This is a genomic window from Pirellulaceae bacterium (assembly GCA_019636385.1).
Taxonomy (GTDB): Bacteria; Planctomycetota; Planctomycetia; order Pirellulales; family Pirellulaceae; genus Aureliella.
The window spans coordinates 1-230,686 of record JAHBXT010000002.1 but is presented as its reverse complement, the minus strand read 5'-3'; the positions used below and the strand labels follow the sequence as shown (position 1 = coordinate 230,686).

General features: G+C 54.8%; 170 protein-coding genes, 2 tRNA genes and 1 pseudogene. 74 read left to right on the top strand and 99 right to left on the bottom strand.

Features of this window, described 5'->3' with window-relative positions; all coding sequences use genetic code 11:
* The first annotated feature begins 287 nt into the window (after positions 1 to 287).
* The 4 genes from KF752_06685 (at position 288) to KF752_06670 (ending at position 5,306) form a co-directional block, all read left to right on the top strand.
* Entirely contained in the window at positions 288 to 1,439 is a 1,152-nt protein-coding gene (locus KF752_06685) for a 3-oxoacyl-ACP synthase III (protein MBX3421227.1), read from the top strand.
* Between the two features lie 3 nt (positions 1,440 to 1,442).
* Positions 1,443 to 2,504, top strand: coding sequence for a hypothetical protein (locus KF752_06680; protein MBX3421226.1), 1,062 nt, complete (start codon positions 1,443 to 1,445; stop codon positions 2,502 to 2,504).
* Positions 2,505 to 2,860: 356 nt separating this feature from the next.
* Complete coding sequence (locus KF752_06675; GenBank protein MBX3421225.1) at positions 2,861 to 3,736, top strand: prepilin peptidase; 876 nt, start codon at positions 2,861 to 2,863, stop codon at positions 3,734 to 3,736.
* Between the two features lie 220 nt (positions 3,737 to 3,956).
* The gene (locus tag KF752_06670; GenBank protein ID MBX3421224.1) at positions 3,957 to 5,306 is read left to right on the top strand and encodes a PQQ-binding-like beta-propeller repeat protein; all 1,350 of its coding nucleotides are present in this window, start codon (positions 3,957 to 3,959) and stop codon (positions 5,304 to 5,306) included.
* A 6-nt stretch (positions 5,307 to 5,312) separates the two neighbouring features.
* On the opposite strand, the gene hrpB is transcribed toward KF752_06670, so the two are convergent.
* Positions 5,313 to 7,853: an ATP-dependent helicase HrpB gene (hrpB, locus tag KF752_06665; protein ID MBX3421223.1), complete on the bottom strand. Its 2,541-nt coding sequence runs from the start codon at positions 7,851 to 7,853 to the stop codon at positions 5,313 to 5,315.
* A 232-nt stretch (positions 7,854 to 8,085) separates the two neighbouring features.
* On the opposite strand from hrpB, the gene KF752_06660 reads away from it, so the two are divergent.
* Together KF752_06660 and KF752_06655 are read left to right on the top strand one after the other, a co-directional pair.
* Complete coding sequence (locus tag KF752_06660) at positions 8,086 to 9,045, top strand: AAA family ATPase (protein ID MBX3421222.1); 960 nt, start codon at positions 8,086 to 8,088, stop codon at positions 9,043 to 9,045.
* Positions 9,046 to 9,295: 250 nt separating this feature from the next.
* Positions 9,296 to 9,883 carry a methyltransferase domain-containing protein gene (locus tag KF752_06655; protein ID MBX3421221.1) on the top strand — a complete coding sequence of 196 codons (588 nt, stop codon included), beginning with the start codon at positions 9,296 to 9,298 and terminating at the stop codon, positions 9,881 to 9,883.
* Between the two features lie 148 nt (positions 9,884 to 10,031).
* On the opposite strand, the gene KF752_06650 is transcribed toward KF752_06655, so the two are convergent.
* Positions 10,032 to 11,120: a PEP-CTERM sorting domain-containing protein gene (locus KF752_06650; GenBank protein MBX3421220.1), complete on the bottom strand. Its 1,089-nt coding sequence runs from the start codon at positions 11,118 to 11,120 to the stop codon at positions 10,032 to 10,034.
* 222 nt (positions 11,121 to 11,342) lie between these two features.
* Positions 11,343 to 13,718 carry a thioredoxin family protein gene (locus tag KF752_06645; protein ID MBX3421219.1) on the bottom strand — a complete coding sequence of 792 codons (2,376 nt, stop codon included), beginning with the start codon at positions 13,716 to 13,718 and terminating at the stop codon, positions 11,343 to 11,345.
* A gap of 312 nt (positions 13,719 to 14,030) precedes the next feature.
* On the opposite strand from KF752_06645, the gene KF752_06640 reads away from it, so the two are divergent.
* Positions 14,031 to 14,816, top strand: a complete 786-nt coding sequence (locus KF752_06640) for a DUF1080 domain-containing protein (protein ID MBX3421218.1) — start codon at positions 14,031 to 14,033, stop codon at positions 14,814 to 14,816.
* 313 nt (positions 14,817 to 15,129) lie between these two features.
* Here KF752_06640 and KF752_06635 read toward each other — a convergent pair whose 3' ends face one another.
* The 3 genes from KF752_06635 to KF752_06625 all read right to left on the bottom strand — a co-directional run bounded on the left by KF752_06635 (position 15,130) and on the right by KF752_06625 (position 17,355).
* Positions 15,130 to 15,546: a pilus assembly protein gene (locus KF752_06635; GenBank protein ID MBX3421217.1), complete on the bottom strand. Its 417-nt coding sequence runs from the start codon at positions 15,544 to 15,546 to the stop codon at positions 15,130 to 15,132.
* 41 nt (positions 15,547 to 15,587) lie between these two features.
* Complete coding sequence (locus KF752_06630; GenBank protein ID MBX3421216.1) at positions 15,588 to 16,799, bottom strand: VWA domain-containing protein; 1,212 nt, start codon at positions 16,797 to 16,799, stop codon at positions 15,588 to 15,590.
* A gap of 82 nt (positions 16,800 to 16,881) precedes the next feature.
* Complete coding sequence (locus KF752_06625; protein ID MBX3421215.1) at positions 16,882 to 17,355, bottom strand: pilus assembly protein; 474 nt, start codon at positions 17,353 to 17,355, stop codon at positions 16,882 to 16,884.
* 345 nt (positions 17,356 to 17,700) lie between these two features.
* On the opposite strand from KF752_06625, the gene rsmG reads away from it, so the two are divergent.
* The 3 genes from rsmG to cysN all read left to right on the top strand — a co-directional run bounded on the left by rsmG (position 17,701) and on the right by cysN (position 21,340).
* The gene (rsmG, locus tag KF752_06620) at positions 17,701 to 18,354 is read left to right on the top strand and encodes a 16S rRNA (guanine(527)-N(7))-methyltransferase RsmG (protein MBX3421214.1); all 654 of its coding nucleotides are present in this window, start codon (positions 17,701 to 17,703) and stop codon (positions 18,352 to 18,354) included.
* Between the two features lie 42 nt (positions 18,355 to 18,396).
* Complete coding sequence (gene cysD, locus KF752_06615; GenBank protein MBX3421213.1) at positions 18,397 to 19,308, top strand: sulfate adenylyltransferase subunit CysD; 912 nt, start codon at positions 18,397 to 18,399, stop codon at positions 19,306 to 19,308.
* Positions 19,309 to 19,387: 79 nt separating this feature from the next.
* Positions 19,388 to 21,340: a sulfate adenylyltransferase subunit CysN gene (cysN, locus tag KF752_06610; GenBank protein ID MBX3421212.1), complete on the top strand. Its 1,953-nt coding sequence runs from the start codon at positions 19,388 to 19,390 to the stop codon at positions 21,338 to 21,340.
* 130 nt (positions 21,341 to 21,470) lie between these two features.
* Here the strand turns inward: cysN and KF752_06605 are convergent, their stop codons facing one another.
* The 4 genes from KF752_06605 to KF752_06590 all read right to left on the bottom strand — a co-directional run bounded on the left by KF752_06605 (position 21,471) and on the right by KF752_06590 (position 25,576).
* The gene (locus tag KF752_06605) at positions 21,471 to 22,862 is read right to left on the bottom strand and encodes an NAD(P)(+) transhydrogenase (Re/Si-specific) subunit beta (protein MBX3421211.1); all 1,392 of its coding nucleotides are present in this window, start codon (positions 22,860 to 22,862) and stop codon (positions 21,471 to 21,473) included.
* A gap of 60 nt (positions 22,863 to 22,922) precedes the next feature.
* Positions 22,923 to 23,420: an NAD(P) transhydrogenase subunit alpha gene (locus KF752_06600; GenBank protein ID MBX3421210.1), complete on the bottom strand. Its 498-nt coding sequence runs from the start codon at positions 23,418 to 23,420 to the stop codon at positions 22,923 to 22,925.
* Between the two features lie 79 nt (positions 23,421 to 23,499).
* Entirely contained in the window at positions 23,500 to 24,657 is a 1,158-nt protein-coding gene (locus KF752_06595) for a Re/Si-specific NAD(P)(+) transhydrogenase subunit alpha (protein MBX3421209.1), read from the bottom strand.
* Between the two features lie 328 nt (positions 24,658 to 24,985).
* Entirely contained in the window at positions 24,986 to 25,576 is a 591-nt protein-coding gene (locus KF752_06590; protein MBX3421208.1) for a DUF2062 domain-containing protein, read from the bottom strand.
* Positions 25,577 to 26,060: 484 nt separating this feature from the next.
* Here KF752_06590 and KF752_06585 point away from each other — a divergent pair, with 484 nt between their 5' ends.
* A complete protein-coding gene (locus tag KF752_06585; protein MBX3421207.1) occupies positions 26,061 to 27,236 on the top strand; it encodes a DegT/DnrJ/EryC1/StrS family aminotransferase in 1,176 nt (391 codons plus the stop codon).
* Between the two features lie 101 nt (positions 27,237 to 27,337).
* Here the strand turns inward: KF752_06585 and KF752_06580 are convergent, their stop codons facing one another.
* From KF752_06580 to KF752_06570, 3 genes are all read right to left on the bottom strand, one after another.
* A complete protein-coding gene (locus KF752_06580; GenBank protein ID MBX3421206.1) occupies positions 27,338 to 28,012 on the bottom strand; it encodes a methyltransferase domain-containing protein in 675 nt (224 codons plus the stop codon).
* Between the two features lie 195 nt (positions 28,013 to 28,207).
* Positions 28,208 to 28,987 carry a hypothetical protein gene (locus KF752_06575; protein ID MBX3421205.1) on the bottom strand — a complete coding sequence of 260 codons (780 nt, stop codon included), beginning with the start codon at positions 28,985 to 28,987 and terminating at the stop codon, positions 28,208 to 28,210.
* A gap of 87 nt (positions 28,988 to 29,074) precedes the next feature.
* A complete protein-coding gene (locus tag KF752_06570; protein MBX3421204.1) occupies positions 29,075 to 30,580 on the bottom strand; it encodes a peptidylprolyl isomerase in 1,506 nt (501 codons plus the stop codon).
* A 285-nt stretch (positions 30,581 to 30,865) separates the two neighbouring features.
* Here KF752_06570 and KF752_06565 point away from each other — a divergent pair, with 285 nt between their 5' ends.
* Positions 30,866 to 31,810, top strand: a complete 945-nt coding sequence (locus tag KF752_06565) for a TIGR01777 family oxidoreductase (protein ID MBX3421203.1) — start codon at positions 30,866 to 30,868, stop codon at positions 31,808 to 31,810.
* A gap of 30 nt (positions 31,811 to 31,840) precedes the next feature.
* Here KF752_06565 and KF752_06560 read toward each other — a convergent pair whose 3' ends face one another.
* On the bottom strand, positions 31,841 to 32,920 hold the full coding sequence (locus KF752_06560; GenBank protein MBX3421202.1) for a M50 family metallopeptidase: 1,080 nt from the start codon (positions 32,918 to 32,920) through the stop codon (positions 31,841 to 31,843).
* Between the two features lie 397 nt (positions 32,921 to 33,317).
* Here KF752_06560 and lpxB point away from each other — a divergent pair, with 397 nt between their 5' ends.
* Together lpxB and purM are read left to right on the top strand one after the other, a co-directional pair.
* Complete coding sequence (gene lpxB, locus KF752_06555) at positions 33,318 to 34,475, top strand: lipid-A-disaccharide synthase (GenBank protein ID MBX3421201.1); 1,158 nt, start codon at positions 33,318 to 33,320, stop codon at positions 34,473 to 34,475.
* A gap of 261 nt (positions 34,476 to 34,736) precedes the next feature.
* Entirely contained in the window at positions 34,737 to 35,798 is a 1,062-nt protein-coding gene (purM, locus tag KF752_06550; protein ID MBX3421200.1) for a phosphoribosylformylglycinamidine cyclo-ligase, read from the top strand.
* 65 nt (positions 35,799 to 35,863) lie between these two features.
* Here purM and KF752_06545 read toward each other — a convergent pair whose 3' ends face one another.
* Positions 35,864 to 36,913: a Gfo/Idh/MocA family oxidoreductase gene (locus KF752_06545; GenBank protein MBX3421199.1), complete on the bottom strand. Its 1,050-nt coding sequence runs from the start codon at positions 36,911 to 36,913 to the stop codon at positions 35,864 to 35,866.
* A gap of 248 nt (positions 36,914 to 37,161) precedes the next feature.
* Between KF752_06545 and nagB the strand changes: the two genes are divergently transcribed.
* Positions 37,162 to 37,959 (top strand): glucosamine-6-phosphate deaminase, encoded by a 798-nt coding sequence (nagB, locus tag KF752_06540; GenBank protein ID MBX3421198.1) that lies wholly within the window; start codon positions 37,162 to 37,164, stop codon positions 37,957 to 37,959.
* A 92-nt stretch (positions 37,960 to 38,051) separates the two neighbouring features.
* On the top strand, positions 38,052 to 38,810 hold the full coding sequence (locus KF752_06535) for an RraA family protein (GenBank protein MBX3421197.1): 759 nt from the start codon (positions 38,052 to 38,054) through the stop codon (positions 38,808 to 38,810).
* Between the two features lie 123 nt (positions 38,811 to 38,933).
* Here KF752_06535 and KF752_06530 read toward each other — a convergent pair whose 3' ends face one another.
* The 7 genes from KF752_06530 to KF752_06500 all read right to left on the bottom strand — a co-directional run bounded on the left by KF752_06530 (position 38,934) and on the right by KF752_06500 (position 47,316).
* Positions 38,934 to 40,271 (bottom strand): HlyC/CorC family transporter, encoded by a 1,338-nt coding sequence (locus KF752_06530; GenBank protein MBX3421196.1) that lies wholly within the window; start codon positions 40,269 to 40,271, stop codon positions 38,934 to 38,936.
* A 41-nt stretch (positions 40,272 to 40,312) separates the two neighbouring features.
* Positions 40,313 to 40,795 (bottom strand): rRNA maturation RNase YbeY, encoded by a 483-nt coding sequence (gene ybeY / locus KF752_06525; GenBank protein ID MBX3421195.1) that lies wholly within the window; start codon positions 40,793 to 40,795, stop codon positions 40,313 to 40,315.
* 63 nt (positions 40,796 to 40,858) lie between these two features.
* Positions 40,859 to 43,210 carry an HDIG domain-containing protein gene (locus tag KF752_06520; protein MBX3421194.1) on the bottom strand — a complete coding sequence of 784 codons (2,352 nt, stop codon included), beginning with the start codon at positions 43,208 to 43,210 and terminating at the stop codon, positions 40,859 to 40,861.
* A gap of 5 nt (positions 43,211 to 43,215) precedes the next feature.
* Complete coding sequence (locus KF752_06515) at positions 43,216 to 44,226, bottom strand: PhoH family protein (protein ID MBX3421193.1); 1,011 nt, start codon at positions 44,224 to 44,226, stop codon at positions 43,216 to 43,218.
* A 36-nt stretch (positions 44,227 to 44,262) separates the two neighbouring features.
* The gene (locus tag KF752_06510; GenBank protein MBX3421192.1) at positions 44,263 to 45,186 is read right to left on the bottom strand and encodes a phosphatidate cytidylyltransferase; all 924 of its coding nucleotides are present in this window, start codon (positions 45,184 to 45,186) and stop codon (positions 44,263 to 44,265) included.
* Entirely contained in the window at positions 45,187 to 45,873 is a 687-nt protein-coding gene (uppS, locus tag KF752_06505) for a di-trans,poly-cis-decaprenylcistransferase (protein MBX3421191.1), read from the bottom strand.
* 132 nt (positions 45,874 to 46,005) lie between these two features.
* Positions 46,006 to 47,316, bottom strand: coding sequence for an adenylosuccinate synthase (locus KF752_06500; protein MBX3421190.1), 1,311 nt, complete (start codon positions 47,314 to 47,316; stop codon positions 46,006 to 46,008).
* 401 nt (positions 47,317 to 47,717) lie between these two features.
* On the opposite strand from KF752_06500, the gene KF752_06495 reads away from it, so the two are divergent.
* Both KF752_06495 and KF752_06490 read left to right on the top strand, forming a co-directional pair.
* Positions 47,718 to 48,734: a PIN/TRAM domain-containing protein gene (locus tag KF752_06495; GenBank protein ID MBX3421189.1), complete on the top strand. Its 1,017-nt coding sequence runs from the start codon at positions 47,718 to 47,720 to the stop codon at positions 48,732 to 48,734.
* A gap of 80 nt (positions 48,735 to 48,814) precedes the next feature.
* Positions 48,815 to 49,258, top strand: coding sequence for an Rrf2 family transcriptional regulator (locus KF752_06490; GenBank protein ID MBX3421188.1), 444 nt, complete (start codon positions 48,815 to 48,817; stop codon positions 49,256 to 49,258).
* Between the two features lie 77 nt (positions 49,259 to 49,335).
* Here the strand turns inward: KF752_06490 and KF752_06485 are convergent, their stop codons facing one another.
* From KF752_06485 to KF752_06470, 4 genes are read right to left on the bottom strand one after another with little or no spacing between them, the layout of a single operon-like run.
* Positions 49,336 to 50,670 (bottom strand): 3-oxoacyl-ACP reductase, encoded by a 1,335-nt coding sequence (locus KF752_06485; protein ID MBX3421187.1) that lies wholly within the window; start codon positions 50,668 to 50,670, stop codon positions 49,336 to 49,338.
* 3 nt (positions 50,671 to 50,673) lie between these two features.
* Entirely contained in the window at positions 50,674 to 51,519 is an 846-nt protein-coding gene (panC, locus tag KF752_06480; GenBank protein MBX3421186.1) for a pantoate--beta-alanine ligase, read from the bottom strand.
* A 19-nt stretch (positions 51,520 to 51,538) separates the two neighbouring features.
* On the bottom strand, positions 51,539 to 52,432 hold the full coding sequence (folD, locus tag KF752_06475) for a bifunctional methylenetetrahydrofolate dehydrogenase/methenyltetrahydrofolate cyclohydrolase FolD (GenBank protein MBX3421185.1): 894 nt from the start codon (positions 52,430 to 52,432) through the stop codon (positions 51,539 to 51,541).
* Positions 52,433 to 52,468: 36 nt separating this feature from the next.
* The gene (locus KF752_06470; GenBank protein ID MBX3421184.1) at positions 52,469 to 54,280 is read right to left on the bottom strand and encodes a sigma 54-interacting transcriptional regulator; all 1,812 of its coding nucleotides are present in this window, start codon (positions 54,278 to 54,280) and stop codon (positions 52,469 to 52,471) included.
* Positions 54,281 to 54,460: 180 nt separating this feature from the next.
* Here KF752_06470 and KF752_06465 point away from each other — a divergent pair, with 180 nt between their 5' ends.
* Both KF752_06465 and KF752_06460 read left to right on the top strand, forming a co-directional pair.
* Positions 54,461 to 55,051 carry a sigma-70 family RNA polymerase sigma factor gene (locus tag KF752_06465; protein ID MBX3421183.1) on the top strand — a complete coding sequence of 197 codons (591 nt, stop codon included), beginning with the start codon at positions 54,461 to 54,463 and terminating at the stop codon, positions 55,049 to 55,051.
* Positions 55,048 to 56,313: a hypothetical protein gene (locus KF752_06460; protein ID MBX3421182.1), complete on the top strand. Its 1,266-nt coding sequence runs from the start codon at positions 55,048 to 55,050 to the stop codon at positions 56,311 to 56,313. Before KF752_06465 ends, KF752_06460 begins: the two co-directional genes overlap by 4 nt.
* Positions 56,314 to 56,419: 106 nt before the next feature.
* Here the strand turns inward: KF752_06460 and egtD are convergent, their stop codons facing one another.
* The 8 genes from egtD to KF752_06420 all read right to left on the bottom strand — a co-directional run bounded on the left by egtD (position 56,420) and on the right by KF752_06420 (position 66,870).
* Positions 56,420 to 57,379, bottom strand: a complete 960-nt coding sequence (egtD, locus tag KF752_06455; protein MBX3421181.1) for an L-histidine N(alpha)-methyltransferase — start codon at positions 57,377 to 57,379, stop codon at positions 56,420 to 56,422.
* Entirely contained in the window at positions 57,379 to 58,887 is a 1,509-nt protein-coding gene (locus KF752_06450; GenBank protein MBX3421180.1) for an ABC transporter permease subunit, read from the bottom strand. The genes egtD and KF752_06450 overlap by 1 nt, the downstream gene beginning before the upstream one ends.
* The gene (locus tag KF752_06445) at positions 58,884 to 59,669 is read right to left on the bottom strand and encodes an ATP-binding cassette domain-containing protein (GenBank protein ID MBX3421179.1); all 786 of its coding nucleotides are present in this window, start codon (positions 59,667 to 59,669) and stop codon (positions 58,884 to 58,886) included. Before KF752_06445 ends, KF752_06450 begins: the two co-directional genes overlap by 4 nt.
* Complete coding sequence (gene egtB, locus KF752_06440; GenBank protein ID MBX3421178.1) at positions 59,659 to 61,023, bottom strand: ergothioneine biosynthesis protein EgtB; 1,365 nt, start codon at positions 61,021 to 61,023, stop codon at positions 59,659 to 59,661. Before egtB ends, KF752_06445 begins: the two co-directional genes overlap by 11 nt.
* Before the next feature lie 21 nt (positions 61,024 to 61,044).
* Entirely contained in the window at positions 61,045 to 64,158 is a 3,114-nt protein-coding gene (locus KF752_06435) for a hypothetical protein (protein ID MBX3421177.1), read from the bottom strand.
* A gap of 114 nt (positions 64,159 to 64,272) precedes the next feature.
* On the bottom strand, positions 64,273 to 65,703 hold the full coding sequence (locus tag KF752_06430) for a PQQ-binding-like beta-propeller repeat protein (protein MBX3421176.1): 1,431 nt from the start codon (positions 65,701 to 65,703) through the stop codon (positions 64,273 to 64,275).
* 526 nt (positions 65,704 to 66,229) lie between these two features.
* A complete protein-coding gene (locus tag KF752_06425) occupies positions 66,230 to 66,694 on the bottom strand; it encodes a DUF1569 domain-containing protein (GenBank protein MBX3421175.1) in 465 nt (154 codons plus the stop codon).
* A 103-nt stretch (positions 66,695 to 66,797) separates the two neighbouring features.
* A tRNA-Gly gene (locus tag KF752_06420) sits at positions 66,798 to 66,870 on the bottom strand.
* A gap of 631 nt (positions 66,871 to 67,501) precedes the next feature.
* Here KF752_06420 and KF752_06415 point away from each other — a divergent pair.
* Together KF752_06415 and KF752_06410 are read left to right on the top strand one after the other, a co-directional pair.
* Positions 67,502 to 68,977 (top strand): FAD-binding protein, encoded by a 1,476-nt coding sequence (locus tag KF752_06415; GenBank protein MBX3421174.1) that lies wholly within the window; start codon positions 67,502 to 67,504, stop codon positions 68,975 to 68,977.
* Positions 68,978 to 69,105: 128 nt separating this feature from the next.
* Complete coding sequence (locus KF752_06410) at positions 69,106 to 69,804, top strand: AIM24 family protein (GenBank protein ID MBX3421173.1); 699 nt, start codon at positions 69,106 to 69,108, stop codon at positions 69,802 to 69,804.
* A gap of 98 nt (positions 69,805 to 69,902) precedes the next feature.
* On the opposite strand, the gene KF752_06405 is transcribed toward KF752_06410, so the two are convergent.
* The 10 genes from KF752_06405 to KF752_06360 all read right to left on the bottom strand — a co-directional run bounded on the left by KF752_06405 (position 69,903) and on the right by KF752_06360 (position 91,064).
* Entirely contained in the window at positions 69,903 to 71,330 is a 1,428-nt protein-coding gene (locus KF752_06405; protein MBX3421172.1) for a hypothetical protein, read from the bottom strand.
* Positions 71,323 to 73,122: a hypothetical protein gene (locus KF752_06400; protein ID MBX3421171.1), complete on the bottom strand. Its 1,800-nt coding sequence runs from the start codon at positions 73,120 to 73,122 to the stop codon at positions 71,323 to 71,325. The genes KF752_06405 and KF752_06400 overlap by 8 nt, the downstream gene beginning before the upstream one ends.
* A gap of 2,116 nt (positions 73,123 to 75,238) precedes the next feature.
* Positions 75,239 to 77,548: an MMPL family transporter gene (locus tag KF752_06395; protein ID MBX3421170.1), complete on the bottom strand. Its 2,310-nt coding sequence runs from the start codon at positions 77,546 to 77,548 to the stop codon at positions 75,239 to 75,241.
* 345 nt (positions 77,549 to 77,893) lie between these two features.
* Complete coding sequence (locus KF752_06390; GenBank protein MBX3421169.1) at positions 77,894 to 78,778, bottom strand: acyl-CoA thioesterase II; 885 nt, start codon at positions 78,776 to 78,778, stop codon at positions 77,894 to 77,896.
* 17 nt (positions 78,779 to 78,795) lie between these two features.
* Positions 78,796 to 81,306: a penicillin acylase family protein gene (locus tag KF752_06385; protein MBX3421168.1), complete on the bottom strand. Its 2,511-nt coding sequence runs from the start codon at positions 81,304 to 81,306 to the stop codon at positions 78,796 to 78,798.
* A gap of 199 nt (positions 81,307 to 81,505) precedes the next feature.
* Entirely contained in the window at positions 81,506 to 85,339 is a 3,834-nt protein-coding gene (locus KF752_06380; protein ID MBX3421167.1) for a c-type cytochrome, read from the bottom strand.
* Between the two features lie 70 nt (positions 85,340 to 85,409).
* On the bottom strand, positions 85,410 to 86,819 hold the full coding sequence (locus tag KF752_06375; protein MBX3421166.1) for a hypothetical protein: 1,410 nt from the start codon (positions 86,817 to 86,819) through the stop codon (positions 85,410 to 85,412).
* A gap of 9 nt (positions 86,820 to 86,828) precedes the next feature.
* Positions 86,829 to 89,288 carry a hypothetical protein gene (locus KF752_06370; protein MBX3421165.1) on the bottom strand — a complete coding sequence of 820 codons (2,460 nt, stop codon included), beginning with the start codon at positions 89,286 to 89,288 and terminating at the stop codon, positions 86,829 to 86,831.
* 210 nt (positions 89,289 to 89,498) lie between these two features.
* The gene (locus KF752_06365; GenBank protein ID MBX3421164.1) at positions 89,499 to 90,458 is read right to left on the bottom strand and encodes an ABC transporter ATP-binding protein; all 960 of its coding nucleotides are present in this window, start codon (positions 90,456 to 90,458) and stop codon (positions 89,499 to 89,501) included.
* A gap of 165 nt (positions 90,459 to 90,623) precedes the next feature.
* Positions 90,624 to 91,064 (bottom strand): GntR family transcriptional regulator, encoded by a 441-nt coding sequence (locus tag KF752_06360; protein MBX3421163.1) that lies wholly within the window; start codon positions 91,062 to 91,064, stop codon positions 90,624 to 90,626.
* Positions 91,065 to 91,460: 396 nt separating this feature from the next.
* Here KF752_06360 and KF752_06355 point away from each other — a divergent pair, with 396 nt between their 5' ends.
* From KF752_06355 to KF752_06340, 4 genes are all read left to right on the top strand, one after another.
* Positions 91,461 to 92,894, top strand: a complete 1,434-nt coding sequence (locus KF752_06355; GenBank protein MBX3421162.1) for a GMC family oxidoreductase — start codon at positions 91,461 to 91,463, stop codon at positions 92,892 to 92,894.
* On the top strand, positions 92,887 to 93,363 hold the full coding sequence (locus KF752_06350) for a hypothetical protein (GenBank protein ID MBX3421161.1): 477 nt from the start codon (positions 92,887 to 92,889) through the stop codon (positions 93,361 to 93,363). The genes KF752_06355 and KF752_06350 overlap by 8 nt, the downstream gene beginning before the upstream one ends.
* Positions 93,347 to 94,375: a pyridoxal-phosphate dependent enzyme gene (locus tag KF752_06345; protein MBX3421160.1), complete on the top strand. Its 1,029-nt coding sequence runs from the start codon at positions 93,347 to 93,349 to the stop codon at positions 94,373 to 94,375. The genes KF752_06350 and KF752_06345 overlap by 17 nt, the downstream gene beginning before the upstream one ends.
* A 359-nt stretch (positions 94,376 to 94,734) precedes the next feature.
* Positions 94,735 to 95,499 carry a 3-hydroxyacyl-CoA dehydrogenase gene (locus tag KF752_06340; protein ID MBX3421159.1) on the top strand — a complete coding sequence of 255 codons (765 nt, stop codon included), beginning with the start codon at positions 94,735 to 94,737 and terminating at the stop codon, positions 95,497 to 95,499.
* 123 nt (positions 95,500 to 95,622) lie between these two features.
* Here the strand turns inward: KF752_06340 and KF752_06335 are convergent, their stop codons facing one another.
* The 4 genes from KF752_06335 to KF752_06320 form a co-directional block, all read right to left on the bottom strand.
* Positions 95,623 to 96,840, bottom strand: a complete 1,218-nt coding sequence (locus KF752_06335; GenBank protein MBX3421158.1) for a cytochrome P450 — start codon at positions 96,838 to 96,840, stop codon at positions 95,623 to 95,625.
* A 36-nt stretch (positions 96,841 to 96,876) separates the two neighbouring features.
* Entirely contained in the window at positions 96,877 to 98,013 is a 1,137-nt protein-coding gene (locus KF752_06330) for a thiolase family protein (GenBank protein ID MBX3421157.1), read from the bottom strand.
* A complete protein-coding gene (locus KF752_06325) occupies positions 98,006 to 98,311 on the bottom strand; it encodes a hypothetical protein (protein MBX3421156.1) in 306 nt (101 codons plus the stop codon). Before KF752_06325 ends, KF752_06330 begins: the two co-directional genes overlap by 8 nt.
* 290 nt (positions 98,312 to 98,601) lie before the next feature.
* Positions 98,602 to 99,756 carry a thiolase family protein gene (locus KF752_06320; protein ID MBX3421155.1) on the bottom strand — a complete coding sequence of 385 codons (1,155 nt, stop codon included), beginning with the start codon at positions 99,754 to 99,756 and terminating at the stop codon, positions 98,602 to 98,604.
* 290 nt (positions 99,757 to 100,046) lie between these two features.
* Between KF752_06320 and KF752_06315 the strand changes: the two genes are divergently transcribed.
* Positions 100,047 to 102,350: a hypothetical protein gene (locus KF752_06315; GenBank protein MBX3421154.1), complete on the top strand. Its 2,304-nt coding sequence runs from the start codon at positions 100,047 to 100,049 to the stop codon at positions 102,348 to 102,350.
* A gap of 154 nt (positions 102,351 to 102,504) precedes the next feature.
* Complete coding sequence (locus tag KF752_06310; protein MBX3421153.1) at positions 102,505 to 102,978, top strand: peroxiredoxin; 474 nt, start codon at positions 102,505 to 102,507, stop codon at positions 102,976 to 102,978.
* A gap of 8 nt (positions 102,979 to 102,986) precedes the next feature.
* On the opposite strand, the gene KF752_06305 is transcribed toward KF752_06310, so the two are convergent.
* Positions 102,987 to 103,844 (bottom strand): TIGR01457 family HAD-type hydrolase, encoded by an 858-nt coding sequence (locus KF752_06305; protein MBX3421152.1) that lies wholly within the window; start codon positions 103,842 to 103,844, stop codon positions 102,987 to 102,989.
* Between the two features lie 559 nt (positions 103,845 to 104,403).
* Between KF752_06305 and KF752_06300 the strand changes: the two genes are divergently transcribed.
* From KF752_06300 to nhaR, 3 genes are all read left to right on the top strand, one after another.
* Positions 104,404 to 108,519 (top strand): PAS domain S-box protein, encoded by a 4,116-nt coding sequence (locus KF752_06300; protein MBX3421151.1) that lies wholly within the window; start codon positions 104,404 to 104,406, stop codon positions 108,517 to 108,519.
* Between the two features lie 221 nt (positions 108,520 to 108,740).
* On the top strand, positions 108,741 to 109,607 hold the full coding sequence (locus KF752_06295; protein ID MBX3421150.1) for a response regulator: 867 nt from the start codon (positions 108,741 to 108,743) through the stop codon (positions 109,605 to 109,607).
* A gap of 34 nt (positions 109,608 to 109,641) precedes the next feature.
* Positions 109,642 to 110,544 carry a transcriptional activator NhaR gene (gene nhaR, locus KF752_06290; protein MBX3421149.1) on the top strand — a complete coding sequence of 301 codons (903 nt, stop codon included), beginning with the start codon at positions 109,642 to 109,644 and terminating at the stop codon, positions 110,542 to 110,544.
* Between the two features lie 122 nt (positions 110,545 to 110,666).
* Here nhaR and KF752_06285 read toward each other — a convergent pair whose 3' ends face one another.
* Entirely contained in the window at positions 110,667 to 112,484 is a 1,818-nt protein-coding gene (locus KF752_06285) for a S8 family serine peptidase (protein MBX3421148.1), read from the bottom strand.
* 366 nt (positions 112,485 to 112,850) lie between these two features.
* On the opposite strand from KF752_06285, the gene KF752_06280 reads away from it, so the two are divergent.
* Entirely contained in the window at positions 112,851 to 115,283 is a 2,433-nt protein-coding gene (locus KF752_06280) for a beta-propeller fold lactonase family protein (GenBank protein MBX3421147.1), read from the top strand.
* A gap of 113 nt (positions 115,284 to 115,396) precedes the next feature.
* On the opposite strand, the gene KF752_06275 is transcribed toward KF752_06280, so the two are convergent.
* The 4 genes from KF752_06275 to KF752_06260 all read right to left on the bottom strand — a co-directional run bounded on the left by KF752_06275 (position 115,397) and on the right by KF752_06260 (position 121,999).
* Positions 115,397 to 117,499 (bottom strand): enoyl-CoA hydratase/isomerase family protein, encoded by a 2,103-nt coding sequence (locus KF752_06275; protein MBX3421146.1) that lies wholly within the window; start codon positions 117,497 to 117,499, stop codon positions 115,397 to 115,399.
* Positions 117,500 to 117,680: 181 nt separating this feature from the next.
* Complete coding sequence (locus KF752_06270) at positions 117,681 to 119,420, bottom strand: c-type cytochrome (GenBank protein MBX3421145.1); 1,740 nt, start codon at positions 119,418 to 119,420, stop codon at positions 117,681 to 117,683.
* A 12-nt stretch (positions 119,421 to 119,432) separates the two neighbouring features.
* Positions 119,433 to 120,671, bottom strand: coding sequence for a hypothetical protein (locus tag KF752_06265; GenBank protein ID MBX3421144.1), 1,239 nt, complete (start codon positions 120,669 to 120,671; stop codon positions 119,433 to 119,435).
* A 14-nt stretch (positions 120,672 to 120,685) separates the two neighbouring features.
* Positions 120,686 to 121,999, bottom strand: a complete 1,314-nt coding sequence (locus KF752_06260) for a right-handed parallel beta-helix repeat-containing protein (protein ID MBX3421143.1) — start codon at positions 121,997 to 121,999, stop codon at positions 120,686 to 120,688.
* A 493-nt stretch (positions 122,000 to 122,492) separates the two neighbouring features.
* On the opposite strand from KF752_06260, the gene KF752_06255 reads away from it, so the two are divergent.
* The 6 genes from KF752_06255 (at position 122,493) to KF752_06230 (ending at position 128,198) form a co-directional block, all read left to right on the top strand.
* Positions 122,493 to 122,966 carry a sigma-70 family RNA polymerase sigma factor gene (locus KF752_06255; protein ID MBX3421142.1) on the top strand — a complete coding sequence of 158 codons (474 nt, stop codon included), beginning with the start codon at positions 122,493 to 122,495 and terminating at the stop codon, positions 122,964 to 122,966.
* On the top strand, positions 122,951 to 124,282 hold the full coding sequence (locus tag KF752_06250) for a hypothetical protein (protein ID MBX3421141.1): 1,332 nt from the start codon (positions 122,951 to 122,953) through the stop codon (positions 124,280 to 124,282). Before KF752_06255 ends, KF752_06250 begins: the two co-directional genes overlap by 16 nt.
* A gap of 506 nt (positions 124,283 to 124,788) precedes the next feature.
* Positions 124,789 to 125,073, top strand: a complete 285-nt coding sequence (locus tag KF752_06245; GenBank protein MBX3421140.1) for a hypothetical protein — start codon at positions 124,789 to 124,791, stop codon at positions 125,071 to 125,073.
* A 97-nt stretch (positions 125,074 to 125,170) separates the two neighbouring features.
* The gene (locus tag KF752_06240; GenBank protein MBX3421139.1) at positions 125,171 to 126,253 is read left to right on the top strand and encodes a hypothetical protein; all 1,083 of its coding nucleotides are present in this window, start codon (positions 125,171 to 125,173) and stop codon (positions 126,251 to 126,253) included.
* Between the two features lie 184 nt (positions 126,254 to 126,437).
* Positions 126,438 to 127,163, top strand: coding sequence for a hypothetical protein (locus KF752_06235; protein MBX3421138.1), 726 nt, complete (start codon positions 126,438 to 126,440; stop codon positions 127,161 to 127,163).
* Positions 127,164 to 127,280: 117 nt separating this feature from the next.
* Positions 127,281 to 128,198, top strand: a complete 918-nt coding sequence (locus KF752_06230) for a WG repeat-containing protein (GenBank protein MBX3421137.1) — start codon at positions 127,281 to 127,283, stop codon at positions 128,196 to 128,198.
* Positions 128,199 to 128,233: 35 nt separating this feature from the next.
* Here KF752_06230 and KF752_06225 read toward each other — a convergent pair whose 3' ends face one another.
* On the bottom strand, positions 128,234 to 129,364 hold the full coding sequence (locus tag KF752_06225; GenBank protein MBX3421136.1) for an acyltransferase family protein: 1,131 nt from the start codon (positions 129,362 to 129,364) through the stop codon (positions 128,234 to 128,236).
* Positions 129,365 to 129,534: 170 nt separating this feature from the next.
* Here KF752_06225 and KF752_06220 point away from each other — a divergent pair, with 170 nt between their 5' ends.
* From KF752_06220 to KF752_06200, 5 genes are all read left to right on the top strand, one after another.
* A complete protein-coding gene (locus KF752_06220) occupies positions 129,535 to 129,771 on the top strand; it encodes a hypothetical protein (protein MBX3421135.1) in 237 nt (78 codons plus the stop codon).
* A 264-nt stretch (positions 129,772 to 130,035) separates the two neighbouring features.
* Positions 130,036 to 132,510, top strand: a complete 2,475-nt coding sequence (locus tag KF752_06215; GenBank protein ID MBX3421134.1) for a PSD1 domain-containing protein — start codon at positions 130,036 to 130,038, stop codon at positions 132,508 to 132,510.
* Between the two features lie 84 nt (positions 132,511 to 132,594).
* Complete coding sequence (locus tag KF752_06210) at positions 132,595 to 132,825, top strand: DUF433 domain-containing protein (protein MBX3421133.1); 231 nt, start codon at positions 132,595 to 132,597, stop codon at positions 132,823 to 132,825.
* On the top strand, positions 132,825 to 133,148 hold the full coding sequence (locus tag KF752_06205) for a DUF5615 family PIN-like protein (GenBank protein MBX3421132.1): 324 nt from the start codon (positions 132,825 to 132,827) through the stop codon (positions 133,146 to 133,148). Before KF752_06210 ends, KF752_06205 begins: the two co-directional genes overlap by 1 nt.
* A gap of 143 nt (positions 133,149 to 133,291) precedes the next feature.
* Positions 133,292 to 134,770, top strand: a complete 1,479-nt coding sequence (locus KF752_06200) for a DUF1501 domain-containing protein (protein MBX3421131.1) — start codon at positions 133,292 to 133,294, stop codon at positions 134,768 to 134,770.
* Between the two features lie 155 nt (positions 134,771 to 134,925).
* Here KF752_06200 and KF752_06195 read toward each other — a convergent pair whose 3' ends face one another.
* Positions 134,926 to 136,980, bottom strand: a complete 2,055-nt coding sequence (locus KF752_06195; protein MBX3421130.1) for a hypothetical protein — start codon at positions 136,978 to 136,980, stop codon at positions 134,926 to 134,928.
* Positions 136,981 to 137,194: 214 nt separating this feature from the next.
* Between KF752_06195 and KF752_06190 the strand changes: the two genes are divergently transcribed.
* The 3 genes from KF752_06190 (at position 137,195) to KF752_06180 (ending at position 138,878) form a co-directional block, all read left to right on the top strand.
* On the top strand, positions 137,195 to 137,869 hold the full coding sequence (locus tag KF752_06190; protein ID MBX3421129.1) for a carbohydrate-binding family 9-like protein: 675 nt from the start codon (positions 137,195 to 137,197) through the stop codon (positions 137,867 to 137,869).
* A gap of 318 nt (positions 137,870 to 138,187) precedes the next feature.
* Positions 138,188 to 138,640 (top strand): transposase family protein, encoded by a 453-nt coding sequence (locus tag KF752_06185; GenBank protein MBX3421128.1) that lies wholly within the window; start codon positions 138,188 to 138,190, stop codon positions 138,638 to 138,640.
* A 34-nt stretch (positions 138,641 to 138,674) separates the two neighbouring features.
* Positions 138,675 to 138,878 (top strand): hypothetical protein, encoded by a 204-nt coding sequence (locus KF752_06180; protein MBX3421127.1) that lies wholly within the window; start codon positions 138,675 to 138,677, stop codon positions 138,876 to 138,878.
* 303 nt (positions 138,879 to 139,181) lie between these two features.
* Here the strand turns inward: KF752_06180 and KF752_06175 are convergent, their stop codons facing one another.
* Positions 139,182 to 139,916: a hypothetical protein gene (locus tag KF752_06175; GenBank protein MBX3421126.1), complete on the bottom strand. Its 735-nt coding sequence runs from the start codon at positions 139,914 to 139,916 to the stop codon at positions 139,182 to 139,184.
* 293 nt (positions 139,917 to 140,209) lie between these two features.
* On the opposite strand from KF752_06175, the gene KF752_06170 reads away from it, so the two are divergent.
* The 3 genes from KF752_06170 to KF752_06160 all read left to right on the top strand — a co-directional run bounded on the left by KF752_06170 (position 140,210) and on the right by KF752_06160 (position 142,383).
* The gene (locus KF752_06170; protein ID MBX3421125.1) at positions 140,210 to 140,620 is read left to right on the top strand and encodes a hypothetical protein; all 411 of its coding nucleotides are present in this window, start codon (positions 140,210 to 140,212) and stop codon (positions 140,618 to 140,620) included.
* Positions 140,601 to 140,810 carry an integrase core domain-containing protein gene (locus tag KF752_06165; GenBank protein MBX3421124.1) on the top strand — a complete coding sequence of 70 codons (210 nt, stop codon included), beginning with the start codon at positions 140,601 to 140,603 and terminating at the stop codon, positions 140,808 to 140,810. Before KF752_06170 ends, KF752_06165 begins: the two co-directional genes overlap by 20 nt.
* Positions 140,811 to 141,399: 589 nt before the next feature.
* Positions 141,400 to 142,383 (top strand): PEP-CTERM sorting domain-containing protein, encoded by a 984-nt coding sequence (locus tag KF752_06160; protein ID MBX3421123.1) that lies wholly within the window; start codon positions 141,400 to 141,402, stop codon positions 142,381 to 142,383.
* Between the two features lie 524 nt (positions 142,384 to 142,907).
* Here the strand turns inward: KF752_06160 and KF752_06155 are convergent.
* A pseudogene (locus tag KF752_06155) lies at positions 142,908 to 143,983 on the bottom strand (IS3 family transposase).
* A 245-nt stretch (positions 143,984 to 144,228) separates the two neighbouring features.
* On the opposite strand from KF752_06155, the gene KF752_06150 reads away from it, so the two are divergent.
* On the top strand, positions 144,229 to 145,482 hold the full coding sequence (locus KF752_06150; protein ID MBX3421122.1) for a hypothetical protein: 1,254 nt from the start codon (positions 144,229 to 144,231) through the stop codon (positions 145,480 to 145,482).
* Positions 145,483 to 145,562: 80 nt separating this feature from the next.
* On the opposite strand, the gene KF752_06145 is transcribed toward KF752_06150, so the two are convergent.
* The 3 genes from KF752_06145 to pgtP all read right to left on the bottom strand — a co-directional run bounded on the left by KF752_06145 (position 145,563) and on the right by pgtP (position 150,511).
* A complete protein-coding gene (locus KF752_06145; protein ID MBX3421121.1) occupies positions 145,563 to 147,419 on the bottom strand; it encodes a HEAT repeat domain-containing protein in 1,857 nt (618 codons plus the stop codon).
* A 136-nt stretch (positions 147,420 to 147,555) separates the two neighbouring features.
* Entirely contained in the window at positions 147,556 to 148,845 is a 1,290-nt protein-coding gene (locus tag KF752_06140) for a Gfo/Idh/MocA family oxidoreductase (GenBank protein ID MBX3421120.1), read from the bottom strand.
* A 319-nt stretch (positions 148,846 to 149,164) separates the two neighbouring features.
* Positions 149,165 to 150,511 carry a phosphoglycerate transporter protein PgtP gene (pgtP, locus tag KF752_06135; protein MBX3421119.1) on the bottom strand — a complete coding sequence of 449 codons (1,347 nt, stop codon included), beginning with the start codon at positions 150,509 to 150,511 and terminating at the stop codon, positions 149,165 to 149,167.
* Positions 150,512 to 150,657: 146 nt separating this feature from the next.
* Between pgtP and KF752_06130 the strand changes: the two genes are divergently transcribed.
* On the top strand, positions 150,658 to 151,569 hold the full coding sequence (locus KF752_06130) for a prolyl oligopeptidase family serine peptidase (GenBank protein ID MBX3421118.1): 912 nt from the start codon (positions 150,658 to 150,660) through the stop codon (positions 151,567 to 151,569).
* A 6-nt stretch (positions 151,570 to 151,575) separates the two neighbouring features.
* A complete protein-coding gene (locus KF752_06125; GenBank protein MBX3421117.1) occupies positions 151,576 to 152,571 on the top strand; it encodes a hypothetical protein in 996 nt (331 codons plus the stop codon).
* 7 nt (positions 152,572 to 152,578) lie between these two features.
* Here the strand turns inward: KF752_06125 and argF are convergent, their stop codons facing one another.
* The 4 genes from argF to arfB form a co-directional block, all read right to left on the bottom strand.
* Positions 152,579 to 153,538, bottom strand: a complete 960-nt coding sequence (gene argF, locus KF752_06120; protein MBX3421116.1) for an ornithine carbamoyltransferase — start codon at positions 153,536 to 153,538, stop codon at positions 152,579 to 152,581.
* Between the two features lie 58 nt (positions 153,539 to 153,596).
* The gene (locus tag KF752_06115) at positions 153,597 to 154,820 is read right to left on the bottom strand and encodes an aspartate aminotransferase family protein (GenBank protein ID MBX3421115.1); all 1,224 of its coding nucleotides are present in this window, start codon (positions 154,818 to 154,820) and stop codon (positions 153,597 to 153,599) included.
* Positions 154,821 to 155,026: 206 nt separating this feature from the next.
* Positions 155,027 to 155,914, bottom strand: a complete 888-nt coding sequence (gene argB, locus KF752_06110) for an acetylglutamate kinase (protein MBX3421114.1) — start codon at positions 155,912 to 155,914, stop codon at positions 155,027 to 155,029.
* 172 nt (positions 155,915 to 156,086) lie between these two features.
* On the bottom strand, positions 156,087 to 156,503 hold the full coding sequence (gene arfB / locus KF752_06105) for an aminoacyl-tRNA hydrolase (GenBank protein ID MBX3421113.1): 417 nt from the start codon (positions 156,501 to 156,503) through the stop codon (positions 156,087 to 156,089).
* Between the two features lie 559 nt (positions 156,504 to 157,062).
* Here arfB and KF752_06100 point away from each other — a divergent pair.
* The 6 genes from KF752_06100 (at position 157,063) to KF752_06075 (ending at position 162,562) form a co-directional block, all read left to right on the top strand.
* Positions 157,063 to 157,812: a flagellar hook basal-body protein gene (locus KF752_06100; GenBank protein ID MBX3421112.1), complete on the top strand. Its 750-nt coding sequence runs from the start codon at positions 157,063 to 157,065 to the stop codon at positions 157,810 to 157,812.
* A 94-nt stretch (positions 157,813 to 157,906) separates the two neighbouring features.
* Positions 157,907 to 158,710 carry a flagellar basal-body rod protein FlgG gene (gene flgG, locus KF752_06095; GenBank protein ID MBX3421111.1) on the top strand — a complete coding sequence of 268 codons (804 nt, stop codon included), beginning with the start codon at positions 157,907 to 157,909 and terminating at the stop codon, positions 158,708 to 158,710.
* Between the two features lie 134 nt (positions 158,711 to 158,844).
* The gene (gene flgA, locus KF752_06090; GenBank protein MBX3421110.1) at positions 158,845 to 159,924 is read left to right on the top strand and encodes a flagellar basal body P-ring formation protein FlgA; all 1,080 of its coding nucleotides are present in this window, start codon (positions 158,845 to 158,847) and stop codon (positions 159,922 to 159,924) included.
* 73 nt (positions 159,925 to 159,997) lie between these two features.
* Entirely contained in the window at positions 159,998 to 160,897 is a 900-nt protein-coding gene (locus KF752_06085) for a flagellar basal body L-ring protein FlgH (GenBank protein ID MBX3421109.1), read from the top strand.
* A 71-nt stretch (positions 160,898 to 160,968) separates the two neighbouring features.
* Positions 160,969 to 162,054 carry a flagellar basal body P-ring protein FlgI gene (locus tag KF752_06080; protein ID MBX3421108.1) on the top strand — a complete coding sequence of 362 codons (1,086 nt, stop codon included), beginning with the start codon at positions 160,969 to 160,971 and terminating at the stop codon, positions 162,052 to 162,054.
* A gap of 22 nt (positions 162,055 to 162,076) precedes the next feature.
* A complete protein-coding gene (locus tag KF752_06075; protein MBX3421107.1) occupies positions 162,077 to 162,562 on the top strand; it encodes a rod-binding protein in 486 nt (161 codons plus the stop codon).
* A 190-nt stretch (positions 162,563 to 162,752) separates the two neighbouring features.
* Here the strand turns inward: KF752_06075 and KF752_06070 are convergent, their stop codons facing one another.
* The 4 genes from KF752_06070 to KF752_06055 all read right to left on the bottom strand — a co-directional run bounded on the left by KF752_06070 (position 162,753) and on the right by KF752_06055 (position 168,174).
* A complete protein-coding gene (locus tag KF752_06070; protein ID MBX3421106.1) occupies positions 162,753 to 165,788 on the bottom strand; it encodes a M28 family peptidase in 3,036 nt (1,011 codons plus the stop codon).
* Between the two features lie 6 nt (positions 165,789 to 165,794).
* Positions 165,795 to 166,898, bottom strand: coding sequence for an AMP nucleosidase (locus tag KF752_06065; GenBank protein MBX3421105.1), 1,104 nt, complete (start codon positions 166,896 to 166,898; stop codon positions 165,795 to 165,797).
* An 89-nt stretch (positions 166,899 to 166,987) separates the two neighbouring features.
* Positions 166,988 to 167,061, bottom strand: a tRNA-Met gene (locus tag KF752_06060).
* Between the two features lie 174 nt (positions 167,062 to 167,235).
* Positions 167,236 to 168,174 (bottom strand): putative 2-dehydropantoate 2-reductase, encoded by a 939-nt coding sequence (locus KF752_06055; GenBank protein MBX3421104.1) that lies wholly within the window; start codon positions 168,172 to 168,174, stop codon positions 167,236 to 167,238.
* Positions 168,175 to 168,438: 264 nt separating this feature from the next.
* Here KF752_06055 and KF752_06050 point away from each other — a divergent pair, with 264 nt between their 5' ends.
* The 5 genes from KF752_06050 (at position 168,439) to polA (ending at position 176,459) form a co-directional block, all read left to right on the top strand.
* Positions 168,439 to 168,792 (top strand): integration host factor subunit beta, encoded by a 354-nt coding sequence (locus tag KF752_06050; GenBank protein ID MBX3421103.1) that lies wholly within the window; start codon positions 168,439 to 168,441, stop codon positions 168,790 to 168,792.
* 74 nt (positions 168,793 to 168,866) lie between these two features.
* Positions 168,867 to 169,082, top strand: coding sequence for a hypothetical protein (locus tag KF752_06045; GenBank protein MBX3421102.1), 216 nt, complete (start codon positions 168,867 to 168,869; stop codon positions 169,080 to 169,082).
* Positions 169,083 to 169,218: 136 nt separating this feature from the next.
* A complete protein-coding gene (locus tag KF752_06040; GenBank protein ID MBX3421101.1) occupies positions 169,219 to 169,551 on the top strand; it encodes a hypothetical protein in 333 nt (110 codons plus the stop codon).
* Between the two features lie 232 nt (positions 169,552 to 169,783).
* A complete protein-coding gene (locus KF752_06035; GenBank protein MBX3421100.1) occupies positions 169,784 to 173,398 on the top strand; it encodes a c-type cytochrome in 3,615 nt (1,204 codons plus the stop codon).
* A 220-nt stretch (positions 173,399 to 173,618) separates the two neighbouring features.
* Positions 173,619 to 176,459, top strand: coding sequence for a DNA polymerase I (polA, locus tag KF752_06030; GenBank protein MBX3421099.1), 2,841 nt, complete (start codon positions 173,619 to 173,621; stop codon positions 176,457 to 176,459).
* Positions 176,460 to 176,525: 66 nt separating this feature from the next.
* Here the strand turns inward: polA and KF752_06025 are convergent, their stop codons facing one another.
* The 6 genes from KF752_06025 to rlmN all read right to left on the bottom strand — a co-directional run bounded on the left by KF752_06025 (position 176,526) and on the right by rlmN (position 183,056).
* Positions 176,526 to 177,278: a sulfite exporter TauE/SafE family protein gene (locus KF752_06025; protein ID MBX3421098.1), complete on the bottom strand. Its 753-nt coding sequence runs from the start codon at positions 177,276 to 177,278 to the stop codon at positions 176,526 to 176,528.
* Between the two features lie 46 nt (positions 177,279 to 177,324).
* On the bottom strand, positions 177,325 to 178,110 hold the full coding sequence (gene trpC, locus KF752_06020) for an indole-3-glycerol phosphate synthase TrpC (protein MBX3421097.1): 786 nt from the start codon (positions 178,108 to 178,110) through the stop codon (positions 177,325 to 177,327).
* A 44-nt stretch (positions 178,111 to 178,154) separates the two neighbouring features.
* Positions 178,155 to 179,726 (bottom strand): bifunctional phosphoribosylaminoimidazolecarboxamide formyltransferase/IMP cyclohydrolase, encoded by a 1,572-nt coding sequence (gene purH / locus KF752_06015; protein MBX3421096.1) that lies wholly within the window; start codon positions 179,724 to 179,726, stop codon positions 178,155 to 178,157.
* 300 nt (positions 179,727 to 180,026) lie between these two features.
* Positions 180,027 to 180,884, bottom strand: coding sequence for a hypothetical protein (locus KF752_06010; protein MBX3421095.1), 858 nt, complete (start codon positions 180,882 to 180,884; stop codon positions 180,027 to 180,029).
* Positions 180,885 to 180,951: 67 nt separating this feature from the next.
* Entirely contained in the window at positions 180,952 to 181,986 is a 1,035-nt protein-coding gene (gene tsaD, locus KF752_06005) for a tRNA (adenosine(37)-N6)-threonylcarbamoyltransferase complex transferase subunit TsaD (GenBank protein MBX3421094.1), read from the bottom strand.
* Positions 181,983 to 183,056: a 23S rRNA (adenine(2503)-C(2))-methyltransferase RlmN gene (gene rlmN / locus KF752_06000; GenBank protein ID MBX3421093.1), complete on the bottom strand. Its 1,074-nt coding sequence runs from the start codon at positions 183,054 to 183,056 to the stop codon at positions 181,983 to 181,985. Before rlmN ends, tsaD begins: the two co-directional genes overlap by 4 nt.
* A 586-nt stretch (positions 183,057 to 183,642) precedes the next feature.
* Between rlmN and KF752_05995 the strand changes: the two genes are divergently transcribed.
* A complete protein-coding gene (locus KF752_05995; protein MBX3421092.1) occupies positions 183,643 to 184,518 on the top strand; it encodes a DUF1571 domain-containing protein in 876 nt (291 codons plus the stop codon).
* A gap of 107 nt (positions 184,519 to 184,625) precedes the next feature.
* Here KF752_05995 and KF752_05990 read toward each other — a convergent pair whose 3' ends face one another.
* The 4 genes from KF752_05990 to KF752_05975 form a co-directional block, all read right to left on the bottom strand.
* The gene (locus KF752_05990; protein ID MBX3421091.1) at positions 184,626 to 185,882 is read right to left on the bottom strand and encodes a 6-phosphofructokinase; all 1,257 of its coding nucleotides are present in this window, start codon (positions 185,880 to 185,882) and stop codon (positions 184,626 to 184,628) included.
* A 92-nt stretch (positions 185,883 to 185,974) separates the two neighbouring features.
* Positions 185,975 to 186,964: a hypothetical protein gene (locus tag KF752_05985; GenBank protein ID MBX3421090.1), complete on the bottom strand. Its 990-nt coding sequence runs from the start codon at positions 186,962 to 186,964 to the stop codon at positions 185,975 to 185,977.
* Positions 186,961 to 187,521, bottom strand: coding sequence for a dCTP deaminase (locus KF752_05980; protein MBX3421089.1), 561 nt, complete (start codon positions 187,519 to 187,521; stop codon positions 186,961 to 186,963). The genes KF752_05985 and KF752_05980 overlap by 4 nt, the downstream gene beginning before the upstream one ends.
* A gap of 6 nt (positions 187,522 to 187,527) precedes the next feature.
* The gene (locus KF752_05975; protein MBX3421088.1) at positions 187,528 to 187,785 is read right to left on the bottom strand and encodes a DUF4404 family protein; all 258 of its coding nucleotides are present in this window, start codon (positions 187,783 to 187,785) and stop codon (positions 187,528 to 187,530) included.
* A gap of 576 nt (positions 187,786 to 188,361) precedes the next feature.
* On the opposite strand from KF752_05975, the gene KF752_05970 reads away from it, so the two are divergent.
* The 4 genes from KF752_05970 to KF752_05955 all read left to right on the top strand — a co-directional run bounded on the left by KF752_05970 (position 188,362) and on the right by KF752_05955 (position 196,817).
* Positions 188,362 to 189,912 (top strand): BBP7 family outer membrane beta-barrel protein, encoded by a 1,551-nt coding sequence (locus KF752_05970; protein ID MBX3421087.1) that lies wholly within the window; start codon positions 188,362 to 188,364, stop codon positions 189,910 to 189,912.
* 221 nt (positions 189,913 to 190,133) lie between these two features.
* The gene (locus KF752_05965) at positions 190,134 to 194,363 is read left to right on the top strand and encodes a DUF11 domain-containing protein (protein MBX3421086.1); all 4,230 of its coding nucleotides are present in this window, start codon (positions 190,134 to 190,136) and stop codon (positions 194,361 to 194,363) included.
* 21 nt (positions 194,364 to 194,384) lie between these two features.
* Positions 194,385 to 195,284 carry a hypothetical protein gene (locus KF752_05960; protein MBX3421085.1) on the top strand — a complete coding sequence of 300 codons (900 nt, stop codon included), beginning with the start codon at positions 194,385 to 194,387 and terminating at the stop codon, positions 195,282 to 195,284.
* Between the two features lie 291 nt (positions 195,285 to 195,575).
* Positions 195,576 to 196,817 carry a c-type cytochrome gene (locus KF752_05955; GenBank protein ID MBX3421084.1) on the top strand — a complete coding sequence of 414 codons (1,242 nt, stop codon included), beginning with the start codon at positions 195,576 to 195,578 and terminating at the stop codon, positions 196,815 to 196,817.
* Here KF752_05955 and KF752_05950 read toward each other — a convergent pair.
* The 3 genes from KF752_05950 to KF752_05940 all read right to left on the bottom strand — a co-directional run bounded on the left by KF752_05950 (position 196,814) and on the right by KF752_05940 (position 199,263).
* Positions 196,814 to 197,749, bottom strand: a complete 936-nt coding sequence (locus KF752_05950; GenBank protein MBX3421083.1) for a hypothetical protein — start codon at positions 197,747 to 197,749, stop codon at positions 196,814 to 196,816. The two genes, KF752_05955 and KF752_05950, sit on opposite strands and share 4 nt — an antisense overlap.
* Before the next feature lie 88 nt (positions 197,750 to 197,837).
* On the bottom strand, positions 197,838 to 198,716 hold the full coding sequence (locus KF752_05945) for an FAD-binding protein (GenBank protein ID MBX3421082.1): 879 nt from the start codon (positions 198,714 to 198,716) through the stop codon (positions 197,838 to 197,840).
* 148 nt (positions 198,717 to 198,864) lie between these two features.
* Complete coding sequence (locus KF752_05940; protein ID MBX3421081.1) at positions 198,865 to 199,263, bottom strand: thioredoxin family protein; 399 nt, start codon at positions 199,261 to 199,263, stop codon at positions 198,865 to 198,867.
* Between the two features lie 623 nt (positions 199,264 to 199,886).
* On the opposite strand from KF752_05940, the gene KF752_05935 reads away from it, so the two are divergent.
* Positions 199,887 to 200,906, top strand: a complete 1,020-nt coding sequence (locus KF752_05935; protein ID MBX3421080.1) for a Gfo/Idh/MocA family oxidoreductase — start codon at positions 199,887 to 199,889, stop codon at positions 200,904 to 200,906.
* A gap of 13 nt (positions 200,907 to 200,919) precedes the next feature.
* Here the strand turns inward: KF752_05935 and KF752_05930 are convergent, their stop codons facing one another.
* From KF752_05930 to KF752_05920, 3 genes are all read right to left on the bottom strand, one after another.
* Positions 200,920 to 201,480: a beta-hydroxyacyl-ACP dehydratase gene (locus KF752_05930; GenBank protein ID MBX3421079.1), complete on the bottom strand. Its 561-nt coding sequence runs from the start codon at positions 201,478 to 201,480 to the stop codon at positions 200,920 to 200,922.
* Positions 201,481 to 201,521: 41 nt separating this feature from the next.
* Complete coding sequence (locus KF752_05925; GenBank protein ID MBX3421078.1) at positions 201,522 to 201,911, bottom strand: acyl carrier protein; 390 nt, start codon at positions 201,909 to 201,911, stop codon at positions 201,522 to 201,524.
* 137 nt (positions 201,912 to 202,048) lie between these two features.
* Positions 202,049 to 202,669 carry a beta-hydroxyacyl-ACP dehydratase gene (locus tag KF752_05920; GenBank protein MBX3421077.1) on the bottom strand — a complete coding sequence of 207 codons (621 nt, stop codon included), beginning with the start codon at positions 202,667 to 202,669 and terminating at the stop codon, positions 202,049 to 202,051.
* Between the two features lie 311 nt (positions 202,670 to 202,980).
* On the opposite strand from KF752_05920, the gene KF752_05915 reads away from it, so the two are divergent.
* Positions 202,981 to 204,075: a hypothetical protein gene (locus tag KF752_05915; protein MBX3421076.1), complete on the top strand. Its 1,095-nt coding sequence runs from the start codon at positions 202,981 to 202,983 to the stop codon at positions 204,073 to 204,075.
* A 206-nt stretch (positions 204,076 to 204,281) separates the two neighbouring features.
* On the opposite strand, the gene KF752_05910 is transcribed toward KF752_05915, so the two are convergent.
* From KF752_05910 to KF752_05870, 9 genes are all read right to left on the bottom strand, one after another.
* Positions 204,282 to 205,559 (bottom strand): hypothetical protein, encoded by a 1,278-nt coding sequence (locus tag KF752_05910; GenBank protein MBX3421075.1) that lies wholly within the window; start codon positions 205,557 to 205,559, stop codon positions 204,282 to 204,284.
* A 97-nt stretch (positions 205,560 to 205,656) separates the two neighbouring features.
* Positions 205,657 to 206,346: a PEP-CTERM sorting domain-containing protein gene (locus tag KF752_05905; protein ID MBX3421074.1), complete on the bottom strand. Its 690-nt coding sequence runs from the start codon at positions 206,344 to 206,346 to the stop codon at positions 205,657 to 205,659.
* Positions 206,347 to 206,790: 444 nt separating this feature from the next.
* Positions 206,791 to 207,951 carry a PLP-dependent transferase gene (locus KF752_05900; GenBank protein ID MBX3421073.1) on the bottom strand — a complete coding sequence of 387 codons (1,161 nt, stop codon included), beginning with the start codon at positions 207,949 to 207,951 and terminating at the stop codon, positions 206,791 to 206,793.
* Positions 207,948 to 209,231, bottom strand: coding sequence for an aminotransferase class I/II-fold pyridoxal phosphate-dependent enzyme (locus tag KF752_05895; protein MBX3421072.1), 1,284 nt, complete (start codon positions 209,229 to 209,231; stop codon positions 207,948 to 207,950). Before KF752_05895 ends, KF752_05900 begins: the two co-directional genes overlap by 4 nt.
* 405 nt (positions 209,232 to 209,636) lie before the next feature.
* Entirely contained in the window at positions 209,637 to 212,996 is a 3,360-nt protein-coding gene (locus KF752_05890; GenBank protein MBX3421071.1) for a hypothetical protein, read from the bottom strand.
* 42 nt (positions 212,997 to 213,038) lie between these two features.
* Positions 213,039 to 215,234 carry a VWA domain-containing protein gene (locus KF752_05885; GenBank protein ID MBX3421070.1) on the bottom strand — a complete coding sequence of 732 codons (2,196 nt, stop codon included), beginning with the start codon at positions 215,232 to 215,234 and terminating at the stop codon, positions 213,039 to 213,041.
* A 46-nt stretch (positions 215,235 to 215,280) separates the two neighbouring features.
* Complete coding sequence (locus KF752_05880; GenBank protein MBX3421069.1) at positions 215,281 to 217,425, bottom strand: BatA domain-containing protein; 2,145 nt, start codon at positions 217,423 to 217,425, stop codon at positions 215,281 to 215,283.
* Positions 217,422 to 218,333, bottom strand: coding sequence for a DUF58 domain-containing protein (locus tag KF752_05875; protein ID MBX3421068.1), 912 nt, complete (start codon positions 218,331 to 218,333; stop codon positions 217,422 to 217,424). Before KF752_05875 ends, KF752_05880 begins: the two co-directional genes overlap by 4 nt.
* A gap of 37 nt (positions 218,334 to 218,370) precedes the next feature.
* Complete coding sequence (locus KF752_05870; protein MBX3421067.1) at positions 218,371 to 219,390, bottom strand: MoxR family ATPase; 1,020 nt, start codon at positions 219,388 to 219,390, stop codon at positions 218,371 to 218,373.
* 248 nt (positions 219,391 to 219,638) lie between these two features.
* On the opposite strand from KF752_05870, the gene rsmH reads away from it, so the two are divergent.
* Both rsmH and KF752_05860 read left to right on the top strand, forming a co-directional pair.
* Positions 219,639 to 220,553: a 16S rRNA (cytosine(1402)-N(4))-methyltransferase RsmH gene (gene rsmH / locus KF752_05865; GenBank protein ID MBX3421066.1), complete on the top strand. Its 915-nt coding sequence runs from the start codon at positions 219,639 to 219,641 to the stop codon at positions 220,551 to 220,553.
* A gap of 257 nt (positions 220,554 to 220,810) precedes the next feature.
* Positions 220,811 to 221,740: a DUF481 domain-containing protein gene (locus KF752_05860; protein MBX3421065.1), complete on the top strand. Its 930-nt coding sequence runs from the start codon at positions 220,811 to 220,813 to the stop codon at positions 221,738 to 221,740.
* A gap of 96 nt (positions 221,741 to 221,836) precedes the next feature.
* Here KF752_05860 and KF752_05855 read toward each other — a convergent pair whose 3' ends face one another.
* From KF752_05855 to KF752_05845, 3 genes are all read right to left on the bottom strand, one after another.
* On the bottom strand, positions 221,837 to 223,531 hold the full coding sequence (locus tag KF752_05855) for a serine/threonine protein kinase (protein ID MBX3421064.1): 1,695 nt from the start codon (positions 223,529 to 223,531) through the stop codon (positions 221,837 to 221,839).
* Positions 223,528 to 224,379 (bottom strand): ribosomal RNA small subunit methyltransferase A, encoded by an 852-nt coding sequence (gene rsmA / locus KF752_05850; protein MBX3421063.1) that lies wholly within the window; start codon positions 224,377 to 224,379, stop codon positions 223,528 to 223,530. Before rsmA ends, KF752_05855 begins: the two co-directional genes overlap by 4 nt.
* 96 nt (positions 224,380 to 224,475) lie before the next feature.
* Positions 224,476 to 225,102, bottom strand: coding sequence for a riboflavin synthase (locus tag KF752_05845; protein ID MBX3421062.1), 627 nt, complete (start codon positions 225,100 to 225,102; stop codon positions 224,476 to 224,478).
* A 215-nt stretch (positions 225,103 to 225,317) separates the two neighbouring features.
* Here KF752_05845 and eno point away from each other — a divergent pair, with 215 nt between their 5' ends.
* Positions 225,318 to 226,598, top strand: a complete 1,281-nt coding sequence (gene eno, locus KF752_05840) for a phosphopyruvate hydratase (protein ID MBX3421061.1) — start codon at positions 225,318 to 225,320, stop codon at positions 226,596 to 226,598.
* Between the two features lie 80 nt (positions 226,599 to 226,678).
* Here the strand turns inward: eno and KF752_05835 are convergent, their stop codons facing one another.
* On the bottom strand, positions 226,679 to 227,494 hold the full coding sequence (locus tag KF752_05835; protein ID MBX3421060.1) for a M48 family metallopeptidase: 816 nt from the start codon (positions 227,492 to 227,494) through the stop codon (positions 226,679 to 226,681).
* Between the two features lie 226 nt (positions 227,495 to 227,720).
* On the opposite strand from KF752_05835, the gene KF752_05830 reads away from it, so the two are divergent.
* Positions 227,721 to 229,136, top strand: coding sequence for a cysteine desulfurase-like protein (locus tag KF752_05830; protein MBX3421059.1), 1,416 nt, complete (start codon positions 227,721 to 227,723; stop codon positions 229,134 to 229,136).
* Here the strand turns inward: KF752_05830 and KF752_05825 are convergent.
* Complete coding sequence (locus tag KF752_05825) at positions 229,133 to 230,092, bottom strand: uracil-DNA glycosylase (GenBank protein MBX3421058.1); 960 nt, start codon at positions 230,090 to 230,092, stop codon at positions 229,133 to 229,135. The two genes, KF752_05830 and KF752_05825, sit on opposite strands and share 4 nt — an antisense overlap.
* Positions 230,093 to 230,686: the final 594 nt, after the last annotated feature.

Genomic DNA, 230,686 nt, shown 5'->3' with positions numbered 1-230,686 from the left:
GCAGCCCTTGCTGAACTGACTGCAGCCTACCCTGCCTGAAACGTTTTTCCAGTACCACACCACATTTAGTGCATCACACCCAGCGCCACTCAATCAACTGTGCTAGCATTGCAACACTTATCACCGCTCTCGCCAGAGAGTCGTAGCTAAGCTCGCCAGAGCTTGGTCGTGCTGGATATCAGTTTCAATCCACCACCGCCAGAGTGACGGCAACTACAGACCACACAGCGCCGGGCCACGGTAGCTACTTTACGAGAAGTTGAATCAATTCAGGAGATGTCAACAAAGTGAAATTCCAGCGTGTTGCCGTGGAGTCGATTGGCTTTACCTTGCCTTCGGAAATCGTCACGTCAGCGGAGATTGAGCGCAGATTGGCTCCAGCTTATCAGCGTTTGAAGCTGTCTGAGGGTCGCTTGGAATTGATGAGCGGCATTTCCGAGCGTCGCTTCTGGCCGGACGGTACGCCAATCAGCGGGCCGAGCATCAATAGCGCTCGACTGGCGCTTGAAGCCGCCGATGTACTGCCAGAGCAGATTGGCTGTTTGATTCACGCCAGCGTATGTCGCGACTATTTGGAACCCGCTACTGCGTGTCGCGTACACGCTGGGCTAGACCTACCAGCCAATTGCTGGGTCTACGATCTGTCAAACGCGTGCCTGGGTTTGCTGAGTGGTATGGTGCAAGTCGCTACGATGATCGAGCAAGGTATGATTCGCGCCGGGATCGTAGTCGGAACCGAGAGTGGCTCTGGGTTGGTTGAATCCACGATCGCCGCGCTAAATGCAGATCAGTCGCTGACTCGCCAGTCGATCAAACCCTCGTTTGCATCCCTGACGATTGGATCAGGTAGCTGTGCCATGCTGCTGGTTGATCGGGACCTCAGCCAGACAGGCAACTTATTGAGCGACTGCGTGATCCGGGCTGAAACTCAACATCATGGACTGTGCCAGAGCGACACCGATCAGGCTGGCCAGGGCATGCAGCCACTGATGCACACCGACAGTGAACAGTTGCTGCAAGCCGGTATCGACGTCGGTCGTCGTGCCTTTGCCGACTTATGCAGCACTGGTTGGTCACCCGATGGCATCGACTTCAGCGTCTGCCATCAAGTCGGCTCGACACACCGTCGCCTGATGCTTCAGCAGCTAGGTCTGCCCAGCGATCGCGACTACAGCACCTTCCATTGGTTGGGTAATACCGGCTCAGTGGCGTTGCCTACGGCGTTGGCGATGGCATTGCACAGTGGCTTTGTTGACACTGACAGCAACGTGGCATTACTTGGAATTGGATCAGGGATCAATTCACTAATGATGATGACTCATTGGCGACAGCCGATCGTCGCTGGACAATTAGACCAAAACGCATTGCAACACTTGACGAGCGCGACGGGTGCCAATGTAGCGCCTGCCACGCAACTTGAACCCTCATTGAGCGAGTAACTGATGAAAGGCCTGCCGCTGGTATTGCTGTTTACGGCGATGACCTTTGTCGCCTGGGGTGCTTATGGACCGACGCTACATCACGGGTCCGAAGGACTACAACATGACTCGCTTCGTGCCTTCGTGGGTGTAGGCTTGGCATATTTTTTGGTGGCCGTCATCATTCCGCTCGGAATACTCCGAATGGGTGCCGAACCCGGCAGGTGGACCGTGGGCGGCGGACTGTTTTCGCTGGTTGCCGGAGCGGTAGGCGCGCTGGGGGCGCTGGGGATTATTTTGGCGCTGGGCTATGGCGGTGAAACGGTATTTGTGATGCCCGTGGTGTTCGGCTTTGCTCCCGTCGTCAATACGCTGGTTAGCACACTGCTAGGCGGTACCTTCAAACAGATTCGCCCCGTCTTTCTGATGGGTATTCTGGCAGTTGCTTTGGGGGCTGTTGGCGTGCTGACCTTTCGTGCGCCGGCCGCAAGTGCAGCGGCGAAGCAAACCACCACCGATCAAGAGACCCCTGTTCCAGAAACAGCTGACACTCAGTCAGACAGTCCAACGTCTGACGACGGTAGCAACGAGAAGTCCAATCCGCGGGATCTGCCGCGCATTATCATGTCAATCATCATGGCCGCCGTCTGCTGGGGATCATATGGCCCGATGCTGCATCTGGGTCAAGCCAAGATGTCCGGCAGTCGCCTGCGCCCGTTTATCTGCGTGGGCATCGCCTATTTTCTCATCGCCGTCATCGCTCCGATGGTGTTGATCTACGGTCGCGCCGCTGATACCGGTAGTTGGACGATGTTAGGCATGAGCTGGTCGGTCTTGGCGGGAATTGCCGGAGCTGTAGGCGCGCTGGGAGTCATCTTGGCCTTCAATGCCGGCGGCAAGCCGCATTATGTAATGCCACTGGTGTTCGGCTTTGCTCCCGTCGTCAACACCTTTATCTCTTTAAGCGAAAAGGGAACCTGGCATCTGGTTCAGCCGCTGTTCTGGGCGTGCTTAGCGATAGTGATCGCTGGTGCAGTTACCGTACTAATGACGGCTCCCAAACCGCTTCCGAAACCCACTCATTAGCTCTTGAGACGCAGGCTACCGCGACGACCATGAGCGACCTCCCCCCCCCCACGGGTCGGCCAGACATTCCGTTGGCAAGCGTCTCGGCCAACGGTGATTCGCAACTGCTTCCAAGCCAGCCGCATTCTGAGCAATGTTCCGAATCCTCAAATGGTAGTACTGCCGAACAGGGGAACGATGCGGCTACCCAGTCCTCTGCCCCCCAAAGAAAAGTTCTCGTGTGGGCGATGGCCGGCTTACTGTTTGTCATCTGGCTCGTTTCACCGTGGACTGCGCAGTGGCTGAGCCCCACCGCAACAGGGCTCAACATATACACGATCGCCCCCCCCCTAGCAGAAGCTGCTCAACAGCTCGTCATGCAGTGGCTCACAGGTTTGTGGTTTCTAACATTTGGAGCTTCCATCGGGAGCTTCCTAAACGTGGTAGCTTACCGACTGCCGCGTGGCTTATCCTTGGTCTTTCAGCCGTCGCAGTGTCCGTCTTGCAAGTCGCACATTAGAGCCCGCGATAACATTCCGGTGCTTGGCTGGTTGCTACTGGGTGGACGTTGCCGCGACTGTCGGATGGCAATTTCACCGCGTTATCCACTTGTTGAAGGTCTTACGGCGGGCATATTTTTCGTCCTGTTTCTCTTTCAGTTGACCAGCGGAGGAGCGAACATCCCGTTTTACGACGTCCCGTTGCGCACCGGCATCGAATGGATCATCTTCGCACCGCACTGGCAGCTGATTGCGCTGTATGGATTTCACTGTTTGCTGGTGTCGTGCCTGTTGGCTTTGATACTGATGGACGTCGATGGCCAGCGCGCCGGCTGGTTGGCGCTGTGTATCATGGCGCTCTTGTTGATTGTCCCACCAGCGCTTGACCCAAGTCTCACGCCGATTCCAATCAGCTTTCCACTATCGGATAGTTCAGAATCTGGCGGGCAGCCACCGGAATGGCAGGGGGCGCTTGCGGTAAGCCTGATCGGTGGCGGCATTGGAGCTGCAGTGGGAGTGCTGTTAGCTGTTACTGCGGGCCAGACCGGCCAGTTGACCATGGCACTGGTGCTAGTTGGCCTGGGGCTGGGCTGGCAGGCGGTAATTGCAATTACACTGTTAACCTGTGCCATGCGCGCCTTGCTGCTTCCGCTTGGTCGCCAACACTTGCGGCGAATACCGTGGACAGCCTGCCTGATACTGGCGTTCATGATACATCATCTGCTTTGGCGCCGACTGGTTGAGTACTGGTAGCTAAAGTCGCCGGGCGATGGTATCCGTAGCAAGTGTCGCCTGAAGGCGGTAGATTGCGACTAATATCTAGCTCAACGATGCTCTGGCCATCCCAGCCACCTTCGTAGCACAGCTTTCGACCAGCCTAGCCACCACTGTACCTGATTGCTGCCTCGATGCGATGCGTTATGATGGACGGCTTGAGGACGTCGCGAGGACTTGTGCAAAGTTGAGGTGTGATATGCGAGCTGGTCATTGGGCGTTGTGGTGCGGGATGCTGACAACATGGATGGGGACAGCGGCTGTCGGTGCCTCTGAGAACTGGCCCACCTTTCGTGGCCCGGATGGAAATGGTGTCGCGCCTGCGTCGGCAAATCCTCCCCTAAAATTCGGCCCCGAACAAAACCTGCAATGGAAAGTACCTGTTCCGGGACGTGGCCACAGTAGTCCCATCGTGTGGAATGGTCGGATCTATCTGATGACTGCTATTGAAAACCAACCGCAAGATGCGTCGCCATCGGCTAACCAGTCCGATGAACAATCCGCAGGCAGGCGTCGCGGCTTGGCAGGCATGAACAATCCCAAGCCAACCGCAGAGTTTAGTTTCAACGTCTTATGCATGGACTTAAGTGATGGCAAGACGGTGTGGAACCAAACGGTTTGTAGGGCGACGCCACACGAAGGCGGCCATCGTTCCAACACTTATGCGTCGGCATCTGTGGTTACCGACGGTCGTTATCTATGGTGCAATTTTGGCAGCCAAGGTGTGTGGTGCTTAGACTTGGATGGCAATGTTATCTGGAACAAGGACCTGGGACAGATGACGACTCGTAATCAATTCGGCGAAGGCGCATCGGTAGCCGTTCATGGCGACGTGTTGGTGATTCCGTGGGATCAAGAGCAAAATTCGTATATTTTAGCCGTCAATGCGCGAACTGGCGAAGATTTATGGCGACAAGATCGCAATGAACTGACTAGTTGGTCGACACCCAGAATTATCGAGCGATTTGGCCGCGTACAGGTAATAGCCAATGGTACGACCATTCGCTCTTACGATTTGAAGTCGGGCGAACTTCTGTGGCAGTGCGGCGGACAGACCACCAATCCGATTCCAACGCCCCTGATTTGGAAGGACACCACGATCTGCATGACAGGCCACCGCGGATTCTCGATTCAAGCGATAGCGCTGAACGCTGCGGGCGACGTAACCGATTCGGATCGAGTTACCTGGAAGCGATCCGATTCAGCTCCCTATATCGCTAGCCCTACGCTGGTGGACGATACTGTCTACTTGGTTAAAGGCAACTCGGGCATTCTTTCGGCGGTCAATGTTGCCAACGGCGAAACTGTAATTGACCAACAACGTCTGCCTGGTGTTGATCAGATGTACGCTTCGCTGGTAACCGCTGGCGGCCATGTTTATGCAGTTGGTCGTGGCGGGATGATCGTGGTTTTGAAGCATGGCCCGCGGTACGACGAAGTTCATCGGGTTGAACTAGGGGAACCTGTTGATGCTACGCCAGCGATCAGCGGTCAGCGACTTTTGATTCGCAGCCACGAGCACTTGTACTGCTTTGCCGAGGGCAAATAACAACGCTCACCGATCATGCAGCGGGTCTTCTGGCCAGTCATGCTTGGGATAGCGACCGCGCAGCTCCTTGCGCACCACGGGGTAGGTGTTTTTCCAAAAGCTGGCTAAATCATTTGTAATCTGTTGGCAACGACCGTTGGGTGCCAGGAGATGTAGCGTCAGCGGCACGCGACCGCCGGCTAATTTGGGCGTTTCGCTCCATCCAAACAGTTCTTGAATCCGCGCTGCCAGCACCGGCGACTTACCTGGCTCGTATTGCAACATTTGCTCTCGCCCCGCAGGCAGCCGGATCGACGGTGGCGCGTGTTGATCCAGTAGTCGCCGCTGTGACGTGGACAACAAACTGTCGATCAAGCGATTCCAGGGCAATTGTTGGACCTCCGCCAGTGACCGTAGCCCCACACACCAATCTACTAGCATCCCAGCCAATGAAGGGATGTCGAACTGAGGCAGATCGGCATCGGGCATGGCTGCCGACAACCAGCGCAGGCGATCGAGCAGACTGTGCAGTTGCTTGTCTTTGGCTGGAAGCAATCGATCAAACTGTGCGGCAGCCTCGCGCGCAAGCAGCTCAGCGGTCTGACGATCCAGTGGCGTCGCGGCAGGTTGCTCGTCCAGGACTAGGTCGTGCCAGTATCGGCAGCGGCGAGTCACTACGGATCGCGTGGTTGGATTGAAGAACCGCTCATCGCCCTCACGTAGGCCAGGGGCGGTTAACCACAGGCTGTCGATCCCGCTGGCCCAACGCACCTTAGCCTCTGTACCACCACCGTCGGCATCCAGGCACAAAAACAAGTCATCGCGTACGCCAGACGCACTGTCCAACTGGACTCCCTTGCCTCCAACCATTAACCCTTTGTGAGAGCTGGGGCTACGGCGGCGGGCCAAGCGGTCCGGGAATGCTTCTAACAGTGCTCGCTGCAGTTGATCGTCCAGCCGCTCTTCTTCCTGAGGTCCCAGTTCTTGTTCGACGATCTGCAGGTATTGCCGACTGACGCTAGCCAAATTGCGGGCGGCTTGGTGATTGACCGTTCCAAACACAGTTTCGCTTTGATGATCCTGCTGGTAACGCTGCCAAGCCAAAACACGTTGGGTAACATCACAACTCCACTGGCGGGCGGTCGTTGTGGGAGGAGTGCGTCCACCACGTCCCGCGCGGGCGGATGGGTCTTGGGGTTTGAGAAACAAGTCTCGTTCACCCAGCAGGGCTGCCGCCATACAGCCTGATGCCGGTACACCTAGGCGGTGTGATTCGACCAGCAATCTGGCCAGTCGTGGCTGCAATGGGAACTTCAGCAACAGCCGCCCCAATGCTGTAACTTTGTCACCAGCAACTGCGCCAATTTGCTGGAGTACACCGCGCGCCTGCTCTACTGCCGACGGACTGGGGGCCGTTAGCCAGTTGAAATGTTCGGGTGATTCGCCCCAACCGAGCAACTGCAGTACCGGTCCGGTGAGGTCAGTTCGCAGGATTTCAGGTGGCAATTGTACGGACCGACTACGACCTGTGATTTCATCCCACAGTCGAAAGCACACACCGGGTGCGGTACGACCGGCACGACCGGCGCGCTGATCGGCTGATGCCTGTGAAATTGGTTCCAGTTGCAACGCATCCAGCCCCGAGGCGGGATCGAACCGCTTGACGCGCGCCCAGCCGCTATCGACGACCACACGAATGCCGTCGATCGTCAGAGACGTCTCAGCAACATTGGTGGATAGAATAACTCGCCGACGCGAACCCGGTTGCAGAACTTGATCTTGGTACTCGGGGGGTAGATCGCCATACAATGTCAACAAGTCCCAACCGCTGCGCTCGGCCTGAGGCTCCAGGTCTCGCTTGACTTGCATGATTTCGCCAACGCCAGGCAAGAACACCAGCATGTCCCCGTCGGTTGACTGGCTGGCTTGCAGGATCGCCTGGCTGGCCGTCTGAACGATTTTTCGAGTAATACTGGTGCGCGCTGGTGGTTCAAATCGTTGATACCGGATGTGAACTGGATAACATTGCGTCGGAATGTCGGCCTGCGGCGGATGCCCTAAATAATTAGCAATTTCCTGTGCATTCAAAGTGGCCGACATGACTACGATACGCAACTCGGGCCGCAGGTCCACTTGCAGCCGCCGCAGGATGCCCAATAGCAAATCCATTTCGACGGAACGCTCGTGGAATTCGTCCAACACGATCGCCGAGAAACGATCCAGTGTCGGATCAGATTGCAATCTCCGTAGCAAAATGCCCGGTGTCATCGAGATCAACCGAGTGTCTGGCCCGCATTGCGAATCGAAACGCACTTGATAACCAACCATTTTTCCAAGCGAGCCTCCGCGTTCGGCAGCAATGCGTGCGGCAGCGGCACGAGCCGCGATGCGACGCGGCTGGATGAGGGCGATACAACCAGGCGTCGCAGTTAGTTCCAGTAACAGCGGTGCAACGCGCGTTGTCTTGCCTGAGCCCGGAGGTGCCTGGACGATCAGACAATTGTGATCGCTGAGCGTGCGGCCAAGTTCTGGCAAAAATGGATCAATGGGTAAGAACTGAAGTGTCACACTTGGCGACCTATACTGCGAATAATGAAAATGAGTGATCGTTCATGTCAATCTGTTTACATGAATACAACAACGAATTGGCCTAATTCCTGTGGTGCACCTTACCGGCCACCTGCTGGTTGGGCGGGTTGGCGCTTCGGGTTGGTCGGGGTTAGATTGTTCTCTTAGGGGACAAATCGAAAAGCCCCCTGTTTCAATTGCAGCGATCACACAGTGTCAAGAGCGAGGCGGCATGAGCCAACAGATTGTCGAGATTCAGGGAGTTCAGCTACGCTTGGCCGCACCGCTGGAGAATCGTTCCAAATGGATCGGCCAAGGTGAAGTCTTGCAGCAGTTGCTGGCGTGTTGGCTGGTCGTTGATGACCAAGATTTGCCGCTGGCACCGCGATTGGTTGGCGTGCCGGGCATCGGCAAGACGGCCTTAGCGATGGCCGCAGCCGGATTGCGGGGGCAAGAGCTGTACGTTTTCCAGTGCACCGCCGACACTCGACCCGAAGACCTGCTGGTTACACCGGTTTTGGGAGAAAGCGGCAAAATTGCCTATCACGCGTCGCCACTGGTAACCGCCATGCTTCGGGGGGCGGTCTGCATCCTGGATGAAGGCAACCGCATGAATGAGAAATCATGGGCGAGCCTGGCACCGCTGCTAGACCAACGGCGGTACGTCGAGTCTATCGTGGCGGGCATTGTCATTCAGGCTCACCAGGATTTTCGCTGCGCGGTGACCATGAATCAAGACGATTCGACATACGAGATTCCAGATTACATCCTAAGCCGGCTGCAGCCCACGTTGCCGCTGGGCTTTCCCAATCGGCAAGATGAATTGTCAATTCTGCACTACCATTTGCCGTTTGCCGAGCCGGAGATGCTGGCACTGACGGTGGATTTCTTGCAGCAAGCGCATCAATTGAAACTCGATTTTTCGGCGCGCGACGGCCTGAATTTATTGCGGTATGCCATTAAGCGATTGGCCCAACAGGAGGGGCACCCTGTCAACAAAGACGCGGCCTGGCGGGAGGCGCTGTTGTACTGCTTAGGCGATGATGCCCTCGATTTGAACACGTTGGCGGAGCGGAAACGGCGGGATTTGGGAGGTAGCTCGCTGCCACTGGGCCTGGGAGACTTCTTTTTTGATCCCTCCGATCCGTTACATCCCGATTACGAAGACCCCGAAGAAGATTCTGACCAATAGCATCGGCAATAGAACGAATACAAATCATCGGATACAATCAGCTTTATGGCTTGCACTTCCGTGGCTATCGTCGTCAGACGGTGGAAGCTAGCCGGAATCCACGTTGTGGCGGGCGTAGCTACCGTCGCCAGACGGTGTACGATGTACGAATCAATCCCCCGACAAAACACCACCGCCGCTGATCAACTCTCCCCCGATGCCGCATTCCAAATTCAGCGGTCGATTGCGGCCTACCTAATTAGGAGCCATAATGTCCAAACTTCGAGAACAGATCATGTTTCTCAATACCTTCATACGACGTCCCGCGCAGGTTGGCGCGGTGGCCCCCAGTAGCCAGCGACTGTGCAAGATGCTTGTCGATTCGTTTGATTGGAACGAAGTTCAGTACGTCGTAGAATTTGGACCTGGCACAGGTGTGGCGACACAGCTGATAGTCGATCGCCTACGGCCAGACGCAAAGTTCTTTGCGATTGAACGCAGCCCCAAGTTTGTCGCGTTGTCGCAGCGGCGCTGTCCTACCGCCGACATCGTCCACGGATGCGTGACGGACGTCCAGCGGTTGTGCCATGAGCGGGGCATCCCGCATTTAGATGCCGTCGTCAGTGGGCTGCCATGGGCCAGCTTCAGTACATCACTTCAGAACGACATTTTTGAAGCCATGTTTCGCATGCTTAGGCCCGGTGGCCGCTTCGCGACTTTTGCTTACCTACAGGGGCTAGGTTTACCAGCCGGCATTCGCTTCTCGAAACTGCTTAAGAAGAATTTTACAACAGTCACCAAGAGCCGCACTGTATGGCGAAATTTACCACCCGCCCTGGTCTATCGCGGCGTGCGTTAAACTAGGCACCGAGCCGATGAAGCCAGTGCCCAAACAATCGGTCTGAACTAACAGCTCGTCAGCGTCCAACGGTTACTCATCCGATTCCAACCGGTCACACTGCAACAAACAGCTCAGCCGGCATGGTCTGACATTGATGAGACACCCTTTACAATGAGGACCGACGACGTCTGAGACCAGCCAGGGCAATGCCGAAACCGACCAGTGCAAGCGAGGCTGGTTCTGGGATTGCAGACATCGTGAAGTCAGCAGTGGCTTCACTGAAATCCAACCAGATGGGAAACGCTAGCGGATTTTCAGCATCCACGGTGGGGAAAATGTCCGTCACCTTGAAGCTGGCAATGCCTCCTGGGAAATTGTGCAGCGCCCCAGGAGCCAGCCACACATCTATGGGATTTACCCCATCCATGTAGCTCAACAAGTAATTATTGTTACTGTCCCCCAAACCAGTGGGCATTCCTGCCTGGGTAAAGTAGGTACTGGGAGAATCCATGGTAAATTCAAAACCCGAGGTGGCAATCGGATCGAACCAACGCTGGCCAGGTAAACCTTGAAATTGGAAAACCCCCGGAGAAATTACCGTTGGTTGGAAGGCTGTGTTCTGCGTCGTGCCACTCCACTCCTGAACAGTCAAGTCCCACACTGCTTGTCCAGCAGATGCCAGTGTGGTAGGTGAGTTAGGCTCCGAAACCACCAAGGCGTTCACCCCAACGGTATAAGCACCTGGAGTTAAGGTTAGTAAGCCACTTTGAGGTCCGGTCGTGCCTGGTGTAGTTTGGGCAACGTAAAAACTGCCGATTTGAAATTCAGACTTGTATTGGACATAACCGGCAGGGCTGGGGGCAATACCCAGCTCATAGGTGTAGGCAACTTGAGTTATTGAAGTTGGATTGATATCAAAACTGAGATTCGATTGCGCAGCTGCCGGAGCAAATGGGGTAGCTGTTCCGGTAAATGCCCTCGCCGAACCTGCGCCAAAAGCGGTAAAACCGCTTGGCCCTGACAGTAAAATGAACGACGACTGAGTCGCCTGAGCTTGTGAGTTATTCGGACCTCCACCCAAGACTGCGTTTGCCGGGGCTGGAGTCCATTGTCCAACCAGATTTGTGTTATTCGAATTGAGGAGGTTTAGAACTGAGGCCTCAATCGTGCGAGATTGGGCGTGCGCAATTTGTGTTGAAGCGACTGTGATGGCAAAGCCAAACAAAGTGAACCAATAACAGGTGCGAATGCTCATAATCATCGTCCCTCTTAAACTGGATTTCAGCCATCAAAGTTCAAGCCGAGACCACCATCAATTGCTGGCAGTTTCAATCTTGGTAATCATGGCGGTCGTCAGAAGCAAGAGGGCCGGCAAGACATTTCAAACTTTTTGGGCGTTTCTGTTCGAATCCCACGACGCTGTCAAAAACCTGAAAAGGCGTGAATTCAGATCGCCGGCCGATTGAATGCGGCCCAGTTAGTCGAATTGCGATTTGGCCGTTAGATGAGTGGCGGATTGACTGGGACCGGCTTGTTGGAGGGCGTCCAGCAACTGCGACTGAGTTATGACATCTCGCAAAATGATCGGCTCGGCAGCCGGATCAGCGGGGTAGATAGCCAGAAGGGGTATGGAATTACTATCCAATTCGCGGAGCTTGCTTTCGATCGCAGGCGAGGGCGATGACCAATCGGCCAGCAACGTGACGACATTGTTTTGTTTGACCAGTTCCGCCACTGCCGGCCGGTCGATGGCGGCGCGCATGTTGTACTGGCAGGTCAAACACCAGCGGGCTGTGAATTCGACCATGACCACTTTCCCCGCCGCGCGATTCTCAGCCAAGGCGGACTCGGAGTATTCCATCCAGGGCAGATGATGTTTGGCTGGTCCAAAATAGTTGAAGCTCACAAAGCCTGCCAGTACGCAGGCCGCTAATCCGCTCAACCATCCGGTGAAAATTTGCTTGCGCTCAGCAAACGCGGGAATTCTGCCGATCAGCCAACACGCGAACCAGACGACCATCAGCAGCCCGAGTGTCGCGATTCTGTAATCGGGATCAATCACCGAAATGAAGTAAACGACGGACAACAGTAAAGGAAAGGCCAGCACCTCTTTGAGCGTCTCCATCCAGGCCCCTGGCTTGGGCAACAGTTTTACGAAGTCCGGCCATAGACACAGCGCCAAGTACGGTGAGCCCAGACCAATGCCGACCAACATGAACAGCGCCACGATCGACCAGCCAGATAGGGTTAGCGTAAGACCAAATAACGTCCCCAAAAATGGACCGGAGCAAGGCGTCGCTAGGACAGTCGTCAGCACACCTTTGTAAAATGCACCTGACAACCCCTCCTTCTGCATCAATTGACCGGACTTACTGCTGGTCGCGAAGCCGGGAATCGGTATCTCCCAGACGCCCAAGAAACTTAGCGCCATAGCGAACAGCAAGATCGTTAGTCCAACTTGGAAGTAAATATTCGTGAACTGTTCGCCCCAGCCAAACGCATGACCGGCCAACTTGGCCGCGATATTTAGAATCGCCAACAAGAACATGACCGAAAGAATGCCTGCGACAAACGACAGATTCAGCGAAATAACGCGTGCGTGACTGTTTCCCGATTGATTGACAAATCCCATCAACTTCAGTCCCACCACCGGCAGCACGCACGGCATAAAATTCAGAATGAAGCCCCCCAACAGCGCGGCACCGATCATCCACAATTGCAGTCCGGATCCCCCAAGTCGCTGAGCAATGGTCAGCTTGGTGGCGGATTGATCGATCCAGTTGGCTAGATTCGGATGGCGAGCTACCTCATCCCAGGTTGCAGCGCTCAGAGCGAGCTGTTGCTGCTGGCCACTGGCTTGATCGGTAACGTCGATAGACCCAGTGATTCGCAGGCCGGCTGGCGGATCGCAACTTTTGTCATCGCAGGTATTGAAACCCACAAGTAGTTCGATTTTTCGCTGACCTAGCTCGGCGGACAGGGGTACGCCGATTGGAATAGTCCAAGTTACCTGCCCATCGTAGTACTCAAACGGGCGATCCAAGCCCAGATCCAGGCTGATAACCTTCTGCTGCGAGAGGGGAGCACCAAACAGAAGCCCGGCTTTTTGGCTAGCCACGATCAATGTTCGATTGTTGGTATCCGTGTCGCCGGGCTGAAATTTGTAGACATGGTAGCCTGGATCGGTTGCCGCTTGAATCGTTAGCGTGGCAGACTGACCAGGCGACAATCGAGCCGGCTGGATCGTGGCGGTCCACTGCGCGTGGGTATTGGGCAACCGCAATTCGTACGAAACGGGGGCACTTGTCTGGTATCCCGCAAAGGTGGCCGAAATTCTTTGAGAAAACGGCTGGCAATTGCCGTCTGCCAAACAGACTTGGCCACTAACCTCCAGCTCTAGGTCAACTGGTCTGGAACCTGTAGCTGACGAAACGCGAAGTGGCGCGGTCCACTGGACAGAGTCGTGAAACTCTTGGATATCGACCTCGAAATAAGGACTGCGTGAAACCGTGGGCTGGTGATCAGACACAAACGGACCGGCAAGTTCGGTGTTGTCTGACAGGAGGGTGATTTTCGTAGGCTTGGGTCCACCAGCTGCCTGTGTCGTCGAATAGATATGATGCTTGGGAGCGATCTTGGCGGTCAACTGGATGTGGCCATTTGGGCCGGATTCGTCCAGTTGATAGCTGGCTTCAAATGTGACTTTCGGCTGGCTGCTGGGCAGCGCCCGCATACGGTCTGAGAGGGATGGCAATCCAGGCAACGCAATATCCGACTGCGTCCAGCCGGTAGTAGCCGCAGTCAGCAATAACACAAACGACGCTAAGCAAAAAAAATGCTGACTGTATTTCATGCGTAAGAATCCCTTCGGACTGGGCGATATCAATTGCCGCGACCAGCCGTTATATTTACACGCAATTGCGTTATTAGGTCAACGTAGACTGTCAGTGGCGATTTGTAAATTTCCCCACGCTTGGGATCGTGATAACCCACGTAAGAGCTAGAAGGTACAAAATTGCCGAGTACCATTCAATTTTGCCAGCTTAACCACCCCTTCTGACGTGAATAGGAAACCCAGATAATGTTCCGGCCAATAAGTGTCAAAGTTGCCTCATCGACTGTTGTGTTGTTAAGTTGCCTTATTGGGTCAAACTTCGGGCAAATCATGGCGTCGGAGCTTGTGGCGGTGGCCTCGGCGACTGGCGAGACGGCTGGTGCCGTTTCAGAGCCAAAGCCGTCCGCGTGGATTCAGCTCTTCAACGGCAAAGACCTAGCCGGCTGGATACCCAAGGTCCGCTATAGCCCACTGGGGGAAAACTATGGCAATACGTTCCAAGTGGAAGATGGCGTTCTCAAGGTAGTCTACGATCCACAGGCTTACCCGACTTATGGCGAGCGGTTCGGACACTTGTTCTATCATCAATCGTATTCGAGTTATCGGCTACGTGTCGAGTACCGGTTTGTGGGCCAGCAGTGCCCAGGCGGGCCGAATTGGGCGGTCCGTAACAACGGGTTGATGTTGCACTGCGAAGACCCCAAGTTGATGGGCGTCGATCAAGATTTTCCGGCGTCGATCGAGGTGCAATTGTTGGGAGGCGATGGCCAGCGTCCGCGCTCGACGGCCAACCTATGCACACCGGGGACGAACGTAATTTACAAAGATAAACTGTTTCTGCCTCACTGCACCAATTCGACTTCACAGACCTACCATGGTGACCAATGGGTCACGGTGGAAGTCGAGGTTCGCGGCAATAAAGTGATTCGCCATCTGATGGAAGGCGAAGTGGTGTTGGAGTACTACCAGCCGCAACTGGACGGTCGCGATGCGCATAGCCAGAGGTTAATTGAGGCTCGTGGCGGCGAGTTGCAACTGAGCGAAGGCTTCATCGCCATTCAGGCCGAGAGCCATCCGACGGAGTTTCGCAAGATTGAGCTGCAAATCCTGAATTGACATCGGCACCGCTGAAGCCAGCATCCATCAGTACACGGGACAGTCTCGCGCGAGATCATCCGTTATTACAAATCCAGAACTGGTACTGCTGTATGACATTGACGAAAACCTGGTGCGTTGGGGCGGGGCAGGGGGGCAAGCCCTGCTGACAGCCCTGCGCGCCGAATTTAGTCTGTAAGAGGTGCACCCCGTGGTGTATCACGATCTTCCGGATTTAGGCATTGTCAACAGTCTACTGCAACTGCACGGCCTGCATGTCAATGAAGAAAATCGTCGATCTGTCAGATACCGACTGTGTGCTTGGCTGGCTGGGTTAATTGATCTCGCGCTGTAGAATGCAAGCTTGGACGATATTAAATCCATTGCTGAAGCGTCCGACTCCCCAACTGTTTCTATTGACCGGGACCGTGACGGTCACCTGGACGCTAGTTGCATTGAGTACAGCGTTTACATTGACACCTTGTCCTGCCCCAACCATCGTCAGGATATTGGTGGCTGCTGTCACGGCCTCTTGCACCGTGCCGCCAGGTACGATCGCAGCACGGGCGCCTTCGTACGCAGCGTTGGCGGCCGTGTGACGCAAGAAATTTAATCGTGTGATTTCGACGGCCCCCAGAAAGAGAGTCAGAATGAGTGGCACGACGAGCGCAAATTCAACTGTGGTGGCCCCACGTCGATCGGCGTTGGCTACCGGCCGAGAATTCTGTTTCGATTGGATGCGACCACTCATTTTGGGACTTTCAGGTGTACGACCGAATCGTGTTGCCCCGACTACTCGACCAACACGACTTGCAGGCTGCTGGCGATATCGCGAAACGCTTGGTGAAGCTGGGCTTCGTTACTGGTTGTATAATGCTGCCCTCCAGTGATTTGCGCAACCTGCTGCAGTACGGGTTGGAAGCCGGTTAACATCGAAACCACATACACTGTGACCCCGCGGGCGCGCGCATCCTGAGCCGCCAATACAGGCGACCGACCTTCGTTCCATTCACCATCTGTTAATAGGAGCACAACTTTATCGGACGTGGGCCGCGCTTGTGGACCAGTAATCCTGGCTACGGCCAGGTCAAGCCCGGCCGACAGATTCGTCGCTCCCATCATCGGCTGAGTACCTAACTGGGAGATAGCGTTGGAGATCGTTTGGCGTTGTGCTATGAAATTGCTTTCGCGTGGTAACTCAACATCCGTGCGAGCTGCTGGAAAAACGGTCGCGGGAGCAATCGGCATCGTGTAGTTGGAACCCCAGGTTACCAAGCATGAGTACGGCGGACTACTTATGTTGTTTAGTTCAGTGTAAAAACTCTGAACGGCACGCTCCAAGACCGCCCAGCGGCTGGCGGTTGGATGCGGTGGCGACAGGTGGTTCTGCCAGATTGTTCCCCACGACGTGAAGTTGCTTAAGCGAGGATTATTCGGCGGATAGGCATAATCGACTCCGGACATATCGAATAACATTGAACCGGAGCGATCCAGGCACAAGCAGACTTCTAATTGCTTTTGTCCTGCCACCGCAGACTCTTGTGGTGAGAACGACTGAGTTCCCAATAATCGTCCGAAGAACAGCGGCGAATCGAGTCTGGAGTTGACGCGCACGGAATTAAAGGGAGTCGCACCAGCCTGAAACTGCCAACGACCGGCTTGCCCTTGGGTCACTCGCCCAAAAATCACATCTTGGGGAGTCACCTGTACCTGCCTGTTTGCTACCGGATTCAGCGACGCATATTCAATCGCCTGATTGGTGGCTTGTGATGTGCTTTGGGTTCGCGAGAGCGCTTCGGCGCCAGCTTTGGCGGCTGCGTCGGTTGCCAAGCGTAGTTCAGAGCGGACGAGTTGCATGTGGGCGTAGTCGACAGTGATTGCAGCCGTCAACACGAAGACAACCATCATGCTGACAACTAGAATCGCTGCGGCGCCGCAGCGTTGCCCTTTCTTGTTGCCTGACCAATCCACTGGTTTAGGGTTCGGTTTATTTAGGGATCTCATGGATGCTCCTCTCGTTGCTGGCAAGTTGAATCGGTTGTTGGGTTAAGGCATCTCACGGAAAAATCTGTCGGGAGCCGAGTGCTTACAGCCGAACCATGATGGCCGACTTTGTCAGAGTTCGTTGCATAAATAATCCCAGCGGATTAAACGACTGGCTACTGCCGTTGGAACTGACCGTTACGGTAACGCGCGTCCCACGGCTGGTGTTAGCATCTACTGCAGGCGAAATCGTGATGGTACGATTATTGACATTGCGGGCGGCCAGTATCTCTTGAACTCTCTGTCGGGCTTGAGCTCGAGTGGCACCTGGCCGCGTTGCCACACGAGCCCCCTCGTAAGCTGCTACCGTCAAAGTCTGCTTCAAAAACACCCCGTTGGCAATTTCGATCGAACCAAACACCAGCAACACCAACACTGGTAGCGTCACGGCGGTTTCGATCGTGGCGGCACCACGTCGAAACATGTCGCGACATACGCCGCGCAGGGACTTGTATGGGCCAACGGCCCGAACTGGCTCTTGCTGTTGAATCGACATTTGGGAGTTCTCGTGGAGCATCAGGCAAAACATTGCCGCCCAATGTGAAACCTAGTTCACAAATCGATAGGTGACCGAAAAAATACGACCAATATGTGAAAGATAGTGAGTCCAGGCCCACGGTTTACCCGCTACTTGAGGGAGCGATATCCGTCCGAGGCCGTTTGAATTTTTGGAACAATCGTTAAATTGTGCGGTTTGAGGCGCCTGAACCGATTGGCGGCTAACGTTGCCAGACGGTCGGCGAACAGGGCTTCCACGGTCGGTGGGCAGGGGTAACGAATGCCTTCTTATTGGCCTGGCGCCTCACGATGACTTGTCTGGCGTGATCGCCGTCCTTTCCCAACTGATTGGAAAATACATCCGGTGCAAAACAGCGAATTAGAAGCGGCCATCCGCGAACTGGACATCAGCGTTCCCGACGCAGCCATTGAGCCGCTGGCCGAGTACTGTCGCCGACTGTGGGCCTGGAACGAACAAGTCAACCTGACACGCCATACCACGTTCCAGCTGTTTGCCCGACGCGACCTGCTGGATACGGTCCGGTTGGCAAGCCACTTGCCGGAGGGGCATGAGGTATTGGATGTTGGTACTGGCGGGGGAGTACCCGGCGTAGTGCTGGCGATTCTGCGCCCAGACTTGAATGTCAGCCTGTGCGATAGCACCCTCAAGAAGGCGCGCATCGTTCAGGAGATCGTCCAGGCTTTAGAGTTGCCTGTCGCGGTCTATCACCAGAATGTGCAAACCGTCTTGGAAGACCTACGTTTTCACGCCTTGATTACTCGAGCAACCGGCAGTATCAGCCGCCTACTGCAATGGCTGGATGGGCAATGGTTGCAGTTCGATCGGCTGTTGGCCATCAAAGGGCCTCGCTGGACCGAGGAACGCGCCGAAGCTAGGCATCGCGGGCTGCTGAGAGGCATAGACTTGCGCTGTTTAGAAACCTATAACATGCCCGGCACTCAGTCCGATTCGGCCATCTTATGTATGACGCCCAAGCGAACCGCCAATGCTAGCTAGTCTCCGATTCCAACCCTAAACAATCCAGACTGACGTAGTTTCATGACATCCTATTCGCTGACTCACCTCAAGCTGCTGGAGGCCGAAAGCATCCACATTATCCGCGAGGTTGCCGCCGAGTTTGCCAAGCCGGTAATGCTGTATTCCATCGGCAAAGATTCGGCGGTCATGACGCACTTAGCACTCAAAGCCTTTTATCCAGCCAAGCCTCCCTTTCCTTTTCTGCATGTAGACACGACTTACAAATTCCGTGAAATGATCGAGTTTCGCGAGAATTATGTGCGGAAGCAGTTGGGACTGGACCTGCTGGTACATATCAACCACGAAGGGCTGAAACTGGGGATCGACCCCTTTGAAAATAGCGAAAAACATACCGAAGTCATGAAGACCGACTCGCTCAAGCAGGCTCTGAACAAATACCAATTTGATGCGGCCTTCGGCGGTGCGCGCCGTGACGAAGAAAAATCTCGCGCTAAAGAGCGTGTATTCTCGTTCCGTGACCGTTTCCACCGCTGGGACCCCAAAAACCAGCGCCCGGAACTATGGAATCTGTACAACAGCCGGGTCAACCCCGGTGAGAGCATTCGCGTCTTTCCGATCAGCAATTGGACGGAACTGGACGTGTGGCAATATATTCACTTGGAAAACATTCCGCTGGTCCCCCTATACTTTGCAGCCGAGCGCGAAGTCGTCAATCGCGGCGGCACCTGGATCATGAAGGATGATGATCGTATGCAACTCCGCGAGGGCGAGAAGCTCGAAAAGCGCATGGTCCGATTTCGTACTTTGGGTTGCTACCCCTTGACCGGTGCCGTTGAATCGTCGGCCACCACCCTGCCGCAAATCATCCAAGAAATGTTGCTCACCAAGACCAGCGAACGCCAAGGCCGCGTCATCGACCGCGATGCCGGTGGCGCAGGCATGGAAGAGAAAAAGAAGCAGGGATATTTTTAGAATTGTCGGCACCCAACTGGTGCCCATGCTGTGCTCGGTAAACATCACCCTCTGATCGAAGTCTTTCAAACAACGTACGATGAGCCACCAAAGCGAACTGATAGCTACCGATATCGAAGCCTACTTGGCCCAGCACGAACGTAAGCAGTTGCTGCGGTTTATCACCTGTGGCAGCGTCGATGATGGCAAGAGCACGCTGATCGGGCGTTTGCTATTCGACTCGAAAATGCTGTACGAAGACCAGTTGGCACAACTGGAAAGTGAATCCAAAGTCCATGGCACCACCGGCGGTAAGTTCGACCCGGCGTTGGTCACCGACGGACTGAAAGCCGAACGAGAGCAGGGCATTACGATCGATGTGGCCTACCGTTATTTCTCAACGGCCAAACGCAAGTTCATCATCGCCGATACGCCGGGGCACGAGCAGTACACGCGCAACATGGCCACGGGGGCTTCGACCGCTGACTTGGCCATTATTCTGGTGGATGCCCGTCACGGCGTACTGACTCAAACCAAACGACACAGCTTTATTGTCTCACTGTTGGGCATTCGCCACGTCGTAGTGACCATTAACAAAATGGACTTGGTGAACTTTAGTCAACAGCGTTTTGAAGAAATCTGCGAAGCCTACCGCGACTTTGCAGCTCGCCTGGACCTACCCGATTTGCATTTCATTCCCATCTCGGCTCTCAACGGCGATAATGTGGTGGACGCTAGCCCCCACATGCCGTGGTACCGGGGCAATACGCTGATGAATTTCCTGGAGACGGTGTACATCGGTTCGGATCGCAATTTCCAAGACTTTCGCTTCCCCGTCCAGTATGTCAATCGACCGAATTTGGATTTTCGAGGATTCTGCGGCACGATTGCTTCGGGCATCATTCGCGGCGGCGAAGAGATCATGGTGCTGCCGTCGCGACAAACCAGCCGCGTCAAAGATATTGTGACCTACGATGGCAATCCCGAGGAAGCTTTCACGCCCCAATCAGTCACGCTGACGCTAGAAACCGAAATCGACTGCAGTCGAGGCGATATGATCGTGCGCCCGGGCAATGTACCACGCGTCGGCAATTCGTTTGAAGCCATGCTGGTGTGGATGTCACCCGAACCCATGGTTGCTGGCAAGTCTTACTTGTTCAAACACACCACGCAAACCATCGCCGGCCAGATCGACACCCTGCGTTACCGCGTAGATGTCAACACGCTACACCGCTCCCCGGCTCCCGAATTACAACTCAATGAAATCGGCCGCTGCTCGATCACACTCAACCAGCCGATTTACTATGACGCCTATCGCCACAATCGAGCGACGGGTGCCTTCGTAATTATCGACAAGATTTCTAATATCACGGTCGGTGCCGGGATGATTTCGTCGCGGGAAGCCGATCACAAGCACGCACTGGCTCCCTGGGAAATTGAAGCGGCCACCGAAAAAACGGACAACGATGCTATCCGACCTGTGACATCTCAGGAACGACAAGCTAGGCTGGGCCAGTTGCCAGCCACGATCTTACTGACCGGACTGAGCGGCAGTGGCAAGAGCACCATCGCGCGTGGCGTCGAGCGGGCTCTGTTTGACCTAGGCAGGTTGTCCATCGTTTTGGACGGAGAAGACCTGCGGCGGGGGCTGAGTCGCGATCTGGGTTATACCCCGGAAGATCGCTCCGAGAATTTGCGACGCTGCGCACACATCGCGCGACTGTTAAACGAAAATGGCTTCTTGTGTCTGGCCGCATTGGTAGCTCCCGATGCAGCGGTTCGTGAAAAAGTTGCCGAGCTGATTGGACGCGAGCGTTTTATCGAAGTTCACGTGGATGCGCCGCTCGAAGTCTGCCAGCAGCGTGATCCTCGCGGCCATTACCAACAAGCTTCACAGGGCGAAATGCCACGAATGCCGGGAGCCGGTACCGTTTATCAGGCTCCCGCAGAAGCTGACTTGGTGCTGCGAACTGATCAACTATCAATTGCTGAGTGCGTTAGTCAGATACTCGAATTACTGCGCGAGCGCAAATGCATTGGGCCGACCGCGTAACGCATCTGATGTTGTGATGATGGTTGTTGCGCTGCACCTCGCCTAATCAATCCAATGGGCGACCGCTACGCTCGGTCAAACTCGCCCGGTCCTTGGACGATCCAGTCGTCTTTACGCGCGAGTATGTTACTCAGCCGTTAGCCTTGATTTCCTTGACGATGCTCAAAATCGCTTCCTGCCCGTCGGAATACAGCATCAGCGTCTGTGGTAGCGCAAACAACGGATTGGGAATTCCGGCAAACCCCGGACTGAGGCTGCGTTTGACGACGATCACCGTGCGGCACTTGTCGACTTCAATAATTGGCATGCCCGCGATGGGACTTTGTGGATCCGTCTTGGCCAGCGGATTGACGACATCGTTGGCACCGATCACGATGGCAACGTCTACGGTATCGAGCGTCGGGTTAATCTCGTCCATCTCTTTCAGTTTGTCGTAGCTGATATCGGCTTCTGCCAGCAACACGTTCATGTGACCCGGCATGCGGCCGGCCACGGGATGAATTGCATATTCGACAGTACAGCCTTTAGCTTCCAACAACTTGCTCAAATCGCGAACAGCGTGTTGCGCCTGCGCGACCGCCATGCCGTAACCTGGCACAAAGACGACTCGCTGCGCCCCGTCCAAGATCATAGCCACATCCTCTGGCGAGGTGCTGCGCACGTTGGCGTAAACTTCATCGGCACTGGCCACTTTTCCGCTACCCGCCATGCTACCAAACAACACATTCGGCAACGAGCGATTCATGGCTTTGCACATGATCTGGGTCAAGATGATCCCCGATGCACCCACCAGTGAGCCCGAAATGATCAACGCATCATTTTGAATGACGAATCCGGTAGCCGCGCCAGCCAATCCCGAATAGGAGTTCATCAACGAAATCACCACCGGCATATCGGCTCCGCCAATTGGCAATACCAGGAACACCCCCAATACCAGCGCTACCAACATGGTCATGATGTACCAGCTAACTTGCCCTCCTGCGCCATCACTGCCTACCAGCAATGTCACGAACAAGAGTGTCAGCAGCAATAACCCCGCATTGATCAGCGGTTGGGCCGGCAAGCTGAACGGCTGACGAAATTGCTTGAATTCTTCCAGTTTGGCATAGGCAATCATGCTGCCGCTGAAGGTGACGCTGCCGATCAGGCCGGACAGACCGACTGCCACAAGTGCATCCGTAGGATGGCCGGGGTTCAAAATCAGATCCGCCCAGGCGACGAGTGCAGACGCCGCCCCGCCAAATCCGTTTAATAAACCAACCAATTGCGGCATCGACTTGATATCTACGGTCAACGCCAGATAGGCTCCGCCGACGCCACCGGCAATCAAGCCCACAAGGATGTAGGCATATCCGTCAATACGCGGGTCCAACAGTGTCGTCACAATGGCCACAAGCATCCCGATGGCGGCGATAACAATTCCGCGGACTGCTGAGCGTGGATGCGACATCTGCTTGAGCCCCAAAATGAAGCACAAGGATGCAGCTAAATAGGCCAACAGGAGCGTTACAGAGGGAGACATGATGTTTGGTTATCAGTAATTGAGATGTGTTCTAATGTTGCACACTGGTAGCGGAGCGAGCTACCGTTTCTTGAACATCACGAGCATGCGACGCGTGACTAAAAAGCCGCCCGCGACATTCAACATTGCCAGCACGACCGCTAACATACCCAAGAAGGATCCCCAACCACCGGCGACGTGACCCGCTGTCAGAATTGCCCCAATCACGGTGATACCACTGATTGCATTGGAGCCCGACATCAGGGGTGTATGCAGCGTGGGCGGAACTTTTGTTATCACCTCGAACCCCACAAACACAGCCAACAAGAAAACGGTGAAACTGGCCACTAACTTAGCTCCGCGACTTACTCCCGCCTCATGACGAGAGGTCGCCACGGCCGGCGAGGCTTCGACTGTCTGATCCTCCTGGCCTGCTACCGCCACAGCGGCTGGCGCGGCAGAATCCTTGGCAACAACTGAAGGCGATGCTGCGACCAGAAACAAGCACCCCAATAGCAATAGACTATGACGGGCAAGCTGCCCTGATTGGGCTTTCACGAACTTTGAATAGGGCTTCATGGTAGTCACTAGCAAGGTTAGGGCCTCGGTCTAAATTCATGATTGCTGTGAATGAACCTGCGACTGATGGGCGCGACCGTCAACCGGCTGGTGCCAACAACTGGGCAATGCGAGGACTGGCAATCTGTCCTTGATGCGTCACCATCGTGTCGCGAATGATTTCATCTTGTAAATTCAATTCCACTTGTCCTTTCTTGACCATATTGAGCAAGAATTTGACAACGTTGTTTCCGAACATCTGACTGGCGTGAAACGGGGCCTCGGCAGGCAAGTTTGTAGGTCCAAGAATGGTTATGCCCTGATCGACTACACGCTGATCAGCCTTAGTCAGTTCGCAATTGCCGCCGCGTTCGGCAGCTAAGTCGACGATCACGCTACCAGGGGCCATTCCCCGGGCCGCGTCGGCGGTTATCAATCTAGGACTGGGACGGCCTGGGATGGCCGCTGTGGTAATGACGACATCACTTTGCGCGACTACGCTGGCCATCAACTCGCGTTGCCGCTGATAGAAGGCCTCGTCCATCGCCTTGGCATACCCTCCCTTGTCTTCAGAGCTACCGGCATCCAGAGGCACCTCAACGAATTTAGCCCCCAAGCTTTCCACTTGTTCGCGACAGGCTGGACGCACATCGTAAGCATGCACGACAGCCCCCATCTTGCGCGACGAGGCGATGGCCTGCAGACCGGCCACACCGGCTCCAATGACAAATACTTTGGCGGCAGTTAACGTTCCGGCCGCCGTCATCATCATCGGAAATATCTTGGGCAATTCGCTGGCAGCCAACAGGACCGCGCGGTATCCCGCAATGGTCGCCTGCGACGAAAGAATGTCCATGCTTTGCGCCCGCGTAATGCGCGGAATCAGCTCCAGCGCGAACAGTGTCATCCCCGACTGGGCCCACTGCGCGATGGTAGCGGGTTGCCCAAGTGGATCGCACGCGCCAATTACAATCTGGCCTGGCCGCAATAATTCTCGTATCTTGCTTCCGCCGTCCAGATCGTAACCGGCCGAGCGCACTTGCGCCACGATATCTGCCATCGCTACCGCTGCCTGCAGCCCATCGGCGATCGTGGCTCCCTTGTCACTATACTGGGCGTCGGGAAATCCGGCGGACTGCCCCGCTCCAGATTGTACAACGACTTCCACGCCAGCTTTAGCAAGCTGCGGAACATTAGCAGGCGTCAAGGCTACGCGCCGCTCGCCAGGAAAACTTTCTTTAACTACCGCAATCTTCATCGCTGGGAAATTCCCCACAACTCAAGAAGCCGTTCATTCGGGATCAGCAAGAGTGCACAATATACGCCCAAGCCCCAGCATCGGGAACCACGGCAATCGGTGTGCGACCTAACGCCCAGCAATCCTATTGCCATTGTTGTGACCGCAGCAAACAGCGGTCGATTGTCGTCGCTCCACTCTGACACTTGTATAGGGCTCTGCCTTGCGCGCAGGCCAAATTGCGATCCGATCTGCCCGGACCGTAGACCTGGAAGCTACGAGCAGAAATGAAGCCCTTCCTGAAAGTCGAACGCTCCTTCATTGCGGCGGAAGTTGCTGGCAAAATGCGCTAGGCCGCAGTTTCGGAACCCGGAGAATGCTTGGCAGAATCAGGAGGATCATCTGAACTTGAATGCCTGGGGGTCGCCGCTGGAGGGATCAATTGTCCCCAACGGCGCAGGCGATAAGTGCGGATAATCGCCAGCGAAGCGTAGTAGCTGATGACGCCTGCCACTGATGCGAGCACGAACGTACCCAACATCAGTGGACCCGCAAAGTCAGCCAAATTCTCAAGGAAATTCCGCAATTTGACGGTTGAGCTTTCGTCCGATTGTAATATCTCCAGCCAACCGCCAGTCAGCGGCTCGTTCAGTAGTTTGCAGCCTAGCCAATAGCCCGGATAGTAAATCGGAACCATCGTCAGCGGGTTGGAAATCCACACCAGCGATCCAGCAATCAATTTATTGGCTCGGAAAGGCCAAGCAATACCAACGGCCAGTGCCATTTGTATGCCCATCAGTGGTAAGAATCCCACAAAAATCCCAATGGCAATGCCAAGCGCTAGCGTGTGCGGCGGGTCATCCGCATGAAGAATCTTACAAACGCAGAAATGCTTAGTTCTACGCCAATAGGAGATCAGCTTGTCACTAACGAACTTCATCGCGATGCAATTTCCAGCAACCGCCATCTTGCCTCGGGTAAGCAACCAAGTATCACAATACCGCTAAGTTGCAGCAAATACCCGCCAAACATCCCAAACAGCCGAGTCACCAATATCTTAACAACTGCGACAAACTGTCTACTCTACCCGTTGCCCAGCTCCTGGCTAGGGTGGAACGTGGTACAGCCAACAAATCCAACAAACCAGGATGAACACGGGCAATTGGTTAGGTTCAGGACACCTTGATAGCCCACGCATTCACCGTGAATTCGCCTGCAGTCGCCCGGGAATTATGCGCTATAGCGTACTACAGGGCCTTATTTTGAAGGCTTAATGCATCGTAGGATTCCATGTTGGACCAGCATAGTCTGGCTTGATCCAATTTCTAGGAAAAGATATCCTCCCCTGCGCATTTGAACTGCGTCGGTTTCAGAATTGACCTGCGGGCCGTCAACCACGGCTGATCGATCAAACCTTACTGGCCATGGATGGACCCAAACTCATGACAATTCAAGCGGTGCCCCTGTTAGACATCAGCCGGACCAATCAACAAGTACGCGACGAAATCTTGGTGGCGATGGCTGCTGTGTATGATAGTGGTAAATTCCTGTACGGCCCTCAAGTGGCCCAATTCGAAGGCATGGTGGCCAGATTAAGCCAGGTCAGACATGCGGTGGGGTGCGCTTCGGGGAGCGACGCCTTGCTGCTGGCGCTGATGGCACTGGATGTCGGTCCGGGAGATGAGGTGGTCGTACCAAGCTTCACCTTCTTTGCCACAGCCAGCGCAGTTGCGAGACTAGGAGCAAAGATCGTATTTGCAGATATCGACCCTCGAACGTACAACATCTGCTCGCACGATCTAGCCACCAAAATCAACTCGCGAACTAGGGCCATCATTCCGGTACACCTCTTTGGCCAGTCGGCCTCCATGCCCGAAATCTGCGGCATCGCTGGCGACTGGGATATTCCGGTAATCGAAGATGCAGCTCAAGCCATCGGCGCCGCGTATCATGGTCGCCCTGTGGGCAGTTGGGGCCAAATAGGCTGTTTGAGCTTTTACCCGACCAAGAATCTCGGAGGCTGTGGCGATGGTGGCATGATGGTGCTCAGTAGCGATACATTGGCCGATCGGCTACGACTGTTGGCTGGTCACGGTATGAGACCGCGTTATCATCATCGCGAAATCGGTATCAACAGCCGATTGGATACCCTGCAAGCTGCCGCACTAGCCATCAAGTTTCGGCACTTAGAAAGCTATACCAACGAACGGCAGCGGATTGCTGCCACTTACAACCAGCTGCTTAGTGAAACCAGACTAATTGACTCCGGCGCTGTCCAGCTGCCCTTGCACGACCCTGCGGCCTATCACGTATGGAACCAATACAGCTTACGTATCGGCGAGGGTCGTCGCGACGCCCTCCGAGACTACTTGGGACAACAGCAGATCGGTAGTGAAATCTACTATCCGATCCCACTGCACGAGCAAGAGTGTTTTCGTCGCTTGGGATATTCGCCGAGCGACCTGCCACACACACACCAGGCATCGCTGGAAATTCTGCATCTGCCGATTTACCCCGGCCTGACCCAGGCCGAGCAAGTAGTTGTTGTTCAAGGAATCGTAGGCTTCTATCAGTCAGCTTGCCACCGCCTGGCAGCCTAGATTTCGATTTGGCTTGTGCACGCTCTAGCAGACTTTAACCCGGAAGCTTTCTTAGCCAGTTGCGATAGCAAGGGAAGTTGCTGGTCCCTTGATAACCCAGTTTACGGCAAGTAGCAATCGAAGATGCGAATGGGCACGCGTTGGTCGTCCAGATGCACATCGTGTTGTTCTATACGCCAACCAGCATCCACAATCCAACTGGCAAACTTATCGCCGGTGTGCCGATGCGGTTCGCTTAGCAACAGTCGGCCGTCCGGCTCCAGGTGCTGACGTGCACAGGCTTCGAGCTTTGGAAACAGGGCAGGATCGTAAACCAGGTCTGAACCGATCACAATGGGAAACGATTCACTAGCCAACCGTTGTTGGCCCCATTTCAAGACCTGAAAACGAATGCGTTCGGACACAGGCCAGGCGTTTAGACGTGCGACTTGCAGCGCCAACGGTACTGCATCGGTCATGACTACCTGAACACCACGAGCTGCCGCTGCAACACCAGCCTGACCGGAGCCACACCCCAGTTCTAGAATTCGCAGCCCTTGGCAATTCAAGCGTTGCAAGAATCTGTCTAGCCCTCTTGCTGCACGCCATGAAGCTGCCCAAAACGGATCGACATCTTCGGCGGGTAACTGACTGGCGACAGCCGCTTCTAAAAGCTGATCCGGCTCGGCTACACGATACCACTCGAAGCTACGCTCTCCCAACTGGATCGTTGTCGATTCCAGCTTGACGCTACGCTCGATTTCTGTCTTGAGGTTAAGCCAGTGTGGATCGTCCATACAATTCGCCGTCCAACTTTTAACGGTTTGGGTCGAATACTGTGCGCATCTGGGTGGGCCGTCGCGCGGCGGAACCTTGGGTTAGTTGTGCTTGATGGTTGTGCAACTGGTCAAACTTTGTCACAGTTTTGTGGTTGCCCTGCGTCCGGCTTGTCTCACCCAACGAATCCCTAAGCGGTTACGTCATCTGCGCGATCAGGCCACCCGCTGCTTGATTCTCGCCGCTGGAGCCTGGCTGCCAGCGATAACTAAGAGTTCGTTGAGCACTTGGCCATTTAGATGTTGGTCAATGCTGTTGAGTGCTCGGGCGGCTGCAGCACCATCCAGTAGTCGATGATCGCACTGCAGAGTCACCAGACAATGTCCGTCAGCCTCAATTGGTCCGTAGGATAGACTGCTGGTAAGCAAACACGGATGAAGCCGATTGGTAACGCCCTGGCCAGCCAATGCGCTAATGCTGCCGGTGCCAACGCGCCGCGCCCGATTGCGGAAGTCCACATCCATCCGCCACCACCAACAGACTCGGCGTACCGCGCTGGGCAGCTTAGCTCCGCGCCACTGCGAACGGAATACTCGCGCCGGATCACCGTTTTGAAAGGCATCCAGATCCGCCTGCAATTCAGTCAGACAGCGCTGGTCGGGATGTCGCATTCGGCCAAAGAATAGTCGTTCGCCTCCGTCGACTTGACGATTCACAGCGATCGAGAGCACGCATTCGGGGCTCTGGTATATTCGAGCCCACGGCCAGGCGACAAAGACATGCCTGAGCTGCGGATGAACGCGTGAGGCCAACCCGTAAGCTCGAGCGAACAGAGCAGTCCATGAAATGCGCGTCGCACATTGATGGCGTGCCTCGGCCAGCCGGAACATTTGGAAGCTGCGCTCAACCGGAAACGACGGTACCTTGGAGGCACAGCGAATTACATCCAGCACGATGGCGCGTCTGGCCCCCGCCGTAACCACTTTCCCATCCATCGCCAATGATCGCCTTATGAGAGTCTGACACTTCGCCCCGTGCTAAGGCCACGGCATACGAAAATCTTCAATTTCAATCGGAATTGCCTAGGGTCCGAGAACTTCTTCCAAGGGTCGGCTACCGGGAATATCTTCGGGCCACAGAGTCCACACCGGCACGCGAGCTGTGATTCGGTCACGCAACTTGCGAACTTCTTCTTGTCGTCGCACCTTGGAGAGCGTCTTGCGTATTTCACTTTGTATTTCGGCCATATCCTGTGTGCGCGCCGCTTCGCGTTCAAGAACTTCGATAAAGTGTAGTCCGATCTCGTCCTCAAGAATGTTGCTCAAACGCCTCAGTGGCAGCGAGAACACGGCTGAGTCCAAAGTTGCCGACTTGAGACTGCCCTGCGATGTCCAGTCATACCAGCCACCCTCAGTTGCGGTATAGCCCATCGAACTCTGCTTGGCGACCGCCTCAAAGGGTTTGCCGCCGAGGTATACTTCGTCAAACAGTTGACGGATGCGTTCCTGAGCGGTCTCGCGACTGGGCATTCGATCAAAGCGAATGGTAATCTGCCGCCATTTGGCGCGCGCCGGGATTTGCCACTTTTCCATGTTCTCACGATAGTAGGCCAGAATCTCTTGGGGAGGTATTTCAAAGTCTTGGCCAACGTACTTTTCTTCGATCTGAGAGGCCAGTACCTGCATCAAGAAATGGTTCTTGATGATACCTAATGACAGACCAGACTCTTGCAGTTTGGCCTCTAACGACGCTAAGTCTTCAACCTTATGGCGTTTGAACAAGTCCAACGGCACAAAGCGATCGTAAAACATTCGCGTGGCTCGTGTAGTGACTTGCTCTTTGGTCTTTCGCAATTCGCTGGGTGAGGCATTGCCGGCCAAATCACGGAAGAATTCCTGCTGCATGGCTTTCATTTCCACATGCTGAGGCAGCGCCTGCCGCAACAAAGTGGAGCGTGCCATTTCCTCTTGGGCCGCACTGGTCAATCGGTCTTTGTTCTCCTGAATAACCGGTTCAATGACCGCCGCCAAATCTCCGGCCAACACTCGTTCTGTACCCACAACGGCTACCACTCGGCCCGCCGTAAAATCGGTGTGTATAGCGGCCGGCTGCGGGCGGCGATTGAAATCGGTTGAGCTAGAGAAACTTGCCAATGTACCTGCAGTAGGCTGGCTAGTTACCGATGGTGACTGAGGCTGAGCCATGCTGGGAAAACTAGGCAGCGGGGGTAAGCCTTGGTCAGCAAATGAGTTGGATCCGCTTGGTAGTTGACCAAACTGCGGAGCAAGTTGGCCGGCGGTTGGCAATCGAGGCTGACTGGACAGGCTGGGACGCGATAGTCCTGCAGTTTCAATCGTCGGCAATTGCGGGCTTGCGAGCGCATCAGCTTGAAGGCTGACTTGTTGTGCAGGCGGAGGCAGGTCCACCGCGCTATAGCCGGCGACCTGATTCGAATCAAACGGAATCATCGAAACTGAAGACACACCAGGGCCGGGAGCTACGGCAGGTGGCTGGCTGTTTATCGGTCCCTGCGCTCTGGCCTGATACAGCCCTGTACAGCAAAGCACGAACCATGCGACAGTCGACATCGGCTGCGATACCTTCCGTCGCGAGAAGGAAAGCCCAGGTGGGCTGGTCTTGCGAGAACGCCTTAGATGACGCAATATGCTCACAACGATTTCTTCCAGTCGGTAACTACGGCTCGCCAGCCACACCGTTAAATTCGGTAGCTAGGCTTGTCAGAGCTAAGTGGTATTATTTGGCTGACGCAGGTTGATTGCCTTGGAATGCTGCAGAGTGACCCGGGGAGACGCACTGCTCGAATGATGCTGTTTGACGAATTTAACTCAAAGAATCAAGACAAGTTGGGAAGAATGAGCAGCTCACCCCAAACCCCGCTACCCAGGATCGCCGTCACGGGTTCCTCTGGGCTGATCGGTTCTGAACTCTTGCGTCGCCTCCGGACAATGCCAGCAAACGTCGTCTGCCTGCGACGAGTGGAATCTCAAGCAAAGTCTGAGGCGCATTGCTCGCCAGATATTGCCTGGGAACCGTCGCGCGGTGTGCTACGGCCAGAACAGTTGGAAGGATTTGACGCGATCATTCATTTGGCTGGCCGCTCGGTGAATTCAGGGTGGTGGACACGCGCCGAAAAACAGCGGATCGTTGAGTCGCGAGTCACCGCTACGCAGCGGCTGGCCGAGCAATTAGGCAACCTGCAAGCAAAACCGCGACTTTTCTTAGGCGCCTCAGCCATTGGCTTCTACGGGGATTGCGGTGGCCGCCAGGTGACGGAAGACACCGCTTGTGCCGCACAAACCTTCCTGGGACAACTGGTCCGGGACTGGGAAGCTGCTGCGGCACCATTGACCGAACACGGGATCGCAGTCGTTCACGCGAGGTTTGGCGTGGTTTTGGCACCAACCGACGGGGCGCTCGCTAAGATGCTTCCGGCCTTTCGCTGGGCAATGGGCGGGCGACTCGGGACAGGCCAACAATATCTAAGTTGGATCAGCTTGCAGGACAGTTGCCGCGCGCTGATGCACCTGTTGCAATTGCCTGACGCCTGCGGCCCGTACAATGTCGTTAGCCCCAATCCCGTAACAAACCGACAATTCACTGCGCATCTCGCTAAGGCGCTACACCGTCCGGCAATCATGTCCGTGCCTGGCTGGGTATTGCGCTGTGCGTTGGGCGAAATGGCCGACGAATTGCTGCTGGCCAGCTGTCGGGCCGTGCCCCAGCGGTTACTGGAAACAGGGTTCACCTTCCAGCACACTGAGCTACCGAAAATGCTGCGAGAGCATTTGGCCGGATGACTTCGACGGCATCGTCCTGCTGCGTACGTTTTACTGCGTACGCTGACGCTTTTCCTTGAGACGCTGGCTGGCTGTGAGCAACGCCTCTTGTTCTCGCGCCGTCAACGATGCCGTGCCTTCGCGATGTAATTTGCGAAGAATCTCGTCCAAATAGGCTTCGCTAATCACCGTCCGTCTCGACTCGCGGCCTACCTGTGCGGCAGAATCACGACGTTTGGATGTCTTGACAACGGGCAATGAATCCCCGCTCTCGGGCTCGACTTCTCGTTGACTCTTCTTGCGCGACCGGTGCTCGTGCTTAGCAGTGTGAAACGGCATGTATTGCTCTTCCAAATGAACAGCACGCGACGCTTCCCAACGGCTGGCCACGTACAAATATACGGCTGCAGCCAAGACAGCATACCAACCGAAATGGAATTCGCTGTTCGTCGCCTTGGCGAACACTAGTATTGTCAATCCACAGCCCAGCAATGCCGAGGCTAGATGCGAGTCGATCAAGCCCAATCGACGCAGCACGGCGGACTCAGCACCAAACGGTTTGCGCATAGCCAGCGCGTACAACAGTGCGCGATTGTCGAACGGAATCGTCGGCAACAGGTTGATGATGCCCAAGAGCACATTCACCCACAGAATCTGCGTGGCCCAGGCCAAACTGCTCCAACCACCGCGAACGTCCAGCAAGCTAGTCCAACCTGTCCGAGTATTCTCCAGAGGCAGCAGGGTGGCTGTGACGATCAGCCCCAGCGCAGCCAAACCAAAGGTTGCCAAGTGACCCGCCAGGGCGTAGCGGAAAATAATTGGCGACGGCATGTACTCGTATTCGGTCGCCAGATTCCCGCTCGGGCCCAGCCTAGTTTCCAGTTCCTGCGAATACGAACCGACCGCCCAATTCTGTGCCGCAATGCGAACCGTCAAGCCGACAACCCATACAATGGGCAGACTGAAGGCCAGCCAACGCAGCTCCGCCATTGCTGGGCGAGACCAGCCCAATATCAGCAGACTCAGCGACAACAATACCAGCGTAATTATCAGCGATATATGGACGCTGGCCCGCCCCCAGCTACGGGTGAAAGCGGTCGATCGTTGAAACCAGCGCGCAAGCAGACTCATGAAACATCAATATCTCTGCTGAGCCAAAAAACGTCTCGGATTTTGGAAACGCCAACCTTTGCGAACCCATCAAGGCCTCGGCTACCAGCTTGCGTCCCTGTTTAACATGCTAACACAAACCGTAGAAAAGTGCATATTCGTATAGCCAAAATGTCTAGGCTCGACTGCTGCTGCGCAGTTTTGAAGGGCGAGAAAAAGTCGCGCTTCAGGCCTGACACCTATTTACTTGTCGCAAGTCGTTTGGTTGGCGACACTTGGGAGCAGTCCGCAGCGCCACCTCAAGGAGGGCAGGTCGGGCTGGACGCAGTGCCAGGACGGCTGCTAATCTGCGAGCGATAATGTCCTTCACCCCATCCCGCAGATAACTACCGTGACCGCACGTTCGATATTTTTTTCCGTGGGAGAACCAAGCGGCGACCTGCATACCGCCAAGCTAATTGACTGCTTGCGTAACCACAGCCGCGGGCTGAGCTTTCATGGATTTGGCGGTCCGTTGATGGCCCAGGCAGGCTGCCACATCAGATACCCGCTTACCGATCTGGCGGTAGTTGGTTTCGCCGAAGTCCTGCCAAAGCTAATGCAATTTGTGCGCGTGGCGGACATGGCTTCGGCAGCCTTTGACCAGCATCGCCCCGATGCCGTCGTCTTGGTTGACTTCCCAGGCTTCAACTGGCACATTGCCAAACGCGCCAAGCGGCGCGGGATTCCCGTATTCTATTACTTGCCTCCGCAGTTGTGGGCTTGGGGCCGTTGGCGTATCGGCAAGATGCGTCGTACTGTTGATCATGTACTGTGCAACCTGCCCTTTGAGCTGGAGTGGTATCAACAGCACGGCATTCCGGCGCACTACGTAGGTCATCCGTTTTTCGACGAGGTGCTTCAAGGCCAGCTGGATCAGAAGTTTCTCGACCGCTGGAGCCATCATCCCGGGGTTCAGGTCTCGGTGCTGCCTGGATCGCGCGCTCGCGAAGTACGTTACATCTGGCCGATGCAACTTGAAGCGATACGTCGATTGGCTCACAAACATCCGCATGTCCGTTTCATGGTCGCATGCCTGAAGGACGGGCATTGCCTGTGGTGTCGGCAACAGCTGACCGAAGCTGACCGCGACCTGGACATTCAATTCTTTGTGGGCAGGACCAGTGAAATCATCAAATTGTCGGATTGTTCGCTCATGAAATCCGGATCGGTCAGTCTGGAAATGATGGCGCGCGGCGTCCCCAGCGTCGTAGTCTATCATATCGGACGGATGACTTATCACATCGCTCGTCGCTTGACGGACCTCAGCTGCTTCTCGTTGCCCAATATCTTGGCTGGCCGTCAAGTCATGAGCGAGCACTTAGCGGTCGGCGCGACCGATCAAGCCATTCACACCTCGACTCAAGCCCTGGAGCGATTGATCGCCGATCCCCACGAACGGGCTCGACAGCGCCGCGAACTGCTGGAACTCAACCAAAGTATCGCAGCCGCCGGTGCCAGCGACCGGGCAGCGCAATTGATTCTTTCGGAACTCGACGCGTCCCAGCCGAGTCAGTCGCTGGTTCGCGCCGCTTAATGGGAGACCTTCTCCGAGCTGCTGATGAACCACAAGTTTTAAGATTCTGACAGATTATAAGGCGACTTAGGCTTATTTCAGGCGGCTTTCGACCGGCTCCCGAGTGGGCAAAACGTGGGCTTCGCGGCATAATTCGTAGTCCTTCAGAACGAACGGCAGATATCGCGAGCGCACTGAAGGACGGACACTGTATGCCAGTGGCCAGTACCTCAATTCTCCCCGCGCGATTGCGACGACTGACTTCGGCGAGCATTTTCAAACATGAGCCCCACAACCTACAAGGACAGCGGTGTTGACCTGGAGCTGTATGAGCAGGCGATGCAGAAGCTGCCACGTTTAATGCATCGGACCTTTAGCCCGCGGGTACTGCGTAACGACGGGGGCTTTGCTGGTCTGTTTGAACTGGACTTTGGTGGCGCTCTTTTTTCGCGAAGCTACAAACAGCCGGTATTGGTGTCTGGTACGGATGGCGTCGGCACCAAATTACGAGTCGCTCAGATGACCGGCCAGCACGACACGGTGGGAATCGATCTAGTGGCCATGTGCGTTAATGATGTGCTGTGCTGTGGAGCCGAGCCGTTGTTCTTTTTGGATTATGTGGCGATGAGCCGTGATAATCCGCCGATGTTGGAGCAAATCGTCAGTGGCGTTAGCGAAGGCTGCGTGCGCGCCGACTGCTCGCTCTTGGGCGGTGAGACAGCAATTATGCCCGACCATTATCAAGCCGACGACTATGATCTGGCTGGCTTCTGTGTCGGCGTAGTTGAAAAGCAGCATCTGATTACCGGTCAACAAATCAGCGATGGAGATGTGCTGGTTGGTATTGGCTCCAGTGGATTCCATTCCAACGGCTTTAGCTTGGTCCGCAAGGTCGTTTTCGACAAAGCTGGTTTGTCGGTCACGGATCGAATTGACGATTTGAACCAAACTGTAGGCCAAGCGTTGATGACCCCCACGCTGATCTATGCAAAATTGACGCGCAAGGTTTTGGGGCACTACAAAGTCAAGAACGTCGTCCACGGCATCGCGCATATTACCGGCGGAGGATTGCTTGAGAACTCACAGCGCATTTTACATGACAAGATCGACCTGGTTTTTCAACCCGGCTCGTGGCCTGTTCCAGCCGTCTTTCCGTGGCTGCAACAGTTGGGGCAGATCGACAGCCAGGAGATGGAGCAGGTATTCAACATGGGCCTAGGCCTGATTCTGGTTGTCAGTCCGTTTTACGCCAACACGGTCTTGGACATCGCCCACTCGTTGGGCCATACCGCATCCATCGTCGGCACCGCCCGCAGCGGCACCGGTCAAAGCCGCTGGCTATGAACTACAACTCAAAACTCGAGCCCATTGCCACCTTGCACTTCAAGCAAGTGACGACCCTCATCGGATCAGACCTTAGCTAACCGTACCGATCGGCCGCTGGCTGCGCTTTGGTAGATCGCCAGGATCAATTCTACGCTCCGCCGTCCCTGAATGCCGTCGATCGCGGGCGGGCCACCGTGTTGGATGGCGTGTAGGGCATCGCGAAATAGAGCTGCATGCGCCTGATGCCCGATGGCCGCTGGATCGGCTGCGCCGCCTCCAGTTTTGGTTCGCCCCAACATCTCCTGCCGAATCGTTTCATCCCCCGATGCTGGTTGGGCAAACTCCCATTTTATAATGTCTTCTTCCTCTAAGATCGCAGTGCCGGTAGAACCGCTCAACTCGATGCGCTTGAGCATACCTGGAAATCCGGCGGTGGTCGCTTCAATAACCCCCAAAGCGCCGCTGGCAAATCGCAGGCTCGCCGTGGCCACATCCTCAACTTCGATGCGCTCGTGAGCCAGCGTTGCGGTGTGTGCAGAGACCTCGACGACCGGTCCCATTAGCCACAGCAACAAATCGACGGTATGAATGGCCTGGTTCATCAGGGCGCCACCGCCATCCAATTGCCATGTTCCGCGCCACGCCCCGCTATCGTAATACGCTTGAGTCCTAAACCATTTTACATATGCGTCCCCCAAGGCAAGAATGCCGAATCGGCCAGCATCAACAGCCTGCTTCATCAATTGGCTGGAGCGATGGAACCGCGAGGGAAATATGGTCGCCAGCTTGACTCCTGCTCGATCACATGCCTCAATCATCTGATCGCAGCGCGGCAGTGTGACTTCCAGCGGCTTTTCGACCACAACGTGCTTGCCAGCAGCCGCAGCCGCTAAGCAGGGCTCCAAGTGCGCACCGCTAGGAGTTCCAATGGTGACCACATCTAAACCGGGATGTTTCAACATTTGCTGCAGGTCATCATAGGCCTGACAACCAAACTGCTGAGCTACTTTATCGGCGTTGGCCTTGGTGCGGCTGTAACAGGCCACCAGTCGCGCACCTTCAATTTCTGCGATGGCTCGCGCGTGAAAATGGGCGATCATGCCACACCCGATGATTCCAAAACCGACTGTCATTTGCAAAATTCTCCGACTGGCGTGAACTTGAATTCAACATACAATCCAAAATCACGATACCTGCTGGGCTGCTGCCACCATAACAAAGCTGTTATATCAACTTTCGTTTGCCACGGAACGGGTTGCCAAGCTTATTCTGCGGGCAGTACTAAGGCTCAGATTGAACAACGACAAGCTTGCAGTACAATCGCCCGGATGGCCAACCGTCTGATAATTCCCTCACCAGAATTCCATTGCATTCATCGATTATGCGTGTCGTTATATTGCCAGATATGCAAGCGGTAAGCTTGCGGGCCGCTGATTATATTTGCGAGTTGATCAATAGCTATCCGGACGCGGTCCTGGGACTGGCGACGGGCAGTACACCGCTGGGCACGTATCAAGAGTTGATTCGACGTTACTTCCAACAGCAGGTCGACTTTTCCGAAGTTGTCACCTTCAACCTGGATGAGTACGTTGGATTGCCAAGACATCATGAGCAAACGTACTATTCCTTCATGCACCAGAATTTCTTTAGCCACGTACAGATCGACTCGCAGCGCTGCCACCTGCCCGACGGACAATGCGCTGACTTGAACACCGAATGCCTGCGGTACGAAGCATTGATCGACGATTCGGGTGGCATTGACCTGCAAATGCTAGGCATCGGCTCTGACGGTCATATTGGTTTTAACGAACCGGGCTCGTCGTTGGCCAGCCGGACGCGTGTCAAGGGACTAACCGAACGCACACGTCAGGATAATTCCAGGTTTTTCAGCTCGATCGACCAAGTGCCTCGACTGGCCATCACTATGGGCGTGGGGACGATCATGGAAGCCGAGCATATCATGCTGCTAGCTACAGGACAGCGCAAAGCTGCGGCCGTTCGCGATTTCATCGAGGGACCGGTATCCAGCATGGTTCCAGCTTCGGGGCTTCAAATGCACCCGAAAGTAACTGTGCTGCTAGATCCCGATGCAGCCAGCCTGCTCCAGCGCCGTGACTATTACCAACAGATGGAGCAGATTCAATCTGAACTGGAGGGCAGATCCTTATCAAAATCGTAGCTACGCGCAGCAGAGCGCGGACTCCCAGGACTAAACTTGCAACTCAAACCGCCCGCCAATCAAACAACTCATTCCTTGCGCCGCAATCAACTATGAGCCAACATTCCCGAGCCTTATCCGAAGCCGAACTGTTGCAACTGCGACGTTGGAACACCCCCACTATTTACAACGGTTGGGAGCAGATAACGTCACGCGACGCGGCCGCCCCAGTAACAAACTTGGAAGTCACTCAGGATTTCATGCCGCAAATGGGAGCCATGGTCGGTTGGGCAGTGACGCTTGTCATCCAGCCCAGCCAGTCATCCCACAAGCAAAACACGTCGGCTTGGTCCGACTACCGGGCCTATGTCGCCAGCATTCCGGGATCCAAGATCGTGGTGGTTCAAGACCTGGACAAACCGCATGTGATCGGGTCGTTTTGGGGCGAAGTCAACGCAACCGTGCATCGCAGTCTGGGCTGTGTAGGCACGATCGTCGATGGTGCAATTCGAGATGTCGACGAAATGACACACGCCGGTTTCAAAGCACTGGCCCGCCGACTGTGTGTGGGTCACGCGCATAGCACCCCGGTTCGTTGGGGGTGCAATGTCGAAGTGTTTGGTACCCGAGTCGAACCGGGACAACTGATCCATGCCGACAAACATGGTTTCATTTCAGTACCTCAAGAAGACCAGCAGCGTTTACTGACCGCATCTGTTCAGATGGATGTCCACGAATGCCAAACGCTGATCTCTGCCGCGCGAAACAGCTTTGGCAAATCCCCCTCTGAAATGCTTAACGACATTAACGCTGCCGCCAGTCAATTCCGGAAGCAAACCTTAGAGCGATTCGGATCAACCGGCGAGTTTTAGTTTTTGTTCACCGCTATCCGGACTCCTAGTGCTGGCAGTGTGCAGTGTACCAGCAGCCAGTGCCGCTAGGCGGTCGGTAAATGGAATGTCCACCATTTGGCGACGCTGGCTAGCGGTATGTTCTTATTGACCGTGTGCCTTGTCTTCCAACCCCTTGGCTCCGACCACTTGCAGTCGTACACGCTGAACCATCCGTTTCGTAGCTTTCAGAACAGTGATGCGGAGGCCAGCAAAATCGACTTGCGTACCCTCTTTGGGGATTTCTGATAGACGGTGAATCACTAAACCGCCGATGGTATCGTAATCGTCGGACTCCGGTAGCTCGATTCCTAAAATCTGTCGAATTCGCTCAACTGGCACCTTACCCTCAGCTTCCAGTTCGTGGGTTTGCGAGTCGTAAACAATCTGGCTGTCTTCTTCCAAATCCAATTCGTCAGCGATTTCGCCGACGATTTCTTCCAGAGCGTCTTCGATAGTCACCACACCCATCATCTGCTGGTACTCGTCGACCACGATGGCCATGTGATTGCGATTGTGCAAAAAAATCCGCAAGAGTTCATCGACTGTCTTATTGCCAGGAATGAACCAGGGCTTGCGCAAAAACGACTCAATTGCCGGCGATTGCCCCAGCGTTTCGGGCGAGGCCAATTGCACTAGCAGGTCCTTGACGAACAGAATGCCGATAACCTGATCTACTGAACCGCGGTACACGGGAATACGTGTGCGTCGGCACTCAACTGCCTGGCGTACCAGTTCGGACCATGGTTGAAGAATATCCAGTGCATCGACGGAACTGCGCGGTGTCATGATGGTGGCTACCTCGACGTGGCGCAACTGCATGACGCCTTCGATCATATCCGGCACAACAGCCGACACGACTCCATCACGCTGAGCCGCTTGGACCAGATTGCGAATATCGTCTTGCAGCAGCTCTTCGTCCAACTCTTTGTCCTCCGGTAAGTCGCTCAATCTCTGGCCCAACCAATCGAATATCTTGGCCGAAACTGCCAGAGGGCTAGCCGCATAGGCAACAGCTTTCCAGAAGGGCCAAGTGTGGTACAGAAACGGTGATGTCCGCTGACGGACGATCATTCGTGGGAGCCACAAGCCAACTAGCATGTTGGCCAGCCACCACCCCACCGCGCCAACGGCATGAGACACAATGCCACGCTGGCTAAGGACGGCTAATTCGGCAAATTCTACACGACCCTGGTGAGCAAACCAAACGCCAGCTGCTAACGAGCCCACAACCAAACCGGTCACCAAAAGATAGGTGGCGGCAGCGAAAGCAGCTTCCTGCTTGTCCAGCACTTCACCAAACCGCTGCGGCTTGCGACGCAGGCGACAGTAGGCTTCCAATCGGCGACCGTTGTAGTTCTCAATTAGATGCACCCCCAGCCCGCCAATCAGCGTCAACATGCAGCCGACGGTCATCAAGGTTGAAAACCAATAGATACTCATAGCGCGACTATGGACCAGCGAATCTTGGGGACACCCTAAATTCAGTAGGATACATCATTAAACCGAGCCAGGTAGGTATCGGCACCGGCTACCTGTGCCTCCCGCAAGAATTGACATTCCTCGGCCCGCATTGCCGTGCGGCCGACATCATCCCGGTCATCCAAACCAACCAAGTGCAACATTCCATGTAGCACATACAATAACAATTCGTCTGCAGCGTCCCAGCCGGCTGCCACGCTTAGACGACTGGCAGTATCCCAACTGACGATGATCTCGCCATCGATGATGGCACCCGCCTCAAACACAAAGCTCAGCACATCCGTGGCCCAGTCGTGCTGTAGATGACGCTGATTGAGCTGCCGGATTGTGACATCATCCACCACTGATATGCTTACGATGAACTGTTGTATGCTAAATCGCTGAACAATCCAGGTAGCCGCCTGAAGAAACCGTTGCCGCAATTGAACTTCACTCGTTGCGTCAACTTCCACATGGAATTCAACTTCCAATTCGATGTGTGGCATGAGGCATTCTTTGGAGTGAGCTAGGGGGCGTCTGGACAGGATAATTTCGAAGCGGCGCTCCGCTTATGCCGAGGCCTGACCAGTGTACTTGACGCGCCCATGATAGATGGCCGTCAGCGACTTCACTAGCGAAGATTTTACTTGATCCAGTTGCAGTAACGTCAATCCACATTCATCGAATTGTCCGTCCAACAACTTGCTCATGGCAATTTTGTCCACCAGACTTTGCAATCGCGACACAGTCGGTTCAACCAGCGTGCGACTGGCGCTTTCCACTGAGTCGGCCAGCATCAATACCGCCGCCTCCAAAGTTTGCGGTTTGGGGCCGGGGTAGCGAAACGCGGTTTCCGAGACCTCCTCCTTGTTTGGGTCGTCCTGACTGCGTTTGGTGGCCTCGCGATAGAAATACTCGACCAAGGTCGTGCCGTGATGTTGTTCGATAAAATCGACGATGCGTGTCGGCAGACGATGCTGTCGAGCCAAGTCGGAACCATCCTTCACGTGTGCGATGATCACTAAGGTACTCATAGCGGGCTGCAATGTATCGTGACAGTTGCCACTGGCATCCTGATTCTCCACGAAATAATTCGGCTTGAACATCTTGCCGATATCATGGAAGTAGGCACCCACGCGGGTCAACAACCCGTGGGCTCCAATGCTGTCGGCAGCTGCTTCGGCGATAGCCGCGACACTGATCGAATGGTTGTATGTGCCGGGTGCCCGCTGTGCCAATTGACGCAAGAGCGGATGGCTCGCATCCCCCAGTTCTAGGAGCCTGAGGTCTGTCTGTACACCAAACACCGGCTCTATGAAAGACAAAACTCCGGCAACCACCGCAGCCGCCAGAAACGCCAGGGCGCCAATTCGCAATGGCTCGCCCACCACCGATGCCATTAGCGTGGTCCAGGCAGCCGTTGATGCTTCGGCACCAGCATCCAGAGTTCTGGGTAGGAATGTTCCGATGATGGTATCGGCGCCCAAATGTGTTATTGCCACGACCGCTCCGGTAGCCAACCCGACGTAAATCAACTTAGACCGCGTTCGAATGCGGCCTACGAACATGGCTGCCGCACAACTACCGCTGCACATCGTCACCAGCTGGACCATGTTCAGCCCCACGGCCAAGCTGACCATCAGGGCTGAGCAGATGGAGATTAAGATCGTCAACTGTCGACCAAAGGTAATCGTCATCACGATGGCGGTGATTAACACCGGCACGATCTCTGCCTGCCAGGGATCGGAGGCAGCAAACTTGCTGACAACGCAACCAAACAAAACCAAACTCAGCAGCCGCAGCATGGGCACGGTTTGCGTGAGTAGCTTGGCATCATGCAAGTAATAGATGTATGCGCCGCAAAACGTATAGAACGCCAAAATCATCCCCAGAATGCAGAGCAAGCGGGTCACCTTGACGCCAGCTCCCAACTGAGCGACCCAGGCATCATATTCGGCGCGCAACAACGGCAAGTGGTTTTGTCGCGTAATTGGCTGTCCGGCGGCAGCGAGCCGACTGACCGTGGGGAAATACGAAACCATAGCGTCGGGTACGGCAGCCTCTGCGCTAATGCGTGCCTTCTCGCTCAAATCCGCGCGGTAGGTGAGTGTCTCCGGCAGATTCTGCACTAGATAGTGAGACACAATTCTAGCCACGGCCGGAACATCGGGCGAACTGAATTCTCGCTGCAGCACCTCGCTAACGCGGCTAGAGAGTGTGGCAATGACATCCGCGTAACGCACCTTGCTCACATCGACAAACACTTCATCCGTGGGTGAGCCGATAGGAATCACAATGATCGAACGTTGACTGCCTTGATCACTATCGTGACTGAGCGACTTGATGACGCCAGATTCAGCGATGGGATTGAGGATCAGTTGCAATGCCTGGTTGAATTTCGTCGATTGATCTGAATCGCTCAGTAGCGAGCGAATATGGGTCAGCGCCGCTTCACTTGTCAGCGGCGTCGGATCTGATCCCAGATTTTTGATTAACAACTCTAAATCGCGTGCCTGCTCGGCTGTTAGTTCCGCCGCCGACTTAGCAGTCACCAACGATAACATCTGGTTCTGGAGAGCGCTGCGAAGCTGCGTGATGGCCTGGGTTCGGTTTTCATAAGTACACAATGTTTCTCGACGTCGTTGATCGCGAAGCAATTTGGTCTGCTGGTCGTCTACTAAGTCAAAAGCTACACGGGCCACGATATCGCGATCCGGAATTTGTCCTTCGCGATAGGTAAACGGCGGTACCCAGCCTTGCAGCGTGAACACAATGATGCCAATTGAGCCAACCGCGATCGCCAGGTGCAGCAGCGACTTACCAGCCAGCAGTTTATTCAACTGACGGCGCAGAGCACTGGGTTCAAGCTGCAAGGAGGCTACGCGTTCGCTGCGCGTGCGTACTGGATTGGATGAGGCCATACGGCTTAAATGGGCGAGTCGGGCTCGCTCTCCTCTGGTGCCAACTCGAGCCCATCGCCTCGGCGTGCTTCGTAGCGGCTAACAATTTGCTGAACTAGGCGATGTCGAACGATATCACTGGCGTTGAGTGAAACGAAACTAATATTCTGCAATCCGCGAAGGCGCTGCCAGACGTCGCGCAGGCCACTGGTGACACCGTTGGGCAGGTCCACTTGCGTGACGTCCCCCGAAACCACCATCTTGGACCCCTCACCCATGCGGGTCAAAAACATTTTCATCTGTGCCGAAGTGGTGTTCTGAGCTTCATCCAAAATGATAAAGGCGTTGTTCAGGGTACGGCCGCGCATATAGGCCAACGGAATGACCTCGATCACGTCGTGCTCCATCAGATACTTCACTTGATCATAGTCTAGCATCTCGTTTAACCCGTCCAGCAGCGGTCGCAGGTAGGGATTGAGTTTGGCCTGTAAGTCACCAGGCAAAAACCCTAAGCTTTCGCCGGCCTCGACGGCTGGTCGGACTAGCACGATTTTGCTGCATGTGCGGCTCTTGAGGGCTTCCACCGCCAGAGCCACAGCCAAATAGGTTTTGCCACAGCCCGCTGGTCCTCGGCAAAATACCAGATCGCTAGCGCGAATCGCTTGGATGTAATCGGCTTGCCCCTGCGTTCTCGGCTTGATCCGCCGCTGCATCTGAGGCACATTCACTTCCAAACTGCGCGGTACATTGTTGGCAAGTGATCCGACGTCGGAAGCGGGTGCTCGCGCCGCGCCCAACGCACCTTCTACATCTTGGCTGGTAAGCCCGCCAGCCTGCTGCGCCCGCAAGTGCAGGTTCTCCAACAGCGCCGTAGCATGACGAACCGACTCCTCTTCGCCAATGATCTTCAACTTGCCATCGCGATGCGTGATGGCTACTCCAAAGTGATTGCGGATGAGTTTGAGATAACGGTCCTGCGGCCCAAACAAACTTAGTATCGCCGCCGGATCGTTCAAATGAATGTTGGCTTCTGACATGAATTTAAGTTTGCTTTACCTCCTGGCCCATGACGACTATTGACCTGGCCCACGAATCCAACCACTGGCGATGATCGCATAACCGGCCACGGCCGCCGGCAAGAGCGAATCGGTAACATCCCATAATCCGCCCAATCCAGGCAAGAGCCGTCCACTGTCCTTGCACCCCATCTCGCGCTTGAAAATTGACTGCATTAGATCGCCGGCCAAGCCAACCAACGTCAATCCTACCCCCAGCGCTAGCACCCCTTGCCAACTGACTGCGACTTGCTGACTGCCAAAAGCCCAAGGTGCGCATAGTCCAAAATATATCCAAGCTGCCAAACAGGCAGCCAGCATTCCGCCCACTAGCCCCTCGACGGTCTTGTTTGGACTAACGCGCGGACACAACTTGGTTCGCCCGAGGCTACGGCCAACAAAGTAGGCCCCAGTATCCGACAACTTGGTAACCACGATCAGCCCAACTACCAAGTACAGTCCCCATGACGGCTCGCCGACCAAGCGTAACGCCAATAGGAATGCAAAACAGATGCCAAAGTAACACGAAATCCATCCCGCCAGCACAGCTCTTTGAAAGACGCCACTACCTGGCTCATAACTCGGAATGTACCAAGCGCAACAGCCCACCAGCGCCAAGCCAGCCGCTGCCAGCGACATGCCCAACGGCCCCAGCAAGCAGTCGCCGGGGTAGGGCATACCAAGCAATGGCATAACGATGGGAGCGCAGGCTGACGACATCACGCAAGCGCAGCCCAATAGTGCCGGCTTGGCCACCGATCCCAGCGAGCTGGCTCCGATCATGGCCACGCATTCATAAGCGCTACCGAAAATCAAATAAATTCCCAAAGGCAACAGCCACACACCGGCCCAGCCTCGACCCGATGCCCAGGCATCCAGTCCAACGAACACCAGCGTGCAAGAAATCAATATCGAGGCGGACAATAATCGACTGCGCAGCAATTAAAGACTCCTTGAAGGATTCAACCCGCCAAAGCGACGATCACGAGCCGCATAGTCTCGAATCGCAGCAGCTAAATGCTCACGTCCAAAGTCGGGCCACAAAGTTGGCGTTACCCAAATCTCGGAATAGCTAATTTGCCACAACAAAAAATTGCTGATCCGCATTTCACCGCTGGTACGAATCAGTAGATCGGGATCGGGTAGCCCGGCCGTATCCAGGCTCTGATCGATCAACTCTAGCGTGACCTGCGGGGCACTCAATTGACCTTCCACCGCCCGCTGAACGATGTTGCGCACCGCATTGACTATTTCGCTGCGACTGCCATAGTTGATCGCCAAGCACAACGTCATACCGCTGTTTTTCGCACAAGCCTGTAGCGACAAATCCATCTCGCGTTGAACTTCCACCGGCAAGCCTTCTCGTTGACCAATGAACCTCAATTGCAGGTTATTTTTGACAAGTGTATCTCGCTCGGCAATCAAGTATTGGCTCAACAAGCTCATCAAAAACGACAGCTCGTTGGCAGGCCGCTTCCAGTTCTCACTGCTAAAGCAAAACAGCGTCAGCACTTGAATTCCGAATTCGCGGCAAGCTTCCATTACATTGCCTACCGCCTCAACGCCACGCAGATGCCCTTGCGTTCTGGGCAAATTCTGCTGTTGAGCCCAGCGGCCATTGCCATCCATAATGATCGCAATATGCCGTGGACGCTGGTGGACAGGTACGTCCAATAAATCTACGGCTTGAGCTGACTGCGTCACGGGGCTCTCTCAGCTTGGTAGGGACCACACTTGAATCATAGGCGAACCGCCGCACATTTAGTAGTTCAGCAGCTGGTCTTGATCCACGAAGATCGTCTGCTGTCGATCAGGCCCCACGGAAACCACCCCCACCGGCACGCCAATAATCTGCCCGATGCTTTGAATGTACGCCAGTGCCCCGTCCGGCAAATCACTCATGCTGCGTGCGCCGGTGAGGTCGCGATTCCAACCAGGCAATGTTTCCCAAATTGGCTGCACACGGCGCAGCACATCGGCATCGCTTGGGAATTGCTCAATGCGCCGACCGTCGACTTCATAAGCCACACAAATCCGCAGTTCGTCGAAGTGCCCCAACACATCCATCATCATCAGCGCCAGCGTATCTACGCCACTTAAACGCGCCGTATAACGCACGGCCACCGCATCGAACCAGCCACAGCGCCGTGGTCGCCCAGTGGTCGTGCCGTATTCATTACCCAGCTTCCGAATCTTCTCACCTGTTTCACACACCAACTCGGTTGGGAACGGTCCACCTCCGACACGAGTCGAATAGGCTTTGACCACTCCAATCACTCTGCGAATCCAGCGCGGCGGCACACCCGAACCTCCGCTGATTCCCACTCCGCTGGAATTGCTGCTGGTGACGAATGGATAGGTTCCGTGGTCAATGTCCAGCAGCGATCCTTGGGCGCCTTCCATCAGCAAACGCTGTCCGCCGTCCAAGGCATCCAGGAGCTGACCGGTAGTATCGCCAATCAGCGGTCCAAGAGCGCTGGCCCAGTGCTGGGCCTGCTCGGTTACCTGCTGGGCCGTCAATTTTTCAGCCAGTTCATCGGCGCCCATGCCTCGCAGCCATCGCTGCTTGGCATCGATAATGCTGTGGATTTTCTCTGGCAATCCCGGTTGAAGCAAGTCGATCGCGCGGACGGCAAAATTGCGTCCCACCTTGTCGCGATAACAGGGCCCAATGCCTCGCAACGTCGTGCCAATGCTTTCGCCCTGTACAACTTGGCCGTTCATCACTTGATCTTCAGCCAAATGCCAAGGCATCACCAGGTGCGACCGCTCGCTGATCAACAAATTGCTGGAAGGCTTCAAACCACGGGCTTCCAGCTCACGCAACTCGCGCAGGAGCGTATTGGGCTCAATTACAACTCCGGGCGTAATGAAGTTCCGCACTTGGGGATGCAGGATGCCGCTGGGCACATGATGCAGCTTGTATACTTGCTGGCCGCTGACGACGGTATGCCCGGCATTTGCACCACCCTGATAGCGAACTACGCAGTCGTGGCGCGGCGCTAACAGATCGACAAGTTTTCCTTTGGCTTCATCGCCCCACTGTAGCCCAATTACGGCGGCTGCTGGCACTATTTGCTCCTAAAACGCCTCGACGGCACAACTGAGGTCGAACGCGACGGGAATTTCTCCAACGCCTTTCGACCTGGCTGATTTCACAAAGCTCAGCAGTATCCGCCCGACCTGCCGACCCGTCAAGTAAAGCCAGTCGTAGCCTGTGACAGCAAACAACGCCTAGCTGACCACCATAACCGCTACCATAGACCCGTCACACAAGTCCGAAAGTCACAAACTTGCCCGTTAAGCAGGGCAATTCCAATTCTAGCGTAACTTTCGCGAACCATTATTCGTATAATCACTGGCATAGCGTCGGCCTCCGCTTTATTCCAGCGGAATACAAATGGTAAACTACGGTTTACACTGCAAGCGATTGTCCCGCAAATGTTATTTCCCCATTAAATTAGGTATTTGGTATGGCACTGTTCATACTGCGGGTTGTCTTCATTTCCGTGACGGCTGGGATTGCGACGCTGGCGCTGCGCATGAACTTGGACGGCCCGACGTTTCTCCCCTATCTGATCATCTTCGGAACGGTGCTGTTGGCTCTGGGCGTTATAGCAGCCGATGTTTTCACGCCGAGAAAGAGAATTGAAGTACTTTCAGCGGTCTATTTTGGGCTATTAGTAGGGGTTTTGTTGACTTACGTCGCCATCTTGGCTCTCACGCCGCTTTTCCCGGTGAATCAGGCATCTGGACCAATGTGGCTGATCACGGGCGCCATCGTGTGCTATACCTGTATCAGCCTGTTGCTGCAGACTAAAGACGATTTTCGTTTCCTGATCCCGTATGTCGAGTTCTCTCGTGAGCTGAAAGGGGCTCGCCCCCTAGTGCTGGATACCAGCGCGATTATCGACGGTCGACTGGCAGAGTTGACCGACACCAAGATCATCGAAAATCAATTGGTTTTGCCTGGTTTTGTGCTAGCCGAACTGCAGGCCATCGCCGACAGCAATGACCGAATGCGTCGAGCGCGCGGACGACGAGGACTGGATATCGTAAATCGCCTGCGGAACGAATCGGACCTTGACGTCCAAATATACGACCGCGAGCTGCCAGAATTTGCCGGCCAACCTGTCGATATGAAGCTGGTTTTCTTAGCCAAGCACCTGGAAGGCAAATTGGTAACCGGCGATTTTAACCTCAATAAGGTTGCCAAGGTCCACAATGTTCAGGTAATCAATTTGAATGAAGTTGCGGCTGCCCTACGACCACAGTTTTTACCTGGCGAAGCCTTTCAGGTACGCGTCGTAAAGCCCGGCGAGGGTCCCGAGCAGGGCATTGGCTACTTGGATGATGGAACGATGGTAGTGATCGAAGGTGCTCGCCATCGAATCAATGCAACACTCAACGTAGTGGTCACTAGTACTTTGCAAACTCCGGCTGGCCGAATGCTATTCGCCAAAGTAGATGAGTCTTCCGTGCGCGTGTGATAAGCTGTTTGTCGCTCGCCAAGTTGACGTACCTTTATTCGCCAGTCTTCGCATTTCCACTTGCCTTGAAGGGTCTGCCGTTGTTTTCTCAAACTGTCGAATACGCACTTCGTGCCATGGTTCAATTGGCACATACGGGACAAGAGGGGTGCTCCACCAATACCTTGGCCGAACGCACTCTAGTTCCGCGGGCTTATTTGTCGAAAGTTTTACAGAGCCTGCGAGCCTCTGGACTGCTCAATTCACAACGGGGAATAGGCGGTGGCGTTTACTTGGCCCGTCCGGCAGAGGCCATTTCAATATTGGAAGTAGTCAACGCCATCGAACCCATTAGGCGCATCCACAGCTGCCCAATGGGTGCTCTCTCGCATGCTGACCACCTGTGCGCTCTGCATACCAAAGTCGATAGTGCTTTGGCAAAAATGGAAGAAATGTTCGGCGGAACTACCCTGGCGGACATGATTTCAGGCAAGCACTGTGGGGCGATTCCACTATGCGAAGTCGCCCAGTGTCGCAAGAATTAAGCTAGGCGCAAGACGCAATAAAACAAAGCTACGCACAATGGCATTGAGCTACGCACACTGTCGCTGGCGCTGGTCGCTCAAGCGCCCATGACCGCTTGACCGCACACGCGGAGCACGTTGCCGTACAGTCCGTAATCCACACCCTGAGCTAACATGGCGATGGTTTCAGCGACGTCTACCGGCAAACCGGCCTGCGCTAATGAATTCATGCGCCGGCCAGCTTCGCGTAGAGCCAAAGGGATGGTGGCGATCATCTCCGTGTCAATAAAGCCAGGCGCGACCGCATTCAGGGCAATGCCTTGCTGGAAGTAGCTTTCGGCATAGGCATCCACCATGCCGATCACTCCCGCTTTGCTGGCGCTATAATTGGTTTGACCGGCGATGCCGCCAATCCCAGAAATCGAAGATACCAGCACGATACCCGAACCGCGCTGCAAGACTCCGGTCTCGATCAAGTTTTGGTTGATCCGCTCCTGACATGCCAAATTGGTATTCAATACTTGATGCCACGCTTGAGTTTGCATATTGGCCAACTTCTTGTCGCGCGTGATACCCGCATTGTGAATGATCGCGTGCAGAGGCCGTTCCGCAAAATGCCGGCCGATCTGCTGGGCAGCATGGCCATCAGTCACATCCAAGGTCAACCAATCACCCTTCAATTCTGCAGCCAACTTGGTCAACTCGACTTCGGCTCGCGGAATATCCAGCACACTAACATGCGCACCGCGACGCTGCATCAACTGGGCGATTGACCTGCCAATTCCGCGCGCAGCCCCCGTAATCAACACGTTGCGACCGATCAGCGGTCGTGCAAAATCCAACGTCGCTTCCGACTCGGCTCGCCGCACCCTTAACGGTTGTCCAGACACATACGCACTGCGATCCGATGCTAAGAACGATAAGGGCCACAGCAACTCGCGCTCGGCACCTGGTTGAACCCATAACAGATTGACCGTCCCACCTAACCGCATTTCTTTGGCAAGAGCCTTTACAAATCCCAACAAGGCTCTCTGCGCAATCTGCTGCGACGGGCAGCAATGCTCAGGAATCAGCCCCACAACTACTACGCGAGTGCATTTTCCAAACGAGCGCAGAATGGGATTGAAGAACTGGTGTAATTGAACCAACGCATCGACCTGGGTTATTCCCGACGCATCGTACACCACGGCGCGCAATTTTTGTGACGCATCAAAGTCGTGCGACGCGTAAACAGGTACCGGATTGCCGTCTGCCCATGCCCGTATCGCGCGCGCAAAAACGGCACCTTCACTGGCATCGATAATCGTCGACCCGCTCAGTGGCCCGGCACCTTCGCGGTAACGATCTAGTTGGACGGGCTGCGGTAAGCCCAAACGCTTGGTAATCGTGCGGCCCCAAGCAGAATTGACGAAGTTCAGGTATTTATCGGACATGTCTTAAACCTGCAGAAAACAGTTGTCGATCAGTCGCGTTGTGCCGATATGGACTGCGATCAGTGCCACAACAGCCTGATCGACTTGCTTCAGGTCGGCAAGTGAATTCGCGTCTACAATGCGCGCGTAGTCAATGCGATCAGCTCCATTGTCCATCAACGTGTCGCGCATTAGCGTTTCCAGGGTTTGAACTTGCCGCTGACCATTTTCCAAAGCCTGCTTAACCGCCTGCAGCGCCAGCCACAAGCATCTAGCTCGTGGTCGCTGGTCAGATGTTAAGTATCGATTGCGGCTGCTCAGCGCCAAGCCGTCTGGTTCACGAACCGTCGGACAACCTTCTACGCGTATGGGGACATTCAGGTCGTCTACCATTCGGCGAATGACCGTTAGTTGTTGATAATCTTTCTGACCAAAATAGGCTACGCTCGCCGGTAGAATTTGAAACAGCTTGAGCACTATGGTCGCCACGCCTCGAAAGTGTCCAGGACGAAATTCGCCTTCCAGACGCCGCGCTGCAGCCGGCGGCTCGACAAAGGTTGAAAAGCCATCGGGATAAAGCTGTTCGAGACTCGGAGCAAATACCAAATCCACCTCAAGCTCGCGGAGGGCCTGATAGTCGTCCTCTGGAGTGCGCGGATACTTGTGGAAGTCCTCGCGGGGACCAAACTGAGTGGGATTCACGAAGATCGTCACCACTGTTCGATCGCACTCTGCCCTGGATCTGCGCACAAGCGACAAGTGGCCTTCGTGCAGGGCACCCATGGTGGGGACCAGTCCACTGCGTAGGCCTGCGTCACGCCATTGAACCAATTGAGCGAATGCCTGCTCCGGGCGGTGTACAATGTTCAATCCGCACCTCGTTGAAAGGTTAATCCATTACGATTCGAGAATGCTGCAATCGGCAAGCTTCCCAGGTATTGCGCAGCAGCATGGCGATCGTCAGCGGTCCAACACCGCCTGGCACAGGCGTAATCGCGCTGACCACTTGGCTAACTGGCAGATAATCGACATCACCGACCAATTGCTGGCCGACTCGATTGATGCCCACATCGACAACTACCGCGCCGGGACGCACCATGTCAGCGGTGATCAATTGAGGCCTGCCGACCGCCGCAATCACGACATCGGCACTCCGCGTCAATTCCGACAAGTCACGGCTGCGCGAATGGCACAGCGTTACCGTAGCATTAGCAAATGCATCTCCAAATCCGATATCCTTTTGCACCAACATCATCGCCATGGGTTTACCGACAATGTCACTCCGACCTACCACAACAACATGCCGGCCCGCCAGCTGCAAGTTGTATCGTGCCAGGAGTTGCAACACTCCATGGGGCGTACATGGAAGATATCGCGGACGACCTTGAACTAATAGTCCGACATTTTCTGGGGCGAAAGCGTCCACATCTTTGAGAGGACAAACTGCATCCAGAACTCGCTGCGAGTCCAGGCCTGTTGGTAGTGGCAGTTGAACGAGAATACCATGTACCTGTCGATCGTCATTGAGCTGCCCCAGCAAATCCAGAAGCTGGCCAGTTGACGTCGTCGCCGGTAACCGCATGACGCGGCTATGCATCCCAACTTGTTGACAAGCGCGCTCCTTATTGCGGACATAGACTTGACTGGCAGGATCATCACCGACCAGCACAGCTGCCAGCTGAGGAACAGGAGCACCTGACTTAATCCAAGCCGCAACTTCACCAGCGATTTCCTGACGAATCGCAGCAGAGGTTGCTTTACCATCCAAAATCCTGGCAGTCACATTCGCTCCTGGCTGCTATTGAAAAAAACCATTCCTCTAGCGCTCGATCCCATACTGTTCCAGTTTCCGATATAGCGTGGCTCGGCTGACGCCCAGCAATTTGGTAGCTTCATTAATGTTATTGCCCGTTCTGGACAGCGACTCTCGAATCAACCGCTCTTCCCAATGATCGATTCTGAGTGTATCCAACCGCTCGACACTAACGTCTTGTAGCGACAAATCGCCGGGCTGAATAATATTGCCTGCGGCCAGCACGACAGCGCTGTCAATCACATTGCGCAGCTGCCGAACATTCCCGGGCCATGCATATTTAAGCAGTTTTTGTCGAGCTTCTGCGGAGAGCTGCAGTTGCTGTCGTCCATGCTGCATTCGAAAGTGATCAAAAAAATGCGTGGTTAGAATCTCGATATCTCGCCCGCGATCTCGCAGGGGCGGCACCACCAATTCGAAGACACTCAGGCGATAGTACAAATCTTCACGAAACCGCTTATCGCGCACGTATTCGCGTAAGTCTCGATTGGTAGCAGCGATGACTCTCACGTCCACTTGCACTTGCTTAGTATCGCCGACGGGCATGAAGGGATGCCCTTCCAGAATTCGCAGCAGCTTCGCTTGGCCCTCCAGCGTCAACTCGCCCACTTCATCCAAAAATAGCGTCCCAGTATGTGCCTGCTGGAAGAATCCGGCATGATCTCGATCGGCTCCAGTGAAGGCCCCTTTCTTATGTCCAAACAATTGACTTTCCATCAGCTCGTGGGGAATTGCCGCACAATTGACACACAGCAAAGGTCGGTCTTTACGAGGACTGAGACGATGAATAGCCCTGGAGACCAGTTCTTTTCCAACGCCACTTTCGCCGCGCACCAACGCGCAGCCACTGGCGCGAGCCACTCGTGAAATGCGGTCCTTCAAGCGCTTCATTTCCGGCGAATCCCCCATCAACTCGTGAAAGTCTGCCGTCCGCTGAACCAGCCGTTGATGCTCGGCCGATAGACTTGCCCGCGCCCGAGAGCTCTCCAAAGCTACAGCCAACATATTGCCCACCGAGACTGCAAAGTCGAAGTGTTCCGCTTCAAACGTACCTTGCTCGCGATACAAATGCACCGCGCCCATAACCGACGGTCCACTTAGCAGCGGTACGCAGATTGCGTCAGCAAAACTGGCCTGACGGCCGTTAGCCGGTAGACTGTCCTTGACCCAGATGCCACACCCGTCGTTGCACACACGATCGGTCAGCTTCTTGTGCAATCTCAGGCGATCCCCCATCTCGGCCGGCAGAATTAGCTGCGGCTTGAGTTCTCCGTGATCATCTACCCACAAGAACCCGACGACCGTTGCCTGTGTACGCAGCCGCAATATGTCTAGACCGGTATGGGCAACTTCGTCGGGCGATGTACAGCGCATCAAGCATAGACTTAGCTGGTACAGGTCAATCATGTCCTGTGAACGCTGCTTACTGTGGACCAAGCTGAGCGAATGGATGCCGCTGCCTTCAACCGATACTGGCGCTTCGCGGTACAGCGTTTGCCCGTTAGCTTCGGTATCAGATTCGTCATCAATCAGCTCGAACAACAGCTCGGTCGAGCCCACGGAAATTCGGTCTCCGTGAGACAACACGACCTCCTTGATTCGGTGATCGTTGACCAATGTACCATTGCGACTTTCGGCATCGGTCGTAAGCCATTTTCCGTCCTCGAAGCTGATTATGGCGTGCGTTCGCGAGCTGAGCGGGTCGGACAGTAGAATCTGGCAACCACTCCCGCGACCGATACGAATTGGCTGCGCAACATCCAAATCGTACCTCTTTTCGGAAGCCGAACCGCGAATGACCGTTGCCACAGCTTTCATTGTCGTTGAATTGCCCAGGTCGTCGCCAATGTTTATACTTATCTTCTACGCCAGTGCGTATAGAGTACCAATAAACCTGCAGGCCCGGTAGGCATCGCTGGCCGACCCTAAAGAGAGTTTTATGTGAGCGACCAACCCCCACCCAAACCGGTTGAATCGCTGGACCCTGACGCTCAACAAATGCTGCGCGTGCGAGACGACGATGCCGAAGCCTATCGCAATCTAGTCATGGAATACCAACCCAGGTTATTGCGACTGCTGCGGCACGCCGTTGGTTCGCCAGCTTTGGCTGAGGATTTGACTCAGGATGTCTTCCTGCGGGTGTGGCGCGCGCGGAAGTCCTACCAACCGTCCGCAAAATTCAGAACCTGGATATTCCACATCGCCAGCAACGTAGCCAAGAATTCCCTCCGCGACAACAGTCGCATTCGCGAATTTCAATTAGGCGGCAAACCGACCGGCTCGGGCTGGTTCCCATCGCTGGACCACGTAGTGACGACCTCCACCAGCACCATGCCCGCTCGAAAACTGGACAAGGTCGAACGCGCTGAAATGGTGCATAACGCCGTCCAGGCGCTCAACCAGCGTCAACGGACAGCGCTGATTCTGGCTAAGTTTGAGAACATGAGCTACCAGGAAATTGCCGATACGATGGGATTGAGCGTCAAAGCCGTGAAAAGTTTGCTGTGCCGCGCTCGTATCAATCTAAAAACGTTGTTACAACCGTACCTCGACGAAGGTCAACTGCCCGACAGTCGGAAACTCCCATGACCGCTGACCAACTTGCTCCCGAATTCGATGACGAAACCCTGGTGGCTTACCTGGATGGTGAGTTGCCTGATGAGGAAGTTGCGCGATTTGAGCAACGCCTGGCCAACGACCACGCCTTGCAACGACAGCTCAAAACGATGCAGCAAAGCTGGGATCTGCTGGATGAACTACCCAGAGTCGAACCTAAATTGAAGCTGGCTGAATCGACTATTGAATTGGTCACGCTCAGCATCCTGCAACAGCGCCACACTTCGCGCTGGTCGCAACTGGCCAGGTATCGCTGGCCGCTGCTGGCTGTGGCCATGCTGCTGATGTTCTGCGTCGGCAGCCTGTGGGCGCGGGCGCGCTCGCTAACGCAAGCCGATCAGTTGCTGCGAGATTTGCCGTTGCTAGTACGCTATGACCAGTTCCGCAGTATAGACAGCTCCCAGTGGTTGCAACGTTTAGCCCAAATACAACATCTGGTCGCCGCCGGTCTACCTTTGAGCTCACATCTGGAGTTCCCTCCAGTGCCCAACCAGCCTCAGGCGATTGCCCAGTGGGTTGCATCGCTGCCCCCCAACCACAAATTACAATTGCAAGAAAACTACCGTGCATTCCGCGCCGAGCCTGAAAAGCGCCAAGTGGATATCCGCCGCATGAATGACATGCTGACCTCCAGCTCAGATATTGACTACGATCAGATTTTGACCGCTTACGCAGGTTTGGTCAGCCAAATTAGCAGCACGGAGCTAGCGCAGATCGAAGCCAATTCGTCACTGGATCATCGAGCCGCAGAGATCCAGCAAGTCGTTTATCGCGAACTGGCCATCGCCTACGCTGCGCAATTGACAGCCGCCGAAGTCGAAGGCATACGCCGTTGGGCCATAGCCATGAAAGAGAAGAATTTTGAGTATTTCTTTGGCCTGGAGGACCCCGAAATCGAATTAGTTCGCTTGCTGGATGAAGACGCAAACAGCTCGATCATTCAGCCGCAGGATCGTCAGCAGCTGGTCGACTTGTTGGAACAATCCAGCCGAGAGCTGCTGCAACACTTAGATGAAGAACTGCGGCCCAGCGTACTGCACTTGTGGGTTTACACTGCGCTGCCCTCGACGCGTCCCAGGCCACAGGTATCTGCTGAACAGTTGCAACAACAGTTCGATCGCCTGCCTCAACAACGCCAGAACGAACTGATCTACTTGCCCAGCAGCGATGTCGTCCGAATACTGACAGATGAATTGGATCTAAGCTCTTCATTGAATCAATCGACGCTACCTTGAACCAACAGGTGTGTTACGCGGGCGGACATATGCAGCCAAGACCTGTTATCCTGGTTGTTTGCCAGTAACTCAGGAAGCAATCGATCGTAGACTGGTCCAGGTTGCCTTACAACAGCGCAAAATGCAGCACGGCAAAATGCTCTAGTGGATCGGTCCAGGACTTCCTGAGCGTCAACCCCGCCTGAGCTGCCAAGGCTGCAAACTGGTCGATCGTATATTTGTGAGAATACTCGGTGTGAATCCGCTCACCAGTATCAAAATGAAATTCACGATCCCGTACTCGAACCGTTTGGTCTCGCGTACTCTCCAAGAAGATTTCGACGCGCCCTAGTTCGGGGTTGTAGAAGGCCACATGCTGAAAGTACTCACAGTCGAACTCGCCATCCAGCTCGCGATTGATGCGCCGCAGCAAATTCAAATTGAACGCCGCTGTCACTTGCTGTCGATCGTTATAAGCGGCCTCGATGATCTGGGGAGATTTTTGCAAGTCGATACCAATCAACAATCCTCCACCTCGACCACACAACTGAGCGATGTTGTGCAATAACTGGCGAGCTTCACTTGGCAAGAGATTGCCGATAGTCGATCCCGGAAAGAACACGGCTGCGTGTGTTGCCAGGCGACGGCTCTCAGGCAATTGAATCTGATCCATAAAATCGGCGCAGACCGGCAATATCTCAACATCGGGATAATCGCCTGCCAACACGGTCGCCGTTTCCTGCAAGTGTTGTCCACTGATGTCGACGGGAACATACGCCACCGGCTCTTGCAGCTGATCCAACAGCAGCCGCGTCTTGAGACTACTGCCGCTGCCATATTCCACCAGCATCACGCCCGGACCAATCTGCTGTCCCATTTCATTGGCAAAGCGCCGCATAATGGCCAGCTCAGTGCGCGTCAAATAGTACTCGTCTAATGCGCAGATGTCCTCGAAAAGTTGGGATCCGCGAGCATCGTAAAAATATTTGCAAGGCACGCGCTTGGGTGCCTCAGATAGCCCTTCCCACACATCCAACAGGAATTGGCTCGGTGGCCGGCTTGCAGTGGGAATCAATTGCAACTGCATTATTGGAGTCCTTCGGACAATACCCAGCGTTCCAACAGCTCAAAGATACCCTGGGCAGCCAAAGCCATCACGGCCGCTGGCACGGCACCATCCAGGATTAAATCAAAACGATTCAAGCGAATGCCGGTCAAAATCGGCTGCCCCAATCCACCCGCCCCGATGAGTGCCCCTAGAGTAGCATAACCGATATTCAGCACCGCCGCTGTCTTGATGCCCGCCAGTATACTCCGCGTGGCCAACGGCAGTTCAATGTAGCTTAGTCGCCAAAACCAAGACAGTCCCAAGGCCTCGGCCGAATCACGGTAGAATTGCGGTACATCCTTCAGCCCAGCATAGGTATTGCGTACCATCGGCAACAAACTGTATAGAAACAGCGCGATAATTGCGGTCGCCGATCCCCGTCCCACGCTGCTGGCCCCCAAAGCATTGGCTGCCGGTATCAGCAGCACCAGCAGCGCCAAGGCGGGTATCGTTTGCACGATACCTGCAACCGCTAGCACAAATTGTCCCAACCAGCGGGTGCGGTAAACCAGGATGCCCAACGGGATCGCAATCAAGATCGCAGGCAACAGCGATCGACGGACCATATCCAAATGTTCCAGCACGTACTGAGTAATCCGCTGCGGTCGCGATTGCACAGATGGCTCGACGAGCGTCTGCAAGCGCTGGCGTAGAAATTCAGCCGCCACCTGCGCTTCAGTCTGCCGATCTAATTCAACACGACTGTTCAGCCCCGCCATCGTCGGCTGGTCGATGTGGTCCGTCAAACGTAACCAGGCCTGTACCAGATCGGGCTGCTGACGTGTCAGTTCCTCCGCGTACAAAATCACAGCCGCGTATTCCGGGAAATAATGTTTGTCGTCTTCCAACAACACCTGTACCGACGGATCGACCCTGGCATCCGTCGTGTAGGCATCCATCACGTCGATGGCTCCTACTGCCAACTGCTTGTACGCTAAGTCATGATCCAGCCCATACGCTTGAAATCCCGTTAATCCATAACGCTCTCTCAAGCCCGGCCAGCCATCGACCCGGTCGATGAATTCGTTGCTGAATCCGAATCTTAAGTCTGGATGCTTCGACAGATCGGAAATGCGCTCAATGCCCAACCGCCGGGCCTGCTCGCGGCGCATGGCCAGCGCGTATGTATTGTTGAACCCCAGCGCGGGGCTGATGGCGATTCCCAGTTTGGCAAGTTCCGCCGCCCGCTGGTGTGAGTCGGCGATTGGCACTTCGGCCAGCAACTCTTGGTCGATGGTGCCTGTGTATTCAACATAGGCCATAATATCGCGCTGCTGCAGTGCCTGAAACACAATGCGACTGCCGCCCAATTGTCGCAAGTGTTGTGTCCGATAGCCCGCGTCTTCGGCTAGTAGCTGCAACACTTCTCCCAAGATAACTGACTCGGTGAACGCCTTCGACCCGACGCGCACCGCTGCCGCCTCAAATCTCCACGGAATGCAAGCCAGTACTAGCAAAATCGCAGCCCAAATTAGGTAGGCTTTCATGGCTGCGCTCCATGCAATTCCAGGGGACGCTGTGCCCTGACGAAATCGCGCACAAACTGACTGGCCGGTTGCGTCCCGATCTCTGCCAGTGTCCCACACTGCACTATGCGTCCCTCACTCATCAAAATGATCTGATCCGACAGCCAAGCCGCTTCAGACAAATCATGTGTGACCAGGATCACTGTTTTCTTGAGCCGACCAATGATCTGCTTCAAATCATCTTGCAAACGCCGACGAATGATCGGATCCAGCGCTCCCAAGGGCTCGTCCATCAATAGCACATCGGGGTCTAGCATCAAAGCGCGCATCAGCCCCACGCGCTGCCGCTGACCGCCGGACAATTCTGACGGATACCGCCCTAATTGATCGCTCGTAAGCTGCGCTATTTCGGAGAGTTCGTTGACTCGCTGCTCCACAGCCGACTTGGACCATCCCACATGCCGAGCCATCAATGTTACGTTCTGCCACGCATTCATGTGCGGAAACAGCCCGCCCTCTTGAATCACATAACCGATGTACTGCCGCAGTTGACTGATCGTCTTTGAGCTAACCACATTGTCGCCCAGGCGGATCTGACCCGCTGTCGGTTCAACCAGCCCACATATCGCCCGCAACAACGTTGACTTGCCGCAGCCGCTCTGACCGACCACTGCGTAACTGCGTCCCGTCTCAAACTGAATCGAAACGTCATCTAGCGCGACCAGTCCGCTGTAGCGAACCGTTAGCCGCTGAACACCGATCGGCGTAACATTACCTGAACGAGACTTTAATTTAAGCATCATCCTCCGCCAGACGAATGCCAGTGAATTGCCACCGAGCTTCCGGAGGAAAGAAGTTACGATAGGTCGCACGCAGGTGTGAAGCTGGACTGGCACACGAGCCACCACGCAGCACATATTGATTGCACATGAACTTGCCATTGTATTCGCCCAGCGCACCGGCGGCTGGCGTGAAACCGGGATAGGCAATGTACGGACTGGCGGTCCACTCCCACACGTCGCCATACATCTGTCGCAGCCACGTTGTTGGCCCATTTGCCGATGACAGATTGCGGGCGGCGACACCTACCGGTCGTGGCTCGAACCAGCCGCATTCCACAAAGTTGCCCGCGATTGCCAATTCCCTAGCCATGACCTCCCACTCGGCCTCTTGCGGCAATCGTTGGCCACGCCACCGTGCATAGGCATCAGCTTCAAACAGACTAACATGACAGACGGGACTATCCCAGTCGATGGGTCGCAGCCCACTAAGCGTAAAGTGCTGCCAAGTGCCGGAAGTCTTGTACCAATACAGCGGGGCCTCCCAGCGCTCGCGCTGGATTGCCTGCCAACCCAACGACAACCATAACTCGGGGCGTCGATATCCCTCGTCTTCGATGAATTCCAGGTATTGCCCGTTGGTTATCAACCGAGCCTGCAAACGATAGGGCCTCAATAACACAGCATGGCGCGGCCGCTCGTTGTCGAACGCAAACTGCCCATCGGCAGCCCCCACCTGAACAACCCCACCGGGCTCGGCAACGCTCTTGCATTGACAGATCAGCTCATCTTCGTCGCTACGTTTGCCAGAACCTGGCCCCTCCTCAATCCTATTCTGCAACTGCGTCACATAACTCGGAAATAGCGGATTGCATGACAGCAGGTGTTTGATATCTGTCAGCATCAACTCCTGATGCTGCTGCTCGTGATGTATCCCCAATTCAACAATATCCCACAACCTCGCCTGGTCTTGAGCGACTGAACTATCCAGCAACTCCAACATCTGGGCATCGATCAATTGCCGATAAGTCATTACCTCGGCCACGGTAGGTCGTGACAACAAACCGCGCAAAGGCCTAGCAAACTGGTTGCCTACCGCGTTGTAGTAGGAATTGAATAGGTATTCGAATTGGTCATTGCCCGGTTGATAATTGGGCATAAACCGCTTGAGCACAAACGTCTCGAAGAACCACGTCGTATGTGCTAAATGCCACCGCGTCGGACTGGCATCCGGCATCGACTGAATAACATAGTCCTCAATGGCTAGAGGCTCGCACAGCTTGGCCGAAAACCGCCGCACCGCCTGATACTGTGTACGCAAGTTCACGCGCTGCTCAGGGAACGCTACACCGGCCCCACGATCGACCAATGGTGACATCAAATAGGGTTCTCGAAATGGCTATTGCTGTGGAACAACTTGCTGCGAAACCAGTTTTAGCTTCCAATCTTCGATCGCGGTACCCGCCAATTGCATATTGCTGCACAGATAATGCAATCGTTGCACAGCCGGACCGTCGGGCGCGTTCTCAAACAGTGCCTTCAAAAAATAGGGCGGTATGGCCTGATAATACAAGGTCGCGCGCACCTGAATCTGCTCGCGATTCACTATACTTGGCAGCGCTATTTCATACACGATCTCGTCACTGCCACTTCCATCGGCATAGCGCGCATCATTGAGCGCATCGCCTTGAGGGAACGTAGCTTGCAAGAAGCCACCCTTCAGTTCAGGGTGCCCGCCAGTAGCCGACCATCCGCGGGGCAACAAACGATTGTCCTTGATGCAGTGCCCACGAACGAAGCTAGTCGTAAACCGATGATGTTCGTCCTGAAGCAAATTCTCGTAAATCTGCACTTGATCGGGCGACGTGATCACCTGATGGTGCGGTTGATACCGCTGCTGATTGGTCCCGGAAATCAACTGAAAGAACTCACTAGCCAGTGGACGATCACCTGTGCCCAACAAGACGCCTTGGCCGTTGGTACGCCCCGATACCCAAACCACTTTTTCCTGATTGGGTTGTGAGCAATCGATAACTGACAATTCAATAAACGCGCGGCGGAAGCCGACGCCACTCGGAAAACGATGCCCCGTCAGATTCTGCAGCGTTACATGAGCTTTCAGCCTGCTATCTCCCAACCACTTGGCGTCAACCCGCAATTCAGCCGTCTTTTGTCGAGCGTTTTGAAGCATGTTGGTAATCGAATAGTCGATCTGCTCGGCACCGGTCATGTAATCCTGCCTGGGCACGCCCAAGATGTCTTCGTACTGGCGAAACATCTCCAACAGAAACACATTGAGTCCCGAAAAATTGTGCCGCGCGTATCCTTGCTCGCGTACGCGCACATGCAGCTTGCTATGCTCCGGCAAATTTTCGGCTTCGGGATAAGTCGTATCTTGTATGATCGCCATCCGCGTCTGCAGCACATCCAGTGCGATACCCCGCTCGGGATCATGCAACTCTCGGGACATGTGGCAATCCTGGCAACTCTTCCCCTGCGCATTGCCGACGTTGTATTCATTCTCGTACTGACTATTGAGCCACTCAAGATACGTTGCCTGCTCGACGTGATGTTTAAAGCGGCGGAACGCGGGCACGGGCTGGGCTTGAGCCAATTCGCCAACGTGCTCCCCCTGACCGATGGGCGACTGAACTACCGGCAAACTAACCGTATGGCAACTTCCGCATAATTGCGAGGACTTGATGTACGGATTGAATTTGGGAGTGAAGCCGATAGCGTGCTCCATCGCATATGGCGCGATCTCGTGGTCCTTGAACGGCCCGTACAATTCGTTGGTCGGGCCAAAGTGCAGGTTACCCGTGATCGATGTCTCCAAGAAGAATTGTAGCGATGAACGTTTATCACTTTCGGGCTGCGGACGAGGCTGCATGCGATGACAAACGGTACAACTGACGCCGTCACGAGCCAACGCGCCGTACTGGGCATGACTTGCATTTGGTAATTGATCGCGGTCTGCGGTAGCCATGACTTCGGTCAGCGAAAAGGCCTGCCGCGCCGGTTGTCCCCTTACTGACGACTCCGACGCAGTACTATTAGCCGATGACGATCCGGCCTGCAAATGCTGCACCGCCTGCTGATTCATGTCCCACTGATGCTTGCCCATCACGCCATGGCAGCGCAGGCATGTCTCCATCAATCCGCTGCGCAGCGAACTATACTCGGCGTGGCTTCCGAACTCGCTTTCCAACAGCTTCAACTCCAGTTCCATTTGCGCATAAAAGATCGGGTCGCGGCCGGCCAATCCCATGGGGGTCCACCGCCATTCGCCGTAAGGCGAATAATCCCAGCCCGGTTTGCCGTAGCCGTGTTCGGGTGTTGTGTAGTGGATCATCGACGGCCCCAGTTCACTCGAAAGCGCTGCATGGCAGTTCATGCACTGATTGGACGTGACAAACCCTTGACCTGCAGCGCGGTCGCGCGCGGAGCGCACTGACCAGTCATAGCTGACCGATGGTATTGGCAAGATGCTGGCACGCTCTTGCAAACCGATCGTTGGAAACAGTTTCAAGAAATCTTGGCTCAACACCGGCACGCAGGCGGTCGAACCGGGCAGATACATACATGCTGGGTGATTGCCATCGAGCTTCTCTTCGGGAGCTGCGCCGGCGGCCACTGTCGAATCGGCAGATCCGGGTGACTCTGCGGAAGCGGACGACTCAGCGGCTGGTGATGTTGACAAGTCGATCTTCTCGCCAACCGACTTGGCGGCCGCCCGCCACGAATCATCCACGCGAAACAGCACAGGCTCGCCTGGAAAGCCCTGTATGTTGCGCAGACTGGCAAAGGTGTACTCAGGTATTGTGCCTGGCGAGGTCGCCGATCCATGACAGCGCACACAGTAGTGTCCAAAGCCAGATTCGGGATGTGGATACCCCGAGTGATGCTCGTCCACCGGCTCGCGCCCTTTGGCAGGGTTGCTCCAAAACCAGCCGTCATACGAGCCCTGCGAATCCTTAACCATCACAGTCCAACTCTGCAGTGAATCCCACAATTGCGGAGCGTTCTTGTCGGCGTGCCTGGCGGCTGGCGGCGGATATTGCTCCTTAATTATCACCGCCCCATCAGGGATTGGTTCTTTCCGACCCGCGACCAGCCAGCCAATGATCTCTGGGGAATAGTACATCCGCACCGCCGGATGTGTGCCATAATACTGCCCACGGATGAACGGACCGGTATCGCGAACCGACTTGTCTTGCCGCCACCCCAAGGCAACGTATTGGCGATCATTCAGAAATTTATACAGCAATCGTTCGTATGCATCGCGCGGCGTCTGACTAGGCAGTGGCAAATCAGCCGGCTGACCATAGTCGGGTGATGCATCGGCCGCGCTTGCCCCATTCTCATTCACCTCGCTCGCATCGGGTTCCCCGGCCAGTACGCCAGTAGATGCCTGCCACGCGATTGCGCAAGCCCAGCACCAGCCAATCCACCATAAACGCAGGTGGCCAATGGCAGCAAGTCGTCGGCTCTTAAGTCGCAGTCTGGTCTTCATGGTCATAGGCTACCACTGTTGCAAGTCGATTGAAGCAGCGTGGCACTCACATTCAGTGCCGCCGACATTGTAGAAGGAATCCAACGCCAATCAATAAGCGCAGCCTATAGCCAACTATTCCGTCGACTTTGTTCCGGCCAGCGCGTACAGCGCCTTTTCGGTCCGTAGATAGATTACTCCCTGCCGAATGACTGGCGTGGCCATGATGCGTTCCCCAAAATCGTATGATCCTATTACTGCAGCCTGTGGACCTGCCTTTAGGACCGTCACCACGCCACTCTCGCTCGCCATGTAGACCTTACCATCACCGGCAACCAACGAAGCATAGTAATTGCCGCGCCCGGCGGCGCGCAACTGTTGTAACATCTGTCCGCTGGCCCTCTCCAATACCGTGACAATCCCAGAATCTTTAACCATCGTCATTGTATCTGCATACACAACGGAGCTAGGCACAGTTGGGAGACCGCGCGTGTAGGTCCAGCGAACATACTGCTCCGACAGCTTGCCGCTGCCTCCAGGCTCTAGAGCCACTGCCACATTCTGCGATTGTTCGAAGACCCGTGCATGGGTCGTCCACTCGTGCTCATCCAAACTGCCATCTTGATTCAAGTCGATGCGAAAGAATCGCTCCAGCACCGGGCTGCCTGCCGGCAACTCGCCACGTGTGAGCAATTTATTACCATCGCTGTCAAATGCCGCGCACGCTTGGTCAAAAGTTTCCATGCCAATTCGCGAATCGGCGTCACCGCCAGGCGACCATGTGGCCAAATAAATCAAGCCATCATGCAACACTGGTGTGCTATCGACTAACCGCGACAAACCATCCCACCACCACAGTTGCTGGCCGGTGTCTGCGTCGTAGGCCACCAGCTGACGCGAACCAGCGATGACAACTTGCTTGGAATCACTGCGGTGCACGATGATCGGCGTCGAATAGCTGCGCGTCGCCTGCGGACGCTCGGCCTTCCAAATTGGCCGACCTGTTTTTTGATCGACGGCAATCATGAAACTGTTGATGTCGTGATCTTCGTTCAGAATCACCTTATCGTCCACCAAGATCGGCGAGCTAGCCGCACCGAACTCGTCTTGATAAGGCCCCAGCGGACAATGCCACAACAGCTGGCCATCCCAATCGTAGGCCAACAAGCCGCAACTTCCGAACGAAACGAATACCTGCCGCCCATTACTAGCCGGTGTAGGACTGGCCGGGCTGCCTGTCGGATGCACCCGTTCAATGCCGTCAGTGGGTGCCGACTTCGTCCATCGCACCTGGCCTGTTTCGCGACTGAGCGCCACGGTTGCCAACGACTGCTTTTCTACATCAAACGTCGTCACAAAGATTGAATCACCGACGACACAGGGCGACGAATGCCCCGGCAGCAATTCGGTCCGCCACACTCGCACCGATTCTGCTCCCAGGTCGATCGGCAATGCAAACAGATCTTCGTCCGCCAAGCCATGGTCGCTTCGAAAGTACGACACCTCAAACTCAGTTGCGTCCTGCGCCAGCGTGCTGTCCGCCAACAACATCGCACAAACCATCATTGACGTGCATGTGATAACACTTGCACCCACCACTGATCGCCGGCCCAAATTCAAACTGCACCTCACTCCGGCTCGTTGGCCAACTCGTCAAGCATCTCGCAGTCATCCTGCGTTGCACAGATTGTAGCAAGAACTTGCTGATCATGCATAACTCGCTGAATTCCTCAACCGCCAATCGCGTTACAACCGGGGTAGATTGTGTTTCCCAATACTTACGCACTCACCGACATCTGCTTGCAGTGCAGCATAACCGACAGCTGCTCATGGCCGTATTATGGAGCAGTCCATTGGCAGCCAGTGGAATTCAGGCCGTCATTCGTAGAGCTGGACTACAGCGAATTGGCAAGACTCAGGAGTTACTTGGCGTTAGCTCACTGGGCGTGCCTCGAAATGTTGGCCCATACCGCCGTCTTTAACGTTGGGGCTATGCAGATCATGAAGCACCCGCTGTCGAAAACCACTTGGTGCATTCGATGCGGTGCGCGGTAGAGTCAAGAGCGATCTGACCAGTGCCGGACAGCACCATTCACTTGGGCAGAAGAAAACTCAGATGATGCGAAGCATGAATGAGAGCCAATTCGTTCCATTGCGACTTGCTAAGATTACCCAGAAAGGGATGCGGATAGGGCGGAGTTTTCAATTGCTGAAAGGACTCCAGGGTCGCTTGAAAGCGGTTGATCGCTTGCGATTCATCGCTGGGTGGCCCAGGCAACCACCACTTGGGTACCTTTAAGCCCGCTTTCATTCTCCGCTGGCGTAACACATAGCGTAACACCAATGGGCCAATCAACGTACGAACGATCCAAGGTCCGCGATGCTTAGTGCCACTGACAGCGGTTCTAAGTCCTTCGCCTACATGCTCAAGAATCTGCGACAGATCCCAATTGCCCGCACGGTCGTAGCGCACGTGATTCAGATGCTGAATATCTGCCAGTACATTATCCCACGACCGAAAATCAAGACTTCGCCTGTGCACACGTGTCGCAGCCATCAATCGTTCTCTATATTAAGCGCTTTGTCTCGAATTAACCCACAATCCCACAAGCTCCAGCCTGTTCACACTCAACTAACAACTTGACAGTGCATCGCCTAAGAGCGGGCGACGGGATTCGAACCCGCGACATGCAGCTTGGGAAGCTACCACTCTACCAACTGAGTTACGCCCGCCGTTTTCATCGGTCTTCTTTGGCCTATCCGCGGGCGATTATACCAAACTTCGCTATCGCTGCAAAACGTAGCCGCCGACGTTGCACACATAAGATGGAAATCACTCAAATGAAAGGGTCATAAGGTCCACCGTGCTCTCGTTTTCGCTAAGCTGCATCTCTTGCTCTCGTGCCCGCTGCCGGTCCAGCACAAAGTTACTGTCGACGAATTAGTACTGGTGACCAATCTACAGTCCATCCAAGACTGTAGAGCTCCACCTAGTTGTGTACAGACTAGCTGTAGCTCTGAGTGACGGTCCGATAACCCCGATAGGGTGATGCCCGTCAAGGCAATGGTATTGCTAAACAAAGTTCCTTGCGTGCTGGTCATCTCGTAGGCTTTAACCTGATCGTTGGTAATTGACTCGGCGGGTTGCAACAGCACGGGAACTCGCAATTGTTCAACCCGCCGGCAAAATGGGAAGGATTTGGCTTCATTCGGGAATTCTCCGACCAGATTGGTATGGTATAGATCTACACTCCGCGTAGTGTGCCGCAGAGCGGCGAGTTAACATATTTGATAGTAGGCCAATGGCTTAGGCCGTGTTAGCGAGATCGCGGGGTGTGCTCTTGAACCAGGCAGTCGATTGAACATGAAGCGCCCCAAACGAATCTGCCGACGACAATTTCTAACCCGCTCAGTTGCCCTAAGCAGCTTCGGTTACTGGGTTGGTTCAGGCATGGTGAGCGCTTCCGATGCGTTAGAGTTCAACACTGAAGCCCTCCGGCGCTTGAGCCAAAAGCTTCGCGGCAGATTGGTATTGCCCAGCGATGTTCATTATGAAAGCGCCAAGCGAGTCTTCTATTGGAATCCGACGACACAGCGTCAACCAATCGCCATTGTTCAGTGTGGACACGAAGACGATGTGCTGCGCGGGATTCAGTTTGCTCGTGACCACCAATTAGAAGTTGCGGTGCGCGGCGGAGGGCACAGTTATCTGGCCTGGGGCAATTCCAGCGGGTTGGTCATCGATCTTTCGTCGCTGAAGCAGATTACTATTGATCCCCATCGGCGGGTTGTGCGTGCGCAGGCAGGCATGCTGGCCGGCGAAGTGGCTCGATCAGCCGGCAAACATGGTCTGGCCCCCGTCCTTGGCCAGTGCCCCGGCGTAGGCGCAGTTGGAGTAACGCTAGGAGGAGGCCTGGGCTGGCTATCGGGTCTGTATGGCGCCTGTTGCGATAATCTGATATCTGCGACGATCGCCAATGCCGGCGCACAGAAAATGGAGGCCTGTCAAGAGTCTGACCCAGATCTACTGTGGGCGATGCGTGGAGCAGGCGCGAATTTCGGAGTGACCACAAGGTTTGAAGCTCGCTTGTTCCCAATCGAATCCGTCGTGGGAGGCGACATTCACTTTGCAGTGGCTAATGCCCGCAATGTGCTTCGCGGCTTCAGCGACCTCATGCGTCAAGCACCGGATGGATTTCAGGCAAACCTCAACCTCACTCAAGGTGCGCCAGGCGTGTTCATCAGCTTTTGCCATGTTGGAACAGACGCTGCCTCACAAAATATGCTCGACAAAATCTGCTCGATTGCCAAGGCAATCAAAGTTGCCGTCAAGCGCCAGCCCTTCGCCACCTTGGCCGACAAAGCTGCTGCGACCAGTCCAGCCAATGTCCCTGTCCCAAGCTATCGAGCTATCCAGACCGTTTACCACCCAAGCATAACCGAAGAAGCCATCGACATCCTCGTCGACCAGCTCAACAGCGCTACGCCAGACATCGTGTTTGGATTAAGCCACTATATGCATGGCGCCGTTTGTCAAGTGAGCCCCACCGATACCGCCTTTCCTCATCGACAGGAACACTCAATTCATATTCGCGCAGCCTATTCTTGGAGTGACCCTCAGGAGAGCGACCAACGATACGCTTGGGGCCAGCAATGGCTGCAGCTGATGCGGCCCAAGCGGAACGAAAGCCTGTACGCCAACTTTCAAACCTACGAAACAGCCGTTGGTTCGCCATCGTTATTCGGTCCGAACTATGAACGGCTGCTACAGCTTAAGCGCAAGCATGACCCTGACAACTTCTTCCGGCGCAATGCCAATATCGCCCTGGCGCGAGGTTAAGTTCAGCGACCGGCGAGCACTATCGCGTTTCGATATTCGATACTTGACATCGTTAGCAAAAAATGCAGTCTACGTGATACCATTTCATTAAGGTGATTGACCACCTGAGTTTTTTTAGGAGAAACGGCATGAGCGACCAGCGTTACACTCTCGCGTCATTCTTGGAGCGAACGGCAGACCAGGAATTGAATCAGGGCCTGTTTGAATTGGAATCCGAGCGAATGCTCGATATCAATCTCAATGGCACAGTCTGGATCAAAATGGGGTCCATGATAGCGTACGTGGGCAGTGTAAAATTCGAACGAGAGGGAATCCTCGAGCAGGGTGTTGGGAACCTCATTAAAAAAGCAATGTCCGGTGAAGGTAGTCGATTGACTCGTGCCACAGGCCAGGGCTCTGTGTTCTGCGCGGACAGCGGCAAGAAAATCACGATCTTAAATTTGAACAATGAAGCCATCTTCGTAAACGGCAATGATCTATTGGCCTTTGAGACATCGTTGAAGTACGAGATCAAAATAATGAAGAAACTCTCGGCGATGTTAGCTGGCGGACTATTCAACGTGCGCTTGCAAGGCACAGGGATGGTAGCTATCACGACACACTACGATCCCCTGACATTGCCTGTAACGCCGCAATGCCCTGTCATTACAGACCCAAACGCTACTGTCATGTGGACCGGCAATCTGACTCCAGAATTCAAAACCGACATCCAGCTCAAAACCATGTTCGGCCGAGGCTCTGGAGAGTCACTTCAATTGAAGTTTCACGGCCAAGGCTACGTGGTGGTGCAACCATACGAAGAAACGTACGCAGCAAGAGGCAGTTAGGTCGTTAGTCGGTTGACGGCCAGAACTCGCTTTGACATTCAGCTGGACTGGCGATGGCTATGGTTTGCGGTATTCCCTTGGCAAAGCCCCTATCGGAGTTATTGCACCACGATACTTAACCAACCAGGCTGATAGTTCACTTGGTGAACTCGTACGACTGATAGTTTGTCGTTCCAGGACGTCAAGCTAGCGAGTGGAATTGACTGACTTTTTGGAAGAATTGATTTCAGTCGTTCACGAAGCAGATTCCGTTGCTGTATGAACCGCAAGCTACGGCCATTCTGGGGAGGTAAGACCTCAGCTTCACCCTGGCGATGCAATGTGATTTCGCGCGAGCCAACTTCCAGCCAATACCGCACCAGGATATCCATGGCTACCAGTTTCAAATTATCAAGCTCATAGGCTGCACCACTTACCCGCATTTCCAACAGAGCTTGGTCCGGTGTGTTGCTGTCTAAGTTGATCGTCACCGGATTCTGTGTAGACAAATCAACTTTGAAGTTTTCCGTGACTGGTCCCTGGTCCAAAGGTATACCTAGCGCAGCCAGCACTTCCGATAGGCCGGTAACGGTTCTACCCGCCAACGTTCTTTGTGCGAGTCGATTGATGGCAGACTGGTGAATGTGAACTGCAGCTAAGAAGGGTAGGTTACTTGGAACCGTAGGGGTTGTCGCGATCCATCCATGTTCTGCCTCCAATCGCAACTCTATTTGACCGAATTCATGGGTCGAGCGGCATGAGACGGATGTGGGGTGTGTCCCTAACCGCTCGCATACCAAGTTTACCGCGTCAAGAAACGCATGCTCGAATTGGTGTAGTTCGTCGGTTGCTTGCTGATCCAATTCATCGCTGACGGCCTGCGCGATGCCCCGCGAAATTTGCTGACGAATTTCATGGTCGCGTTTCACCAGCGCTCTTAATGCAGCACAGCGAATCACTGTAGCCATTGGACCAGAGCGTTCAGTAACAACGCTCTGTCCTTGCAACAGAGTGCAGACGCTGGACTGGGCAAGATCGCATTGTACTCCATCGACTCCCACCGCTACAGATTTTCTGGAAGTCGCAGCACTAGTTGTGGCGATTCCAAAGCCGACGCGCCCCTGATGCCCAGTCAAACAGACTTGCACATTGCCGTCCAATTCAATCAGTCCTCGAATCCGGTTACACGATTCATGTAGTCCATAGCGAATGTGGCCATCGAACACTGCCTTGCCGCAGACATGAAGACCGTTGAACTGCTTGTCGATCGAGATTGACTTGGCGATGGTCCGACGACCAAGACGATTCACAAGCTGATCGCTGAACTGCAAAACTATATGGGGATGAGCACCAAACTCTTGTTCGGGTTCCAACGCTGGCGCTGGGCTGTAGTCTGTAAACCAACGTGCGCGAGGGGCCAAGTCACTGAATCGGTCAGGCACGGTCAGCAACGGCGAACCTACAGAATTGTCCGCGGCTGTCAGACCGCCGGACAGCGCGGTTAAGAATAGACCGACTGCTAACTGCAGGTCAAGAAATTTAATCATCAAGCTTGGCCTTAGAGAAAACATGGAACGAAACGTGCCAACCTGCTGGGCGACTTTCCAATGACCATGTAACCGTGCCCAAAAAATCACGAACCTGTGCGAATTCGGGAAGCGTTTTAAAATCCAGGCTGGTGTGATCATGCGTTGCTCCCACGGCGGTTCCCACAAGTATCGCCAACAAGCTGGTCGAAGTATCTCGAGTTGTTACTCCCTTCGTACGCAGGGTCTCGTAGGTAAATTCCAGTTCACGACTTAAGTCGTCATAGCTCCGCAAGACGACGCCGGTCGCCGCGTCGTCCCATCTAGCGGCGGCTTGGCGAAACTCTGGAGCTTCAATCAACTTGGTTGCTGTTTCGGACGAGAGAACCTCGGCGATCCAAGAAGCGTGAGTCGAGCACCATAGCTTGCCATCAGCTACCATCAGACCGGACTGAGCCATAGCGACTCGCTCGTCAGCAGACACAAAACTGATTTGCCACAACGAGTGAGGTTGGCCGGGCAGCCTGAGCTGCTGCGTTTCAGTGTCTTCGGCAAACAAGCGATTTATGATTTCCGCGACGCGATCAGCATTGACTTCAGGCTGTTGAATGTTCAAAGCAATCAAAGTCTGTTCAGCATTCAGCTCCTGCACAAATCTTCCCGCGATCATGACTTGCGGGCCGAGAATGGCGAACAAATCACCTTCCAAATCGACATTCAGCTCTTGCTTAACATCAGCGACTGTCTGTTGAAATGCACCTGGAGTTTCCGTAACGTCATCGTAGAGTTTGGCTAGTCGCTTGATGGCGCTGCCGATATTCCAGTTAGCTACTGCGCATCTACTGACAGGCGCCGGAACGAAATCGGGGAACTTCAATTCGCCTGGTTGAATATCCAGAAGTTCCGTAATTCCCCGACGGGGTAAGGCGGCCTCCAATTCAATAGTCCCGGCGATCTCGCTTAGTTCAGAATTAAAGTGTATCACGCCCCGTGCCGAATCAATGTCATCAAGCTGCTGCTTCCAATCGCTGACAGGGGGTGCCGCCAATTGAATTTGGTCGCCAGGATGGCTATTTGCCAGCGGCAAGTCTGGATTTTGGTGTTCTGCGACAGCTTCCAACAGCATTGCCGGTGCACATTGCCAACTCAGGTGCGCTCCAACTCCGTTCATGTAGTTGACTGGAGGATCATGCAGGCCAGCCAGTTCAGCAAGCGGAGTGTCCAGATCTTGGCCTGCTAATCGTGAGACTTGATTGGCAAACTCAAGCCCCAGTTGTGGATCGCTAGAGATGACAACGAAACCAGCGATTGCGCAGATGCCCACCTCCCGTTCTGGAAAGGAGAGTACAATTTGTTCGATGCTGCTGATCTCTTGACTATCACTCCTTACAGCTCCGGCCGATTGCAGATTCTGGGCAGCCGCATCCATGAACTCAAGTGTGATTGCCGGGTCACGGGCTTCGATCACTAGTGAGATGTGCCGATCGTTGTTGGTCCCGCCTGTAACCAACAGCAATAGCTCACCCTGAGCCAGACGGACCAACATGGCCGTGGAGACACCAAACTTACGCTCCATCCGGCTCGACCAGTCCCAGCCCTGGTGCCGCAACTGGTCTCGAAACGGCCGCAGCGCCTCGACTTGCCACAGGCTACCCAATTGAGAATCACTCATTTGTTGATGAAGCACAGGAAAATGCGCGACATGGATGAAGGCCAAAGTGCTATCAAGAGCTGCTGCGATTGGCCCCCGCGTGACAACACCGGCAATCAGGTAAATCAAAATGCTGGCGCTCAGCCGATGGTACTGAACCAAGAATAACTCGCTTTCTGTATTTAGAAAAATGTCTTACTGACTAGCTTAAGCTTCTAAGGATAATGACTCAACCGGTTCACGAGGCTGCGTGTAGCTCTCTGCTGCAATGCTGCACTAGTAGTTAAGTTCCCTAATGTAGGGGTAAATTAGACTTAGCTTTGCAGCTCTGCGCCGGATTGTGAACGCATTCGAGTCTGATTACGATGAGCGGTAGGTATGCACGGCCTAGGCAACGGTATTCACGACCGAGGCATGGAATCGACTGGGCAACATGCAGCGCGGTACACCCGCAATCATGTTACGCATCGAGATCGACAGTCTCCTAACGCACGTCGGATCGCACGCATGGACAAGCAACAGACTACCAACAGTGCCATGACCGTTTCTCGTAATCCCTTTCGAATCAATTGGCATGACCATGCACAGGGATTCGGTGGTAGCCTAAGTCGATTGTTCGATCGGACTCTGGAACAGGTTTCGGGACTCGGTCGTTTGGCGAAACTTTATGATGCCATCCAATTGGAAAACCCTCGAAAATCTCCTGGCGAATTTGCTTCGAGAGTCTTGGCTGAATTTGGGATAAGTTGGCGATTGACTCTGGGTTCCCTGGAAACCATACCGACAGCAGGCCCTGTGATCATCGTCGCAAATCACCCCTTTGGTGCTGCAGAAGGCCTGATCTTATTTGATTTGCTGTCGCAAGTGCGGCCTGATGTCAAGATCTTTGCAAATTTTCTGATCCAGCGGATCGATGAGTTGCAGCCGCAAGTGATTGCTGCTGACCCGTTTGGTGGAGTGAACACACGGGCCCAGAACGTGATGGCCTGTCGCGCCGCTATCGAGTGGCTTTCCCAAGATGGCCTGCTGGCGATGTTTCCGTCTGGAACTGTTTCGCACCTACATCCAAAGCAGTGGCGGGTAATGGATCCAGCTTGGAGTGACACGGCAGTACGCTTTGCACACAGTCACCGCGCAACGGTGGTGCCGATCTACTTTCACGGTCAGAATAGTCAGTTGTTCCAATGTGCGGGATTGCTCCATCCCCGCCTGCGAACCGCCTTGCTTCCCCGTGAACTACTGGGAAAACGGGGATGGGAGCTGTCAGTTGCTGTGGGCAATTCCATTGGTCCTCGGCGATTAGATGGCTTTCCGAATCGTCAGCGGGCCACGGATTATTTGCGTTTGCGAACCTACTTGTTAAATCCATCTCAGACAGACCTCAAGGCTAACCAAGTGGGGAGTTCCGTAAGATCTTCGATTGTCACACGCAGTGATGTTGGCCTGCTGACGCAAGAGATTAATGCAATCGATCGAGGCCGTGTGTTATTGTCAAAGGGAGCGTTTAATTTCTATTGTGTCTCTGCAGACGAAATTCCGCACACATTGGCCGAGATTGGTCGGCTGAGAGAAGAGTCGTTTCGCGAAGCAGGCGAGGGAACAGGCCAAGCTGTAGATTTAGACCGTTTCGATACCACGTACTTGCATCTGTTCGCATGGAATCGCGAGCGGCGGGAGGTGGCCGGTGCCTACCGTTTAGCCCATGCCGATCAAGTGGTTGAAGACCAAGGATTGGATGGTATCTACACTCACTCACTGTTCCGTTTCGGAGCGAATTTTTTGCCGCAACTTGGGACAGCATTGGAAATGGGGCGTTCGTTTGTCAGCCTGGGCTATCAACGCAGCCCAGAGGTATTGCTTGGCCTGTGGCAGAGTATAGGTGAATACGTGTGGCGCAATCCGCGGGTACGCACATTGTTTGGTCCGGCCAGCATCAGCCGCCATTATGGCAACTTGTCGCGGCAGATCATCGTTGATTTTTTGCGTCGCAAGCTACTTCGCCAAGATTTGGCTCCCTTCGTCCAGGCCATACATGCCTACCGAGATTTACCACTGCCGGGCCTACTGGCTGAACATCTACAGTGCTTGGAATCCATCTCAGATATCGACGAGATTCTGCAGGAGATCGAACACAAGAGCATGCCGGTTCTACTGAAGCACTATCTGAAACTGGGAGCGGAGGCCATCGCGTTTGGCGTTGACCCAAATTTCAGCGATTCCGTCGACGTGCTGATTGCAGTCGATATCCTACAGACCGATCTCCTGCGTATTGAGCGTTTTATGGGCAAATCTCGGGCCGTTGAGTATCTGAAACTGCACGGCGTTCATGTCCCAAGTCGAATACTCGCCCCACCGGGCTCAATAGTAGAGCCGGCAGCACGATTAAATCGGCAACCAGTGCGATAGACAGCATCGAACACATGATGCCGGCATAACGCGCCGTCGGCAAATAGGGGCTAAGTGTAAAGACCGCCAGCCCAAAGACGAAGATGGCCGTGGTCTGGCTCATCGCCCGCGCACAGCGCGTCAAGGCGAACACCACCGAATCCTGTCGGCTGTTGCACATTCTGCGCGAACGATGGTACCAGGTAAGAAAGTGCAACGTGTCGTCGACGGCGATGCCCATCGCGACGGTGGCGGTCAACATGGATCCCACGCCCACTGTGACTCCCATCATGCCGATCGCCCCAAAGACCACGACGACCGGCAGTAGATTGGGAATCATCGCTAGTAGTCCAGACAAAACGCAGGCTGACCAACATCGAAGCGGCCTACTCCAAAAGCCAGGTTCTACAACAGCCCAAGCGGTGAACAGGCAGATCATAGAACACGTAATCAACACCGTCGAACACAAAAAACTATTGATCAAATCGTCAAGCATTTGATCCTGCGCTTTTTGCATTACCGGAACACCTCCGGTGATCGTGAACTCAACACCCGACAAGCCATCTTCTGCAAACAGTTGAGTCAGTGTGGCGAGTTCTGACTTAAGATTTCCGATCAGCCTGGCGTAATCGACTTCGTCAGACGAAAATACGCGGGCGCTGATCCTCCACAAGTACTGATCGAGGGTCATTCTCAGGAAGCCAGCATCGATAAAATCCTGGTGGATATCTGCCATGCGTTCGTTCAGCAAAGTGCGGTGGGCGACGCCGCGTAAGCTGGTCCTTTTGAATGACTGCAGCGGCGGTGCAAAATTGACGGCCGAGGCTGTGGCGTGGATGCTGGTATCCGCAGCCACCGTCTGCTGAATTCTTTCTACCGCTCGTAACTGATCCAGTAGCGTGGGCGACGCAACTTGCGGTATCTTGGCTACGATCTCAATGGGCGCCAACGGTCCAATGGTTTGCTGTAGCCACGCATAGTCTTCGACCAACTTGGATTTCGGAAGAAAGAAATCATGAATGCGGATCATCGCTTGCAGTTGGGTGACTCCCCACGAACCCATCATGAACACGATCCATCCCACAGACAGAATGAGCCAACGGTATCGAACGACTCCTTGCACTACCTTGTCACTGCGGGGCATCCACCAGCCTTGGCTGCTAGGTTGACTCGCCCAGCCCGCCGGGACGAGTGCTCTGAGCTGCCAAGGTAGAGTGGCCGATAATCCTAGACTAAGCAGCACGCCAACAGCAGAATAGATTCCAAAATTTCGGATGGGAACGAGCATACTGACCGTCAGTGAAAGCAAGCCTACAGCGGTCGTAAGCGAAGCGAATAGAGTAGGGGCGGCCGCAGAGCGGGTTGCTTCCCAGGCGGCGCGCTCCAGACCGACAGCTAGCACCGCATCGCGATAGTAGTTCACCAAGTGCACGGCAGCCGATACGCTGAGCACGAAAATCAGTGACGGTGCAATGAGCATGATCGAATCCAACCTGCACCATGGCGAGTAGCCCACGACGGCCAACAACAATAATTGACTAGCGATCGCATTGGCTAACACCAAACAAGTCACGGCCCGACTGCGAAAGGTGAACAGCATCAGAATTGCACACACCGCGTAGCATGCCAAATTTAAGGGTAACAAGAATCGATGACTTGACCTTTCGATCTCCAGGGCTTCAATGGCCGGGCCGGCAACATGCAGGTTTTCAGTAGACAGTAGCGCTGCGTCACCGGTCTGTGCGGCCGCCTCATAAACGGCTTCTATCGCAGCTCGGTCATGTTGTAGTCCCGCGTCAGACAACACGGTCACAATACACGAAGATTTGCCATCGCGTCCAATCATCCAACCGCCTAACCGCTTGATGGCCTCCTGACGGTCAATTCCGACAGCCTGTTTCGCCAGCATTCGCAGAGCGTCATCGCCTGTAAACACCTGTGAAAAAAAGGCCGGTTGCCCCGCTTCGACACCGCTCTTGCGGAGTAGATCTGCAAATCGGCTAGTGGTCGATTCGGCGTTTGCATTCGGTGCAATCTCACAACCTTGCCAGCTAATCATCAGGAATGAGTCACCTCCGAATTGCGATCGAAACCACTCCAGTTCCAGCGACTCCTGAAAGCCGCGCGGCAGCCAATCTTCAATCCGATTGCTACCGTCTCGCAAGGCTTTCCACACGCCGTTCAGAGTGAACAGGACCACCATCAGGAGCAGCCCACTACTCAGAACTCGATCTGTGCTGCGCCCGAAAAGTGACCCGATTCTCATACTCAAACCTAAATCTCCCGCAGCGGTTGGCCAATGTGATTGGCTAAGGCTTCACCGAGTTATTTCATAGCCAGTGCGTGCACTGTAGGTTACATTCAAGCTTCCAGCCGCACTGACACTCAGCAATCTGATTTCGAACCGACCCGGTCGACCATTAGCTGGTCAATAATTTTGGAATGGGACGACATGGCCTTGGTGCTGGACATCAATCGTCAGGCTTTAACTGAATCCGGGCAAGGGGAATTGTTCACAGCCAACGCAGGGTCGTGGAGCCATTGATCGTTAATCTGTCACTTTGGGTTGCTTCTTGATTGGTCGAATAAGACCTTCTTGAACGGCAGAGGCGACCAGCACTCCGCGGCGCGAAAAGATGTTGCCGCGAGTGAATCCGCGAGCATTGCTGGAACTGGGGCTATCTAGTTGGTACAGCATCCAATCAGAAATATCGATGTCGCGATGAAACCACATGGCGTGGTCAATACTGGCTGCTTGCACATTGCCCATCGTAGCGTTGGAATGTGGATCCAGTGAGGTGAATAACAAATTGTAGTCAGAAGCATACAGCAACATCTGCTGGGCTTGGGGCTGAGTGACGGGAATCGTCTGCAAAAATCGAAACCAGATGTGCCGTCGCGGCTTATAACGGTGCTTGGGAAATAAATAGCGCTCGACCTCAACTGGCTTGAACTCTATGGGCCGATCATAGGACAGCCATTCCTTCAACTTGGGTGGAAAAAAACGTTTGAAGATTTGATAGTAGTCCAAGTTGCTGGGGAGCCAGCGAGGAGTTCTCCACAAAAACGGCTTGCGGATCTGATGCTCAAAGCTCAGAGGCTCTTTGACCTGAAATGAGATGATGCTCTGAAAAATGACCTTGTCGTTTTGCAGCGCTTTGACATCGCGAGTTGTGAAGCTGCGGCCGTCGCGAATGGCTTCGACCTGATAGGTCACCGGCAACTGAAAGTTTCCACGCAGAAAAAAGTAGGCGTGAATCGAGTGTGCCAGTCGGGCCGCATCGACTGTCTTGTAAGCAGCGTTCAGGGACTGTGCCAAAACCTGCCCGCCATAGACGTTAGGACTGCCAATGTCTAGGGAGCCGCCCTCGAACAGCCACTGCCCGATCGGCTTGACGTCCAAATGTTCCAGCAGAGAAGCCGTGTCTTTCATAGAGCTTATGCTGGTCTTTACTTAAATGAGATCACTTTGGTCTTAGCCGCAACCGGCAAATCGGCGGGGCGCGTGTGCATGTTGAGAGGCGTGTACTGGCCGGTGGCCCACAACGGGACTTGATCAGCATAATGGGCACTTGCCGGGTCTTCACTCTGGCCACCCGGATAGACGCCCACACTGCTGCTCACTTTGCCGAAGTCCACGATCATTCGCCAGGAAGCACCGCCGCCCACGTGTCCAACATTGCCGCCGGGGTTAAGCGTAAATGAGGTGCCGACCACCGGCCCACCATCAACATTTAAATCAGCAACTCCAGACAGCGATTCTATTTTCAGCACATTGATGTTTTGCCACTGCCACTGGTTGAGATCCGTACCGAACCTGGCAGCCAAGGATTCTACGGCCTCCACAAAACTGCGCCGCAGAATGATGTCGCGATTCTCGCGCTCAGCAGTTCGACGATCATCAAACCAAACGGATTCGGGCATTTCACGCGTCAGGTACTCCAGCACCTCCAACATCGGCTCGCGGCGATTGTCGCCGCAAAACCCCCACGATCCCCCTTGGGGCTCGATACCCAATTCCGGCCACTCATCCTGCCAAACATTGTCACGATATTTTTCCAGCCAGTGCAACCAGATAGTCGGACCAATCGCATCGGTCCCTGCCATGTAATCCCAGTCGCGGAGCGCAGCGGCTGCCGCCGCGAGCAACTGCGGATTGGCCTTGGCATCTAACCGATCTTTCAGAGCCGGCAACATGGCCGGCAAAAACTGGCTGGCGGCACCGTCGAAGTGATCGTATTGGATCGGCTTCATCGTTTCGATGGTGAGCGATTTGGCCTCGGTCAACACGTTCTTAATGCGCCGCGTACGGTAGCTGGGGTCCCACATCCATCCCAAGTAATGCGGATATCCCAACGGATGGGGGCGACCATTGGCCGACGCTACAAAATGCTCCGGCGGATTGATTGACAACGGCAGTTGATCGCGAGCAATCCAGCCGTTCCAATCATTCAGTCCAGTTGAGCCATCCATGGGAGTACGGCCTTGTCCGCGCGTCCGCAGCGGCAGACGTCCGCAGCAGTGCATAGCGATATTGCCATACACATCGCCGTACACAATGTTCATCGCAGGTACCTGCAGTTTATCCAATGCCGACAAATACCCGTTTAGATCACGAGCCCGCGACAACTCCCAAAACGCAACGGGATCGGTCGTTGGCCCCAATCCGGTCCAACACAGCGAAATAGTCGCTGGCTGCTGATGGACCACTGGCCCATGCACCGTGCTGTCGATCACCAGTTCGTGCGACTCAGAGCCACGCACTGGAATACTCTCGACGATGCGCGTCATCTCTTTCCATTGGCCACGATGCAGGTAGCGACGGGGATTCTGCGGATCGACAGTTTCAATGTAGTAGTCAACCGCATCGGCCTGCATGTTGGTCAACCCCCAGGCGATATGGTCGTTATGGCCAATAACAACAGTGTGCGAACCGGGGAACGTCACGCCAGCCACGTTCTGATCGCCAACATTGATATGCGCCGTATACCAAATACTGGGAATGCTAAATCCCAAGTGCGGATCGCTGCACACCATTGGCTTCCCAGACTGGGTCTTCGATCCGTCCACGGCCCAGTTGTTGCTACCAAAACTGCTGCCGCGACCAAACCAGCCAATGTTATTCAGGCGATCAAAGAGATTGAGGTAGGTTTGCGAGAGCCCCTCACCTCCAACCTCGTTCTCCGACGGGGGTTGATACCCGATATTATGCGAATCACCTGCCCTGGTGCTTGATGAGCTGGCTGGATTGAGAAACGCGGCCGACCCAAGCGACGTGGCGCGGCTGGATTGCACACTGATCGTCGATTGCTCGTAGGGACGATCCAGCGGCCAAAGTTGCTCCAGCGCGGTGGCTCCCATTTTTTCAACGACACTGCCAAACCATAGATCGTCCATAGTCCCCGACTGGTCCCAGCCCATATACTTGCTGAACACCAGCGAATCGACCGGCGACCACGGCGCGGGTGCATACCCCATCGCCTGAAACGCCATCGGCAACCCGTCTTTTCCTAATTCGGCAATTCGGTGATTCACGCCGGCCGCGTACGCTTCAAGCTCGGCTCGCATCGCATCAGGAATATCATTTGACTTCCAGAGCGCTTCGCAATCTCGTCGAATTCCAAGTTGCCGCATCAGAGTATCGGCTGGCAATCCGTCAGGCCCCATTATTTCAGCTAGATTACCCGAGGCTTGTCGGCGCAGCATATCCATTTGCCACAGCCGCCCGCTGGCGTGCAGATACCCCATCACTCGCGCCGCATCGGTCCAGCTGCCAGCATAAACATGCGGTATCGCATATTGGTCCAGGTAAACCTGCACCGGCGCAGACAGACCAGGCAACGAGACAGCGTCGGCTTCAGCCGCCCGCGATGTCATAGTGCTCAAGCAACTCACGCACCAGGCAAGGGTAGCCAGGCAGCACAGACCTTTTCGGTTAAGAACATTGGCGGCGAATTTCATAAATAGCGTTCTCCTACTTCTCCTCGATGCAATGGCGATATCATTCACCATGCTGCCGAAAATATCAAGCCTTGTAGCAACCAATACGCAATTGTTAGCGAACGCACCGCCGGTAACCTCTGTCGCGCAGAGGATAGGCGACCTGAGGGCCACCGTCTGGCGACGATAGTTGCGGGTACATTCCGAGTGTTCGCTCACCTTACGGCGGTCCTGCACCAGTTTCTACGGTAATGGCCATGACCAGTGGTGCCAAACTACCGCTGCCTGTGACCAAGTCGATTTTCACCACCGACTCTGGCCGCGCTGGTTGAATGGCTAGATAGCGCAACTGCCGACCCGACAAATCAAACGCAAATTCAGACCCAGGAACATCTACCCGACGAACGTAATCCGCAATATGAATACCGTTTAATAGGGGGTGCTCTTCCACCTGACCGTCGGCGTAGGTTAGTCGCACAACCATCGCTACTTCTTCAAATTTACCAAGAGGATGCGCCCATCCGGCAACGCCGCCCAACATGTGAATCGCCTTGACCGATCCACTGCATGGAATCGACACGTTGCGAGGCATGCGCCGCACCATGGAACCAGCCTTACTGTGCAACAATATTGCATTGAGTACTTGGCCATCCCTGGGCACTACTAAATTGAATGGCACGCCGTGAAATGTTTTCGGCGACCAATCGTCGAACAACATTCGCTCTGGACCATCGCTGTGGAGGAACATGCCGCGATCGCTGGCTACGGTTGCTACTTTGCTAATGTCCAATGGAATGAACCGACCACGCTGTGTCAAAAACTCTAATAAATCGCGCAGCTCGTCGGGACGCAATGACTTCTCAAAACCGTCTGGCATCAGCGATTTGGGCGAAGCTATCAGTTGCTCGATGTCCTCACGCAACACCACATTTCTCTTGCCCTCAGCGTCGTACAGTTCAAGCGTGGTACGCGTTTCAGCGGCCAACATACCGGTCAGCACGCGGCCGTCTGTGGTCAGCAGCGTGTATGCTCTGAAGTTGCCTTCAACGCTACGGCTGGGGTCCAATATGTGCATCAGCAACTCTTCTTTGGGATGCACGGCCATGCCGGACAAATCGGGACCAACGGCTACTCCCTGTCCACCGTGTTGATGGCATTTGGAACAATGTTGCTTGAAGATCACTTGGCCATGGATCGGATCACCTTTTTGTTGTGCGACGTATGCCAACTCCTCCAACACTTGCTGCCGATCAAGATTGGGTAGCGCTCCGTCGGATGACAGCAGGCGCTTAGCCTGTGCACGCACTAGTGCATCGGGATGCACAGCCAGCGCTTGCCGCTGGTCGAGAGCCAATTCCATGAGCGCCAATTGCCCCTGTCCAATGCTCTCTAATAGCATAGCGGTCAGCGCAGGCCGGGACATCATCAAGCCGATCGCTTCACGCTTGGCCGATGGGGGCAACCTGGGCAATCGCCTGACAAGCTGCTGGCCCAAATCGGCGGCGCTGCTGTTTCGCAAGGCAGCGATCAATCCGCTGGACAATTCCGGTGTATTGCGCGGACCGATCGCATCCAAAATTTGTCCCACTGCATGGCCACTGTCCGGTACAAGCTGGAGGACTTGACCTGCCGCCTCGATCCGGCTTTGGTCACCCTGCTGCTCGTTTAGCAGAGTCCCCAGCAGTTCGGCGGCTGTCTGCTGACTGTAGTCAGCCAGCCACTGGCTGCCCCAGGCTCGCGCCAACCGCAAAATGACCAAGCGACTGGCGGTAGGAGATCGCTCCAGCAATCTCAACAGGTCTTGCTCCTGCTGGGCAGACAAGCTGAATTGCTTGCTCTCAGGCCAACCATCCGCCATCCCTTCAAAGATCGCGTGGACGATGTCTGGCGGAGCCTGTGCCAGCGATTTTAACAAACCGGACAAATATTCGGTTTCTTCACCGCGAGCTTCATGAGTGGCCACCTTTCGAGCAACCTGGATCAAGGCGGGCGAAACGTCATCTACTGAAGTGACGGCTGTCAAGAACTGAGTGCTTGAATTTGCGGCAGCACTGATTGCGGCTTCGATGAGTAGTCGATCAGTCAGTGCATCCGGTTGTGACAGTGCTTCCATGATCGCCCGTGCCGCTGAATCGCCGGCCGGCAAGTCAGCTAGCGCCAGCAGCGCCGACAATCGAACGTTAAGATTGGGGGCCACGTGCAATCCAACTGCCAGCAGCGCCGACACCGAGACTTGGCTGTGCGGCAGTACCTGAACTGCATTGCCAACAACTGCCGGCGAAGGATGCTCCAGCGCTTTATGCACAGCGGTGATGACCGCCGGTTGAGAATCCTGAATCTGCCCTAAACCATGTAGCACCCACAACGCGTGAATAGCCCCCACATTGAGCCCGATGGCGTCCACGGACTGGTTGTTCAGTAGCCCAACAAGCTGATCGACTACATCCGCCTTACCGCGCTCGACCAACAGCCGCTGAGCATGCAGGCGCACGAGCATTACCGAATGCCGCAGCGCTGCCACTAATTCATTGGCGGTACTGAGTGCGAGATCCACAGGCGGTAATGGCTGGGCAGCTTCATGCACAATTCGGTAGATACGACCATGACGTTTGTCGCGCAGTTGACTTTCGTAGGCGTTTCCCTTGCCGGTTTGGAAGCCTTTGGGGGTTGGATTGTGCTGCACAATATAGTTGTACCAATCCAACACCCAAACGTTGCCGTCGGGGCCAACTTCGGCCATGATGGGAGATGACCACTCGTCATCGCTAGCTAACAGATTAAATGGATTGGTCGATTTGAATCCACTACCATCATGCGATAACACAAAAGCGGCAACCAAGTGCCCGGTCGGTTCGGCGACAAAGGCCACACGGTTCCAATATTGCTGTGGATACTGCCGGGCGGTATACAGCGCGTGACCTGCCGCAGCCGTGTAGCCACCAAAGTGATCAACCTGTCGTACTTTGTCAGTGATTGGCAAAAAACGATTCGAATCGGCGATGGAAGACAAGGTCAGCTCCGGCGCCCAGCCCCGCACACGTTCGTAATAGCGATTGGGAATTGGCATGAACACGCTGGGGCAGCCGTTGGCGGTCGAACCGAAGATGAACCCCTGCTCGCTGATCCCTAACCCCCAGGTGTTATTGTTGGTTGAGCGGATAAATTCGACTTGACTACCATCGGTACGCATGCGGAAGAATCCCATCCGAAACGACTGCTGTGGCTGTCCCAGCGCGACCGGTTGTGAAGCGTTGTAACCCTGCATGGCCCATAAGTGGTTGTCTAAGCCGTATCGAAAATTGCTCACTCCACCATGCGTATCGCCTAGAGCCCAGCCGGTAATCAACGTCTGGCGTAGGTCGGCAACATCGTCGCCATTGGTGTCTTTCAGCAGTAGCGTTTCAGTACCGTTTTGCACGATGACACCACCACGCGAGAACGCAATGCTGGTGGGAATGCTCAGACCTTCAGCGAAAACTGTAAAGCGGTCCGCTCGGCCGTCGCCATCGGTATCGGTGCAAATCCGAATACGATCACGGCCTAGACCGGGCGGCTGCAATTCGTTGGGATAGTCGTACGTCTCTGCAACCCACAAGCGCCCGCGCTCGTCCCAGGCCATGCAGATCGGCTTGCCCTGCAGATCGGGCTCGGCAGCAAACAGCTCCACCCGAAAGCCTTGTGGAGTCACCAAATGTTTGATTGCCTGGTCAGGCGACAGAGGCTCCTGCATCTTCGACAGCGGCTCTCCTTGCGTACCCCACTGCGACGAAGGCAAATAGTTAGGAATTTGACCACCGACATCACGATAGCTGAAAGGCGGCAAGCCGTCGGCCAATTGCGTCATCGCCGGAACATCAAACGGACGCTCAAAGGCTGAAATGTTCGTTGTGCCATCACCGGCGGCTTGATTTCCATCCTGGGCTAGTGCCGTGCTTCGCAACCAACTAGCCAATACGCCAACCACGATGCAAACAACGAATTGGCAGCCAGCAATAGGCCGCTCAGACATGAATCGCCACCGATTTTCAGCGTGGACCATCAACAACACCGACATTCGAGGAATCGAGCAACAGAGTGTTGTCGATTCTAGTCGATGTAGTTGCGTCTGGCGACGGTGGCTACCACTACCGCACAATTACGGATTTGAATGGGCTACCCCATGTTGTTCGCCCATCTGCACCTACAAACTTCAACTCCACGCCACTTTCGTCTGTCAGTGGCTGTAGCGAAAGAAATTTCCAGTCGGGCAACTCATCAAGCTTGTTCGCAAACTGAGTCAGCGACCACACTTCATTCGGCGTTGTGGGCCAGCGCTGGTGCTGTCGCTGATACAGCTTGATGTGAAAAGCACACTGTACAATCTGCCGTTGCACATCCTCTTCGAGCAGCGACCGAGCCAGCGTGGCCATTTCTATGGGCTGGACGTCCATGGCCACATGAAAGGGTACAGCAGACATTCGCGCCACTGAGAGTGCCCTGGCGTTGTGCTCTCGCAGGGTTATTTCGTTAAAGTGCGACGGTCTCAAATTCCAGTCAGCCACCTCCAGGTAACTCCGATAGGCATGCAACATCGACAGTTCACCGCCGAATAGTCGCGACAACAGGTGACTACCGCGTTGGTTAAACCTGTCTAGCGCCTGAATCTTGTGAAGACTGTACGCGCGTTCTCCAACAACTGCGTTCCGCAAACGCTCCATCGAGCCCGTGGTCGTCTCCACCTGCAGCTTGATTTCCGCCAACTGTTGATCAGACCAAATGTCGTAGGCCAAACTACGAGCGACTGCGTCCAATTGTGAACGTCGTATCGCGATATGAATCAACTCGTGCACCACAAGACTATTCCAGTCAAACGCATCGCTGGTCGCCTTCAGCAGATGCAGTGCACGTTCGGCTCTAATTGCATCACGCTTGTGCAGCGCGTACGACAGCTCCAACTGCACAACACGCATTATGGAACGCGCAGCGCTAGCGGTTTCGTAACCGAGAGAGTCTGAACTGATCCCAATCGGCTGCCAAACAGGAGCCGGAAATTGTGCGGCAAGCTCTACTTGTTTCAAGAGTGGTTGGATGTCGTTTAGGAACTCCACCGTTTCCGCCTCGTGTTCCCAATTGGCATCGGATTGCAGGAGGCTCGGCAACTCAGCTTCGCCCAGGAAAGGCACACGCTCGCGTTTGTCGATGCCGATCGCACAGCCTTCACTCATCTGCAACGCCACCGCCCAGGCATCCGTTCCTTCGCGATGTGCTCGCTGCTCATACCAAGTATGCAATGTTACCAGATCGGTCGGCTGGCCTGCATCAGCAAGGCTTTGTAATTCAGAACGCACCTGCCAATCACGGTACCAACCGCCTGCAACGCAAACGCATAGCGTGCTCGCAATCAACAACACACAAGCGATGGCACTCCAAGCCCAGCGCGACCTATGCCACTCTCGGCGTGGCAACTCCTGGGCCAGCCTGTGTGCGCCAGCCACTAGCGATAAGCCAGCATTGAGCCACGATCCGCCCGTCGTGTTGGTCAGTTGATTTGGCATCGAGTTCACCTATTGGTTGTCGGTAGTCTTCAATTGACGTAGTAACTTTGTAGCTTGGCTCTCCCAACCCGCATTCCACTGAATGGCAATACCGCCGCCTGCAGCGCCGGCTAGGAACCTAAACTGCCGAGCATCCTCGACTCGTAGCGAGCGCGTAACCACCAATGGCTGATCATAGCCCTGCAAACGCCGTAAGCGCTGAAGACTCTCCACAGTTCCCGTGCCGCTATCATCCGAACAAATGGTCCATAACTCTGCCAGCATGGGACCAAAATTCTGCCGAGAGGTACGGTAACTGGCGATATTATCAATAGATTCAAGCTCATGCATTCGATCTCCAATTGGATGGTACCAGCTTTTCTTGTACACCAGCCAACTACACGCTACCGCTCGACGTCTGGCCGACCGGCGACTGTCGCGGTCCCCCAATTGTCTGACTAACCGGCTATACAGTTCGTATCCCATCTGCTGCTTGGCCTCCGGCAACAGTGCCTCATGTAATAGAAAAATTTCAACGCTGTCAGCCATGTCCTGCGAATTGAGCATGCTGTTTTGGCGGACTCTCGACGCAATCGTCATCAAAACATCAATCGACTCGCGATATTGCTCTCGGGCGACGGACTGTGGTTGCTCGGAGGCAGCCGCGTTACTGCGGCAAAGCAAGGCCAGTGAGGTCAGGTAGTTATAGACTCCGTAATTAAGAATGCAGGGTTGATCGGATTCTTTAAGCAGCAGCTTGAAGTAGCCAAGGTTACGCTGTCGAGACTCGTCGCTCGACAGACGTGGCGAATCGTCTGCTGGAGTAGCAGTATCCGGACTGGACTTAGTCGCCGGCCCCTCTTTCTTGTCCAAAATCAGTGCAACCATCATCGGCGTAGGTGGCGGAAAAGTTAGAGCCTCAGCGGCTTGCTCTAGCTCGGATTCAATCTTTGGCGACATTCCAGGCTGTGTGACCACCGATATGGTGTATGCTAAGCAGGGAACCATCAGTATCGTCATCAACCCAAGCGCGTTCGCCGTCCAGAAACGCTTTCCAAATCGCCGATCTATCCAATCACCGGCGTTCCACCAAGTGGTGACCAAGGGCACAATCGCCATCAATCCGAGCAGCCAGATTGGAGTCGATAGACCCAGGTATGCGAACGCAAACCACATGAGGCCGACCACGCCAACCAATGGACTCGCGATCGACGTCAGCAATGGAGTGAAGGCGATTTGGCCGAACCATTGCACGCATACGTAAACCATGGCACCGACCATAAACGCCACTAACATGGCTTCGATCGGAAACTGAACGCTCGGTGGCTGGCCTCCCAATTTCGGGTCCCACAGGAATAAGCACACCATGCTGGAAGCCATCGCATAAGAGATCATCGCCGCAGCGATGGCACTGGCTGTCAAGAAACTCGTCGGCAGGAGATGGCGCGTCAGCCAGATCAACGTTGGCGAGACACCTCGATCGGCCATGAATCGAATCCGCTGATACCGAGTGTCACTTACAAACGGCACGGCGGAAAGCCAGCTTGCTGCGCAAATCCAAAAGAGTAGCGTCACGGGTGGTAGATACAGTGCCATACCACTTGGGTGCGAACCGAATGCCCGGTCCAGCTCGCATACGATATGCACGCTCCAGGCGACCAGCATCAGCACGCTGCAGCCAGTCAGCCACAACCAATTTTGGTGGGTGGTTTGCCAAATCAATGCCGTCCAGGGTTGTTCGACAGCCGTATAACGACTCCAGGCACAAGCTTGAGGACGCGCCAACCCCAATTCAGCGACGCGCCATCGTCTGCCAGTAGATGCTGGAGAGAGCGCGCGGTGCCCAGCCACAACCGTAACGTACAAGGAAACCAAGGTGGCCAACAATGTCCATACTGCAATTGTCAGTGAAGCTCGATCCGTGAATTGGTAGCCGGTGACAGGAAGCACGGCCAGAACGGTCGGCACAAAGCACAGCGGCACGACAGCCAGCAGGCTGACCAGCGGCGAGCGAATGGCCCACGATAATCCCATGCCCAGCACCAGCAGATAGACAGAGGTACTGCCCCAGACCAACAAATCGCTACCGTAGATCGTCTCAGCCAACCCAGTCATCGACCGATGTAGCAAGTACAATCCACCGAAGACGATCCAGGCGGCCCCCAATCCGGCCAGACCACACAGAAGTTTCGTCATGATGACGTCGCGCGGCGCTATGGGCAGACTTTGAAGCCAACTGAGCGTATGAGTCTCCTTCTCGTTACCGACCAAGAAGCCTCCGACTCCCAGTGCAAAAATGCTCGGTGAGATCAGCAACAGGTACTCGGCCATCTCGGCCATCGTTTGATAACTTTGACCTCTTACCATCAGGCTGCCGACTGTGACCAATAAGAAAGAAATCGCCGCCATGACGATCAGCATCATGGCCAATGGCCGCAACTGGCTGAACTCTTTCCACCACAATCGCTTAACGGCTATAGACACATTCATCTTTGCTGTCCTATGCAGATACCTAATACTGAAATACGCGACCGAGCACGCCAGTGGTGGGCCGGCGCGGGGCCAGGTCATCCACCTCTAGTTGCACTGGACTGCACTCTGCAAATCTTGGGAATAGAATTCCATTTGCATCACCCCCGCTTGGTTCCACCCTACAAAGCCCACCATCGATTACTATAAAGCTGCGTGTCACTGGGAGCCTTAGGCTACATCGCTGGCTGCACACTGGCCGGCCAACCCTGACCTCATCGCTTCGATCTGGCCATTGCCGCGAATGCAGGCTGCGAATAGCTCTTCCAGCGTCGCGCCGCGCGAATGCACGGACACAACGCCTGTACCACCGCGCAACAGTTCGCCGACCGACTCGGAATAGTTCTGGACTATCAATCGTCGCTGCCGGCCGACTAACGTGTCGCCCAGTACGATCGCTGGATCGCTGATTAGCGGCAAGCTTATCAGCGGATCGTCCAAGCTGACCAACACCTCGTGAACCGACTCGCGCAGGTGATTCAATTCACCCATCGCTCGAAACCGGCCGCGATGCAGGATGGCGACGGTGTCGGCCACGCGCTCGACTTCGGCGATCTGATGGCTCGAAAGCAACACCGTCTTGCCGACCGCCACACGATCGAGCATGCTCTCCAAGAACTCGCGGCGCACTAGCGGGTCCAACCCCGATGTCGGCTCGTCCAAAATCAACAGTTCTGGATCATGCGCCAGCGCTAGGGCGAGTGCTACTTTGGCTCGCTGGCCCTTGCTGAGATACTTGATCTTGCGATCTGCGGGAACCTCGTAGTGCGCAATGGCCGCTCGATAACGCTCGAAGAATCCTTCCGGGTAAAAGGCGGAAGCGAACCAGCCGATCTCAGCCACCACCATCCATTCATACAAAGCGGGAGCATCGGAAACGTAGCCCACGCGGCGACGGATTTCCTGCGCCTGGTGGGTCGGGTCGAGCCCTAAAACCTGACAGCCGCCGGTGCTGGGCATTTGAAAGCCGGTGAGAACACGAATCAACGTTGTTTTGCCCGCACCGTTTTCGCCCAGCAGCGCAAACACCGTTCCAGGTCGAATTTGCAAATCGACCCCCGCCAGTGCCGTGCAACCGGGAAACTGGACTGTCAACTGTTGCAGCGTGATAACCGGTACCGCCTGAGTCATCGCGGCCTTTGCCGAAGCGTTCTCGGCTGGCGGCAGACTAGCCAAGTTTGTTCCAGAACTTGCCATCGAAGCATCTCCTGTGAAAGTCTGATCAAAGTATTGTTCTACGGCTGCATTCATCCTCGCAGCTACGCTCGTCAGAGCGTGGTGATTTATCGAATTGTTTTATGGCGTTGGCTGCATGGGGGTTGTTGTCGACGGTGCGACTGCTGAGACAGTTGTGACCGAACCGGCGAGGGCGCTGAGTTGCTGCTTGACCAGTCGCCCAATTTCGTCGGCGGTTAATCCCGAGTGCAGCGCCTCGACCAGAACTTGCTGCAACCGCAGCGTCACCAACTGGCGTCGCGCCTGGCGACACGATTCGACCGCCGTGGCTCGTACCGCCAGTCCGATGCCGCGCAGTGACTCAAGCACGCCATCGGCTTGCAACTGCTGGAAAGCTCGGTTGATCGTATTGGGGTTGATTGCCAATTGTTGGCTCAGCGTTCGCACACTGGGCAACATCTGCCCCGGCCGAAGCGTTCCCTCGGCGATTGCAAACTTGATCTGACGAACAATCTGCTCGTAGATGGCGACGCCGCTGGTGGGATCAATTGCGAAAAACATGTTCGAAACCTTAAGAAACCAGGTGTTACACATGAATAGTACACTAGACTAGGCAGATGGTCAAGAGCGGTCTGCTGCAGGTTGCGACAAAATAGCGAGCGCACCAACAAGAATCACCGGCCGGAGCGTTCGTTTGGCAAGTAGCTGGTGTGTGCCTCAGCGATCCGGTAACGCCCGCGCTGATTGAGCAGGGCCTTCTAATTAGAGCCAAGCTTAGAATCTGTGGATCAACTTGATTCTGCGTGCAAGCCGAGACGTGAATTGCCTGAATCGGCACGATCTACTTCCACTGCGTGCTAGAATGGGCATCCCGCTGGACGCGACCGCTGCGTTCCTGCCTGGACTAGCCCTGCCGGGTTTGCGTTGTTCATAGTCGCCCACTGATTGGTTATGCACGTGTCGGTATTTTATGATGTTGTGATCGTTGGTTCAGGCGCGTCTGGAAGCGTGATTGCCAACTATCTGACCCAAGCCGGCGCGCGCGTATTGATGCTGGAAGCCGGCGGAGAATTCAGTTGGCGGACCTTTCCGCGCAATGAACTGCTTTCCAATTCCAATCTCTACTGGAACGGCAGCATGGACGCTACCACCAGCGCGAACCTGCTGTTTTTACGCGGCAAAGTTCTGGGGGGTGGAACCGTTGTCAATCAAGCCTTGATGGACCGCTTTGATACGCCGGTTTGGGACGAGTGGCGGCAGAAAAGCGAGATTGATTTCTATAACGACCTGGAAATGAGCCGCCACTATGCGGAGATCGAGTCGCATTTGGCTCTCCACACCTTGACTCGCTCGGAGTGGAATCGCAATGCGGAACTCTACGTCCAAGGCTTTGAAAAGCTCGGGTACCGCTGGGGCGCATTGCGGCGCGGTCAGTCCAACTGCAGACCTGAGAGCAACGACTGCATGGCTTGCCTGGGGGGCTGCCGCAGAGATTCCAAGCAAAGCATGTTGGTTACTTTTTTAAAGAGCGCTCGGCAGCTTGGACTGGAAGTTCTAACTGGGTTCATGGCAGAGCGAATCGTACATCATCGGGATCGCGTCGAAATCTGGGGACGAAGCGGGGGCAGTCAGCAGCGCATCCAAGCGCGGCGCTGTGTGGTGGCCGCCGGGACTTTGGGCACCAATCAATTGATGCTTCGTAGCGGTTTTGGCGCGAGCTTGCCTGCACTGGGACAAGGACTTTATAGCCACCCGCAGTGGATGAACATCGCTTTGTTTGACGAGGTCATCGATGCTCACAAAGGTGCTCTGCAGGCTGTCAAATCGGACGAGCCACGATTTCGAGCCATGGGTTTTAAGCTGGAAAATGTGTTCGTAGGACCCATTGGAATTACGATGCTGATGCCGGCCCACGGTCTAAAACATCAACAGTGGATGGAACGCTACCGACACATGGCCAGTATGGAGGTCTGCATTCGCGATACGTTGCCCGGTACGATACGCGTTAACCGCACAGGCCGGCTGCGGATTGTCAAACCGATCGCAGGCGAGGACCTGAAGCGAGGCTTATCGGGAGTCGAGGTTGTTCGGGAAATCTACCAAGCGGTCGGTGCTCAAGAGTTCATCACCTCTAATTTTAATTTCAGTTTGCATCAAATGGGCGGTTGTGCGATCGGCACCAGTCCTGCAACGGCGGTGGTCAACGAGCGGTTTCAGGTGTTTGGCATGGAGAACTTGACCATTGCCGACGGCTCCATTTTCCCGCTCTCGTCTGGAATCAATCCGGCCCTATCGATCATGGCCCACTCGCATCGGGCCAGCCAAGTTCTGCTGGAGGAGTTCGGAGCTGCAACCGGCGGCCTGCCTAGTCAGGAGGCCAGTTGTGGCTGAACCCTCCACCCAGCAAAATGCTAATCGCGCCTGCCGCTCCAAACACCTGTCGCGTATTCATCTCAGCAGCCTGTCCAGGCTCGGCGACTTGTACATTCCTGGCACGGACCGGCTGCCTAGTTTTTCGCAGTCAGGTTGCCTGCATCATCTGGACATCGTTTTGGATGGTATTCATCCGGACGACTTGAATGCGGTGCGCTGGTTACTGGCTGGACTGTGGCTGACGCCGAAATGGATATTGCGGAAGCTGCTGAGCATGATGGATCAACACGATCAGTATTCCGAGTGGATCGCCACTCCGCTGAGGCTGGTCAGTCTGGCGATTAAGGGGCTGGTGATGAGCCTGTACTATTCGGGGTTAACTATCGACGACTCACACTCCCCAACAGTACTCGACCGAATCGGCTACAGCTTGCACTGTGAACCGGATTCAGCGGACGAGGAGCAGCCCCGTGCGCCCGCTGTTTGATGAGTTTCCAGAACTGATGGGCAAAGTGGCGCATCAACAGATCGCCAGTTTGCCCACACCCGTCCAGCCTTTGCCGATCGGGCGCAACAATTGGGTCAAACGGGATGATATCACACATCCCGTCTACGGAGGTAACAAGATTCGCAAGTTGGAGTTCATCATCGCGGATGCAGTTGCGCGCGGAAAGAGTCGCATCGTTACCTTTGGAGCGATAGGGACCAATCATGGGGTTGCCACGGCCATGGTTTGTCGACAGGTAGGACTAAGGTGCCGCATCTACCTGTTCGATCAACCCCTGACTGACGTTGTGCGTCAAAACCTGCGATTGATGCAAGCGTTTGGAGCCGAGCTGAAGTATTGTGGATCACTGGCTCGCACCGTCTGGGCCTTTTACACCAGTCCCGCGCGGGCCGCGCGTCAAAACTATTTTCTGTTTGCCGGAGGCTCCAGCCCCATTGGAACGCTGGGGTTCATCAACGCCGCTTTTGAGCTGCGGCAACAAATCGCAACCCAGCAACTTCCCCAGCCACGGGCTATTGTGTGTCCGGTCGGGTCGGGAGCCACTCTAGCCGGGCTAACGCTTGGCATGTCGCTGGCAAGGCTACCGATTGAAGTTATTGGTGTTCGCGTGGCACCATCGCACCTTGGGCCATTGCCGGTCTGTACTCGCCAGACCGTCTATGGGCTGATGGTCAGGACACAGGGCCTACTTACAAAGCATGTGCAATTCCCCTCGTCGCCCGTCAAGCCGCCAAATTTGTTGAACGACTACTTCGGATCGGGCTATGGTGCCTCCACAACTGAAGCACGGTCGGCAACCGAAATTTTTGGGAAAAGCGGTATACAACTCGAATCCACCTACACCGCCAAGGCCGCTGCCGCATTCCTATCGATTCAAACTGCCATCGACGGTCCAACCCTATTTTGGAACACCTTTAATTCTCGCAACGTCAGCGAATTTGCTGCCGTAGCCGATTCTCTACAGTTACCAACCGCACTGCGACAGCTTTGACCTATTGATTTCAGTCAAACCGCAGTTGTTGTAGGGTGGCGAAAAGCGGATGGCAATTTAAAAGACATTTGGCCGAAAAGTTCGATTCCGGAGCTACGCAAGTTGGGGTTGACTGATAAACACGGCACCGGGCTGAAACTAACTTGATGAACGCCTCTTTCGTCGCGCTCAGTGACAATCGGTTGCGAAGCTTGATAGTAATGCACCGGCCAGCTTGTCCCAGGCTACATACATCTCTGACATTTTCGGACTACCTCCCTCCCCGCTTTCCGGCTCAAGCTGCAAGGTGCTAGAATCTACGGGTCGAGTGGTTTGCTTGGGACTGGTGTGGCTTTATAGATATTGGAGTGAATTGAGTTATGGACATCGCTGGACGTACGTTTCTGGTGACTGGTGGCGGTTCGGGCCTTGGCGGTGCAACGGCACGAAGGCTGGTTGCGGCCGGTGCCAAGGTGGTGATTGCAGATATCCAGGAGCAGCCTGGACGCAGGCTGGCCGAAGAACTGGGAGCGGCGCAATTTGTGACTACCGACGTGACCGACGAAGCGAGCGTGCGCGTCGCAATCAAAGTGGCCACTGAAACCCTGGGCGATCTGCGTGGCGTGGTGAATTGTGCAGGCATTGCTTCGGCAGTTCGCGTCGTGGGCAAAGAGGGGCCACACAGCCTGGATGTGTTCCAGCGCATTATTGGCGTCAATTTGATCGGCACGTTCAATGTCATTCGCTTGGCTGCCGAGGTACTTTCGACCGCTGTGCCGCTGGAGGGTGGCGAGCGCGGAGTGATCGTCAATACTGCGTCCGTCGCAGCCTACGATGGTCAAATAGGTCAAGCCGCCTATTCGGCGTCCAAAGGCGGTGTGGTGGCCATGACGCTGCCGATCGCCCGAGAACTGGCGCGGTTTGGAATTCGCGTAATGACGATCGTGCCGGGCCTGTTTGATACGCCGCTGATGCAGTCGCTGCCCGAGGAGGCTAAGGCTTCTCTGGGCCAACAAGTTCCGTTCCCGCCCAGATTGGGACATCCCAGCGAATTCGCGGCGCTGGTTCAGCACATCTGCGAAAATCAGATGCTCAACGGCGAGGCCATCCGCTTGGATGGCGCGATTCGTATGGCTCCCAAGTAGCAGCACTGTAGTAGGTTAACGACAAGCTGAAGCCGCCGCCGATCAAGCCGGGATACAAATCCTACAATGCTCCTGGCTTGCCCGGGCGATCATTCCGCTTTCAGCTACGACCTACAAGCCGGATCAAGATTGGCCAACGAAGGAAATCGGCAGCGATCGGACGCCACGAAGCACCAACGAATCGCTCCAATGCAGGGCGGCGTCCTGCAGCTTAAGATTCTGGCAGCGCTGGAGAATTGCTCGGATGGCCAGCTTAGCTTCTAGGCGAGCTAGCGGTGCTCCGATGCAATAGTGAATTCCGTGACCAAAGGCGATATGGCGATTCTCGTTGCGCGTAATATCCAGCTTTTCAGGGTTGGAAAATTGCCGCGGATCTCGATTAGCCGCACCCAGCATGGCGAAAACACGATCACCGGCAGCAATCGTCTGATCATGTAGAGTCACCTCCTCGGTGGCAATGCGCACTACCGCTGCGGCTGGGCCATCGAACCGCAACAACTCTTCGATCGCCAAGGGCAATAATTCGAGCTCACTTCTTAGTCGCTCAAGCTGTGCCGGATGACGTAGCAGCGCCAGCATCCCGTTTCCGATCAGGTTCGTCGTGGTCTCATGCCCGGCAAACACCAACAAGACACACGTAGCCACCAACTCATCGTGACTCAGCAATTCTTCCTGTTCTTGTGCCGCCAGCAGCGCCGACAGCAGATCGTCACCGGGGGCTTGCCGTCGCCGCTGGATGGCCGCACCAAAGTAATCATTCATGGCTGTGATGCTGTCGGTAGCTCGCCGATATTTGTCCGGTGTGTTCACCGACGAACCGACAAACAGAGCTAGCTCATCGGACCAGACTTTGATGCGATCCAGGTCGTCACTTGGCAAACCCAGCATGTGTAAAATCACCGAGGCCGGCAGAGGGTAGGCTAAATCGGCAATCACATCCATTTCTCCGCGATGGGCGACTTGATCCAACAAGTCAACGACAATTCCGTCGATACGAGGCTCTAGGCGCTCGATAGCCTTGACTGTAAACGCTCTGTTGATCAACCCACGGAGGCGGGTGTGCGTTGGAGGATCGTGGAACACTGCCCAGGCAGAAATCGAATCCCGTAGCGTCGCATAAGCGCACTGTTTGGTCATCGGCAATTGCGCAAAGAAGGGTCGCATTCGATCCGCCGAAAAACGTCGATCCGAAATCACCAGTTTGACATCGTCGTAGCGGGTTAGAACCCAGCCGCCCAGCACCGAGCTGAAGTAGACCGGAGCCTGCTCACGCAGCCGCTGAAACACCGGAAATGGATCGGCGATAACCTCGCGATTGCGTGGATCATAGTCGATTTCCATCTGACAATAACCTCGTTTCAGAAAACGGTCAGCCCGTCAGGCGCCTTCCAGCACGAACACAGTGCAAGCGTTGGCGTCGATTTCAAATTCGCCAGCACCCATGGTGAGGGCGGCGGCCAAGCGGGCGCGTGAATGTTGCCTCGCCCCCCCTTCGCCACGCAGCTGCCAGACTAGTTCCGCCAGTTGAGCGATGCCGGTTGCGCCTAGCGGGTGGCCTTTGGCCAGCAGCCCTCCGCTGCCGTTAACTAACGCTGAACTGCCACCGGGCGAAGTAGCACCCGAGGCAACTAGATCGCCACCGCCACCCGGCTCGCACAGTCCCAGTTCTTCCGTATACAGAATCTCGCCGATGGTAAAAGCGTCGTGGCACTCCACCATGTCCAAATCTTCTGGGCCCACACCCGCCTGCTCAAAGGCCATCAGCGCTGCGCGCCGCGCCGCGCTGGTAGGACGGGGACCATCGCGAAACACAGCTTGTCCGGAAGTCAGCGACATCCCTCGTATTCGAACCGGGCGATGATGACATCGAGCTGCATAGCTGGTTGTGCTCAGGACTACCGCAGCCGCTCCATCCGCTTTCGGACAACACTGTAGCAGCGTCAATGGATCAGCGATCATCCGCGATTCCAGCACGTCTTCTAAAGTGACAGGCGACTGAAAATAGGCTCTGGGATTTGCGGCAGCGAGTTTGCGGTTCTTCACCGCGACCGTCGCCAATTGCTCACGGGTCAATCCGAATTCATGCATGTGGCGGCTGGCTTGCAGTGCATACCAACCAGGCAGATTCAGCCCGGTGTCGAAGTACCAGGCATCTTGCGTTGGCAGCGGGCCACAAATGTTCGACAGTATTTCGACGCCTACCGCCAGCGCGACATCACACAAACCAGCTCTCAGCCAAGCACAGGCTTCTACGACAGCGCTCGATCCTGACGCGCAGGCATTTTCGACATTGATAATCGGCCGGCCGGTGAGACCCAGATTTTTTAGCACGCGCTGGCCCAGTCCTGATGGCGCTAAGGCGGCTCCACAGAACGACGCTTGGATGTCTGACGCCCTCACATTGGCGTGTGCTAACGCTTGATACACCGCTTCGGCTGCCAGCAATTCATAACCACGCTGAGCCTGCTTCGTAAACGGGGTCATGCCAACGCCCAGTATCGCCACTTCAGACATCGCACACAAACCCTAGTTGGCTCTGGCTGCTTCCAAATCTGACTGCAGCCCCGATCTCGGCTGGCTGATCAGCAGCTAACCAACCCATGATTCGCGGACCATCGTCCAACAGTATTTCGCAAACGATGCGCTCGCCCACTCGAGTTCGACTTTCGATCCGTCCGCTGAGCGAGAGTTGCACGGTCAATTGTGAAGCTGAGCCACATACGATGCAGCCATGGCTAACAGGAAAGGTAATCGCACAACAGTCAGTGCAACGACTGCCTTGCAGCTGCGGTTGTTCAAAGCGTGAAGTCATGTTCAGCATCACTGTTATCCAGCTCTTGCATTGTCAGGTCTCGAAGTCAGAAGCATGGCGGCCCGGAGCAGGTGGAACCAGTTGAATGCTAACCTCCTGCCTTCGATCGACCATCCGCTGTGTGCAACTATTCTCGCTCGGTCCCCACCTGCTGGTCCGCAGGCTACATCATTGCTTGTAATCCGCCGGAGTGCACTAGCCCCCGGTTTTCACGGCAATCGGAGGCAAGCGCGTTACGCCCCATCAATAAACCCATTTGCGAACGCTCTCGACGTTACTGCCCCATGGTATCACAGCCGCTCGATGATGGTAGCTGTGGATTGGCCATGTCCGATGGTCATTACTTGCAGACCTAGCGTACCCCCGCTGGCTTCCAGACCACCGAGCATTTTTGCCAATATACCGACGCCTGTGGCTCCCAGCGGATGGCCATGCGCAATCGCGCCTCCCCACGGATTCACCTTGGCTAAATCGGCACCGGTCTCGTGAGCCCATGCTAGAACAACGGTCGAAAAGGCTTCGTTGAATTCAATCCAGTCTAGATCGTTGATCTGTAACCCGGCGCGTTTGAGTGCCAACTGGGTAGCAGGCACTACCGCCATCAGCGCCAGCGCAGGATCACTGGCCGCTACAGCGCGAGCCAAGAATCGAGCACGCGGTCGCAAGCCTCGCGCTTCGGCCCACGGGCGGTCAGCAATCAGCGCTGCGGCGGCACCATCGGCAAACTGGCTTGAATTGGCAGCGGTCAACACGCCTTGACCAACCGGACGATAGGCAGGATTCAGGCTGGCAACTTTATTGGGATCAATGGTATCCCGGATGCCTTCATCGCGGGTTAGCGGAACTTGATTGCCTTCGCGATCCAGGCCTGTCAATGGCAGCAATTCGCGGTGCAGCTTTTCGCTGGCGGCCCGCGCGGCTCGTCGCTGGCTCTCCATGCCATACGCATCAGCCTGCTCACGCGATATATTCCACATCGTCGCAATGCGCTCGCCGCTTTCAGCTTGATGTACCAAACTGAATTTTTCGCATGCAGTCGGACTAAGATTCTCCAGGCCACCGATATCGCTGTACAGCGGAACGCGAGTCAGGCTCTCGACCCCCGCTGCGATGCAGCAACTGGCATCGCCCGCTGCCACGCTCTGTGCCGCACTGTGTATCGCCTGCTGGCCAGAGCCACACCAGCGATTGAGCGTCACCGCCGGTACGGAAATCGGCAAACCCGCTTGTAACACCGCCAATCGAGCAACATTCGCGCCTTGCTCGCCGACTTGTGACACGCAGCCAACAACCACGTCCTCGACACAATCTCCAGGCACATTGCAGCGCGCAATCAGCCCCGCCAGCGTCCTGGCAAGGAGATTATCTGGTCGAGTCTCTCGATACACTCCACCAAGACGACCGAAGGGTGTGCGAACAGCATCAATAATTACCGGGTCCGGCATTTTCAGAATCTCACAATGAAATGGCACCTGTCGCGAATCGCCAGTGGATCGGTTGCGCACAATCGCGCAGCTGCAGCCAGCGGTTTTTTGCGAGTATTTCCAAAACAACGCGCTACACAATGTAGTTGCGGCTGCGGATTTGCCGACCGCAAATCCGCCAGTTTGGACGACTAAAATATACCCAAAGAGTGTAGCAAGATACCAAACAGCACGCAGTGCAACGCTGCCGGACGGCGAAATCGAGTACAATCCAATCATGATTTTGAATGACTCATTTGCGAATGACAACCATGCGTTCAACTTCGTTCGTTACCTATTGCGTGATAGCCAGCTGGATATTGAGTGCGGTAGCGAAGGCGGCTGACGAGCCGGCCAGCTCCACCCCTACAATCCATCCCAGCAGGGGGATATCGCTTGCTTTTGTATCACCCAGTCCACATCAGGTGATTCAGCGAAAAGCTTATGTGCCGCAGTTCGCTCACAGTCACCATCCGGGTGGCGCTGCGACTGGTTACGCGGACGTGGAAATTGCTTTAGTTATTTCTGGCGATTCTTCTGGTTCGTCGCTTGCATGGGATACTCTGCAGTATCGCCTGCGGTTGCAGCCCGGCATGTCGGGGCGTCCTAGCGACTGGCAGAACATTCCGTTCACAATCAGCGCAGCGACAACCGAGGGGCCCGCAGAAAATCCAAAGGCAGTATCCGCAGTCGCTAGAATTGGGGCAGGCGGGTGGTATCAATTGGATGTCCGCTGTTTGCACAATGGCCATACGGTAGCCGAAGACAGCGTTCAACCAATCGGAGTTGGTGAACTGTTTCTGATCGCGGGTCAATCGTATGCCACCAATACCAACGATGATATGTTGCAAGTTGCCGACGCTGGCCAGCGTGTATCTGCCTATAACTTTCGAACTGCCGCTTGGCAAATAGCCAATGATCCCCAACCGGCTGCAGACAACAGCGATGGCGGTTCCATTTGGCCATTCTTCGGAGATATGTTGGTATCGTCGCTGCAAGTTCCGGTCGGACTTGCAAATGTGGCCTATTGCGGTACGTCTTCGGCGCAGTGGCAGCCGGCAGGCAGTTTATTTCCGCCGCTGGCTGAAACCGGACGCAATATGAAATCCATACGGGCTGTGCTGTGGCAGCAGGGCGAATCCGACGTTATCGGTCAGGTGTCGGCCGATGACTATATGAAGAACATGGTGACGATTCGCGATGCTGCCAGCCAGACATGGGGCTACAGCGCACCGTGGCTGCTGGCCAAATCCACGCTGCATCCGACAGTCTACGACGATCCTGCGGGTGAAGGTCGCATTCGGCAAGCGGTCGAACGACTGCTTGTGCTGCCGGGATTCTTGCGTGGACCTGATACCGATGTACTGGCCGGCGACAATCGCGGCGGCCCCAATTCACGCCGACATTTTACTGGTAAAGGCCAGCGAAATGCGGCGGCCATGTGGTTCGCGGCGATCATGCCTGTGATCAACGCGCCTCGTCCGGACCATGAAGTTGTCTTGCGCGACCTGCCCGGGCTGCATTTGCTGCACCCCGCCTGGAACTCGGGGGTCGTGCATCGCGAAAGCAGCGTGTTGATACAAGCTGCTGCAGACCAGCCGGCGACTGCGCGATTGGCATTCGAAGCTTCACGGGTACTGCATGTGGCTACCGCAAGTTCCGGCAGGGCGATGGTAGAAGGCAACGACTGGTCGCTCGCTGCAGATCGCCGGACTTTGATGTTCTCTGGCAATCCGCCACTGGATGTGATTTCAGCCGATCAGTTGTTCCCGCCACGCGATGCACCGCACAGCTATCGCCATCGCACCGGAAACTCAGAGCAGAATTTGCTCTATCAGCCCGGCCGCTGGTTTCATGATCGCAATCTGGAGATTACCTACCAACGTGCGGAACAGCCAGCCTCAAACCGCTCGGCTACCGACGCGAACCACTACCAGCCTGAGCTACTCAAACGCACTCTGGCAAGACTGAAATCGGGGCAACCGCTGCACATTGGCATCAGCGGCGACAGCATTTCGACGGGGCTCGATGCATCGTTCGTTACCTTTGCACCGCCGTTCCAAATGGGTTATCCACAGCTAGTGGCCGCTCAGTTGCAGGACAGATTCAACTGTCCGGTAACTCTCACCAATCGTGCCGTCGCCGGATGGAGTATAGCTCACGGCAACCAGGACGCCGAAGCGTTGATTGCCGCTAAGCCGGATCTGATCATTATCGCCTATGGCATGAATGACGTTGGTCGACGCGATCCTGCCTGGTATGCCGAACAAACCAGCCAACTATTGACGACGTTTCAGTCGCGGCTACCAGATGCGGAGGTTATATTGGTGGCTCCGATGTTAGGGAACTCTCAGTGGATTCATACGCCCAGAGAGATGTTTGCCCTGTACCGAGATGCGCTACGAAGCCTGACCGGTCCTGGTGTCGCGCTGGCCGACCTGACAGAAGTCTGGACAGCACTGCTGTGCAATAAACATGACCTGGATCTGACTGGCAACGGACTGAATCATCCGAACGACTTCGGCCATCGCCTGTACGCTCAGGCGATATTGACGTTGTTGGTAGAATCACGATAACAACTACATCTCATAGAAAGTTTGATTGAACACCGTGGACGCAAATGCTCAAGACCGTCCCCATTCGCCAGCAAAAACGCGTCGAAGAGGCGTGTGGATTGGCTTGGTGATATTATTGCTATTAGGGCTCTATTTCGGGGTGAATCAACTGAACATGTCAACGATCAAAGTCGGCGATCCAGCTCCGGATTTTTCAGCCACCACCCAATCGGGCCAAGTCATCCGCTTACAAGACTACCTTGGGAAAAAAGCTGTCGTGCTGTACTTTTATCCCAAGGACAACACGTCGGTATGCACAGCCCAGGCATGCGCCTTTCGCGATGCATACGAAGACTTTGTGGCAGCCGGAGCCGAAGTGATCGGAGTCAGCAGCGACAGCACGGAGAGCCACCGTGGTTTTGCGGAACAGCAGAAGCTGCCATTCACGTTGGTAAGCGACGCCGATGGCGCGATACGCAAGGCATACCGAGTTCCGAAGACCCTGGGCTTTCTACCTGGTCGTGTGACCTATGTCATCGACCGACAAGGAGTTGTGCGGCACATCTTCAATTCGCAACTCGACGGCGGTCGCCACATTGAAGAATCCTTACGAACCGTCCGCGAACTGGCCGACGGCTTGCGGGAATGAGGTAGGTGTTAATGACTGCCTGCCGGTAGGGCCATCCATTGGTCGATATCGTGAACCGAGTCGTCAGTCCGGTCACCGGTCGGCAACAATCGTTGCAGGTCAACTTTGGGATCCGCCAGTTCTGCAATTGAGCTAATCACGAGGTCCGGTGAGTACGGCGAACGTTGTAAATCTGCGGGGCTGGTGGAACCGGTGAGAACCAAGACCGTGCGATAGCCCATCTGCACTCCTCCCAAGATATCGGTCTCAAGCGTATCGCCAATCATGATCGTCTGCGATGTGGCTAGGCCAAGCTCCTTGCGTGCTGAGCGCATCATAATAGGACTGGGTTTGCCGATGCTCATGGCTGTAGTTCCGGTGGCTGTTTCCAGGTAGGCTACCGTCGCTCCGGCACCTGGCCGAGTACCATTCTTAGTTGGGCAGTTAGGGTCCAGATTGGTAGCAATCAATTTGGCACCATCCAAGATCATCTGCACGGCGGTTTCCAGCATTTCCAAGGTCACGGTTCTCCCCTCACCCACGACAACATAGTCTGGCCGATTATCGACCACGGAATAGCCATTCTTGTGCAGCGCTGTCAGCAGTCCACCTTCTCCGATTACAAATGCGGTGCCACCTGGTTTTTGCTGAGCCAGGAAGCGCGCGGTGGCCATCGAACAGGTAAAGACGTGCCGCTCGTCCGATGGAATTCCCAGTCGAGTCAATTTGGTGGCTACATCGCGACGCGTACGTTGGCTGTTATTGGTCAGAAACATATACGGTACGTGTTCCCTGGCCAATCGATTGATAAACAAATCGGCTCCAGGAATCATTTCCCCACCACGGTAGATGACTCCGTCCATGTCAATTAGAAAGCCACGACGCATGTTAGTTTCTCCTCACTAAATTCAGTACTCGTCAATTCACTCAGTCGATAGCCCCACAGGTTCCCGGGCATCCGAGGGTCGTAGCATACACCCCGGTGATGGACCATTGAAGCAGGAAGGCTAGGGCAAATCGCCTCGGCGCATTGCTGTCAAGCGCGTTGAGGCACACTACCAACCGCAACCAATCAGTTAGCGCCGGTTTGTTGACCAATGGATTATCAAACTTTTTCGGGATTTCATAACTTCCTAACAATTGGCCGACATTTCGCGTTTGTAATGGCGTCCGTGGAAGTCGCCAATTCCAGAAGCATGCCTTGAGCCAGCGTCTTAATGCTCTAACTCATGTGCCTTTGGACAGTCAAGATATTACAAACTTGATCAACGGCATTCACGTTGATAAATTCAATGCAATCGTTTGATTGCATTGTCTTCATTTACTAGAGTGCCATTCGTATTCTTGCTCAAGAATAGGCCGTATTAATCTGCGGCCTATGGTAGCGGATGTGTTGTATCCTTGCAGAATGGCCGAACTCGCTGCCACGCGGCTTGGACAACGAACATGGCAGACAAGTCGAATTGCAAACTTGAACATCTACCTCCCGCTCAAGTGGAGGTACGGCCCACCCATGCGATGCCTTCACCTTCCCATGTAGTGGGAATCGGAGCCTCCGCTGGCGGGCTGGAGTCCCTGGAAACGCTTTTCAAGAATCTGCCAACTGACACTGGCATGGCCTTTGTGGTAATTCAACATCTGTCGCCAGATTTCAAGAGCATGATGTACGAGTTGCTGGGGCGCGATACGAAGATGGAAATTCATCGCATCGAGGATGGGATGCAAATTGAAGCCAATCACGTATACCTGCTGCCTCCGAAGAAGGAGCTAATCGTCTCGGAGGGAAAATTGCGTTTGATCGACAAGGATGTGATTCGAGGGTTAGCGCTGCCCATCGATCGTTTTTTTGAATCGCTGGCGCAAGAATATGGCAGTCGTTCCATAGGCATTATTCTCTCTGGCAGTGGATCGGACGGTTCCCGAGGGATCAAGGATATCGCACATGCAGGCGGGCTGGTCATCTGCGAAAGCGAAAAAACTGCAAAATTCGATGGTATGCCACTGAGCGCTCAGGGAACGGGGATGGTGGATTTGGTGCTCGCCCCCCAAGACATGGGTGCGATGCTGGTTCGGTACGCGAAATGCCCTGCGGAAAGTAAGAAAAGTTTTGAGGCTTCTCACCTGCAGGAGCATTCCAGTCTGGGACTTCAGGGGAAGGAGGCGATCTACGATCTATTCCGGCGAGAGTATGACCTTGACTTCTCGGCGTATAAAGAGGCCACCGTCCAGCGACGGATCAGTCGGCGAGTGGCTATGTCAGATACCCCCAACATCGACAGCTACTTCCAGAGACTCAGTCGCGACAAGGCGGAGCTGAATTCTCTGTATCAAGACCTGTTGATTGGCGTCACTCAATTTTTTCGGGACGAAGAAGCGTTCGAACATTTGCGACTAACCGTTGTTCCCGAAATAGTCCAGCACCTGCCCTCTGAACGAACGATTCGCATTTGGGTTTCCGCCTGCGCCACCGGAGAAGAGGCCTATTCTCTGGCAATTCTGTTCCACGAAGCCTTCGAGGCTCTGAATCGAGCGCCCAGAATTAAAATATTTGCCACCGACGTACACCGTAAATCGTTACTTTATGCAGGTCGTGGCGTGTTTCGCGAAGTATCGATGAAGCACGTATCCGGAGAGCGCCGGCAACGGTACTTCATCCAAAACGGAGAATATTTTCAGATCAAGAACGAAATCCGTGAATTGATTGTGTTTGCGCCCCACAATTTATTACGAGACGCTCCATTTACGGACTTGGATTTTGTGTCCTGCCGGAACCTATTGATCTATTTTCGCCCCGAGGCACAGACCAAAGCCTTGTCACTGTTCCATTTCGGGCTCAATACCGGGGGCATACTGTTTCTGGGCAGCAGCGAAACCCCCGGCGAGATTTCCTCTGAGTTCGAAACGATTCACGAGCGATACAAATTGTATCGAAAATGGCGCCAAGTTCGCCTGCCGGCCGAAATACGCCTGCCTGCGGTGCGCAGCCCGGGGCTTGATAATCCCGTAGTGGCCAGTCGCAGTTTCTCGCTGATCCAAACCAATCGCGAATCCGGACTATTGCGAACCTACGACCTGCTTCTTGACAAATTTATGCCACCCAGCTTACTGCTGAGTGAGAATCGCGAGCTAATCGACTGCTTTGGTGGAGCAGAAAAATTACTTCGCTTACCCGAACGTCGTCCTTCGCTCGATGTGTTGGATTTGGTTGACCTCAGTCTCAGGACAACGCTGGTGGGCATTCTGCAGCGAGTTGCCAAAACAGATTCCCTAATTCGATTCTCGAACGTCAAAGTGACTGCGGAGCAAGCGCAGCAGACGTTCAATCTGTCTGTGGAACCTTTACGGAATCCGCTCACGCAGGCGATTCAGTACTTGCTGACCTTCGAGCCAACCTCCTCCGTTAGTCCGGCACCTGTTCAAACGGCCACTTCCAGCGCCGATGCGGCTCAGGTGTCCTCAGCTGTGATGCAGCAATTGGAAGACGATCTGCGGTACACCAAGGACAACCTGCAAGCCACTATCGAAGAATTGGAAACCAGCAATGAAGAGTTGCAAGCTACCAACGAAGAATTGGTTGCCTCAAATGAAGAACTGCAGAGTACCAATGAAGAACTGCACTCGGTCAATGAGGAACTCTATTCTGTCAATGCCGAACACCAGCGAAAGATTTCGGAGTTGGCTGAAGTCAATCATGATCTGCATCATCTACTGGAGAACACTGATGTAGCGACCGTCTTTCTTGACGCAGAGTTGCGAATTCGAAAATTCACCTCGCGAATTCGCAAGATTTTCGATCTGATTGATCAAGATGTGGGTCGGCCCATTTCCAGTTTCTCGCACCGAATCCAATTACCGAATCTCGTCGATCGTATTACCTATGTCCGCGAACATGGCCAAGTTTTTGAATCTGAAGTTCACACGGTCGACGGCGGTTGTTATCTACTGCGAATACTACCGCACCGCATCAATCTGCAGATTGATGGGGTGGTAATCGTGCTGGTGGATCTGGCTCCCTTAGAGGACTTGCGTGGTCGCCTGCGATGGATGTCAGCTATCGTTGAGTCCACGGATGACGCGATCATCGGCGAAGATTTGGATGGCAACATTACCAGTTGGAACGCCGGGGCGGAGAGACTGTACGGTTACAGCGCTCAGGAGGCCATTGGGCGACATGTTTCCTTCCTCGTGCCCAGCAATCGCCGTGCAGAAATCGCTGACTACCTTGAACATGTACAGAAAGGCGAGTCGGTTCGCTCTTTCGAGACGCTCCGCCTGCGACGTGATGGTAAAGCCGTCCACGTTTCGTTGACTATTTCGGCAGTCCGTGATGCCGCCAATCGCGTACTTGGGGTCTCGAAGATCGCCAGGGATGTGAGTGAACGTATTGAGGTCGAAGCCCAATTAAGAGAGCAGGCCAAACAACGCGAAAAATTCCTGGCGATGTTGTCTCACGAATTGCGGAATCCTCTCAACGCAATCGTTACGGCTAGTCAACTGCTGACCGATCCACGATCCAACGCAGCTACACACCCCCAAGCCATCTCCATCATTCAGCGCCAATCAGCGATGACAGCTTCGTTGCTGGACGACCTGCTTGATGTGACTCGCATTTCTTTGGGCAAAATTGAGCTTTCAAGGACGACGTTCAATTTGGTTGACTTGATTGAAACGATCCGAGAAACGACTCTGCCGGAGATTACCATTCACCAATCACAACTTGAGTTCGAGGTTCTCGACCGCGCGTTGTGGGTTCAAGCAGATTTCGCGAGGTTGGTTCAGGTGCACGTAAATTTGATACACAACGCGGCCAAGTACTCGCCACCAGGCAGCCCCATCCGTGTCTCGATGCGAGCCGACCACGGTATGGCTATGATCACCGTGTGCGATGAAGGCTCAGGCATTTCCGCTGATTTCCTGCCGAAAATCTTCGAGCCTTTTGTACAATCCGATGAGACGCTGAATCGTTCGGAGGGCGGACTGGGGGTCGGACTGACACTCGTCAAAACCCTGGTTGAGTTGCATGGAGGAACCATTGAGGCGTTCAGTGAAGGTCGTAACTGCGGTAGTACATTTATTGTCCGAATCCCTCTGTTGGAAGCTATGAACGATAGATCAAAAGCGGACCACGGTCTTTCGAACCTGACTGATGGAGAACCACAAACAGCCGCAGTAAGTAACCCGGAAACGAAAACTCGGCGGATTGTGCTGGTTGAGGATATCGAGGACATCCGAGAAATGCTTCAAGCCATACTCGAATTAGATGGGCATCGTGTGATTACGGCTAGCGACGGTGAATTAGGATTGGTCGCAATTATGCAACACTGTCCCGATATCGCACTGATTGATATCGGGTTGCCGGGCATCGATGGATATGAAGTAGCGCGTCGCGTAAAGCAAAATCCAGATTACGCCGGAGTTCGATTGGTGGCGTTAACTGGTTACGGGCAGCAAGCTGATATCGACCTGGCGCTCCAAGCTGGTTTTGACACACATCTGATCAAGCCAGTGAACCCCAAGGTGCTGGCCGCGATTCTGAGCACACAGCCCATGAATCAATCTTGACTAAGATTTTCAGTTGGATTCTATTAACTTTATTCTAGTTTAGCGCATGGCGAGAAGGAGATCATCAGAGCAACGGTAAGTATGCTGTTGTTTCCCGCGACGTTCGGGCATGAGGCTAAACACTCAATCTCCGTGTGTTGGAGGTTGCAAACTATGGACGGCCTAACGTGGGCTGATTGCCATTGATAGCAATCTGTCTGGGTTGGGAAGGGAGACCCATCATGCTAGTTTTGTCTCGCAAGTCGTCAGAAACCATTCGCTTTCCCCAACTGGGCATTTCCGTGTCAATTCTTTCCGTCAAGGGGAATCGGGTTCAAGTTGGCATCACCGCTCCACCTGAGATTCGAGTCTTGCGCCAAGAACTCGAATCTACCCAATCCTGCACCTTAAATTCCCACACTGACTCGTGCATGGTTGCCAGTGAAGGTGCCAAGGACCAGCACGATTTTCGGAATCGACTGAACAAGGCGACACTGGGTTTGCATTTGGCGCAAAAACAACTAGCCGCAGGACGAGTAGAGGCTGCTGATAAAACGCTGGCCACCGCGTTGTCGCGACTTGCAGAATTGGAGGCATCCGCCGTGGGCTCCCCGAGTATTGCAGACCAGCAGGCTGCGGCTCTGCCGAATAAGATCAAATTCTCACCAGCCAGTCGTGAAGAATCAGGATTGGAAACCTGTCGAAACCGCGCTCAGCCATGTATCGATGTGCTGCTGGTAGAAGACGACTCTAATGAGCTGGCTCTACTACGGGGCATACTCGAGCTAGAGGGTTATCGAGTCCATACTGCTAACAATGGTCGCGAGGCGTTGGACTGCCTACAGCGAGTAACCCCGCAATTTATACTGCTGGATATGATGATGCCAGTATGCGATGGGCGGGAAACCTTTCAGCGAATTCGTCGAATTTCAGCACTCGAGAATCTTCCAATTTTCGCCGTCAGTGGTGCATCTCCAGATTCACTGGGCCTGCCCATTGGTGCAGGCGGCGTCGAAGACTGGTTTCCTAAACCACTCAATGCTCCACGGCTGGTCGAAAGAATGCGGCAGCGTGTAAGCGAACTTACCGATTGTGCTTGTAAGTCTTAAAATCAAGAACGAATCAAGCTAGAAGTATGTTGCATTGAACTGGCTGAACTACCACCATCTGCTGTATTTTTGGACGGTTTCGCAGGAAGGGTCTATTGCCAGCGCCAGTCGCAAGCTGCATGTCTCCCCAGCGACGATCAGTATCCAACTGCGTAGGTTGGAGAAGTCGCTGGGGGTCAAGCTGTTTGAGAAATCTGGACGTGGACTGGTACTCACCGAGATGGGAACCGCCATACAAACCTATGCTCAAGATATTTTTTCTGCCGGGCAGGAAATGTTGCATATGGTCCAAGGACGGTCTACCAGCGGACCGCCGCTTCTTCGCGTTGGCGTCCAGGATGTAGTACCCAAGTTGATCGCCTATCAACTCCTGGCACCCACGCTCAACATCACAGGCGAGTATCGTCTGTCATGTTACGAAGGTGATGCTCGCAGCTTGATTTCAGACTTGGTAGTTCACAAATTGGACATTGTCTTATCGGACACTCCCATCGATCCGTCGATGAAGGTTCGTGCCTTTTCACACTTGCTGGGAGAGTCCGAGATCGTTTTGGTCGGCATTAACGATCTCGCCAAAAAGGCTGTGAGAGGGTTCCCTAAGTCCCTCAATTCCATTCCCATCCTACTTCCCATGGGAACCACGGCCCTACGTCGATCATTGGATATTTGGTTCGAGGAACATCAGATTCGGCCAATAATCCACGGTGAATTCGAGGACAGCGCCATGATGAAAGCGATGGGTAAGGTTGGATTGGGCATCTTCCCTATACCTTCTATCATTAGCAGGGAAGTGCAGAAGATGTACGACGTCGAGGAGATCAAAAAATTACCGGGGCTAACCGAACGATATTACGCGTTATTGATCGAACGGAAAATTAAACACCCTGCCGTTCTGTCGATATCCGAAAATGCTCGTCGCAGGCGACGCTATCGGTAAAATTTACCAACGCCTTGCCAGTAATTGGAAAGGGCAGCAGAAGCCCCTTCACTCAGATTGTATAACATGGTCGCACCGTTTGCAGACTACCTTCGAAAGTGAAGATCGTGTCTTTAACCTGCTCAAATACATCCCAATACTGTTGCAACTGATCTCGAAACGCCTCGAACCCGAAATAGCACGGAAAGTGCTATTGATTCCATCAATAGCAGCAGCGAAGTGGGATTCGGAATGGCGACTCCATGCCAGGCAAGCCCGTAGGTTGCCTGCGTTTGACCGACAAAGTTCCAGTGAGCGTCAGTGTAGCGGACCTCAATGCCGTAATAGCCACTCGCGACAATCGAAAATCTCAAGTGTTCGACCGTGTTGAATAGACTGATTGACTCAGCCACGGTGCGCAGTCGATTGCGATCGGTCAGATTATCGAATTCGAATACGCTCAAGTCCAAATTCGCAAAATGTTCTTCACCCGCACCGCTGAAGTCGGCGAGCGCTCCGGGATTGCGATCGACAAACCAGGTCAGCGTAGCGGTCAACCATGAATCGCCGGCCAACGGCGACTCGATGTGATACGAGTTGACACTCAGGGCGTTGACTCGCCCAAAGTCCCAGCCCACGGCACCAACCGCACCGAGGCTTCCTTGATCGATGCCTGCAACATCAGCCGTGCTGGCCTGGCCGCCATGAGTCGCAGTCAGATATTGATCGTAGGCTGCATCCAAATTCATGCGCCCAGCGCCTTGACCAAAATCCAACGCCTGAGTGGTGGTCACTATGCTGCCCACTAGAGTTTGACCGTTGTTCCAGCCAGGCAGCTGCGTTGCCGAGTTTAAAAGCACCGCTTTGACGACGCGTGCATCAACCGACTGGGTTGTACCAAAGACATCGCGGCCAGCGTCGATTACCAGTCCGGCTCCACCAGCCACCAGGGGTGCCGCAAAACTGGTTCCCGACAAATTTACGCCATAGAAATTCGGACCACTTGACGGGCGCGCCAGCGTCAACTGCCCTCCGGGAGCAACCAAATCAACGGTGGCTCGTTGTGAATGAGTGCTCTCAATTAGTGACCAATTATTGGGCTGACTGGCAAAGGCCACATCATTGGGGCCTCGGCCTGATGCGCTGGCAAGCATCGAATAAGAATTCGCACCCAAGTCGCCGTCCAGCGCTCCCACGGTAATGCCGTTGTATCCGGCACCGAAGCCGCGCACGGTGTTGGGGCCTGGCCCGGCATTGCCTGCGATATTTACCAGTAACTTTCCGGTCCGACTTGCCAGGCCATCCACGCCGATGGTGTCGCGATGATTGCCGGTCCAGTCGCCAAACCACCAACTGCTATTGATCACATCTGCCGTTCGGCCTCCTACGCCACTGTGCATGATCACCGAATAAACAGAAGCCGTTGAAGCATTGGTCAGAAAATACCCACCATCGGATGCAAATCCAGTCGAAATCGCTCCAGCCCAAGTCACTGCGTCATAGGCAATGCCATAACCAAAGTAGCTAGTGGAAGTTGGATCGCTACCGAGTGTACCGCTGAGTGCATGAGACACAGCCGTCGGATGATTGTGATTGTTTCCTTGGTAGGAGCTGGAAACACCTGTCCCGTAAAACCTCTCTGTAACATTGCCCATCGTTTGATGGTTGACGTCGGGCACAGTACCTTCCACCGTGGCCACAATGCTATTGAATCCAGACCAACCGGAATCGTAGAAGCGATATGCGCCCAATAATTCATTGATATCCAGTCCTCTGAAAACGGTCGGACCGCCATTGGAACTCGACACACCCGGCTGACCAACCTGACTGTGCGTCTCTGTGGCCATCACACTGGTTAGCAATATGGCTACCGTCCCCACACAGGCAGAGGGCCCGCGCTTCCAGTACTTAGAGCAGTGCTTGTTCCCAATGCAGCCACGATTCAAGCTTCGATAAGTCATGACTGAATACCTTATGCGAGTCGCACCGACCACTGGCCACACGAACACTACCCTTTTCTTGAGGCGCGCAGCATGTTGGTGGCTAATGTCGCCAGAATGTGGCTGAATGAGGTTCGACCGTCTGGTGACGGTGGCTACTAGGATGTTCCGATCGACCACGCGCCTAAGCACGAGCTTAGCTGAAAAACTATTGTAACTGCCGAAATGGTGTTTTGCGGCCAGACAATTGACAATGCGGCCGCGCAGACGACAATTCGGGGCAACATGGAATTACGGCTCGTCACCATGGTCTAGCGACCGGTGATGAATGTCTACGGACGCATGCCCGACTGCCCACATCGCCCCCTCTAAGGTATTTGTACGATCATGTCTGAAGTGTCTGGATTCGTATGTTGCGGCGCGCGCTGGCGGATGTGGTGTCTGCTGATTGTTATGTTCTTGGTTCAGCGCGGGTGGTGCCAGGTGCCGACGGCTATCGAGGCGCAGCATGTGGTGGTATATCACGAGCCTGGGCGTTTCGGCGGTTGGCCGGCAAATCATGGTATCTGGTCGTGGGGCAATGAGATTCTGGTTGGCTATGCGCGTGGCTATCACAAAGACCTGGGACAAGAGCGGCATAACATCGATCGTGATCGACCCGAACAACATTGGCTAGCGCGCAGCTTAGATGGCGGAGCAACATGGACATTGGAACATCCGATGGACAAAGGTCAGTTGATTCCCTGCGGCGAGGCGCTGCATGGAACGGAAACGCCGGGCGTCCCAATTCCAGAACTGATGCAGTGTCCAGGAGGAATTGACTTCAAGCATCCTGATTTTGCGCTGGTAGCTAAAATGGAAAGCTCCAATGCGGGACGGTCGCGATTCTTCTATTCCTACAATCGTGGCCACGACTGGACCGGCCCTTTCGCCCTGCCAAATTTCGGAACTGCTGGCACGGCGGCTCGCACAGATTATATCGTCGACGGACAGCATACGCTGACGATGTTTTTGACTGCAGCCAAGCCAGATAACCGCGAGGGCCGGCCGCTGGCGGTGCGTACCACGGATGGTGGTAAGTCGTGGGAGATGCTGTCGTGGATCGACCCGCTTCCCGAAGGCTTTGCAATCATGCCCGCCACAGTGCGTCTGTCTGACCGTGAGCTATTGACTGCCGTGCGCAGGCGAACCGGCTCGCGGCGCTGGATTACAACTTATCGATCGCTGGATGACGGTCACTCGTGGCAAAATGCTGGTGATCCAGTGTCGGATTTAGGCGAAGGCAATCCACCTGCCATGATCCGCCTGCGCGACGGTCGACTGTGTTTGACCTATGGCTATCGTGCCGCACCTTATTACATTGCCGCGAGACTGAGTGCCGATCAAGGGCGCAGTTGGAGCGATGAAATTGTGCTGCGCACCGGTGGTGCCAATCGCGATATCGGCTATCCGCGCATAGTCCAGCGACCAGACGGTAAAATTGTGGTCGTTTACTATTTCAATGACCTGCAGACTGGTCCCGAACGATATATTGCAGCTACGGTTTGGAATCCAGACAATGTCGGTCCTGCTCCGGCCCAAGAAAGTCCTCTCCAGTTGCAAAATTCTGTGACTACGCAACCGTCGGTTACAAAGGCATTTGGGCCGCAGCCTGACGCTGATTCGCTCAGTCCACTAATGGCATACGTTGGCACGTTCAGCTCGCCGCTGAAAGACACCTTGCCCACGCAAGTCGATTTGCCGCCAGGCAATGGTCGTGGCATTCACATCTTCCAAGTCGATCGGCAGACTGGAGCACTGACCGAGCGCGGTGTTTTTCCGCTTGGTACAAGCCCAAGTTGTTTGGCGGCCAGCGCCGACGGTACTCGGCTGTATAGCGCCAACGAAACTGATCGCCTGGGACCAGACAAGCATGGCTCGATCAGCAGCTTCGCCGTTGATCGGTCCACTGGACAATTAACGTTATTGAATACTATGGACGCCGGTGGTGCTGGACCAACCTACGTTAGCCTGCATCCCACTGGTCAACATCTGCTGGTGGCCAACTATTTCGGTGGCAGTGTGGCGGTGCTACCCATACAGGCAGACGGAACATTGAGTCCACCGAGCCATGTGGTCCAAGATCAGGGAACCATCGGTCCCAGCGTTGCGCAGCACGCACCACCGGGCAGTTTCGCCTTCAGCGGCCATGATCGAACTCACGCACACATGATTCAAGCGGACCCCTCTGGGAAATTTGCGCTGCATGTAGACCTCGGACTTGACAAGATATTTGTGTCGCGATTTGACGCTGGCACAGGACGTTTGCACCCCAACGATCCGCCATTTTTCAACCTGCCTCCGGGGGACGGCCCACGCCATTTTCATTTCCATCCCAACGGGCGGTGGCTGTATTGCATTCAGGAAGAGGGTTCGACAGTCGTGTTGTTCGACTTTGACCAAGCCAGTGGCAGGCTGAGTGAACGTCAAACGATTTCAACCTTGCCTCAACAGTTCGCAGGCAGTAATTTTTGCTCTGAGATTTTGGTTTCCCACGATGGGCGATTTGTTTACGCTGGCAACCGACTTTACGACACGATCGCCATCTTTGAAGTTGGAGCGGATGGACGTTTGAGTTATCGCGGCGAGCAGTGGACGCGTGGGAATTATCCTCGCAGCTTTACCTTCGACCCCAGTGGTAGTTTTTTGTACTGCTGTAATCAACGTGCCGACAATGTCGCTGTTTTTCGCGTTAATCGCGGCGACGGGCAATTGGAATTTACTGGGCAGTTTGTGCCAGTGGGCAATCCTTCACATGTGTTAATGTTAGAACTAAAGTAGCCTCCAGGGTGGGCCGGCACGGGTGGTAACTGTGCGCTATCCAAGGCTTGAGTAGCATTGAAAATGAACTCTTCGACCAGGCCATCTATACTTCGCCACCCGTTTGACCCGCCCTACTTTGGCATGTCTGCAAACTTCTGCCCGGCGTCGGCCAATCGCTTCAGCAGCGGCGCAGGAGTCCATGACGCACCGTGCTGCTGCTCGAACCGGCATATCTGCTTGTAGACATGGGCCAGCCCGACGGTATCCGCATACCACATCGGCCCGCCGCGATGCGCTGGAAATCCATAGCCATAGATGTAGATGATATCGATGTCTACCGGCCGCAGTGCGATACCTTCTTCAAGGATCTTGGCTCCTTCGTTAATGAGCGCATAGATAGTTCGCTGGACAATTTCTTCTGACGAGACGCTGCGGCGCTGAATACCGGCCTTGGCGGCGCAAGCTTCAATCAACTCGGCGACCACAGGGTCGGCTACCGGTGTGCGACTGCCCTGTGGGTATAGATACCAACCCTTGCCGGTTTTTTGACCGTAACGACCTTGCTCGCAGAGCACGTCACAAACCAGCGGCTGCCTGGTGCCAGGTACTATCAAGTGTTTGGTCTCCTGTCGAATGCGCCAGCTCACATCCAAACCGGCCAAATCTCCGACAGCCAATGGTCCCATAGCCATTCCAAAGTCGACCAACGCCGCATCTACCTCCTGAACGCTGGCTCCCTCTTCCACCAAAAACTGAGCTTCTCGCATGTAAGGATCAACCATACGATTGCCGACGAATCCAAAGCAATTTCCCACTAGCACGCCAACCTTCTTCAGCGTTTTGGCCAGCGCCATTGACGTGGCGATCACTTGAGGACTTGTGTTCTTGCCACGCACGATTTCCAACAAGCGCATCACATTGGCGGGGCTGAAGAAATGATGACCGATGACCTGCTGAGGTCGACTGGTAGCAGCGGCGATGGAATCGATATCCAGTGTCGAAGTGTTGGATGCCAAAATCGCATCCGGTTTGGAAACCTTATCCAGTTCAGCGAATATCTGTTTCTTCAGTTCCATGCCCTCGAAGACTGCTTCGACAACAATATCAACTTCACTGAAGCTATCGTAGGTTAAAGTCGGCTGAATTAGGCTCATCCGCTGGTCCATCTGCGCCTGTGACAGTCGTCCCTTGGCGACTGTTGCCGCGTAGTTCTTGCGGATGATGTTCAAACCACGATCCAGCAGCTCCTGAGACGCCTCTTTCAATAGAACTGGGATGCCGGCGTTAGCATAATTCATGGCGATGCCGCCCCCCATCGTGCCAGCTCCAATCACGGCGGCTTTACGAATCGGCAACAGTGGAATATCGCTGCTGATTCCAGGGACTTTGCCAACCTCTCGTTCGCCAAAGAACACGTGAATCAGCGATTTTGATTGATCGGAGTACAGGCATTCAAAAAAGATCTCCGCTTCGCGCTGCATTCCTTGATCGAAGGGCAGCGTGGCCGCCTCGACGGCCTCAATGGCTTTCACCGGAGCTATCAGACCACGCGAGCGCTTAGCTACCGCCACCTTCAGTTGAGCCAATTCCTGGGCGTCATAAGCCGGCACAGGCAAATCACAGGTCTTGCGCGGAGGTTGGCCAGCGGCAATGATCTCGCCAGCAAATTGCAGTGCGCCCGTCAATAAATCTCCGTCGACGATGCGGTCTACGATTCCAGCTGCGGCTGCCTCTGCCGCCGAGATCGGCTCGCCACCAGCACACATCTGTGCAGCCTTAATCATGCCGGCAAGACGCGGTAAACGCTGAGTTCCTCCGCCACCGGGAATGATCCCCAGTTTCACTTCCGGTTGTCCGACCTGGGCTGATGCGACAGCCACGCGATAGTGACAGCTCATCGCCGTCTCCAATCCACCACCCAATGCCGTGCCGTGGATTGCGGCGATAACCGGTTTTGGGCATTGTTCAATCGACGGCAGCATGCTTGTTAGCGTGCCACCTGTCTGCCGCTGACCAGACGTAATTTTGCCAAACTCTTTGATATCTGCACCGGCGATGAAGGTGCGTCCTCCGCCGATCAAGATCATGGCCTTGATCGCCGGGTCTTGGCAACATTTTTGAATTGCCGCATCAATGCCATCAGGTACGCCGGGGCTGAGCGCATTGACCGGAGGATTGTTGATGGTTATTACACCTACATCACCGCTAATGGTCAGATCAATCAGTTGAGCCATTGTTTCTATTCCTATTGGTAACAAGCATATCGTGAACTGCTCACGCCGGTCGGTGGGCCGGCGCAGGGGCAAACTATGTAATATTGAGCGAAATATGTCAGGAACAACCTGCTTTATGTTTTGCCACTATTTGCCTTCCCCCCGCTGGTCCCACCCTACGAAGTGTGTGAACGAATACTAACTAAGGGGTTGCGGGAGGTGTCTTGAGTGTTCGCAGGTAAGCCACCAAATCGCGCACTTGGTCTATGCTCAGCACGTTCGCCATAGACGGCATCGTCGATACATCGGACGTGTTCCGCTCTTCAATTTCAGCCTTTTCGATTTTGTGAGTTGCATTCAAATCAGCCAAGACCAAATCATATTGATCCTCGGCCTGTACCACACCGGTTATTATCTGACCCGATGACAGAATCACAACTTCCGTTTTGTATCCCTGGACGATTTTGGCGCTGGGATCGACGATCGACTCTAACAGGTACTCTGGGCCGGTGCGCATACCAACATCGCTCAGATTTGGACCAAGGCTACCTCCCTGCTGATCGACGCGATGGCACTGAATGCACTTTTGGGTTTCGACAAAAATCACGCGTCCTCGCTCCGGATCGCCGCCACTGACAGCATCGCCGTAAGCCGCCATGGGATTCAGCGCCGCATTGGCAAGTGCTTCGTTGGCCTGCATATTCTGTATCCAGCGAGTCATCAGCGCGATACCCTGGGCGTCAGCAGTCGATCGCCCAATGGGTGGCATCATTACCCCTAACTCGGTAGAACGAATTCGGTGCACCAGAAACGATTTGTCGGGATCTCGCGGCAAGATGCTAAAGCGAAGTCCACTGGAGCCTCGGCCCGCTGCCACCGGTGGCTTGTAGACACCAAAGCGGACCGGCTGCGTTTGGTCAAACGACAGGTCAAGCCCCGAAACGATCGCGGGTCCATTCGCACTGTGGCAGTGAGCACAATTGACATCCAGCCAACCACGCGCTCGCCCATCCAAGCTGACGGATTCATCACGCCAGTCCGGCAGCAATGGCAACGAGGCCGTGTCCGCAGGCACACCAGTCAATAATCCAGATCGTTGCCAGTAGATCAATTGATTAACTTGTCCGTCTGCGGTTTGCATCATGCGATTCAAGTTGCGAGCCGTGACGCCGATTGGTGCCATCTGTCCGTTGCGGACGTGACATTGCTTGCACTCGTTCATATTGGGAGTACGGTAGGTAAAGCATTCCACTTGCTCTTGTCGGTTGACTCTTGAGATCACCGTTTGACCACCGGTCACAGCCCGCTCAGCATCACTTTGATCGTCGTTCCACAGGTAGGAAGTGCCGGTCCAGCCAAAGTTTTTATGGATCAAGAGACGTGTCTCAATCAGTCGTCCGACAGCTCGAGGTTCGTTCGCATTTGGAAACCGAATGTGCTGAATGAGCACTGTGCCGACGGGGAAGTCGAAAGGGGCATCTATGCGGAAGTGAGCCGATTTTCCCGACGGGATGTAGATCAAGTATTCCGACTGACCACCATCCAGAAAACTTGTTCCGTTCAACCAAAAGGGAACGACATTGGCAGCCGGCACCTGCGAGGCAATTGGCTGAAACAATCCGTATTCAGACAGTTTTTGAGCCGGACGGCGCGAGTCCAATCCCAACTGCGCAGTCGTGGAACGTACGGCGGGCGCTACTGCATCCGCGTTACGCTTGGATTGACCACAGCCTGTAGTGACCAAAACTAAAGCTAGCCGCAGGGCAAGCGGCAAAAATGCTGCCTCCGTCGCCAGGCGGTGGTGTCGCTTGGTCCCCACGGTCTGGCGACATTCGCTACGCCAAATCTTCCTGCGCCGCCTGTTCAAAGATGCTGTAATTTTGATTATGCCAGCGGAGATGACAGTCTCCAACCACTTGGAATCGCTGTTGACGGTTGACATGGTTAAGAACTCTCACTCGGCCTGTTGCGGAACAGGGCTGTGCTCGCCCCGAGTAAGCTCTAACTTGGCCGCCAATTGCTGCCGATAGCTGCTGACACGCCGGTCAATCTCATGTTGCCCAGCCGCAAGATCGGGATAGCGCATTCCTTCAATCCAGCTGCGAATCAGTTGCACACCTTCGTCGTGCTTCAAGTCACGGCCAACGACCGGCATGCGGATGCCGGGGTCTGTCGATTCAAGTCGCTTTAGCAGAATCGACTTGTCAGGCTCACCTGGCTCGATCACAAACCGCCCGTTGCCAGTGGCGCGACCGGCCGCTACCGGCGCCTTAAAAATGCCAAAGCGCACCGGTTCCGTCTGTTCGTAGCGCAAATCCAGTCCCGAAGTGTAGGCGACCCCTCCCGGACGATGACAACTGGAACAGTTCATATCCAAGTAAGCTCGCGCCCGCGAATCCAGATCGCCCGACTGCGGATCGTCCCAGATGGGAAGTCGCGGAATCGTGTCACTGCCTTCCGGCAAACCCACCAAGTAGCCGATGTCAGACCAATACTGGAGCTGATTGCGTTTGCCAGAATCGTAGGCGAAGGGCTTGTTTAGGTTGCGTGCATGCAGCGGACCTAAGGGGATGATCTTACTGTTGATCTCGTGGCACTGGACGCATTGATTGCGGTTCGGGATTCGAAATCGGTGGTGCTGCTCGGTAGCCGCATGATCGATCCAGGTCACATTCACTGGATCACCGGCCACCGACAACTGGGCCTGCGTGGCGTCGTCATTCCAAACATACTGCGCTCCCTCCCAGCCGCCATCGCGCAGAATCCAAAGTCGAGTTTCCACCAACCGCTCGCCAAGCTCGGGCTGTCGCAAATCATGTGCGTATCCAACCGTCGAGATAATCGCTGCGCCCACGGGATAGTCCAGGCTGCCATCGGGCAGATAGCGGCAGCTTGCTCCGGCGGGCAACCAGACAAAGCGATGCAGCCTAGCGTAGTCGGCAAAATGTGGAGTATTCAGGTCATAGGGCACGACCCCATGATTGGGGACCTGTCGCTGCGGATCAAGAAACAAATTGTAGGTTGCTAGCGTTTTAGAAAACGGCTGGGCGGGATCGACTGCCACGGGAGCCATCGCCGGAGTAGAGTTGAGCGCACGCTCGACGCCCAATCCTTCTGTTGCCCACGCTGACGACAGGAGACCGTTGCTGACCAAAGCCGTAACTACAACGGCCGAAAAAAACCGGTGGATCATCGCCCCACACCGCCTTATTCAATACCGGCTATCTTGATTGGCGCGATCGACGGGAATGGCTCGGAATAGGCGGTGATATCACGACTAGGCTTGGCATCTACCGGGTTCTTTAGCGTTTCCAGCCCACCCAGGTTAACGAACGTTACTTCGCCATTGGTCTTATTGTTGCTATGAATGGACAATCCGGCTTCCCTGATGACTTGTCCATCCTGCATTTTTTCAGGATTGACTACGCCATCCCAGACGATGTCGGGTATCGGTGAGCCGGTAACGGCAGCAATCAACAATCCCCCTTGGCCGGATGGCTGATTACCGCCAGGGCCAAACGTGTTATTGTGAATATGAATCTGTTCGGCATACGGATAGTAGTTGGGGTCTTTGATCTGAATGTTGGTGGTCAAGTAGCTGACGATCATCGTGTTGGTAGTTTGATGGTCCCGAATTTCGTTGTTAAAGATCTCTACGTTCGTATTGGCCATGACCATCACACCAGTACCTGTAGGGACGGTTGCCACGATGTTGCCTTCGGGAGCAAAGTTCGGCGTGTTGTTGTTGAATATCTTATTGTCGAAAACGCGGACATCGTGTCCACGCTGTACGGGCAAGTCCGGTAAATCAAACACCAGAACGCCACCCGTGTTGTTGGTCGCCACGTTGCCATAGACATCGGCACCATGACAATTCTCAATTTCAATTCCGGCCACGTTGTAGGATGCTTGGCTATTGCGAACGATAACATTCTTGGATTGGCCAACGTAAATTCCAGCGTCCGAAGCGCCGATGGCAACGCACTCTTCGATCAACACGTTCTCTGAACTAACCGGATACAACCCATAGGCACCATTGGTCGCCTTGGGTCCACCGGTCCATTCTGCGCGAACTCGGCGGAGCACGATGTTGTCGGCTTTGAGCGACTTCAGACCGTTGCCTTTGGTATCCTCGATAGCCAAATCCTGAACCGTCACCCCCCGACTGGTAATGTACAAGCCCTCGGCACCGGCCTCTTGCCCTTTGAAGCTGAAGATCGTCTTGTCCATCCCGCGGCCCCGTAGCGTGACGCCTTCGACCGACAAGGACAGTCCGTCGGTAAACTCGTAGACCCCCTCGTCGAACTCAAACACTGTCCCAGGTTCGGCCAAAATCAACTCTTCCAACACGCGCTTCTGAACATCCGCGCCAGGGCTAAACTTCACTAAATTTACATCGGCAACAGACTTGCCATCCACCGCAGTACCAGACTCGGCAATGGTGGCTTCTCGGCCGCATCCGGCCAGAGATAACAGACCTGTCAGGCAGGTCATTGACCACAGATACTTGTTTGTCATCATCAGCGTTCCCAAGAATAAAGGCCGATCAAGTTGATCGTTAGTTCGAGTGATTTTTGTAGATTCTCATGGCGTTTGCCAGGTTGTGGATTGCAATCATAACATCATAGGTAAACGTTCGTGCGATTTGTAGGGTAGGACTGTGCTGGACCGGTGCAAACTAGCGGCAAAACCAGAAACAGTCAGCCAGCGGCGAAGTACTTTCCACTGCAACCAACTTGGTCCCACCACAGCCCACCACGGTCACAACCAGATTTTGGCATGAACAGCCGCTATGATCCTGCCATCTCCGTCATCCTTTGAGCCAATTGCAAGGAATTCAGAATGTTTGGGATATCCAGGGTGTAGCGGCACTAACAAACCAGCAACGGCATCCGCTGAAAGCATGCGGCGGGATTTCCTCTGGATTATGTCCGATTGCCTGTCACCTGCATTTACGCAACTGCATCTCTAGTGCATGTAATGCCCCATTACCTGGAAGAAGGTGGTGAACAATATGGATCAAAACGAACTTACGATTGCTCAGCAATGGCAACGAGTCGTGCGAGGTGATGCTCACGAGTTTGCTGCGATTGTTGATCAATACAAAAACCTGCTCACGAGCATTGCTTACTCGTCGATCGGCGATTTTTCAGCCAGCGAAGACATTGCTCAGGAGACTTTCTTCGTCGCGTGGCAATCTAGAAACGAGTTGCGAGATCCCGGCAAGTTGCCCAGCTGGCTTAGCGCTATTGCTCGAAACTTGACGAAACAGTGGGTCAGAAAACGATCGTCCAAGTCCTGGGCATCCGTCGAGGCTGATTTAACCAGCGTAACACAGGATGCACCACATCCATCAGAGCAGCTTGTATCCGACGAAGAAATGCAGTTGGTATGGAGTGCACTCGAAGCGATTCCAGAAACTTGCCGCGAAGTACCATCCTGTACTATCGGGAATCTCAGTCAATTACTAACGTGGCATTGGCTCTAGACATTACTGAAGACGCAGCACGTCAGCGACTTAGTCGTGGACGCAAACTACTGCGATCCGAGGTAGATCGCATGATCGAATCGGCATTGGTCAATTCACGTCCCTCGGCACGCTTTACGACCGGAGTGATGTCGCTAATCGTCACCGGTTGGAGTTCGACAACGGGTCAAGCTGCGACCGTCGGCATAGTTGGAAAGTCCATCGCCAGTAGTGCAGTATTGGCTGAATCTAAAATAGCGGCTTCAGGTGCTGTTGCCGGCGCTGCCGGAGGCTTGCTGGGAGCCTTGGGAGGTTTGATAGGCACTTGGCTGGGGATTCGTATTCCCCAATGGTTGGCTCCAACGATGACTGAGAGAAAGCTGCTGGAACGCGAGGGACGCGTCATCTGGCGCTTGACCTTAATATTCTCGTGCGCTGTTTTCGCCACTGTCGCTTGGGCTTTGTTTCACGGGCCCAAGGCGATTCAGGCCACAGTTTTGACTAGTGTGTTGATGTCCACAGTATTGGCACTCTTCTGTGTCATTCGCGGGATTCGCCTGAGTGGTCAAATCAAACACATTCGTCAGACCATCGCTCCTGAGCAGGACCCAAACCCGACTTGGTTGAAAGACCGTGTTGGACCTGTCAATCAGCTCGGCAAAGCCAAATGCAGTGGCCGAAGAATAACCAGCCAGAGACAAGTGTGGGGGTGGCCAGTTTACGATTTTCAAGTTTCAGATATTGCCTCGACCGCGGCGAGTTCCAAGCCACTGCATGCTAAAGGGTGGATTGCCGTAGGGGACAAAGCCACAGGCTTTATTGCAATTGGTGGTACTGCGAAAGGTTTCCTTGCAATGGGCGGGCGGTCGCTGGGGGTTATTTCGTTTGGCGGCCTATCGGCGGGACTATTATCGGCAGGTGGTCTGGCGTTAGGCATCTTGGCCTGTGGAGGACTGGCGATCGGCCACTCGGCAATAGGAGGAGGGGCTGTGGGCTGGCAGGCCGCTGGCGGAGGGGCAGTTGGAATATATTCGGCTAACGGTGGGCTGGCGATTGCAGGCCACACTGCTGAAGGCGGTCTGGCGATTTCCGCGAAATACGCAGTCGGCGGAGACGCTAGAGCGCCGGAGGCGAACACTGACGTCGCGAGTCTTGAGTGTCGTAAATCCTGGGTAGCCAACTACCTTGGGAGACATGCGATCGCCAATAACCCTCAAGCTTTCCGCTGGAGAGTGGCTATCTACTTTGCAATTTTGCCCATGGTATTCTTCATGTTGGTTACCGTTGGTTTCCGCATGCTCATGTACCAGCCAAGAGCGTCAAAGGATTACCGCTAAAGGGATTGACTAGGATAACCGTCTCACCAATCACGAGTATTGCGAGATTGAGTTCGCCACAATAATCAAGCCCAACGGAACTGCCGACTACGAGGGCCTTGTCGATTCCAAATGCGGTGAGAGTGTTCCACTCAGTACGAAGTTACTGGTCAGCAGTGCCATACCGATAACATTAGTTTCCGACATGACCAAATGACCCCGCTTGAGTTCCCGGCGATAACAAGAACAGAAAAAACATGGGGTCGGCAACTTCCAGACAAATGAGGGCGGAAACAAACTTTGATACCGCTCTTCCCTAGTTGGTCTGATCTCGTCCGCGAGATTTGTCAGTCAGCCTGACGGGGCTGCCGAACTGAACCGTAACCGCTCGGCTTTTGGTGGGCCGGCGCGGGACCTAGTGATATTAGTCGAGATGGGCTTGGCCGTCATCGACATACTTTGTACTTTAGCAACATACATCAAGGGCCCTGCTTGTCCCACCCTATAATATTGCGTGAACGGCTACGGTGGATCTATCAAACTGGTTACCGCGACTACCGGCCATTGCAGCTCTTATACAACTGCCGTGGTTTATTTGGCTCTCGATCGTCCGAGTGCGCGTTGGCGGTACCAGTTCAATTCCGCTGGTCAAACTGATCGACCTGCTGATTCCCTTACCGGCCTGCGCTGGCTTGCTGCTTGCCATCACTCTGTTGTGGCAGGCTAGTGGAAGGGGCATCTGGCTGTGGGGTGGCGGATTGGCCTGTGCGACTGTCTGTGCGATGTTCCTCTGGTTACTTCTGAACAGTTGAAACCAGAGAACTCCGCTGAACTTGAGTGGCGCAATGGACTATAAGTAGAATAGTTGACATTCGCCGTCGTCACGTAGGTCTTAATGAGTGATTATCCATGTACGTTTTGGCCAGTCTATCGTTGCTGGGTGCTTGTCTGTTCTACGTTGGGATGCTGTTGCTGAACTATCCCGAACCCAACACGGCTGGTGACCGTGTTATGTTTTACGGGTTTGCGTCAGTTGTCATGAGCGTAGGCTTCTTTGCGTGCTTGACTGTCTTGGCGATTGCCCTAAGTTCCTTGACACGGCTTGACTGGGTCTCAAAATCGCTTTCGCTGCGCACTGCCTTGGCGTTGACCGCCACCGTAGCCATCTCGGTGTCATTATTCTGTGCAGCCATGTTACGCACCGAGACCTGGGAGACGACCCCCGTCTGGCTGGGTGTACTTGCTCGAAGTCATGCCATGGTTTGGATTCCATTACCCGCGCTGATTGCAGCGACTCTGCTTTTAGTGGCTGGCCAAGAGCCTAACACTTGGACCATTGTTGCAAGATTTCTGGCGATGGGCTCACTGGCGATGGGACTGGTATTTAGCACTGGGCTGCTAACAAGCTGGCTGGAGCATTCAGTAGCCGCTCAGCAACAGTTGCTCGAAGAGGCTCAGCAGAAATTCGAAGAGTCGCAGCAAGAAGATTTGAAACGCATCCAGGAGTTTTCTGCCAGCGACAGCATTCAAGTCCTATTACCGCTGGCCGCCACATGGCAAGACAAAGCTATTCGCTCACAGGCCATCGAAAAACTCAAATCGCGGGTGGACTGGGAAGAAGAACTCTATCGACTCCTGGATCAAGATCACGCGTATCGCGACATTTATCTATTCTTGGACGGCAATCACGTGACTGATCGCCGACGTTTCGCCGAATCGTTAGAACGCAGTCTTCACAAGGTGGCAGAGGAAATCAGTCGCGAGGTTCAGACGACAAACAATTTGCAAAGCTGGTCCTTTGAATGGTGTCGCATTGACAATGCGCTGCGCGCGATCGACTTTCAATTTGCCAATCTCGGCGTCGACTTCGTTCCGGCCATTCAAAAAATTCAAGCGGCTCTCAACGATCATCGCCCCGAACGCTTTCGAAACGTTAAGCTGGAGATATCAACCAAGGTACAAATCTGGCTGAAGAAGAATCGCTCTCGCTAGCAAGTGGTCAAGGATCACGCAAATCATAGGATGGGTCAGCGGGTCTGCTCGAATTGACGGTCAGCCTATGGCGCACTGCTAATACCCGTGCTTAATTAATTGCCAGTTGCATGAACCCGCGCCGAACCACCATAGATGCTAACGGTTACAGTCAGAAACACCGATGAACACCGATGAAACTCCAATGAATTCCGAACTTGAGCGTCAAATACAGCTCGCAACCCAGCAGCGACTGGCCGACTGGCAGACTCAGGTTGCAGCAGCGATGCAGGCCGGTATGCAACAGGCACTGGCGGAATTGGACAGTGTTCGCGCCCAGTTGGAACAAGAACGAACGTCCCTTAGCCAGGAGCTGGAACGAACGCTAGAAGAGCGTGAAGGAATTAAGCGTCGCGCCCATCAACTCTTGCAAGAAGCGCTCGACGAGCAATACACAGCCTGGAAGCAGCAGATTGAAACAGACATATTGTCTCAACGTGTCCAGATGCACATCAAGTCTGGCGAGTCGCTGAGCAACATTTGTCGTTGGTTGGATGTGAGTGAGGCATTTGTGTCGGCGATTGAACAGCGAATGAAGCTCGACGAAAGTCCTGGTGAGACGCGACGCTCAACGGCACGCGTCGTGTTGCCCAACCATCCGCGATTGTCGTACGTCAGCAATGGACGCGGTGGAACCATCCATTTCAAGAATGATTTCACCGAATTCAGTCTTTGGTGGGAATACGGCAGTCAGGATGCTTTGGCCTTGATTGGAATTCCAGCGCCTGAACAATGGGAGTTGCAAACAAAGATTCCACTGCTGCAACGTGAAGCCACCATCCGCTTTATTGCCGAACAAGTATTAAACGACCAAACCTTAAACGGCGGGTCTTACCGATTTACGGAAGATGTGTTGACAATTTATCTGTAGCAACTCGTGAAGCACATCGACGTCATTAACCAGGAAGGAAAACCTGCGTTGATTATACTTCGCATGTTGCCGGCCTCAACAGATGCTGAGAACATTGGAAAGTCAGGTAAAAATTTCATGAAACAGGCGACAGTGAACGCGGCTGTTGCAATTGCCACTACCCTGTTGCTCGGATGTGGCAGCCAAAGCGACTTTCAATCCGCCGGCAAAATCCAGGCAAATAGTCAGAACCAACAACAGGCGCCGAATATGGATTCGCCCCAATTGCCGGTTACGAAAATAGGACCGCGCAACGAGTATGGATTCGCCAAGATATCCACGCGTAAAGGAGACGACTACTACGAGGGAATCGTCGACTCCAACGGCGATGAAGTCGTGCAGCTCAGCTCGAGAATGTTGGTCAATGACATTACCGGCAAGCTAGCCTTGATCCAGTTCGAACGTAAATTTCTGTTCGTGCCCTTAGAGGGTGGCTTCGTCTCCGAAGCGGATCTCGAAAGCGTCAATGGATTTCAATATGCTGAGCCCCATCAATGCGGTTTGGCAATGGTCAGTATCGACGATTCACGGTTCTACATCAACTCTGACTTCCGAAAGGCTTTTGACTCCAGTTTCGAATTTGCTGAATCTTTTCATCACAATCGTGCGCTGGTGATGTCAAACGGCAAATATCGAATTATTGATACGGACGGGAATACCGTTGCGGACCTGGACTACGACCAAGTTAGCCTGCAAAGCGAATGGTGCTGGCAAGTGATCAATAAGGAAAATGGAAGATTTCGAAGTGGCTTTGTTGATCTCAACGGCAAGCGCATTACCGAACTAGTTTATGACAGAGTCGGCTACTACGATCCGGAGGTAAAGCGGATTTGGGTTTGCCAGGACCAACGCTACGGGTTTCTGGACGAATTCGCCAAAACCGTTATCCCTGTGAAGTACGATTTTGCTGAAGTGTTTGATCGTGGCAAAGCGAGAGTCGTACTCAACGGCCGAACTTTTTTCATTGATCCGGAAGGTAACGAAGTGCCAGATTGATGCCAGTCTAGAGTGCCCAGTCGTAGGACTGGGAGTTATTGGTGAGCCCTAATGCCGAAGCAGATTGAGAGCAACGGAATGCGTCGAACGATCTCGAAGGTCAGCAGGCTTCCCATCAGAGTTATGGCTGAGAGCAGTAAAAATTTGATCATCACAGGCCATTGCAGGTCGTAGGTCCAGTAGGCAGCAATGATTAAGATCGTCTGATGGGCGATGTAGCATGGATAAACAGCGGAGTTGCAATATGCAAGAACTGAACTCGGGCGATTCAGATAGCGCGACCCCATGGCCAAGATCGCCAGGCACCAAGCTCCTGTATTGACTGCTTCCAACAGCGGGCCGACCAGTTGTGCCCCCTGTAGACTCATCGGCAAAAATCTTGATAGTACCAGCAACGTGAACGTGACCATGCCAATGGCCAGAGCCTTGATGCCGATGCGATCCAGCGTGTTCCAAAATACTTTGTGAACCGAGATGAATATGAATCCATACACGAACATCAGCAGGTATTGGGCGAAATGATACCAGTCCCAAACAAGATTGCGCGTAGCAGGAAAGTACGGACGCAGCGCATATTCAGCTAACACCAGAGGCACTGCCATGGCAATCCATATTCGCCCATCTACCATCCAGCGCTGAACGGTTACCAGGAAGCTATTGTCAGGATGATTCCTGAGGTAGATCAATAGCGGGCTAAGGAAGATCGAATAGACCAACAGGTAGGGCAGAAACCACAGGTGATGCCAGCTAAAATTTCCAGACGGATAGATACCTTCAAAGAAATGCGGATAGAACTGCCAGTAGGACTCGTACCCCGCGCCCGCAACCTGCCGTTCGACATACACTTGAGGCGGCACAACTACCAGAATGCCGAAGACCAGAGGAATGAATAGCCGGACGGTTCTTTCGCCCAGGAACTCGCGCGGGCTTCGGCTGGAAAGTGCCATACGCGTTCCCATCCCAGAAATTAGGAACAGAATCGGCAATCGCCAGCGGTTCAGGAACGACATTGGCCAGACCAGCCAATCGGCTATTGTCTCATTCTTAATATGGAAATCCCAGGGCACGAAGAACATGCCGACATGATAGAGGATCAGCAATCCGAAAACGATGACTCGAATCCAATCCAAATCGTATCTACGAATACTGGTAGTCGTTGTTTTCATGGATCAGCGGTCCACTGTTCACAATTTCAACTTAGGCATTGACGCTAACTCATCATGAAGACCTGCACTTGGCAGCTAGAAACCCAATGCCCCACAGCACAAGGAAATCGCCCAGGACTTGAGCCGGTTAGTGGCCCCGTGGCTACAAATGGGATACACGAGGTAAAGTCATGCAATCTGTTCGTTCTGTCAACTCCCTTCTTGGTAGTCTGTGCATTTTCATTGCTTTTGGTGGCTTGTTTGTTGGGCGCATGATGACCTACCCTGTGGCGCTGGCTGACGGTAGCTTTCTTCAGCGACTTCAAACAGACGCGGCCGCATGGGATTACGGTCATCGCGTGATGCTGCTTGGCGTGGTCGCGATGATATCGGCATTACTTACTCTGGCAGCTGTCAGGCAGCGGTGATTCGTGTACGATCGCTGCGATTGGTAATCATCGGCGCCACTCTAGGTATTTTCGGTGCGACATTGCAGGTAGGCCAGTTTACCTTAGATTTCGCCACGCTGGCAGCAGCAGAAATTGCCCCCCGATCGGCAGGCGAGGCTCTAATCGCGATTCGTTGTCGTGATCTCGCTGGTCAAGTAGAATCAGGTTCTAATTGCGGCACGATTCCAACAACTTGGCGTGGGACCTGCTACCGTAAAGATCTCCTTAATCAAATACGAAGTGATGCGATCACTAGCCATTCTATTAACCCTGCCAGTGCTTATGGCGTCGTCCGCACTCTACGCTTCGGATGATGTGGTTTCCTATAACCGCGACATCCGGCCGCTGCTCTCGGACCGCTGCTTTGTTTGTCACGGACCGGATGATGCCAAGCGCGAGGCTGATTTGCGGTTGGATGTGGCCGATGGTGATCAAGGTCCGTTCCAAAAGCGCGGTGGCCAGCAGGTGATTGTGCCCGGGGAGCCGAATTCGAGCGAGTTGTGGAGGCGACTGACGACCGACGACGACTCGCTGCAAATGCCGCCGCAGGAATCGGGCAAGAAGCCACTGACCACTGCCCAGAGAGAACTATTTCGCCGTTGGATCGAACAAGGTGCCCAATACGACCGATTCTGGTCATTCGAGCCGCCTCGACCACAAGTGTTACCTGCGGTTGAAAATAGTAACTGGCCAGCAGGCCGGATTGATCAATTTGTTCTGGCTACTTTGGAGCGGCAGCGGATGCAGCCTCAGCCACCAACGGACAGGCGAACGTTGATTCGCCGTATTACACTGGATCTAACGGGTTTGCCGCCTTCACGGCGAGATATCCAGCAGTTCGAACAGGATGCTGATCCGGATGCGTATGGAAAACTGGTGGACCATCTGCTGGCCACTCCGCAGTATGGCGAGCATCTGGGCCGCTATTGGTTAGATCTGGTGCGATATGCTGACACCAACGGCATGCATCACGATCATTATCGCGAGCTGTCGCAGTATCGCGACTGGGTAATACGAGCATTCAACGCCAACATGCCTTTCGACCGATTTGTCACCGAGCAGCTTGCAGGCGACCTGTTGGAGCGCGCGACCACCGACCAGCAGATCGCCTCCGGCTACAATCGCCTGCACATGGTGATGGACAAAGGCACGAATCCTCCACAGGAAAGCTATACCCGCAATGTGGTGGACCAGGTTTCGGCCTTCGGTACAGTGTTCATGGGAATGACACTGGAATGCGCCGTGTGCCATGACCACAAATATGATCCCGTGAAGCAGCGAGATTTCTACCAACTCTTTGCCTTCTTTAACAACATCGATGGAGATCCCGAAACGCCGGGGCGCGAGCAGCAGCCTCCAATTCTTCAACTGCCGACACCAGAGCAGGCGAGCAGCCTGAATGCGCTCGACTCGCAACTGGCGGCAGCCAAGGTCGATGTCGACAATTTGAAACGCTCACTCATGGAGCTTGAATCGGCAAGTGGGCCGGACGGTGCTCTCGGCAAGCCAAGCGAAACTGACAGCAGGGCGACGACCACAGAGGCCGCTGCGCTAGCGGCCAAGTTGAAAGAAGAGGAGCAGGAGCTTAACCGACTGCAGAAAGCACTGGATCAGCTGCGGCGCAGCATTCCGATCGCTTTGGTCATGAAAGAACGATCCGACGTGCGACCAGCCTATATTCTCAAACGTGGGGCTTACGACCAGCCGGGCGAAGAGGTTTCCAGGGACACGCCAGCATTTCTGCCACCAATGGAGTCCAATGGCAATCTTAACACGCGACTCGATCTGGCACGCTGGATAACCGACAAGCGGCACCCGCTGCTGGCCCGCGTGACGGTGAATCGTATCTGGCAACAGTTTTTTGGCGTGGGACTGGTAAAGACCTCGGAAGATTTTGGAGCCCAGGGTGAGTATCCCAGTCATCCCGATTTGTTGGACGACTTGGCCAATACATTTGTCAACACGAACTGGGACGTCAAGTCGCTTGTTCGGTCGATCGCGATGTCACAGACCTACCAGCAATCTTCGCGTGTCTCATCTGACCAGCATCGTGCCGATGCCGACAACCGGTTGCTGGCCCGCGCCCCGCGGATTCGCTTGGACTCGGAGGTGATTCGCGATCAAATCCTGGCCATCAGTGGTTTGCTGAACAGCACCATGTATGGAAAGAGCGTAAAACCGCCACAGCCGGCTGATCTGTGGAAGACGGTTTCCATGGTCTCGTCCTCTACCTATTCCTTTCAACAGGATACTGGGGAAGACATTTTTCGCCGCAGCCTGTACACATTCTGGAAGCGGGCGATGCCACCACCACAGATGACGATCTTCGATGCACCGACGCGGGAAAGCTGTACATCGCGGCGCGAACGCACCAATACGCCCGTACAAGCCTTGCTGATGATGAACGAGAGTCAGTATTTTGAAGCGGCACGACATTTCGCTCAGCAATTGGTGAGCTCATCAGATCAGAGCGACATTCAGCGTTTGTGTGTGGCCTTCGAGTCCGTTACATCCCACCTGCCTAGTGTCGACGTTCAAGCGGATCTACTTAGCGGGCTGGAGAGCTTTCGTGCACTATATCGGGATAATGTTGAGGCCGCTCAAATGATGACAGCTGATTTGAGCCCAACTAGCGATGCGCAGCGTATCGAGCTGGCTGCGTTTACCATGATCGTCAATTCCCTGTTCAATCTTGATGCGACCAAGACACGTGAATAAGCTCGCTTCGTTTAACTACTGGCAAGACGATTGTCTGTTATACTAGACTTCCGGCATGTTTCTCTTACTCAAGTGGAGCAACTTGTGGTTAGATTCAATCGAATTACCATCGATCCGGCGGTTATGAATGGTCAACCTTGTATCCGAGGGCTTCGCCTGACAGTTCGTCGCGTTCTCGAAGTGGTAGCTGTGTATCCTGATCGTCAAGAATTGGCCAAGGAGTTCCCAGAACAGGAGTGTGACGATATTAGGCAAGCTCTAGCATACGCAGCGGCCAGTTTGAACGACAAGATTCTCGAACTTCACCGCGTCTAATGAGATTTTTACTCGATCATGGGTTGCCGCGAACAACGGTCTCCTGCGTTCGTGATATTGGTTTCGAATCGGAGCATGTCGGCGAGTTGGGAATGGCAGCCGCCAGTGATGCAGCCATTCTCGACGAGGGACTTAAACTCAATGCTATTGTAGCTACCTTCGATGCGGACTTTCATGCGTTGTTGGCTAAATCGAGCGCTTCAAAACCTTCGGTGATTAGAATTAGGATTGAACGTCTTAAGGGAATCGACGTTGCGCAATGGATTGAGAAAGCGCTGAGATCATTCGAGACGACTTACAATCTGGAGTTGCGGTTACTGTGAATGCTCGACGCCTAGCAGTAAGGCGCTTGCCAATGACCAGTACCTCGATGTCAACACCAGACCAAAACAACTAAAAGTTAATGCTTGAAAAGAGTGTCATTGGCATCCTAAGGTGCAAGATAGAACCAAGCTAAGTGGTGAAAATGTCGAACATATTTCTCAGTCAATATCATTGGCCACAAATGCGACGTCGGTTCCTATACCACACCGGCATGGGACTCGGAGCGGCCGTTCTCGGCTCCTTGGTCGCCAAGCAAGCCTCCGCAGAATTAGCGGAGCTGCCACATTTTCCACCACGCGCAAAACGCGTCATCTTTTTGTTTATGGGAGGAGCCCCCAGCCAGATCGACTTGTACGACTACAAACCGGAACTTGAGGCGAAATACAAACAGCCGTTGCCGGACGATGTTCGCGACGGCCAGCGTGTGACCGCCATGACCGATGGCCAAGCCAAGTTGATTCAGCCTTCGATTTTCAAGTTCTCTCGGCAAGGTGACTGCGGCAGGTATATGAGCGAGTTGTTGCCACACTTGTCAACCGTGGTCGACGACCTGTGTTTCATCAAGTCGATGCGTACCGAGGCGATTAACCACGATGAGGGCAAGACACAGATGTGCACCGGCTCGCAAATCCAGGGCAAGCCGAGTTTGGGTGCTTGGTTGAGCTATGGCCTGGGGTCGCTCAACAAAAACCTGCCAGACTTCATTGTGCTGAATTCAGCCTATTGGTCTGGAGACCAACAGAACGTGCAGGCTCTGTACAGTCGTCTGTGGGGTACCGGATTCTTGCCATCGAAGTATCAAGGAGTCGCCTTTCAGTCAGCCGGCGATCCGGTACTATTTTTGTCGAACCCATCGGGTGTTACCCGCAGCAGCCGCAAGCAGATGCTCGACCTGGTGACTCAGCTCAATCAGAAACACGCCTCCGACATCGGTGATCCCGAGATCCAAACCACAATTGCCCAACAAGAGATGGCATTCCGCATGCAAGCTTCAGTGCCTGAACTGACGGATCTTTCAGAGGAACCCGACTCAGTCAAGAAGCTATATGGACCCGAAGTCGAGAAATCGGGCTCGTTCGCCCGTAACTGTTTATTGGCCAGGCGGATGGTCGAGCGTGGCGTGCGTTTTGTACAGGTATTTCATCGTGGCTGGGATCACCATAGTGCGCTGCCTGCAAAGCTGCGCGGTCAATGTAAAGACGTTGACCAGCCCTGGGCGGCTTTGATTCAGGATCTCAAGCAACGCGGTATGCTGCATGATACGCTGGTCATTTGTTCCGGTGAATTTGGACGCACGGTCTACAGCCAGGGCAAGCAAACCGACACTGACTATGGACGCGATCATCACCCTCGCTGCTTTACAGCCTGGCTAGCTGGCGGGGGAATTCAAGGTGGCATCGAGCACGGGCGGACCGATGAGTATAGTTACAACATTGTCGATGCGGACGGCCAGCGGACGACTCGATTCGAGGACGACGCGGTCCACATCAATGATCTGAACGCCACAATTCTGCATCAATTAGGAATTGATCATCGCCGCCTGACCTTTGCCTACCAGGGACTCGACCAGCGTTTGACGGGTGTTGAGGAAGCTCATGTGGTCGAAAAGATCATCGCCTGAGTCTGATGTTCATCTCCCATACGATTGGGAGAACCAGCTAATAAAGCTGTCTCCTGCAATATTCACATGCTGCGAGGCAGAACCTCGAAGACAGTGCGTTCCCAAGCGAGGACCGGGAACGAGCGTCTGCCCAGCGGAATCCAAGTTCGCCCTGATCAATAAAGTTGAATCGACAGGCAGGTTCCTGTTGGCAAAATCACGACGCCCCAAGTTTCGTCGGTACCGACCTTCAGCGTCTCAGTATTGGCCGCTTGGTCGGGGAGCTTGACCTCCACCACAAATTTGCCAGGCGAGACTTCAAAATTTAATCCGCTCGTCGGATCTTCTGCACCGGCGCCGGCCGCAACTGTATAGGCCTTCTTGTTGATGGTCACGGCGGCTGCTTCCTCTGACGCATTGCCGACGAGCAATCGACCTTTGCCGTTTCCAGGTAAAACACCAGCGGCCTTGGCACCTTGTGCGTCGCGCGAAATCAAGGCTATCGCCGTCTTATCGCCTTCGGAAGTCAGTTGCACCAGCATACTGCCATCTGGTCCGGTAAACGACAACGAAGCTGATGTCGGTTCTATCTTGGCAGCTTCCTTGATTTCGGTCCACGCCGGTGCGGTCAACTCGCGCCGATAGAAGTCGATAACAGATTTCAGATTGGCCGGGACCGTCTTACTCGTCTGCTTGCGGAAATTGCTGCCTTCGGATTGATACCCCTCGCCCCCCTCGGGAAATGGCAAACCGTTGTGGCTGTCGGCAACCAATCCTTCGACAGGAGCGTTTGGCGGAGACGAATTGGTGATCGTTGCTCCCAACACAACTGTGTCGAAACTCACCTCGAAGCTGTACTGCTTGTTGAAGAATTCACCTGGGGTGAGCATCTTGGCAGTACCCCGAGCACGACCATCTTCGATGACAATCTCGCTGGCATTTTCATTGTTGCCACTGATGCTGGCGTTGTCTGCCCAGATTTGTGTCGAGTTGACATTATCTTCGGCATCAACAACCAGCTTGACCTGCGCTGTAAATTCAAAATAGTCATCGGCGCTCTTCTTGCCCAGTGCTGCGGTGAGCTTCGTCATGTTCAGCGGCTTTTCTGAAAGCACAATGGTCGTCATCGGCTTGTCAAACTGCTTCATTGCGTATGCCACCACGTTGGATAGATTATATGTCTTGTCTCCCATTTTCAGCGTGCCGGAGTTGGCCAACTTGGGCGCATCGACTAGCAACTTCGCTGGCGATGACTGGCGCGTCAGTAGCGGAACATCGAAACTGATCTCGGCAGTGTAAACTTTATCAAAGAACGAGCCAGGCTCCTTCAGTTGTACGCTGCCACGCGCACGACCGTTTTCAACTAACGCATCTCCGGAAAGATCACTGCCGGTTCCATTGCCAGGTGTTTTGTCGGCTTGTAAATTTAGCCGCTTGGGCTTGTCGTCCTCATCCAACGTGATCGAGACAAACGGCTGTGGCCACGATAGTGAACTTTCGTCGGCGCTTTTGTCTGTTCCCGTTTGTTTAAGATTGGCCAACAAGCTTTGCTGCTTGACCGGCCTCTGAGTCGCAACAACTTTTGTAGACCACTCGCCGTCCTCGAAGACCTCGTAAGCGATGACATTGGAGAGTGTGTAAGTCTTGCCATCCATGACGATGGTTGCATGGTTTGGTAGTTTTGGCAAGTTCTCGATTCCCTGGTGGGGCCGATCCTTTCGCTTGGGAAGTTCCAGGGGCTGGCCAGCCATCTCCTTCTTCTGTTGTTCACGGGCAGCGACTTCCGCTGCCTTGGCCTTCTGTTTTGCACGAGCAACCTCGGTCGTCTCCTTTGGCAGTGGCAAGTCCTTTGGCGTAGGCTGGTCGCCTTCATCCCACATCAAACCGCTAGGTGTTAAGCGGACTTCACTGCCGCCTCCGCGACTGTCGACGCGAACTTCAAGCGACAGCGTATTCTTGGCAAATTTTTGGACCCAAAAATTGCTTTGCAGATTGTCTTTGCCGGTTTTGGTCCACTTCTGCTCAGCAAGCGTTTTCCCATAGTAGTTGCCGGTTGTTTTGAAATCCGTCGGCACCTGAAAGCGAACATCACCACGACGCTTCATGTAGCTAACATCGGTTGCACCATCAGGAATGGGAAGGTCGCGAACACGAGTTTCCTGAGCCTGGACTTGGATTGTGAATCCTACCATTCCAAATGCCAGCGCCACTAGAAGGAGTTTTCGACTCATTATGCGTTCCTCAAATCGTGATTGCCTGTTGTTCATTCCAACAAAGCGAACTATTGTAGCAATTTCGCCAAGCCGGGCTGCATGAGAGCACCATCAGCATTTTTCGAGAGGGAGTGCACCGGACTCGCTACAAGCTAGCGGCTTCGGTTGGCTTCCCATCAGCCCGCCTGTGCCTCATGACACGCTCTTTCACTCAACATCCTATCCAAACTCTATGCCAGAACAGCATCAGCGCAATGCAGTGCCCAGCATTAAAGTAGCAAGCTGCAGCGACTTTGAAGTTACCGGAATTGGAGACCATCCAGCCTGGGACCAAGTAGACTGGGTGCCAATGCAGCTCCGTGCAGACAGCTCGGCTGATTACAATTCACGATTTAAGATTCTATACTCGACAAGCGGTATTTATGTACTGTTCGACGGCAGCGATCGCATTCTGTCTGCGACTTTGCAAGAGGATTTCAGCGACCTGTGGACCGAGGACGTTTTTGAATGCTTTTTCTGGACGGACCAGCGATATCCGATCTACTTCGAATACGAGATATCGCCGCTCGGTTTTGAACTACCGATCCTCGTTCCCAACTTTGACGGCCAATTTCTTGGTTGGCGACCCTGGCATTACGAAGCTAATCGCCGTACTCGAAAGGCGATTGCCATCCACGGTGGCGAGATGGAATCCGGGGCAGCGATAACCGGCTGGAGCGCCGAGGTCTTCCTGCCGTTTGCGCTTCTGAGCCCGCTCCGACAAGTCCCACCGCAGCCGGGTACTCGGTGGCAAGCCAATTTCTATCGCATGGACTACGACCATGGCCGGCCATCAAGCTGGCACTGGTCCCCCGTCGGGCCCAGCTTCCACGAAACCCAAAACTTCGGCGCGCTGATTTTTGAATAGACAGTAGGACCTAGTCATTGGGCAATGGGTATTAGGGCACGGCCAACGCGCAATACAAGGCTGCCTAGGTAGCCTTGCGCGATATGGATTTCTTTGATAGACCATAGGCATGCGCAACGAGACTCTTTCTGCGAAGACCGTGGAGGCTGTTTCGCTGCTTGGTCTACGAGAGAGCCAATCATGTCCACTGTAAAAGCGGTTCGAGTCGACCTGGCCAGTGTCAATACTTCGAGAGTTTGTCCGATCCGAGAGACACCAAGAACCGCAAACACAAATTGACTGATCTGATCGTGATCTGCATTTGCGCGATTATCTCAGGTGCCAAAGGTCCGACAGGCACCCGAGCGCTGGGCCAAGGGCAAGCGAGACTTTCTGGAAAGATTCTTGAAGCTTCCTGGCGGCCTGCCATCGCGAGATTGTATTCGCAGGTTGCTCATTGCGCTTGAACCCCAAGCGTTTCAGAAATGTTTCAAGCGCTGGCTAGCCTCGTACATGGAACAAACAGAAGATGGTCAGCCTCGGTTGATTGCCACCCGATGGCAAGACCAGTACGGCAGCAGCCTCCAAACCACCGACCAGTCACACGGGCGGGTTGATGAACGCAGCTACGCAATGATCAAGCTGAAGCAAGCTTCGCCGATCAAGAAAGCCTGGCCCTCGGTCAAAGCTATCGGCTATGCGGTTCGCGTCAGTACAGTTGCCAACCAACAAGAGACATTCCAGACACGCTACTTCTTCCTCTGGCCGACTGCTGACCGTATCCGCGTTTGACGCTACCGTGCGCGGTCACTGATCGATCGAGTCGATGCACTGGACGTTGGACGTGACCTTTCGCGAGGACGCGCAGCAGACCAGTGAGCGGGCCTTAGTCAACAACCTCAATTGGCTACGACGCTTCGCTATCTCGCTGCTTAAACGCGGGCAGAAGAAGAACGACAGCATCATCGGTCGCATGGAATTAGCAGCCTACAATACCGACATCCTTGAGCAAGTCCTTGGCGGACAATAACTTAATTACGCGCTGGCCGTGCGCAGGGGGTGCGACCTGAGCGCCGATGCAAGGGTTGAAGTTAGAAGTGGGTGATTCCTCAAACAGGGTCACCCCTTCACTTCTAACTTTAACCCCAATGCTATAACCCCCACCGCGCGGAATGCCTTTTACAGCGCCACGGACGAATTCAATTCTCAGTCAAACCTAAGGCTCCGAATTTTCATTTGCCGTTGAACCAAGACAGCCTATACGGGCATTCATCATGTCACGATCAGTAATCACAACTTAGAGACACATCGCTCACAATTACCAAATGAATTATCAAATGTTCAGGCGATTCTTCGGATTGAGGCGTCGAGTTCCGTAAAAGTTCAGCATACACACAGCTCCGATGACCGATAACATCAGACCTGAAGGCTCGGGCACCTGCGAGAAAGTCTGATCGAAATGGCTCACGAAGATATTGTCTCCTGCAAATCGTGTTTGCAGTTGAAAGTCCTTGCTGATGCGCAATCTAGCTGCAGGGTGAGCAAATATCTGGTGGTCGATTAGCTTGTCGACGCCGGTCCCACCAAGATTGAGGAACACCTCCTTATTGGCTAGCGTGTCGAGCGTATCATCATCGACTACGCCCTCCACGAGATGCGCCTCACCACCACCTACGTAATTGCCTGTAAACTCTAGTGTATTGTCTGTGATGAGAGCCAGACCATCCAGTCGCATGACATGAAAGTCAAGTGACATATCATAGTTTTTATTGGCCCCATTAAGTTCCCAGCCAGTTGGTGTTTGAAAACGAATGCCATACTCTAACTGGCCCAACACTATGGTCTGAATTGGAATTACCTGAATTGTTGCGGCGCTGACACTCAAGTCACCCGTCTCAATATAGTTCTCAAACCCATAGAAGCGTTTGTCTCCGCTGACCACCTCACCACCGGCAAGTAGGTCCGACAATAGAGCTGCATTTGCCTTAAGCTCTGAAAAACTGAGCATGCTCAATTGCAATACCACCAAGCACAGCCAGCCACATAAACCACGTCTCAAATACCACATAGCTCGACTCCCTGAAAAAGGCTTGGGAAATCCGTCAAGGACCTTCCTATCGGGGACAATTTTCCCAATTGCAATTTTTGTATTGTTTCCCGAGATGAAACCCAGAACGATCGAGGCTGCTGCCTATTTGCACTAGTGAATTCCGCTAGTATTCTGGGATACACGCTTGCGAGGAATCGCTATTGTTAGGGATTGACGTGAATCTTGTTCTCAACGGCGGTCGCTCCCGTTTCACACTTCCCGCCTGACCAAAACACCATTTCCATCACCCACTGGAGGGTTATGAGCGGCTGATGTACATGATGCTCGATGCCAACGTAGTGGCCTGCAGCGCTGGTACCGTGTACCGGGTTTTGAGCCAGGCAGGTCTACTTAAGCGTAACGCGAAACGGTCGCTCAAAGGGACTGGTTTCCAACAACCACTGGCAGCCCACGATCAATGGCACATCGGTGTTTCCTATTTGAATATCGCAAGCACCTTTTATTTCATGGCCAGTATTCTGGACGGCGACAGTCGAAGTGTGGTGCATTGGGATATTCGCCAAAAGATGGAGGAGGTCGACATCGAAGTCATTCCGCGGGCAGCTCGCGAAAAATATCCAGATGTCACTCCACGGATCATCTCGGACAATGGCCCCCCAGTTGGTTGCGAAAGACTTCAAGCACTTCGTTCGCCTGTGTGGTATGAAGCATGTTTGCACTAGCCCTTACTATCCCCAGAGCAATGGCGATATCGAGCGGTACCAACGCACGATCAAATTCCAGTGCATTCAGCCCTTGACCCCTTTGAGCCTGAATGATGCGAAACGAGGCGTAGAGAAATTCGTTATCCAGTTCAATACCGTGCTGCTGCACAGCGCCATCGGCCATGTGACCTCACAAGCGATGCTCTAGGGTCGTCCGCAAACGATCTTCGATGAGCGGGATCGCAAACTTTCCGAAGCTCGCCAGCGGCGTGCGTTGGCTCGCGCAGCAGTTAGAGAGAAAGGCTGCTCGGATTCGCCATCACCGTCTAATACGAACCATACTGACAGTGATGTTGCGGAGGATGGAGTTCTGCTGGGAAGCACCTCGAGCGCCGCACCGTTGCCGTTTACAAATGTCGGTAGCGGACTGAGCCAGATCAATTCAAACTCCTCCGCTACCGCAACCACACTGTAGCCCATTTGCTAATGGCCTCAAACGCAAAATCCCGGAGCTTGGGGGCTGGCCCCCATCAAAGTAGTCCGTCTTCAGTCCCTCTTCATTTCTACACTAAAGGCTAACCACATTTTCACATCTTAGGCTGAACCAATACCATTGGCGGTTCAAATAGGTTCTTCTGCACTTTGCTTCTGGAATAAATAGTGGAATCCACCAATCGAGAATGGGTTGATCATGTGATGTCCACTCCCAGAGCATCTATCGAAAATGCATTCAGTGATTAGCTAATTCCCGCGCAGTTCATGCGGGGAACATTTAGAACGCAAACTGGAGACACGTCATGACAAAGTCGATCACTCGACGACGCAAAGGCACCTTTGCTCTGGCTTTTCTAGCTTCGGTGGGGCTAGGCACAATAGGCCGTGCGGATTTAATCGCAGTGGAATGGGGCGGAAACTATGTTAGTTCGGCGCAGAATTATGCTGATCACAATCCGCTAAATACCTCCGGCGGGAATCAGTATGGCGATCCCGATGGTCCATTTCCCGATGGGGGAGGGGGCAGTATTGCCGGACGCGCTTATCGCTCGACACCGTTCAGTCCGCCCAGCGGATACAGTGGAACGAGCGATACATTTTGGGGAGGAGGCTCCGTAACCTCACCAACACTTCCCAGCAATGATGGCTTCAATGACTTGGAAGTACTCAATCAAGGACCCAACGATAGCCTACATTTTCACGTGGATACGGGTACACATGTCCATACGTTCCATCAACTGATCTATTGGGATAAGGCAAATTTCCTTAATGGGCTGTACGCATATCCAAACCTCAAACTTGGAACCGGGCAATTTGTCATTCGAACGTCACAAGTGGCTGGACATCACACAGACCAAGATCTTCGTTGGGTTGTGCGTAATGGTTCACAGTTCTACGTCTCACAAGCCACCGTCCAATTGACGAACAACGCAACCATTACTGTTCCATACTCTAGTTTGACTAATTGGGGGCTATACAACCCCACCTTGGCCGGTGGTAGCCCGACGGCGGCAGATCTATTATCGTTAGATTTCAACGAAGCTGGCGCGTTTAATCCGCAAACTTTCTTGAATGTCACCGGGCTGGGCTTTTACATCGAACACGAGAATGCGACGGGACCGACTCATGTGCATATTGAAGGTTTCAGCGCAACGAGCGTGCCAGAGCCTTCAAGTGCCCTATTAAGTCTGATGTCACTCATGGGTATCGCATTGCGACGAGGCCAGCGGCATCTGCGAGCGAACGGTTCCCCCTGTCTTGGTTCAACGGGAAGTGGAATTTGGTGAAGGTTGAGTTAGCGAATTGGTGGAACGCATACGGCGTGAAATCTGAATGCATCCAAGCAGAGGTTTTGCGCTTTTGGGCGAAATTGCAAGGGAAGGGGGTGAAGCAGTTTGAGCCGCGACACTCCGGCCTCCAACTTCGCGATTGAACGGCGCTCAGGGTGCTCCTTAGCTGTAGTAGCCAGCATTTGATCTGACGACAATTGCCCAGATTACGCACTGGGCTGTAAGAGTTGGTCGAGCATTTTTTATGATTCGGCTAAGTGCTTAGAATCGTTGAAGGTTTGCAACGGAGGATTGCCGAAGCAGTATCGTCCGCCATGAGGATGTTGTTCGCTATTGTGCTGTAACCATTGATCGACATCTTGTTGCAGTTGAGTTGCCCCAGTTTTCTGTACCACGTGATATGAAAGATTGGGTTAGGAAATAGGTAAGGGAATGGAATGTTCGCTGTGCTGATGGAGAGGAGTGAGCGCAGCGAACGGAACGGAATCAGCACAGCGAGCGGCGAACTCGTTGGGGGTCAGGTAGCCCAGCGAACTGTGGGGCCTGACTCTGTTGTAGTCGTCTTGCCACTGTCGGGATTTGAGTCTTGCGCCTGCCACTGAAACCAGCTCGCTCGGTGGCAGATATTCGTCTCGGAGTTTGCCGTTGAAACTCTCGCACACTCCGTTTTGCCACGGCGATCCTGGCTCGATATACAGCGTCTGAATCGATAGTCTGCTTAGCCACTGCTGGATCGCTTTGGCCATGAATTCAGGCCCATTGTCGCTTCTCAACATCTTGGGGACTCCATACATCGAGAATAGCTCGGCCAGCGTATCAATCGCGTCTTCGCTGGTGATGCTTCGTGACACCTTGATCGCCAGACACATCCGCGTGTATTCGTCGATCACATTGAGCCATCGGAGTCTTGTGCCCTGGAGCGTCGTCGATTCCATAAAATCCCATGTCCATACATCATTCGGTTGGCTGGCTGGCTTCCGATGACAGGCGTTCACCGCTTGGCCTTGACTTCGCTTTTTCCTGCGTTTCCTTGGTACTCTCAGCCCTGCCGATCTCCACAGTCGGTACATACGCTTCATGTTGAGGCTGTCTCCTTCTCGACGCAGTAGTTGTCCAATCCGGCGATAGCCCCAACGCGGTCTACGCCTAACTTGCTCCATTATGCGTTTCGTTAGCCGCTCGTCTTCGTCCTTCGGATGCCCCTCATAACGCTGGGTGGATCTTGGTTGTGCCAACACCCGACAGGCTCGACGCTGCGATACTTGATACTTCGCTTGCAGCATCTCCACTGCTTCTCGACGCGCTTGAGGGGTGCTCAGTTTCCCCGGGCGACCTCCCTGAGCATCTGAATGTCCAACGCCTGGTCCGCCACCAGTCGTTTCAGCCGAGTGTTTTCATCTTCCAGTTGCTTTAAACGCTTGGTCTCGTCGCTCTCCATGCCGCCGTACTGCTTGCGCCAGCGGCTCAGTGACGGTTCACTTACTTCCATCGCTTGCAGCGCCTCGCCCACGCTCTTGCCAGCCGCAAGCATCGCGTCGGCGTCTCGTTGTTTCTTGATGATCTGTTCGCTTGTGTGTTTGCGTCTTCGCTTTGTCATTGAAAGTCCTCCTGCCCATTTCGGGCTCTTGGACTTTCATATCACCCGGATCAGATTTTGGGGAGCAGGTCACTGGACCGTGACGATGGTGACTGGTCCTTAATTCGTTCTTCATTGTCGCGATGGCACGTTTCACATGCCCTACTGGTCGGTAGCGGTAGACTTGGTTGTCTGGTACTATGCTTTAATAGTTGGATTGTGGCGTTCTGCAAAATGTGTCACATGCATTCCGCAGAAGTAAGTTCATGACTCTACTGCCAGTGGCTTTATCGAGGATATTGATGATTGGCCGATGTTTAACTGAGTCGCGATGGAGCTTTCCTAATGCATTTGCCGGAATAGCGTTTCGTGCGCTGCTCTCAGTCTGTATTGTATGGCATTTTGGCGCGTATCTTGATGCACAAGATCGGTTGCCTGCGACGGCACCTGAATCGCAGAATCAGGTAAGGGTAGGCCAACACTGGATTCAGACTACCGAGGATGAGCGATCGATTAAGATCGAGAGCGATCTGCTGGAAGCGGTCATTCCCAAGAATCATCCAAAGCACTGGATGACTGGTATCGAAAAAGGTTCATTCCTGGACAAGGCCAGTGGGTTTCGCGAAGTCGGCGATGGCTTGATGGTGGTCGATTGGCTGATGGAGGCTGGCAGCGATGCGGCCTGGAGTGATCAAGTAATCGCACCAGATGGCCATGGTGTCGGCCGTTATACCTGGTATGAAAATTCGACGGACCCCGCCCAACGCGAGTATGCATTGATGGCGCATGGCAGCAGCCACCGCAAGCGGATGGTCGAGGGGCCTCAGTTGTGCCATCGCATGAAGCCGGTCGAGCCCGAAATCATTCGGGGAGCGGATTTCGTTGCGGTCAAGACGACGTACCAATTCGAGTACGCTGCGCCCGGCCGCCGGCCCGGATCGACCTGGACCCAGTTGATTGTGTTTCCATTGGGCAAACGCTATTTTCTACTAATGGACCAAGTGGACAGCGTCAATGACTCGCCCGAAATGTTCCTGCGCAATGATACCCCCGGCTGTGTGCGGCATCAGCAGGGCGACACCTTCAGCCAGATGTACTTGAGCTACCTCAGCGGACCGCGCGGACTGCTTATACCCTCCAAGGAGTTCTTCGAGCCGTTTCCGCCGGACCTCAAGTACGGATACCGCCGCGACACGCATCACATTCCCGAACGCTTCATTCGCGCCTACCATCTGCGCGATCCTCAGACGGGCGCTGCCGGTCCGTGGCTGGCTGGATTAACGCTGGACCCCTCAGTGGTCTACGAAGCTTGGTGCAGCCAACGCCCAGGAGGTATCATCGTGATGATTGAAGAAGTACACGGAAGGCCGGTCAAAGCGGGCCAAACGTTCAGCGCCGCGCATGTGGTCGGATTCTTTGATGACCTCCCACAAATGGAACAGACCTTCGACCAGCATCGTGGCCACAATACCTTACACGCCGATGCCCAAGGCTGGCGGCTGAGCAAACGCGAACAGTAAGAAGAAGGCTGTGGCTGATCTCAGTGATGCTTCCCTCGACATGGGGCGGCGAAGATCGATGCTGCAGGTAATTCAATGGCTTAAAGTGCGGCTTCTTGAATAAGCTTTTGCGCATCAGCGTTATCGGCCAGTTTTTGCCCGATCGCCTGTATGGACTGCTTGGCATCTTCTTTCAATCCTGGTCGCTGGGCAGCACCGATGGCCAACTTGAGCGTATCGATCGTTGGATAGCGCTTCAACACGTCCAGCACTAGCTTTTGCTCGGCGACGTTCTTGGCAGCATCCAGCGCTTGCCGGCACATTTCGGCTCGATCCGCGTCCGACATCACAAACTGCCGGGCTACGCGAATATAGCCGCGCATCGCACGAACTTGAAAGCGATCTACTGGTCCAGTCTTGGCCAAGTCCAACAGCACCGGCGCAACATCGATCGTCATCCACTCGCCGAGCAATCGAGTACTCAAGTCGCGCAACGACTCATCTTTATGCTTGGCATGTTGTGCAATTATGTCCAGCGCTTTTGTACCTCCGACGGCTGCCAGGGTTTGCAGTAGTATCGCTTTGGCGGCCACCGGCGCGCGTTCGGCAGCTTGGCCCAGTTCAGCAGCGCAGGCCTCGCGGTCAGGCATACGCACAGCCGCGGTCATCAATGCCCGCGAGGCGGCTCCTGTATCACTAGCATGTTGGGGGCTGACCGCTTGCGTGATCAGCACCGACAAGCGAGCCTGTGGCACCGTCTGTCCAAGCGACTGCAACGCAGCAGCGCGAATAGCTTCCTGTTCACTCGCCAATGCCTTGATCAACTGATCTGTGGCCTCAAGTTGCCTCAGCCCCACCAATTCCAGCAACAACAACTGCCCTTGCTTGGCTGTGGCCAGTCGCTGCAAAATATCTTGGTCAACTTGTTCGTCCGAAAGAGCCACTAATGCGGCGCGGACCGCAGGTTGCAATTGCTCACTGCTTGATGCAATTTCCAGCAACGGCTGGACGCAGGAGACATCGCCGACGCGGCCAACCACATTGATCGCGGCCATGCGCACTTCTTGCGAGCCACTGGCCGACAGTGACAGTAGCGATTTCAAATCGGGCTTGCCGGACAGATCGCCGAGCACTTCGACCATCAGTGCGGCACGTTCCGGAGCAGCCTTGCCGATTTCGCCGATCAGCTCGGCGGCCAGTTGAGAACTATGTACCTGGCGTGCCGTTTGCAGCCCCAGTGCAAACATTCGTCGATCGGGCGAGCGCAATTGCTCTACTAACAATGGCACACCATCCGCACCACGAGCCACGATTGCTCCACGAGTAGCTTCAATAATGCGCTGCTGTGGATAGGGACCGCTGCGCACCAAATCGTATAACTGGATGGCGCGGGCCGTATCGCCACTGCTTGCGAGATGCTCAGCGCAATACACACAGCCTTCAGCAACTGCAGATTGCACCGATTTTGGTGCTTGAGCCAAATACCCAGTAAGTGCATCCGCAGCGGCATCCGTACCGACTTTGCCGAGAGCCACGGCGGCAGCTGCGGCCACGTCGGGGTTGCTACCGCGCATAAGTCCAGCAAGCAGCTCGACCGCCTGGCTATCGCGGCGCACGCCAAGAGAATTCACTGTGCCCACCAAAAGCAGCCCATCTAACTGAGCAGCGGCAGAACGCAGAGCGTCGTTAGGCTGCTGGCCGGGAATGGCCTCCAAAGCGATGCGAGCCCACGATGCCAAACGCGGATCCGCCAATAACTTCGACAGTTCTGGCACCGCCGCCTCAGAGCCGTAGATGGCCAGACGCTTGCAAGCCATGGCTTTTTCACCTGCTTCGACGTCCGATGATAGCAGCGCGATCAAGTCTGGCTCGCTGGTCATGCTGATCGCTTGGCCCCAACAATTGGAATTCACTGCCCAACACAGCCAGCACAACGAGGAAAGCAGAGTCGATCTCATTTTGGAACTCATCCAAGGTAATTGGTTAGATTTCATAATTGGGGATAGAGGCTGAATATAATTTGCAGCGGATCGGATTGGACAAGACGGAAGGCACAGACGGTTGCCCGCAGTTTCGCTCGGTGCATACTGACGATCAAATGCGCCAGGGCTCGCGCAGAGCTTCACCACGCAGGCGGTTGGCATGCGGATCGTCTTTGAATTCATACTTATCGACATCCAGCTTGACCGCACGTTCCAAAAACAGCGCAACGTTAGCGGCATGGCACACGACGTGCGCGCGAGCCGCTGCGATAGCGTTGCCTTTGGGCTGACTGCGTGTCTTAACACAGTCCAGAAAATCGCGCACATGGAACGTCGCTGGATAACCGCCGATCTCTTCGACGGTGCGACCAGCCAGCAGTTCAGGAGAGCTGAGAACTATTTTGCCACTGTCTCCCGCCTCGACCCACCCTGTTTCGCCTTCGAAACGCACTGGGCAGGAACCCAACGGAATCCAGTTCTTCTCACGGAAGATCAACTGCACTCCATCAGCGTAGGTACAAACAATCTCCTCATTTTCGGGCGGACGGTATTCGACCGGCGGTGGACAATCGCCAACGGCCCACTGGCACAGGTCCACCGTGTGCGAACCCCATTCCAGAACGCCGCCGCCGACCAGGCCACCACCTTTTTCAAAGTGGAAGCCGTTGAGCTGCTTGGCATTAAAGGGTCGCCAAGCGGCCGGTCCCAAATAGGTATTCCAGTCGATCTCTTCAGGATTGGGCTCGGCCTCTTCCGGCATCCAGCCGCTGGAAATCGCGGTCATGCCAGCCGGGTGAGCATACACTTTCTTCAGTTTGCCCAAGCGACCGGTGCGCGCCAATTGGCAGGCAAAGGCAAAATGCGGCAAATTGCGACGCTGCGTGCCGGCCTGAAAAATGCGCCCCGTGCGTTCAATCATGTCCGCAAGTGCGATGCTTTGAGCAATATTCTTGGTGCAGGGCTTTTCGCAATAGATATCTTTGCCGGCCCGAGCCGCGTAAGCGGTCATCGTGGCGTGCCAGTTCGGACCGGTCGCGATCAGCACAGCGTCAATATCGTCGCGATCCAACAGTTCGCGAAAGTCGCGGTGCATGGTGCAGGCCTGTGTGCCGTATTTGTCGTCCACCAATTTTTTAATGGTTTGCCGCCGCGACTCCTTGATATCGCATACCGCGGCGAATTGGACGTCCGACTGTTCCATGAAACAGCCCAAGTCGTATGCACCACGATTGCCGATGCCAATGCCGCCGACAATGATCCGTTCGCTGGGTGGCACGGCACCGTCGCGTCCCAAGGCCGAGGCTGGAATGATCGTGGGCAATGCTACAGCAGCACCAGTTGCAGCCGCAGTTTTAAGAAAACGTCGACGATCCGTAGGACCGGCAAAAGCTGGTTGATTCATAGCTGAGTTCCGTAACGACTGAAGTCGGTGGGTACCGTGAACTGCCCGAGCTGGCGCGGCAAATGACTGTCCGCAAACTTAGGCTTGAAAACGCTGGCAGAATTATACCGCAAGGCCAAGCCTCGCGGCATAGGGCTCGGCGGAGGCTAAAGCGAAGTTTTTGCGCGGCAGCTTCGCTTGCCCAGCGGGTGGAGTGGGCAGCTTGATGGCCCTTCATCTACCGACTTGCCAACCGTGGCTCCAGCGACGGTGGCTATGGGATTAAATGGCCACGGGGACCCAGATCGTGCCTGCGGACTGTAAGCCAGCACCTGCTAATTTACTTGTCGCGGCTGTGGCTATCGGCACGGTGCGACAGTGTCAAAGCGCAACACGCCATGGTTGCGATGCAGCAGACGATCATGGCTACGAACACTCCATTCCAACCAAAACGGTCGGCGATCCAGCCGACACCGGTGCCAGCCACCGCCGAGCCGAATACGTAGCCGAAGAAGCCGGTGAACCCGGCTGCGGTCCCAGCCGCCTTTTTGGGTACTAGATCCAGAGCGTGCAAGCCAATCATCATGATGGGACCGTAAACGAAGAAGCCGATGGTAATCAAAGCTAGCTGATCAATCCACAGCGGGCCCTGTCGATTCAAGCTATACATGACGACACCCAGCAGCGTCAGTCCCATAAATAGGATGGTGGCCGGAGCGCGGCGACCGCCGAAGATACGGTCGGAGACCCAACCGCACAAGAGCGTCCCGGGTATGGCAGCGTACTCAAACAACGACCAAGCCACACTCGAGTCTTTGAAGGAGAAACCTTTTTCGATTTGCAGATAGGTCGGTACCCAATCGACGATTCCGTAACGCACAAAGTAGGCGAACGCATTGGCCACTGCGATAGCCCACAGAAATGGATTGTTGAGTACGTGGCCAATGAATATCTGGCGAAACGACAACGTGCGCTCAGAATGCTCTGAGTAATCCGGCGGATAGTCATTACGGTATACTTCTATGGGCGGCAGGCCACTACTTTGTGGAGTATCACGCATGAGCAGCCAGGTAACAACCGCCAACAGCAAGGCGATGAAGGCATTGAAATAGAACTTGGCGCTCCACTCTCCTGTTAGGGCCACACCGGCCAGTGCAATTCCAGCTACCAGACCACCACCCACATTGTGCGCAATATTCCAGGTTGCCACCACACGGCCGCGTTCGCGAGTACTAAACCAATGCACCATTGTCTTGCCGCATGGTGGCCAGCCCATGCCTTGGACCCAGCCGTTAAGTGCCATCAGCGCGATCATCAATGTCAGCGAAGTATAGATAGCTGGTACAAATCCAAACAGCAACGTGATGCTACACGAAAGCAACAAACCAATCGTTAGAAAGCCGCGGGCGTTGCTACGATCCGAAACAGAACCCATCAGAAACTTCGACAGTCCATAGGCAAACGACAGTCCGGTCATCGCCATACCGAGTTGTGCTTTGGTGTACTCAGGATGCTCGCCCATGATGTCGGGAATTGCCAGACTGAAGTTCTTGCGCACGAGATAGTAGGCTGCGTAGCCGATGAAAATACCAGCGAATACCTGGATTCTCAGGCGGCGATAAGTGCTGGAAACGCGATCCGGTGGCAGGGGACTGGCTGCGACCGCTGGTTTCAAAAAAGAGAACATCGCGGGATGCCTTCTAATGGTGTCGATACGAAGTAGAATGTCTCCAGGTGGTTTGGTCGTTCTGAAAGGAACTGGCAAACGTTGACCACCTCACGAGAGGCTGGCGACTCATTCACGGTAAGGCGGAGTGTTTTAGGAGTTTTTCAATGCGACTATCAATCTGTGTACTGACATTCATTGCGTGCCTCGCTCATGCCACTTGGCTGCCGGCAGACGGTCCCTTTCCCTATCAGCGTACCAAGGACATCGTGTATGGCGAAATCCATGGTACCGGATTGTTAATGGACGTGTTTGTTCCGACGGGAACGCCCAATGGTCGGGCAATTGTGGACATCGCCAGTGGAGCATGGTTTTCCGATCGTGGCAAGATTAACGATCACGAACGCGCCCAAGTATTCAATGTCCTGTGTTCACGGGGCTACAGTGTATTTGCCATTCGCCCCGGCTCGAAAACCAAATATACGCTCAAGGAGATGGACCAGCACGTCAAGTTAGGCATTCGCCGTGTGAAACAGTTGGCCGAAGAGTACGGCTTTGATGCTGGCAAGCTCGGATTGACCGGTGCATCGGCTGGCGGCCATTTGGCTACGCTGGCTGCGTATACGCCGGAGTCGGCTAAAGCCGAATCCCGCGACGAACTGGAACGCAAATATGACACGTCGGTTGCCGCCGTGGCCGTGTTTTTTCCGCCAACCGATTTTGTGGAGTGGAGACCAGGCGATGTGATCAATCGAGGTGTTTTGGGAGTCGCTATTGGAAGCAGTGGCAATGGGCTGGTCGATCGAATGCCCAAGATGTCGGTGGAGGATTTGACCGCCATGGCCAAGGAGATTTCTCCCTTGCACCGCTACAGTACCAGCAAGGTACCGTTGCTGACGATTCATGGGGACGCGGACCCGGTCGTGCATATTTCTCATTCGGAAAAGCTGGTCAAGAAAATCAGCGACTCTGGTGGTAGCGCAGAACTGATTGTTGTGCCGGGAGGGGCGCATCCCTGGCCAACGATCCACGAAGAAGTCAAGGTCATCGCCGACTGGTTCGACAAGCAATTGCAGTAGATTGCAGTGAAGCGAATCGAGCCTGATTGGCATTTTCTGTGGGTGATCAATCTTGGGTTGGCAATCTCGTTGCTGACCCAAGCGGTGCGGGCGGAGGCTCCGGCAACGGTCGTCGTGGGAGCGTACGTCAACGATATCCAAGATATCGACTTGCGCGAGCACAGCTACGCGGCCGATATCTACATCTGGTTCCTGTGGTCCGATGCCGAACTGCATCCGTACGAAACTGTGGAGGTAGTTAACCCTCACGAACTATGGGGCCACGTTCGCCAGGTGATCTATGAATCGCCCGTGACCATGCCTGATGGCCGGCTGTATCAGGTGGTGCGCATCCAAGGCCGCTTTTGTCATAAATTCTTCTTTCACAATTTTCCATTCGATCGCCAAGAGCTTACCATCGAGCTGGAGGACTCAACTCACGAAACCAATCGCCTGGAGTTTGTGGCCGACGATTCACCGCTGGTACTGAACCCGCAGCTTAAGTTGCCCGGCTTTCAGGTCTTCAATTCGCAGATGATGATCGAGAACTTTCGCTATCCAACGGACTTTGGAGACACGCGTCGAACTGATCCCAACCAATACAGTCGCATTCGCTTGTCGATACCTGTAAAACGCCCTGCGCTGACCTCCAGCATCAAACTACTATTGCCATTGTTCTGCGTGGTTCTAGGAGCTTCTCTGATGCTGGCGCTGCGCGTGACCTACGTGGATGCGCGATTGAGCGTGGGCATCACATCATTGCTGACGGTCGTAGCCATTCAATTGGCGTCGAATGATACCTTGCCCAGCGCAGACTACTTGGTGCTGATGGACAAGATTCACCTGTGTGCGTACGGCTATGTGCTGTCTGCGCTTGCCATTGTGTGGCTGACGATTCGGCGAGTAGACCAGAATCAGATCGAAGCCGCGCAAAATTTGCAGCGGCATGGCTTCTGGACGATAACACTCAGCTTCATCACCTCGGTCGCCTTGCTAATCGCCTGGGCGATGTGGCAGGGCTAGAGGCTATTTACAACTGAATGCCGGACTGTTGCAATTCGGCTGCAGCCACTTGTCCGTGTTGCAGGGCCAGCCATAGCAAGAGTCCCTTCTGCGCGTGCATTCGATTGCCGGCTTGCCGAACGACCAAGCTATTGGGGCTGTCGATGACTTCGTCTGTAATTTCCTGACCGCGTCTCGCGGGCAGGCAGTGCAGGATCTTGCAGTCTGGTCGAGCCTTGGCCATCAATCGCGCATTGAGTTGGAAGGGCGAAAAGGCGGCGATGCGTTCCGCGGATTCAGCTTCTTGCCCCATGCTGGTCCAGACATCGGTATACACAAAGTCGGCATCCGTTAAGGCCAATGCTGAATCTTCTGTTTGAACGATGTCTGCGGCTGGATAGTGCTGGGTGATCTGCTGCACGACTGATGGCTGGAGAAAGTAATCGCTCGGTCCCAAAAGTCGAAAGCGTATGCCCACCATGGCACAAGCCCGGGCCAGCGATTGCGAAACATTGTTGCCGTCGCCAATAAACGTCAGCGACTTGCCAGCCACGGTAGACGAGGATTCGTAAATCGTCATCAGATCACCCAGCGCCTGGCAGGGGTGGTCTTGATCCGTTAACCCATTGATAATTGGCACACAGTCAAAGCTGGCCAATTCAACCACCGCTGCGTGTGAACGCAATCGACAGACCACAAAATCGACATATTCAGCCAACACGCGAATGAAGTCGGCGGCTGATTCGCGGTCGGGCCAGCCCACGTCCTTGCCAAGATACATACCCAACCCACCCAGTTGTGCGATACCGGCTTCAAAGCTGACTCGCGTTCGCAAGCTTGGCTTTTCAAAGATCATTGCCAGCACACGTTGCGGCAGCCACACTGGGCGAACGCCGCGCTGCAACAGCGATTTGACTTGCAGCCCCAAATTCAGAATGGTCTGCAACTCTGGTTGAGTAATGTCGAGTAACGAAATAAAGTGCCTCATCGCCAACCTCTTCAAACTTTCGCTGACGGGACCACTGGCCCAGCCTGGTGTTCCGTGGCTACCCAACTGCGGTTTCTGCAGAGCCGATCTGCTCGGTCACTTCACAGACCGCACGCGACAGAATCTCCATCGCTTGGTCAACTTGCTGCAGTTCAATATTTAAGGCCGGAAGTAGCCGCAAAACATTGCCCTGAGTGCAGTTGATCAACAGACCCTGCTCCAAACATTTGGCAACCACCGGCGCGCCTTCGCAACCGAGTTCCATTCCGATCATCACACCGGCTTGGCGAACCTGCTGAATATACGGGCAACTTTCCTGCAGCGCGTGCAAGTGTTGAGCAAATCGCTCGGAGACGATTGCGCAGTTTTCCAATAAGCCATCTTGCTCGATGGTTTCGATCATGGCGATACCGGCAGCGGCAGAGATCGGATTGCCACCGAACGTACAAGCATGCATGCCAGGTCGCAGGCTACCAGCGATTTCGCGCCGTGCCAACATCGCGCCACCCGCGATTCCACCGCACAGGCTCTTGGCCAGCGTGATGATATCCGGCTGGACACCAAAATACTGATAGCCAAACCATTGTCCGGTTCGGCCACAACCAGTTTGAACTTCATCTAAGATCAGCAACAGTCCGTGCTCGTCACACAACTTCCTGAGTCCTGCCAAAAATCCTTCTGAGGCCAAGCGCACGCCACCTTCGCCCTGGATTGGTTCAATCATGATGGCTGCGGTCGACGAATCAATGCGCTGCCCGACTTGATCCAGATCGCCGTGAGGCACATAGGTAAACCCGGCCAGCATCGGTCCCAACCCGACGTGATACTTGGGCTGTGCCGTGGCCGCCAGCGCGCCGTAAGTGCGGCCGTGAAACCCGCCTTGAAAGGTAATGATCTTGTAACGTTCGGGGCCTTGCTGCAGTCGAGCCAGCTTGATGGCCGCTTCGTTAGCTTCGGTACCGCTATTGCAGAAGAAGGCCTGTGCGTCAAAGCTCCGCTCAACCAACATCTTGGCCCATAAGCCTTGAAGGTCCGTCATCCACGTATTCGGGACGTGAATCAATTGTCCGACTTGATGGCGCACCGCTTCGACTACACGCGGTGGACAATGCCCCAACAAATTGCAGCCCCAGCCGGGAAACAGGTCCAAGTACTGGCGACCTTCGCTATCCCAAACCAGCGAGCCTTCGCCACGAACCAAGTTGACGGGATAGCGAGTGTAATTAGGTACCACATACTGGCGAAATAGATCGCTGCAGGCCGACGAGCTAGGATGTTGCATGGTCGATTCTCCGCGTAACTTCAGTTGTCAAAAACATAAAACTAACAAAGGCAGCTTCATCGGCTGCCTTATCGCAAACTGCGTTGGCCCTAGGAGCTGTGGTTGAAAACTCACCGCAGCCACCGTCGCCAGACCGTGGTCTTACTCGCGGCAGCCACCGTCTGGCGACAGTAGCTACATGCATGCCGTTCGCCTATGACAACGCTCTAGGGGTCGCGACGATTAACAATTTCGGTGCCCACACCGCTGGTAGTGTAAATCTCTAACAGCAGCGAATGTCGCAATCGACCGTCGATAATGTGTACCTTGCGTACGCCGCGCTGTAGCGTTGCTAAACAGGCTTCGATCTTGGGAATCATGCCCGAGTCAATCACACCGCTGGCGATTAGCTGGCGCGCCTGGTCCGCTGTCAGCGAGTGGATAATGGAATCTGGATCGTGCTTGTCGCGTCGCACACCGTTGACGTCGCTTAGAAAGACCAGCTTCTCAGCTCCCAACGCTTGCGCCACCGCCATGGCGGCTGTGTCGGCATTGACATTGTACTTTTGGCCGTGATCATCAATGCACATCGACGGTATCACCGGCACCTGATTGGCGTAGGCCACGCTCTCGATGACCGCCTGGTCAACCCGCGTCACCTGGCCTACAAAACCCAGATCGAGTTGTTCACCGCCCTCGTCCAGCAACAGTCGTTCGCCGAAGAGGACATTGGTATTGCCTGCGAAGTTCAGATTCACGGCTCGACCACCCAACCGTTCGATTTCGTTAGTCAGGAAAGCGGTTACTTCTCCGGCCAAAACGCGCTCGACAACCGCCAGCGTAGCCTCATCGGTGACTCGTCGGCCCCTGACCCATTGTGGCGTAATACCGGCCTGTTCCATCGCGCGATTGATGCTCGGTCCACCACCGTGCACAATCACCGGTTTCATGCCCACCGTTTCCATAAAAATCACGTCCAGCAGCAGGTGCTGTATCGCTTCCTTATCTTCCAGCAGGCTGCCGCCCAGTTTGATAACGGTGGTCTTGCCGCGAAACTGGCGAATCCAGCCCATGGCTTCGATCAACGTATCGGCTTTGGTAATCGCTTCGATCACGTTGTCGGACGCGCCTCTCTACCAACTGGGTATGGCCAATGTAAATATGGCCGAGTTTGGGGAAAACGTACCATGCTACTGAACTGCGGGGTCAATCGTCAACTGAAAGCCCGCCAACATCAGGAGCTTTTTTAGAAGCTGATCGTTGCCTAAGGACATCCGATTCGGGAATTTAATCGACAACGCGCCGCCCGCTTTTCTTGTCCGACTGCCGCTTCTTATTGTCCAAACGCCGCAATCGAGACGCCTTTGTAGGCCGAGTTGACACCCTTCGTTTAGGGGGGGTAACCGAGGCTTCCAGCATCGTTTGCAGCTTTATTCGACAGGACTGCATATTCTGAAGTCGGTCGCGATGCTCTTGAGACTGAATGACGACCAAGCCTTCATCCGTCAGATAACGTTTGGCTCGGATTTGAAAGCGTTTCAAGGCACCTGGCGTCAACAGGTCTGAGCATGGCTTCCAGCGCAACGTCGCCTTGGAGCTGACTTTATTGACGTTCTGCCCACCCGGACCGCTGCTGCGGGCAAAACTCCACTCGAGTTGATCCTCGGGCACGATGAAAGTCGCACTCGATCGGCTAGGACTCACAAGCTCACCGGATTCGCAGAGTTCGCTATTCTGGGCCGAGACAATTCTACCATTGAACTTACGAAGACCTACTGGATAGTTTAACCAATGCGCAGTTCGAGAGGCGAATGCTTTCTTGGGTAATTAGATGAGCAAAATCCAATTCCAGACGATCAAGCTGGACTCTAAACCAATCATCCAGATATTGTGACTCGTTGTGAACCTCGTTCATCTCAAGCCGGTGCCGCAGCCAACTCCAGTCAAGCTGGCCAACCGCGGCAGACATCTTATCAGGATTGGGTTCGTAAGAGTTCATGACAGTGCCTTTTTGCCTAATGGCTAACCTACCACTGGCTTTTAATTGGATTCGGCCAAAGTCTGGTCGAGCATCAACCAAACTGCCAATTAGTTAGACGCATCAGCCGCCAGATGGTTCACTAGCAATTCCAGTGCCAGCAAACCCCGAGGCAGAAAAAATGGCGAGCTAAGCTCTCTTGACCTGCCGATGGGCTTCTGCGAAATCCTGGCTGAAGACATTCGTGGGACAGGGGGAATACTGGATGAAACAGGTGGGAATGCCATGCCCTACGGTCTATATCTGTCGGCAGCGGGTGCCAACGCGCAGAATCACCGCTTGGAAGTAGTCAGCCATAACTTGGCAAACGTCAACACACCGGGATTCAAACCGCAATTAGCCATGCTGCAAGCGCGCCAATCTCAAGCCGAGCAGCGCGGCGAGACTGGGGTCAATGACTCGGGTGTAGATCGGTTGGGCGGTGGTGTCGGCATTCAACCGTCGGAAATTCAGTTCCAACAAGGCCCTATCCGACAAACCGATCGCAAGACCGACTTTGCCATCAACGACAAGGAATCCTTTTTCGTCGTGCAGCGTGGCGAGACAGAGCTGCTGACTCGCGCCGGCAACTTCATGTTCGACTCGCAAGGCAGCCTCGTATCTCAACATGGTGATCCGGTATTGTCCGCATCGGGGGGACGCATTCGCATCGACCCTAATCTCCCCTTTGAAGTCACCAGTGACGGTGCGATTGTACAAGGCGGGCAGAGAAGCATTCTGAGACTTGTCAAGCCGCAGGCTGTAGGTGATCTGGTTCGAGTGGGAGACAACCTATTTCAACCACTGACCAACGTTACCAACGTGGCCCCCGAACAGCGACACGTTTCCAGCGGAGCCCTGGAAAATTCAGCCGTCGAGCCCACTATGGCCATGATGGAATTAATCGAAGCCTCACGAGTCTATGAAGCCAACATCCGCATGATTCAAACTCAAAACGATTCACTCGAGCAGCTCATCAGTCGCGTTCTGCGTTAGGACCACCGGTTAGCAGCTTGGACTATCAGCCCCCCTCGTACACTACTCCCTCTCCGTTCACTGCGGCCTGATTTTTGACTAAAGGAACAACGCGATGAGTATCCAAACTCTATACACCGCCGCGACCGGCATGGATGCAATGCAGACCAAGCTGGACGTGATCGCCAACAACCTGGCCAACATCAACACCACTGGCTTCAAGAAAGATCGGGTCAATTTCGAGGACTTGTTGTACCGCAATCATGTGATGCCTGGCATGTTGGACGCCAACCAATCTCCGACTCCTACCGGTACGCAGGTCGGACTAGGCACCCGTGTACAGAGCACCAATACCGACTTCCGCCAAGGTGCCTTCCAGGAAACGGGCCGCATGTTGGATATTGCCATCGAAGGCCCAGGATTCTTGCAGGTGCTGGATCCGCAGTCACAGGGGGTGCTGTTTACTCGCTCTGGTAATTTGGACATTAACGCCAATGGTCAATTAGTGATTGGATCGGCGCATACAGGCCGGTTGGTCGAGCCAGCCATCTCCATTCCGGCAGACGCTACATCTGTAGAAATCAGCGCCTCCGGGCAAGTCATGGTGCGCACACCGGGTTCGGTCGAGCTGCAACAAATTGGGCAGTTGCAAATGGCCAGCTTCATCAACCCGGATGGTCTACTGAAGATGGGCGAGAACATGTACCAGCAGACCGACGCCAGTAGCCAGGCTGTCTTGGGCGACCCAGGTACGAACGGGCTAGGGGTGATACGCCAGAGAACTTTAGAAGCTTCCAATGTTGAACCGGTTCAGGAATTGATCGACTTGATTACGACGCAGCGCGGTTTTGAACTCAATTCACAGGCCATCCAAGCCGGCGATCAACTATTGCAACAAATTAACAACCTTCGACGCTAGGGCACGCGGCCCATCAAGATACACCACTAGACTTTGTCTTTAGAGGGTAGAGAGCTGGTTGGGCTACCGCCAGAACGACGGTAGCGACCAATGCACCGCTCAATACCTCACGACATCGATAGACACACTGAAACATGCAAACTGCCATCAGCACCCTGACCATCCGAAACCGATCGGCAGCGATCGCCTGTCTGATGCTGATTCTCTGCGCGTTAGCAAGTCCGCAATCGTGCACAGCGACCGATCAGATCTTGATGCGTTTCTACACCGATCCAACTATTGCGGGCGATATCGTGCGACTCAAGGATCTCGTGGAAATCGTTGCTGGCAGTTCCGAGTCGCTCGACAAGCTTAAAGAGATGCCGCTCGGCCCAGCTCCGCGACCGGGTACGATGCAAACTTGGCAGCGCAGCGACGTAGTACAACATCTGGAACTGCGCGGCGTTCATCCCAAGAGTATTCGCTGGACCGGCAAGGATTCGACGAGTTTGCAAGGAATCGAAGCGGCTGGGGCGGTTGACGCCAACTCGCTGACTCCGGCTTTCGTCGATCAGCGCATCGCGCAAACGGCTCGTACCAATGTGACTACAGCCATCAAGGAATATCTGAATCTCCGTTCACACAACCGCACAGATTGGCGTGTCGAATTGGAGTTGCCCGGCCAGTATCTCAAGACGCTGCAATCCAGAGGGAACTTGATATCCGTCAGTGGTGGCCAAGCACCTTGGACGGGCCCACAAGACCTAGTGCTACAAATTAAGCAACATGGCAAAGTCCTAAGCCTGCCCATCCAGGCAATCGTCGAACTACCGCCACAAGTCGTGGTAGCCAGTGGACCGTTGCGACGGGATCAATTCCTGACAGAAGAGATGCTCAGCTACGCTCCTCTACCAACCAATATTCAAGATCAGAAGTGCTTTACCGATATCCAACAATTGGTCGGCAAGCAATTGCGGCGCAGCGTCAGTACCAATCAGCCTCTGACAGAAGAACTGGTGGGAGACCCGATCGTAGTTCAACGTAATGAATTGGTCGAAGTCGAATCGATTTCCGGAGCCGTTGTGGTGCGCACATCAGCCAAGAGTCTCGGCGCGGGCTCGGTGGGCCAGTTGATCGATATCGAACTTCACAATCGCAAGCGACTGATGGCGACCGTCATGGGGCCTTCCAAAGTCCGCATCGCGGCGGTAGCGCAAACTGCAGCTGATAGGTGAATTGATGGGCAGCCTGATTCCTTGGTCCGTATATGCCAGCTTTCTGGCGATGAAGATAGTAAAAGGGAATGCAATGAAGACTATGCTTTCCAGTCCCCGCCATCGCGGTCCGCGTACCTTGGGTCAAACCCAACTGTTTTCGGCAGCCCCGCTTGCCCCCCTCTACAAATTGCGACAACGGTTCAGAATCATCGCGCTGCTGATCACCATCGTTGCTGCGGCTGTGCAAACCGGTATGGCGCAAGATAGCAGTCTGTTTCACAATCCAGTGGTATCGCAGCGTCCAGTATTCGCAGCCACTTCCCAAGTAGTGCCGCCAGCCCCAGCCTCAGATGCTGCGAGTGTTCCCCTGCAGTGGCAGCCACAACCAGCCAGTCCCGCCGGCTTTGTCGGGCCAGGCGGTGCAGGCGTGGGAGGCTTGCCGGCTATGGCCCAATACACCTACCAACCACCGTTGCCGCAACGCGTCTTGAAGATCCACGATATCGTGCAGATTCGCGTCGAAGAAATGGCCAGGATGACAGCCGAAGGTATCGCCCAACAGCGCAAAAATGGACTGTACGAGGCTACTTTAGAGGATTGGGTAAAGCTGGATGGCTTGCGAGCACTTCGCGCCGCCAGCCAGACCGGTGAAGACCCGTCCGTGCGTGGGCAGACGAATCAAATCCTGCGTGCCAATTCCCAGTTGTTGACACGCGAAGCCTTGACCTTCAACATTGCTGCCGAGATCGCGGACATCTACCCCAATGGTAATATCGTGTTACAGGCACGCAAGGAAATCAACGTCAATGACAATCGCTGGGAGATATCGCTTAGCGGAATCTGCAAGGACTCGTCGATTGGCTCCGACAATGTTGTACTCAGTCGCGACATCATCGACTTGAAGATTGACAAGCGCGAAGCCGGTCAGGCTCGCGATGGTTATAAGCGCGGTTGGTTTGCGGAGTGGCTCGGTCGCTTTCAACCGTTTTAGGTTTCTTAGTCTATGGAAATGTAGTAGCGCATAATGAATATCGGGTAGATGATCACGGTTAAGGTTCAAGCATGAAATTCATAGACTGCCTGAGAATATTCCTGATTGGCTGCCTGGCCATGCAGGCTCCTGCATTACATGGTCAAGAACCAAAGCGTGTCCGCCTGGGTGATATCTGCCGTCTGAAAGGCCAGGAGGAGAACCGCCTGCAAGGCTTGGGACTGATCGTGGGACTCAAAGGCACTGGTGACGCCAAACTACAACCCACGACTCGCACACTGGCTCGCATGTTGCAGTCGATGGGTGGTAATTTATCGGCCAATGCTCAAGGGATCCCAGACCTGCGCGAACTGGAAGCCACTGGCAACGTAGCGCTGGTAATGGTCACGACCACTATCCCTCCGGCCGGTGCCCAACAGGGTGATCAACTCAACTGCACCGTCAATGCACTGAACGCTAAGAGCCTTGAGGGCGGGCGTCTGGTACTAGCCTATATGCTGGGCCCTCGGGCGGATGTGCCAACAATTTACGGAATTGCCGAAGGCCCAGTATCGCTGCCCAACAAAGCGATTCCCACGTCGGGTGTGGTGCACAACGGCTGTAAGATGGAAGCCACGATTACCAACAGCTTCGTCAACGGCGACAGAATCTCACTGATACTTGACCGCGATTTGGCCAGCTTTTCTACGGCCGCTGACATTCAAGATGCGATCAACTCGTTCTTTCAGCCCAGCATGGCAGATGGCATGTACGACATCGCCCAAGCTATTGATCAATTGCATGTTCAGGTAACAGTGCCTCCGGCCTACACCGACAAGCCGGTGATGTTCGTCAAGCTGATTCTGGACATCGAATTGCCAAACATCAAGAAGCAGAAGCGCGTGGTAATCAACGAACGTGAAGGCGTGATCGTCATGGGAGAAGACGTACTGATCAATCCGGTGGCCATCAATCACAAGAGCTTGTCCATTCAGGCCGGGGCCGGCTCTGGCGGCTTCGTCGGCTTCGATCCTGCTTCGCCGCGCAATCCCCAGCCGGTACTGAAGAACCTGGTTGATGCGCTCAACGCACTGGATGTGCCCACCGAAGATGTCATCGCTATCATCCGCACGCTCAAACGCAATGGCGACTTGTACGGCGAAGTCGTCATACAATAGTCGCGTTAAGAAAGCCTCAGTCATGCATATCGACCCCACACGCTCGCTCGGTAGCCAGCCCAACCAGGCGCTGGCGAGCGTCCTGCGACCATCGGCATCAGCTAATTCAGATTTCCTGGACCAGCTAGCTCCTATGCCGACCGCGCTCACCGATAACAACGACCAGCGCAGCCAACTAGGGATATTGCCTGCTGTGGCAAGCACTCACAGTGCGCTGGAATTGAACGATGCATCTTCGTCAGTCTACGGTCAGCAGCAAAATGCAGGTGCTAAGGGAGACAAACTTCGCGAAACATTCCAGCAGTTCGTAGGGCAAACCTTCTTTGGTGAATTAATCAAATCCTACCGCAGCACGCAGCAGCCCACAGCCTATTTCCACGGAGGCCAAGCGGAGAAGATATTTCAGGGACAGTTGGATCAGGTGCTATCGGAGTCGCTCAGCGAGCGGAGTGCAGATAAAATCGCCGATCCCATGTTCGAACTCTTCATGCTCCGTCGGCAGAGCTGACTCGTTGAATCGCAACTGCCTGCAACTATTGGGATGCCTGATCCGAACTTGTGGGACAGCAGACATGTGTCCGCGAACGACACAAAAATATCGATACATCTCAACGATGGCTATCTGACCAAACGTTTCACGTTGGCTTTCGGATAGCAGCCGAAGCTATCACATAAGCCAAGTTCATAGTTGGCCTTCTTCAATTTCGCGAAGCTGGAGTGACTTCCAGATCAAGTGTGTCGTCGCGACGGCGAACTTTAATGGTGACGGATTGGCCAACTTTTAAGGCTTCGATAGCATAGGTGTAGTCGTAGATGTTTTCGATTTTGCGGCCAGCTAATTCGATGATCACATCGCCTGCCTTCAGTCCACCTTGATCTGCTGGTGCTCCCTGCGTGACACCGCTTAACTTGACGCCCTGAATATCGGTTTGCCCGTAGTCCGGTACCGTCCCCAGATACGCGGTCAAATTCGCACGGCGCTCAGGCGGTGCGGCCTGTGAATGGTACTCAGGTGCGGACTCAGCGTGCGCCACATCTGCAGCCAACAGTGCCAGTAGCTGCGCCGTCTTGGCAGCGCCCTCATAATTGAGTAACTCCGGCACATCACGAGGGGTATGATATTCGTCATGCGAACCGGTGAATGCGGACAGAATGGGAACTCCTTGCAAAAAGAAGCTGGTCGCATCGGTGGGCAAGTGACAATCAGCTTGAAGCGTCAATGGCAAGCGCACGACGGCATTGCGACGCTCGATGGCCTGAGCCCAATACGGCGACGATCCAATTCCTTGCAAAATCAATTTATCGCGTAATCTGCCAACCATGTCTAAATTGACGTAAGCAGCCACGGCCGGATACAGGGTAGGGGAAGGATGACCATGGGACGGATCGCCCGTTGCCGGCTGGCTGTCGGAAGTGTGAACTTCTGGCTGTGGGAGGATAGCTGCCGGAAACAAACGTTGAAAATCTTGGGTAAAGGCCGCTGAGCCATGCAGACCTAACTCTTCGCCGCTCCAAGCAGCAAACAGCAGATCGCGCTTGAGCTGACTACGACCACTGTGAATGTGATCTGCCAGATATTGAGCCATTTCCAATATGCCGGCCACACCTGATGCGTTATCGTCCGCTCCGCGATGTACGGCACCCGATTCACTTTCGCGGGCCAGCGAAGCGCCCGTTCCCTCACCCAAGTGATCGATGTGCGCACCAACGACGATCATTTCTGGAGTTGGCTGGCTGCCAACGGACAAGCGCGCCAAAACATTTCGACCGCGATTTCGAATTGGCGAAACATCCACGAAAGCCTGCACCTGAACTCCGCTGAGCGCGAATCCCATCCGCATTTCACCGTCATCCCACTGGGTCTGCAGATCGGCCAGATCCTCGCCGGCAATCTGGAGCCACTGTTGTGCTAGGGCGTCGGTCACGCTAATCACCGTCAGGCTACTGGCACCCAGCGAGCCGTCCATCCGCAGGGGGATCAACTGCGAGCGTACTTGACTATTCGGACCGCTGACCAAGATTACACCTTTGGCTCCGCGATCGCGGGCGACCATAGCCTTGTGTCGTTCGTGACTGAAGCCAGCCAAATACTGTCGGCGCTCAGGCGTGATGTTCAGGGGCATTCGTCGCAGCATGACTACCCACTTACCTTCAACATCTAAGTGCACGTAGCTATCGTATGCGGGTTGCCCAGGGGCTTCAGGAGCGACAATACCATAGCCCGCGAAGACCAGTTCACTGGCTTCGCATTCTCCCTCGCGCGAAAAAGAGAGCGGTCGCCAATCGCGATCGACTTCGTAGTTTTGATCGCCCGAACTTAGTCGATTTTCTTGGCCCAACTCAACGCCCGACACAAACTCAAATTCATGAAAGTACGTGCCGTTATCCCCGGCTGGTTGCAAACCGAGGTGTTCTAAGTAGGCGGCCACATAGCTGGTCGCCAGCCGTTCGCCAGGCGTTCCCGTTAATCTTCCGCCCAGCTCAGGGCGACACAGGTAATCCACATGCCGACCGATGTCCGCCGCCGTAATATCAGCGCTGGTTACCTGAGCCGAATCGCTGGCTGCGAGAACTGACCCAGACGTCGCTGAGATCGTTGCTGCTTGAAGGTCGTCGAGCCCCAGTGCGCGGAGCGCAGCTTGATGATCCCAGGCCGCTTCGTAAAGCTGACTGTAAGCAGACCCGCCATTGCTGGTCCACACCAGCGACTTTCCGTCAGGAGCAAAGGCCGGCAGTCCATCAAACCCTGGGCGATCGGTGACTCGTACTGGCTGCACACCACCTTCCAGGCCAATCATGTACAGTTCAAAATTTGCGAAACCTTGCAAGTTCGTGGCAAAAATGAGGTAGTGGCCCGAGGGATGGAAAAAGGGAGCCCAACTGACGGCTCCCAAGTTCGTTAGCTGCCGCTGAGCACTGCCATCGACGTTCATCAACATGATCTCAGCGCTCGACCCGTCGGCGGAAAATCGCCGCCAGCAAATCTGCTGTCCATCGGGCGAAAAAAACGGACCTCCGTCATAACCTACGGTCGTCGTCAAGCGCCGCACATTGGTGCCATCAGCCTGCATGAGATACAGGTCCATGGCCGACGCCGGATCTTTCTCGAATAGCTCGCGTTCCTCGTCACTCAACTCTCCCAACTGGTAGGCTCGGCGATTGGAGGCAAAGCAAATCAACTCACCGTCGGGAGAATAGGACCCCTCGGCATCGTAGCCCTCGACTTCAGTAATCCTTCGATATTCGCCTGTCTGTCGATCGAATTCCACCAATTCATAGCTTGAATCGTAATCCCAGCTGTAACGCCGGGACTGACCAGATTGACGAAACTCTATTTCGGCTTGCTGCTTAGCAGCCGCCTGTGGATCGTACTGCGTCGAAGCGAACAAAACACGGTGATTGTCGGGGTGAATCCATGCGCAAGTGGTCTTACCGACGCCAGGCGAGACACGCTGGGTGTTGCCCGTCTGGCGGTCCATCAAATAGATTTGGAAGAACGGATTGCCCGGCTCGCGTTCGCTCTGGAACACCAGCCACTGGCCGTCTGCCGAAAAATATCCCTCGCCAGCTCGATTGCCACTGAACGTCAATTGCCGAATATCACTCAGCAATTTTGGCGTTGGATGGGCTTGATTCTCTGGCGACTGCGCTGCGACTGGCTGGCCTGCCGTCGTCCAGCCACATGCTATCCATCCAATTACACCGATTGTCAACCAGCCGCAAGTTTTCATCATATTCTTCTATTCTTCAGGTGGGCCACCCAGCAGAGGTTCGTCCATAGCTCGCAGATCGCTGTTGGGCAATCCACCAGGGTACTCCGTACGCGCCATCAGCAATGCATCGCGAGCAATCTCCAGGTGCTGAAGCTTGGACTGTTCGTAGAAAGCCCGAGCCACCTCGGGCAATTTGGGTTGCCCATGCAAGGGTTTGTCGGAAATACACAGTAGTGTTGCCGATGGAATGCGATAGCGAAAGCCGTTGGCGGCGACAGTCGCCGATTCCATGTCGACGCCGATGCTGCGGCTGGCTTTCAAGTCCTTCAACTTGCGATTGAGCGTCAGTTCCCAATTGCGATCGGCAGTCGTGTAGACGACTCCAAAACGATAGGGCAACCGTCGGTCGTCTAGAATACGTGCTAAATAGCGATTCAGTAGAAAGCTGGGAGTTAGCGGCACGGCAGGCGGCAACGCCTCGTCCAGCACATGATCGTCGCGCATGTAGCCCGAAGCCAACACAAAGTCACCAACCTCTTGATGATTGCGAACGCCGGCACAATGGCCAACCATCATCATGGCATCCGGTCGCAGCACCGCTAGGTGATCGGTGAAGTTTTTGGCGTTGGATGGACCGACACCGATGTTGACGATGGTCAAGCCGTCGTTGTCTGTGGTCACTTGGTGGTAGGCCGGCATTTGCACGCGGCTATGCGTCGGCTTCAGGCAATTGGGATATAACAGTTCGAATGCATCCATGTGCATTTGATAATTGGTCAGTAGCACATAACGCTGAAAACTTTCCGCCCGAGTACCGGTATAGTGCTCAATGCGTTGCAAAGACAACTCAACTCGCTCGGGGCCGAACAGGAACACCTTCTTACGCGTATGGTCGAAATCCGATTCGTCGATCAGCGTCAGCAATTGCGGCGAGGCCAGTTCGACTCGCTCCTGAGCGGGCACGATTTCAATTTCGGCATCGTTCGCGGCCAGCCGAAATAGTTCACGTCGCAGGTACCAACGGTAGGCCGAGGGGCGAGCGACTTTACCCCAGATTACTGGATTGTGTTTAGACCAGTGGCGGGTGACGATAACCTTAGAGTATCGACCTGCGGAGTAGATCCGCTCCATCTCGTCGCAGGCAGCTTCGATTTGCTGCGGCAATTCCGCCTTGGGATCCAGCAAGACCTTCACGAAACTACCTCGCCCACATTCCAAAATAGCGGAGGAGGGATTCGAACCCCCGACACGCGGATTATGATTCCGCTGCTCTAACCGACTGAGCTACTCCGCCAAAGGCGCTCAGGCGGGATTGTGCCACATCCCCACCGCGCGACTGTCCACCAGATTAAAGGCCAGTCGGCGGGATTTGACAAGAGGTCGTGATCGCGAAAATCGGTCGGTATACTCCTTGCAACAGCGCGTTTTGAGGGCGATTCGAGAGACCTGGAGTATTTTGCTCGCCCGACTATTTGCGATTGCGACTGTCCAAAAAGCTGAGCTGACGATAGAGCATGTCGATGCGGGCGGGCTGGTATCCACCGGCTTGGGCGAAGCGAATGGGATTTCCGAAGATGGCTTCCAGTTCCAATGGCCGTTTGGCTTGATAGTCCAACAACATGCTGCTGGCGTACGGGACCATGTTCTGAGTATATTCGAGCATCTGGTCGATATGCTCGCGAGTCACCTGGACGCCACATGCAGCCGCGCTAGCCGCGACCTCGATCATTAGTTCTTCGGCTAATTGTCTCACCAGCGGATTGTTCATAATGGCCTCGGTATCTGAGTTCAACACCACGGACAATCCATTGAATGGAATGTTCCAAGCCAGCTTTTTCCAGCGCACTTCGTGCAGGTTTTCTTGAGCAGCAATCTCGATCCCAGCCGCCATAAAATCGGCTGCGATGCGTTGCATCCTGGACGTAATGCGCGCGACACCCGACAGGTGGCCGGCCGGGGCATACTCACCAAAGGCAATTCTGCCGTAGTCCAAATGGCGGATGTGCCCTGGACCAATTTTGTTTGAGCACAAGAAGCAACATCCACCCAGAACGCGATCAGCGCCCACCAGATCGGCTGCGGCGCGCTCGACATCAAGTCCATTCTGCAACACGAGTACGATGGACTCTGGACCGCACACACGCGGTAGTAATTCAGACAAATGGTGATTGTCAGTCGACTTCCAGCACACGACAGCGCAGTCGACTTGCGGGATTTCTTGAGCAGCTCCGTAGACCTGCACTTCGCGAAGATGAAAATCGCCGAGCGGGGATTCAACCCGCAGACCATGCTGGCGCATGTGATCGACATCGCTACGGGCAACGAAATGGACATCAAAACCAGCCTGCGCCAGCAAACCTCCGTAGAGCCCGCCAACCGCCCCAACCCCCAAGATGGCGTAGGACATGCCATGTTGTCTCGTTGTCAAGTCTTACTCCTTTATAAACTGCAGCGATGCTACTGTTTGATCGGTTTTGATAAAGTTTGTCGGCTAGGAAGTCGATTCCATCTGTTATCCGGGCGCTCTGGTTGTGGCATAATTGCTTCCATTCAGTTTGTCCAGGACGAGACGCCTTGACGACCGTCGTTTTCAAAAGTAGACTTCGCCGTATAACCTACTGTCAGCAAATGACTTACGTCGTTTGCTACCTCGGCGAAGGAGCTTTGTCAAGTGACTAAGAAAGACATCGTCAGGTCGATTTCCGACAAAACAGGGCTGACCCAACTCCAAATAAAGGAGATTGTTCAGTTGACCTTCGAGGGCATTGTAGAGGCAATGCTCAAAGAGGGCCGGGTCGAACTGAGGAATTTTGGCGTTTTTCAGGTCAAGAGCCGCAAGGCTCGACTAGCGAGAAACCCGAAAACCGGTCGGCAGGTTGAAGTTGCTGAAAAATTTGTGGTTTCGTTCAAGGCTGGCAAGGAGATGGAAGCTCGAGTACAGCTGCTGGAGGATCTGGCGGTGACGCGAGCGCGATCTTCGGATAACGCAGATATTGACGAAGCGGTTGCCGATTTGGATGGATAACGTCAAGCTCCCCAAGCGTGGGGCTGGCAATTCAGACTGGCTTTGGATGGCGATTCGATTCACGGAGGAAGACGATGCAACGCTGGTTGTGTGCCGCAGTACTGTCAAGTAGCTTCTTGGTCACTGGCTGTATCCTGCCGATGTATTCCGCGTTGCCTCAACGCCGCGCCGAGCAGTTGGTCTATACGTCAGAAAACTTGCGCCTGTTGATCCAGGAGTGGGAACGCTTCTGGATGATCGACCAACCCGACCACATGACTCCCTATCGTGTACACGGTGGAGTTATCTAGCGAGTGCAGGTGAGGTGGGATGGCCACGAGCCATTTTCAGCAAGCTGCAAGAATTACAGCTTGCAGCAGACTGCCTAGCGCCAATTCGTGACGTAGGCTGTTACCAGAATCGGTTTGGCAATTCTGGGAGCACCACATGTGGCGATTGTATCGAACAAGCGGATCATGCCTGACGGCGGTCTTGACCCTCTGCCTGAACAGTTCGACCGTGCTTGGCGAGCATCCCGTTCATTTTCCGTGGGGCACGCATTACAGTGCTCCGCCGATACCAACCGCGCAGCCTCATTCTTACCGTACGCTCTCAAGCGCGGATCGTCGCGAAACAGCCGCAACCGTTCAACCTAATGTGTTGCAGATTCTGCCCGCCAAGTCAGCCTATGCTTACGGTTGGTTCGGCAGCAATCCAACGACTCAGTGGGGCCGCCATTTTGGCTACTCTAAAGGCTTCACTCAGTGGACCAGACGCTAGTTGTCACGCGCCGGTTCTGAATAGCAGCTCTGGCAAGCCTCTGGTTTTCCAGGCCCTTCAGTCGTCACATGCCATGGTTTAGAATGTTTTGCCTGGCTGCCGATGACTCCGTTTTGACCGGACGCGGGCACCCAGTAAAGATCGGCTGATACGTTTTTAGGGCGTCGATACATGCTGGATTTTGCGCAACAAGTCATAGCGGGCTCAAACAAAGATTCACGAAAGCAGCCAGATGGTAAATAGTTTGATCGTGTGGGGAGCGCGCATCGTTTGTGTCGCTCGTTGGCTAGCGATTGTTCTGAGTGCGCTATACGTCTCACCAATGGCCCAGGCTGCACAAACGGCATCGGGCGAAGCGGATGGTCAATCTGACCAGTATCGTGGGGCCGACGAACCAACCATTCCCGCCTCAATCTTTGGTCAAGGTGTTCGTGAAACGCCGTGGCTGTCGCCGACCGACGAGGCAGCTAAATTCCGTTTGCCACCGGGCTTCAGTGCAGAATTGGTTGCTGCCGAACCGCAAATTGACAAGCCACTGAACATGGCGTTCGACCATCGGGGGCGGCTGTGGGTTACATGTACCAGGGAATATCCCTACGCAGCCCCAGAAGGTACCACGCCACGCGATTCGATTAAGATTATCGAGGATACTACTGGCGATGGTCAGTTCGATACTGTGAAGACCTTCGCCGACCAACTCAATATTCCCATGGGTTTGCTGCCTGTTGCCGATGGAGTGATCTGTTTTAACCTGCCCTGGGTTTGGCATTTGCAAGACAACGACGGCGACGATCGCGTTGACCACCATCATAAGTTGCTTGGGCCATTCGATACCTCGCGCGACACGCACGGCATGATCAATGCGCTGCGCCAAGGCAGTGATGGCTGGATATATGCTTGCCATGGCTTTAGCAATCGCTCGGAGGTCACTGCCGCCGATGGATCGCGCGTTCAGATGCACTCCGGCAACACGTTTCGCTTTCGCGCCGATGGATCGCGCATCGAATTGTATACCGCCGGACAGGTTAATCCCTTCGGTATGACATGCGATCAATGGGGCGGATGGTACACCGCCGACTGCCACAGCAAACCGCTAACCGCGCTGTTGCCCGGCGGCTGTTATCCCAGCTTTGGTCGCCCTCACGATGGCTTAGGATTTGCCCCGTCGATGATGGATCACTTGCATGCCAGTACCGCCATTTCAGGCGTTGAATACTATCAAGCGGATCAGTTCCCACCGGCCTATCGCCAGCTATTCTACAGCGGCAACGTCATGACCAGCCGCATCAATTGCAACGCACCGGTTCGCACGGGGGCCACGGTTACAGCTCGCGAGCTGGCTGACTTTATGACGAGCGATGACCCTTGGTTTCGACCTGTCGATATCCGCTTAGGGCCTGACGGCTGCCTGTATGTGGCCGACTTTTACAACAAGATCATCGGTCATTACGAAGTACCATTGGAACATCCAGAGCGCGATCGTTTGAGTGGAAGAATCTGGCGGATTCGCTACCAGACTTCCGCTGCGGTAGAGACTCGCTCGCCCGAGTTACCACATAAATCCAGCGGACTGGCTAGTAAGAATCATCAGGTGCGACGTCAGGCAATTGAAGCTGAGTTGATTCGACCGGCTTACAGTCGAACTGAGTTAGAAAAGATCAGTACAGATGCCGCAGGCCCAACACGCCTCCGACTAAGCGCTGTCGAGATTTTGCATCGTCGACATCAATTGCCAGTTTCGATGATCTTGGATTTGATCCACGGGAGTGATAGCCCGAACGCTTCCAACCAACTAATCGCATTGCTGCTAACGATCGCCAACGGCTGGTCTGAACAGCCCGATGGCATGCCTGAATTGCTGGCCGAGACAACCAAGCTCTTGCAACATAATGAGCCTCAGGTAGTAGTTCGCGCGATCGAGTTGCTGGGACGCAGAGGACACCCGTCCCATATTGAACCCTTGATAGGTACGGGGCTGGCCACTGCCGCCAGCGATCCCGTACAACTGCAGGCGGCCCGTATCGCTATCCGCAATATTCTTCAGCGCAACGACGGGGCTACTGGGCAGTTGTTCGACCGCTGGATGAAAGACGCACAGTGGTTGAAATCGGATCAAGCGTGGTTCGTGGCGCAGTTGTTACCCGGCATTGCCAATTCCGAAGCCGCTGAAACGCTGCTCAGATACCTGTCGGCTGTACATCAGATTTCGCACACCCCCTCCAGCCCCGCCGCTGTGCATGAATTGACCGTGGCGGCTATCGAACATGCAGCGCGACATCCCAGCCAGGAACTGCTGGACCTGTTGCTAAGCATGACGACGCACGTAGCGGGCAACGACTTGATCGAACGAGCCAAAATGATTGATCGAATCGCAGTCGAGTTCCAATCACGACTTGGTCAGCATCCACCTGCCTTGCAGACGTATTTACAGGCCGTCTTGCAGGAACTGGTGGGAAGCTTAGCAAGTCACCTTAACATCCATGGCCCCGGAATGCAGTGGTTAGATTTGTCTGGAAGTTCTTGGTCATTGGAGACTCGCCAATGCGCCGATGGAACCGCTGCCGAACTACTCAGCAGTTTGTCACGTGGTGAAGCCTACGTTGGCACGTTGAGCAGCGAGCCATTCACCTGCCCCGGGCAGATGTCTTTTTGGTTGGCTGGCCACAACGGATTCCCCGACAAGCCTGACCACCAACTCAATCGCGTACGATTGATCTTGCCGACGACCGGCCGTGTTTTAGCACAAGCTTACCCACCGCGCAATGACCGAGCGGTCGAAGTCAAGTGGGATTTGACCGATGCAGCCGGTCAGTCGGTGGTGCTGCAAGTTGTGGATGGAGACAGCGGTGGTGCATTTGCATGGGTGGCAATCGGACGATTTTCGGAACCGAGCTTGGATAGTCAAAATGCCGATCGCTGGACTACCGCCATCGCATCGCTTTTGCGGCGTGGATCTACCCAGCCGGCTACGATGCAGCAACTGGACAGCTTGACGCTCAGCCCTCGACAGCGAGCTGGGTTGTTGTCGGCTGCCTGGGAAGGCCAGGGTAAATCACTCGCCTCAACGCTGGTCAGTCAAGCATTGGCCATTGGACGCGCCGACTTAGTGGCAGGACATCTAGGCAGCGGTGAAGGGCTGTCCGACGAGCTAGGGCTGGTGATCGCCCAGCAAATTAGCCAGTCGGCTACGGCCGCGCAGCAGTCGATACTGGCCAGGTCATTGTTGAAATCTGCAGACGGCTGTCAAATACTGGCTGAATTGTTGGAAGCCGGCCTGCTGAACCCAGCTAGCCTGCGAGGCGTGAGCGCGCTGCTACCCCAATCGCTATCGCCCGAAAAACGTCAACGCTTGCAGAGGTTTATCGACTCGGCTCATCAATCGGGCCTGGACCCGTCGCTGGTCAGTCAGCGGTTGTCGTCCATCGACTGGACACAAACGGACGCCCATCGCGGCCAGCAGGTTTTTAAGCAACACTGTGCCAATTGTCATCAGCTTCGCGGCGAAGGTACGGTGATTGGTCCTCAATTAGATGGCGCGATTGCCCGTGGCCCAGAGCGGTTAGCCGAAGACGTGTTGCTGCCCAATTTGAATGTGGATCGTGCATTTCGAGTCACCACGCTGCTGCTGGATGACGGCTCGATTGTCAGCGGCCAAGTACGCCAGGAAGATGCCCTCAGCGTGCAACTGGTTGGCTCGGACGCTAAGCCGTTGGCCGTGGCTGTGGCAGATATAGTGCAGCGCCGCGAAACAGATCAATCGCTAATGCCGGCCAATTTTAGCGAGCTACTGAGTGCACAACAGTTAGGGGACCTGTTACAGTACCTGAGTCACGCCGCAGAAAAGTAGTTTGCGGCAGTTAGGCTAGCTGCTCATAAAGTTCTATCCGTAGGCTCCGTTACCAGACGATCCAATCCCGTCCACCCGCCGCCGGAGCGGCTGCGGCAACGAATAGGTCGCCGACGCACGTTTTGGTCTACAAGTGAACTCGATTCGCTCCCCCGCTGGCCGGGTCCGCAGGGCCATAGGTCATGCCTCTCCCACACTTTGATGGAAAAGACACCTGGTTGTGACAACACCTGAATCGGATCAAAAAAAGCTAGTGCTACTGGACGCGATGGCGCTGATTTATCGTGCTCATTTTGCGCTCATTCGCAGTCCGCGGTTTACCAGTCGCGGCCAGTGTACTTCGGCAGTCTTTGGAGTTGCCAATACCATACTGGATTTGATTGCCCGTCAACAGCCAAGCCATTTGGCTGCTGCGTTTGATACGCCTGAACCTACGGCTCGTCACATAGCCTTCCCAGAGTACAAAGCGCATCGCGACCAAATGCCCGAAGATTTGGTTAGCCAATTGCCATGGATCGATCGTTTGCTGGAAGCGTTCAACATCCCGATCCTTCGCATTCCCGGCTACGAAGCCGACGACATTATCGGCACGCTGGCACATCAGGCGGCTGAGCTAGGGTTTCACGCGCTGATGGTCACGCCCGACAAGGATTACGATCAATTAGTGCGGCCCAATATTCAGATTTACAAGCCTGGCCGGCAAGGCGGAACTGCGGAAGTGTTCGGCCCGGCCGAAGTCCTGGCCAAATGGGAAATACAGGACATCCAACAAGTCATTGATATCCTGGGACTGATGGGGGACAGCAGCGATAACATTCCGGGCGTGCCTGGCATCGGTCCCAAGACGGCAACCAAGCTGATCCAGCAGTTCGGATCGTTGGAAAGCTTGCTGGACCACGCCGACCAGTTAAAAGGCAAGCAGCGCGAGAGTCTGAAGACCTACGCCCAGCAGGCGAGACTGTCCAAGCAACTGGTTACCATCCAATTGGATGTTCCGCACTCATTCAAGTTCGAGGAGTTTGTTTGGCAAAGGTATGACACTACGAAGCTCAAGCAGTTATTTCAGGAACTGGAGTTTGAATCATTAAGCAAACGCTTGTTTGGTGAAGCTGATTCTGCAGCGACACCTCCTGGTTTCTTGCCACTGCTGGCTGTTGAACCAACCGTTCGAGAAACCGCCGATGACGTCTATCGCCAGCAGACTGCCAACCTAGAAACCCAGTCTTCGGGCGTCTGCCAGTCGATGGGCAAGAACATCTACTCGCTCGGGGCTAATTACCACGTTGTGCAGTCGAAACAACAACGGGCCGAGCTGCTGGACAAGCTGCTGGCAGCACATCAATTTTGCTTTGATTGTGAAACTACCGGACTAGATCCGCGCTCGGCTCGACCTTTGGGAATCGCCTTTGCCCTGCAGCCTCACGAAGCTTTCTATGTAGTCTGCCCCGACGAGACTCAGGAGGCTCGACGAGTATTGCAACAATTGCTCCCAGCGCTGCAAGCTCCCCAGATCACCAAGATCGGGCATAACTTAAAGTACGATCTTACATTGTTGAAGTGGCATGGATTCGAGTTGCGTGGACCGACCTTCGACACGATGCTGGCTCACATGATGCTTGAGCCAGATGGCGAACATGGGATGGATCATCTAGCGCTGCGATATCTGGACTATCACACGATCAAGATCGATCAGTTGATCGGTCCCAAAGGCGCCGAACAACGCTCGATGGCCGACGTTCCACTAGACCAACTTGCTCCCTACGCCTGTGAAGATGCCGACATCACGCTGCAGCTGGCTGAAATTCTACGGCCCAGAATGGACTCGGAAGGGATTAGCCGAGTGTGTTACGAGGTGGAATTCCCGTTGACCAGCGTGCTGGTCGATATGGAACATGAGGGCATTCGGCTGGACAGCCATGCGCTGCGGGAGTTCTCGGCAGTACTGGAATCAGAGATCACGAAACTGCAACAACGGATTTTTGAGATGGCGGGCCACGCATTCAATATCGACTCGCCACGTCAACTGGGCGCCGTGTTGTATGATGAACTGCACATCGATGGAGCGCCAAAGAAGACTGCCACTGGACAGTATTCAACCCGCGAGTCGGAACTTGAACGACTGAGCGGACGACATGCGATCGTCAAGGAGATATTGGAGTACCGCAACGCTACTAAGCTCAAACGAACCTATGTGGATCAATTACCCGCCTACGTCAATCCACGCACCGGCAGATTGCATACGGTTTACGGCCAGGCCTGGACGGCTACCGGGCGCATGCAGTCAACCGAACCCAATCTGCAAACCATACCGATTCGCAAACAGCGAGGTCGCGAAATCCGAGCTGCTTTTGTACCGCGCAATGAAAACTACTTGATTCTGTCGGCCGACTATTCGCAGATTGAACTGCGAATTATGGCTGAACTGAGCGGCGATCAAGCCATGTTAGAGGCGTTTCAACAAGACGTCGATATCCATGCCATGACGGCTGCCAAAGTTCACAACGTCCCATTGGGCTTGGTCACTCGCGAGATGCGAGCGCAAGCCAAGATGGTCAACTTTGGAATCATCTATGGCATTTCTGCTTTTGGACTACAGCAACGATTGAACATTCCCAAGTCCGAAGCCGCCCAGCTGATACGGGCCTACTTTGAAGAATATCCGCAGGTCAAAGGCTACATTGAATCGACCATCGAATTTGCGCGGCAGCACGGCTATGTCCAAACGTTAACGGGACGCAGGCGGAATATTCGCGACATCAACTCGCGCAGCCGGACTGCAGCACAAGCCGCCGAGCGACTGGCCATGAACAGTCCGATTCAAGGTACGGCCGCAGACATACTCAAGCTGGCCATGATCGCCGTGCACCGCGAACTGCAGCAGGGCGAATTCCAAACCAAAATGCTGTTGACGGTGCATGACGAAATCGTATTCGACATGCACCGCCAGGAAATCGACTGCGTGATACCGGTGATCAAACAGGCTATGTCCACTGCGCTGCCGCTGAAAGTACCGTTAGTGGTCGAAACGGGCTACGGACCGAACTGGCTGGCGGCTCATTGAGGTTGCCTGATCCGGATAGACTAGCTGCAAATGCAGAGCAGGTTTAGTACCGATCTTGGCGACGTTCTAGTAAAGCCCAACCAATCGCAACGAGATCGCCCCGGTAAAGGCTAACAAGCACACGTTGAACCAGAATTGGCTAATCCGCCTGACCAGCCATCCCCCCAGGACTAAGCCCAGCGGCACAATCGGGGCCAACACCGCGTTGATCGCAAGCGATTCAGGCGTTATCAACCCCAGCGCCCAAGCACTGAAAGGCAATTTGAAGAGGTTAATCGCTAGAAACAGCCAAGCTCCGGTACCCACCAATTCCAGCTTAGGCAGAGCAACCGCTAACAGGTATAAGGCTACGATGGGCCCGGCCGCGTTGGCTAGCATCGTCGTTATACCTGCCAACAGCCCCAGGCTCCACGCGAACCAGGAAGAATGAGGAATTCGCTCAAGTGCGGTTGGCCGCCAGAGCCGAAGGAGCTGCAATAGCGTCAAAGTCAGAATGATGCCCCCCACCAGAGGCCTGAACTGTCGCTCATCCAAGTATCCCATCAGGCCGGTACCGATGACGACACCAATCAGTGCCGGTGGCAATAGTCGCCGAAAGATACTCCATTGTGCTTGATCGCCAAAAGCTCGAATCGCGCACAGATCGCCAACGACCAACAGCGGCAATACCACACCCGTGGAGACCTTGGCACCGAAAACGTGGGCAAAGATCAGGACGTGCAGCATGCTGACACCGGCCAGCCCACTTTTGGAAACGCCCAGTCCAAGAGCGGCTAGCGCCAGCAATCCCCAGTCTCCTGGATGCAGATCGATGAACATTATCGGCAAATCGACTCAAGCGAGATCAAGACAGGGCATCTGGGCATCAGCTCAGCCCCAACAACTGGCGAGTGGCCAAACCGACATCAGCTTGACGCATCAGCGATTCGCCGACCAGCATGGCTTGTACGCGATTGGACTCTAGCATTCGAGCATCTGCCGTTGTCTCGATACCGCTTTCACCAACCACCACTTTGTCATCCGGAATTTGGCGTCGAAGCCGAATCGTGTGCTGTAAGTCAACCTTGAAAGTCTGCAAGTCGCGATTATTCACACCGACCAGCGCCGCACCGGTGGAGAGCACATTATCTAAATTCCGTTCATCATACAACTCAATCAACACCGACATGCCAAGTTCCGTGGCTAGCTGGTACAGGCTCTTCAATTCCCGCTGATCCAAACACTCAGCAATCAGCAGAATAGCATCGGCTCCAGCGGCACGTGCCTCAAAAACCTGATAGGGGTGGATAATGAAATCCTTCCGCAGCAGTGGCAGCGAAACACTCGACCGAATGCTGCGTAGGTAATCCAGCGATCCCTGAAAGAAATGAACATCCGTCAGGACGCTCAGACAGCTCGCTCCACCCGCTTCGTAGGCCCTGGCGATCTCTACCGGATCAAAGTTCTGACGTATCACGCCTTTGGAGGGACTAGCTTTCTTAACTTCAGCGATCAAGCGAATAGGCGGCGCATGTCGCAATGGCTCAATAAAATCGCGGGTGGGCGGAGCATCATCTGCCAATTTCATCATGTCGCGCAGCGGACGCACTCGACCGGCCTGCTCGATCTCCGTCCGCTTGTGGGCCAGTATCTTATCCAGAATTTTGGTCATCGAAAATCGCGCACTGCCAACTGAAAAACTCGAAAACGCATTGCTCAGTGCTTGAAGTGCCGAGCGCCCGTGAAAATCATGGCAATACGATGTTGATTGCAGGCAGCAATCACTTGATCGTCGCGCCGCGAACCTCCGGGCTGAATAATGGCCACGACGCCGGCTTGAGCCGCTGCTTGGATCGAGTCCGGAAACGGAAAGAAAGCGTCTGACGCCAGAACACTGCCGATGGCTCGTTCTCCCGCTTTTCGCAACGAAATCTCGACGCTATCCACGCGACTCATTTGGCCGGCCCCCACACCGACTAGCGCTCGATCGCGAGCCAGCACAATCGCGTTACTGCGGACGTGTCGCACCATTTCCCAAGCAAAGTCGATATCGACTTGCAACCGTGGATCAACTGACATTTGAGTAACGCATTTCCACTGATTCTGCATGGCTGGCAAGATGTCGGCTTCCTGTAGCAATGCCCCCCCTGTAACGAAGCGCACCGCGAGTTCGGACTCCAGTGATTCCAACTGTCCAACTTGAATCAGCCGTACGCTGTCGCGCCAGGTGGGCCGAGTGGTCAAAATGCCAACCGCCCCAGCTTCAAAATCGGGGGCAACGATCGCTTCAACGAAACGTCCTGGCTCGACTAACAACTCTGCCGTCTGGGCATCGACTGTACGATTCAACCCAATGACACCCCCAAAAGCGCTCAGCGGATCACCATTCAATGCACTGAGAGTGGCCACCGCCAGCTCGGAGGCTGTCGCGGCACCGCAAGGATTGTTGTGCTTGATGACCACCGCTGCCGGATCGGCAAAGCCGCGCACGATCGACAGTGCGCTATCCAGGTCCAAAATATTGTTGTACGACAGTTCTTTGCCGTGAATGTGTCGAGCGCTGACGATGCTAGCCGTGTGGGACGCTGGGGTACGATATACGGCCGCTTTTTGATGCGGGTTTTCGCCGTATCGCAACAGTCCACGGCGCTCTAAGCGAACGGTCAGATGCGGAGGAAACTCGCCGCCGCCTGCATCACGACGAAAATATTCAGAGATTGCTTGGTCGTAATTGCAAGTCAGCGCAAAAGCCTCGCCGGCCAATTTGCGTCGCAGCGCCAGCGATGTGGCTCCATTTTGAGTCTGAATCTCTTCCAGTACAGCGCGATACTGTTCAGGTCGTGTGACAACCGACACGAAGGCATGATTCTTGGCCGCTGCTCGAATCAAGCTCGGACCACCAATATCAATCTGTTCGATAGCTTCATTGCGAGTCACACCTGGACGCGCAATGGTGGCCTCGAACGGATACAAGTTGACCACGACTAAGTCAATGCTGCAGATGTCGTGCTGCTGCAAAGCTTGGCGATCCTCGGCCATGTCGCGACGAGCTAAGATGCCCCCAAAAATCTTGGGATGCAGCGTCTTCAGCCGTCCATCCATCATTTCTGGAAAGCCGGTGTACTGCGAGACTTCAATCGACGGCACACCGTAGTCGGCCAAATACCGCCGCGTGCCACCGGTGGAATAAATTTCAACACCACAGGCCACCAAGCCCGACGCAAAATCCGCCAGCCCCATCTTGTCGCTGCAGCTGATAATTGCTCGCCGAATCCGAGGGTTTTCCATTTCCAATGCATTCCGTTCAGGCACAGTCATTCACTCGCGTCATTCCAAAAGAAGCCGTCTCTGCCACAATCGTCCCGAAAATCGCAGGCTACCCCCTGCCAGTCAGACGCATTGTTTTAGGGAACCACCTGACTCGGTCAAGGCTTCTGTGGCTGCCCTGGGTTGTACAAGCCCAAAATCGCAGCCAAATTCAAATTGGAATCAATTGGTCCCATAGTTCACGGAGGTTCTTGGTAACCGTTCATGCCCATGGTAGACCGGCTATGCCCCAGGTACTGCGGGTCTGGGGCCGACCAGAACCTACGGCACAGCCTCTTCCGGGATTTCGATGTAGTCCAGCGGCTGATAGACCCCGGTGACAAAATACATTCCTGCGACAATCAGCCCCAATAGCAGCCCGCAGCCGGCAGCCATGCTGGGAATCGTCCAACTCTGAATGCGAAAAAACTGCAGGCAGCTCTTGCGAACGAAATAAGAACTCAGAAAAACCGCCAGCACGAGCGCGATTGCAGCGTTGATGGCACTATTGCGGTCATCCGTTCGCGCAATCACGTTACCAGCGTGGATTACAGCGAAGAACGCATAGCTGGAGAAGCCAACTATGTAGCCCCATAAGCGCTTGGTCGGCAGCCCGACACCGGCCAGCATCATAATAGCCGCCATGAAACTCATCAGCACTGCGCCGGTACCGACACCAGCACCGACAAACGGCACGTACTTAATCCCCTCACTGATGGTCGCAGGATAAAATAGCAACACGATTACCATCAACAACATGCACAACGACTGGAAGATATTCTGCATCGAATACAGTACGATCAGCACCGGGATACTGTTTTCGGCCTTGCTTTTGCTCTTGGATTTTTTCTCCTCCTGGACCGCGCGATTCAGTAGCTCGTGATTGGTCGCCTTGGGTTTTGGCGGAGAATAGACGCTTTGGAAGGGAGAAGTGCGGTTAAAGTCCGACTCGGTTAATTGATCCAGTACGTTGCTGAGCGCAGTTGGCGGATGGGCTGCTGGAGCCGTTTCAGAATTTTGTTTGAGTTTCGGTACCTGGACCGCCTGGCCACACTTGGGGCACTTGCCGGTTTTGCCTGCCAGTCGATTGTCCACCGACAGCTTGTGCTGGCAGGACGTGCATGAAAACTGAATCGACATGTGGCTTCATCTTTGGGGATATGGGGATGGCAATGCATCCAATGTAATCCAACTGCGACGGGTTTCACTAGGCCCGCCGCAGCAAGCCGGGCTGAATGTCGATATCCAGACTGGAAAACTGGCCTCGCTCGATCTTCTCCCAAGCGATTGCGCCCATCACTGCGTTATCCGTACATAGCTCAGCTGGCGCAATAATCAACTCGACACCGCGCCGCTGGGATAAGTGCTGCAATTCTCGTCGCAGTTGCTGATTGGCGGCAACTCCACCGCCAACGCACAGTCGCTGCAGCCCTGTTTGCACGAGCGCCAGCTCAGCCTTGGCCAGCACACAGTCGATCAACGCCTGCTGGAAGCTGGCCGCCATGTCGGCGCGCTGATAGTCGCTAAGCTGCAATGCGGAAAAATCCTGCTTGCCAGCGGCCACCAAATGATATCGCACAGCCGTTTTTAGCCCTGAAAAGCTGAAATTCAAAGTCTTCTGATCGTTGACCAGCGGTCGCGGCAGGGCGTAGGCGCGAGGATTGCCAGACCTGGCCAGGCGAGCGATATGAGCGCCACCGGGGTAGGCCAGCCCCAACATGACAGCGACTTTGTCGAACGCTTCCCCCGCAGCATCGTCAATCGTTCCGCCCAACAATTGCCAATCATCGGCTGATTGACAACGATACCAGTGAGTATGCCCGCCGCTAATCACCAATCCCAGACAGGGAAAAATCGACTCGACACGCCCTAGCTGGCAGGCATAGACGTGTGCATGGATATGGTTGATCGACACGAGTGGTTTCTTCCAGGCAACGCACAGCGCTTTGGCAGCGGCCAGCCCGACCAGCAGTGACCCAGGCAATCCAGGTTCGGTAGCGACAGCCACGGCCACCAACTCCTCGTCTGGGACGACGCGGGCCGCTTCCAGCACTTGACTAACGATCGGCACGATACGCTCCAGATGCGCACGGGCAGCCAATTCCGGCACCACGCCATGAAACCGCTGATGCACCTGCTCCTGGCTGGCAACGGCAGAAGCAATTTCGCGCCGCCGATCATCGATGACCGCCGCTGCCGTTTCGTCGCAGGTCGTCTCCAAGGTCACCAACAGTCGTCTCATCCGATTGACGTCTCGGCATCGCGTTGGCGGCGCAATTGTCCGCAAGCGGCGTCGATACCGTCTCCTTTGCGTTGTCGAAACATGACATTAATCCCAGCATCCAACAGCACCCTGCGAAAGACGTTAATGGATACAGCACTGGGAGTGGTGTAGGGTAGGCCACTGACCGGATTGTAAGGAATCACGTTTAACATACTCACGCGGCCACGTAGCCAACCAACTAGTTCGCGGGCACAGGCCTCTGAGTCATTAATTCCCGCTAACAACACGTACTCGAAGGTAATCCGGCGACCTGTAGTCAGAAAATAGTGATCCGCTGCGTCCATAATCGACTGGATGCCGATCTTGCGATTGACCGGTACCAGTCGATTGCGAAGCTGGTCGTTGGGGGCATGCAGACTGATCGCGAGTTGATAGGGCGTGCTGTGCTGGGCCAGACGTTGAATGGCCGCCGGTATCCCAACTGTACTGATCGTAATTCGCCGAGGACTAATCCCCAGACCGTCCGAATCACTGGCCGCACCGAGCGCCGCTAACACCGAATCCAAATTGGCCAACGGCTCTCCCATGCCCATCATCACGATATGACTTAACCGCTCGTCAGCAGGTAACAGACGCTGCAAGCGCAACATTTGCTCGATAATTTCGCCACGAGACAGATTGCGATCGACGCCATCTAGCCCGCTTGCACAAAACACGCAGCCCATGGCACAACCGACCTGACTACTGACGCAGATACTGCGCCGATTGTCCTCGCGCAATAGCACACATTCGATTCGCCCGCCATCGGCTAAATCAAACAACAGTTTTTCCGTGCCATCGTCGGCGGTTTGATGGGCGGCTACGCCGCCGGTCCACAGGCGAAACATCTCGCCTAATTGTACCCTTAACGACTTAGGCAGATCGCTCATGGCATCAAACGACTCGGCTCGTCGCTGATACAACCAGCCCATGATTTGAGCAGCCCGAAAGGGTGAATGGCCCTGGTGGGTCAGCCAGCCTTTCAGACGTACTGCATCCCAGTCCAGAAGATGGGGTCGGTCGTCATGGTTCGAGGTCGGAGTTAGCATGGAACTCTATTCTGATTGCGCGCCATGAAGCGGGGTAGGGGCTAACCCCTGCGATTGATAGCAAATCGGTTGGCCGATGGCTAGCTGCCAGTCGTTACCGGCCTACCAGGACTTTATCCCAGCTTGTCGCAGGCAACTCCAGGGCGGTTCAAATGGTCTCGAACAGTCCACCCAACGCGAAAGCAAGCTAGCGCCTTCCACCCGTTTTGCGGTGGAGGCGGAGTGGGCAATCCGGTATGAGTCATTTTCAACGAGAAAGACCGCAGGCGAGTGATCCGCGCTCTGACGCCGCAACTACGGGACAATTTGCGTAGGGACGGACAACCAGTGTAGCGACACACCGACTACAGCGTGAATCTGTGCGGGCAAAGTGCAGTTTTACTTAATACTCCAATTACTCAGCTAATGACAGTAAATCATGTTCAGCGATTTTTGGTAGCGATGGTCCAGTTGAATTTTCGATACACATCAGTAGTTCATGATCCCGCTGACCATTGCGTGGCTCATTAAGAAGACCATCCAAAGGCATGCATTCGGTCACCGTGAACTGAGATCAATTCAAACATTCCCACGGAAGGGGAATCCAATGCGTATAGTAAGTCGTCGGCGATTCCTGGAGATAGGCTCGGCGCTCAGCGGTGCTGTGGCGTTGCCAATGATGGTGCGAGGTGAATCGCCCTCGGGCAGTACAACGGAGCCGGTGTATCGCGTATCGCGGGTCGATCACGCGGGTCGTGACACGCATCATCCTCTGGACCCGGCGCTGAACTTGGCCCACGAAACTCTGCGGTATGTTCGCGAGAACATCGTCGATTATACGGGCATCATGATCAAACGTGAGCGACTCCACGGTACGCTGGGTGATCATGAGTTCATGGGAATCAAAGTTCGCAATCGCAAAGTGGAGAACGGAGTCATCAGGACTCCATTTAGCGTCTATCTAGCGTACTTGAAACCCAGCGACCTGAAGGGTCGTGAAGTGATCTACATCGAGAATCAGAACCAGGGCAACGTCATCGCCCACGAAGGCGGCATGAAAGGCCGGTTCATTCCTACTGTCGAACTCGACCCCTGCGGCATGCTTGCCATGCGTGGCCAACGCTACCCGATAACGGATGTGGGCATCGAAAACTTGTGCATTAAGTTAATCGAAAAAGGCGAACGTGATCGTCAATACGGTGAATGCCTCGTCGATCAAAAGACAGTCAAGTTGGGCGATCGTCCAGGAACATTGATTAGCGTGGTACACCCCGTCGAACGACCTCATTTCGACTTTTACCGCGCCGAAATATTTATCGACGAACAGCTCAAAGTTCCCGTTCGTTACGCGGCCTACCTCTGGCCGAGAACTCCCGGCGGCGAGGGCGAGCTACTCGAAGAATACACCTATCAGAACATCCGCATCAACATCGGCCTCAAAGACATCGACTTCGACCGCAAGAATCCTAAGTACAACTTCTAAGCGAATACAGGCGAGTTCCGATCACGATTTCCGGTAAGTACGTTTCCTTCCTCGGCGGCCAGCATCCACACGATGCTGGCCGTCGCCTTTTGAGGCGGGCGGCAGAGTTACTTGCGTAGTTCAAATGCCGGTAGTTTTTTAGCTACCGCCACATTTGCCAACGTCACGTAGGACGGCAACCCCCGCTCAAACGGCGGGAAATCCTCGCCTTCAATCAGCGGATAAAGGTACTCTCGGCAAGGCTCGGTGATCCCAAACCCATCGGCGGTAATAAAATCGCGGGGCATGAATCTTTCTACGTTCGCCACTTCAGATAGTGGAGCGTGGCCGACCTGCCAGCGATATGGGCGCGACGACTTGCGGACAACGGTGGGCATCACGGCATTGTGCCCGGCCAACGCCAATTCGACCGCAGCTTGTCCCATAGCATAGGCCTGATCAACGTCATTCTTAGAAGCGATATGTCGCGCGGCGCGCTGCAGATAATCGGCGACGGCCCAGTGGAATTTGTAGCCCAGCCCGTGCTTGACCATATTGGCCACTACCGGGGCTGCGCCACCCAATTGTGCATGGCCAAAGGCGTCGCGCGTCCCCTGTTCGGCCAGAAAGCGACCGTCGGGCCAGTGACAGCCCTCTGAAACGACGACACTGCAATAGTCGTATTTTGCTACGTTAGCCTGAACGGCTGCCAGGAACGCCTGCTCGTCAAACTCAATCTCTGGAAACAACGTGACCACAGGAATATCTTGGTCAGAAACCAAAGCCCCTGCCGCCGCAATCCAGCCCGCATGTCGTCCCATCACTTCCAATACAAAGACCTTGGTAGATGTCTTGGACATCGACCGCACATCCAAGGATGCTTCGAGCGTTGACGTGGCAATATATTTAGCTACCGATCCGAAACCCGGACAACTATCGGTTATCGGTAAGTCGTTGTCGATCGTCTTGGGAACGTGAATCGCTTGGACGGGATAGCCGAGCTTCTCGGACAGTTGCGAGACCTTGAAACAAGTATCCGCCGAATCGCCACCACCGTTGTAGAAAAAGTAGCCGATGTCATGCGCGCGAAAAACGTCGATCAGGCGCTCGTATTCGGCCTGATTGGCTTCCAAACTCTTGAGCTTGTAGCGGCACGAGCCGAACGCGCCGGCTGGAGTATGCCGTAATGCAGCGATGTTGTCATCGCTCTCGGCATCGGTATTGATCAACTCTTCCACCAGCGCCCCGATGATCCCGTTGCGCCCCGCAAACACTGTGCCGATTTTATCTCGATGCTTGCGAGCCGTTTGGATTAAGCCACATGCTGATGCGTTGATTACCGCTGTAACTCCACCCGACTGAGCATAAAATGCGTTCTTCGTCATTCCCAATAACCTCACACCAAGTCTGCTGCCAAAAAAGTGGCCGCATTTTAGACGATGATTCAGCGGGCTACTAGACGTTGGAAGTTCACAGCCTAAAACTGCGAAACATCCACATAACGAAACTGACCACCGCTAGCCGCTGCCAACTCGGCGATCCAGCCGCTGCGTGTTGATCGGACGCCATCACCAAATTGAATGCAGTGGATGGTAGTTCCACTGCGAGCTGCTCGCGTCACGATGTTATCTAGATCCCTGGCTGGGGGCACGGGATAATCTGCATCGGTCAAAAAGAAAACTACGTCTGGCCCCATGGCCAGGGCCATGCGCAACGAGTCGATGTGGTTCGTGCCTCCCGAAGCAGTCATCTCGCGCACGAATCGAGTGGCCAGTTCTTTCGTGCGGTTATCACCTCGCAACAACTGTGGACCGCGATCGGGCAAGCCGCCATAGGGCAACGGAGTATCGTTGTAAAAAATGATCTGGAATTGGTGTGTCTCCCCCAACGATTCCAGGCTGCTCAGCAACTCGGCCTTGGCGCGCCCTAGCGGCTTACCCGCGAAGCCATTCATGCTGTCCGAGCGGTCAAAGACATAGATGAAACGCGAACCCTGGCCTTCAATGCCAAACACTTGAGTCTTAACAAGCGACGGCTTTCCACCTTGCGGTAGCTGCGACTTGCCTTGGCCCAATCCCAAATCGCCGGCCGCCTCTGCGCCACCACCGTCAACCGCCGCCAACAGGCCGTCCAACAACTGCTGTTCAGCGGGTGACGCCTGCGTTATCGAGGACAAGGCCGCCAGGCTGCCTGCATCCGAATCAGCCGGCGATTGCTCGTCAACTCCGGTCAGATGGTAGTAAGCCTGCTGGTCCGCGTTGTCGTAGGCGATGGCGATACCGACCGGTCGGCCAGTTTCACCGGGGAAGGTTCCCTGGGGACCACTTGTCCACCATAGCGTCAGCAACGTCAGAATGCTGCTGTGCACAATGCCAGACAGCAGCCACGCAGGCCAGGCGCGATGCCGTCCCGCTGGCCGTGCTGCCGGTATCTTACGCCGCGTCAGTTTTTCGTGAGTGCCGGTCACTGAGTAAAGTTAAGCTTCAGTTGTTGCTGATCTTCGCATTTACCAAACTCTCGGTAAAGCAAGCTGGGTTGAATGTCGCGATTGTTTTGGTACTTGCCCGAGCGATATTCTACCACCTGGCCTTCCAGCGTATGGTAAAAGAGCTGACAGATTTGGGTTCCAGCATAGATTCGCACGGGCTGAACAGCAAACATTTCCAAAGTCCAGTGCCCCTTAAAGCCCGCGTCGCCAAAGCCAGCCGTCACATGGACGAACAACCCCAGCCGCCCGACCGAGCTGCGGCCTTCGATCATTGGAACCAGATTGTGAGTCTCGGTGTGCTCAATAGTGCGACCCAAATAGATTTGATTCGGACTCAATACCAACCCTTCCGCAGGAATCGCAATACGCCGATACCGATTCGGCACTTTCATGTCGATTACCACCTCTTCGTACACTAGCAATTCATCGTGTAACGACAGATTGTAGCTGTTGGGGTTGAGTTGCTCCGGATGGAACGGCTCAATTTTGATGTCGCCGCCCAGCCGTCGCTTGATTTCCTCACCAGATAAGATCATTTCCGTTCAAATCCCCATTTGCGACAAGAGATCGGCAACTCGGCCGATGGTATTGGTTAATTGCGGGTGTGAATGCTCGAACTGAGCCGCCGCCGACTTCAGCCGCTGAGCCAGTCCGGCAGAATCTACCGCCGCGTCGTCTAACGTCTGACGTATCTCGTCGGCAGCCTCGCGAAGTCTAGTTCGCTGCTGATCGCCGAGGTTCTCGGCATGTGAGAGCTGCTGGTGGAGTTGGTCAAGCGTTTCTTCGAGTGTCTGGCGCATGATGAGACTCCGATTCCTGCCGCGTAAAATGTTCCGTAGGGACCAAATGTTGGTAGCAAAGTGGTTATGAGCTAAGCAAAAAACGCCCCTTAGGGACGAAATGGGACCAGCCAGCAGGGTGACCAGCCAGCAGGGCGACGGTGGATGCATGTTACCAATATCGAGTCCCTAGGGGACAAACCACGGTCGACGTTGATAGCATACCTTGGACGATGGGCGTTGTGTATTGGATGCTGCGATGAAGCTGGAAACGCAACGATCGCCTGGACAAGCCAAGGGCATTCACATCCCGCCGGGTGAGCCCGGCGGTCGGTTCGCCCGGCTTCTGGCTACAGCCCCAGCCTCGACCTACCAGGCTCAATCTGAATGCTAGCCCCATCACTGTTAGAGTTTATGGCTTGGGGGGGTTGTACTAAAAACGAAATATTTCTGGCTTGGGCTAAGATTTCCGCGCTCGGCTAGTCGATACGCAAGTACATAACCCAAGGAGTTGTGCGCTTGGGTTGAGTTTGCGGCCCCCCAAATCAGTGTATGGCCGCCCAAAATAGCTTGTTTTGCTATGGAAGGCATGGAACCGTGAAGAGAAACATTGCCCTGATCGCAGTCATTGCTTGGCAGTTAGCGACTGTCGCACCCAGCTTGGGACAGCAACGGCCTGGCGCCGCTAAGACCCCGTCCAGCCAAAGTACTGAAATCCAGAAGAAGCCTACCGCCAAGAAATCGGAGGGCAAACCGACTGCAGGCAAACGGAGCGAAGTTGCTCAAGCTGCTGCGGTGCGTTCTGCAGCTCACGATTCGGTGGTGATGGATGGTGAGATAATTCATGACGGGGGCCATTACTCTGGCTCGGACAGTGCCGGATGCAGTTCTTGCGGTGGTGGCGGCTGCGATAGCTGCGGTTCGGTCGGAACCGCCGGTTGCGGACCATGCAACGTGGGCGGTTACGGCGATTTGTGCTATCAAAACTACGGTCGCGTATACATCACACTACCCGCTCATGGCTGGGTTCACGCCGAAGGCTTGACATGGTATCAGTCCGGCATGCGCCTGCCTCCACTGGTGACGACCAGCCCAACCGGTACGATTCGTGCTAACGCCGGCGTGTTAGGACGCACAGGTACATCAGTACTTTTTGGCGACGACGACGATAACTTGACCGATGCAACCAGCGGTTTTCGCATTCGCTTCGGCACATGGTTGGGATCATGCCCCGGATTGGGTCTGGAAGGCGAATATGTCGGTCTTAGCGAAAAGAATGAATCATTCTTCGCACAATCCACCGGAGCTACGGGCTCTCAGATTCTGGCGCGACCTTTCATCAACATGCGACCCGGTGCCAACGCCGGTGCGAATGATGCAGAATTGGTTGCCTTTCCAAACGTCATACGCGGCAGCGTGAGTGTCGATCTGACCAATCAGTTGTACGGTGCTGGGTTCCGCTTTCGCCGTCAGATGTGCTGCAACAGCGGCTGCGGTTACTCCGATTGGCGCTGTCAAACAGTACCGATTTCGACACGACTGGATTTAACGGCTGGCTATCGCTTTTGGCAATTGTCCGACGGCCTGCGAATCCGTGAACAACTGACCACCTTGGCCAATAACTCAACGATTAACAACGGACAAGGTACGTTTGACATTATCGACCAGTTCCGCACTCGCAATCAATTCAACGGTGGCGAACTGGGTGTTGTCTGGCAAGGTCGTCGCGGCTGGTGGTCGCTGGATACTCTGATGCGCGTCGCCATCGGTAACATGCACCAGACGGTGATGATCGACGGTTCGACAGCGATCACCGAAAACAACGTGACAACCAACCACAATGCTGGCTTTTTGACTCAACGCACCAACATTGGCGTATACGAACGAGATCGGTTTACGATGATCCCTGAATTGGGTGCTACGGTTGGCTATCAATTGACTCGTCGCCTGCGGGGCACCATCGGTTACACGCTGATCTACATGGGCAATGTGGTCCGGCCAGGCGATCAAGTTGACCTAGACGTTAATACCAACCTACTACCCCCCGAGACGAATCCATTTACTGGTCCACTCAGACCTCAGTTTCAGTTCCGGCAAACCGATTATTGGGTACATGGTCTGAGCTATGGACTCGAATTCCGCTGGTAGTCACCACACCCGGAATGCGAGCAAACGGCATCAACTGCTAACGCGCAATAAAACGCAAGGCTCGACCATCCAGTTGGATTTGGTCGAGCTTTTTGCATTTAGCAATGCGCTTCACCTGACGGCCGCACCCGCACGCGGCAGACCAACTGCGCGAGCGGCCGGCTCGCAATCGTTTCAGGATGAAATTCAGGCACGTGCCCAAGCAAAGACCAGGGGGGGTTATGGCTAGCATTTTTCAACGACTCTTCGCCAAATTCAGTAAGAGAAACAGCCAGACCCGGCGCAGCCGCACGCACCGAGTCCGAACATTGCGATTGGAGCCGATGGAGCGGCGCTGCCTGATGGCCGGCGACATCGCGACCATTGGCGGTAACGTCTTTACCGACCTAACCGAAAACGGCCTTACCGGTGACGATACCGCGCTGGTGGGAGTAACCGTGCGACTGTTCCGGGACGGTGGCAACGCCACCTTCGAGAGCAGCAGCGGCACAGCCGGTGGCGACGATACGCTGGTTGGCGCACCTCAAGTCACCGACGGTAGCGGTAATTACTTATTTACCGGTCTAACCGCTGGTACCTACTTCGTACAACAGGCTGCTGCGACTGGAAGATTGCAGCGGCCTGCGGAAACTGTCAAGACAGTCGTGATTACAGAACCACAAGCTGGTGGAACCGGCGTAACTGTCTTAGATAATTTTACGGATGCTACTGCGTCCTTGGTTGCCGATTCCGGCACACCCACCATCAGCAACTTTACGGTCACTTCCGGCAGCAATACGCTGGGCGGTGAGCGAGACATGATCGTGAATCATGTGGCGGGCGGAGCGAACGTTCGCGCTGAAGTTACCGGCGGGTTATTGGACGTCAACCTAGATGTTGGTACAAGTGGAAATGTCATTTTGATTTACGATGGCGTCGATAGCGATGCAACCACAATTAGTCACGTAAACCTCAGCCAAAACCTCACGTCAGGCGGCGCCAGTGCGTTTCAGTTTCTGGCGGGGGCAACCCTGGCAGGTAATACGCTGACAATTGACGTTTTCAGCGGCTCTGGCAACCGCTCGTCGGAAACAGTCAACATTCCTCAGACTGCCGGTGGTTTGGCAACTGAAGTTGTCATCGTACCGTACTCTGCGTTTTCTACCGTCGCAGGTTCCGGCGCGAATTTTGCAAACGTAACAGCACTGCGAATTCAGATTGATGCCACGGCCGGCAATGACGCACAGTTTGATCTGACACAAACCGTAGCACCATTCCTGAGCCAGCAGAACTTTGCCAACTTGAATCCAATGTCGATTGGTGATCGCGTGTGGCGTGATTCCAATAATAATGGGGCGCTGGATGTGGGTGAAACCGGCATTCAGAACGTAACAGTCCAACTGTATGAAGACGATGGTGACGGACTGCTCAATACTGGTGTAGATACGCTGGTAGGTACCGATACGACCGATGGAACTGGTAACTATCTGTTTCAAAGTTTATTACCGGGCGACTACTTCGTCGTGATTCCCGACTCGGAATTTGCTGGTGGAGGTGACTTGTTTGGATTCACCCCCAGCTCGATTTTCGATGCTCCCAATGACGACACGAACAATCAAAACAAAGGCATTTTCGTAGTAGGTGTGGGTGCCGTCAGCGCTGGAGTCATTACACTGACCGCCGGTGGTGAACCAACCACGGATGGGGATAGCGACGCCAACACGAACCTGGCGCAAGATTTCGGATTTACCCCCGAATTCGACCTGGAGATTACCAAGATTGCAAACGCTGCCAACATCACCGCTGGCGGACAAGTAACGTACACTCTGAATGTCACCAACAATGGCCCGGGAACGGCTACAAACGTGTTGGTGGTCGACGACTTGCCTGACTTTATGACGGTTGTCTCGGTGGTTGCATCGGGCAGTACAAACATCAATCAGAGCGGCCCGCCAACCGGCGAGATTGAAGTCGAGTATGCCAGCTTCGCTTCTGGCGAGTCGCGAGTCATCACCATAATAGCCAGCGTGCCGGCGAACCACGCAGCCCAAGCAAACGTTGTCAATACGGCAACTGTCATTGGTGACGGCATCGATAGCGACGATGACAACAACGAAGACACGGCCAACATCAACGTGATCCGACAGGCCGTATTGGAAATCACCAAAACCGATACGCCTGACCCCAATGTTGTTGGCCAGACTTTGAATTACCAGATCGTTGTTACCAACAATGGCCCCTCGACGGCCACGAATCTGGAAATCCGTGACACCTTGCCGGCTGGCCTGACCTTTGTATCAGTTAATTCCACTGTTGGTACGCCAACACACGTTGCAGGGCTGATCTCACTGGACCTGCCTACCTTGGCTGTCGGCGCATCGGTGACCATCAACGTGGTGACCACCATCCAGAGCAGCTTCTCGGGGTCAACCATTTCCAATTCAGCCACCGCTGATGCGGATGAGGCTGAACTTGTGACTGGCGACTCCAGCACTACCGTCAATCCTAGCGTCGATTTGGTGATTACCAAGTCTGACAGCGCTGATCCAATCTCTCGCGGTTCGCAGTTGACCTACACACTGAACGTTAGCAACGACGGACCGGGCGGTGCCACCAACGTAGAAGTCGTTGATACGTTGCCAGTCGGCGTGACTTACGTGAGCGCTTCCAGTTCGATCGTAGGCGCCGTCATCACTCCGCCTACTGCCCCCAGTCGCGATGTCTCCATCGCCTTGGGCAACATGGCAGCGGGGGCTACGGGCACGATCACGATTATCGTGACTGTGGATCAGGATGCCGGCAATTCACTGTCTAATACCGCCATCATTCGCTCAACCGAGTCGCTGGCCGGCTTCGATTCGAACGCAGCTAACAATACGGACACCGAAACCACAGCCACCGGAACCACGATCGACCTGGAAGTCACCAAAGTTGATTCGGCTACCGTAGGTAATCCCATACGCCCTGGCGGCACAATTACTTACACTCTGACAGCTCGCAACAATGGACCATCTGATGCGACCGGTGTGCGAGTGGTCGATAACATTCCGGATGGCATCCAGGTAACGTCAGCAACCATCGGGGCGACTCCGATTACCATCCCCGCGTCGGCCAGCGATACCACCGCCGCCAATCCTGACGATTTGACATTCAATATCGGTGCCCTGGCCAGTGGGGCCAGCGCGACGTTGACGGTCATCGCCAACGTTCTGCCGGGCTTCCGTAGCGACTTGGTCAATACAGCGGTCATCTCGACTACCGATAGCTTGACCGACTCCAATCCGAACAATAACACAGCCACGGTCACTTCGCCGCTATCGCCGCTGGTAGATATAGCGGTGGTCAAGTCCAGCCCCAGCGGTGCCTCGGTCATACCGGGCAACGCCCTGGTGTATCATATCGACGTGACAAACAATGGCCCATCGACGGCTACCGGGGTCACTCTGTCCGACACATTGCCAGCGGGACTGACTTTTGTTAGCGTCAGTTCGACGCAGGGTACCGCACTGCATGCCAGTGGTGTGATTACTGGAAACCTGGGCGATATTGCTCCGGGGGCCACCGTACGAGTGACAGTGAACACGACAGTTAATGGGACAACACGCGGCACGCTGAACAATACCGCCACCGCGACGCCTACCGAAACGGACTCGAACAGTTCCAACAATTCCTCGACGCTGATTACAACCCTAACGCCCCAGATCGACTTGCAAGTCACCAAAGCCAAGACCAACCCCAGCGACCCAGCGCTGGCCGGTGGCCCAATGACCTACACGATCATCGTCACCAATGCCGGTCCCAGCGCCGCTACCGATGTGGTCATGACGGACGTATTACCCAATGGACTGACGTTCAACCAGGGCTCATCTACCGTCGGTACCGTAGCCCATGTGGGTCAGACCGTCACCGCAAGCATTGGGAATCTAGCTTCAGGTGCCAGCGCAACTATAACTCTGCTGGTGGATGTATCCTCGACGGCCAGTGGCACGTTCACCAATACGGCGACAGTCACCGGAACGGAGACGGATACGAATACGAATAACAATACGTCGACACTCAATACGCCAGTGGCCGTCAATGGCAGTATCGCTGGCCGCGTCTATGTGGATGTTAACAGGAATGGCGTATTTGACTCTGGCGATACCGGCTTAGGGTCCGTTGACATGGCACTAACTGGTACCGATATCTTGGGTCGCACCGTTTCGCGTACAGCAGCCACCAACCCAAATGGCGAGTACACCTTTGATGCGCTGCCTCCCGGATCCTATTCCGTGATCCAGACCACGCAGCCGTTGGGCTTCACCAGTGCTCAAAATAACGTGGGAACACCCGCAGGCGGCACCGCTGGTGACAATCAGATCACGAACGTGGTGTTGACCAGTGGCATCAATGCCATATCCTACAACTTTGGTGAAGTACCCAACCCGCTCAGCAAGCGTCGGTTCCTGGCTTCATCATCGGAGTTCGATTAACGGTCACTGGGATTTGACAGAATGACAATTCAACTGGATCAGCCGCTGGTCATTGAAATCAGCGGTGCTGATGCCGGACGAATCGTTCACAACCTGACATCCAATCAGGTTCAATCCTTATCGATTGGTCAGGCCGTTGAAACTTTTGTAACCGATGCACGCGGCTGGGTCGTAGCGCACGGCCTGATTTTGCACCACGAACCACATCGCTGGTGGCTCTTGGGCCAGCACCCGGATGCGGCTCGCGTTGCCAATCACATCGACCGTTACATCATCCGCGAAGATGCTCGCGTGGTCGATCATTCGCTGCACAGTAGCTTGAGATTGCTGATTGACGACGATTCGGCCAGAGTCAATCAGCCAATCGGTGGCGATATTTATGCATCGGTTGTGGCCGCGATTCCGGCTTTTGGACCAACGGCTCGCCTGTGCGCTAGTGTGCGAAGCTCTGACATTGACGACATCCAGTCCACCAGGCCGCTCGATATTTCATCCGAATCTGTACCTGCTGCCGACATTGAGCTGTGGGGATCGCTGCGCATCGAGCGGTTTTGGCCGCGCATGGGACACGATATTTGGGACAAGTGTATCCCCCAGGAAATTGACCGCACCCGACAGGCCATCAGTTTCACTAAAGGCTGTTATCTGGGTCAAGAAACCATCGCTCGCTTAGACGCACTGGGGCAAATCCAGAAGAAGCTGTCACTGTTGAAAGTTGATTCGACCGAAGTTCAGCCACAAATGCCAGTCCTCCAGGGCGAGCAGCAGGTTGGTCACATCACCTCGGTGGCTGGCCGAGACGACCACTGCCTGGCCCTGGCCGTCCTGCGCCGCGGGTACTTTGATATCGGCACACAGTTGATCTGCAATAACTGTCCGTCTATCGTCTTGCCGCAGCCGGCCGACGAGTGCCTCAAGTAGACTCAATCGGGGCCTGACAATCATAGAAGATCGGTGCTCCTCAATCGTTCATCGGCTGTGAGTCAGTGGCTGTTTTCAGGTCTGGGAACCAGGCAACCCTCGGTGTGACCGACGGTCCCGGAGCCGTACCGGGATACCTTAAGGTATTATCTATCCAGCCCTGAGCCATGAGGACAATTGAGCTACATTGGCTATCGGTCGCCCACGCCTGTATCGCCGAGGGTTGAGCTGGTATAATCTTGGCCACTGGCTAGTAGTTGAGGAAACCTAGATTTGCGAGGTAAGAGTGATATGCGACATCTAAGTGTAACGTGGGTGTTGGTAGCAATGTTTGCAGCCCAGTCGTTTGGTCCGGCTCAGGCCGCACAGGTAACCTTAGGCGATAGTTCGCTGACCGCTGGCATAGCGGGCAGTGGACCGCTAACGTTGGAACAAGCCAAGAACTGGCTGGCCAAACCGGAAAACCACCAGGTGTTGCAGGTCACGCTTCCCGAGGGACTGGCCGCTGGGAAAGATGCGGTTTACATCCCCGAAGACAATCCAATCACACGTGCCAAAATCGAGCTGGGACGACAATTGTACTTCGATGTTCGCCTGAGCAAAGGCAACGAAGTGAGCTGCGCCGATTGCCATCACCCCGATCGCGGCTACGCTTTCGACACGCAATTTGGCGTCGGCATTCAGGGTTTGACCGGTGGACGCAATTCGCCGACATCGATGAATCGCATACTCAGCCGCGAGCAATTCTGGGACGGACGCGCCAAGGATTTGGAAGCTCAAGCCGTCGGGCCAATTGCCAATCCAATCGAGATGGGCAATACACACGAAGCCGTTGTCAAGTTTGTCAGCAGCAACGCTGTCTACCGCGCTCAATTTGACAAGATTTTCGGCCGTGCTCCAAACATTGACGATGTAGGCCGCGCCATCGCGACGTTTGAACGAGTGATCGTGACTGGCGATAGCCCGTACGACTACCAATCGCGACTGGATCGTCTAGATAAGTTGATAGCTGACGAAGGCTACGAGAATCTGGATGCCGTCAAGAAGGAAGACCCCAAGCTATTTGCTCAGTACCAGCAGGCCCAACAGGCGGCCAAACAGCACCCTATGAGTGAATCGGCCAAGCGCGGACAGAAACTGTTCTTTAGCAAAGAAGCCAATTGTTCGGCCTGCCATGTGGGTGCCAACTTCAGCGATGAAAAGTACCATAATCTGGGAGTAGGCATGGACGCCGAGAAGCCGGACCTGGGTCGGTTCGACGAGACAGGCAAGGAAGAAGACAAGGGGGCTTTCAAAACACCGACGCTACGGAATGTGGCTCAGAACGCACCCTACATGCACGATGGCAGCCAAAAGACGTTGCTGGAGGTCGTTCAGTGGTACGTCAAGGGCGGACACCCTAACCCTCAGCTTAGCGACAAGATCAAGAAGTTCGACGCGAGCGAGCAAGACATGAGGGATCTAGTGGCTTTCATGGAAGCCCTGACCGGTCCATTGCCGAAGGTCGAGCAGAAGCGGTTGCCTGTGGATTAGTTGTTCTTAGTCGAGACGGGCAAATTGTTGCTGGCCTGGACGTTGATGAGATCAAGCGTGCTGTGCGAAGCGCTGGTGGAGCGTTGCGTCTGAAGCCAGGTGGTGGCTTTGGCGAGTTTGCGCTCAGCTGACTCTTCACCGGCACCTTCTTGGCCCGGCGCGTGCCCCCAAATGACCAAGTGCTTGTCTACGGACCATAGCTCAAGCAGCCATGGATTCAAACTGGTCAGACGACTATCCGATCGAACGTGCACCCACTGAATGCCCAGATGCTTCGGATCGCTATTCTTCTCTAGATACGACACCAGTTTAAGCGCTTCCGCCACGCGGATGTCGTTAAACGGCATGCCGGGTTGGGCACTAGGGTGCTCCAGGTTATCGATGTCGATCAACAGGTAGTCTCGCACCAACGACTGATTCTGCTTGAAGCCCGCATCGGGCAGGATGACCCCTTTGTAATCGACTGGAAAGAAACCTTCCTGGGGCGTCGGGCTGCGTTTACCTTGTTCATCCACGGGATAGTAAACGACTTTGACCATAGCCAGCGGGCGCCGGTAAACCACGTCAACCGATACCGCACCTCCCTGAGTTTTCTCAACGCGCGATGTTTTCTCGACCCACGGATGCGTTTCAAAGGCACTAGCGATCGTCGCACTAGCCGAAGGTTCCAACAGATTGACTTTGTCTAAACGCTTGCTGCGGTACACTTCATCCAGCACCGAACCTGTAATCCACTCGGGCTGCGCGGTTAACGTGATCTGCGGCAACTGCAAGGCGTACAGCGCTTGATCCAGTTTCTTTGCGCCGTAGTGATACCATCCCAAATAACCACAAATAACCAGTGGGATCAAGGCGAACAGCAATACGCCACCTGGGATAACGTGAATGGCTTTAGCCAAACGCTGACTCAAATTTTTCGATTCGGCGGCCATAGAGACAGCAGTTCACGCAGACATGGAACGTCACAACCCAACCGGGCAACACAGCGATATGTTCTGCTGCCCAGAGATGCATATGGGTTTACCAGATTTTCAACTGCGACTGCAACTGAATTCCGCAACGCGACTCGACAGATCGGCTAACTCGCGTGAGCAAGGCTAGCAAATCCTTGCTCTTGGGCTGACCAGAGGCTAACACGAATCCGGGGTGCGCCGGATCCATGTAGAAATCGCCTTCGCGAGCGTCGCGAACACCCGCCTGCTCAAGCACATCGGCCAACTTGGTTCCATCTGGCTCGATGAATGCTTGAACGGTACGCGAACCGGTGACGGGCTGCGATGCGCGTCGTACAATCCATTTGGACTGCATCTGGCGAGTTAGCTCGGCCGAATCGCCCACGCGCAGTTTGAACTGAACTTCGGCAATCACACTATCCGCCAGGTTACTGCGCCGGAATCCGAACTGAAGCATCCCAGATGATCGCTCAACCAATTGGCCTTCTCGGTCCAGGATGGTCACGCAAGCTACCCGGCTGCCGATATCAGCATTGCTACCACCACTATTGTTTGCGAGTGCCGCGCCGACAGTACCAGGAATTCCCGCCAAGTGCTCTAGACCGCCTAGCCCTGCTGCTACCGCTGCAGCAATCACGTGATTCAGCTTGGCACCCGAACGGGCCACGAGGCGATCCTGCTGGATAGTGACCTTACACATTTCGGCAGTGCATAGTCGGATGACCAAGCCTTCGACGCCTTCTTCACGTACCAGCAGATTGGAACCGCTACCCAAGATACGAATTGGCAGGCGAGCCTGATGTGCTTGCTTGATCAAAGCCGCCAATTCACCCAGACTACCCGGCTCGGCAAAATACCTGGCCGGGCCACCCATCTGAAGCCATGTATAGGGCACCAACGATTCGTTTTCGCGGAGCGTCTGTCGTAGATTCTCTGTAAAAGCCATAGCTGGATAGAATCTACCCCAAAGTCATCCACAAGCCCAGCGGACATACCAGAACAGTTGTAGCCAAACACAGCTGGCCTAGTAGCTACCGTCGCCAGACGATGGTTGCCAGCCACTCCGGCGACTTTTAAATCGGCCCCAACGCCAGCTAACGAACAGTTTGAACCTGGTCGGTGGCTGCATTGGCTACGCGCCCCAACAGCTCGTTCATCCGAGTCTTACTTTGCATACCGGTTAAGCTCAAACGGCGCCACTGATCCTTTTCCTTGGAAAACATGACAATTTGGGGTAGCGTCTCGCCTTTCATAAGCTGCTGAGCCAGTTCCGGGCGCTGATCTTTGTCAATATAGGCCACGATGACATCTTTTAACTCCCCAGAGGCCTTCATCGGCTCGATCGTCTCTCGTTTCATTACTTCACAGGCTACGCACCATTTAGCGCCCACCAAGACTAACAAGGGTTTGTTTTCATTCTGAGCCTGCTGCAAAGCCTCTTCGTATGTGGCCGGCTTGCTGCTTGCGCCAGTGACCGCTAGGAGCAGTGACATTACTGCTAGAAACATGCTTACAATCCTTTTTTGCGAGAAAAGTGTGTCCGACACGCGCCCGAAGCTGAGTTCGGGAACTGATAATTCGATTTTCAGATAAGACCACCGAATTAAAAACGGTTGTGCTGGGGCACCGATCGCCTGCCAGCCGCTGACCGCCGTGTCAGTGTCAAACCAAAGCCCAACGCTTCTTGGATGAGTCGAGTTGTCGATCTGATGCGTAAAAAGCTTCCGACCGGGCTATGTTTGACGATTCGTTGTTGGCACGAAGTATACGGACGCGACCGGCCTTTTCAACCAGCCCCACCTCCCAAGAGATCGGAATTGCTAGCATTGCAGAACGATGCTGAATGCCTAATTTGCCGGGCGCGCTGGCTGCTTAAGTCCGGAATATGTCGAATTCCTAAGAGTTAACGGTCAAACTGGACTTTGCCCGCCGAGGCCTCTCTCCCCTTCTTGCAATAGCCTACAGACCACCCATAATTGCTGGATATCCGATCAATTTTTTCGCCCAAAAGGTCGATGCACTTCGGCGACGACTCCTCTGGCCCGTTCTGCTGACAGCGTGGGCGGTCGCCAAGTTGGCCAGTTTCACCTATCTACACAGCCGGCATTATTCGATCATGAAGTTGCGAGTCGGTTTGCTTGGTTTAAGCGTCGACTGGAACACACGGCATTTACCAGCCCTGCGCACGCTTCAGGACCGTTTCGAGGTCGTGGGCGTTTACAGTTCGGTAACAGCCTTCGCCGACACGGTGGCACGAGAGTTTGAAACCCGCCGCTTTGACGGGTATCGCGAGCTGGCGCGTCAGGAGAACGTGGACGCAGTGCTGTTACTTGAGAGCCAATGGTATGGCATTCTGCCCATTTTAGCAGCCTGTGATTTTGGCAAGGCTGTCTATTGCGGCAGCGATATCGACTTTGATCCGCAGCAGGCCACCGCCGTGCGTCAGGAAGTCGATCGCGCTGGAATCGCCTTTATGGCCGAATTCCCGCGCCGTTTTGCTCCAGCTTCCTTGCGTTTGAAGGAGCTGATCGCGACGCGCCTTGGACCACCTCAAATCCTTTTCTGTCACAAGCGACTGAACTGCGAACAAGACGGGACACGCGGCCGAACGCCACAAGCCCGCGCTGACCGTGAGCTGATGGAGCTGTTGGACTGGTGCGCGTTTATTGTGGGCCGCTCAGTCCGATCGGTGCAGTGCATTCAGCATGCTCGTTACGAACAGGAGCCATGTGGCGAACCAGTTGTCGACTACCGATCGCTGAGTGTCGATTTCTCGGAGCCAGATGCACCACTGGGAACCACCGTCGCCCAAATCAGTTGTGGTACCTACATCCCCAACTCTTGGCACGAGGCCATCGCCTATCGACCGCCGGCCGCTGTTCAAGTTCGCTGTGAAAACGGCCTGGCATTTGTCGATTTACCCAACGGCTTGGTGTGGTTCGACCAGGCAGGGCGTCACCAAGAATCGTTGGACTCCGAACGCGCAGTCGGCCAACAACTGTTGACTCAGTTTCACCGGGCTGTTACCAGCCTAGTGCGTAAAATGGGCGACCTGGACGATGTTTATCATTGCCTGCGGGCACTGCAAGCTGCCAGGCAAAGCGTCCAGGAGCGACGAGCCATCGACTTGTCTTAATCTGCAGAAAAGCTCACCGCCAAGGCACCGGAGGATTGCTGACTACCGGTGTCTCGGTCAGTTCGGCCTGCAGCATGTATTCGGGTACAGCAGCAGGCGTTCCGTCTGGGTTTACAGCCACATCAAATAGTCTCATGCTGCGCAAGACGCGGCATAGGTCGCCGGGTTTGAAGAACGACTCCTGGCCAAAAGTCTCATCCAAAATGGCAAACGTCAAATCCATGGTCGCCAGCGGTTGGCCGCCGACCTCGATCGAACCTTCCACGGCAGCACCATCGTTCTGCAGGCTCAGGATTCGAGCCGTGAAACGCAATTGATCGCCGGGCCGCGCAATACCAAAGAATTCGGCTTTGCTGACTTTAGCCAACACGACTCGCTGCGTGAAATCTTGCAGTTGCGAGATCAGCAGACCGCCCGTCTGTGCCATTCCTTCAATCATCAAGCTGTGAGGGAAATGCGGCAAGCCAGGCAGGTAGTCGTCTAGCGGCTCTTCGGAAAACGTGACGTTCTTAAGCGTTACGGCTTCGCGTCCGACATCGAACTTTTCAAATCGGTCGATCCAGAACCAACGCATATCTGCCTGCTCGGACGGTCAGTCGTCCCAATGTTCCCAAACTATGCTGCACCCAGCTTGCTTTGAACGTAACGACAGAGATCATTGACGGTCAGCAAATTCCCAAAATCCTGAACACGCGGGTTCTGCTCGAATTTACTTAGGTCGGCCCATGACAAGCGTTTTTTTAGCTCAGTCAAACCTTCGGACGTCACCTTGCCATTCTGAACAAACTTGGCGTCGGTCAAAATGTCATCCGGGAATAACTCTTCGCGCGGAATGACGATACCGAATGCCTTCTCCAACTTGAAGACGATATCCAAAAAGTCGATTGACTCGGCACCCAAATCGCCTACCATCGTGGCCTGGGGTGTCACTTCGTCGTCATCAACTCCCAAAGCATCGACCAGTGCCGCTTGTACCTTTTCGAAAACCTCGTCCGCACTTGCCATGATCTGCTATTCCTCTACTTAAAAACGTCGCCGAGCAACCTAGCTCAGCACTATTGTCCTACGCCACTTGAACTCAATTCAACATACCACGATACCACTCATTGCACCTGAGCCCGGCCACTCATACGTACCACGCATTAACACGGCCCCACCGAATCGGCCAGATTATAGCCTGGGTTCTTGGGCGACATAGGCGATTGTTGCAGTTGTTGGATGATTTGACGAATATACTGGCTGGAGTAACCGTCTGAAGGGCTGGGCGGATCTGCCCTCTGGCACTCCACCACCAGACGCCCCGCCACGCACACTGCACCACTAGGATTGGTACCGGAAACTTTGAGTGTCGTGCGGCTGCCTTCGCTCTTGATGATTTGTGCTTCGACTTTCAACGTATCGCCCGGCTGCAGGAATGCAGCAAACTTGATGTTTCGAGCCTCGCGGAGCACCACTAGTCCCGTGCGATAGTCTTCAGTCGCTCGGACCAAAAACTGAGCAGCCTGAAATAACGATTCCAACATCATCACACCAGGCTGAACCGGGAACCGTGGAAAGTGATCCCGCAGGTAATCCTCGTCTCCCGTTAGCCGCTTTTCGGCCATGATCCGTTCGCCAGGAATCAGGAGTGTAATTTTGTCGATCTGTCGAAAACGCATCGCAATCTGGAAGTCATTTCGGACTCCACCAAGAATGGTTTGACTAGCTGCTAACGCCTGGATGTAAACTGTGTCGACCGTCGCCCAAACGGCGGTGTTACTCATAGCTACCGTCGCCCGGCGGTGGAGCCACAGTCGATCATTCTGGACCTCGCTGGAGGCCGAACTGTTAAGATAGGGGATTTCCCAACCCTATTCAACGGCTATCATCCAGGGCTACTTCTCAGAGTGTCGCAAAGGCTCGAACCGATCTCAAGCCCAAAATTCGTTGTTTATTGCCATCAATCCGCCCCTTTTGGGGCGTATATCTTCAAATGTTATTGGAATTGGCAATGCCCATCGGCTAGAATCCCTGTGAGGAATGGCGTCGCGCGACGCCCCCAAGAGCTGGAAAGTAGCTGCCGAAAGTCCGTCACATGCGTCGTTGGGCCGTTGCCTGCCTGAAAGCGATTATTTCGCTCAGCCCGCTACTGGCGCTTCCGGCAACTCTGATGGATTCTGTATTGGCGCAGTCCGACGAGTCGCTCAAGAAAGAGTCTAGCTGGAATTGGCCGACAGCCGCCACCTACCAAGATCACTTGAGCAGTTTCCTGGATCAGCGCCAGGCTGGCGCGGAACTGCGAAGCCAAGTTCAGCGCCAATGGCTGCTAGGTGTCGCTCTTCGCGGGCCGGAATTGTTGGACCATCTTCTGGATACAGCCGGTCTGGTTGAACCCCGCTTAGTTGAACTCAACGCCAGCCTGCGTTCGCTTCAAGGACCGCCCTTTGCGGCTCAAGACTATCCGTGGCTTTCCAGCGACATTCCCGGTTGGCTTCAAGACGCGGTACGTCTAGCCTGCGGTCGATCGTTGGCGCAGCGCCGAATGTACGATGAAGCTCTGGAAATCCTGGGTGGCTTGGAGTTAGGTCAGATCTGCGATCCCGCGTCACTGCTGTTTTATCGCGCCACGGCCGAACACTGCCTACTGAAGAAAGCTGAGTGCCTCAATAGCCTCAAGCTGCTGTTGGAGCGGGAGAGCGAACTTCCCAAGCGCTACCGACAGTTAGCGCATTTGATGCGAGCCGACATCGATCCACTGGAACAAGATTCGCTTGACGAGATCGCTCGCATGATGACCGATGTTCATCGACGCTTGGATTTAGGTCGGGCTGGACAAGTCGTTCGCGATCAAGAAGCGGGCATCATCGACAAATTAGACAAACTGATTGAACAGGCTGAACAACAAGCACAGCAAATGCAGCAGCAGGCCGGTGGCGGCCAGGGTCAGGGACAAGGCCAGCGCCCACAGCAGTCGTCTGGGCAACCCATGAAAGACAGTCAGGTCGCCGGCGGTTCAGGTCCAGGTGATGTTGATCCGAAGGCCAACGAGGGCAACTCGAGCTGGGGCAATCTTCCGCCCGCCCAACGCCAGGAGGCGCTTCAGCGTCTGACTGAAGAGCTACCTTCCCACTATCGCGATGTGATTGAAGGTTATTTCCGGCAACTCGCCAAAGATCGCTCGTCGCGCTAGAGTGCGTTGCTGCCGCTTGTCCGCCCTGCACGCACACACGGTTACAAAACAACAAGGCTCAGGTACCACATACGGACCTGAGCCTTGAACTGGATTAACGACTAATTGCCGATCAGCTTCATCAACAACCAGCGAGGCTAGGGAGCATTGCGTTCTCGATCACGCGCTCCCTCTCCCGCTGTATACCCAACGCCAAATCTAATACCCTACGGCACCGTGATGTTGGTAAGTTGTGCTGATATATTGCTCCTCATCGTGGTGATATCCAGGAAAGCAACAGTGCCATTTTTGTCGATGTCGTAAATGTTTCCCGAATTCACGATCAGGCTTACGTTGTTTTTGATTTCCGTAATATCCCCGAACGAAACTGTGTAATAACCTGCTGACTCCCCAGTCGTTTCGCCTAGCAGGTGCCCGACGTAGTACACACAGTCTTGGCACAGACCCGTATTGGTATTGGCCTTGATCGTAATCCTCGCCCAACGGTTGGCGATTGCTCCGTTGGCCCACGTCAACAAGACGGTAGTTGGGGAACCGACGGTGACAGACACGGTTGGAGCAGGTCCGGAAGTCCAGCCCGAAGGCGGATTTGCGTTCTCGTTAAACGGACCCTGCGGGCTGAGCTGGACGGTGAAATCGGCCGCACTCAAGGCACCGGCATTGGCCACGTTCTGAATTCCGAACTGCACGCCGTTCAGGCCATACGCCGAGTTGGTCAAGTTGACCAAGGACATGACTTGAGGTCCCTCACCGGCACCTTCCTTGACCATGCTCTTGACGGTATCGACTGCATCGCCAACGATGCCTGTCCAACCGGCGTGGTACACCTGCGCCGCTACCACCTGTGCATTACATGAGCTAGCCGGAACAATCTCGCCATTGATGCGAAATCCACCGGTGTCCACGTTCGCCGGGGGATCGCCACTGGGCGCAAAGAAATTGGTGACGCGGTTGGTGCCACCAGACGACATCGGCGTTTCGTCCGCGGCTCGCTTGTCTTCGTCAACTCGCAATCGGAACTCAACCTGTCCAGTTAAACCGGTCAGGCCTGAAAGATCGATATCGCTGTTGACAAAATTAACTACAGGCGGATGGGTAATGGTGGCGATTGGCGAGGTAAAATTGTCATTGGAGCAGTAAAGCACTAGATACTTGGGCCCGCTGGCTGAAGAGCGAGTTCCGATTTGAAGGTTAGTCAAATTCGCCTCATAGCCTGAGTTGACTGAAAAGCCAAACGAGTAGTACTGTCCCACCGACCAATTGCTGGAGTTCATAGAGTTCACGCCGCTGGTCGTAAATTGCAGACCCGCAGATCGCGTCAAATCCAGCCCTGTAGCGTTAGAGTCTACGTATTCCGGCGAGTTAGACACCTGAGTACCGGGTTGACCGAAAAGATTGTACCTTACCAACTCTTGAGCCCATCCTTGCGTAATCACACTGACCGCCATCGTAGCGGTCAACAGCATGCATTTCAACTTGAGCATTTTATGATCTTCCTCGAAAAGAAAGCGAAATAACAAAAAAACAAGTTCATTGGCGGGCGCAAACGCGCCACACCACGACGGCAGCCTAAGTGGCAAGTTATTTCCGTCGGCTACGAATCATGCTGACTGCAGTCACAGCCAATCCCAACATGCTCAGCGTGCTGGGTTCTGGAATCTGTTCTGCCTGGATCAGTATATTGTCGACGCGATTTGTTCCGGCAGTGGCTGCTGTCACAGTCGATCGCATCCTCACATAGACCGTGGCTTCATTGTCGACGGCAGACGTCAGGCTGATTGGACCGAATGAGTAGTACGAATAGGCCGTGGTTCCATTCCAGACACCGGGTGCCGGTGGCGCAGTATTGGCCAGAACCGTGTAGGAATTGAGCGTGGTAAATGTCGTTCCGTTGGTACTGTACTGCAATTCGAAAGCCGCAGGCCCAGTACCGCTACGAGTCTGATCCCAGCTCACTACCGCATTTTGGTAACCAGTTAGATCCACCTGAAAACGATAGTAGTCTCCAATCGTTGTCCAAGTGTTCGAACTAAATGACCGGGCCGACCCATTGCCTACTGGAGTGCTGTAAACCGTTGAACCAGATGTGTGAAACCCAATCGCTGGAGCGACTCCAGCCTGCAAGCCTCCCTCAGCAACATGCGGTCCCGCAGTAGTCGGAGCCGATGTTTCAAAAGTCCAATTGGCAATGGTTACCAGCGCAGCGCTCGCTCGACCGCAGACGCCGAACCCAACCACCATTGTAAGGCAGAATAAACTTAATCTTCTCATACCAATTTTCTCCCCCTCAAGAAGTCAACGCCCAGCGGGCAAGCTCAGGTGAACAATCGAAACTAATCTGATTAGCTTCAGATTTACGATGGCAATGATCCTATCGGATGGCGTTGGCATTGCAAGCAATTCTGCCGACAACAGCCTGGAATTGACCAAACGCCCCCCCCCAACTGACGTGGCAGACGTCTCGCAAGGGTGCTTTTTGAGTCACAGCACGATGCTGCGGGCGAGCGATTGGCCCACCAACATACAGATTAATTTTGCAAGAATTCAAATGCCGCCGTAGCCAGTCACCATGCCTAAGTCGATTTGCGTTCGTAGGCGGACTCAGTAGAGACGTTTTGTGACTGGCTGCTCAAGCCGCAGCTGAGCTTCGCGGATTTCCTTCACCATGTCGGAGCGTCATGACCAGCAGCGGGAATCGGAAGCGGACTTTGCTTGTCAGCGCGGCGAAAGGGCTTGATCTAAGTCAGCCATCAAGTCGTCAGGATCCTCTAAGCCTATCGAGAGGCGTATGAGCCCATCGGTGATGCCGGCGCGCTGGCGAGCCGCAGAGTCATAGCTGGCGTGAGACATCGAGGCTGGCTGCTCGATCAGTGATTCAACTGCTCCGAGGCTGACGGCTAAATGAAAAAGCTGAGTGGCCTTGACGATCCGCTGCGTCTCTTCATACCCGGCATTGGCTTCAAAGGTAATCATGGCGCCACCGGCTCCATCCAGTAATGTACAGGCTCGCTGATAATCGGGATGCGATGACAGTCCCGGATATAGCACGCTGCGAACGCGGGGATGCGTTTGCAAGAACTGGGCAATCTTCAAGGCCGACCGCGATTGCTCGCGCACTCGCAACTCCAGCGTCTTGAGTCCGCGACTGAGCAGAAAGCTTTCCAGCGGTGCCAACACTGCGCCCGTCGCGTTTTGAATGAAATACAGCCGCTCGCCAAGTTCCTGATCGCGGACCATAAGCGCTCCGGCCAAACAATCGCTGTGCCCTCCCAGGTACTTAGTGGCCGAGTGCATCACGATGTCTACCCCCAGTTCCAATGGGCGCAGCAGCACTGGAGTTGCAAACGTATTGTCGACGGCCACCAACAGTCCACGACGATGGGCCAGCTCAGTCAGTAGTGGCAAGTCAGGAATCGTCAACCGTGGATTGCCGATACTCTCCAGCCACAGCATCCGGGTTTGAGGCCGAATGGCAGCTTCTAAGTTTTCTGGGGATTGCAAGTCGACTAACTGAACGGTGATTCCCGACGCGTTGCAAATGCGATGCAGCAGGCGGTAGCTGCCACCATAGATATCCTGTCCGGCCACCACATGATCGCCTGCCTTCAGCAGCATCATCGCGCAGTGAGTAGCCGCCATACCGGAAGAAAAGGCCAGAGCGCGACAGCCACCTTCGAGCGATGCGAGTGTTTGTTCGACGGCACTGCGCGTCGGATTGCCGGACCGCGAATAGTCGAACTTGCCCCACTGGCCAGCTCCCGGCTGAACAAAGGTCGTTGCTAGATGTATCGGCGGAATCACCGCGCCCGTACTAGGGTCTGGACGATTACCGTCGTGAATGGCTCGCGTGCGGAATTTCCATGGACCACCATTCATGACTGCAGCGCCTGTCGCAAGTCGTCGATTAAGTCACCGGCGTTTTCAATTCCGCAGGACAGTCGAATCATATTGTCGGGAATGCCGAATTTCTGCCGAGTCTCGGGAGTCTGCTGGTAGTAGCTCATCAATAAGGGCTGTTCGATCAACGATTCCACGCCGCCCAAGCTAGGGGCGATTCTTGGAATCTGCACGCGATCGACGACATTTGCCGTCTGCCGCCAATCAGCGTCTTTGACTAAAAACGTAATCAAGCCTCCAAACCCGTGCATGGTTCGCGCGGCCACAGCGTGCGAGGGATGTGAGGGCAAGCCAGGATAGTAAACTCGCTCGACTCGCGGGTGCGCTGCCAAGAACTCGGCCACCGCTTGACCGTTTTCGTTGTGACGCTGCATGCGCAATTCAAACGTCTTCAGGCCACGCTGTAGCAAATACAGGTTGTGCGGGGAACAAACACCGCCCATCACACCACGCAGCTCGCGTACGTTAGCCAATTTCTCCACTGAACCGATCAAAGCACCTGCCAACAAATCGTTGTGCCCGCCCAAATACTTGGTGGCGGAATGCAATACATAGTCAACACCAAACTCCAATGGTCGCTGGTTGTAGGGCGTGGCCAGGGTAGCATCGATCAGCGTTTCGACTTGATGTGCCTTACCCAGTTCGACAAATCTCTCCAAGTCGATGCAGGTCAAATGTGGATTGGTTGGTGATTCGCTGACCAGCAGCCGAGTGCGCGGCGAGATTGCCGCTTGCATGGCAGCAAAATCGCCAGTGGGAACTTGATGCGTTACCACGCCAAATCGGGCCAGATGCTTATAACAGAACTCGCGGCTGCGATGATAACATTGATCGAAGAACACGATCTCGTCACCCGCGCTCAGCTTGGCCATCAACAGACCGACCAGAGCCGACATGCCACTGGAGTAGACAATCGCCGTTTCACCACCTTCCAGTGCCGCCAACTTCCGCTCGACCACCTTTTCGTTGGGGTTACCGTAGCGACCATACTCTTCGCGCGGCTGCTGTTGCTCGATGAAGTCGATGATGTCTTGAGAATTGTCGAACACATAGGTCGATGCGGTCACGATCGAATCGGTGATCGCGTCGCAAGCCTTGCGCCGTTGTTCACCAGCATGCACGCACAGCGTTGATATTCCTTGGCCCGTGCAAACATTACTGACCGGCGTTTGCGGAGCCGAAGTTGCCGCTGAGGTCTGCGGGACGTTGTCGGAAGGCTGAAGTCTCTCGGACAGCGATTGGTGATCGGTTGGTTTCATAGTGGTGCGCATACTCATTGGTTCAATCAGCCCTCGGAAACATCCCCTGTCCGGATTGCGCACAAAAAAAGCCGCAACCCACTAACTGGATCGCGGCTGATGCGAGCTGATTGAAAACCGAGTCGTCAGGCTGACGGGCACCGCCAATCGACTCAAGTTGGCTCTTTAGCAGTGTTGGCTGCAAGCGGCCGCAAATCCCAGGTTGTGGAGAAAGTCTACTCGCGTACGTAGTGGTTGGCAAGCCATTTTTCTGGTAGCAAAAGGGATTCTACAATTGGGAACTGGAAATCCACGGCCTGGGCGGCGGTAGCTGCGGACGGGCCAAGGAAGCTATCATCGCCACAAGGTGGAGCAGTTCTGGCGATGCAAAAATCCACGATGTAGGCGACCGTGGCAACGAAGAAATCACCGCTCGGATTCTAACCGTTGGAAATAGGCGTCCAGTCCGGCCCGGAATTCCTCGGGGAACTGACGCTGGCCGCCGCTGCCAACCGCTTGGTCGACGTCGCGCCTCTCGCGACGCTCATTCAGGTTCATTCCCGCACCGACCAAAGCTAGTGCGGATTGATCTGTGGTCCCCGTGCCGCCTCCACCTGGACTGGAGCCTCCACCGCCACCTCCGCCCTGAGGATTGATCCGCTGAGAACGCAGCATCAATTCGATCACTTCCGTCTGCGCGGCAATCGTCTGCGGTCCGGTCTGAGCTAACATCAACAACTGTCGAGCCTCTTCCATGACAGGACTGATGGTTGCCAGCAGTTGCATATCACCCGCAAAACTCTGTTCGGCACCGGGCAGCGCTGCGATCTCTTGCAATACATTGTCGGTCGTCGAACGTAGTTCAAGTTGCACGGCAGCCAATCGCTGCGTCTCTTGCTGGTGCTGGACCGGTTCCACAACCGGCATAGCCTGCTGGGCAACGCGCGTGTCTTCGCGCAAGTTGACCTCACCCTCCAGGATGCGCAATAGCTTGAGCACAATAGCTGGTGGCAACGACTGGCTAGTTCCACTCGGCTTGCTTTCCTCGTCGCCAGAAGCCGTCTCCACCAAGTCCTCGGCCCAGCGATCCAGCGTATCGGCCCAATATTCAGCCTGAGCGATCGACAGTCCATGTTCGACCAACAGATCGTTGCCAAGCTTTTGTAATGCCACCAGAACCTCCGATGACTTCATCTCTTCCAAGACTGTCTTAAACTCCCCAGATCGCCGACGATCGAAGTATGCCTGCATGTCATCCATAATGAATGACAACTCTTGGCTACTGCTTTGCTCAGACTCGGCTAACGATTTAAGCATCTCAAGCTGCGACTCTGCTAACGGTGACGTGCTTCCAAAGACGTTCTGCATTTGACCGGCCAGGCGTTGTGCCACCAGCAGTTGCTCACGCGATGCCGCTTTGAGGCGTTTGACTAAAGTCGAGCCCTCTAAGTTGGCCATCAGACCGCCCAATTGGTCCGAAATCTTTTCGAATTCGGCCAGCAATTGCAATTGCTCGTCCAGCGCCTTGTCCAACGCAGGCGGTGGCTCCTGCGGCGCCCCCTCTTTTTCGGCGGGCGGCGGACCGGTTGGGCCAATCAGCGCAGTTTGTGGCAAGCCGAATCGCCCGGCTGATGAAGATTCTGTATCTGATTTTTCACTCGGATTCTCCGATTCGGGCATTGTCCCCTGCTGGCTCGATTCAACATCCACTATGCTGGGCAGGGGAAGTTGCGGCGGCTGTTCCTGTTGAGCCTGCTCGTTGCTCTGTTGGTCGTCTGAAGATTGGCCGCCGAGGGCCGCTGCGCGAACGGCTCCAATCTGCGAGCCTTCTAAAGCTGGTGTTTCGGACTGCTGACCGGCGCCGGACCTTGCTTGATCGGCGGTTATTTGGTTTGCCGCTTGTTGCAGTAGTTCCGTCACGGCGGGCATTCGCGAGCTGGCAATGTCGCCTAGCAACTTCAGCGTCTCGGCCCAGCGACTGAGATCGGCCGGACTAATATCGGGGTTGCGAGCAGCCTGGGCCAAAAGCTGCGAGCCGGTTTGATTAAGCCCACTCAGGCGACGGCCATTGGCTTGTTCCAGCGCGGCCTGGCGCCGCAAGTCCTCCAGGAACTGCTGGGAATCTTGCTCCGTCGCAGCACGCTGGCGAAGTCGCTGGTTGGCTTGATGCAATTGCAATTCGGCATCGCGGACGTCCAACGCCGAGCGATGCCATTTGCTCATCTGACTGTTGATCCAAATTGCATGCTGATCCGCCGTCAGAATAAACAGCGTACAGGAAGACGACTGGGCGGGCGGGCGTCCGGGAAGATAGTCTTCGGCCCACACGACCAACTCGATCGGCTGCGGCGCGATGCCAAGGGCCTGGGCACAGAATGTGCCAGTGACCTGCAACGCATTCTCCTGCGGCCCGCCAGCAGCAATTATCCTATTACCACCAACAGTTTCGCTGGCCGATGCCTGCTGAAACCCGCGCCAACTCAATCCAATGCGACGAATTCCGAAATCGTCAGCCGCCAAAACTTGGAAGTTAATTTGCTCCGTCTCCAACACCACCATCTGCCGTGATAAGTCCTGTACTGTGATTGCAGGTGGCTCATCGATTAGCGGTTTCACCTGAACCTGCAACGGCTCGCGACCGGTCAACCCATCGCGATCCAACCAGGACAGCGTGACCGTCAACTCTTCTTCGACTACTTCACGCGGTGGGGCAATCAAGCGGTCTCCCTGAACATCGATCGGCAAACCGTCGAATTGGGCCGATTGCAGCTCCGCCGTTGCCGTCCCGGTTAATTGATACTGGCTGCCCACCACGGCCGACACTACCCCCGAACGCACATCGAATTCTTGCAATTCATCGCGCTGTAGGTAGTCAGGCAAGCGAACCGAGGCGATCAGTGACGACAACTCGGGGCGCAACTTGGGACGCAGTTTCATGTCGTGGTAATCGTCACCTGCAGATACTCGCACCACAACATAGTTTGTTTGAGCAGCTAGCTGAAAGTCGTAACTGGCTGCTTCCAGCGGAGCCACTATGGGTGGCAAGTTACCGATGCGCACCTGCGCCACCTGAGGAACTCGAGCCGATCGCTCACTCAGTTTTACCTTCAGCGAAATCGGTTCCCCATGTGCAACAATCAAACTTTCGGGCAGCGGCTGTAATGACGTAAAGGTGTAGCGCGCCGTGTTTCGCCAGGGCTGCAAGAGTCGTTGCCAAGCGTTGCTCGCCGCCAGTGGATAATACAGCAGCAACCCGATGGCACATGCCAGCGCGACCGTTGCCGCCACGATCAGCGGACGCAGTTGATGCTGGGGTGCCGCACTGCGCAAGTCTCTACCGGCCGCGCGCTCGGCCACCTGCTCGATGGCGGCTTGGCACAGCGCTGGAGAGCGCTGCAGCTCGCGATGGCTGGCAGACAACTCGATGACGCTCAACAACTCATCACCCACGCCAGCGTCGCGGCGGCGGAGCAGTCGGGCAAGTTGCTCCCATCGACGTTGCCGCCAAACCCAGCGCTGGGCAGCGTAGGGCACGAGCAACCAGACCAATACCGCCACGACAAACACAGTCCATCGCAGCCACAGCGGCGTATCGTATTGTCGATCGACAAAATACACCGTCAGATAGGCCAGTAACAGGGCGACGAGCGCAGCGGCAAACGCCTCGGCCAGTTTGGTCGACCAAACGTACGCGCGAAACTCTAGCATTTGCCGGCGCAACGAGGCTGGCAATTGCAACTGGCTGTCGGGCCGCTGCGGTCGGTTCATGCTTTCAGCGCTAGACATTGGAACGGTGACCTTGCTGTTTCAAGCTATCGTAGAGCCGGTTCAAATCACACCCACCACTTTACGTCCAATCCACAAGGCGGCAAGCATCGTCACCAGCAGCGCTGCAGCCCACGGATGGCTCCACAGCGCCACGCGGCGTACCGCCGGTGGGGAATCGGCAATTGACTCGATGGCCTGCAACAACTCGGCCAGCCGCCCATCCTGAATCATTTTACCTCGACTGATTCGAGCCAGTTCTTCCATTACGTCCAGCCGGACTGGACGACCGATTTGCTCCAAACTGCGGCCTTGTACGAAGATTTGTGCTTTTAATTCTGCATCATTCTCCTGACAACTCAGTACAACCTGGTGTGTCCCCGGCTCGGACGGGGTGAACTGGCCAGCAAAGGCTCCCCACTGATCGCCGCTGCTGGAAAACTGGACTACTTTAGTGTGCCCCGAGGGCGCTACGATGCGTGCCGACGCAGTGCCTTGGCTGAGCGGTTCGCCGCCGGTGCTCGTGATGTTGGCGCTCAGAGCCACCGTCTGGCGGACTTGTGGTTGTTCAGGCGAGTAATACAAACGCATCAGTTCGCCCTTGGCCATATTCCGTTGGTAGGCCATCCAGCGAACTACTTGTCCCCAAAAGCGATAGTGGTAACGGTCTTCCACGCCACGACGCCAACGCCAGGCCCCGTCTGTTCCCATGAATAGAATCTTTCCCGCGCCGAACGTGCGTGTTACCAGCAGCGGAATACGACCAAACTGATTGGACGCCTCACGGTGCAAAGCCAACACATCAGTCCCAGCCTTGGCGCGTATCACGGAGGCGTACCACTGAAACCCAGGCAGCGCATCCCAGACTTGCAGATTGTCGTCGGCCGTGTCGGCCAACTTGGTGAGCAAGCTGTTGCGTCCTAGTTCCGTCAGCGCGTATTGACTGGCCTCTCTTGAACCCCAACCCATTGGCTGGGATGTATCCAGCACCACCGGCAACAGCGGTTCCAAGGCGGAGTCCACCAAACTGAGCTGATAGCCTTTGATGCCCGGCATAAACACCAAGCCGCTGGCCTGTTGTTCCACTAATCCTTTGAGCAGCTCTGCCTGCTGGCTCGTCAACTGTCCTTCCTGAACGCCGACATCACCCAAAAACACGACGTCATATTGCGCGAGTTGCTCGAGCGATTCGGGGAAGCTGGAAATGTAGTCCTGATTACCACCACCCACTTTGCCTAGCCCTGGGTGGAACAGAAGGCAGTGAACATCCACACCGGGATCACGCGATAGTGCGTTGCGCAGAAAGCGGTACTCCCAGCGCGGCACCGATTCGATGACCAGCACCTTGAGCTTCTCTTCGCGAATGGCCATCGGAGCTTCACGCCAGTTATTTTCTGACAAAATTTCGTCGGGATGCTCAGGAATTGTCAGGCGCAGCGTGTAATCACCGATCGTTTCAGGCTTCCAAAGAATTTGTTCCGACGTGCGTCCCATGGCTTTGATGTGTACCTGCTGATGGATCGTCGCGCCATCGGAAACCTTCAGCTCGACCTGCACCACATGATCTCGCGGCAGGGAGCTTTCGATAGTGATTGGCACCCGCACGTTCTTGCCGACAACGCCAAAGGTAGGGACGTCGAAGCCGACCAAGTCGATATCCGGCAATCGCGAGGGACTGCCCAACGGTACGCTGAAAATGGGAATTTGTGCGGCCCGCAATGGGGTGGCTGCCTCGACAGGCGGTGGACCATCGTTCCAATCTCCATCGCTAATCAGCACAATCGCTTTCAATGATGGATGATCGGATTGCGCTTGGCTGAGAGCCTGGTGAATGTTGGTTAAACCACGCTCTTGGTCGCTTGCAAATGGAGAAACGATGACATTAAATCGCTGGCTGACAGTTTCCCAGCCCTTATCGTCCAGCAGCGGTTGTGCCGCACTCTGGCGATCTTGTATCAGGGACTCGGATGAACCCGGCATGCGCACATCGCGCGTCTGCATGCTCCGCGATTGGTCGACCAGAACTGCTATGCAGGGAAGTTCCGTAGGCGCAAACGTCTGGACTGTCTCTGGCTGATTAAGCAACACCAAGATCAGCCCGACGATGCCGACTCGCAGCAGCTCCAATCCGGCAATTGCCGGCCGCCGACCGCTGCGCAACCAGGCAAACCAGCTCAATCCACACACTGCCGCGAGCGCCATGACCGTGACGGTCAGCGACAGCGGAGTGAACTGAAAGCTAAGACTGGTTGATGACATGAACATATTCCGAATGCGATTCAGGAATCGGCGGTGATTGATAACTCTAGCTGCGCAGCGGGAAAGCTGCTGGCTGGCCGCTGGGATCGGGGCGGCGTCTTGGGATGCACAGAGCAGCCTCGAACAGCAGAGCACCCACGACAGCAATCAAGAACAGCCTCCATATTTCGCGCAAAATGCTGCTGGAGCTACCCGCCTGACGGTCGACTCGCTGCATCTGCAATCCTTCGAACAATGCCGCCAGCTTGTCGTCGGGTAGCGTGGTATACTGATCCTCAGCCAGCGGGCGATTTACAGCCAACAGACGCTCACCCTCGCGATAAATTCCAGCGTGGCACGCAAACTCGGTGGATAGTGCGGGTGGGCCAACAACTTGCTCCCAGGCAACAGATTTTGATGCGATCTGCGCCAGCGACTGTGGTTGATTGGTATCTCCTTCAGACGCAACCATTGCCTGAGATGTTTCCTTCGAATCGGAGACAATTGGTGCAGCCGGATTCGTAGGTGGACCAGCCGAACGCATTTGTAATCCGCGCACGGCCAGCTGTCCTTGCTCAATGGCGCGCTGAATAACCACGTACAGCACGATGCCTTCTTCCGCCAACGACGACAATTGCACATCTGGACTAGCGGTGCAGAAGTAGACTCCACCGCTGGATGTTGGCAAGCGTGCCAACAAACTGTGACCACCATCCAGTGCAGCCAATTGAGTCATCTCCTGTTGGCTGTCCAGAGTCGCGTGCCCGCGAATTTCTAGTTGACCGACCGGCAGACCGGCACCGCTCTGCGTAGCGGCCAGCAAGTCTTGGTCACCGCGCCAGTTGGTTACCGCCAGAGGCAATTGCGAATGCTCGATCCACTCGACCCAGCGTACGTCGCGATAGGCACGCGACGGGTCATGCGTTCGATGGACTAGCGATGCCGGTGGGAAAAAAACGACTTGACCACCCTGCGACAAATAATGGTCAAGCATGGCTGCGGAAACTTCATCGGGTAACGCTGCATGCCACACGACTAGGGCTGTGTCTTCCAACTGGGAAGAACTCAAGCTCCCTGGCAGCGCCTGCTCCAATTGCGTTTGGCTGACACCATCGGCGGAGATACTGGCGGCAATCTGCAATGGTCGAGCGGCAGCGGGGTCATCCGTCACCAACACAACTCGCCGCGCTGCCGACTGGCTGAATACAAAAAAGAATTCGTTGTCGGCGGGGTTGGCATCGGCAGGCAGTTCAACTCGGCCCCAGCCCGACTGCACTCCGGCTGGCAGAGGTATGCGGTATTCTCGCAACTGTCCGCCGGAACCGCTCAGTTCGACCTGCAATCGACTGCGAACCCCCGACAGCTCCAACTGCACTGGTACCGAACGCGCCGGCGGCGCCCCTTCACCAGATCGAAATACGTCTACCGATAGGACGAGAAAATTGTGACTGACTCCACCGCTATCGGTTTCCGCCTGGCGCCGCGCGTCGGTCACGCGAATCGATAAATTTTCTGACTGCATGTCTGGGTAGGCCAACAACCGGAAGCGTACGCTTTGCGGCAACGACGCAAAGCTTTGCCGCAGCCATGCCCAATCGCCACTATCGGCATTCCAGTCAGCCGACTGCAGATCAGTGCCAATCCAGATTTCAGCCGCTCCAGGCTTATTGCGTTGCAGATATTCGAGCACCGCATACATCATCTGCGTCATATTGGCCGCGGCACTATTGCCGGTCAGTACTGGTGCATCCATCAGAGCCGCCAGGCTGTCATACTCTTGTGCCTGAGCCGAAGCCGAGTCGATGGCTACCCAGTGCGCTGAACCCAAGGTCGTCAGCGCGTCGGCCATCTGCCGCTTGGCCGATGCCAACTTGGATTCGCTCGAACCGCTACCTTGCATTTGCATGCTGGGCGAACGATCCATCAGCACCAACGTCGTGTCTGCGCGGCTACCGCCCAGCAAACTCCAAAAGCCACTCGATAGCGGTCGGCTGATGGCTAGGATCAGTGCGGCTATAGCCAGTGTCCGCAGAGCCAAAATCAACCATTGTCGCAGCTTTGCGAACCCGCTGCTGAGCCGATTGGCTTGCAACAAGAACATCATCGGGGCCCATAATCGCGTTTGGTACCGCCACTGGTTAATAAAATGAATCACTATAGGCAGCACCATAAGCGGCAAGGCCCACAGCAGCCAAGGCTGCAGAAAGCTCATCGCGACCTCCGCTGATGCGCGCGATCGATCAGGAAATTGCGAATCGCCTGCTGATACGGCTGATCGACCTCTACACGGCGATAGTCTACTGCGGTCTCCAACGTGGCCTGCTTCAGCTCGTTCAGGTAATGCGACATCGCTTGCAGATAGCGATCAGCAATCTCGACAGGGTCGGCGAACATGGCTGCGCCGCCTTCAGGATCCACGAAACGTGTGGGGCGCTGAATGTTAAAGCGCAATTCATCGGTGTCCAACAAATGAAAGGCCACGACATCGTGCTTGCGAAACCGCAGATGCTCGAAACAGTCACGCAGTTCGGCCGGCTGGACGAACAGGTCCGAAATGATGATGACTAACGCCCGCTGCCGCACGGTCTCCGCCAGTTCATGCAGCAACCGGGGGAGTTGGGTTTCGCCGCGCGCTTTAGCGCCCTCCAAGTGATCCAGCAGCGTGGACCAGTGAGCCGGATTGCGCCGCGGTGGCACTTGCTGCACAATGGAATCGGACACACAGGCCAGTCCCACCGCATCGCCCTGCTGAATCGCTAAATAGCTGAGCGCAGCGGACATCCGGCAAGCATAGTCCAATTTGGTTCCGGCCGAACAAGGCACGCCCATCGATCCGCTGGCATCGACAACCAACATCAGGCGTAAGTTCGTGTCCGCTTCGAATTCCTTGACGTAGAAGCGATCGGAGCGCCCATAGGCTCGCCAGTCCAATCGTCGCAAGTCGTCGCCGGGAACGTACCGCCGATACTCGGCAAATTCGACACTGGCACCGCGGTGCGGACTCGCATGCCGTCCGGAGACGTTGCCCAACATCGCTTGGCGAGCCAATAGCGGCAGAGCCCCCAGTTCTGACAACTTGGCCGGATCGACGAGTCGGCTTGTGCGGCGTTCTGTGGCCATGCTTGTCAGGTGGCATCAATCGCCACAGTGGCTGTGATTATGCGTCTGGAGTTTCTTGAATCAATCGGCGAATGATATCCTTCGAGCCGACACGTTCGGCCTGCGCAGCAAACGTCGTAATGACTCTGTGCGTCAGCACCGACGGGGCTACAGCTTGGACATCCTGTACGCGAACCATATAACTGCCTTGTAATGCCGCTCGGGCTTTGGCACCCAAAATCAGATTTTGAACGGCGCGTGGGCCTGCCCCCCAAGCGACCAGCGGTTTCAACCACGAGGGAGCTGTCTCGCCACCAGGCCGAGTGCGCCGGACCAGCCGCGCGGCATAGGTATAGATATGGTCTGGCACCGGCACACGACGCACCAGATGCTGATAGGCAATGATCTGTTGCGCAGTCATTAAATGTTCCAGTTCCGGCAGCGCATCACCGGTGGTGGTCTTGGCAATTTGAATCTCTTCTTGCTCGTTGGGATAATCCAGTTCGATTAACGACATGAAGCGATCCAGTTGCGCTTCGGGTAACGGATAGGTACCTTCCTGTTCAACCGGATTCTGTGTCGCCAGAACCATAAATGGGTCATCCAGAGCAAAGGCTTTCCCCAGCACGGTAACGCGATGCTCTTGCATGGCTTCCAACATGGCGGCTTGCGTCTTAGGTGGCGCCCGGTTGATTTCGTCGGCCAAGACGATGTGCGCAAACACCGGCCCAGGGACGAATTGAAATTCGCGTCGCCCGCCCTCATTTTCCTGAAGGATATCGGTGCCGGTGATATCCATCGGCATCAAGTCTGGCGTGAACTGAATGCGACTGAACTTCAGCGACATGGTTTCAGCCAACTTGCTGACCAGCAATGTTTTGGCCAGTCCTGGTACGCCCATCAGCAGCGCATGACGCCGGGCGAACAGGCAGATGGCCAGCTGCTCGATAGTCTGGCGCTGCCCCACGATGACTCGCCCCAGCTCGTCCACCAGCCGACGGTAGGCCGTTCGCAACTGATCTATCGCCTCGACGTCATCTCCACTCAACGATGTTTCCGCCCGCACCTGTAGACTCATAGTAGACTGCTAATCGAGTACAAAACTGTCCGTTACGACCGCCACAACTGGTAGCCACGCTCGCCAAGAGCATGAAGTAACATAAACACCGCCACCGTCTGGCGACGGTAGCTACCTACCAAACCGCCCCGCAGTTTCTAGTCGCTTCAGGGGGCGGAACTTGTTATTATAGACCGAATAATAGTTTGTTCAGCCCTGTAGCAAATGATTTTGCAGTGTTCCGCCACGTTCGTGGCTCTAGTGAATTTATGCTCGAAACCCAGCATGTGCCGGTACTGCCTGAGGAAATCGTGGCGTTGGGCCAACCCGCCGAAGGAGAAACATGGGTGGATGGAACCGGTGGCGGGGGTGGCCATGCGCAATTGCTGCTGAACCGCATTGGTTCTCGAGGCAGATTGTTGATTCTGGATCGCGATCCTGCTGCGACCGAGCGATTGCAATGCTTATTTCCATTACCCACCCAAGTGCGTCAGGCATCATACCACCAGACCAGCAATGTACTTAGCGAACTACGTTGGCCCGCTGCCGACGGAATCTTGCTGGACTTGGGACTTAGTTCTGATCAACTGCATGACCAGCAGCGCGGATTTAGCTTTCAAGCCGACGGCGAATTAGACATGCGGTTTGACCCCAGCTCGGGACAGCCCGCTTGGCAATGGTTAGCAAGCGCTGACGAAAAGAGTATTGCCGACACCATTTATCAGTATGGCGAAGAACGCTTCAGCCGGCGCATCGCCAGTCGTATCGTGCAATCGCGGCGCCTGCAACCAATTCGCACTGCAGATCAATTGCGTGAGTTGATCTATTCGTGTGTTCCAAGAGGACGTCCAAGCCGCGGCGGATTCAAACATGGGCGAGTCGACCCGGCTACGCGCACTTTTCAAGCCTTGCGCATCGCCGTCAATCAAGAATTACAAATCCTGCAAGCCGCACTCGAGTCGTTGCCGAACTGCCTGCGCAGTGGCGGACGGCTGTTGATTATTAGCTTTCATTCGCTGGAAGACCGTCTGGTTAAACAGGCTTTTCGTCAGGACCATCGCCTGGAAATCGTGACTCGCAAACCCGTTCGTGCCAGCGAAGCCGAAGTATTGCAGAATCCGCGTTCGCGCAGTGCCAAACTGCGGGTCGCTCGTCGGCTTGCTTCGGAACAAGCCTCAGAGTAGCCACTCTTTTTTTCAGTCAGCAGCATTGGCCAGAATGCGGTGTGCTACATGTCACCTGCACACTCACTCGGGCGAGCGTAGTTATCGCCTTAACTCTATTGCTGGTATTCAGCGGAGCTGCACACTCCCGCCGATCTAATGCCAATTGCTGGAAACTTGCCGCCGATGCAGCTGATATTCGCTATTTTGTCTTGATTTCATTGACTTCAATGCGTTATGAGCCGTACTGTGTTTTTGAACTTTGCCGGAGTTATCAGATGAAGCCGTTCGCCTGGCCCGCCCTTGCGTTGACCATTGCAATCTGGCCGACCAATCTTTCCGTTGGGCACGCACAGGCTTGGCTGAACGACAATTCATCGCGCAGTGCTGGCGGTCCTGCAATTCCACAGACTCCCCAGTTATCTGAGAACGGTTTGACACAGCCACCTCCGCCATTGGGCGATATGCCGCCGTCTGTATTTGACGCGCCAACCATTCCAGCCGCTCAAACGGCCGGACCGATTTGGTATTTGCCTTGGACCTGGTTCCCGCTTGATGGATGGGAAAACAGCGCCGAACTGGGACTCAATGGAGCCACGGGCAACACCGAATCGCTGACCGTTCAAAGCGGTGCAAGATTCAAGCGGAAAACCGAACAGAATATGTTTGATCTGAGATTGCTGCAGAACCGCACGCATAACGCTGGGCTCATTTCGCAAAACAACGTCTTGCTCTATGGCGACCTGGAGCGCGATTTGGGTCAAAGCAAGTGGAACACTTTCATCAAGCAAGGTTTGGAGTACGACGAACTGCGTGCCTTCAACCTGCGATACTTTATCAACAGCGGTCTGGGATATAAATGGATCGACGGCGACGGCTTACTTATCTCGACGCGTTTCGGTGCTGGTGCATCCAGAGAATTTGGTGGCACGGATGATCGCTGGAAGCCGGAGGCGCTGTTTGGCGCGACCTACGAACACCAAGTAAATCCGCGTAATAAGTTGGTGGCTAAGTTCGACTACTTTCCAACTTGGGAAGATTTCTCGGACTATCGCACGATTACCGACTTGGCCTGGGAACACCTGTTGAGCGAAGAGAGAAACCTGTCGCTCAAGCTGGGCGCATTGCATCGGTACGATAGCACGCCCGGCGGAACTGCGAAGCCTGGCGATTTGAACTATTCGGCCATGCTGCTATACAAGTTTTAACGCAACCGGTCATGTGAATTGCAGACTGGGACACCAGCAGGGACCGTGCGTGGCTACGCCTGAACAGACCTACCGTCTGCGCGACGGTGGCTACCTCTATTTTTCACTCGGCGACCAATACAGCTCGATATCGCTGGGCATCGAGCGGACTGCGGCATCTAATTGTTGAACATCTTTCTTGCTCAACTCGCCCCGCAATCGCAAAGCCTTTCGTACATTAGCTTCCATCTGGGCCTTGTCGCCATTTTCGCGTTCAATGGTGGCTAATTGCAGCCAGGCATAGGCCTGCACCAGCGCTTGCATGTGGGCATCGTCAACTAGACTTTTCAACCGCCGGCTGGCCAACTGCAAGTCGCCGGCCTCTTGAAACTGGCGGGCCAACTGCAACTGAGCGAGCCCCACATACAGTCGATTGAGCGGGGCAGCAGAGCGCGGAAAGTAGACTTCGACGGCTTCCCATTTTGCAATTCGGCTACTGGAGCGATCCAGCATCGCCCACAAGTATTGTTTCGCAACCTCGCTTTGCCGAGGAATTCCTTCGTAAATCAGTTGGTCAGCCGCAAATAAAGCATCTGGCCCAGGCCAATTCCATCCCCAAACGGTCGCCCCAAGGCCGCGCGCTCCCAACCACAGCGCCAACGCCAACGGCACCCCCACAGCCACACCAAGAAGCGCACGGCGCAGCCTTCGATGCGGTGGTTTGTTGAGCAGTTCTTGCAATTTCCGGGTTGCATCGCTGGCTGGTGGCCGCTGCATCGCGGCGTGGTACAGTGGCATCGTGCGATCAGGCCAGTGATCTGATAAATCATGATCGCGATGCTGCTGCAAATAGCTGAGCACTTCTGCAGGACTGGAAAAACGTTCCTCAGGCGACTTGGCTAGTAGCTTCTTCAGCAAGCCGACCAAAGACTGTGGCAAATCGGGGCGCAAACCTTTAATGTCCGGCAGCGCAGCCTGCACATGCTGCATGGCCAGCGCCAACGGTGTGTCACCGCGATACGGTGGCCTGCCCATTAACATATGAAACAGCGTGACACCCAGCGAATACAAATCGCTTCGAATGTCCACCGATTGTCCCTGCACCTGCTCTGGACTCATGTAGATCGGCGTGCCAAGCGCCACTCCGGGATTCGTCAGCGATGCGGTTTCCCCCAACTGGATGTGCGCCAACCCGTAGTCGGCAACTTTGACGTCGCCGTCACTGGTCAGCATAATGTTTTCGGGTTTGATGTCTCGATGAACAATACCAACCTGTGCCGATTTGGTGAGAGCGGCCAGCGTCTGCAGCAGAATGCTCAGCGCCTCGCGAATTGGCAACTGTCGATCTTTGCCAATAGCCGCTGCCAACATGGCCTCCTCCTGTGACAGTTCGTCACCGACACGAGAAGAGATTCTGCCGATATCGCTACTGCTGCCTAATTTGCCAAGAGCTTGACCATCAGGGCAAACAAGCTGGCCGCGCAGATAGTCTCGCAGATTAACGCCAGGGACGAACTCCTGAGCCATATAACGGATCGAGCCGTCTTGACCGACCCCATAGATCTGCACGATGTTCGGATGTATCAGAGCCGCCGCCGCCTTGGCCTCCTGCTCAAAGCGCTGCTGATAGGTCTCATCCTCGGCCAAGGCAGGCCGAAGGATCTTCAGTGCAACGGGACGTTCAAGACGTTGATCGACGGCATAATAAACATCAGCCATTCCTCCACTGCCCAGCGGCCGCTCAATACAGTACCCGCCCACGACGCTACCGGACGCCAACAGCGGTCGCAGATTAGAATCCAGCTGAGTCATGAGCAATCTGTCTGGCTTTTCCATACACTGTCACTCAGCTCGATCAACTGCTGAGGGGTCAACTGTTCGGCTCGGACCGTCGCGTCCAGACCCATTTCTGACATAATCTCGTCGACCTGCTGCTTGTCAAGCCGATCCCGGACGGCCACCGTCAACGCTGACCTCAGAAACTTGCGGCGGTGCTGGAAAATCTTGCGCACTAGATCATGGAAGTGCTCGCGATGGGCCAGCCGGTCGCGCAGGACTTTTTGCGGCTGAATGTCGACGATGGCCGATTCGACCTTCGGTTGTGGCCAAAATACCGTCGGAGGCATAATGCGCACGATGCTGGTGCGACACTGCGCCTGCATCCAGACACTCAGAGCGCTATAATCCTTGGTGCGGGGTGTTGCGCAAATTCGCTCGGCCAACTCGCGCTGAATGGTGGCCACCATCCGCGCCGGCCACGGCTCGATGCTCAACAAGTTCGACAAGATCGGCGTCGCCACGTTATACGGCAAATTTGCAACTAACTTCAATCTTCCACCAGGGATCTGGCTAACCTGCTGCCGAATTTCCTGGATGACCTGGGGATGCAATTGGTTCTTGCTTTTTAGAGCATCTTGCTCCAGCAAGGTCACATTTTCCAGCTCTTCCAATTCACTGCGGGCTAACAGAGCAAGGTGGTGATCTATTTCGACGCTGACCACATGCCCGGCCTGAGCAGCCATGATGGTTGTCAGCGATCCCATGCCCGTGCCGACCTCAAGCACGACATCGCGTTTGGTTAGCTCTGCCGAATCCGCAATCAAGCGCACCAAGTTCAAGTCGATCAGAAAGTTCTGACCATAGCGCGTTTGCGGTCGCATCTTGGCGCGCTGAAAATTCTGCTGCAGGTAACTGAGCGTTTGACGCTGAACCATAGATCTGCTTATTAAAAACGGTGGTAGGACGATTGCCGAGCGTTACAGGTAGCGGTTGGAATTTGCTGGCGACTGGCGACTGTCTAGCGACAATTGTCGCTGGACATACTTAGCCAGAATATCTGTCTCCAGGTTGACCGAATCCCCCAACCGAAGCTGTCCAAGCGTCGTGGCGCTGAGCGTATGCGGAATGAGGGCCACCGAAAACTCGCAGTCGGTAACGCTCACCAACGTCAGGCTAACTCCATCAATGGCTATTGAGCCCTTAGACGCCATCTGCACCAGCAGCTCGGGAGCTGCCCTAAAGAAGATGTCAGACCATTCGGCCAGATCGCGGCGTTCGGTGACTGTACCCAGGCCGTCGATGTGTCCAGTAACGAAGTGCCCCCCCAACCGATCATGCAGCCGCAGCGACCGTTCGCAATTGACTTGCTGGCCCAATTGTAATCGGCCTAAGGTGGTTCGCGACAGTGTTTCCATGCCGGCCTGAAAGCTCATGCTGCGATCCTCAATATCAACTACTGTCAGGCAGCAGCCTTGAATGCAGATGCTGTCTCCTACACGCACATCGTCAAACTGACTTGAAAGCGCCAACGTCAGCCGCATCCCACCCGGCTCGGCCTGGATGGCACTCACGGTTGTTCTCGTCTCAACCAATCCCGAAAACATCGGCCTCGCTCAAATCGCAGTAGTTGGAAACGATCTATACTTCACGAATCACAAATTGCCTTCACTTCACGACGTATACCAGCTTACCAGCCGAAGCGGCTTTGGGCGAGTCGAATCAAAAATAACGAGGCGGTCTGGTGCTCTGGCGGCATTTGAGCACAATGTTGAGCCTAGTTTTCAGGACAGTTGTTTCTAGTTTCAGGGAAAGCGATCCGATGAGTATGATCCAGGGCGTTCAGGCGCGTCAAATTCTAGATAGCCGTGGCAATCCGACCATTGAGGTCGAAGTTGAACTCATGGACGGTGCGTTAGGTCGCGCCGCAGTGCCCAGCGGTGCCAGCACCGGCGCTCACGAGGCTTGGGAATTGCGCGACGGGGACAAGTCCATCTACATGGGCAAAGGTGTTCTCAAAGCAGTTGAACATGTGAGTGGCGAAATTGCCGACGCGTTAATCGGCCTAGACGCTCTGGACCAGCGCGAAATCGATCGGGTGATGATCGAACTGGATGGCACCGAAAACAAGAAGCGCTTGGGGGCCAATGCGATTTTAGGCGCTTCGATGGCTGTGGCCAAAGCTGCCGCAAATTACTGCCAACTGCCGCTGTATCGCTACCTGGGAGGCACCGCCGCGCACATTCTGCCCGCCCCCATGATGAACATTGTCAACGGTGGCCAGCACGCAGACAACTCGGTGGACGTACAAGAGTTCATGGTCATGCCCCTGGGCTTCGACTCTTTCTCTGATGCGCTGCGCGCCGGGGTTGAAGTCTTTCATCACCTGAAAAAAGTACTCAGCAGCCGCAAGCTGAACACCTCCGTCGGCGACGAAGGCGGCTTTGCACCCGACCTGGGCAGCAATCAAGAGGCGCTAGACCTAATCATGGAAGCTATCGGTCAAGCCGGCTACCAAGCTGGCGAGCAGATCTTCATCGCACTGGATGTCGCAGCCACCGAATTTTATGACGAGAAAACCAAGCGTTACACGATCGATGGCAAGAAGCTGTCCGGTGCCGAGATGGTTGGATTTCTGGAAGCATGGGTCGACCAGTATCCCATTTGCTCCATCGAAGACGGGTGTTCCGAAGACGACTGGGACAGTTGGAAACTGCTGACCGATAAACTTGGTAACCGAGTGCAGCTTGTCGGCGATGACCTGTTTGTCACCAACGTCCAGCGATTGCAGCGCGGCATCGACGCTGGCATTGGCAATAGTATTTTGATCAAGGTCAACCAAATTGGTAGTGTCACTGAAACCATCGACGCCATCCAATTGGCCACGCGCCACGGTTACACGTCGATCTCCAGCCATCGCAGTGGTGAAACCGAGGACTCGACGATCGCCGACCTAGCGGTTGGACTGTCCACCGGTCAGATCAAGACAGGCTCCGCCTCGCGTAGTGACCGCATGGCCAAGTACAATCAACTGTTGCGCATCGAAGAACAGCTCGGCAACACAGCCCGATACGGCGGACCGCTCTTCAAACGACGTTCGTAAACTGGGTACTGGCACTCAAGTCAGTAGGGATGGCGAGGTCGGAAGATTGCCAAAATTCCGTGCTGCTATGCAGCGGCTGGCTAGACGATCGTGCGTCCAACGCCGATTGGATTGACGGCTTGTCGGTAGATGGTAAGTGCTTCAGGTAATAGCTTTTCTAGCTCTGACGCCCGGCGATGATCCGCCGGATGCGTAGACATGAACTCGGGCGGTTTGACAGCTCCCTGGCTTGCACTGCCAAAGCGTTGCCAGAATCTGGGAGCTTCGCTGGGATCGTATCCCGCTTGCGACATCAACATCAGTCCGATGTGATCGGCTTCCGTCTCGTGCTTGCGACTGTAGGGCAGCAGCACGCCGTAGTTGGTCGCTACGCCGTAAGCACGCATCCACAGTTCTCGCGATACCTGCTCGCGATTCTGCGTCAGTACGCCCAGTACCTGTTGTGCACCATTGACGGCGGCCTGCTGACTCATCCGCTCTCCGCCGTGACGCGCCAGCACGTGGGCCACTTCATGGCTCATCACCACCGCCAGGCCGGCTTCATTTTGACAGACCGGCAGTATGCCTTCATAGACCACAATCTTGCCACCGGGTAGACAATAGGCATTTTGCTCATCGCCTCGGATCAATCGCACCTCCCATTCATAATCGGTGCGTCCACTGGCTGCGGCGACGCGATGACCAACCTCGTGTACCAGTTGGCTGCTCAGACTGGTAGATAACTCCTGGCTCTGCTGCATCACCTCAGCAAACGCCTGCTGCCCCATAGCGATTTCGGTTTGCTCTGGGAACATGATCATCTGCTTGCGACCGGTGATGGGTGCAGACCGACATCCGCAACAACCGCCCACCGTCCAAGCCCCGGTAACAGTCAACCAAGTTCGACGATCTATCACCCCATGTACTCCAATTTGCAGACTGATACACTTTCGAACGTTTAACTCGTTGACAGCCCGGATTCTCTGAAATCTGCGACTGTGGCGAAAGATGGATTCTCGATCACTCAAGCCGAGGTATTTTCTACTAGCCAATTGCCAGCATTCCGCTTGTCAGGCACACTAACACTTATCCCGGCAGGCATCGTCGTGGGGTAGTAGACCGCCTTTGCCACAGCGCCAGCCAATGCGGTTTTTATGGCAATTAGGAAACATCGTCTCGCTCAACAATCCCTTTATTGCCAATCAGTTTGGTTACTCGAATATGACTTCATTTGCCAGCATCGTCCCGCAACTCCGCCAACAGTTTCCATCCTTGTCGCGAGTCGCCCCCGATTCGAATCGTTCCATCGCCTATCTTGACGCGCCGGCCGGAAGCCAAGTCCCACAGTCGGTCATCAACGCTGTAACGGACTATTACCGCTGGCATAACGCCAACACCGGCGGAGCCTTTGGCACCAGTCGCCAGACCGCCGCATTGACCGCCGAGGCTCATCAAGCTGCTGCGGATTGGTTTGGCTGTACGGACGCCGGCGAGTGTATTTTTGGTGCCAACATGACGACGATGACTCTGGCCTTCTCCCGGGCGCTGGCACGCACCTGGAAGCCCGGTCAGCGCATCGTGGTCACTCAATTGGACCACGACGCGAATGTCACTTCATGGAAGCTGGCGGCTCGCGATGTGGGTGTCGAAGTTGATACGATCAGCGTCAACGTCGCGGATGCTACCTTAGACGAGCAGGACTTTCAGCGCAAGGTAACCGATCAAACGCGACTGGTAGCCCTGACCGCTGCGTCCAACAGCGTAGGCAGTACGACCCGCGTTCAGCAGTTAACCGAACTGGCGCATCGCGCCGGAGCAGAAGTGTATTTGGACGCTGTACATTGGGCTCCACATCGCTTAATCGATGTCGCCCAGTGGGGCGTCGACTACTGCATCTGCTCGGCATACAAGTTCTTTGGTCCACACGTCGGACTGTTGTGGGGGCGTCGCCAACGATTGGAAGAACTTGCCGCTTACAAACTACGGCCCTCACCAAACAGTCTGCCTGGCAAATGGATGACCGGCACTCCCAACTTTGCAGCCATCGCGGGTGTCCGCGCCGCCATCGACTACCTGGCCAACATCGGATATCAATTGTCCTCGGCCAGCCAAGATAGCTACCGTCACCAGACGGTGGAAGAATTGCCAAACGACAATCCACTCGACATGTCACCAGCCTCTCCCACGCCCAACCGTCGGCAAGCGCTTCAAATAGCGCTGACAGCGATTCAAGAGTACGAGACGGGCCTAGCGACTCAACTGATCGACGGTCTGCTGGGCCTGCCCAAAGTTACCGTGTATGGCATCACCGATCCACAGCGTTTCGCCGAGCGTGTGCCCACGGTCGTGTTTACTGTCGAGGGCCTGACGTCGCAGCAAGTGGCCAGCTATTTGGATAGTCGAGGCATCTACTGCTGGCATGGCGACTATTACGCAGTGGATATCTGCGCCGCGCTTGGACAGGCACGTGACGGCATGGTACGGCTGGGCATCGTACACACGACGACGACTGAAGAAATTCAGCGCGTGATTGACGAGTTACAGCGACTGGTGAGCTAACCTTTTCCTGGCACGGCAATGCCCAGCTCGTGCATGAGCAATTGCATGTCTTCCCACACCAATCGTTTGGCCTGCTCGTTCCTTAGCAGATACGACGGATGGTAAGTCACCAGCACTTTGGCACCGCGATACGCAAAGAACTTGCCACGCATACTGCCGACCGATGAACTTAGTCCTAATAGTGACTTGGTCGCTACTGCTCCTAGGCAAACGATGTACTGCGGTTGCAACACTTCCAATTGTGACTGGACAAATGGACGGCAGTTGTCAATCTCATGATCGGCCGGTGTTCGATTACCCGGCGGGCGGCATTTGAGCGCATTGAGGATGAAGACATCCTCGCGGCGCAATTGCATGGCCTGGATTATTTTGGTCAGCAGTTGACCAGCGCGGCCCACGAACGGTTCGCCGACACGATCTTCATCAGCTCCCGGCGCTTCGCCCATGAAACAGATGGTGGGCGAGGGAGGTCCAACACCAAATACCGTTTGATGACGATAGTTGCAAATTTCAGTACACAGTCGGCATTGGCGGATCGAATTCTCCAGCTCCTTGAAGACCTCCACCCTTGCCGCAACTTGCAGGGCAGGGCGAGTCCAACCACGTGAACCTGCATCGCCGATCATGCCATGCACCCTCAGCATCGGTGCTTGTTGCACGGGTACGGAGTCGATATCCAAGTGAGTGCTGGTAACGCCGCCGACTGCATCTTCGCTTGAGCCTCTGTCTGGCTGCCTGAAAACGGCTGGCCGATCAGCCGCAGCAGTGCCAGCTACACTCTGTGAAGTTTTGACTGAATCGACATCTACTTGGCCACAACGATCGCTGATCACATCCAGCCATTCCTGCGGCAAATCCTCTACTGACCCGCGCGTCACCCAACGCACGCCACAGCGTTCAAAATTCTCCAGCGTTTGCCGAAGAGCCAATTGAAGGTCGATTTCGCTTGCCGACAACGTCCCATTCCCTGCTATATGAGAAGCCACATACGGTAGTCGGCAGCATAAGAGAAACGCCTCAAGTTGCAAGCCTATATTGAGTCCACTTTCTCGACCAAATTTTGGTGCACCTCTCTCTGCCATCCAGTTGCAGGTTCTCCGGCTTAGCAGCGGGAGGCGGAACCGGGCACCGATGGCCATCATTGATTCCGAAAAATCTCGAAATATCCAATGTAGCGCTCTGAGGTGGTCCCGCTTTCACGGACAGCCCAGTCTCTGGTGGATTCTCTGGGGATTCTCTGGTTCTCTCTGGGGACACAGCACAATGGTGTGGGGGTTCTCTGGGTGGGGGGTTCTCTGGGGACACAGCACAATGGCGGGCGGGTAGCGAATTCCTAAAAAGTTGGGAATGCCGGTCAAAGAATTCCAGGGTGGGGGTTCTCTGGGGGTTCTCTGGGGACACAGCACAATGGCGGGCGGGTAGGGAATTCCTAAAAAGTTGGGAATGCCGGTCAAAGAATTCCAGGGCCAGTTCGTCTAACAAGGTATCAAACGCAATTCGGCCAGCATTGGTCACTGGACCGAAGCTGAACTGCGACTGTTGTACCTTCA

Coding starts and splice junctions, on each gene's coding strand:
- KF752_06545 (MBX3421199.1), bottom strand. CDS start 36,913: ATGACAGTCGGTTTTGGAATCATCGGGTGTGGCATGATCGCCCATTTT.
- KF752_05980 (MBX3421089.1), bottom strand. CDS start 187,521: ATGATCTTATCTGGTGAGGAAATCAAGCGACGGCTGGGCGGCGACATC.
- KF752_06380 (MBX3421167.1), bottom strand. CDS start 85,339: ATGTCGGTGTTGTTGATGGTCCACGCTGAAAATCGGTGGCGATTCATG.
- KF752_06175 (MBX3421126.1), bottom strand. CDS start 139,916: ATGTGGTATTTGAGACGTGGTTTATGTGGCTGGCTGTGCTTGGTGGTA.
- KF752_05960 (MBX3421085.1), top strand. CDS start 194,385: ATGACAATTCAACTGGATCAGCCGCTGGTCATTGAAATCAGCGGTGCT.
- KF752_06390 (MBX3421169.1), bottom strand. CDS start 78,778: ATGAAAGACACGGCTTCTCTGCTGGAACATTTGGACGTCAAGCCGATC.
- KF752_06130 (MBX3421118.1), top strand. CDS start 150,658: ATGCGACTATCAATCTGTGTACTGACATTCATTGCGTGCCTCGCTCAT.
- KF752_05975 (MBX3421088.1), bottom strand. CDS start 187,785: ATGCGCCAGACACTCGAAGAAACGCTTGACCAACTCCACCAGCAGCTC.
- KF752_05860 (MBX3421065.1), top strand. CDS start 220,811: ATGAAGCCGTTCGCCTGGCCCGCCCTTGCGTTGACCATTGCAATCTGG.
- KF752_06235 (MBX3421138.1), top strand. CDS start 126,438: ATGAATTCCGAACTTGAGCGTCAAATACAGCTCGCAACCCAGCAGCGA.
- KF752_06190 (MBX3421129.1), top strand. CDS start 137,195: ATGCCAGAACAGCATCAGCGCAATGCAGTGCCCAGCATTAAAGTAGCA.
- argF (MBX3421116.1), bottom strand. CDS start 153,538: ATGAGGCACTTTATTTCGTTACTCGACATTACTCAACCAGAGTTGCAG.
- KF752_05915 (MBX3421076.1), top strand. CDS start 202,981: ATGCGTCGTTGGGCCGTTGCCTGCCTGAAAGCGATTATTTCGCTCAGC.
- KF752_06070 (MBX3421106.1), bottom strand. CDS start 165,788: ATGATGAAAACTTGCGGCTGGTTGACAATCGGTGTAATTGGATGGATA.
- KF752_06225 (MBX3421136.1), bottom strand. CDS start 129,364: ATGAAAACAACGACTACCAGTATTCGTAGATACGATTTGGATTGGATT.
- KF752_06410 (MBX3421173.1), top strand. CDS start 69,106: ATGAGCGACCAGCGTTACACTCTCGCGTCATTCTTGGAGCGAACGGCA.
- ybeY (MBX3421195.1), bottom strand. CDS start 40,795: ATGCCACACATCGAATTGGAAGTTGAATTCCATGTGGAAGTTGACGCA.
- KF752_06200 (MBX3421131.1), top strand. CDS start 133,292: ATGTCGAACATATTTCTCAGTCAATATCATTGGCCACAAATGCGACGT.
- KF752_06315 (MBX3421154.1), top strand. CDS start 100,047: ATGCGTTCAACTTCGTTCGTTACCTATTGCGTGATAGCCAGCTGGATA.
- KF752_05870 (MBX3421067.1), bottom strand. CDS start 219,390: ATGAGTCTACAGGTGCGGGCGGAAACATCGTTGAGTGGAGATGACGTC.
- KF752_05895 (MBX3421072.1), bottom strand. CDS start 209,231: ATGAAACCAACCGATCACCAATCGCTGTCCGAGAGACTTCAGCCTTCC.
- KF752_06460 (MBX3421182.1), top strand. CDS start 55,048: ATGACCGCTGACCAACTTGCTCCCGAATTCGATGACGAAACCCTGGTG.
- purM (MBX3421200.1), top strand. CDS start 34,737: ATGAGCCCCACAACCTACAAGGACAGCGGTGTTGACCTGGAGCTGTAT.
- KF752_06385 (MBX3421168.1), bottom strand. CDS start 81,306: ATGAAATTCGCCGCCAATGTTCTTAACCGAAAAGGTCTGTGCTGCCTG.
- KF752_06405 (MBX3421172.1), bottom strand. CDS start 71,330: ATGATTAAATTTCTTGACCTGCAGTTAGCAGTCGGTCTATTCTTAACC.
- KF752_06280 (MBX3421147.1), top strand. CDS start 112,851: ATGTCTGAAGTGTCTGGATTCGTATGTTGCGGCGCGCGCTGGCGGATG.
- KF752_06150 (MBX3421122.1), top strand. CDS start 144,229: ATGACTCTACTGCCAGTGGCTTTATCGAGGATATTGATGATTGGCCGA.
- KF752_06470 (MBX3421184.1), bottom strand. CDS start 54,280: ATGAAAGCTGTGGCAACGGTCATTCGCGGTTCGGCTTCCGAAAAGAGG.
- KF752_06450 (MBX3421180.1), bottom strand. CDS start 58,887: ATGAAAGCCTACCTAATTTGGGCTGCGATTTTGCTAGTACTGGCTTGC.
- KF752_06365 (MBX3421164.1), bottom strand. CDS start 90,458: ATGACTCAGGCGGTACCGGTTATCACGCTGCAACAGTTGACAGTCCAG.
- pgtP (MBX3421119.1), bottom strand. CDS start 150,511: ATGTTCTCTTTTTTGAAACCAGCGGTCGCAGCCAGTCCCCTGCCACCG.
- KF752_05900 (MBX3421073.1), bottom strand. CDS start 207,951: ATGAATGGTGGTCCATGGAAATTCCGCACGCGAGCCATTCACGACGGT.
- KF752_06300 (MBX3421151.1), top strand. CDS start 104,404: ATGGCAGACAAGTCGAATTGCAAACTTGAACATCTACCTCCCGCTCAA.
- KF752_06140 (MBX3421120.1), bottom strand. CDS start 148,845: ATGAATCAACCAGCTTTTGCCGGTCCTACGGATCGTCGACGTTTTCTT.
- tsaD (MBX3421094.1), bottom strand. CDS start 181,986: ATGAGACGACTGTTGGTGACCTTGGAGACGACCTGCGACGAAACGGCA.
- KF752_06065 (MBX3421105.1), bottom strand. CDS start 166,898: ATGGAGCGGATCTACTCCGCAGGTCGATACTCTAAGGTTATCGTCACC.
- KF752_06520 (MBX3421194.1), bottom strand. CDS start 43,210: ATGGCCTCATCCAATCCAGTACGCACGCGCAGCGAACGCGTAGCCTCC.
- KF752_06230 (MBX3421137.1), top strand. CDS start 127,281: ATGAAACAGGCGACAGTGAACGCGGCTGTTGCAATTGCCACTACCCTG.
- cysN (MBX3421212.1), top strand. CDS start 19,388: ATGAGCCACCAAAGCGAACTGATAGCTACCGATATCGAAGCCTACTTG.
- KF752_06340 (MBX3421159.1), top strand. CDS start 94,735: ATGGACATCGCTGGACGTACGTTTCTGGTGACTGGTGGCGGTTCGGGC.
- KF752_06275 (MBX3421146.1), bottom strand. CDS start 117,499: ATGGCTCAACTGATTGATCTGACCATTAGCGGTGATGTAGGTGTAATA.
- KF752_06605 (MBX3421211.1), bottom strand. CDS start 22,862: ATGTCTCCCTCTGTAACGCTCCTGTTGGCCTATTTAGCTGCATCCTTG.
- KF752_05955 (MBX3421084.1), top strand. CDS start 195,576: ATGCGACATCTAAGTGTAACGTGGGTGTTGGTAGCAATGTTTGCAGCC.
- KF752_06560 (MBX3421202.1), bottom strand. CDS start 32,920: ATGAGTCTGCTTGCGCGCTGGTTTCAACGATCGACCGCTTTCACCCGT.
- KF752_06145 (MBX3421121.1), bottom strand. CDS start 147,419: ATGAGATCGACTCTGCTTTCCTCGTTGTGCTGGCTGTGTTGGGCAGTG.
- KF752_06335 (MBX3421158.1), bottom strand. CDS start 96,840: ATGGAAATCGACTATGATCCACGCAATCGCGAGGTTATCGCCGATCCA.
- KF752_06330 (MBX3421157.1), bottom strand. CDS start 98,013: ATGTCTGAAGTGGCGATACTGGGCGTTGGCATGACCCCGTTTACGAAG.
- KF752_06635 (MBX3421217.1), bottom strand. CDS start 15,546: ATGAGTGGTCGCATCCAATCGAAACAGAATTCTCGGCCGGTAGCCAAC.
- KF752_06295 (MBX3421150.1), top strand. CDS start 108,741: ATGCTAGTTTTGTCTCGCAAGTCGTCAGAAACCATTCGCTTTCCCCAA.
- uppS (MBX3421191.1), bottom strand. CDS start 45,873: ATGGATGGCAATGGCCGCTGGGCTCAACAGCAGAATTTGCCCAGAACG.
- KF752_06530 (MBX3421196.1), bottom strand. CDS start 40,271: ATGAGTATCTATTGGTTTTCAACCTTGATGACCGTCGGCTGCATGTTG.
- KF752_06075 (MBX3421107.1), top strand. CDS start 162,077: ATGCATATCGACCCCACACGCTCGCTCGGTAGCCAGCCCAACCAGGCG.
- KF752_06195 (MBX3421130.1), bottom strand. CDS start 136,980: ATGAGTCGAAAACTCCTTCTAGTGGCGCTGGCATTTGGAATGGTAGGA.
- KF752_06585 (MBX3421207.1), top strand. CDS start 26,061: ATGGATGGACCCAAACTCATGACAATTCAAGCGGTGCCCCTGTTAGAC.
- KF752_06255 (MBX3421142.1), top strand. CDS start 122,493: ATGGATCAAAACGAACTTACGATTGCTCAGCAATGGCAACGAGTCGTG.
- KF752_06035 (MBX3421100.1), top strand. CDS start 169,784: ATGGTAAATAGTTTGATCGTGTGGGGAGCGCGCATCGTTTGTGTCGCT.
- KF752_06285 (MBX3421148.1), bottom strand. CDS start 112,484: ATGACTTATCGAAGCTTGAATCGTGGCTGCATTGGGAACAAGCACTGC.
- KF752_05950 (MBX3421083.1), bottom strand. CDS start 197,749: ATGGCCGCCGAATCGAAAAATTTGAGTCAGCGTTTGGCTAAAGCCATT.
- trpC (MBX3421097.1), bottom strand. CDS start 178,110: ATGACCAAAATTCTGGATAAGATACTGGCCCACAAGCGGACGGAGATC.
- nagB (MBX3421198.1), top strand. CDS start 37,162: ATGCGTGTCGTTATATTGCCAGATATGCAAGCGGTAAGCTTGCGGGCC.
- rsmH (MBX3421066.1), top strand. CDS start 219,639: ATGCTCGAAACCCAGCATGTGCCGGTACTGCCTGAGGAAATCGTGGCG.
- KF752_05965 (MBX3421086.1), top strand. CDS start 190,134: ATGGCTAGCATTTTTCAACGACTCTTCGCCAAATTCAGTAAGAGAAAC.
- KF752_06375 (MBX3421166.1), bottom strand. CDS start 86,819: ATGCCAAATCAACTGACCAACACGACGGGCGGATCGTGGCTCAATGCT.
- KF752_06360 (MBX3421163.1), bottom strand. CDS start 91,064: ATGTTTTTCGCAATTGATCCCACCAGCGGCGTCGCCATCTACGAGCAG.
- KF752_06325 (MBX3421156.1), bottom strand. CDS start 98,311: ATGACTTCACGCTTTGAACAACCGCAGCTGCAAGGCAGTCGTTGCACT.
- KF752_06650 (MBX3421220.1), bottom strand. CDS start 11,120: ATGAGCATTCGCACCTGTTATTGGTTCACTTTGTTTGGCTTTGCCATC.
- KF752_06010 (MBX3421095.1), bottom strand. CDS start 180,884: ATGTCGATTCAGTTTTCATGCACGTCCTGCCAGCACAAGCTGTCGGTG.
- KF752_06215 (MBX3421134.1), top strand. CDS start 130,036: ATGCGATCACTAGCCATTCTATTAACCCTGCCAGTGCTTATGGCGTCG.
- KF752_06220 (MBX3421135.1), top strand. CDS start 129,535: ATGCAATCTGTTCGTTCTGTCAACTCCCTTCTTGGTAGTCTGTGCATT.
- KF752_06430 (MBX3421176.1), bottom strand. CDS start 65,703: ATGATGGTTTGTGCGATGTTGTTGGCGGACAGCACGCTGGCGCAGGAC.
- egtD (MBX3421181.1), bottom strand. CDS start 57,379: ATGCAGTTGCAATTGATTCCCACTGCAAGCCGGCCACCGAGCCAATTC.
- KF752_05890 (MBX3421071.1), bottom strand. CDS start 212,996: ATGTCTAGCGCTGAAAGCATGAACCGACCGCAGCGGCCCGACAGCCAG.
- egtB (MBX3421178.1), bottom strand. CDS start 61,023: ATGTCACCATTGGTCGATCGTGGGGCCGGTGTAGCGTTCCCTGAGCAG.
- KF752_05935 (MBX3421080.1), top strand. CDS start 199,887: ATGAAGTTGCGAGTCGGTTTGCTTGGTTTAAGCGTCGACTGGAACACA.
- KF752_06565 (MBX3421203.1), top strand. CDS start 30,866: ATGAGCAGCTCACCCCAAACCCCGCTACCCAGGATCGCCGTCACGGGT.
- cysD (MBX3421213.1), top strand. CDS start 18,397: ATGACATCCTATTCGCTGACTCACCTCAAGCTGCTGGAGGCCGAAAGC.
- KF752_06305 (MBX3421152.1), bottom strand. CDS start 103,844: ATGCGTCGTGGCTTTCTAATTGACATGGACGGAGTCATCTACCGTGGT.
- KF752_05855 (MBX3421064.1), bottom strand. CDS start 223,531: ATGACTCAGCTGGATTCTAATCTGCGACCGCTGTTGGCGTCCGGTAGC.
- KF752_06445 (MBX3421179.1), bottom strand. CDS start 59,669: ATGATGCTTAAATTAAAGTCTCGTTCAGGTAATGTTACGCCGATCGGT.
- KF752_06055 (MBX3421104.1), bottom strand. CDS start 168,174: ATGTCCTACGCCATCTTGGGGGTTGGGGCGGTTGGCGGGCTCTACGGA.
- KF752_06170 (MBX3421125.1), top strand. CDS start 140,210: ATGTACATGATGCTCGATGCCAACGTAGTGGCCTGCAGCGCTGGTACC.
- KF752_06435 (MBX3421177.1), bottom strand. CDS start 64,158: ATGAAGACCAGACTGCGACTTAAGAGCCGACGACTTGCTGCCATTGGC.
- KF752_06320 (MBX3421155.1), bottom strand. CDS start 99,756: ATGCCGGACCCGGTAATTATTGATGCTGTTCGCACACCCTTCGGTCGT.
- KF752_06425 (MBX3421175.1), bottom strand. CDS start 66,694: ATGGCTGCGACACGTGTGCACAGGCGAAGTCTTGATTTTCGGTCGTGG.
- KF752_06640 (MBX3421218.1), top strand. CDS start 14,031: ATGGCGTCGGAGCTTGTGGCGGTGGCCTCGGCGACTGGCGAGACGGCT.
- KF752_06415 (MBX3421174.1), top strand. CDS start 67,502: ATGAAGCGCCCCAAACGAATCTGCCGACGACAATTTCTAACCCGCTCA.
- KF752_06260 (MBX3421143.1), bottom strand. CDS start 121,999: ATGATGACAAACAAGTATCTGTGGTCAATGACCTGCCTGACAGGTCTG.
- KF752_06465 (MBX3421183.1), top strand. CDS start 54,461: ATGCTGCGCGTGCGAGACGACGATGCCGAAGCCTATCGCAATCTAGTC.
- KF752_05930 (MBX3421079.1), bottom strand. CDS start 201,480: ATGCGTTGGTTCTGGATCGACCGATTTGAAAAGTTCGATGTCGGACGC.
- KF752_06080 (MBX3421108.1), top strand. CDS start 160,969: ATGAAATTCATAGACTGCCTGAGAATATTCCTGATTGGCTGCCTGGCC.
- KF752_06515 (MBX3421193.1), bottom strand. CDS start 44,226: ATGTCAGAAGCCAACATTCATTTGAACGATCCGGCGGCGATACTAAGT.
- flgA (MBX3421110.1), top strand. CDS start 158,845: ATGCAAACTGCCATCAGCACCCTGACCATCCGAAACCGATCGGCAGCG.
- KF752_05990 (MBX3421091.1), bottom strand. CDS start 185,882: ATGACGAAGAACGCATTTTATGCTCAGTCGGGTGGAGTTACAGCGGTA.
- KF752_05830 (MBX3421059.1), top strand. CDS start 227,721: ATGCGGTTTTTATGGCAATTAGGAAACATCGTCTCGCTCAACAATCCC.
- KF752_06660 (MBX3421222.1), top strand. CDS start 8,086: ATGAGCCAACAGATTGTCGAGATTCAGGGAGTTCAGCTACGCTTGGCC.
- KF752_06670 (MBX3421224.1), top strand. CDS start 3,957: ATGCGAGCTGGTCATTGGGCGTTGTGGTGCGGGATGCTGACAACATGG.
- KF752_06165 (MBX3421124.1), top strand. CDS start 140,601: ATGAAGCATGTTTGCACTAGCCCTTACTATCCCCAGAGCAATGGCGAT.
- KF752_06025 (MBX3421098.1), bottom strand. CDS start 177,278: ATGTTCATCGATCTGCATCCAGGAGACTGGGGATTGCTGGCGCTAGCC.
- eno (MBX3421061.1), top strand. CDS start 225,318: ATGAGTATGATCCAGGGCGTTCAGGCGCGTCAAATTCTAGATAGCCGT.
- KF752_06045 (MBX3421102.1), top strand. CDS start 168,867: ATGCAACGCTGGTTGTGTGCCGCAGTACTGTCAAGTAGCTTCTTGGTC.
- KF752_06575 (MBX3421205.1), bottom strand. CDS start 28,987: ATGGATGGGAAAGTGGTTACGGCGGGGGCCAGACGCGCCATCGTGCTG.
- KF752_06645 (MBX3421219.1), bottom strand. CDS start 13,718: ATGAAATACAGTCAGCATTTTTTTTGCTTAGCGTCGTTTGTGTTATTG.
- KF752_05940 (MBX3421081.1), bottom strand. CDS start 199,263: ATGTCACTGCTCCTAGCGGTCACTGGCGCAAGCAGCAAGCCGGCCACA.
- flgG (MBX3421111.1), top strand. CDS start 157,907: ATGAGTATCCAAACTCTATACACCGCCGCGACCGGCATGGATGCAATG.
- rlmN (MBX3421093.1), bottom strand. CDS start 183,056: ATGCTAACTCCGACCTCGAACCATGACGACCGACCCCATCTTCTGGAC.
- KF752_06310 (MBX3421153.1), top strand. CDS start 102,505: ATGTCAACGATCAAAGTCGGCGATCCAGCTCCGGATTTTTCAGCCACC.
- KF752_06485 (MBX3421187.1), bottom strand. CDS start 50,670: ATGTCCGATAAATACCTGAACTTCGTCAATTCTGCTTGGGGCCGCACG.
- rsmA (MBX3421063.1), bottom strand. CDS start 224,379: ATGCGACCGCAAACGCGCTATGGTCAGAACTTTCTGATCGACTTGAAC.
- KF752_05905 (MBX3421074.1), bottom strand. CDS start 206,346: ATGAGAAGATTAAGTTTATTCTGCCTTACAATGGTGGTTGGGTTCGGC.
- KF752_06265 (MBX3421144.1), bottom strand. CDS start 120,671: ATGATCCACCGGTTTTTTTCGGCCGTTGTAGTTACGGCTTTGGTCAGC.
- KF752_06595 (MBX3421209.1), bottom strand. CDS start 24,657: ATGAAGATTGCGGTAGTTAAAGAAAGTTTTCCTGGCGAGCGGCGCGTA.
- KF752_06085 (MBX3421109.1), top strand. CDS start 159,998: ATGAAGACTATGCTTTCCAGTCCCCGCCATCGCGGTCCGCGTACCTTG.
- KF752_06395 (MBX3421170.1), bottom strand. CDS start 77,548: ATGGTGGTCCTGTTCACTCTGAACGGCGTGTGGAAAGCCTTGCGAGAC.
- KF752_06590 (MBX3421208.1), bottom strand. CDS start 25,576: ATGAAGTTCGTTAGTGACAAGCTGATCTCCTATTGGCGTAGAACTAAG.
- KF752_06680 (MBX3421226.1), top strand. CDS start 1,443: ATGAAAGGCCTGCCGCTGGTATTGCTGTTTACGGCGATGACCTTTGTC.
- KF752_05925 (MBX3421078.1), bottom strand. CDS start 201,911: ATGGCAAGTGCGGACGAGGTTTTCGAAAAGGTACAAGCGGCACTGGTC.
- KF752_06495 (MBX3421189.1), top strand. CDS start 47,718: ATGGCACTGTTCATACTGCGGGTTGTCTTCATTTCCGTGACGGCTGGG.
- KF752_06370 (MBX3421165.1), bottom strand. CDS start 89,288: ATGAATGTGTCTATAGCCGTTAAGCGATTGTGGTGGAAAGAGTTCAGC.
- KF752_05910 (MBX3421075.1), bottom strand. CDS start 205,559: ATGCTCAAGTTGAAATGCATGCTGTTGACCGCTACGATGGCGGTCAGT.
- KF752_06160 (MBX3421123.1), top strand. CDS start 141,400: ATGACAAAGTCGATCACTCGACGACGCAAAGGCACCTTTGCTCTGGCT.
- KF752_06040 (MBX3421101.1), top strand. CDS start 169,219: ATGTGGCGATTGTATCGAACAAGCGGATCATGCCTGACGGCGGTCTTG.
- KF752_05880 (MBX3421069.1), bottom strand. CDS start 217,425: ATGAGCTTTCTGCAGCCTTGGCTGCTGTGGGCCTTGCCGCTTATGGTG.
- KF752_05995 (MBX3421092.1), top strand. CDS start 183,643: ATGCGTATAGTAAGTCGTCGGCGATTCCTGGAGATAGGCTCGGCGCTC.
- KF752_05920 (MBX3421077.1), bottom strand. CDS start 202,669: ATGAGTAACACCGCCGTTTGGGCGACGGTCGACACAGTTTACATCCAG.
- KF752_05875 (MBX3421068.1), bottom strand. CDS start 218,333: ATGGCCACAGAACGCCGCACAAGCCGACTCGTCGATCCGGCCAAGTTG.
- purH (MBX3421096.1), bottom strand. CDS start 179,726: ATGGAAAACCCTCGGATTCGGCGAGCAATTATCAGCTGCAGCGACAAG.
- KF752_05885 (MBX3421070.1), bottom strand. CDS start 215,234: ATGTCATCAACCAGTCTTAGCTTTCAGTTCACTCCGCTGTCGCTGACC.
- KF752_06535 (MBX3421197.1), top strand. CDS start 38,052: ATGAGCCAACATTCCCGAGCCTTATCCGAAGCCGAACTGTTGCAACTG.
- KF752_06600 (MBX3421210.1), bottom strand. CDS start 23,420: ATGAAGCCCTATTCAAAGTTCGTGAAAGCCCAATCAGGGCAGCTTGCC.
- KF752_06570 (MBX3421204.1), bottom strand. CDS start 30,580: ATGTCGACTGTCGCATGGTTCGTGCTTTGCTGTACAGGGCTGTATCAG.
- KF752_06630 (MBX3421216.1), bottom strand. CDS start 16,799: ATGAGATCCCTAAATAAACCGAACCCTAAACCAGTGGATTGGTCAGGC.
- KF752_06180 (MBX3421127.1), top strand. CDS start 138,675: ATGCACTGGACGTTGGACGTGACCTTTCGCGAGGACGCGCAGCAGACC.
- KF752_05845 (MBX3421062.1), bottom strand. CDS start 225,102: ATGTTTTCGGGATTGGTTGAGACGAGAACAACCGTGAGTGCCATCCAG.
- KF752_06100 (MBX3421112.1), top strand. CDS start 157,063: ATGCCCTACGGTCTATATCTGTCGGCAGCGGGTGCCAACGCGCAGAAT.
- KF752_06240 (MBX3421139.1), top strand. CDS start 125,171: ATGTACGTTTTGGCCAGTCTATCGTTGCTGGGTGCTTGTCTGTTCTAC.
- KF752_06270 (MBX3421145.1), bottom strand. CDS start 119,420: ATGTCAACCGTCAACAGCGATTCCAAGTGGTTGGAGACTGTCATCTCC.
- KF752_06625 (MBX3421215.1), bottom strand. CDS start 17,355: ATGCTCCACGAGAACTCCCAAATGTCGATTCAACAGCAAGAGCCAGTT.
- KF752_05945 (MBX3421082.1), bottom strand. CDS start 198,716: ATGGCTTTTACAGAGAATCTACGACAGACGCTCCGCGAAAACGAATCG.
- KF752_06580 (MBX3421206.1), bottom strand. CDS start 28,012: ATGGACGATCCACACTGGCTTAACCTCAAGACAGAAATCGAGCGTAGC.
- KF752_06115 (MBX3421115.1), bottom strand. CDS start 154,820: ATGCAACATCCTAGCTCGTCGGCCTGCAGCGATCTATTTCGCCAGTAT.
- KF752_06655 (MBX3421221.1), top strand. CDS start 9,296: ATGTCCAAACTTCGAGAACAGATCATGTTTCTCAATACCTTCATACGA.
- KF752_06675 (MBX3421225.1), top strand. CDS start 2,861: ATGCAGTGGCTCACAGGTTTGTGGTTTCTAACATTTGGAGCTTCCATC.
- KF752_06205 (MBX3421132.1), top strand. CDS start 132,825: ATGAGATTTTTACTCGATCATGGGTTGCCGCGAACAACGGTCTCCTGC.